Annotated in this window: 246 protein-coding genes, 3 tRNA genes, 1 other RNA gene and 6 pseudogenes (2 of these 256 only partly in view); 192 read left to right on the top strand and 64 right to left on the bottom strand. The window is 31.6% G+C overall.

Features of this window, described 5'->3' with window-relative positions:
• On the top strand, window positions 1–673 hold the 3' portion of the coding sequence (pseI, locus tag DZ68_RS0103695; RefSeq protein ID WP_024787303.1) for a pseudaminic acid synthase. It extends 344 nt beyond the left edge of the window; 673 of the gene's 1,017 nt are visible here — the last part of the coding sequence; its start codon lies off the left edge, out of view; it ends in the stop codon at window positions 671–673.
• Here the strand turns inward: pseI and DZ68_RS0103690 are convergent.
• From DZ68_RS0103690 to DZ68_RS09985, 4 genes are read right to left on the bottom strand one after another with little or no spacing between them, the layout of a single operon-like run.
• Complete coding sequence (locus DZ68_RS0103690) at window positions 663–1,724, bottom strand: DUF354 domain-containing protein (protein ID WP_035003100.1); 1,062 nt, start codon at window positions 1,722–1,724, stop codon at window positions 663–665. The genes pseI and DZ68_RS0103690 overlap by 11 nt on opposite strands.
• On the bottom strand, window positions 1,721–2,638 hold the full coding sequence (locus tag DZ68_RS0103685; protein ID WP_024787301.1) for a UDP-glucuronic acid decarboxylase family protein: 918 nt from the start codon (window positions 2,636–2,638) through the stop codon (window positions 1,721–1,723). Before DZ68_RS0103685 ends, DZ68_RS0103690 begins: the two co-directional genes overlap by 4 nt.
• A gap of 11 nt (window positions 2,639–2,649) precedes the next feature.
• A complete protein-coding gene (locus DZ68_RS09990; RefSeq protein WP_024790732.1) occupies window positions 2,650–3,579 on the bottom strand; it encodes a glycosyltransferase family 2 protein in 930 nt (309 codons plus the stop codon).
• The gene (locus DZ68_RS09985) at window positions 3,569–5,389 is read right to left on the bottom strand and encodes a hypothetical protein (RefSeq protein ID WP_024790731.1); all 1,821 of its coding nucleotides are present in this window, start codon (window positions 5,387–5,389) and stop codon (window positions 3,569–3,571) included. Before DZ68_RS09985 ends, DZ68_RS09990 begins: the two co-directional genes overlap by 11 nt.
• Window positions 5,390–5,493: 104 nt before the next feature.
• On the opposite strand from DZ68_RS09985, the gene DZ68_RS0103670 reads away from it, so the two are divergent.
• Together DZ68_RS0103670 and DZ68_RS0103655 are read left to right on the top strand one after the other, a co-directional pair.
• Window positions 5,494–7,011, top strand: coding sequence for a flagellin B (locus DZ68_RS0103670; RefSeq protein ID WP_024790730.1), 1,518 nt, complete (start codon window positions 5,494–5,496; stop codon window positions 7,009–7,011).
• Between the two features lie 187 nt (window positions 7,012–7,198).
• Window positions 7,199–8,716 carry a flagellin A gene (locus tag DZ68_RS0103655; RefSeq protein WP_024787297.1) on the top strand — a complete coding sequence of 506 codons (1,518 nt, stop codon included), beginning with the start codon at window positions 7,199–7,201 and terminating at the stop codon, window positions 8,714–8,716.
• 9 nt (window positions 8,717–8,725) lie between these two features.
• Here DZ68_RS0103655 and DZ68_RS0103650 read toward each other — a convergent pair whose 3' ends face one another.
• Window positions 8,726–10,636: a motility associated factor glycosyltransferase family protein gene (locus DZ68_RS0103650; RefSeq protein WP_024787296.1), complete on the bottom strand. Its 1,911-nt coding sequence runs from the start codon at window positions 10,634–10,636 to the stop codon at window positions 8,726–8,728.
• A gap of 69 nt (window positions 10,637–10,705) precedes the next feature.
• Here DZ68_RS0103650 and DZ68_RS0103645 point away from each other — a divergent pair, with 69 nt between their 5' ends.
• Genes DZ68_RS0103645 through DZ68_RS0103630 form a run of 4 tightly spaced genes read left to right on the top strand, consistent with a single transcriptional unit; the run spans window position 10,706 to window position 12,491 of the window.
• Complete coding sequence (locus DZ68_RS0103645) at window positions 10,706–11,059, top strand: rhodanese-like domain-containing protein (RefSeq protein ID WP_024787295.1); 354 nt, start codon at window positions 10,706–10,708, stop codon at window positions 11,057–11,059.
• A complete protein-coding gene (locus DZ68_RS0103640; RefSeq protein WP_024787294.1) occupies window positions 11,056–11,397 on the top strand; it encodes an arsenate reductase family protein in 342 nt (113 codons plus the stop codon). Before DZ68_RS0103645 ends, DZ68_RS0103640 begins: the two co-directional genes overlap by 4 nt.
• A complete protein-coding gene (locus DZ68_RS0103635) occupies window positions 11,394–12,110 on the top strand; it encodes a DUF445 domain-containing protein (protein ID WP_024787293.1) in 717 nt (238 codons plus the stop codon). Before DZ68_RS0103640 ends, DZ68_RS0103635 begins: the two co-directional genes overlap by 4 nt.
• A 36-nt stretch (window positions 12,111–12,146) precedes the next feature.
• Entirely contained in the window at window positions 12,147–12,491 is a 345-nt protein-coding gene (locus tag DZ68_RS0103630) for a phosphate-starvation-inducible PsiE family protein (RefSeq protein ID WP_024787292.1), read from the top strand.
• Here the strand turns inward: DZ68_RS0103630 and acnB are convergent.
• The gene (gene acnB, locus DZ68_RS0103625) at window positions 12,477–15,074 is read right to left on the bottom strand and encodes a bifunctional aconitate hydratase 2/2-methylisocitrate dehydratase (protein ID WP_024787291.1); all 2,598 of its coding nucleotides are present in this window, start codon (window positions 15,072–15,074) and stop codon (window positions 12,477–12,479) included. The genes DZ68_RS0103630 and acnB overlap by 15 nt on opposite strands.
• A 128-nt stretch (window positions 15,075–15,202) precedes the next feature.
• Between acnB and DZ68_RS0103620 the strand changes: the two genes are divergently transcribed.
• The 8 genes from DZ68_RS0103620 to argJ all read left to right on the top strand — a co-directional run bounded on the left by DZ68_RS0103620 (window position 15,203) and on the right by argJ (window position 22,878).
• The gene (locus tag DZ68_RS0103620; protein ID WP_024787290.1) at window positions 15,203–16,147 is read left to right on the top strand and encodes an SIS domain-containing protein; all 945 of its coding nucleotides are present in this window, start codon (window positions 15,203–15,205) and stop codon (window positions 16,145–16,147) included.
• Window positions 16,148–16,254: 107 nt separating this feature from the next.
• A complete protein-coding gene (locus DZ68_RS0103615; RefSeq protein ID WP_024789485.1) occupies window positions 16,255–17,001 on the top strand; it encodes a pseudouridine synthase in 747 nt (248 codons plus the stop codon).
• Entirely contained in the window at window positions 17,002–17,388 is a 387-nt protein-coding gene (locus DZ68_RS0103610; protein WP_024787288.1) for a secondary thiamine-phosphate synthase enzyme YjbQ, read from the top strand.
• Window positions 17,381–18,988 (top strand): cation:proton antiporter, encoded by a 1,608-nt coding sequence (locus DZ68_RS0103605; RefSeq protein WP_024790729.1) that lies wholly within the window; start codon window positions 17,381–17,383, stop codon window positions 18,986–18,988. The genes DZ68_RS0103610 and DZ68_RS0103605 overlap by 8 nt, the downstream gene beginning before the upstream one ends.
• Window positions 18,989–19,023: 35 nt before the next feature.
• Window positions 19,024–20,187, top strand: coding sequence for a 2,3,4,5-tetrahydropyridine-2,6-carboxylate N-succinyltransferase (locus DZ68_RS0103600; RefSeq protein WP_024787286.1), 1,164 nt, complete (start codon window positions 19,024–19,026; stop codon window positions 20,185–20,187).
• Between the two features lie 124 nt (window positions 20,188–20,311).
• Complete coding sequence (rpmB, locus tag DZ68_RS0103595; protein ID WP_024787285.1) at window positions 20,312–20,497, top strand: 50S ribosomal protein L28; 186 nt, start codon at window positions 20,312–20,314, stop codon at window positions 20,495–20,497.
• 25 nt (window positions 20,498–20,522) lie between these two features.
• Window positions 20,523–21,650 (top strand): potassium channel protein, encoded by a 1,128-nt coding sequence (locus DZ68_RS0103590; RefSeq protein ID WP_024787284.1) that lies wholly within the window; start codon window positions 20,523–20,525, stop codon window positions 21,648–21,650.
• 52 nt (window positions 21,651–21,702) lie between these two features.
• Window positions 21,703–22,878 carry a bifunctional glutamate N-acetyltransferase/amino-acid acetyltransferase ArgJ gene (gene argJ / locus DZ68_RS0103585; RefSeq protein WP_024790728.1) on the top strand — a complete coding sequence of 392 codons (1,176 nt, stop codon included), beginning with the start codon at window positions 21,703–21,705 and terminating at the stop codon, window positions 22,876–22,878.
• Here argJ and DZ68_RS0103580 read toward each other — a convergent pair.
• Window positions 22,875–23,540: a molybdenum ABC transporter permease gene (locus DZ68_RS0103580; RefSeq protein WP_024789480.1), complete on the bottom strand. Its 666-nt coding sequence runs from the start codon at window positions 23,538–23,540 to the stop codon at window positions 22,875–22,877. The two genes, argJ and DZ68_RS0103580, sit on opposite strands and share 4 nt — an antisense overlap.
• Complete coding sequence (locus DZ68_RS0103575; RefSeq protein WP_024787282.1) at window positions 23,531–24,187, bottom strand: substrate-binding domain-containing protein; 657 nt, start codon at window positions 24,185–24,187, stop codon at window positions 23,531–23,533. The genes DZ68_RS0103580 and DZ68_RS0103575 overlap by 10 nt, the downstream gene beginning before the upstream one ends.
• A 126-nt stretch (window positions 24,188–24,313) precedes the next feature.
• Between DZ68_RS0103575 and DZ68_RS0103570 the strand changes: the two genes are divergently transcribed.
• From DZ68_RS0103570 to DZ68_RS0103550, 5 genes are all read left to right on the top strand, one after another.
• Window positions 24,314–24,389 (top strand) — tRNA-Asn (locus DZ68_RS0103570).
• A 55-nt stretch (window positions 24,390–24,444) separates the two neighbouring features.
• Window positions 24,445–24,521: transfer RNA gene (locus tag DZ68_RS0103565), tRNA-Thr, on the top strand.
• 32 nt (window positions 24,522–24,553) lie between these two features.
• On the top strand, window positions 24,554–25,699 hold the full coding sequence (locus DZ68_RS0103560; RefSeq protein WP_024787281.1) for a murein transglycosylase domain-containing protein: 1,146 nt from the start codon (window positions 24,554–24,556) through the stop codon (window positions 25,697–25,699).
• Between the two features lie 289 nt (window positions 25,700–25,988).
• Window positions 25,989–26,243 carry a hypothetical protein gene (locus tag DZ68_RS0103555; protein WP_024787280.1) on the top strand — a complete coding sequence of 85 codons (255 nt, stop codon included), beginning with the start codon at window positions 25,989–25,991 and terminating at the stop codon, window positions 26,241–26,243.
• Complete coding sequence (locus DZ68_RS0103550) at window positions 26,240–26,548, top strand: phage holin family protein (protein WP_024787279.1); 309 nt, start codon at window positions 26,240–26,242, stop codon at window positions 26,546–26,548. The genes DZ68_RS0103555 and DZ68_RS0103550 overlap by 4 nt, the downstream gene beginning before the upstream one ends.
• Here DZ68_RS0103550 and DZ68_RS0103545 read toward each other — a convergent pair.
• Genes DZ68_RS0103545 through DZ68_RS0103535 form a run of 3 tightly spaced genes read right to left on the bottom strand, consistent with a single transcriptional unit; the run spans window position 26,538 to window position 29,136 of the window.
• Entirely contained in the window at window positions 26,538–27,356 is an 819-nt protein-coding gene (locus tag DZ68_RS0103545; protein WP_024787278.1) for a PLP-dependent cysteine synthase family protein, read from the bottom strand. The genes DZ68_RS0103550 and DZ68_RS0103545 overlap by 11 nt on opposite strands.
• Window positions 27,349–28,194 carry a lysylphosphatidylglycerol synthase transmembrane domain-containing protein gene (locus DZ68_RS0103540; protein WP_024790727.1) on the bottom strand — a complete coding sequence of 282 codons (846 nt, stop codon included), beginning with the start codon at window positions 28,192–28,194 and terminating at the stop codon, window positions 27,349–27,351. The genes DZ68_RS0103545 and DZ68_RS0103540 overlap by 8 nt, the downstream gene beginning before the upstream one ends.
• A gap of 6 nt (window positions 28,195–28,200) precedes the next feature.
• Window positions 28,201–29,136 (bottom strand): glycosyltransferase family 2 protein, encoded by a 936-nt coding sequence (locus tag DZ68_RS0103535; protein WP_024787275.1) that lies wholly within the window; start codon window positions 29,134–29,136, stop codon window positions 28,201–28,203.
• A gap of 33 nt (window positions 29,137–29,169) precedes the next feature.
• Here DZ68_RS0103535 and DZ68_RS09980 point away from each other — a divergent pair, with 33 nt between their 5' ends.
• The gene (locus tag DZ68_RS09980; RefSeq protein ID WP_024790726.1) at window positions 29,170–29,769 is read left to right on the top strand and encodes a tyrosine-protein phosphatase; all 600 of its coding nucleotides are present in this window, start codon (window positions 29,170–29,172) and stop codon (window positions 29,767–29,769) included.
• A gap of 33 nt (window positions 29,770–29,802) precedes the next feature.
• Here DZ68_RS09980 and DZ68_RS0103525 read toward each other — a convergent pair whose 3' ends face one another.
• The 5 genes from DZ68_RS0103525 to gltB are packed head-to-tail and all read right to left on the bottom strand — an operon-like array spanning window position 29,803 to window position 37,396.
• Window positions 29,803–30,777, bottom strand: coding sequence for an FAD-dependent monooxygenase (locus DZ68_RS0103525; protein WP_024787273.1), 975 nt, complete (start codon window positions 30,775–30,777; stop codon window positions 29,803–29,805).
• Window positions 30,774–32,249: a glycosyltransferase family 39 protein gene (locus DZ68_RS0103520; protein ID WP_024790725.1), complete on the bottom strand. Its 1,476-nt coding sequence runs from the start codon at window positions 32,247–32,249 to the stop codon at window positions 30,774–30,776. Before DZ68_RS0103520 ends, DZ68_RS0103525 begins: the two co-directional genes overlap by 4 nt.
• A complete protein-coding gene (locus tag DZ68_RS0103515) occupies window positions 32,246–32,701 on the bottom strand; it encodes a hypothetical protein (RefSeq protein ID WP_024787272.1) in 456 nt (151 codons plus the stop codon). The genes DZ68_RS0103520 and DZ68_RS0103515 overlap by 4 nt, the downstream gene beginning before the upstream one ends.
• 18 nt (window positions 32,702–32,719) lie before the next feature.
• Entirely contained in the window at window positions 32,720–32,989 is a 270-nt protein-coding gene (locus tag DZ68_RS0103510; RefSeq protein WP_024787271.1) for a NifU family protein, read from the bottom strand.
• A 33-nt stretch (window positions 32,990–33,022) separates the two neighbouring features.
• Window positions 33,023–37,396 (bottom strand): glutamate synthase large subunit, encoded by a 4,374-nt coding sequence (gene gltB / locus DZ68_RS0103505; protein WP_024787270.1) that lies wholly within the window; start codon window positions 37,394–37,396, stop codon window positions 33,023–33,025.
• A gap of 87 nt (window positions 37,397–37,483) precedes the next feature.
• Here gltB and recO point away from each other — a divergent pair, with 87 nt between their 5' ends.
• Window positions 37,484–38,101, top strand: a complete 618-nt coding sequence (gene recO, locus DZ68_RS0103500) for a recombination protein RecO (RefSeq protein ID WP_024787269.1) — start codon at window positions 37,484–37,486, stop codon at window positions 38,099–38,101.
• Between the two features lie 91 nt (window positions 38,102–38,192).
• Here recO and DZ68_RS0103495 read toward each other — a convergent pair whose 3' ends face one another.
• Window positions 38,193–39,656 carry an aldehyde dehydrogenase family protein gene (locus DZ68_RS0103495; RefSeq protein WP_024787268.1) on the bottom strand — a complete coding sequence of 488 codons (1,464 nt, stop codon included), beginning with the start codon at window positions 39,654–39,656 and terminating at the stop codon, window positions 38,193–38,195.
• 64 nt (window positions 39,657–39,720) lie between these two features.
• Here DZ68_RS0103495 and DZ68_RS0103490 point away from each other — a divergent pair, with 64 nt between their 5' ends.
• Genes DZ68_RS0103490 through DZ68_RS0103470 form a run of 5 tightly spaced genes read left to right on the top strand, consistent with a single transcriptional unit; the run spans window position 39,721 to window position 44,326 of the window.
• Window positions 39,721–40,641: a branched-chain amino acid transaminase gene (locus tag DZ68_RS0103490; protein ID WP_024787267.1), complete on the top strand. Its 921-nt coding sequence runs from the start codon at window positions 39,721–39,723 to the stop codon at window positions 40,639–40,641.
• 2 nt (window positions 40,642–40,643) lie between these two features.
• Entirely contained in the window at window positions 40,644–41,705 is a 1,062-nt protein-coding gene (locus DZ68_RS0103485) for a prohibitin family protein (protein ID WP_024790724.1), read from the top strand.
• Window positions 41,695–42,363, top strand: a complete 669-nt coding sequence (hisIE, locus tag DZ68_RS0103480; RefSeq protein ID WP_024787265.1) for a bifunctional phosphoribosyl-AMP cyclohydrolase/phosphoribosyl-ATP diphosphatase HisIE — start codon at window positions 41,695–41,697, stop codon at window positions 42,361–42,363. The genes DZ68_RS0103485 and hisIE overlap by 11 nt, the downstream gene beginning before the upstream one ends.
• Window positions 42,360–42,908 carry a DUF2393 family protein gene (locus DZ68_RS0103475; RefSeq protein ID WP_024790723.1) on the top strand — a complete coding sequence of 183 codons (549 nt, stop codon included), beginning with the start codon at window positions 42,360–42,362 and terminating at the stop codon, window positions 42,906–42,908. The genes hisIE and DZ68_RS0103475 overlap by 4 nt, the downstream gene beginning before the upstream one ends.
• 17 nt (window positions 42,909–42,925) lie before the next feature.
• Window positions 42,926–44,326, top strand: coding sequence for a DEAD/DEAH box helicase (locus tag DZ68_RS0103470; RefSeq protein ID WP_024787264.1), 1,401 nt, complete (start codon window positions 42,926–42,928; stop codon window positions 44,324–44,326).
• On the opposite strand, the gene DZ68_RS0103465 is transcribed toward DZ68_RS0103470, so the two are convergent.
• Together DZ68_RS0103465 and bioD are read right to left on the bottom strand one after the other, a co-directional pair.
• Window positions 44,327–44,731 (bottom strand): hotdog domain-containing protein, encoded by a 405-nt coding sequence (locus DZ68_RS0103465; protein WP_084021777.1) that lies wholly within the window; start codon window positions 44,729–44,731, stop codon window positions 44,327–44,329.
• Window positions 44,732–45,349, bottom strand: a complete 618-nt coding sequence (bioD, locus tag DZ68_RS0103460) for a dethiobiotin synthase (RefSeq protein WP_024787262.1) — start codon at window positions 45,347–45,349, stop codon at window positions 44,732–44,734.
• Between the two features lie 40 nt (window positions 45,350–45,389).
• Between bioD and flhB the strand changes: the two genes are divergently transcribed.
• Entirely contained in the window at window positions 45,390–46,439 is a 1,050-nt protein-coding gene (flhB, locus tag DZ68_RS0103455) for a flagellar biosynthesis protein FlhB (protein ID WP_024787261.1), read from the top strand.
• On the opposite strand, the gene bamA is transcribed toward flhB, so the two are convergent.
• Entirely contained in the window at window positions 46,431–48,614 is a 2,184-nt protein-coding gene (gene bamA / locus DZ68_RS0103450; RefSeq protein ID WP_024790722.1) for an outer membrane protein assembly factor BamA, read from the bottom strand. The two genes, flhB and bamA, sit on opposite strands and share 9 nt — an antisense overlap.
• Before the next feature lie 70 nt (window positions 48,615–48,684).
• Here bamA and DZ68_RS0103445 point away from each other — a divergent pair, with 70 nt between their 5' ends.
• Window positions 48,685–49,512, top strand: coding sequence for a prephenate dehydrogenase (locus tag DZ68_RS0103445; protein ID WP_024787259.1), 828 nt, complete (start codon window positions 48,685–48,687; stop codon window positions 49,510–49,512).
• Window positions 49,513–49,573: 61 nt separating this feature from the next.
• Here DZ68_RS0103445 and DZ68_RS0103440 read toward each other — a convergent pair whose 3' ends face one another.
• The 3 genes from DZ68_RS0103440 to DZ68_RS0103430 all read right to left on the bottom strand — a co-directional run bounded on the left by DZ68_RS0103440 (window position 49,574) and on the right by DZ68_RS0103430 (window position 51,601).
• Window positions 49,574–50,092 (bottom strand): thiamine phosphate synthase, encoded by a 519-nt coding sequence (locus tag DZ68_RS0103440; protein WP_024787258.1) that lies wholly within the window; start codon window positions 50,090–50,092, stop codon window positions 49,574–49,576.
• A gap of 25 nt (window positions 50,093–50,117) precedes the next feature.
• Window positions 50,118–50,804: a F0F1 ATP synthase subunit A gene (locus DZ68_RS0103435; protein ID WP_024789458.1), complete on the bottom strand. Its 687-nt coding sequence runs from the start codon at window positions 50,802–50,804 to the stop codon at window positions 50,118–50,120.
• A gap of 65 nt (window positions 50,805–50,869) precedes the next feature.
• Window positions 50,870–51,601, bottom strand: a complete 732-nt coding sequence (locus tag DZ68_RS0103430) for a TIGR02757 family protein (protein WP_024787256.1) — start codon at window positions 51,599–51,601, stop codon at window positions 50,870–50,872.
• A gap of 48 nt (window positions 51,602–51,649) precedes the next feature.
• On the opposite strand from DZ68_RS0103430, the gene DZ68_RS0103425 reads away from it, so the two are divergent.
• A complete protein-coding gene (locus DZ68_RS0103425; RefSeq protein WP_024787255.1) occupies window positions 51,650–52,294 on the top strand; it encodes a hypothetical protein in 645 nt (214 codons plus the stop codon).
• Here DZ68_RS0103425 and flgK read toward each other — a convergent pair.
• The 7 genes from flgK to DZ68_RS0103390 form a co-directional block, all read right to left on the bottom strand.
• Window positions 52,287–54,449 carry a flagellar hook-associated protein FlgK gene (flgK, locus tag DZ68_RS0103420; protein ID WP_024789456.1) on the bottom strand — a complete coding sequence of 721 codons (2,163 nt, stop codon included), beginning with the start codon at window positions 54,447–54,449 and terminating at the stop codon, window positions 52,287–52,289. The two genes, DZ68_RS0103425 and flgK, sit on opposite strands and share 8 nt — an antisense overlap.
• Window position 54,450: 1 nt before the next feature.
• On the bottom strand, window positions 54,451–54,861 hold the full coding sequence (locus tag DZ68_RS0103415) for a hypothetical protein (protein ID WP_024787254.1): 411 nt from the start codon (window positions 54,859–54,861) through the stop codon (window positions 54,451–54,453).
• Window positions 54,862–54,892: 31 nt separating this feature from the next.
• Entirely contained in the window at window positions 54,893–55,072 is a 180-nt protein-coding gene (locus tag DZ68_RS0103410) for a flagellar biosynthesis anti-sigma factor FlgM (protein ID WP_024787253.1), read from the bottom strand.
• Window positions 55,073–55,130: 58 nt separating this feature from the next.
• Window positions 55,131–55,403: a rod-binding protein gene (locus DZ68_RS0103405; RefSeq protein WP_024787252.1), complete on the bottom strand. Its 273-nt coding sequence runs from the start codon at window positions 55,401–55,403 to the stop codon at window positions 55,131–55,133.
• A gap of 48 nt (window positions 55,404–55,451) precedes the next feature.
• Entirely contained in the window at window positions 55,452–56,450 is a 999-nt protein-coding gene (locus DZ68_RS0103400; protein ID WP_084021776.1) for a flagellar basal body P-ring protein FlgI, read from the bottom strand.
• A 258-nt stretch (window positions 56,451–56,708) separates the two neighbouring features.
• Window positions 56,709–57,950: an MFS transporter gene (locus DZ68_RS0103395; RefSeq protein WP_024787250.1), complete on the bottom strand. Its 1,242-nt coding sequence runs from the start codon at window positions 57,948–57,950 to the stop codon at window positions 56,709–56,711.
• 41 nt (window positions 57,951–57,991) lie between these two features.
• Entirely contained in the window at window positions 57,992–58,771 is a 780-nt protein-coding gene (locus DZ68_RS0103390; protein WP_024787249.1) for a histidinol-phosphatase, read from the bottom strand.
• 55 nt (window positions 58,772–58,826) lie between these two features.
• On the opposite strand from DZ68_RS0103390, the gene DZ68_RS0103385 reads away from it, so the two are divergent.
• The 14 genes from DZ68_RS0103385 to DZ68_RS09970 all read left to right on the top strand — a co-directional run bounded on the left by DZ68_RS0103385 (window position 58,827) and on the right by DZ68_RS09970 (window position 70,186).
• Window positions 58,827–59,510 (top strand): hypothetical protein, encoded by a 684-nt coding sequence (locus tag DZ68_RS0103385; RefSeq protein WP_024787248.1) that lies wholly within the window; start codon window positions 58,827–58,829, stop codon window positions 59,508–59,510.
• Window positions 59,510–60,766 (top strand): peptidase U32 family protein, encoded by a 1,257-nt coding sequence (locus DZ68_RS0103380; protein WP_201767409.1) that lies wholly within the window; start codon window positions 59,510–59,512, stop codon window positions 60,764–60,766. Before DZ68_RS0103385 ends, DZ68_RS0103380 begins: the two co-directional genes overlap by 1 nt.
• Window positions 60,763–61,260, top strand: coding sequence for a 5-(carboxyamino)imidazole ribonucleotide mutase (gene purE, locus DZ68_RS0103375; protein ID WP_024787246.1), 498 nt, complete (start codon window positions 60,763–60,765; stop codon window positions 61,258–61,260). The genes DZ68_RS0103380 and purE overlap by 4 nt, the downstream gene beginning before the upstream one ends.
• Window positions 61,260–61,709 (top strand): DUF3972 domain-containing protein, encoded by a 450-nt coding sequence (locus DZ68_RS0103370; RefSeq protein ID WP_024787245.1) that lies wholly within the window; start codon window positions 61,260–61,262, stop codon window positions 61,707–61,709. Before purE ends, DZ68_RS0103370 begins: the two co-directional genes overlap by 1 nt.
• 63 nt (window positions 61,710–61,772) lie before the next feature.
• Entirely contained in the window at window positions 61,773–62,009 is a 237-nt protein-coding gene (locus DZ68_RS0103365; protein ID WP_024787244.1) for a glutaredoxin family protein, read from the top strand.
• Window positions 62,006–62,869, top strand: coding sequence for a DUF89 domain-containing protein (locus DZ68_RS0103360; RefSeq protein ID WP_024787243.1), 864 nt, complete (start codon window positions 62,006–62,008; stop codon window positions 62,867–62,869). The genes DZ68_RS0103365 and DZ68_RS0103360 overlap by 4 nt, the downstream gene beginning before the upstream one ends.
• A complete protein-coding gene (locus tag DZ68_RS0103355) occupies window positions 62,866–64,146 on the top strand; it encodes an AAA family ATPase (RefSeq protein WP_024790721.1) in 1,281 nt (426 codons plus the stop codon). The genes DZ68_RS0103360 and DZ68_RS0103355 overlap by 4 nt, the downstream gene beginning before the upstream one ends.
• Before the next feature lie 73 nt (window positions 64,147–64,219).
• Window positions 64,220–64,672, top strand: coding sequence for a hypothetical protein (locus DZ68_RS10430; RefSeq protein ID WP_156921097.1), 453 nt, complete (start codon window positions 64,220–64,222; stop codon window positions 64,670–64,672).
• Window positions 64,673–64,681: 9 nt separating this feature from the next.
• Window positions 64,682–65,548, top strand: a complete 867-nt coding sequence (gene glyQ / locus DZ68_RS0103345; protein ID WP_024787240.1) for a glycine--tRNA ligase subunit alpha — start codon at window positions 64,682–64,684, stop codon at window positions 65,546–65,548.
• Window positions 65,549–65,561: 13 nt separating this feature from the next.
• On the top strand, window positions 65,562–66,278 hold the full coding sequence (locus DZ68_RS0103340; RefSeq protein WP_024787239.1) for a Nif3-like dinuclear metal center hexameric protein: 717 nt from the start codon (window positions 65,562–65,564) through the stop codon (window positions 66,276–66,278).
• A 26-nt stretch (window positions 66,279–66,304) separates the two neighbouring features.
• Window positions 66,305–67,036 carry a zinc ribbon domain-containing protein gene (locus tag DZ68_RS0103335; protein ID WP_024787238.1) on the top strand — a complete coding sequence of 244 codons (732 nt, stop codon included), beginning with the start codon at window positions 66,305–66,307 and terminating at the stop codon, window positions 67,034–67,036.
• Window positions 67,037–67,046: 10 nt separating this feature from the next.
• Window positions 67,047–68,216 (top strand): lipid IV(A) 3-deoxy-D-manno-octulosonic acid transferase, encoded by a 1,170-nt coding sequence (waaA, locus tag DZ68_RS0103330; protein WP_035907053.1) that lies wholly within the window; start codon window positions 67,047–67,049, stop codon window positions 68,214–68,216.
• A gap of 61 nt (window positions 68,217–68,277) precedes the next feature.
• Complete coding sequence (locus tag DZ68_RS0103325; protein WP_024787236.1) at window positions 68,278–68,577, top strand: DUF167 domain-containing protein; 300 nt, start codon at window positions 68,278–68,280, stop codon at window positions 68,575–68,577.
• Window positions 68,567–70,186 carry a helix-hairpin-helix domain-containing protein gene (locus DZ68_RS09970; RefSeq protein WP_035907051.1) on the top strand — a complete coding sequence of 540 codons (1,620 nt, stop codon included), beginning with the start codon at window positions 68,567–68,569 and terminating at the stop codon, window positions 70,184–70,186. Before DZ68_RS0103325 ends, DZ68_RS09970 begins: the two co-directional genes overlap by 11 nt.
• Here DZ68_RS09970 and DZ68_RS0103315 read toward each other — a convergent pair.
• The 5 genes from DZ68_RS0103315 to DZ68_RS0103295 form a co-directional block, all read right to left on the bottom strand.
• Window positions 70,169–71,947 carry a 6-hydroxymethylpterin diphosphokinase MptE-like protein gene (locus DZ68_RS0103315; protein ID WP_024790720.1) on the bottom strand — a complete coding sequence of 593 codons (1,779 nt, stop codon included), beginning with the start codon at window positions 71,945–71,947 and terminating at the stop codon, window positions 70,169–70,171. The genes DZ68_RS09970 and DZ68_RS0103315 overlap by 18 nt on opposite strands.
• 37 nt (window positions 71,948–71,984) lie before the next feature.
• Window positions 71,985–74,573: a flagellar hook-basal body complex protein gene (locus DZ68_RS11290; RefSeq protein ID WP_024787234.1), complete on the bottom strand. Its 2,589-nt coding sequence runs from the start codon at window positions 74,571–74,573 to the stop codon at window positions 71,985–71,987.
• Between the two features lie 125 nt (window positions 74,574–74,698).
• Window positions 74,699–76,612 carry a flagellar hook-basal body complex protein gene (locus DZ68_RS0103305; protein WP_024787233.1) on the bottom strand — a complete coding sequence of 638 codons (1,914 nt, stop codon included), beginning with the start codon at window positions 76,610–76,612 and terminating at the stop codon, window positions 74,699–74,701.
• 76 nt (window positions 76,613–76,688) lie between these two features.
• Window positions 76,689–77,363: a flagellar hook capping FlgD N-terminal domain-containing protein gene (locus tag DZ68_RS0103300; RefSeq protein WP_024787232.1), complete on the bottom strand. Its 675-nt coding sequence runs from the start codon at window positions 77,361–77,363 to the stop codon at window positions 76,689–76,691.
• Window positions 77,351–77,530 carry a hypothetical protein gene (locus DZ68_RS0103295; RefSeq protein WP_024787231.1) on the bottom strand — a complete coding sequence of 60 codons (180 nt, stop codon included), beginning with the start codon at window positions 77,528–77,530 and terminating at the stop codon, window positions 77,351–77,353. Before DZ68_RS0103295 ends, DZ68_RS0103300 begins: the two co-directional genes overlap by 13 nt.
• 118 nt (window positions 77,531–77,648) lie before the next feature.
• Between DZ68_RS0103295 and typA the strand changes: the two genes are divergently transcribed.
• The 6 genes from typA (at window position 77,649) to rdgB (ending at window position 88,256) form a co-directional block, all read left to right on the top strand.
• On the top strand, window positions 77,649–79,454 hold the full coding sequence (gene typA / locus DZ68_RS0103290) for a translational GTPase TypA (protein ID WP_024787230.1): 1,806 nt from the start codon (window positions 77,649–77,651) through the stop codon (window positions 79,452–79,454).
• Window positions 79,455–79,555: 101 nt separating this feature from the next.
• Window positions 79,556–80,968: a TolC family protein gene (locus tag DZ68_RS0103285; RefSeq protein WP_024790719.1), complete on the top strand. Its 1,413-nt coding sequence runs from the start codon at window positions 79,556–79,558 to the stop codon at window positions 80,966–80,968.
• 55 nt (window positions 80,969–81,023) lie between these two features.
• Entirely contained in the window at window positions 81,024–82,064 is a 1,041-nt protein-coding gene (locus tag DZ68_RS0103280; RefSeq protein WP_024787229.1) for an efflux RND transporter periplasmic adaptor subunit, read from the top strand.
• An 8-nt stretch (window positions 82,065–82,072) separates the two neighbouring features.
• Window positions 82,073–85,561 carry an efflux RND transporter permease subunit gene (locus DZ68_RS0103275; protein WP_024790718.1) on the top strand — a complete coding sequence of 1,163 codons (3,489 nt, stop codon included), beginning with the start codon at window positions 82,073–82,075 and terminating at the stop codon, window positions 85,559–85,561.
• A 58-nt stretch (window positions 85,562–85,619) separates the two neighbouring features.
• Window positions 85,620–87,581, top strand: a complete 1,962-nt coding sequence (locus tag DZ68_RS10425) for an EAL domain-containing protein (RefSeq protein ID WP_024790717.1) — start codon at window positions 85,620–85,622, stop codon at window positions 87,579–87,581.
• 90 nt (window positions 87,582–87,671) lie between these two features.
• On the top strand, window positions 87,672–88,256 hold the full coding sequence (gene rdgB / locus DZ68_RS0103265) for an RdgB/HAM1 family non-canonical purine NTP pyrophosphatase (RefSeq protein ID WP_024787226.1): 585 nt from the start codon (window positions 87,672–87,674) through the stop codon (window positions 88,254–88,256).
• 9 nt (window positions 88,257–88,265) lie between these two features.
• Here the strand turns inward: rdgB and DZ68_RS0103260 are convergent, their stop codons facing one another.
• Window positions 88,266–88,925, bottom strand: coding sequence for a 16S rRNA (uracil(1498)-N(3))-methyltransferase (locus tag DZ68_RS0103260; protein ID WP_024787225.1), 660 nt, complete (start codon window positions 88,923–88,925; stop codon window positions 88,266–88,268).
• Window positions 88,926–88,969: 44 nt separating this feature from the next.
• Between DZ68_RS0103260 and DZ68_RS0103255 the strand changes: the two genes are divergently transcribed.
• The 12 genes from DZ68_RS0103255 to DZ68_RS0103200 all read left to right on the top strand — a co-directional run bounded on the left by DZ68_RS0103255 (window position 88,970) and on the right by DZ68_RS0103200 (window position 102,461).
• On the top strand, window positions 88,970–90,679 hold the full coding sequence (locus DZ68_RS0103255) for an ATP-binding protein (RefSeq protein WP_024787224.1): 1,710 nt from the start codon (window positions 88,970–88,972) through the stop codon (window positions 90,677–90,679).
• A 144-nt stretch (window positions 90,680–90,823) separates the two neighbouring features.
• A complete protein-coding gene (locus tag DZ68_RS0103250) occupies window positions 90,824–91,162 on the top strand; it encodes an NADH-quinone oxidoreductase subunit A (protein ID WP_024787223.1) in 339 nt (112 codons plus the stop codon).
• The gene (locus DZ68_RS0103245; protein ID WP_024787222.1) at window positions 91,146–91,619 is read left to right on the top strand and encodes an NADH-quinone oxidoreductase subunit B; all 474 of its coding nucleotides are present in this window, start codon (window positions 91,146–91,148) and stop codon (window positions 91,617–91,619) included. The genes DZ68_RS0103250 and DZ68_RS0103245 overlap by 17 nt, the downstream gene beginning before the upstream one ends.
• A gap of 9 nt (window positions 91,620–91,628) precedes the next feature.
• On the top strand, window positions 91,629–93,278 hold the full coding sequence (locus DZ68_RS0103240) for an NADH-quinone oxidoreductase subunit C (RefSeq protein ID WP_024790716.1): 1,650 nt from the start codon (window positions 91,629–91,631) through the stop codon (window positions 93,276–93,278).
• A 9-nt stretch (window positions 93,279–93,287) separates the two neighbouring features.
• Complete coding sequence (locus DZ68_RS0103235) at window positions 93,288–94,259, top strand: complex I subunit 1 family protein (protein ID WP_024787220.1); 972 nt, start codon at window positions 93,288–93,290, stop codon at window positions 94,257–94,259.
• Window position 94,260: 1 nt separating this feature from the next.
• On the top strand, window positions 94,261–94,812 hold the full coding sequence (locus DZ68_RS11215) for a 4Fe-4S binding protein (RefSeq protein WP_024790715.1): 552 nt from the start codon (window positions 94,261–94,263) through the stop codon (window positions 94,810–94,812).
• Window positions 94,809–95,276 (top strand): NADH-quinone oxidoreductase subunit J, encoded by a 468-nt coding sequence (locus DZ68_RS0103225; RefSeq protein ID WP_024787219.1) that lies wholly within the window; start codon window positions 94,809–94,811, stop codon window positions 95,274–95,276. Before DZ68_RS11215 ends, DZ68_RS0103225 begins: the two co-directional genes overlap by 4 nt.
• Window positions 95,277–95,278: 2 nt before the next feature.
• The gene (locus DZ68_RS0103220; RefSeq protein WP_024787218.1) at window positions 95,279–95,587 is read left to right on the top strand and encodes an NADH-quinone oxidoreductase subunit K; all 309 of its coding nucleotides are present in this window, start codon (window positions 95,279–95,281) and stop codon (window positions 95,585–95,587) included.
• Window positions 95,580–97,430, top strand: coding sequence for an NADH-quinone oxidoreductase subunit L (locus tag DZ68_RS0103215; RefSeq protein ID WP_024787217.1), 1,851 nt, complete (start codon window positions 95,580–95,582; stop codon window positions 97,428–97,430). Before DZ68_RS0103220 ends, DZ68_RS0103215 begins: the two co-directional genes overlap by 8 nt.
• Window positions 97,430–98,857 (top strand): NuoM family protein, encoded by a 1,428-nt coding sequence (locus tag DZ68_RS0103210; RefSeq protein WP_024787216.1) that lies wholly within the window; start codon window positions 97,430–97,432, stop codon window positions 98,855–98,857. Before DZ68_RS0103215 ends, DZ68_RS0103210 begins: the two co-directional genes overlap by 1 nt.
• Window positions 98,857–100,188 (top strand): NADH-quinone oxidoreductase subunit N, encoded by a 1,332-nt coding sequence (locus tag DZ68_RS0103205; RefSeq protein ID WP_024787215.1) that lies wholly within the window; start codon window positions 98,857–98,859, stop codon window positions 100,186–100,188. Before DZ68_RS0103210 ends, DZ68_RS0103205 begins: the two co-directional genes overlap by 1 nt.
• Window positions 100,189–100,208: 20 nt before the next feature.
• Window positions 100,209–102,461, top strand: coding sequence for a hypothetical protein (locus tag DZ68_RS0103200; RefSeq protein WP_024787214.1), 2,253 nt, complete (start codon window positions 100,209–100,211; stop codon window positions 102,459–102,461).
• A 14-nt stretch (window positions 102,462–102,475) separates the two neighbouring features.
• Here DZ68_RS0103200 and miaA read toward each other — a convergent pair whose 3' ends face one another.
• Complete coding sequence (gene miaA / locus DZ68_RS0103195; protein ID WP_024790714.1) at window positions 102,476–103,333, bottom strand: tRNA (adenosine(37)-N6)-dimethylallyltransferase MiaA; 858 nt, start codon at window positions 103,331–103,333, stop codon at window positions 102,476–102,478.
• Window positions 103,334–103,465: 132 nt separating this feature from the next.
• On the opposite strand from miaA, the gene mqnP reads away from it, so the two are divergent.
• From mqnP to DZ68_RS0103130, 13 genes are all read left to right on the top strand, one after another.
• Window positions 103,466–104,302: a menaquinone biosynthesis prenyltransferase MqnP gene (gene mqnP, locus DZ68_RS0103190; protein ID WP_035907049.1), complete on the top strand. Its 837-nt coding sequence runs from the start codon at window positions 103,466–103,468 to the stop codon at window positions 104,300–104,302.
• A 68-nt stretch (window positions 104,303–104,370) separates the two neighbouring features.
• Entirely contained in the window at window positions 104,371–104,889 is a 519-nt protein-coding gene (locus tag DZ68_RS0103185; RefSeq protein WP_035907047.1) for a hypothetical protein, read from the top strand.
• Window positions 104,882–105,349: a hypothetical protein gene (locus DZ68_RS0103180; protein ID WP_024787210.1), complete on the top strand. Its 468-nt coding sequence runs from the start codon at window positions 104,882–104,884 to the stop codon at window positions 105,347–105,349. The genes DZ68_RS0103185 and DZ68_RS0103180 overlap by 8 nt, the downstream gene beginning before the upstream one ends.
• A gap of 88 nt (window positions 105,350–105,437) precedes the next feature.
• Window positions 105,438–105,860: a 50S ribosomal protein L13 gene (rplM, locus tag DZ68_RS0103175; protein ID WP_024787209.1), complete on the top strand. Its 423-nt coding sequence runs from the start codon at window positions 105,438–105,440 to the stop codon at window positions 105,858–105,860.
• Window positions 105,861–105,865: 5 nt separating this feature from the next.
• The gene (rpsI, locus tag DZ68_RS0103170) at window positions 105,866–106,258 is read left to right on the top strand and encodes a 30S ribosomal protein S9 (RefSeq protein WP_024787208.1); all 393 of its coding nucleotides are present in this window, start codon (window positions 105,866–105,868) and stop codon (window positions 106,256–106,258) included.
• 184 nt (window positions 106,259–106,442) lie between these two features.
• Window positions 106,443–107,318 (top strand): patatin-like phospholipase family protein, encoded by an 876-nt coding sequence (locus DZ68_RS0103165; protein ID WP_024787207.1) that lies wholly within the window; start codon window positions 106,443–106,445, stop codon window positions 107,316–107,318.
• A gap of 7 nt (window positions 107,319–107,325) precedes the next feature.
• Window positions 107,326–107,736 carry a RidA family protein gene (locus DZ68_RS0103160; RefSeq protein WP_201768038.1) on the top strand — a complete coding sequence of 137 codons (411 nt, stop codon included), beginning with the start codon at window positions 107,326–107,328 and terminating at the stop codon, window positions 107,734–107,736.
• A 171-nt stretch (window positions 107,737–107,907) separates the two neighbouring features.
• Entirely contained in the window at window positions 107,908–108,216 is a 309-nt protein-coding gene (gene rplU, locus DZ68_RS0103155) for a 50S ribosomal protein L21 (RefSeq protein ID WP_024787206.1), read from the top strand.
• Between the two features lie 14 nt (window positions 108,217–108,230).
• Window positions 108,231–108,488 carry a 50S ribosomal protein L27 gene (gene rpmA, locus DZ68_RS0103150; RefSeq protein WP_024787205.1) on the top strand — a complete coding sequence of 86 codons (258 nt, stop codon included), beginning with the start codon at window positions 108,231–108,233 and terminating at the stop codon, window positions 108,486–108,488.
• Between the two features lie 176 nt (window positions 108,489–108,664).
• Window positions 108,665–109,729: a GTPase ObgE gene (gene obgE / locus DZ68_RS0103145; protein ID WP_024787204.1), complete on the top strand. Its 1,065-nt coding sequence runs from the start codon at window positions 108,665–108,667 to the stop codon at window positions 109,727–109,729.
• Window positions 109,710–110,465 (top strand): glutamate 5-kinase, encoded by a 756-nt coding sequence (proB, locus tag DZ68_RS0103140; RefSeq protein ID WP_024787203.1) that lies wholly within the window; start codon window positions 109,710–109,712, stop codon window positions 110,463–110,465. Before obgE ends, proB begins: the two co-directional genes overlap by 20 nt.
• A gap of 226 nt (window positions 110,466–110,691) precedes the next feature.
• Complete coding sequence (gene smpB / locus DZ68_RS0103135) at window positions 110,692–111,147, top strand: SsrA-binding protein SmpB (RefSeq protein WP_024787202.1); 456 nt, start codon at window positions 110,692–110,694, stop codon at window positions 111,145–111,147.
• Window positions 111,148–111,167: 20 nt separating this feature from the next.
• Window positions 111,168–112,301 carry a CHAP domain-containing protein gene (locus tag DZ68_RS0103130; protein WP_024787201.1) on the top strand — a complete coding sequence of 378 codons (1,134 nt, stop codon included), beginning with the start codon at window positions 111,168–111,170 and terminating at the stop codon, window positions 112,299–112,301.
• Here DZ68_RS0103130 and bcp read toward each other — a convergent pair.
• Complete coding sequence (bcp, locus tag DZ68_RS0103125) at window positions 112,298–112,747, bottom strand: thioredoxin-dependent thiol peroxidase (protein WP_024787200.1); 450 nt, start codon at window positions 112,745–112,747, stop codon at window positions 112,298–112,300. The genes DZ68_RS0103130 and bcp overlap by 4 nt on opposite strands.
• Before the next feature lie 52 nt (window positions 112,748–112,799).
• Here bcp and DZ68_RS0103120 point away from each other — a divergent pair, with 52 nt between their 5' ends.
• Window positions 112,800–114,776, top strand: coding sequence for a methyl-accepting chemotaxis protein (locus DZ68_RS0103120; RefSeq protein WP_024787199.1), 1,977 nt, complete (start codon window positions 112,800–112,802; stop codon window positions 114,774–114,776).
• A 6-nt stretch (window positions 114,777–114,782) separates the two neighbouring features.
• On the opposite strand, the gene DZ68_RS0103115 is transcribed toward DZ68_RS0103120, so the two are convergent.
• From DZ68_RS0103115 to DZ68_RS0103105, 3 genes are all read right to left on the bottom strand, one after another.
• Window positions 114,783–115,952 carry an ammonium transporter gene (locus tag DZ68_RS0103115; protein ID WP_024787198.1) on the bottom strand — a complete coding sequence of 390 codons (1,170 nt, stop codon included), beginning with the start codon at window positions 115,950–115,952 and terminating at the stop codon, window positions 114,783–114,785.
• 109 nt (window positions 115,953–116,061) lie between these two features.
• Complete coding sequence (purT, locus tag DZ68_RS0103110; RefSeq protein WP_024787197.1) at window positions 116,062–117,231, bottom strand: formate-dependent phosphoribosylglycinamide formyltransferase; 1,170 nt, start codon at window positions 117,229–117,231, stop codon at window positions 116,062–116,064.
• Window position 117,232: 1 nt separating this feature from the next.
• Entirely contained in the window at window positions 117,233–117,769 is a 537-nt protein-coding gene (locus DZ68_RS0103105) for a Uma2 family endonuclease (RefSeq protein WP_035003079.1), read from the bottom strand.
• 97 nt (window positions 117,770–117,866) lie between these two features.
• On the opposite strand from DZ68_RS0103105, the gene DZ68_RS0103100 reads away from it, so the two are divergent.
• The 5 genes from DZ68_RS0103100 to DZ68_RS0103080 all read left to right on the top strand — a co-directional run bounded on the left by DZ68_RS0103100 (window position 117,867) and on the right by DZ68_RS0103080 (window position 124,209).
• On the top strand, window positions 117,867–118,103 hold the full coding sequence (locus tag DZ68_RS0103100) for a FeoA family protein (RefSeq protein ID WP_024787195.1): 237 nt from the start codon (window positions 117,867–117,869) through the stop codon (window positions 118,101–118,103).
• Window positions 118,090–120,162 carry a ferrous iron transport protein B gene (gene feoB, locus DZ68_RS0103095; protein ID WP_024787194.1) on the top strand — a complete coding sequence of 691 codons (2,073 nt, stop codon included), beginning with the start codon at window positions 118,090–118,092 and terminating at the stop codon, window positions 120,160–120,162. Before DZ68_RS0103100 ends, feoB begins: the two co-directional genes overlap by 14 nt.
• A gap of 99 nt (window positions 120,163–120,261) precedes the next feature.
• Entirely contained in the window at window positions 120,262–122,691 is a 2,430-nt protein-coding gene (locus DZ68_RS0103090) for a ribonucleoside-diphosphate reductase subunit alpha (protein WP_024787193.1), read from the top strand.
• A gap of 71 nt (window positions 122,692–122,762) precedes the next feature.
• Window positions 122,763–123,803: a ribonucleotide-diphosphate reductase subunit beta gene (locus DZ68_RS0103085; protein WP_024787192.1), complete on the top strand. Its 1,041-nt coding sequence runs from the start codon at window positions 122,763–122,765 to the stop codon at window positions 123,801–123,803.
• On the top strand, window positions 123,793–124,209 hold the full coding sequence (locus DZ68_RS0103080) for a secondary thiamine-phosphate synthase enzyme YjbQ (RefSeq protein ID WP_024787191.1): 417 nt from the start codon (window positions 123,793–123,795) through the stop codon (window positions 124,207–124,209). The genes DZ68_RS0103085 and DZ68_RS0103080 overlap by 11 nt, the downstream gene beginning before the upstream one ends.
• On the opposite strand, the gene DZ68_RS0103075 is transcribed toward DZ68_RS0103080, so the two are convergent.
• A complete protein-coding gene (locus DZ68_RS0103075; protein WP_024790712.1) occupies window positions 124,206–124,835 on the bottom strand; it encodes an SIMPL domain-containing protein in 630 nt (209 codons plus the stop codon). The genes DZ68_RS0103080 and DZ68_RS0103075 overlap by 4 nt on opposite strands.
• Before the next feature lie 50 nt (window positions 124,836–124,885).
• Between DZ68_RS0103075 and DZ68_RS09960 the strand changes: the two genes are divergently transcribed.
• The 9 genes and pseudogenes from DZ68_RS09960 to DZ68_RS09955 all read left to right on the top strand — a co-directional run bounded on the left by DZ68_RS09960 (window position 124,886) and on the right by DZ68_RS09955 (window position 131,043).
• Entirely contained in the window at window positions 124,886–125,446 is a 561-nt protein-coding gene (locus DZ68_RS09960) for a flavin reductase family protein (RefSeq protein ID WP_024787189.1), read from the top strand.
• Window positions 125,443–126,051, top strand: a complete 609-nt coding sequence (locus tag DZ68_RS0103065) for a fumarylacetoacetate hydrolase family protein (RefSeq protein ID WP_024787188.1) — start codon at window positions 125,443–125,445, stop codon at window positions 126,049–126,051. Before DZ68_RS09960 ends, DZ68_RS0103065 begins: the two co-directional genes overlap by 4 nt.
• A complete protein-coding gene (locus DZ68_RS0103060) occupies window positions 126,026–126,733 on the top strand; it encodes a 7-carboxy-7-deazaguanine synthase QueE (protein WP_024789397.1) in 708 nt (235 codons plus the stop codon). Before DZ68_RS0103065 ends, DZ68_RS0103060 begins: the two co-directional genes overlap by 26 nt.
• On the top strand, window positions 126,733–127,323 hold the full coding sequence (locus DZ68_RS0103055; protein WP_024787186.1) for a 6-carboxytetrahydropterin synthase: 591 nt from the start codon (window positions 126,733–126,735) through the stop codon (window positions 127,321–127,323). The genes DZ68_RS0103060 and DZ68_RS0103055 overlap by 1 nt, the downstream gene beginning before the upstream one ends.
• Window positions 127,324–127,367: 44 nt before the next feature.
• Window positions 127,368–127,745 (top strand): NifB/NifX family molybdenum-iron cluster-binding protein, encoded by a 378-nt coding sequence (locus DZ68_RS0103050; protein ID WP_024790711.1) that lies wholly within the window; start codon window positions 127,368–127,370, stop codon window positions 127,743–127,745.
• Window positions 127,742–128,113 carry a NifB/NifX family molybdenum-iron cluster-binding protein gene (locus tag DZ68_RS0103045; RefSeq protein WP_024787184.1) on the top strand — a complete coding sequence of 124 codons (372 nt, stop codon included), beginning with the start codon at window positions 127,742–127,744 and terminating at the stop codon, window positions 128,111–128,113. Before DZ68_RS0103050 ends, DZ68_RS0103045 begins: the two co-directional genes overlap by 4 nt.
• A gap of 82 nt (window positions 128,114–128,195) precedes the next feature.
• Window positions 128,196–128,286 (top strand) — tRNA-Ser (locus tag DZ68_RS0103040).
• 134 nt (window positions 128,287–128,420) lie between these two features.
• Complete coding sequence (locus DZ68_RS0103035; RefSeq protein ID WP_024790710.1) at window positions 128,421–129,602, top strand: CHASE4 domain-containing protein; 1,182 nt, start codon at window positions 128,421–128,423, stop codon at window positions 129,600–129,602.
• A gap of 256 nt (window positions 129,603–129,858) precedes the next feature.
• Window positions 129,859–131,043: pseudogene (locus tag DZ68_RS09955) on the top strand (IS256 family transposase).
• A 120-nt stretch (window positions 131,044–131,163) separates the two neighbouring features.
• On the opposite strand, the gene DZ68_RS09950 reads toward DZ68_RS09955, so the two are convergent.
• Together DZ68_RS09950 and DZ68_RS0103015 are read right to left on the bottom strand one after the other, a co-directional pair.
• Window positions 131,164–131,616 (bottom strand): hypothetical protein, encoded by a 453-nt coding sequence (locus DZ68_RS09950; protein ID WP_024787182.1) that lies wholly within the window; start codon window positions 131,614–131,616, stop codon window positions 131,164–131,166.
• Window positions 131,617–131,672: 56 nt separating this feature from the next.
• Entirely contained in the window at window positions 131,673–131,966 is a 294-nt protein-coding gene (locus tag DZ68_RS0103015; RefSeq protein WP_024787181.1) for a hypothetical protein, read from the bottom strand.
• Window positions 131,967–132,057: 91 nt separating this feature from the next.
• Here DZ68_RS0103015 and DZ68_RS0103010 point away from each other — a divergent pair, with 91 nt between their 5' ends.
• The 6 genes from DZ68_RS0103010 to DZ68_RS0102985 all read left to right on the top strand — a co-directional run bounded on the left by DZ68_RS0103010 (window position 132,058) and on the right by DZ68_RS0102985 (window position 134,057).
• Window positions 132,058–132,438 (top strand): hypothetical protein, encoded by a 381-nt coding sequence (locus tag DZ68_RS0103010; RefSeq protein ID WP_024787180.1) that lies wholly within the window; start codon window positions 132,058–132,060, stop codon window positions 132,436–132,438.
• Window positions 132,435–132,563: a hypothetical protein gene (locus DZ68_RS10990; protein WP_369792198.1), complete on the top strand. Its 129-nt coding sequence runs from the start codon at window positions 132,435–132,437 to the stop codon at window positions 132,561–132,563. The genes DZ68_RS0103010 and DZ68_RS10990 overlap by 4 nt, the downstream gene beginning before the upstream one ends.
• Before the next feature lie 173 nt (window positions 132,564–132,736).
• Window positions 132,737–132,901, top strand: coding sequence for a hypothetical protein (locus DZ68_RS10735; protein ID WP_156921095.1), 165 nt, complete (start codon window positions 132,737–132,739; stop codon window positions 132,899–132,901).
• Window positions 132,902–133,051: 150 nt separating this feature from the next.
• The gene (locus tag DZ68_RS0102995; protein ID WP_051428172.1) at window positions 133,052–133,306 is read left to right on the top strand and encodes a type II toxin-antitoxin system RelB/DinJ family antitoxin; all 255 of its coding nucleotides are present in this window, start codon (window positions 133,052–133,054) and stop codon (window positions 133,304–133,306) included.
• The gene (locus DZ68_RS10730) at window positions 133,307–133,450 is read left to right on the top strand and encodes a hypothetical protein (protein WP_156919567.1); all 144 of its coding nucleotides are present in this window, start codon (window positions 133,307–133,309) and stop codon (window positions 133,448–133,450) included. It begins immediately after the preceding gene.
• A 286-nt stretch (window positions 133,451–133,736) separates the two neighbouring features.
• On the top strand, window positions 133,737–134,057 hold the full coding sequence (locus tag DZ68_RS0102985; RefSeq protein WP_024790709.1) for a hypothetical protein: 321 nt from the start codon (window positions 133,737–133,739) through the stop codon (window positions 134,055–134,057).
• A gap of 1 nt (window position 134,058) precedes the next feature.
• Here DZ68_RS0102985 and DZ68_RS0102980 read toward each other — a convergent pair whose 3' ends face one another.
• Window positions 134,059–135,354, bottom strand: a complete 1,296-nt coding sequence (locus DZ68_RS0102980; protein ID WP_024787177.1) for a hypothetical protein — start codon at window positions 135,352–135,354, stop codon at window positions 134,059–134,061.
• 47 nt (window positions 135,355–135,401) lie between these two features.
• On the opposite strand from DZ68_RS0102980, the gene DZ68_RS0102975 reads away from it, so the two are divergent.
• From DZ68_RS0102975 to DZ68_RS0102955, 5 genes are all read left to right on the top strand, one after another.
• Complete coding sequence (locus DZ68_RS0102975; protein ID WP_024787176.1) at window positions 135,402–135,689, top strand: hypothetical protein; 288 nt, start codon at window positions 135,402–135,404, stop codon at window positions 135,687–135,689.
• A 56-nt stretch (window positions 135,690–135,745) separates the two neighbouring features.
• Window positions 135,746–136,429, top strand: coding sequence for a hypothetical protein (locus DZ68_RS0102970; protein ID WP_024790708.1), 684 nt, complete (start codon window positions 135,746–135,748; stop codon window positions 136,427–136,429).
• Between the two features lie 48 nt (window positions 136,430–136,477).
• The gene (locus DZ68_RS11325) at window positions 136,478–136,681 is read left to right on the top strand and encodes a DUF488 family protein (RefSeq protein WP_024787174.1); all 204 of its coding nucleotides are present in this window, start codon (window positions 136,478–136,480) and stop codon (window positions 136,679–136,681) included.
• 152 nt (window positions 136,682–136,833) lie between these two features.
• The gene (locus DZ68_RS0102960; protein WP_156919566.1) at window positions 136,834–137,175 is read left to right on the top strand and encodes a hypothetical protein; all 342 of its coding nucleotides are present in this window, start codon (window positions 136,834–136,836) and stop codon (window positions 137,173–137,175) included.
• A gap of 97 nt (window positions 137,176–137,272) precedes the next feature.
• Window positions 137,273–137,611 (top strand): hypothetical protein, encoded by a 339-nt coding sequence (locus DZ68_RS0102955; RefSeq protein ID WP_156919565.1) that lies wholly within the window; start codon window positions 137,273–137,275, stop codon window positions 137,609–137,611.
• 485 nt (window positions 137,612–138,096) lie between these two features.
• Here DZ68_RS0102955 and DZ68_RS10785 read toward each other — a convergent pair whose 3' ends face one another.
• The 3 genes and pseudogenes from DZ68_RS10785 to DZ68_RS0102920 form a co-directional block, all read right to left on the bottom strand.
• Window positions 138,097–138,852: an RNA-guided endonuclease TnpB family protein gene (locus DZ68_RS10785; protein WP_084021908.1), complete on the bottom strand. Its 756-nt coding sequence runs from the start codon at window positions 138,850–138,852 to the stop codon at window positions 138,097–138,099.
• A 3-nt stretch (window positions 138,853–138,855) separates the two neighbouring features.
• Window positions 138,856–139,095: pseudogene (tnpA, locus tag DZ68_RS10985) on the bottom strand (IS200/IS605 family transposase); the annotation flags it as partial.
• Window positions 139,096–139,670: 575 nt separating this feature from the next.
• Window positions 139,671–139,937, bottom strand: a complete 267-nt coding sequence (locus DZ68_RS0102920) for a hypothetical protein (RefSeq protein WP_024787171.1) — start codon at window positions 139,935–139,937, stop codon at window positions 139,671–139,673.
• Here DZ68_RS0102920 and DZ68_RS09935 point away from each other — a divergent pair.
• The 8 genes from DZ68_RS09935 to DZ68_RS0102880 all read left to right on the top strand — a co-directional run bounded on the left by DZ68_RS09935 (window position 139,930) and on the right by DZ68_RS0102880 (window position 146,517).
• Entirely contained in the window at window positions 139,930–140,568 is a 639-nt protein-coding gene (locus DZ68_RS09935; protein ID WP_024787170.1) for a type II toxin-antitoxin system HipA family toxin, read from the top strand. The two genes, DZ68_RS0102920 and DZ68_RS09935, sit on opposite strands and share 8 nt — an antisense overlap.
• Window positions 140,565–140,735 (top strand): hypothetical protein, encoded by a 171-nt coding sequence (locus DZ68_RS10720; protein WP_156921093.1) that lies wholly within the window; start codon window positions 140,565–140,567, stop codon window positions 140,733–140,735. Before DZ68_RS09935 ends, DZ68_RS10720 begins: the two co-directional genes overlap by 4 nt.
• 2 nt (window positions 140,736–140,737) lie before the next feature.
• Window positions 140,738–140,968, top strand: a complete 231-nt coding sequence (locus DZ68_RS0102905) for a hypothetical protein (RefSeq protein ID WP_024787169.1) — start codon at window positions 140,738–140,740, stop codon at window positions 140,966–140,968.
• Window positions 140,969–140,984: 16 nt separating this feature from the next.
• On the top strand, window positions 140,985–141,281 hold the full coding sequence (locus DZ68_RS0102900) for a hypothetical protein (protein ID WP_024787168.1): 297 nt from the start codon (window positions 140,985–140,987) through the stop codon (window positions 141,279–141,281).
• Window positions 141,282–141,587: 306 nt separating this feature from the next.
• The gene (locus DZ68_RS0102895; protein ID WP_084023934.1) at window positions 141,588–143,165 is read left to right on the top strand and encodes a GGDEF domain-containing phosphodiesterase; all 1,578 of its coding nucleotides are present in this window, start codon (window positions 141,588–141,590) and stop codon (window positions 143,163–143,165) included.
• A gap of 121 nt (window positions 143,166–143,286) precedes the next feature.
• Entirely contained in the window at window positions 143,287–143,904 is a 618-nt protein-coding gene (locus DZ68_RS0102890; protein WP_024790704.1) for a MarC family protein, read from the top strand.
• Window positions 143,905–143,927: 23 nt separating this feature from the next.
• A complete protein-coding gene (locus DZ68_RS10420) occupies window positions 143,928–145,622 on the top strand; it encodes a mechanosensitive ion channel family protein (protein WP_024790703.1) in 1,695 nt (564 codons plus the stop codon).
• Window position 145,623: 1 nt separating this feature from the next.
• Entirely contained in the window at window positions 145,624–146,517 is an 894-nt protein-coding gene (locus DZ68_RS0102880) for a hypothetical protein (RefSeq protein WP_024790702.1), read from the top strand.
• Here DZ68_RS0102880 and DZ68_RS0102875 read toward each other — a convergent pair.
• The gene (locus DZ68_RS0102875) at window positions 146,504–147,913 is read right to left on the bottom strand and encodes a SagB/ThcOx family dehydrogenase (protein WP_024790701.1); all 1,410 of its coding nucleotides are present in this window, start codon (window positions 147,911–147,913) and stop codon (window positions 146,504–146,506) included. The genes DZ68_RS0102880 and DZ68_RS0102875 overlap by 14 nt on opposite strands.
• A gap of 294 nt (window positions 147,914–148,207) precedes the next feature.
• Here DZ68_RS0102875 and DZ68_RS0102870 point away from each other — a divergent pair, with 294 nt between their 5' ends.
• Entirely contained in the window at window positions 148,208–150,121 is a 1,914-nt protein-coding gene (locus tag DZ68_RS0102870; RefSeq protein ID WP_051428169.1) for a thioredoxin domain-containing protein, read from the top strand.
• Window positions 150,122–150,134: 13 nt separating this feature from the next.
• Window positions 150,135–150,232: signal recognition particle sRNA small type (ffs, locus tag DZ68_RS10600), an RNA gene on the top strand.
• Window positions 150,233–150,367: 135 nt separating this feature from the next.
• Here the strand turns inward: ffs and luxS are convergent.
• Window positions 150,368–150,901, bottom strand: a complete 534-nt coding sequence (gene luxS / locus DZ68_RS0102865; RefSeq protein WP_024790699.1) for an S-ribosylhomocysteine lyase — start codon at window positions 150,899–150,901, stop codon at window positions 150,368–150,370.
• 154 nt (window positions 150,902–151,055) lie between these two features.
• On the opposite strand from luxS, the gene rpsB reads away from it, so the two are divergent.
• From rpsB to fliR, 4 genes are read left to right on the top strand one after another with little or no spacing between them, the layout of a single operon-like run.
• Window positions 151,056–151,886: a 30S ribosomal protein S2 gene (gene rpsB / locus DZ68_RS0102860; RefSeq protein WP_024790698.1), complete on the top strand. Its 831-nt coding sequence runs from the start codon at window positions 151,056–151,058 to the stop codon at window positions 151,884–151,886.
• Between the two features lies 1 nt (window position 151,887).
• Window positions 151,888–152,811: a translation elongation factor Ts gene (tsf, locus tag DZ68_RS0102855; RefSeq protein ID WP_024790697.1), complete on the top strand. Its 924-nt coding sequence runs from the start codon at window positions 151,888–151,890 to the stop codon at window positions 152,809–152,811.
• Between the two features lie 57 nt (window positions 152,812–152,868).
• Entirely contained in the window at window positions 152,869–153,525 is a 657-nt protein-coding gene (locus DZ68_RS0102850) for an ABC transporter ATP-binding protein (RefSeq protein ID WP_035908293.1), read from the top strand.
• A gap of 32 nt (window positions 153,526–153,557) precedes the next feature.
• On the top strand, window positions 153,558–154,325 hold the full coding sequence (gene fliR / locus DZ68_RS0102845; protein ID WP_024790695.1) for a flagellar biosynthetic protein FliR: 768 nt from the start codon (window positions 153,558–153,560) through the stop codon (window positions 154,323–154,325).
• Here fliR and DZ68_RS0102840 read toward each other — a convergent pair.
• Window positions 154,315–154,776, bottom strand: coding sequence for a phospholipase D-like domain-containing protein (locus DZ68_RS0102840; RefSeq protein WP_236617337.1), 462 nt, complete (start codon window positions 154,774–154,776; stop codon window positions 154,315–154,317). The two genes, fliR and DZ68_RS0102840, sit on opposite strands and share 11 nt — an antisense overlap.
• A 111-nt stretch (window positions 154,777–154,887) precedes the next feature.
• Here DZ68_RS0102840 and DZ68_RS0102835 point away from each other — a divergent pair, with 111 nt between their 5' ends.
• The 27 genes and pseudogenes from DZ68_RS0102835 (at window position 154,888) to DZ68_RS11190 (ending at window position 174,233) form a co-directional block, all read left to right on the top strand.
• Window positions 154,888–156,018, top strand: coding sequence for a response regulator transcription factor (locus tag DZ68_RS0102835; protein WP_024790693.1), 1,131 nt, complete (start codon window positions 154,888–154,890; stop codon window positions 156,016–156,018).
• Between the two features lies 1 nt (window position 156,019).
• Window positions 156,020–156,637, top strand: a complete 618-nt coding sequence (gene gmk / locus DZ68_RS0102830) for a guanylate kinase (protein ID WP_024790692.1) — start codon at window positions 156,020–156,022, stop codon at window positions 156,635–156,637.
• The gene (gene argS, locus DZ68_RS0102825; protein ID WP_024790691.1) at window positions 156,634–158,226 is read left to right on the top strand and encodes an arginine--tRNA ligase; all 1,593 of its coding nucleotides are present in this window, start codon (window positions 156,634–156,636) and stop codon (window positions 158,224–158,226) included. Before gmk ends, argS begins: the two co-directional genes overlap by 4 nt.
• Window positions 158,227–158,273: 47 nt before the next feature.
• A complete protein-coding gene (locus DZ68_RS0102820; RefSeq protein WP_024790690.1) occupies window positions 158,274–158,696 on the top strand; it encodes a DUF523 domain-containing protein in 423 nt (140 codons plus the stop codon).
• Window positions 158,684–159,226 carry a nicotinate (nicotinamide) nucleotide adenylyltransferase gene (gene nadD / locus DZ68_RS0102815; protein WP_024789370.1) on the top strand — a complete coding sequence of 181 codons (543 nt, stop codon included), beginning with the start codon at window positions 158,684–158,686 and terminating at the stop codon, window positions 159,224–159,226. Before DZ68_RS0102820 ends, nadD begins: the two co-directional genes overlap by 13 nt.
• Window positions 159,204–159,530 (top strand): ribosome silencing factor, encoded by a 327-nt coding sequence (gene rsfS / locus DZ68_RS0102810; RefSeq protein ID WP_024789369.1) that lies wholly within the window; start codon window positions 159,204–159,206, stop codon window positions 159,528–159,530. Before nadD ends, rsfS begins: the two co-directional genes overlap by 23 nt.
• Window positions 159,531–160,514 (top strand): type I glyceraldehyde-3-phosphate dehydrogenase, encoded by a 984-nt coding sequence (gene gap, locus DZ68_RS0102805; RefSeq protein ID WP_024790689.1) that lies wholly within the window; start codon window positions 159,531–159,533, stop codon window positions 160,512–160,514.
• Between the two features lie 63 nt (window positions 160,515–160,577).
• On the top strand, window positions 160,578–161,774 hold the full coding sequence (gene pgk / locus DZ68_RS0102800; protein ID WP_024790688.1) for a phosphoglycerate kinase: 1,197 nt from the start codon (window positions 160,578–160,580) through the stop codon (window positions 161,772–161,774).
• Complete coding sequence (locus tag DZ68_RS0102795) at window positions 161,771–162,457, top strand: triose-phosphate isomerase (RefSeq protein ID WP_024787147.1); 687 nt, start codon at window positions 161,771–161,773, stop codon at window positions 162,455–162,457. The genes pgk and DZ68_RS0102795 overlap by 4 nt, the downstream gene beginning before the upstream one ends.
• Window positions 162,454–163,236 carry an enoyl-ACP reductase FabI gene (gene fabI, locus DZ68_RS0102790; RefSeq protein WP_024787146.1) on the top strand — a complete coding sequence of 261 codons (783 nt, stop codon included), beginning with the start codon at window positions 162,454–162,456 and terminating at the stop codon, window positions 163,234–163,236. The genes DZ68_RS0102795 and fabI overlap by 4 nt, the downstream gene beginning before the upstream one ends.
• Window positions 163,237–163,405: 169 nt before the next feature.
• A complete protein-coding gene (locus DZ68_RS0102785) occupies window positions 163,406–164,626 on the top strand; it encodes a major outer membrane protein (protein WP_024787145.1) in 1,221 nt (406 codons plus the stop codon).
• Window positions 164,627–164,698: 72 nt separating this feature from the next.
• On the top strand, window positions 164,699–164,926 hold the full coding sequence (locus DZ68_RS0102780; RefSeq protein WP_024787144.1) for a hypothetical protein: 228 nt from the start codon (window positions 164,699–164,701) through the stop codon (window positions 164,924–164,926).
• A gap of 203 nt (window positions 164,927–165,129) precedes the next feature.
• Window positions 165,130–165,414, top strand: coding sequence for a nucleotidyltransferase domain-containing protein (locus tag DZ68_RS0102770; RefSeq protein ID WP_024789362.1), 285 nt, complete (start codon window positions 165,130–165,132; stop codon window positions 165,412–165,414).
• Window positions 165,411–165,845 carry a hypothetical protein gene (locus DZ68_RS0102765; protein ID WP_024787142.1) on the top strand — a complete coding sequence of 145 codons (435 nt, stop codon included), beginning with the start codon at window positions 165,411–165,413 and terminating at the stop codon, window positions 165,843–165,845. The genes DZ68_RS0102770 and DZ68_RS0102765 overlap by 4 nt, the downstream gene beginning before the upstream one ends.
• Before the next feature lie 228 nt (window positions 165,846–166,073).
• Window positions 166,074–166,265, top strand: coding sequence for a TrmH family RNA methyltransferase (locus tag DZ68_RS11210; RefSeq protein WP_024790687.1), 192 nt, complete (start codon window positions 166,074–166,076; stop codon window positions 166,263–166,265).
• A gap of 10 nt (window positions 166,266–166,275) precedes the next feature.
• A pseudogene (locus DZ68_RS11205) lies at window positions 166,276–166,494 on the top strand (TrmH family RNA methyltransferase); the annotation flags it as partial.
• A 530-nt stretch (window positions 166,495–167,024) separates the two neighbouring features.
• On the top strand, window positions 167,025–167,210 hold the full coding sequence (locus tag DZ68_RS0102740) for a hypothetical protein (RefSeq protein WP_024787139.1): 186 nt from the start codon (window positions 167,025–167,027) through the stop codon (window positions 167,208–167,210).
• Window positions 167,207–167,650 carry a hypothetical protein gene (locus tag DZ68_RS0102735; protein ID WP_024787138.1) on the top strand — a complete coding sequence of 148 codons (444 nt, stop codon included), beginning with the start codon at window positions 167,207–167,209 and terminating at the stop codon, window positions 167,648–167,650. Before DZ68_RS0102740 ends, DZ68_RS0102735 begins: the two co-directional genes overlap by 4 nt.
• Before the next feature lie 274 nt (window positions 167,651–167,924).
• The gene (locus DZ68_RS09920; protein ID WP_035907035.1) at window positions 167,925–169,094 is read left to right on the top strand and encodes an LL-diaminopimelate aminotransferase; all 1,170 of its coding nucleotides are present in this window, start codon (window positions 167,925–167,927) and stop codon (window positions 169,092–169,094) included.
• A gap of 79 nt (window positions 169,095–169,173) precedes the next feature.
• Window positions 169,174–170,289 carry a homoserine dehydrogenase gene (locus DZ68_RS09915; protein WP_328286461.1) on the top strand — a complete coding sequence of 372 codons (1,116 nt, stop codon included), beginning with the start codon at window positions 169,174–169,176 and terminating at the stop codon, window positions 170,287–170,289.
• 162 nt (window positions 170,290–170,451) lie between these two features.
• On the top strand, window positions 170,452–170,904 hold the full coding sequence (locus DZ68_RS09910) for a Crp/Fnr family transcriptional regulator (RefSeq protein ID WP_236619700.1): 453 nt from the start codon (window positions 170,452–170,454) through the stop codon (window positions 170,902–170,904).
• Window positions 170,879–171,742 carry a PHP domain-containing protein gene (locus tag DZ68_RS10840; RefSeq protein WP_024790685.1) on the top strand — a complete coding sequence of 288 codons (864 nt, stop codon included), beginning with the start codon at window positions 170,879–170,881 and terminating at the stop codon, window positions 171,740–171,742. The genes DZ68_RS09910 and DZ68_RS10840 overlap by 26 nt, the downstream gene beginning before the upstream one ends.
• Window positions 171,743–171,887: 145 nt before the next feature.
• A pseudogene (locus DZ68_RS10835) lies at window positions 171,888–172,585 on the top strand (hypothetical protein).
• A 2-nt stretch (window positions 172,586–172,587) separates the two neighbouring features.
• Window positions 172,588–172,833 (top strand): hypothetical protein, encoded by a 246-nt coding sequence (locus tag DZ68_RS11200; protein WP_024790682.1) that lies wholly within the window; start codon window positions 172,588–172,590, stop codon window positions 172,831–172,833.
• Between the two features lie 28 nt (window positions 172,834–172,861).
• Window positions 172,862–173,074, top strand: coding sequence for a hypothetical protein (locus DZ68_RS11195; RefSeq protein WP_201768531.1), 213 nt, complete (start codon window positions 172,862–172,864; stop codon window positions 173,072–173,074).
• A complete protein-coding gene (locus tag DZ68_RS10815; protein ID WP_024790681.1) occupies window positions 172,990–174,078 on the top strand; it encodes a hypothetical protein in 1,089 nt (362 codons plus the stop codon). Before DZ68_RS11195 ends, DZ68_RS10815 begins: the two co-directional genes overlap by 85 nt.
• 32 nt (window positions 174,079–174,110) lie before the next feature.
• Window positions 174,111–174,233, top strand: a complete 123-nt coding sequence (locus tag DZ68_RS11190; protein WP_255327376.1) for a hypothetical protein — start codon at window positions 174,111–174,113, stop codon at window positions 174,231–174,233.
• On the opposite strand, the gene DZ68_RS0102680 is transcribed toward DZ68_RS11190, so the two are convergent.
• Entirely contained in the window at window positions 174,230–174,658 is a 429-nt protein-coding gene (locus tag DZ68_RS0102680; protein ID WP_024787135.1) for a hypothetical protein, read from the bottom strand. The two genes, DZ68_RS11190 and DZ68_RS0102680, sit on opposite strands and share 4 nt — an antisense overlap.
• A gap of 92 nt (window positions 174,659–174,750) precedes the next feature.
• Between DZ68_RS0102680 and DZ68_RS0102675 the strand changes: the two genes are divergently transcribed.
• The 5 genes and pseudogenes from DZ68_RS0102675 to DZ68_RS10415 all read left to right on the top strand — a co-directional run bounded on the left by DZ68_RS0102675 (window position 174,751) and on the right by DZ68_RS10415 (window position 178,284).
• A complete protein-coding gene (locus DZ68_RS0102675) occupies window positions 174,751–175,005 on the top strand; it encodes an RNA-binding protein (protein ID WP_024787134.1) in 255 nt (84 codons plus the stop codon).
• Window positions 175,006–175,361: 356 nt separating this feature from the next.
• Entirely contained in the window at window positions 175,362–175,598 is a 237-nt protein-coding gene (acpP, locus tag DZ68_RS0102670) for an acyl carrier protein (protein WP_024787133.1), read from the top strand.
• Between the two features lie 97 nt (window positions 175,599–175,695).
• Window positions 175,696–176,891, top strand: a pseudogene (locus tag DZ68_RS09900) (beta-ketoacyl-ACP synthase II).
• Between the two features lie 17 nt (window positions 176,892–176,908).
• Window positions 176,909–177,811 carry an acetyl-CoA carboxylase carboxyl transferase subunit alpha gene (accA, locus tag DZ68_RS0102660; RefSeq protein WP_024790680.1) on the top strand — a complete coding sequence of 301 codons (903 nt, stop codon included), beginning with the start codon at window positions 176,909–176,911 and terminating at the stop codon, window positions 177,809–177,811.
• A 227-nt stretch (window positions 177,812–178,038) separates the two neighbouring features.
• On the top strand, window positions 178,039–178,284 hold the full coding sequence (locus DZ68_RS10415; RefSeq protein ID WP_051428167.1) for a hypothetical protein: 246 nt from the start codon (window positions 178,039–178,041) through the stop codon (window positions 178,282–178,284).
• A 93-nt stretch (window positions 178,285–178,377) separates the two neighbouring features.
• Here the strand turns inward: DZ68_RS10415 and DZ68_RS0102650 are convergent, their stop codons facing one another.
• From DZ68_RS0102650 to DZ68_RS0102630, 5 genes and pseudogenes are all read right to left on the bottom strand, one after another.
• Window positions 178,378–178,944, bottom strand: coding sequence for a NifB/NifX family molybdenum-iron cluster-binding protein (locus DZ68_RS0102650; RefSeq protein WP_024790679.1), 567 nt, complete (start codon window positions 178,942–178,944; stop codon window positions 178,378–178,380).
• Between the two features lie 10 nt (window positions 178,945–178,954).
• Window positions 178,955–179,218: a DUF134 domain-containing protein gene (locus tag DZ68_RS0102645; RefSeq protein ID WP_051428163.1), complete on the bottom strand. Its 264-nt coding sequence runs from the start codon at window positions 179,216–179,218 to the stop codon at window positions 178,955–178,957.
• A 76-nt stretch (window positions 179,219–179,294) separates the two neighbouring features.
• Window positions 179,295–182,068, bottom strand: a pseudogene (uvrA, locus tag DZ68_RS11320) (excinuclease ABC subunit UvrA).
• A 162-nt stretch (window positions 182,069–182,230) separates the two neighbouring features.
• Window positions 182,231–182,686, bottom strand: a complete 456-nt coding sequence (locus tag DZ68_RS0102635; protein WP_024787128.1) for a hypothetical protein — start codon at window positions 182,684–182,686, stop codon at window positions 182,231–182,233.
• Between the two features lie 8 nt (window positions 182,687–182,694).
• Window positions 182,695–183,426, bottom strand: a complete 732-nt coding sequence (locus DZ68_RS0102630; protein WP_024787127.1) for a sulfite exporter TauE/SafE family protein — start codon at window positions 183,424–183,426, stop codon at window positions 182,695–182,697.
• Between the two features lie 43 nt (window positions 183,427–183,469).
• Here DZ68_RS0102630 and DZ68_RS0102625 point away from each other — a divergent pair, with 43 nt between their 5' ends.
• The 6 genes from DZ68_RS0102625 to DZ68_RS0102600 are packed head-to-tail and all read left to right on the top strand — an operon-like array spanning window position 183,470 to window position 187,161.
• Window positions 183,470–183,868: a hypothetical protein gene (locus DZ68_RS0102625; RefSeq protein WP_024787126.1), complete on the top strand. Its 399-nt coding sequence runs from the start codon at window positions 183,470–183,472 to the stop codon at window positions 183,866–183,868.
• Entirely contained in the window at window positions 183,868–184,173 is a 306-nt protein-coding gene (fliN, locus tag DZ68_RS0102620) for a flagellar motor switch protein FliN (protein WP_024787125.1), read from the top strand. The genes DZ68_RS0102625 and fliN overlap by 1 nt, the downstream gene beginning before the upstream one ends.
• On the top strand, window positions 184,173–184,919 hold the full coding sequence (locus DZ68_RS0102615; RefSeq protein ID WP_024787124.1) for a flagellar biosynthetic protein FliO: 747 nt from the start codon (window positions 184,173–184,175) through the stop codon (window positions 184,917–184,919). Before fliN ends, DZ68_RS0102615 begins: the two co-directional genes overlap by 1 nt.
• A complete protein-coding gene (mnmG, locus tag DZ68_RS0102610) occupies window positions 184,906–186,774 on the top strand; it encodes a tRNA uridine-5-carboxymethylaminomethyl(34) synthesis enzyme MnmG (RefSeq protein WP_024787123.1) in 1,869 nt (622 codons plus the stop codon). Before DZ68_RS0102615 ends, mnmG begins: the two co-directional genes overlap by 14 nt.
• A complete protein-coding gene (locus tag DZ68_RS0102605; protein WP_024787122.1) occupies window positions 186,771–187,055 on the top strand; it encodes a hypothetical protein in 285 nt (94 codons plus the stop codon). Before mnmG ends, DZ68_RS0102605 begins: the two co-directional genes overlap by 4 nt.
• Window positions 187,048–187,161 (top strand): hypothetical protein, encoded by a 114-nt coding sequence (locus tag DZ68_RS0102600; RefSeq protein ID WP_024787121.1) that lies wholly within the window; start codon window positions 187,048–187,050, stop codon window positions 187,159–187,161. Before DZ68_RS0102605 ends, DZ68_RS0102600 begins: the two co-directional genes overlap by 8 nt.
• On the opposite strand, the gene DZ68_RS0102595 is transcribed toward DZ68_RS0102600, so the two are convergent.
• From DZ68_RS0102595 to DZ68_RS0102585, 3 genes are read right to left on the bottom strand one after another with little or no spacing between them, the layout of a single operon-like run.
• On the bottom strand, window positions 187,124–187,894 hold the full coding sequence (locus DZ68_RS0102595) for a sensor histidine kinase KdpD (protein WP_024790677.1): 771 nt from the start codon (window positions 187,892–187,894) through the stop codon (window positions 187,124–187,126). The genes DZ68_RS0102600 and DZ68_RS0102595 overlap by 38 nt on opposite strands.
• Window positions 187,895–187,914: 20 nt before the next feature.
• Entirely contained in the window at window positions 187,915–188,547 is a 633-nt protein-coding gene (locus tag DZ68_RS0102590) for a response regulator transcription factor (RefSeq protein ID WP_024787119.1), read from the bottom strand.
• Entirely contained in the window at window positions 188,544–189,104 is a 561-nt protein-coding gene (locus DZ68_RS0102585) for a PhoU domain-containing protein (protein ID WP_024787118.1), read from the bottom strand. Before DZ68_RS0102585 ends, DZ68_RS0102590 begins: the two co-directional genes overlap by 4 nt.
• Window positions 189,105–189,221: 117 nt before the next feature.
• Between DZ68_RS0102585 and pstS the strand changes: the two genes are divergently transcribed.
• From pstS to DZ68_RS0102425, 31 genes are all read left to right on the top strand, one after another.
• Entirely contained in the window at window positions 189,222–190,223 is a 1,002-nt protein-coding gene (pstS, locus tag DZ68_RS0102580) for a phosphate ABC transporter substrate-binding protein PstS (protein ID WP_024787117.1), read from the top strand.
• Between the two features lie 58 nt (window positions 190,224–190,281).
• Entirely contained in the window at window positions 190,282–191,316 is a 1,035-nt protein-coding gene (pstC, locus tag DZ68_RS0102575; RefSeq protein WP_024787116.1) for a phosphate ABC transporter permease subunit PstC, read from the top strand.
• A complete protein-coding gene (gene pstA, locus DZ68_RS0102570) occupies window positions 191,313–192,122 on the top strand; it encodes a phosphate ABC transporter permease PstA (RefSeq protein WP_024787115.1) in 810 nt (269 codons plus the stop codon). The genes pstC and pstA overlap by 4 nt, the downstream gene beginning before the upstream one ends.
• Entirely contained in the window at window positions 192,122–192,901 is a 780-nt protein-coding gene (gene pstB / locus DZ68_RS0102565; RefSeq protein WP_024787114.1) for a phosphate ABC transporter ATP-binding protein PstB, read from the top strand. The genes pstA and pstB overlap by 1 nt, the downstream gene beginning before the upstream one ends.
• A 51-nt stretch (window positions 192,902–192,952) precedes the next feature.
• A complete protein-coding gene (gene fmt, locus DZ68_RS0102560; RefSeq protein ID WP_024787113.1) occupies window positions 192,953–193,846 on the top strand; it encodes a methionyl-tRNA formyltransferase in 894 nt (297 codons plus the stop codon).
• A gap of 95 nt (window positions 193,847–193,941) precedes the next feature.
• Entirely contained in the window at window positions 193,942–194,592 is a 651-nt protein-coding gene (locus DZ68_RS0102555) for a biotin--[acetyl-CoA-carboxylase] ligase (RefSeq protein ID WP_024787112.1), read from the top strand.
• A complete protein-coding gene (locus DZ68_RS0102550) occupies window positions 194,589–195,368 on the top strand; it encodes a ParA family protein (RefSeq protein WP_024787111.1) in 780 nt (259 codons plus the stop codon). Before DZ68_RS0102555 ends, DZ68_RS0102550 begins: the two co-directional genes overlap by 4 nt.
• A complete protein-coding gene (locus DZ68_RS0102545) occupies window positions 195,365–196,180 on the top strand; it encodes a ParB/RepB/Spo0J family partition protein (protein ID WP_024787110.1) in 816 nt (271 codons plus the stop codon). The genes DZ68_RS0102550 and DZ68_RS0102545 overlap by 4 nt, the downstream gene beginning before the upstream one ends.
• A 32-nt stretch (window positions 196,181–196,212) precedes the next feature.
• Window positions 196,213–196,638, top strand: coding sequence for an ATPase (locus tag DZ68_RS0102540; RefSeq protein ID WP_024790676.1), 426 nt, complete (start codon window positions 196,213–196,215; stop codon window positions 196,636–196,638).
• Window positions 196,635–197,138 carry an ATP synthase F0F1 subunit B gene (locus tag DZ68_RS0102535; protein ID WP_024787108.1) on the top strand — a complete coding sequence of 168 codons (504 nt, stop codon included), beginning with the start codon at window positions 196,635–196,637 and terminating at the stop codon, window positions 197,136–197,138. The genes DZ68_RS0102540 and DZ68_RS0102535 overlap by 4 nt, the downstream gene beginning before the upstream one ends.
• Window positions 197,138–197,653 (top strand): F0F1 ATP synthase subunit delta, encoded by a 516-nt coding sequence (locus tag DZ68_RS0102530; protein WP_024787107.1) that lies wholly within the window; start codon window positions 197,138–197,140, stop codon window positions 197,651–197,653. Before DZ68_RS0102535 ends, DZ68_RS0102530 begins: the two co-directional genes overlap by 1 nt.
• A 15-nt stretch (window positions 197,654–197,668) precedes the next feature.
• The gene (gene atpA, locus DZ68_RS0102525) at window positions 197,669–199,168 is read left to right on the top strand and encodes a F0F1 ATP synthase subunit alpha (RefSeq protein WP_024790675.1); all 1,500 of its coding nucleotides are present in this window, start codon (window positions 197,669–197,671) and stop codon (window positions 199,166–199,168) included.
• Window positions 199,169–199,171: 3 nt separating this feature from the next.
• Window positions 199,172–200,047 (top strand): ATP synthase F1 subunit gamma, encoded by an 876-nt coding sequence (gene atpG / locus DZ68_RS0102520; protein ID WP_024787105.1) that lies wholly within the window; start codon window positions 199,172–199,174, stop codon window positions 200,045–200,047.
• Between the two features lie 9 nt (window positions 200,048–200,056).
• Window positions 200,057–201,460, top strand: coding sequence for a F0F1 ATP synthase subunit beta (gene atpD, locus DZ68_RS0102515; protein ID WP_024787104.1), 1,404 nt, complete (start codon window positions 200,057–200,059; stop codon window positions 201,458–201,460).
• A 9-nt stretch (window positions 201,461–201,469) separates the two neighbouring features.
• Window positions 201,470–201,844, top strand: coding sequence for an ATP synthase F1 subunit epsilon (atpC, locus tag DZ68_RS0102510; protein WP_024787103.1), 375 nt, complete (start codon window positions 201,470–201,472; stop codon window positions 201,842–201,844).
• On the top strand, window positions 201,831–202,382 hold the full coding sequence (locus DZ68_RS0102505; RefSeq protein ID WP_024790674.1) for a MotA/TolQ/ExbB proton channel family protein: 552 nt from the start codon (window positions 201,831–201,833) through the stop codon (window positions 202,380–202,382). Before atpC ends, DZ68_RS0102505 begins: the two co-directional genes overlap by 14 nt.
• Entirely contained in the window at window positions 202,369–202,746 is a 378-nt protein-coding gene (locus DZ68_RS0102500; RefSeq protein WP_024787101.1) for a biopolymer transporter ExbD, read from the top strand. The genes DZ68_RS0102505 and DZ68_RS0102500 overlap by 14 nt, the downstream gene beginning before the upstream one ends.
• Complete coding sequence (locus DZ68_RS0102495) at window positions 202,743–203,426, top strand: hypothetical protein (RefSeq protein WP_024790673.1); 684 nt, start codon at window positions 202,743–202,745, stop codon at window positions 203,424–203,426. The genes DZ68_RS0102500 and DZ68_RS0102495 overlap by 4 nt, the downstream gene beginning before the upstream one ends.
• The gene (locus DZ68_RS0102490) at window positions 203,423–204,586 is read left to right on the top strand and encodes a translocation protein TolB (protein WP_035908067.1); all 1,164 of its coding nucleotides are present in this window, start codon (window positions 203,423–203,425) and stop codon (window positions 204,584–204,586) included. The genes DZ68_RS0102495 and DZ68_RS0102490 overlap by 4 nt, the downstream gene beginning before the upstream one ends.
• Window positions 204,587–204,596: 10 nt before the next feature.
• Window positions 204,597–205,190: an OmpA family protein gene (locus tag DZ68_RS0102485; protein ID WP_024790671.1), complete on the top strand. Its 594-nt coding sequence runs from the start codon at window positions 204,597–204,599 to the stop codon at window positions 205,188–205,190.
• A gap of 31 nt (window positions 205,191–205,221) precedes the next feature.
• Window positions 205,222–206,088 carry a tetratricopeptide repeat protein gene (locus tag DZ68_RS0102480; protein ID WP_024787097.1) on the top strand — a complete coding sequence of 289 codons (867 nt, stop codon included), beginning with the start codon at window positions 205,222–205,224 and terminating at the stop codon, window positions 206,086–206,088.
• Window positions 206,089–206,123: 35 nt separating this feature from the next.
• A complete protein-coding gene (locus tag DZ68_RS0102475) occupies window positions 206,124–206,612 on the top strand; it encodes a peptidylprolyl isomerase (RefSeq protein WP_024790670.1) in 489 nt (162 codons plus the stop codon).
• A gap of 213 nt (window positions 206,613–206,825) precedes the next feature.
• Window positions 206,826–207,731 (top strand): ACP S-malonyltransferase, encoded by a 906-nt coding sequence (fabD, locus tag DZ68_RS0102470; protein ID WP_024787095.1) that lies wholly within the window; start codon window positions 206,826–206,828, stop codon window positions 207,729–207,731.
• Window positions 207,728–208,468 carry a nitrilase-related carbon-nitrogen hydrolase gene (locus DZ68_RS0102465; RefSeq protein WP_024787094.1) on the top strand — a complete coding sequence of 247 codons (741 nt, stop codon included), beginning with the start codon at window positions 207,728–207,730 and terminating at the stop codon, window positions 208,466–208,468. Before fabD ends, DZ68_RS0102465 begins: the two co-directional genes overlap by 4 nt.
• Window positions 208,468–209,157, top strand: coding sequence for a 5'-methylthioadenosine/adenosylhomocysteine nucleosidase (locus tag DZ68_RS0102460; protein ID WP_035908065.1), 690 nt, complete (start codon window positions 208,468–208,470; stop codon window positions 209,155–209,157). Before DZ68_RS0102465 ends, DZ68_RS0102460 begins: the two co-directional genes overlap by 1 nt.
• Window positions 209,158–209,291: 134 nt before the next feature.
• Window positions 209,292–210,482: a hypothetical protein gene (locus tag DZ68_RS0102450; protein WP_024787092.1), complete on the top strand. Its 1,191-nt coding sequence runs from the start codon at window positions 209,292–209,294 to the stop codon at window positions 210,480–210,482.
• Window positions 210,479–211,252, top strand: a complete 774-nt coding sequence (locus DZ68_RS0102445; protein ID WP_084021772.1) for an ATP-binding protein — start codon at window positions 210,479–210,481, stop codon at window positions 211,250–211,252. The genes DZ68_RS0102450 and DZ68_RS0102445 overlap by 4 nt, the downstream gene beginning before the upstream one ends.
• A complete protein-coding gene (gene mnmA / locus DZ68_RS0102440; protein ID WP_024790668.1) occupies window positions 211,249–212,268 on the top strand; it encodes a tRNA 2-thiouridine(34) synthase MnmA in 1,020 nt (339 codons plus the stop codon). The genes DZ68_RS0102445 and mnmA overlap by 4 nt, the downstream gene beginning before the upstream one ends.
• Before the next feature lie 83 nt (window positions 212,269–212,351).
• Entirely contained in the window at window positions 212,352–213,278 is a 927-nt protein-coding gene (locus DZ68_RS0102435; protein WP_024789317.1) for a ribose-phosphate pyrophosphokinase, read from the top strand.
• Window positions 213,278–213,832, top strand: a complete 555-nt coding sequence (locus DZ68_RS0102430) for a YigZ family protein (RefSeq protein ID WP_024790667.1) — start codon at window positions 213,278–213,280, stop codon at window positions 213,830–213,832. The genes DZ68_RS0102435 and DZ68_RS0102430 overlap by 1 nt, the downstream gene beginning before the upstream one ends.
• Window positions 213,829–214,455, top strand: a complete 627-nt coding sequence (locus DZ68_RS0102425; protein WP_024790666.1) for a ribonuclease T — start codon at window positions 213,829–213,831, stop codon at window positions 214,453–214,455. Before DZ68_RS0102430 ends, DZ68_RS0102425 begins: the two co-directional genes overlap by 4 nt.
• A gap of 8 nt (window positions 214,456–214,463) precedes the next feature.
• On the opposite strand, the gene DZ68_RS0102420 is transcribed toward DZ68_RS0102425, so the two are convergent.
• Genes DZ68_RS0102420 through DZ68_RS0102405 form a run of 4 tightly spaced genes read right to left on the bottom strand, consistent with a single transcriptional unit; the run spans window position 214,464 to window position 218,124 of the window.
• On the bottom strand, window positions 214,464–214,952 hold the full coding sequence (locus tag DZ68_RS0102420) for a phosphatidylglycerophosphatase A (RefSeq protein WP_024790665.1): 489 nt from the start codon (window positions 214,950–214,952) through the stop codon (window positions 214,464–214,466).
• 56 nt (window positions 214,953–215,008) lie between these two features.
• A complete protein-coding gene (locus DZ68_RS0102415) occupies window positions 215,009–216,184 on the bottom strand; it encodes a sulfate adenylyltransferase (protein WP_024790664.1) in 1,176 nt (391 codons plus the stop codon).
• A complete protein-coding gene (locus DZ68_RS0102410) occupies window positions 216,162–217,028 on the bottom strand; it encodes a response regulator (RefSeq protein WP_024790663.1) in 867 nt (288 codons plus the stop codon). Before DZ68_RS0102410 ends, DZ68_RS0102415 begins: the two co-directional genes overlap by 23 nt.
• Window positions 217,003–218,124, bottom strand: a complete 1,122-nt coding sequence (locus DZ68_RS0102405; protein ID WP_024790662.1) for a bifunctional 2-C-methyl-D-erythritol 4-phosphate cytidylyltransferase/2-C-methyl-D-erythritol 2,4-cyclodiphosphate synthase — start codon at window positions 218,122–218,124, stop codon at window positions 217,003–217,005. The genes DZ68_RS0102410 and DZ68_RS0102405 overlap by 26 nt, the downstream gene beginning before the upstream one ends.
• A 183-nt stretch (window positions 218,125–218,307) precedes the next feature.
• Between DZ68_RS0102405 and thiC the strand changes: the two genes are divergently transcribed.
• From thiC to greA, 8 genes are all read left to right on the top strand, one after another.
• Window positions 218,308–219,693, top strand: coding sequence for a phosphomethylpyrimidine synthase ThiC (thiC, locus tag DZ68_RS0102400; protein WP_024787082.1), 1,386 nt, complete (start codon window positions 218,308–218,310; stop codon window positions 219,691–219,693).
• Window positions 219,694–219,789: 96 nt separating this feature from the next.
• Window positions 219,790–220,905 (top strand): P-loop NTPase, encoded by a 1,116-nt coding sequence (locus DZ68_RS0102395; protein WP_024787081.1) that lies wholly within the window; start codon window positions 219,790–219,792, stop codon window positions 220,903–220,905.
• A gap of 49 nt (window positions 220,906–220,954) precedes the next feature.
• Entirely contained in the window at window positions 220,955–221,719 is a 765-nt protein-coding gene (locus DZ68_RS0102390) for a GTP cyclohydrolase I (protein ID WP_024787080.1), read from the top strand.
• Between the two features lie 14 nt (window positions 221,720–221,733).
• Window positions 221,734–223,995: a PD-(D/E)XK nuclease family protein gene (locus DZ68_RS0102385; RefSeq protein WP_024790661.1), complete on the top strand. Its 2,262-nt coding sequence runs from the start codon at window positions 221,734–221,736 to the stop codon at window positions 223,993–223,995.
• Between the two features lie 54 nt (window positions 223,996–224,049).
• Window positions 224,050–226,722, top strand: a complete 2,673-nt coding sequence (locus DZ68_RS0102380) for a RecB-like helicase (RefSeq protein WP_024790660.1) — start codon at window positions 224,050–224,052, stop codon at window positions 226,720–226,722.
• A 148-nt stretch (window positions 226,723–226,870) separates the two neighbouring features.
• Window positions 226,871–227,029 carry a hypothetical protein gene (locus DZ68_RS10715; RefSeq protein WP_156920209.1) on the top strand — a complete coding sequence of 53 codons (159 nt, stop codon included), beginning with the start codon at window positions 226,871–226,873 and terminating at the stop codon, window positions 227,027–227,029.
• A complete protein-coding gene (gene lpxB / locus DZ68_RS0102365) occupies window positions 227,004–228,035 on the top strand; it encodes a lipid-A-disaccharide synthase (RefSeq protein ID WP_024790659.1) in 1,032 nt (343 codons plus the stop codon). Before DZ68_RS10715 ends, lpxB begins: the two co-directional genes overlap by 26 nt.
• A 32-nt stretch (window positions 228,036–228,067) precedes the next feature.
• A protein-coding gene (greA, locus tag DZ68_RS0102360) for a transcription elongation factor GreA (RefSeq protein WP_024787076.1) crosses the window boundary here: on the top strand, window positions 228,068–228,437 show its 5' portion. The gene runs 116 nt beyond the window's last position; the window shows 370 of its 486 coding nt (coding positions 1–370); it begins with the start codon at window positions 228,068–228,070; its stop codon lies off the right edge, out of view.

Genomic DNA, 228,437 nt, shown 5'->3' with positions numbered 1-228,437 from the left:
TTTAAAGCAATTTAATCCTCCTGCGTATAAAATTGCTTCTTTTGAAATAACTGATTATGAGTTTGTTGAATATGTTATTTCTCAAAAAAAACCTGTAATAATTTCTACTGGAATAGCAGAATTTGAAGATATATTAAATGCCGTAAATTTAGCTAAAAAATATAATACCGAAATTGCTCTTCTTAAATGCACATCAGCCTACCCTGCACCTAGAAGTGAAGTAAATTTAAAAACAATTCCTGCACTAAAAGAAATTTTTAATGTAGAAGTCGGATTTTCAGACCATACCCTTGGAATTTCAGCTCCAATTGCAGCAGTAACACTTGGTGCCAGAATAGTTGAAAAACACTTTATTTTAGATAAATCTATTGATTCTCCAGACAGGGCATTTAGTCTAACTCCAAAAGAATTTAAAGAGATGGTTAAAACTGTAAGAGAAGTTGAAGAAATGATTGGAGAGGTAGATTTTAAACCAAAAAAAGGAAGAGAATTTGCAAGAAGTTTATATGTTGTAAAAGATATTAAAAAAGGTGAAAAATTTACCCGTGAAAATATAAGAGCAATTCGTCCAGGATATGGGCTTTATCCAAAATATTTGCCTGAAATTTTAGGGAAAAAAGCTTGCAGGGATTTGGAAAGAGGGGAAAGACTTAGTTGGGAAGTTATTGGATGATGTTATTTATTAGTAAATCTGAATTTACTTCCATTTGATCTAAAATTTCAGTATTTGGTTTTAATTTAAATTCTGTTGCTTTTTTTACCAAATTTAATAGCTCTTCTTTATTGTTTGTCCAATACATTAAATTATTATCAATCTGCCATTTATCGTAATGGCTTATAAAACTTCTTGTTGAAATTGTCTGAGTGCCAAGAAAACAGCTTTCAGTATTTATTGTTCCGCCACCTCCAATGAATAAATCAGCGTCTTTTAATAAATGCTGAAGAAAAATTTTTTCTTCTATCACATAAGCAAAAGGAAACTCTTTTTTTAGATAGTTACTTTCATATCTTGGAATTATTATAATATTTGCATTAAATTTTTTATAAATTTCTGGAATTGCTTCATATAAAAAAGGATATTTTTTATTTACATAACTTGATTTATACTCTTCTTCTCTTATAACTATTGTAAATTTATTTCTATTTATGTTGTATTTATTATAAAAACTTTCAATATATTTTTTATCAAATTTAAATTTTTTAAGCCAAATTAAAGGATCAATAAAATTATATTCAATAATTTGTTCTTTTTCTAATCCCAATCTTAAATAAATTTCATCTGGTATAATAAATGGTTTAAATATTTTAGTGGATAATGGAATAGAGAGTTTTATTTGGGGAAGGGCTGATTTTAAATTTGTTGTATGACCTTTAATTGGCATATCATAAAAGTTAATAACTTCAATACCTAATCCAAATCCAACTCTGCTACTGTCAACTACGCTTCCACTTACGATTTTTTCGATAGAGTATTTTTTTATTACATCGATTAATTGTAATTGTCTTTGTATACTGGCTTTTAATTTGTTTTCTAAATCTGCGCCTCCAAATTCTCCAATAGAAATATAATTTATTTTATATAAATCTAAAATTTTATTAAGCTCTGAATATCCTTTTCCTCCTCGGGAAGTTACAATTACAGTATGGTTTTTTTTTAATTTTTTTATTATAGGTATAAAAAAAAGTGCCCATTTTGACATATCCAAATCAAAAAGTATATTCATAATTGCTCTTTAAAATATTTAATGGTTTTTTTTAATCCTTCATTAAAAGATATTTTTGGTTGCCAATTTAAAAGTTTTTTAGCTTTTTTAATATCAGGTTTTCTAACTTTTGGATCATCTTCCATTTTATTTAAAAATTTAATTTTACTTTTCGGGTTTGTTAAGTTTATTATTTTTTCAGCAACTTCTATTATTGAATATTCTTCAGGATTTCCAATATTTATAGGGCCGTTTTCATTTGAATTCATCATTTTAATAAGTCCATTTACTAAATCATCCACATAACAAAAACTTCTTGTTTGTTTACCGTCTCCATAAATAGTGATATCTTGATTTGTCAATGCCTGAATAATAAAATTGCTAATAACTCTTCCGTCATCAGCTCTCATATTTGGACCGTAAGTATTAAAAATTCTAACTATTTTTACATTAATGTTTTTTTCTCTTTTAAAATTACTGCATAATGTTTCTGCACATCTTTTCCCTTCATCATAACAAGCTCTTGGACCTATGGTATTTACATTTCCAAAATATTCTTCGGTTTGAGGATGTATTAAAGGATCTCCATATACTTCACTGGTGGAAGCTTGAAGAAATTTTGCATTATATTTATCTGCTAATTCTAATAAATTCAAAGTTCCTATAACAGAAATTTTTGTTGTATATATAGGATATTTAAAATATTGTTTTGGTGATGCGGGACAAGCTAAATTGTATATTTCATCAACTTTTATATCAATTGGATTTACTATATCATGATTAATAAATGTATAATTTTTGTGATTATAGATATTATTTTTCTGGCCTGTGAGTAAATTGTCAATACAAATTACTTCATTATTCTCTTCAAGTAGTTTTTTGCATAAATGGCTTCCTATAAAACCGGCTCCGCCTGCTATTAAAATTTTTTTCAATCTATTTCCTTTTATGGTAAATGAGTTTTTTTCTTAAGTTTTGTCTTTTTCTGTCTTTTATAAAAATTTAACATTTTTTTTGCTATTTGAATTTTTTTGATAAATGGAGCGTTTATTTCTAAAAACAATAATTTTAAATATAATTTAAAAATATTAAAATCATAAATTTGCTTTGTAGTAAATTCTAAATATAAATCATATGGATTTTCAAAAAATCTTTTTTCTATATTAATTTTATCTAAATAGTATTTCTTTATTTTATGTAATATATAATCTCTGTAAAATTTATCTTTTAAAGTATCAGAATTATTACATGCAAATAAATTGTCCCCATGTATTCTGTATTCACTTAATTCTTTATCAATGAAAAACATTTCTGTCATTAAATTAGATATAAAAACAATAACATCATCAGCTCTGATTTTAAAAAATTTTTCATAAGGAATTGGAAAAATTTGGTTTGCCAGTTTTTTTGATATTGAAATATTAGATGTAGTGCTTCCTGCAAAAAAAGTTAAATAATAAACTAAAAACATATTATATCCTCCATATGGATAATATGGACCTTTATAAGCAGTATTTCCAATTAATTTATAATCATTAACTATATATTCATAACCTTTTTCATATATTTCTTTAATTTTTTTAAGTTTATTTGGTAGAAATTTATCATCACTATCTAAAAAACAAATTATTTCCCCATTGCAATGTTTAAAACCTTCATTAAATGCGCTTGCCTGCCCTCCATTTTTTTTAAATATAGGTTTAATTCTTTTATCTTTATTAGCATATTTTTCAATTATTTCTTTTGAATTGTCACTGCTTCCGTCATCAACAATAATAATTTCAAAATTCTGATATGTTTGATCTAAAACACTTTCAATACATTCTGATAAAAATTTTCCATAATTATAATTATCAATTAATATACTAATTAACATTAATAACCTTTTCAATAAAATTTGATTCTATATTTTTTAAAATATCTATTTGAAAAGCTTTTGCAATTTTTAATCTTTTATCTTTAATTTTTATAAGAAAATTAGCAATTTTAACATATTTATTTTTATCATTTGCAATAGGATAAAATAATTTTATATTTAATTGTTTAAAACCATAATTATATCCAATTTTTAACTTTTCTAAATCTTCTTTTGTATAATTAGGTCCATAATGGATTAAAGAAACCCCTTTTGCCTGAGCTTCTATGATACTATGTCCTTGTCTTAAAGGAAAAGTATCCGGCCAAATATCAATAACCCACCCATATATATGGGGGTTAATTTGACCTGTAAAAATAAATCTATTTTCATTTATATTATATTTTTTAAGTTTTTTCTTAATGCTTTCTTGATTTCCTTCTCCACAGGCTAAATAAATTGTGTTTGGATTTTGTTTCATAATTTCGGCTAAAACTTTAATATATTCTTCACTGTCTATTTTAATTAGTCTTCCGATAGTGCCTAAAATTACAGTGTTTTTCCCATATTTTTGTAAAAGGTTTTCTTTTATTTTTTTGCCTTCTATTTTACAATATTCAGGCCCTATTAAAAATTCTTCAGCCATAGGAACGTTAAATATTTTCCATTCGTAATTTTTACATTCTTGTTCAAAATGGCTAATTCTAAGGTCTATATTTTCAATCTCACTTGTGCAGTTTCCGTGAGACCAGAAAATTTGTTTTGGTGCAGTTTTTGTAGAAAAAAGAAAATTTGGAATATCATAACCAAAACCAGAAACTAAAATATCAATTTTGTCTTTTAAAATTTGTTCTCTTAAATCAAGAGCTTTTGGCAAATGTTTATAATAATACCCATCTTTGTAAAATTTAAACTGGGGGGTATAAACTTCAATACCTATTTTTTTAAGTTTAATAACCCATTCTTCTTCATCAGGGTTTTTATCTACATAATTCATTGAATAAACAAATATTTTGTAATTATTTTTAAATTCATTATTATCCATTAATTCTTTCCATAATGAATATTCTACCATTAAAGGAGAAGTAGTAACTAATCTATCTATTAAAAAACCTATTCTTTTCTTTTTGTTATTATAATTTTGCGGTGGTTTTGGTAAGTTGTTTTTTTTGCCCCAATTTCTATAATATTTACTTAAAGGTTTTTCTACGATTTCATTAAATTTTTCCCAATCTTTTATAGTTTGAGAGGAATTTCCATAAAAATGGTAATAATAAAAATGTATATACATTATATCTTCTATTAAATCTTTTGTAATGGCAGAATCAATTAATTTTTTAAAAAGAGGTAGTTGTTCAAGCCAAAAAGGTTTTACAAAAATATTTTTATTGTGCCAAACAGCTAAAATATTTATAAAAATATTTCTTCTTGTCTGTTCATTAAGCGAAAAAAAATAGTCTGGATTTAAAATTTTATTTAATGTGTTTAAAAATATTTCTTTTGTAAGTGAAGGAGTTTTTTGAAAAAAATCAAGAGAGTAAAAAACGTCTTTTATATCATGTTTAAAATGAAGTGATCTGAATAGGTAATTTTTTAGAGCATTTTCTTTTGAAGTAAATGTTTCTAAAATAAACAATACATTATTTATTATACCTTTTTCAGCATTTAATGCATTTGGATAATAATTTTTTAAAGCTTCAATATTTTTTTCTAAAAACTTATTATATTTAAATTTTATGTTTTTTACTTTATCATAATAATTTATATAAGCATTTGAAGGCAAATCGCCTTTTTTTAATAAATTTATAATATTTTCTCTTATTTTTTTCATTATTTTTATACTTTTTTTGAAAAATTATATCAAAAAAATATTTTATCGGCCGATATATATCCAAGATGGCAAGGAAGCCATCATAAAATTAAAAGGAGTTAAAAATGAGTTTTAGAATCAGAACAAATGTAGCGGCTCTTAATGCGCATGCTGCAGAAATGGTAACAAACAGAAATTTAAATGATTCTCTTGAAAAATTAAGCACAGGGCTTAGAATAAACAAAGCAGCAGACGACGCATCAGGTCTTCAGATTGCGGATTCTTTAAGAGATCAGGCTGACAGTTTAGGTCAGGCTATTAGAAATGCCAATGATGCCGTCGGCGTTATGCAAATTGCCGACAAAGCAATGGATGAACAGGTAAAAATTCTTAATACAATTAAAGTAAAAGCCACTCAGGCCGCACAGGACGGACAGACAACAGATACAAGAAAAGCGCTTCAAGAAGATATTACAAGATTAATGGAAGAGCTTGACAATATTGCTCAAACAACATCTTATAACGGTAAAAAACTCTTAAGCGGTAGTTTTACCAATCAAAAATTCCAAATCGGTGCTTATTCAAATGAAACAATAACAGCAAGTATAGGTGCCACATCTTCAGACAAAATAGGAAACACAAGATTTGAAACAACTGCGTATGTTGCTGTTTCAGCAGGGGCAAATTCATTAAAAGATGTAGCTTTAAAATTTAAATCAGCAGACGGAAGAAGAGATATACAATTAGAAACAGTAAAAGTATCAACAAGTGCAGGAACAGGAATAGGAGTACTTGCGGAAGTTATAAATAAAAACTCTAATTTAACTGGTGTCAGGGCTTCATGGAAGGTACAGGGAACAGGCTCAAGTGAGATTAGTTCCGGTACTGTTCACGGATTAAAAATAAACGGTGTGGAAATAGGTGACCTTACTGTTCAAAAAGCAGACAGTGACGGAACATTGGTTAATGCAATTAATGCGGTAAAAGACCAAACCGGTGTGGAAGCATATGTAGACGAGCAGGGAAGGCTTAATTTAAGAAGTTTGGACGGTAGGGCAATTCAGGTTTCTACTACATCAGCATCAACAGTATTAGGAAACGGAAGTTTTAACAAAGCTTCAGTAACAGATACAATTGTCGGAAGGCTTACTTTTGTAAGACTTGATGCAAGGGATATTAAAATCAGTGGAACAAGTGCTTCTTTGGTTGGTGTAACAAGTAAAATGGCCGAGGCCACTATTAATTTAAGAGCAATCAAAAACAGATTTAATACAACTCAGGCAAGTGCAATAGGTGCGAATGCAAATTCACTAATTGCCACTGATAACGCCAGCGGAATAGGTGCAGGGGTTACAACTCTAAAAGGTGCTATGGCTGTTATGAATATTTCAGACAGTGCAGCTAAACTTCTTGATGAAATCAGAGCAGGAATAGGTTCTGTTCAAAATCAATTAACAAGTACAATTAATAACATTTCAGTGACTCAAGTAAATGTAAAAGCGGCTGAATCTCAAATCAGAGATGTAGATTTTGCAGCTGAAACAGCTAATTTCCAAAAATGGAATTTATTGGCACAATCAGGAAGTTATGCACTTTCTCAGGCTAATGCTGTCCAACAGAATGTTATGAGATTATTACAATAATATTTCTTCGATTTTAAAAAGGCTTTTTGCCTTTTTCTTTATTTTTTAATTTTCCATTATCCATCTGGCCGCTTTTCAAGCAGCTAGGTGAACTGCTCATTTGCGCTCATTTTCCGTTCTCCATTTTACATTTTTCACTTTTCGGAATAGCTTTTGCTTCTTTTTTTAAAATATTAAGGAGAAGCATATGGGCTTTAGAATAAATACAAACATTGCTGCATTAAATGCACATGCGGCAGCTGTGGCCAACAACAGGGAACTTAGCGATTCTTTGGAAAAACTTTCAACTGGACTTAGAATAAACAAAGCTGCGGATGACGCATCAGGTCTTCAGATTGCAGATTCTTTGAGAGATCAGGCTGACAGTTTAGGTCAGGCTATTAGAAATGCCAATGATGCCGTCGGCGTTATGCAAATTGCCGACAAAGCAATGGACGAACAGGTAAAAATTCTTGATACAATTAAAGTAAAAGCCACTCAGGCCGCACAGGACGGACAGACAACAGATACAAGAAAAGCGCTTCAAGAAGATATTACAAGATTAATGGAAGAGCTTGACAATATTGCTCAAACAACATCTTATAACGGTAAAAAACTCTTAAGCGGTAGTTTTACCAATCAAAAATTCCAAATAGGTGCTTATTCAAATGAAACAGTTCAGGCGAGTATAGGTGCCACATCTTCAGACAAAATAGGAAACACAAGATTTGAAACAACTGCGGATGTTGCTGTTTCTACTGCTTCCAATTCACTTAATAGCTATAAATTAACATTTAAATCAGCAGACGGAAGAAGAGATATACAATTAGAAACAGTAAAAGTATCAACAAGTGCAGGAACAGGAATAGGAGTACTTGCGGAAGTTATAAATAAAAACTCTGATTTAACAGGTGTCAGGGCATCATGGCAGGTACATGGAACAGGTTCAAGTGAAATACAAGCAGGCACCGTTCACGGATTAAAAATAAACGGGGTTGAAATAGGTGATCTTACTGTTCAAAAAGCAGACAGTGACGGAACATTGGTTAATGCAATTAATGCGGTAAAAGATGAAACCGGTGTGGAAGCTTATATAGATCATGAAGGCAGACTTAATCTAAGAAGTTTGGACGGTAGGGCAATTCAGGTTTCTACTACATCAGGCTCTTCAATACTTGGAGGGGGAAGTTTTGCAAATGCATCGGCATCAGATACAATTGTCGGAAGGCTTACATTAACAAGATTAGATGCAAGAGATATTAAAATTACCGGAACAGGTATTTCAAAAATAGGTATTACCAGTAACATGGCCGAGGCCACTATTAATTTAAGAACTATTAAAGGCTCTTTCAGTGCAGATCAGGCAAGTGCCATTGGAGCAAATGCAAATTCTGTGGTAGGAGCGGATAATGCAAGCGGAATAGGCGCAGGAGTTACAACACTAAAAGGTGCTATGGCTGTTATGGATATTGCCGAGAGTGCACAAAAACTTCTTGATAAAGTAAGAGCAGATATAGGTTCTGTACAAAATCAGTTGGTTAGTACAATAAACAATATTTCCGTAACACAGGTAAATGTAAAAGCGGCTGAATCTCAAATCAGAGATGTAGATTTTGCAGCTGAAACAGCTAATTTCCAAAAACATAATCTTTTAGCACAATCAGGAAGTTTTGCCTTGTCTCAGGCTAACGCAGTACAGCAGAATGTATTGAAATTGTTACAATAATTAGAAAAATCAATAAGATTTTTCTTTTTTTAATTCTTTTTCTACAAAAGGAAGGGCTCTTTTTACAACAACTATTTGTGCGTTTATGCTTCCTGCTAAATTAAAAAGCCATTCTCTGTGATTCATTATCCAGTCTATTAATTTTGCTTTTTTTTCAATGTCGGTTTTTGGATTTTGAATTTGAATTTTAGCAAGGTCTGTTTCCTTGTTTATCAGATATGGAACCATAGTTTCCCCATAGCACTGCATAAAAGTTTTTGATTCGATTTTTTCTTTTATTTTATCAATTTTATCAGAGAGTCTGTTTAATTTTTTAAAATCTATCTTTTCAAGATGATTGTTTTTGTTTAATTCCACCAGTTCGTCAAAACATTTAGCTACTTCAATAAACACTTTTTCAATGTCTGATTTTGTTTTTTCTCCTATTTTAATCATCTTCAATGTTTTATTGTATGCTTTTTGTAGATTTTTAATATAACCGTCAATTCTCGGTTTTCTAAGTTTTATTTTTGATTTTGGAATTTTTTTGACATATTTTTTAATAACTTCGCTAAAAGGCATTTCTATACTGCCTTCTATTCTTGCCCCTCCTTCAGTTGCATTAATAGTTAAAATTCCTTCAAGGTTTGTTTCATATATATCTTTTTCAAAAAAGTTTTTAAACATAAGCCATGTTTTTGACGTTCTGATTACCCCGTTTCCCCCGTATTTCGTGACATATTCATCGGTTTCTTTGTATTCTATCTCTTTTTCCCCGTATACATGTCCTTTTGCATGACTTGTTCCATCTTCACTGTAAGCCAAATCCTGTCCAATTAAAACAATTTTTTTAAATCCAAGCATATAAGCAAGTTCATAAGCCATATTAGCAGCACTCATTCCAACACCTAAATATCCGTATTTTTTAAGATTTAGGAATCTGTTATATTGAAAACCTCTCATAGAAAGAATTTTTGGCCCGTATGAATTTTTTAAAACATTTTCATGTTGAAGCGATGCATGGATTGTGATAAATTTTTCCTGAAATTCTTTTGATGTATTGTCAAAAAATTTAGCTGTTTCCTTTACCCTTTCCAGACTTGTTACAAAATCCGGAATAATGCCCCATTTTTCAAGTATGGGCATAGAAGCGTCCACGCTGATAATACTCACATAATTTTGTATTTCTTTAAGCAGGGGCAGCTGTTTTGTAAGAGAAGGTCCGGTTGAGACAATAATTGCGATATCCGAATTTTTTTTTCCTTTAATCGACTGAATCGGCGGGTTTTTGAGCATTTCAGGCATATTTTTTATAGAATGCTCTATTCCTATCAATGTATCTATTGTGTCATTACCAAAATTAATAACGGCTTGTTTTATTGCCCTTGTAAATAACTGATTTATATCAATAATGTCTTTTTTATATAATTTTTCATAATATTTTGTGTTAATTTGTAATTCATATGTTTTGACAAAAAGAATAATATCCGGATGGGTCATTATTTTTATTGCTTCCGGATAATTGAACTGGGCTGATTTATAAAGGATTAATCTGTTTTCTTCAATCTCTTTTGAAAAATCTATTAAATTTAAAACAATAAATAAAATTTGAGTGTCCGGTTCAATAACTACTATTTTTTTTCTTATGGGGTTGTCAAGCAGTAATTTTATTAAAATACCGTTTCCTGTCCCATAAAAAAATAAAACAGGATATCTTAAATATTTTTGATCAAATATTTTTTTTTGTGATTCAATTTCATCTAATGGTTTGGTTTCATAAAGCGGAAGTTTTTTTTCTTTATCTATTAAGTTTATGTTTGCCGGGTCATCCCCTTGTTGGAATATTTCAAATTTGGTATTTTGAAAACCAAAAAGTTCTGTTGCTAAATTTGGATTTTGATTAAATAAAGCTTTTATGTTTTTTTCAAAGATTGGAGACATTTTTTTCCTTTTTTGATATATTTAAGCTTATATCGGTATTTTTGATAAAATTATAACAAAGGAGAGCATATGTTTTTTAAGAAGAAAAAAAGCAATATCAAACTTGCAAAAGACCCTTTTCCGGATTATAACGACGTAAATACAAGAATAATTATCGATATAAGAGGTCCGGAAGATGTCGAATTTTATGGGAAACTGCCCAATTCAAAAAATATACCTTTTGATGAATATTTTGCAAGTAAACTTATGATGCTTGATAAAAGTAAAAAATATGCGATTATGGACGACAGAGGAATATTAACTGATTTAAAAAAGGCGGTTGAAATTGCAAAAAACACGGGTCTTGATGCTGTAGGGCTCAGAGGGGGTTTTTTTTATATAACAGAAGTACTTAATATTAAACCAATTAAAGGGGAAGAATGAAAGTATATGGAATAAAAACATGTGGAAGTGTTAAAAAGGCTTTAAAATTTTTTAATGACAGGAATATTGGATATGAGTTTCATGATTTTAAAAAAGAACCTGTTGGATGTGATAAAGTAAAGGAATGGCTTAAAAAAGTTGATATTAATACTCTTTTTAATAAAAGGGGTACAAAATACAGACAGCTTAAATTAAAAGAATTAAACCTTGACGATGAAGCGATGTTAGAGTGGTTATGTAAAGAAAATCTGCTTATTAAAAGGCCGGTAATTGAATTGGGTAACGGTGAAGTTGTTGTAGGATTTGATGAAGAAAAATATAAGGAAATTTTTGAATGAATATTGAAATTTTAACCATAAGTGTGGGAGTCGGTGCAGCCATCGGATATGTGACTAATTATGTTGCAATAAAACTTCTTTTTAGACCTTATAAACCAGTTAAACTAAAAAATATCCTTATTTTCCCCCAGGGGGTTATTCCAAGAGAAAAAAACACACTGGCAAAAAAGGTTGGCGCTGTTGTAAAAAATTACATATTAAGCGAAGAGGAAATAAAAAAAATTGTAACAAATAAAGGGGTAAAAAAAGAGATTGAAATTTTTTTGGAAGGAGAAATAGAAAAATTTCTCTCACAGGATATAACGGAGCTTACCCCAAAAGACGAACTTGCCAAAAATCTTGGAACATGGATAGATAATTTGATAAAATCAAAATTTCCGATGCTCGGCTCTTTTATAGATGCATCTACCATTGAAAGATTATTGAGTGAGGTCAATCTCGGAATAAAACTTAATAAATTTGTAAATAAAGAAAAGGTAAAAAACAAGCTTTTAAACGAAATATATGTTTTTATGGAATGTGAACTGCCCAAAATTTTAATAAAAGCTAATATTGAAAAAATTGTGGAAGATAAAATAAATTCATTTGATGAAAAAAAATTAGAAGATATGCTGTTTGTTTTAATGAAAAAGCATTTTGGGTTTATTAATGTTGCAGGAGCCGTTCTCGGCGGTATTATAGGTTTTGTTCAATATTTTGTTATTCAAATGTAATTTTGTTTTAGCATAATTCCACAAAAAAGGGGAATTGTGCTAAATGTTGAAATTATAATCGCTTCATTACTGTTTTTGTTTCTTTTGATTTTTCATTATGATTTTTATCATTTGGTAAGTCTTATTTTGGAATATATTGTAATTATAGAAGTGGTGCAGATGCTTTTTGTCTTTTTCAAAAGACAAAGGATAAAACTGAGATATATGATTGATGCAGGAATTATATTTTTTATAAGAGAGGTTTTTATTTTTGTTGTCGGACATAAAAATGAAAAGACTATTTTTTCACTTGTGGCTTTAATAGGGATATTTTTCTTTTTTAGATATTTGTCAATAAAAATAACTTATAAAGCAGAAAAAGAGGAATTAAAGAATAGTTAAGTTAAGCATATGTTTAACATCCTCTTGAGGCATTTTGTGGAAGTAGAGGTAGTTGTAAACTTTGTCTTCAATTCCAGCTAATTTTCTTTCATAGATTTCTTTATATTCTTCTGGTGTCGGGATTCTGCCAAGAAGTGCTGTTACAGCTGCAAGTTCCGCACTTCCTAAGTAAACTTTAGCACCTTTACCCATTCTGTTGTCAAAATTTCTTGTAGAAGTTGAAAATACATTTGCAAAGTCTCTAACCCTTGCCTGATTACCCATACATAGGCTGCATCCAGGAATTTCTATTCTAGCCCCCGCCTGGCCGAACACGGCATAATATCCTTCTTCTGTAAGTTTTTCTTTGTCCATTTTAGTAGGAGGTGCAATCCATAATCTTGTAGGAACCTGCCCTTCACCTTTTAGTATCTCGGCAGCTGCTCTATAGTGTCCTATATTTGTCATACAGCTTCCGATAAACACTTCGTCAATTTTGTGAGGTCTGTTTTCATCTGCCAATACTTCAGAAATTGTTGCCACATCATCCGGATCGTTCGGACAAGCTACAATAGGTTCGGTGATTTTATCTAAATCAATTTCAATAACTGCCGCATATTCTGCGTTTTCATCTCTTCTTAGAAGTTTTGGATTTTTCAGCCATTCTTTCATTTTATCAATTCTTCTTTGAAGCGTTCTTTTATCTTCATATCCGGCTTCAATCATGGCTTCAAGCATTTTGATATTTGATTTTAGATATTCTTCAACCTGATTTTCGCTTACATCAACAGTGCACGCAGCCGCACTTCTCTCGGCAGATGCGTCAGCCAATTCAAAAGCCTGTTCTATTGTGAGGTTTCTTATTATATCGCCTTCAATTTCCAAAATTCTTCCGTTAAACACATTTTTTTTGTTTTTCTTTTCGACGGTTAAAAGTCCTTGTTTTATTGCAAAATATGGAATAGCATTAACCAAATCCCTTAAAGTGATTCCAGGTTGTAATTCCCCTTTGAATTTAACCAATACGCTTTCCGGTACATTTAGAGGCATTGAGCCTGTAACGGCTGCAAACGCTACAAGCCCGCTTCCTGCTGGGAAGCTGATACCCATAGGGAATCTTGTATGGCTGTCTCCTCCTGTTCCAAGAGTGTCCGGTAAAATCATTCTGTTTAACCAGGAGTGGATTACCCCATCTCCCGGTCTAAGCGCCACACCCCCCCTGCTTGTAATAAATGCCGGAAGTGTGTGATGAAGCTTGACATCAGCCGGTTTTGGATAAGCCGCTGTATGACAGAAAGTCTGTAATACCAAATCCGCATTAAATCCTAAAGCGGCCAGTTCTTTAATTTCATCTCTTGTCATTGCACCTGTTGTATCCTGGCTGCCGACAGTTGTAGCTGTCGGTTCAACATACATACCAGGTCTAACGCCTTCCATTCCGCAGGCTTTACCGATTATTTTTTGGGCAAGTGTATATCCTACTCCTTCTTTTCCTTTTGGTTGGGCAGGTCTTATGAAGATATCAGCTTCAGGTTCCATTCCAATAGAAACTCTAGCTTTTTTAGTCAGGTTTTTACCTATAATTAACGGAACCCTTCCTCCTGCCCTTACTTCATCCGGAAGTGTATTTGGTTTTAGTTTAAATTCACTAATAACTTCTCCGTTTTTTAGAATTTTACCCTCATAAGGTCTGATTTCTATTTCGTCTCCTGTTTCGAGTTTGCTGACATCCGCACCTTCGATAGGAAGAGCGCCAGAATCTTCAAGTGTGTTAAAGAAAATAGGGGCAATTACGCTGCCTATAACAATTCCACCTCTTTTTTTATTTGGAACGAAAGGAATTTCTTCACCTATATGCCAAATAAGTGAGTTTGCGGCTGATTTTCTAGAGCTTCCAGTCCCAACTACATCACCAACAAAAGCAACAGGAAGCCCTTTTTCTTTAAGTTCTGCTATTTTATTTAGGGCATCAGGTATTTTTGCTTTTAGCATACTTGTTGCATGAAGCGGAATATCGCTTCTTGTAAATGCTTCGCTGGCAGGAGATAAATCATCAGTATTAGTCTCACCTGGTACTTTAAATACTATTGCTTTAATTGATTCAGGAAGAGGGTTTTTAGAAGTAAACCACTGGGCATTTGCCCAGGATTCAAGCACATCTTTAGCATATTTGTTTCCGGCTTTTGCTAATTCTTCAACATCGTGAAATGCGTCATATACAAGTAAAATATTTTTTAGCTGATTTGCAGCTTCTTGTGCGATTTCTTCATCTTTATGAGACAAAGCATCAATTAGAGGTTTTACATTGTATCCTCCAAGCATAGTCCCTAAGATTTCAACAGCTCTTTTTGGGGAGATTGCAGGAGATGAAGTTTTGCCTTGAATAATATCGTTTAAAAACGCCGCTTTTACATATGCAGCTTCATCAACACCAGGATTAATATGATTTAAAAACAGATCCATTAAATATTCTTCTTCCGGGATTGGAACCATTTTAAGAAGTTCAACCAACTCAGCTGTTTGTTTAGCTGTAAGCGGAAGCGGCGGAATGCCAAGTTTAGCTCTTTCTTCAGTATGTTTTTTATATTCTTCAATAAAGCTCATATCTGTCCTTTTTTATTGCAATTATAAAATTATTTTTACAAATTGTTACATCAATTAACACTTTTAATTATTTGATGTGTAATATAGTAACAAAATATTTTGTTATAATTTTAACAAAAAGGAAAATAGTGGACTTTAAAAAAATTGCAAAAGAAGTTTTGCAAATAGAGGCAAACGAGCTTTTACATGCGGATATCAGCGGCATAGAAAAAGCGGTTGAAATAGCATATAATACACCGGGTAAATTAATAGTTACGGGTGTTGGAAAATCCGGTCTTATAGGGGGTAAAATAGCGGCAACACTTGCAAGTACCGGAACTCCGAGTTTTTTTATCCATCCGACTGAGGCCCTTCACGGGGATCTTGGGATGATAGGGAAAAATGACAGCGTGCTTGCAATAAGTTATTCTGGGGAGAGCGAAGAGCTTATAAAAATCCTTCCCCATATTAAAAGATTTGATGTGCCTTTGATTGCAATGACGGGTAAGTCTGATTCAACACTGGCAAGATATGCAGACGTGGTTTTGAATATACATGTTCAAAAGGAGGCGTGTCCTTTGAATGTGGCGCCTACAAGTTCGACCACCCTTACACTTGCTGTGGGGGATGCCCTGGCGGTTTGTCTGATGAAAAAAAGAAACTTTACAAAAGAGGATTTTGCATCTTTTCATCCAGGAGGAAGTTTAGGAAAAAAACTTTTTATAAAAGTCAAAGATTTAATGAAAAAAGATTTTCCTGTAGCCGATGAGAATGATTCTTTAAAAGAGGCTATTATTAAAATGACAGAGGGGAGAATAGGGCATATTTTATTTTTGGACAATTCAAAAATAAAAGCCATTTTAAGCGACGGTGACCTCAGACGGGCTATGATGAGCGAAAAATTTGATTTAAATAAAAAAGCAATTGATTTTGCAAGCATTAATCCTAAAACGATAAATGAAAATATTTTGGCAAGTAATGCGCTTAAATATATGGAAAACAATAAAATTCAGCTGCTGCCTGTAATAGACGACAAAGAAAACGTAGTCGGTGTGATTCATATACATCAATTGGTTGAAGCGGGAATAAGATAGTGAGTAGTGAGTTGTGAGTAGTGAGTAGTCAAATTGACAAGAGGCCAAGTTGCCAAGTTCCAAGTAGCTATGGTGAAAAATGAAAAGTGAAAAATTAAAGGAAATAAATGAGACTTAATAAATTTATAAGCCATCATACGACCTATTCAAGAAGAGAAGCGGACAGGCTTATATTTGAGAGAAGGGTAAAAGTAAATAAACAGACTGTTACAAATCCTGCATATGAAGTGGAAGACGGCGACAAAGTGTCTGTAAATTCAAAACCAGTAAAAATAAGTTCAAAATATACTTGTATTGTATATAATAAGCCAAAAGGAGAACTTGTAACAAAAAAAGACCCACAGGGCAGAAAAACAATATATGATTCCCTTCCAAGAAAATTTAAACATTTTATCCCAGTCGGAAGACTTGATTTTGCAAGCGAAGGGCTTTTGATTTTAACCGATTCGCCAAAAATTGCCGAAGCTTTGATGAAATCCAATTTACCGAGAGTTTATAGGCTCAGAATCAAAGGCTCTATAACAGAAGAAATGTTAAAAGCCATGGGGGAAGGTATTGAAGTGGGAATTGAAGGTGCCCATAAAAATACCGACATAAACAATATTACTTTAAAACCTTTTTTAAATGTTCAAATTATAAAAAATTCACCTAAATTTTCAACACTTAAAGTTGCTATAGAAGAGGGGAAAAACAGAGAACTTAGACGCTTTTTCGCTCATTTCGGAAGGGATGTGATGGATTTAAAAAGGCTTAGTTACGGGTGGGTGAGCCTTAATGCTTTGCCTCAGGGAAAGACAAGATATTTTGATAAAAAAGAATATAAAATACTAAAAGATTTTTTAAAAGGGAGTTAAATGAAAACGATTAGATTTAAAACGGAGCATAAATCTCAAATAATAGACATAACAGACGATATCAAAGAAATAATAATTAAAAGCGGGGTTAAAAACGGTGTGGTCAGTGTTTTTTGCCCTCATTCAACGGCAAGTGTCATTATTTTTGAAAAAAGTGATCCGACTCTCAGAAGGGATTTATTGATGACATTAAAAAACATTGTTCCATATAAAGATTACGCTCATAAAAATGCAAGGGCTCATTTAAAGGCTTCTTTATTAACCAGTAATCTTACTTTAATAGTGGAAAATGCCAAAATAATGCTTGGAAAATGGCAAAGTGTCTTTTTGGTTGAATTTGACGGACCAAGAGAAAGGAGCGTGTATGTTAAGGTAATTAATGATTAACCCCATTTTAATTATAATCATTTTACTTTTTATTGCCTTAATTTTTAACATACCCTTGGCTAAATTTAAAATTCCTCCTATTATAGGATATATTTTTACAGGTATTGTTATTGCGAATATTTTTCATATTGAACATCATACGATAGAAATTGTCGCAGAAATAGGAATTGTTTTTTTAATGTTTTTAATCGGACTTGAGTTTTCTCCGGAAAAATTAAAAACAATGAAAAAAGAGGTTTTTTTATACGGTTTTTTGGAAATGAGTATTGCAGGTGTTTTTTTCGGACTTGTTTTTTGGTTTGTTTTAAATGTGGATATAAGGGTTTCTTTTATTGTAGGAAGTGCTTTGGCACTCAGTTCCACCGCTATTGTTTTAAAACTTTTAAATGAATCCCGTGAAATTTCAAAACCTTACGGAAGAGTGGCTCTTGGCATATTGCTTTTTCAAGATATCGCTGTTATCCCTATTTTAATTGCAATTTCACTTATAGTAAACAAAGACGCCCCGTTTTTACCCCTGATTGTTAAAACAATAGAAGCAATGGCGTCTCTGGGTGTTTTTATTTATATTTTCGGTAAATATATTGCCCCGTTTATTATTACAAAAGCCACCAAAACAAAATCTGATGAAATTTTTCTTTCAACTGTTTTGTTGGTTGTATTGACTGCGGCTGAGACAGCCCATTTTTTTGGACTCAGTTATTCTCTCGGAGCATTTTTGGCGGGTATGATTTTGAGCGAAACAAAATATAAATATCAGATAGAAGCGGATTTGGTTCCTTTTAGAGATTTGCTTTTAGGCATATTTTTTATTTCCGTAGGTCTTATGGTAAATATTCATTTTGTATTTAACCATGTATTTTCAATTGTTTTAATTACTTTAACTGTTATGACACTCAAGGCCTTTTTAATTTATTTAATTTTGAAAAAATTTGTAAAACATAAAAGAGTGGCTTTAAAAAGCGGTTTTATACTTTCTCAGATAGGCGAATTTGCTTTTGTAATTTTTGCACTTTTGGGTAAATTTTCTTTATTAGAAAAATTTTTACTGCAAGAACTGGTGGTTGCCGCTGTAATTTCTATGCTTTTAACGCCTTTTATCATTAAGTATATTTATAAAATAGCAGACATTTTTGACGAAGATATACAGAATTTTGAAGAATATAATATTTTTTCGGCAGGAGCCAGAGGGCATATTGTACTAATTGGCAATGATAAGATAGGTCAAAGGATAGCAAGAAAACTTAACAATTTTAAAATTCCTTATGTAGCGATAGACAAGCAGATAGAATTGGTAAAAGATGGTTTAAATAAAGGCGATAATGTTATTTTTGGCAATGCTGCAAATAAAAGAGTGCTTGAAAGTCTGGATATAGAAAATGCGTGTGCGGTAATTATTACCACACAGAATGAAGAACACACCCATATGATTGTAGAAAATATTTTAGATATTAATCCAAATCTGAATATTATTGTTTTAAGTGAAAATGAGGATGAGGTTAATTATTATAAAGAAAAAAATGTTTATGTAGTGGATAAAAGTAAAGAACTTGCCGAAATACTGATAAATTTAGCGCTTAAATGTGAATTGGAAAATTAAAAACATTTGGTATAATTTTGTAAAAAAGGATATAAATGTTTGAAAAGTTAGTAAAAAATATATCTAATTACAGACAACCGATGGCTTTTGGAATTGCAAGAGTCGATTTGGGACAGTTAAACCATGATAAAGTACTTCAGGCCACTTATCCCGTAATAAACTGGAATGAAAATTTTGGCTCAGCAGCAGTATTTATCAGAAGTTTGATTGAATGCGGCGTTGATGTTGATTTTGAAAAAAGCGAATTTGTAGCGCCTATTTCCAAAGATTTTGTAGATACGGCATTAAATTATTTCGGAGAAGATTTAATAAGTGAGGCCGTAGGCGAAAAACATAAAAATATACAGGTTTTAAAGGTTTTAAAAGAAATTTTTGAAGAAGAGTTATACGATAATTACAGAATTTGTTTCTTATTTGAAGATAAGGCTCCAAAGTCGGTTGAGGCTGTTTATTTGAAATTATACGCCCTTTCCACAAGAAAAGCACCTTTAAGGGGAGTAAATTTGAGCGGGGCTTTTGGTGTTTTGCATAATTCGGCGTGGATTGGAAATGTACCGATTGAGCTTGAATATTTAAAAGCCCATGAAATTGAAATGAAGCTTAAAGATTCATTTCCTGAAATTGAATATGTGGATAAATTTCCGAGATTCCTTGCACATATAATTCCGGATGAAAATATAAGAATTCTTGATACAAGCAAAGTAAGATTCGGTGCTCAGTTGGCTCCCGGAACCACTGTAATGCCGGGGGCAAGTTATATAAACTTTAACGCCGGAACAGAGGGTGCGGTAATGGTTGAAGGTAGAATAAGTTCATCCGCCGTTGTAAAAGAAGGTGCGGATGTAGGCGGAGGCGCGAGTATTTTAGGAGTGCTTAGCGGTACAAACGGAAATCCTATTACCATTGGTAAAAATACGCTTCTTGGCGCAAATTCTGTAACAGGAATCCCTTTGGGAGACGGATGTATAGTAGATGCCGGAATTGCGGTTTTAGAGGGCACAAAAATATTTATTGGTGAAGATGAATTTTATAAAATAAAAGAGGTAAACCCTGAATGGAAGGCGGAATATAAAGAATATTTTAAAGGGTTGGAATTAGCAGGACTTAACGGAATTCATTACAGATTTGACACAACAAAAGGGAAAATGACAGCATTTAGAAGCAGACGTGAGGTTAAGCTTAATGAAGAGCTTCATTAAAGAAGTGAGTGGTAAGGATAAGTTATTTTAATAGAAAATTTCCGTTATAAAAGGAAAAAATAAAAAGTAAAAATAAAAAATTTTTGATATAATTTCAAACTCAAATAAAGTAAAAGGATATTAAATGGCAAGAAAATGCGAAATTTGTGGAAAAGGTCCTCAATTTGGAAACAGAGTGAGCCATTCAAATAAAAAAATCAGACATAAATTTGATCCGAACATTCAAAACGTTAAAATTGAAATTAACGGAGTCAGAAGAAAAGTTAAAATTTGTACAAGTTGTCTTAGAAACCTAAAGAAATCTGTATAATCTTCCCCCTCTTTATGGGGTTTTTATGACTTTTAAAGAAAAACTTGCTAAACTCTTTAACTGGGAAAGAACAAAAAAGCCCGAAGTAGACCTTTCTTATGAAATCTGGGGAGAGCTAAAACCTTTCAGAGCCCCGATAATACTTACTGTTTTAATCGAATTATTCGGTACTTTGGGATATATTGCAATTGATCATTTTTCTTTGATGGATGCAATTTATCAGACTGGAATTACTTTTACCACGGTGGGTTTTGGTGAAATAGCCCCCATTTCACCGCTTGGCAGACTTTTTACAATATTTTTGATTATTGCAGGATTTGCCGTATTTTCTTATGCGGTGGGTATTTTAGTGGATGTGATTAATAAAGGCCGCCTTTTTGCACTACTTAAGGAGAACAGAATGCTTTATAAAATAGCAAGACTTAAAAATCATTATGTCGTGTGTTTTCATAACGAATATACCATAGATGTGACAAAAGAACTAAGACATGCCCATATTCCTTTTGTTGTTATAGACAATAATGATAATTTGGAAGAAATTGCCAAAAAGAACAGATATCCTTTTTTTGTAAAAGGGGATCCTCATACCACGGTTTCTATTAAAAAGGCATCTCTTAGCAGTGCAAAAGGTGTAATATCTCTATCCAAAAATGTAGCCGACAATATAGCACTGATCAGCAGTGTAAAATTATACGAAAAAGAATTAAAAAGGCATCCTTATTATATTCTTTCAATAGCAAATTCAGAAGAAGATATAGAAAAACTTCAAAAACTGGGGGCCCATGAAGTAATTTCACCTAATAAGCTGATTGCTAAAAGAATGACGGCAATAGCCGCAAATCCAGATGTTAAAAATATTTTGGAGGAATTTGTATATTCTACAGATAGCCCTCTTAATCTGGAAAAAATAACTGTAAGTAAAAAATCGTGGCTTGCATATAAAAAACTCAAAGACGCACATTTAAGAGAATTGTTTAATGTAAGTGTTGTCGGAGTAAAAGAAGCAAGCGGAAAATTCGTGCCTGTTCCAAAAGGCGAATATACTCTTAAACCTGGGGATAAAGTGTTGGTAATCGGTACTTCAAAAGACATGGTTAAAGCCAGGTTTGTAATAAGAAGTACAAAAAGACCCAAAAATATTGATTTTATATAAGTGAATAGTGAGTAGCGAGTTGTGAGTTGTGAGAAAAATTAAAAGGATTAAAATGTTTAGAATAACACCAATAAAAAACGGACTTTGTGCAATAGACGGGATTTATGCAGACGGTGTAAATGCAGGATTCAAAAAAGATGGTTTTGATGTGGGATTTATAAGAAGTGAAAAAATCATGAATATAGCTTATTTATTTACTACAAACAAATTTCAAGCGGCGCCAGTTAAATATGTTTTAAACAAAAATATTGAAAAAACAAATTTTATTCTGGCAAATTCAAAAAATGCAAACGCCTTAACCGGGGAAGAGGGAATTAATGACATTAAAGAGATTTTAAGTTTTTTAAATGAAAAAATAGATGCAATAAATCCTATAATGAGCTCAACCGGAGTAATTGGGGTAAAACTAAATAAAGAAAAAATAAAGAGTGCTATAGAAAAATTTGATTTTAATGCTAAAAATTCCAAGAATTTTGCAAAAGCAATAATGACCACAGACAGCTTTTATAAAGAAATAGCTTTTGAAGTAGAAGGAAATTTTGGAAAATTTAAAATTGCAGGTGTTGCCAAGGGAGCCGGAATGATAAACCCTGCAATGGCTACAATGCTTTGTTTTATAGTGACTGATGCAAATGTTCCCCGAGAAAAAATGAAAAAAATATTGAGTGAAATTAATGATAATACGTTTAACGCAATAAGTGTTGACGGGGATACATCCACTAACGACAGCGTTTTTTTAATGAGTACAAACGAGGGTGATTATGAAGAAGGGGCTTTTAGGGAAGCATTGAATCAGGTAATGCTAAAACTGGCAACTGATATTGTAAAAGATGGGGAGGGTGCTACAAAACTGGTGGCTTTTAATGTAAAAGGCGCTAAAAATAAATTGGAAGCCAAGATTGCCGCCAAAGCTCTTGCAAATTCGCTTCTTGTAAAAACGGCAATTTTCGGAGAAGACCCTAACTGGGGAAGAATTGCGTCAACAATTGGGGCAAGCGGGATCGAATGCGATGAAAACACTTTATCCATTGAAATAGGAGATGTTTTAATATATGATAAGGGGAAAAACTGTTTTGACAAAGTTACAGAAGAAAAAGCCCGTAAAGTTATGAAAAAAGATTCTTTTAAAATAGAAGTTGATATCGGAATAGGTGATGGCAAATTCAGGGCATTTGGCTGTGATTTGAGTTATGATTATGTAAAGATAAATGCGGAATACAGAACTTAATGTTCTTTTTCCAAAATTTTTAATGTTATAAAAAATAAAAGAGAAATTATAAACATAATAATACTTAAATGAAAAGCGGTATCTAAATCTCCGTTGAATACGCTTGTAAAAATTTCAAGTGAAACGGTATTTGTTTTAAACGGGATATTTCCTCCTAGCATTAAAGAAATACCGATTTCTGAAAATATTCTTGTTACGGATAAAATAACCGATACTAAAAATGTTTTTTTTATTCCGGGCAGAATTATAAATATAAATGTGTTTAACCTGCTTTTACCGCTTATATATGCAGCTTCTTTTATATTCATAGGATAATGTTTTATTGCTGAAATCACAGGTTTGGAATAAAGAGGAAGAGATGCAATAAAACCGGCCAAAATTAACGAATAAAAATTAAAAACAAGATTTATATTTAATTTTAACAGTGTTTGGCCTAAAACAGTGTTTTGTGAAAGAAAATATAAAAGTAAAAAACCTGTTACAATAGGCGGAAGGGCCAGGGGTAAATCAAGTATAAAAGAAAAAATTTTAGCGAAAAAGGAATGTGATTCCGCCAGATAAAAAGATATTAAACTTCCTATTGTAAGCAGCAGTATTAAATCTACCCCCAGCACTTTAAGCGTAAGAACAATTGAAAATATGGCTTCTTCGTTTAAATGCATATCCCCCTGCTTTTTAAATATTTTTTTATTTTTTCAGATTTTAAAAATTTAATAAAATCAACACACGTTTTACTTTTTTTTATTGATGAAAAACCTAAAATTATAGGTGTATAATTCTTTTTTATTTCAATATATGAATATTTGTTTTTTAAAAATAGTGCCATTACCTCATTTGCGACTGCACACTCTACTATATTCATCTGTAAATAATTAATTCCCTGAGGCATCATTGATACTGTTAATTCATTTATAGGATGAATATGAATATTTTTAAAAAATTCTTCTGCCCTGTTGCCATAAATAGTTCCTTTTGGATTAGGAACTGCAATTTTTGTTTGATTTAAATCGTCTAAATTTGTTTTTTTTCTGCAAATAATTGTTAAGTTGTCTTTACCAATAGGAATAAAAGAATTAAAACCGTTTTGTTTTAATGTTTCTTTTTCTCCGAATATCATAGAAATGTTTTTAAGTTTGGCATTTGCAATAAGCGTTCCCAGAGGGCCGTAAATTACAGTTATTTTTTCTTTGTGTATTAAATTGTATTGTTTTATTAAAGGTTTAAAGATTTCTTTATATCCACCGGTGATTCCTATAATACAGTTTGCAAAAATTTTTAATGAAATAATTAGTAAAATAAATTTTTTCATCTTTATCCTTTCGTTATATATTTATTTATATAACGTATTTTAAAATAATTTTTTTATTTTGTCAAGCAAATTTCAAATTTAATTGTATTTTTTTTATTTTTTGATATAATTTCAATCCATAATTATTCCGGCGTAGCTCAGTCGGTAGAGCAGACGGCTGTTAACCGTCGGGTCAGAGGTTCGAGTCCTCTCGCCGGAGCCATCATATAAATGAAAAAATTTTAAACAATTTTTATATTTAAGTGTCTGTCACTAATGCCGGCGTAGCTCAGTTGGCCAGAGCAGCTGATTCGTAATCAGCAGGTCGGGGGTTCGAATCCCGTCGCCGGCTCCATATATTGTTAAATTTTTAATATAATTATGTCTATGAAAAAAATATTTTTGGCTATTTTATTTTTAACCGGCTGCAGTGTTAGTGATTATCAAAATATTGCGTCCGTAGCAATTTCTAAAAATCCGAAGTCTGCGTTAAAGCATTATTTAATCAGGAAAAAAGATTATTATTTAACACATCCCCAGGCTCTTGCAAAAGATGTAAAAAGTTTTTTGTATCATTTTAATTTAGAAGTTAAAGAGTTTACAAAAGCAATTTCTATTTGGCAAAATCCAGAGAAGCCGACTATCAAAAAACTGGTTAAGTATTCAAATCATTACAGGGCAAGAGCTATTATTGATTTTGACAAAGGATTAGTAAGGGTTGAAACAATTGATAAAAATTATAAAAAAATTTTGCAAAAAGCTTTGGTTAACACAATGCTTATGCCAGATGACCCAAGAAGCGTAGATTTATTCAGTGATAAAATAGTTTTAAAAGGAAAACCTTTTCTGGCGGGTGAAATATATGATTTTGAAGGGAAACTGGTTTTATATAAATGGAGGGCAAACAGGTATTCCAGTTATTTAATAAGACATAATCTAAAAAGTTATGTATATAAAAATCAAAAAATTTATTATGTGTCATTCCCGTTAGTCAAAAACAGCGAAACTCTCAGGGCTAAAAAATATTTGCCTTTTATTAGAACCTATTCAAAAAAATATTCAATTTCTAAGAGTCTGATACTTGGAATTATTAAAACAGAAAGCGATTTTAACCCTTATGCTGTAAGTTATGTTCCAGCATTTGGACTTATGCAGATAGTTCCTACTACCGCGGGGGTTGAAGGTTATGAAAGAGCTTACGGATATAAACATATTCCAAGTAAAGAATTTTTATTTGTTCCTAAGAATAATATTAATATTGGAAGTGCATATTTAAATCTTTTATATTATAAATACCTTTCAAAAATAAAAAATCCCCTAAGCCGTGAATATATGATGATAGCTTCTTATAACAGCGGAATAGGTAATGTTTTAAGAGTATTCAATATAAGAAAAGACAGAGCGGTTGCTATTGCCAATTTACTTTCTCCAAATGAAGTTTATTATAGATTAATTCATAGATTACCTACAAGTGAGGGAAGAAATTATCTTCCTAAAGTATTAAAAAACAGAAATAAATTTATTGCATTATAATTTTAATTGAGAAAAGTAATTTAAAAAAATGGGCATTGACTAAATGGTAGAAATATACAAAAATAACTACAAAGATAAAAATATGACAGCTGAGAGCTTCATTTTACTAAAGCACCGCTCAAATTTTACTAAAAATTGCAAACAGCTACGCAGCCCTTACGGGTTAAGTGCAATTTTTTAAACGCAAAATTTTCGCTAAATTCCGCTACGCTGTCATATTTTTACTTTTCCGTTATTTAGTCAGTGTCAAAAAATGATATAATATTTAAAATAAAAAAAAGGGAAAAAAATGGAAAAAATAAACAATACCTTGGTAAAACTTGAGGATGCAATTAAAAATGCAGATGAAAAAAAAGTTACAAACATTTTAGATGAGCTTAAAAACAGTGTAAATTCAAAACTTGACAATGAAAAAATAAAAGAAATAAAAGCCAAACTCGAAGAAATATTAGAACAAACAAAGTCTCAAGCAAAAGAACATCCTGTTTTTTCAATAGCGGTAGCCGGTATTATAGGATTTTTGCTTGGCAGACTTAGTAAATGAATGATAAAAGAAGCAATATAATTGTTTCTATTTTAGAAGTTGTTTTATTATTAATTAGAAGTAATTTGTTATTTTCTTTTAAAGAAGAAATAAAAAAAGATACAGCACAATACTTAAATGCTGTGTTTATTGGAATTATCGGATTAATATTTTTTATTCTGTCTTTAATTTTTATAAGTTTCGGTGTATATGAATTTTTAAAACTTTTTATGAAAAGTTATTATGCTTTTTTAATTATAGGGGGATTTTATTTTTTTGTTTTTTTATGTCTTATTTTTACAATAAAAAAACGCCTTAAAGGCTGAGGTATTTTTCTATTCCGTCAGGTGATATTGTAACAATATTTCCGTTTAACTTTTTTGCTGCTAATATATTTGCGGCCGTTGAAATTCCCCCTGTAATTCCTAAATTCGGCAGTTTTTTCATATATTCAACCGCCTCATCACTTTTAATCAAAATCACATCATCAAGTAAGTTTAAATCAATTATTTTTGGTATAAACCCCGCTGCTATGCCCTGAATGTTATGTTTATTTATTGGTAAATTTTCATTTTTAAGTTTATTGTAAATCACAGGTGCTTCTTTTGGTTCAACAGCTATTATTTTAACTCCTAATGGTTTTAAAACTTTGGCAATACCTGTAATAGTTCCTCCGCTTCCGACACCTGCGACAAAATAATCTATTTTTTCAACCTGATTTAAAATCTCAAGTGCAGTTGAGTATTCATGTGAAAGAGCATTTAAGGGGTTATTAAACTGGTCTGTATAATAAGCATTATGTTTTTTTATGTATTCTTTTGCCTCTTTTATAGCATCAGCTATTGTGCCGTCCGTTAAAATTAAATTTGCCCCGTACATTTTTAATAGTTTTTGCCTTTCTATTGAAAAACTTTTCGGCATAAAAATAGTAGGCTTAATACCAAATTTTTTGGCATAAAAACTAAGGGCAATTCCGGTATTTCCGCTTGTAACTTCCACAATTTCCCTGAATCCTTTTGAAAAAGCGTCTTTTAACATAAAAAGAGCGGGTCTGTCTTTTATGCTGCCTGCCGGGTTTTTGTATTCAAGTTTGATTGAAATATTGTTTAGCTGAAAAATAGGTGTGTTAAACATGTTTGCTCCTTAAAAATAGAATTCCTATACTTGAAGAAATCAAAGTTATTACAAAAAATAAAAAGGCTGCTAAAATTCCCACTTCTGCATTTATTGGAAAATAATCTGAAGAATAAAGAAAAGTAAGTTCCCTTAAACCAACTCCACCGATTGAAATAGGAATTACGCTTACAACTGAAGAAATTAAAAACAAAATCCCGTAATCAATTAAATGAAGTTTTATGTTAAAACTTAGCATTATAAAAATAAAGCTTATTAACTGAAGGGATTGAATAATAAGTGAAAAAACAAATGTTTTTAAAAAACTTTTTTTAAATTCAATAAAAAGCAGTTTATGAATAAAATATAAAATAAAAGGGCTAATGACAAGAAGTATAATGGCATAAATAATAAACATATCAAATCTGCTGAAAAAAATTAAAACGGAAATAATAAAAAAAATTGCAAAAAGACCTGATATTCTGTCAATTAAAAGGGCTTTTATTATTTTTTTATATCCTACCTCAAAATTTTTTTGAAATTTATAAGCCTTATATGCGTCCCCTCCTATACCGCCCGGCAAAAGTATATTATAAAACATTCCGAGATAATATAAAATAAGCTGCGTTTTAAATGTTGGTGTTACGTTTATGTTTTTTAAATATGTGTGAACCCTCATAGCAGAAATAATTTGGGAGAGGTTAAAAGTAACAAATGCCAAAATCAGTAAAGTTGGGTGAATTAGCTTTATCTCTTTTAATTTATTAATATCAATTTTATTTACAATAATTATAAAAGCTGAAATAATAAAAATTATTTTTATTAGTAATTTAATTTTTTTCTTTAATTCTTTACTCACTACTCACTACTCACTGTTTTTACTATTTATTATTTCTTTTATAACATAAGGTTTTTTGTTTTGTGATTCATAATAAGTTCTTATCATAATTTCTGCTAAAAATCCTGTGGTAATTAATTGAATACCGGCAATAATAGATACGGTTCCTACCGTTAAAAGAGGCCTGTTGCCTATGCTTTCTCCAAATAGTTTCAAAATAAACAGATACAGGTCAATCAAGGCCCCCACACTAAACATTATAAAACCGATTGTCCCAAAAAAATGCATAGGCTTTTGTCCAAATCTCTGCATAAACACTAAATACATCAAATCGCTTATTACTTTAAAAATTCTGTTAAATCCGTATTTGCTTTTTCCAAATTTTCTTTCATGATGTCTAACAGGTACTTCTGTAATTTTTGCCCCATACATTTTAGCTAAAATGGGAATAAATCTGTGAAGTTCCCCATATAACTGGAGATTTTTTGCAACATCTTTTTTAAAGACTTTTAAAGTACATCCATAATCTGTAATATAAACGCCTGTTATTTTTCTAATAATTTTATTTGCGATTTTGCTTAAAAATTTTCTGACAGGTTCATCCTGTCTTTTTGCCCTTATACCGGCAATTACATCATAACCTTCGTTTAGTTTTTCAATCATCATAGGAATATCGTTTGGGTCATTTTGTAAATCTCCGTCAATTGTAACGATTACATCTCCGCTTGCCACTTCTATACCTGCGGCCATTGCAGATGTTTGGCCGTAGTTTCTGTTTAGAATAACAAGTTTTGTTTTATCGTTCATTCTTTTTTTAATTTCTTCTACAGTATTGTCTGTGCTTCCGTCATCCACTAAAATTAATTCGTAATCAAAGTCTTTTAGGGCTTTATCTACTTCTTCAATTAAATATTTTATATTTTCTTCTTCATTCATTAAAGGCACTACCACGGAAATTTTCATTAAAATCCCTTTTTTTATGATATTATATCAATTATGAAAAATTTAGTTAAATTTCTGTTTTTAATTTTTTGGAGTATACTTGTTTTAGTTGTTATGTGGCTTGGAGTTATCAGACAGGTTGGCAATTTTCATAAGGTAGCTGACGGAATTTACAGGAGTGCCCAGCTGTATGAATATGATTTTCCCAAATATTATAAAAAATACCGTTTTAAAACAATAATTAATTTAAGAGGAGCCCATCCTGATAAAAAGTGGTATAAATATGAAATAAAGTTTTGTAAAGAGCATAATATAACCCATATTGATTTTCAAATGAGCGATAAAGAGTTTCAATCACCTAAAAAAATAAATGAAGTTTTAAAAATTATAAAAAATGCTAAAAAACCTGTGCTGATTCACTGCAGGGCGGGGGCTGATAGAACGGGGCTTGTAAGTGCAGCCTATTTATATTTAATAGGTGAAAAAAATAATTCAATGTTAAGCCTTAAATACGGCCATTTTCCATACTTAGGCTCTCCTACAAAAGCTATGGATGAAAGCTATAAACAATGGAAAATGAGCGCAAATGAGCAAAGTAAATTAAGCTCACCTGGCTGTTTGAAAAACAGCCAGGTGGAAAATGATAAATGTTAAATTCTGGATTTTAAATTCATAATTCAACATTTATCATTTATTATTGTGTAGCCATAAATTAACGCTAAAATTTCTCATCCATTCAAATTTATGTAAATTGACCATTAAACCTCTAAATCTTGTTTGATGAATTTTCTCAATAAATTTCATAAATTTAAATTCTTTTAAAAATCTTTTATTCCACTGCTGTTTATAATTTTTTTGATTTATAATTGAATCTGCTAAGATTTTGGCTGAATGAATGGCATAATAAATTCCCTCAAAACTCATAGGCATTACCTGAGAAGCGGCATCTCCTACAAAATAGATATTATCTTTTTGAATAACAATATTTTCTTGCCAGGTTGGAATAAAATAGCCTTTTGGCTTAACTTCTATATTTAAAAATTTACAAAAATTATTAAAACTTGTTTTATCTACACTTCCTATATGCGTTTTGTTAATATGGGGAAATTCCCATGCATAATATTTGCCGCCTAAGGCTTCATCAAAATAAAATTCACAAGTTTCAATTTCTTTATCAATTTTTGCATAATGTGTTATTGTTTTTGGAATAGGAGGTAAGTTTATTGCACGTCTAACTGATGAATTAACTCCATCAGCTGCTATTAAAATATTGTAATCAAATAAAATTTTTTCTTTATTTATTTCAATTATAGCTTTTTTTTCTTTAAATCCTTTAAATTTTCCATAATATAATTTTGCACCTTCTTTTAGGGCAAGTTCTCTTAATGTTTTGTCAAATTCTGCTCTTTTTACAATTGCTAAATTTTCACCTTTTAAATCAATTTTTATTTTGGTGTTTTTATAATTCATATAAATATAATTTAATTTATGTTTTATTAAATTTTTTGGAATGTCCATTTCATCGAAAAGTTTTATTTTAGTCCCTCCTCCGCATGGTTTATCCCAATCCCTGTCTTGAATTAATGTAACATCATACTTTTTTGCTAAAAGTTTTGCGGCTGTCGCCCCGGCAGGCCCTCCTCCTATTATTAATGTTTTCACTTTTTAACTCCCAGTGCAATAAGTCCGTTTTTATAAATTATTTTATAACCTTTTGTTTTAGTTATTTTAAGAAGGGCAATTTCTCCTTTTTTGGGCTCTTTTGGTGTTATTTTATTAAAATAGACACTGAATGACGGTAAATCTGTTTTTAAATAAACTTTTTTAATATTATGTTTTTTAGCCCAAACAGCAGCTTCTTTTACAGGAATTGCTCTTGCGTGAGCATAAATCCATCCTACATAATTTAATATAAATATGCTTGCAAAGCCTAAAAAAATAATTTTAAACTCTTTCATTTTAATAAATGATAAAATAAGTAAAATTATAAAACTTAAAAAATAAAACCAGTCAAAATAAGGCTTGATTGCAGTATAAGCTAAATGCACTTCAGTGTTTTTAATGTTTTCCAGTACAAAAGGGAGAGCCAATAAAAGCAGAATAAATAAAATTAAAGGAAACGACAAATATATTTCTCTAATTTTATTTGTCATTAAAGCCATAAAAATAAAAAGCGGGGTATATCCGTAAATTACATAATGGGGTAATTTAGTCCCGGAAATTGAAAAAAACAAAAATACAAAGAAAAACCAGATACTGCCAAAAAGAGTAAAATCATTTTTTATTAAATTTTTTAATTTTATTAAATAAGTAATAAAAAGACTGCTCCAGGGAAGCAGTCCGATTAAAACAACAGGAATATAATAAAAATAGTTTCCCCTGTGATGCTCCATAGGCGATGTGAATCTGTGAATATTGTGTTTTAAAATAAATCCTTCAATAAATTTGTCTCCCGTTTGCATATATTCTGCCACGTACCACGGAAGTGCAATAATTAAAAAAATAATTATGCCTTTTATATTAAAAACCATTTTAAAAAATTCTTTAATTTCTTTTTTTATTAACATATAAATAAAAGTGGCAACTAAAGGAATCATAATTGCAACCGGACCTTTAGTTAAAGTGCCAAATCCTATAAAGGCAAAAGCAAACAACAGATATTTTTCTTTTTTTTCTTTTAAATAAAGATAAATACTAAACATGGAAAAAGCTATAAACATATTAAGTAAACTGTCTGCAATAGCCGCTTTTGCAATTAGGCCAATCTGTAAGGTTGTAACCATTAAAAAACTGCTGATCAGCGCTGTTTTTTCATTATATATTTTTTTAGTAAAAAAATAAATTCCAAGAGCCCAAAAAGTGGCGGCAACAGCACTCGGTAGCCTAAAAGCAAATTCATTTATGCCAAAAATTTTAATGCTAATTAACTGCAGCCAGTAAATTAAAATAGGCTTGTCAAAACGGTATTCCCCGTTTAAAAATGTTGTAATGTAATTGTGGTTATGAAGCATCTCCCTTGTAGCTTCGCTAAAAGCACCTTCATCAAGGTTAAAAAGGGGAGTAAGGGAAAGTGTTAAGAAAAAATTAATCAGTATTGCTAAAAATAGCCAGAATTTAAACTGTTTTGTGTTCATTGATTTCTTTGTTTTTTGTAATTAAACGGATTTGTATGGTTATATTTTGTTTTTTTTATTACAACAAAAACTGAATTTTTATATAAAAGTTTGTAATCTTTTATTTTTCCTAAATTATCGGCAGTTGTAAAAATAGCATTTTCTTTTTTTGCTATTTCTTTTGCTTTGAAATAAGGCAGGGCATAATAAAAAATACATAAATAAAAATAAAAAAATATAACATACAAAATTCCTGTAATAACGGCAAAATGTGAATATTTTTTACTAAAACTTAAGAATAAAAACAAAATTAAAAATCCGTAATAAATTAAATTCATTTTGGGATAAATTACTAAGAATAAAACTTTCCAAAACGGAGAAAAATGGGAGAAAAAAATAGTAATAAATATCGGTATTAAAAATGCAATTGTAAAAAGAAGAAAAAATAATTTTTTACTACTGACTATTTTCACTATTCACCACTTTCACTATTAAATAGGAAATACCCTGATTTTATCTGTATTTAATCTTTTTCTAAGTGTTTCTTCAATGGCAAAAAGTGTCGCACCTCCGGCGCTGCTGCAGGCGGCACAGGCACCTCCGTATCTAATATATACATGTGTTTCCCCGTTGCTTTCCCTGACATCAAGAATTTCCGCCATTCCACCGTCAAAAGCAAGCATCGGCAAAATATCTTTTTTTATTACCTCTTCAATTGCTTCTATTTTTTCTTTTAAGTTCATTTCATCAAAATTTTTCATTAGAATCCTTTTTTTATTTATTAAAGAAAAAAATTAATCCATATCGTTTGGATCAAGCGGCGGGCGGTTGTCTTTTGGTGTTACAAGCCAAAAATGTCTTACTTCGCTTCTGAAGTTATCTAAAATAAATTTAGCTTTTTCACTTCCTGTGGCATTATAATATTCTATAAGTCTTTTTTTAAGATAAATTTTCGGTTTTTCGTTTTCATCTATATCTATTCTCCTGATTTCTATAAGTTCAGGGTTTATTTTATCTACAAAATCGTGATGTTTGTCATATACAAATGCCACTCCGCCGGTCATACCGGCACCGAAATTGATACCTGTTTTTCCTAAAATTATAACTTCCCCGCCTGTCATATATTCACAAGGATGATCTCCCGTTCCTTCCACTATTGCAACGGCTCCGGAATTTCTGACTGCAAATCTTTCACCTACAATACCCGCAATAAAGAGTTTTCCGGCAGTTGCCCCATAAAGGCATGTATTACCTGCCGCCGCCCCTTCTTTTTTAGGGGTAATTATAATTTTCCCCCCGGCCATGCCTTTACCTACATAATCGTTTGCAACTCCGTTTAGTTTCAATGTTACGCCCTTACTTAAAAATACCCCAAAACTTTGCCCTGCTACACCTTTTAATTCAAAAATAATAGAATCGTCATTTAAACCGTTGTCACCGTAATATTTTGCTATTACACCGCTTATTCTTGCCCCGAAACTTCTGTTTAAATTAATGATTTTTGCTTTTACCACAGATTTATGGTTTGGATTTTTAATTGTTTCTATTACTTTATTTAGTAATTCTTTTTCAAACTCGTTTTTATCAAACGGAACGTTTTCTTTTTGTTTTGTGTTTAAACCTTCTACTTTTCTAAAGAGTGCTGAAAAATCAAATTTTTTAGCTTCTGGAATGTCTTTTATTTTTATTAAGTCGTTTCTGCCTATTATTTCATCCAAACTTTTGTATCCCATTTTTGCCAGATGTTCTCTAACATCTTCGGCAAGATTAAGTAAATATTTTTTTACTTTATCAACATTGCCTTTAAATTTAGCCCTGTAATCGGGATTTTGAGTAGTAATACCTACCGGACATTTATTTGTCTGACAGCTTCTGCAAAATATGCAATCAACCGCCATTAACAAACTTGTACCAAACGCATAATATTCCGCTCCCAAAAGGGCAGCGAATATTACATCTTTTCCAATTTTTAATCCTCCGTCTGTCTCCAGAGAAACAAATTCCCTTAATTGGTTTTCTTTTAATGAATTGTGGGCTTCTATCAAGCCGATTTCCCATGGGTTGCCGGCATGTCTTATAGATGTTAGAGGGGCGGCACCTGTTCCGCCTTCGCTTCCGCTTATTACTATTTTATCGGCATATGCTTTGGCTACCCCGGCGGCAATAGTCCCTACCCCGGCGGTTGAAACTAATTTTACGCTGATTGTGGCTGTTGGGTTAATCTGTTTTAAATCAAATATAAGCTGAGCCAAATCTTCAATTGAGTAAATATCATGATGCGGAGGAGGTGAAATTAATGTTTTACCAGGTGTGGTGTGTCTTAGTTTGGCAATATATGTAGAAACTTTAAAGCCCGGCAGCTGTCCTCCTTCACCTGGTTTTGCACCCTGGGCCACTTTTATCTGAATTTCTTCGGCATTGACCAGATATTCAGGCGTTACACCGAATCTTCCTGATGCAACCTGGCGAATTTTACTTTGTTTTATTGTTTTATTTCTTTTTTTATCTTCCCCTCCTTCACCGGAATTGCTTTTAGCTCCGAGTTCATTCATAGCCTGGGCAATTATTTCATGGGCTTCGGGACTTAATGCTCCTATACTCATAGCTGCGCCTATAAACCTTTTAACAATATTCTGGGCACTTTCCACTTCATTAATTGAAACCGGCTTTTTATCTGAATTTATGTCAAGGAAATCTCTTATATATGTCGGCCGTCTGTTTTCAACTAATTTTTTAAATTCTTCATAATCCTTTTTTTCTCCGCTTAACATTCTTTTGAATGTTTTGGTCAGCTCCGGAGTTATTTCATGGTATTCTCCGTTTCGTCTGTATTTTATAACTCCTCCGGCATCGAGTTTGTCTTCTTCAAATGCTTTTTTGTGACGGATATTAATTTTCTCTTCTATATCTTTATATGTTAATCCAGAAAGCAGGGTTTTGCTTCCTATAAAGCACTCTTTTGTAATTTCTTCGCTTAAGCCGATTATATCCATTAGGGCAGAATTTCTGTAACTTGCAATTGTGGAAATTCCCATTTTTGACATTATTTTTAAAATACCTTTATTAAGTGCCGAATGAACGTTAAATAAAGCGTCTTCCCTGTCTATGTTTTCTTCTTTTGCTATTTGGGTAACTGTTTTAAACAGTAAATACGGATAAATGGCGCTTGCCCCATACGCTATCAGTACAGCCGCATCATGAGGGTTTGTAATTTCATTTGTAATAGCCACTATGCTTGTAAGATGTCTTAATTTGTTATCCAGAAGTTTTTTATGGAGTCTGCCGATTACCATGGCCATCGGTATGGCTTTGTGGTCTTTATCTATATTTCTGTCGTCAAGAAAAATGATTCTAACACCGTTTTTTACGTCTTTTACTATTTTATCTGTTAATTTTTCAAGAGTCTCTTTTAAATTTTTTTTAAACAGTGTTGAATAAAAGGCGTTTTTATAGTCACTTTCAAATTTAGGTGAATTTTCGTCACCGAAGCTTTTTAATACTTCAAGCTTTGTCTGGGTGAGAATAGGAGAGGTTGTTTTTACCCTTTTTGCATGCTCCGGTGCTTCATCCAAAATATTGTGAACTTCTCCAAAACCTGTGTTTAAACTCATTACGATTTTTTCTCTTAATGAATCAATAGGAGGGTTGGTTACCTGGGCAAATTTTTGTCTGAAGAAGTCGTTAAAACTTCTAAAAGGATAATCGCTAAAACATGCAAGAGGCGAGTCGTCTCCCATACTTCCGGTAGGCTCTTTTGCATCACTCATCATAGGTTTTATTACCAAATTTATAATTTCTTTGGTTATTCCGGCGTATCTTTGTTTATAAACCAAATCGTTTAAATTGATATTTTCGTCTATACTGTATGGATTTTCAATATATTCCTGAAGATAAATCATATTTTCATTAAGCCATTTTGTATAAGGATTGCTTGATTTAAGATATTCGTCTATATCTTTATTTTTAAGCACTACTCCAAATTTTGTATCAACTCCAATCATCTGGCCGGATTGAAGTCTTCCTCTTTCTACTATTTCTGTATCGTTCAAATCAAGTACCCCGTATTCACTTGCTATTAAAATTCTGCCGTCTTTTGTGATTGTATATTTTGCTGGTCTGAGCCCGTTTCTATCAAGTACTACGGCAATATATCTCCCGTCGCTCACACTGATAGCGGCAGGTCCGTCCCATGCTTCAAAACGTGTTGAAAAATATTCATAAAACGCTTTTAATTCGCTGTCAAGATAAGGGGCGTTTTGCCAAGGCATTGGAATTAGCGCCCTTACAGCCTTGAAAAAATCCATTCCGTTCATTATTAAAAATTCCATCATCCTGTCAAGTGAGCTTGAATCACTTTCATCGAATCTTATTACCGGAAGGAGCTTTTGTAATTCTTCTTTGCTGAATACATCCGATTTTACTGATTCGCTTTTAATCAGCGTGTTTATTCTGTTGGCCTGTATTGAATTTATTTCACCGTTATGGGCTATAAATCTGAAAGGCTGTGCCAGTCTCCATTCCGGCAGGGTGTTTGTAGAAAATCTTTGATGAAACAAAGCAAAATAAATTTCAAAATCCTTATCTGCCAAATCAGGATAAAATTCTTTTAAATAATTTGGCATTAAAAGACCTTTATAAACCACTTTTTTGCTTGAAAAAGAAGGAATGTAAAATTCTTTGTCTTCTATAAAATTTTCTATCTCTTTTCTTGTCAGATATAAAAGTTCTTCGAATCTTTTTATTGCTATAATGGAATTTGGAATTATAAATGCATGATAAATCTTAGGAAGGGTTTTTAAGGCAAATTCCCCCAAAACTTCAATATTTATAGGTACTTCTCTCCAAAGAGCCACCTTTAAATCATTTTTTTCGCATATTTCTTCCACTGTTGTTTTTTGATTTTCATTTTTTAAAAAAATTACGCCTATACCAAAATTTTCAGGTAAGTCTATACCGTTTTCTTTTGCTATCTTTTTAAAAAATTTTTCAGGCATTGAAAAAAGAAGTCCACTGCCGTCACCGCTTTTTCCATCAGCTGCAATAGCACCCCTGTGCATCATTCTTTCAAGTGAAATTAGTGCGTCATTTACTAATTTATGAGAAGTTTTTCCTTTAATATTGGCTATTACTCCGAAGCCACAGTTGTCTTTAAATTCTAATCCTGACATATATTTCCTTTTAAGAGGTTATTTATCCTAATTTTATAATTTCTAATTATAGCATATTTTTAACGCTCTTTTTGATATAATTTTTTTATGAGAGGCTTAATATTAAACACAGTGAGGGTAAGAGACGAAGATTTAATTGTAAAAATTATAACAAATACTGAAGTGCTGAGTTTGTACAGATTTTACGGTGCGAGACATTCTTATATAAATAGTGGTTTTTTTATAGATTTTGTTGTAGAAGAAAATTATAAAAGCACTATAAAAAGATTAAGAAATGTGGCTCAGATTCCTTTTAAATTTTTATTCGAAAGGGAAAAACTGTTTTATTTTAAAGAATATGTAAGACTTTTAAATATTCATTTTACAGATGTAAGCAGGGTTGATAATTTTTATTATGATTCATTGTTTCGATTGGCCGAATCTCTGCATCAAAGAGATGCAAAAAGGGCAATAATCGAACATTATGCGGGATTGCTTGAAAAAGAGGGGAGACTCTATAAAGACAAAAACTGTTTTTTGTGCGAAAAAAAAGTTGATAAAAAAATTGCGCTTGCAAGAAGTTTTTTAGTGGCCCACGAAAAATGTATTATGTCCGACGGTTTTGACGCGGAAAAAATAGATATATTGTTTAACGAAAAAAAAACTATCCTTTTTTCTGACGAAGAAATAGAAAAACTCTGGAAAATATTATCTCTTGGAATATAAAAAAGTGAGTGGTGAGTAGTGAGTGGTGAGTAGTGAGTGGTGAAAAATGATGCCTAATGTTTAATTAAAATAATAATTTAGCATTTAACATTTATCTAATTATTACTGTTTTAATTTCTGTCATATCCTCAATTGCAAACTTAGGACCTTCCCTTCCAATACCTGAGAGTTTAACCCCTCCATAAGGCTGGATGTCAAATCTTAATGTCGGAATGTCGTTGATTATTACGCCTCCGGCTTCAAAATCGTTGATTGCTTTTTGCATCAAATCTATTCTGTTGGTAAAAATTGAATATTGCAGACCGTAAGGTGAGTTGTTTATTTTATTTAAAGCTTCTTCATAACTTTTGACTTTTACTAAACTGACAATTGGGGCAAACACTTCTTCGCAGATTATATTCATATCATCCGTTACATCTGCTAAAATGGTAGGAGTTAAAATGTTCCCCTCCCTTTTTCCTCCGGAAATTATTCTCGCACCTTCTTTAACTGCGGAATTTATCCATCTCTCAGCCCTGATTGCCGCATCTTCATTAATTAAAGGCCCCATAAATGTATCTTCTTCAAAAGGATTGCCGACTTTTAATTTAGCCGCCTCAACTGCCAGTTTTTGGGCAAATTCTTCGTAAATTTCGCTATCTACATAAATTCTCTGAAGTGAAATACATACCTGACCTGAGTTTGCAAAAGCCCCTATTGCACATCTTTTTGCCGCCCAGTCAAGGTCAGCCGAATTTTCTACAAATGTTGCTGCGTTTCCGCCGAGTTCAAGTGTTATTTTTTTGATTCCGGCATTTTGTGTAATTATTTTTCCTACAGGAACGCTTCCTGTAAAGCTTATTTTTCTCGGAACTCCACTTTTAATAAGAGTACTTCCAACTTCGGCATCTCCGTAAACTACACTTAAGGCATCTTTAATTGCATATTTACTTTCAATAAAAAGTTTTGCAAATGCATAGGCTGTATATGGAGCTTCCGGAGTCGGTTTTAATACCACACTGTTTCCGGAGATGAGGGCAGGGGCAATTTTGTGGGCTACAAGATTAAGAGGAAAATTAAATGGTGTTATCGCAACTACCACCCCAAGCGGGACTCTTTTATAAAATGATGTAGTTTTAACACCGCTAAAAGTTGCATCTGTGGGAATTGTTTCTCCGACAATATCGTAAGCCGCAGCAGCTGTTATTTTTAAATTTTCAATGCACCTGGTTACTTCCACCTTTGCCTGCGAAATCGGTTTTGCAACTTCAAGGGTGATGTATTGTGCAAATTCTTCTTTTTGCTCTTCAAGTTTTTTTGCAACATCTTCAATCCAGGCGATTCTTTGTGCCAAAGAGGAGTTTTTTGTTTTATCAAATGCATTTTTTGCTGTTTCAAGGGCTCTTTTTGCATCTTCAGGGGCGCATTTAATATATTTTGTAGTTACCTGTTTGAGATACGGGTTGATAATTTCTCCGATTTCTCCGTCTTCTTCATTTGAGCCTATAAGTTTTTTTGCAATAAAATCTTGTTTTTTTGTGTTAAATATTTCCGAAAATCTTTCCAAGAAACCCATTGTTTTTCCTTTTTGTATTAATTATAGCAAATTTATGATAAAATATCGCTAAAAAAGGCTAAAAATGAACGAAGCAAAATACATATGGATGGATGGAAATTTTGTTCCATGGAATGAGGCAAAAGTACATGTTTTAACTCATACACTTCATTATGGAAACGGAGTTTTTGAAGGAACCAGGGCTTATCAAACCGAAGACGGACTTGCTATTTTCAGACTTCAGGACCACACAAAAAGGCTGTTAAATTCTGCTAAAATAGTAAAAATTGATGTGCCTTTTACCCAGGAAGAATTGGAAGATGCCCAGATAGAACTACTTAGAAAAAACGATTTTAAAGAAAATGTTTATATAAGACCTTTGATTTTTCTTGGTTACGGAAAAATGGGACTTTATCATATAGGAGCTCCTGTAAGGGTTGCAATTGCCGCATGGGAATGGGGTGCATATCTCGGTGAAGAAGGGTTGGAAAACGGAATCAGGGTTAAGATTTCTTCTTTAGTAAGAAACTCTGTAAAATCAATGTTTGGAAAAGCTAAAGCTGCCGCTAATTATCTAAATTCTCAAATGGCAAAATATGAAGCGGTTGAATGCGGATATGAAGAGGCTTTAATGCTTGATGAGGAAGGATTTGTCGCTGAAGGAAGCGGGGAATGCTTTTTTATTGTAAGAGACGGTGTTTTAATAACCCCTCCAAATGACAATTCTCTTGAAAGTATTACCCAGGCGACTGTTTTGGAACTTGCCCGTGAAAGAGATATTCCAATTCAGAGAAGAAGAATAACAAGAGATGAGGTTTATATCGCTGACGAGGCGTTTTTTACCGGAACCGCCGCAGAAGTTACTCCCGTAAAAGAAGTTGACGGAAGAATTATAGGCAGCGGTAAAAGAGGGGAAATTACAAAAGAATTACAAGAAGCGTATTTTGATGTAGTTTATGGAAAAGATAAAGGCTACAAACATTATTTGACGCTTATTGAAGGATAATTATGCCTGCTGATTTAAATGATTGGATGAATAAAAACAATAACAAAAAACCGGGTTTCGAACCTCCGAAGTTTGAACCTCCGAAATTTATAAAAGGAGGCAGCGGTCTCGCTTTAATAATAATAGGGATAATCATTGTTTTTGGAATTTTATTCAGACCTTGGATTATTGTAAACGAAGGAGAAATCGGTATTTTGTCCACGACAGGAAAATTTTCCAAAGAGCCGCTATATCCCGGAATGCATTTTTATGTCCCTGTTATTCAAAAGGTGATTATTGTAGATACCAAGGTTCATATGATAAGTTATAAAAGAATACAAGAAGCCGGAACTATGCCCGACAGATACGGAACAATAAAAGTTTATCCCGCTATTAACGTGCTTGATGCAAGAGGTTTGCCTATTACGGTTGAACTTTCTGTCAGTTACAGGATAAACCCCGATGAAGCGGCTTACACCATAAAAACATACGGTCTGAACTGGGAAGATAAAATAATTAATCCTATAGTAAGAGATGTGGTAAGAAATGTAATAGGAAAATACCCGGCCGAAGATTTACCTGTAAAAAGAAATGAAATTGCCATGCAGATAGAAACACAAATAAGAGACACGTTAAATAAAATAGACCATAAACCTGTTATTTTTGAAAGTTTTCAATTAAGGGATATTGTTTTGCCTGAAAATATAAGAAAACAGATAGAAAGGGTTCAAATTGCAAAACAAGAATCCGAAAGGGCAAAATATGAAGTGTTAAGAGCCGAGCAGGAAGCCCAGAAACAAGCGGCAATAGCCCAGGGTAAAGCCAATGCGGCAAAAATAGAAGCCCAGGGGAAAGCTGATGCAAAACTTATTGAAGCCAGCGCTGAAGCAAAAGCAAATATAATTATTTCTAAATCACTTACAAATAATTTGTTAAAACTTAAAGAAATAGAAGTTCAGGGCAAATTTAACGATGCGCTTAAAGTCAATCCTAATGTAAAGATATTCTTAACCCCTGGTGGGGCAGTTCCTAATATATGGATGAATATCGATGATAAAAAAAAGGCTTTGAGTAATGGTAAATAAAGTTGATTTTGAAAAAAACGGGGGGCTTGTGCCTGTAATAGTTCAGGAAGCGGATACAAATGAGGTTTTAATGCTTGCGTATATGAATAAAGAAGCGCTTGAACTTACCCAAAAAACAGGGTTTGCCCACTATTTTTCCCGATCAAGAAATAAACTCTGGAAAAAAGGGGAAAGCAGCGGCAATACCCAGGAAGTTAAAGAAATTTTGCTTGACTGTGACAATGATACACTTTTACTTAAAGTGAAACAAAACGGAGTTGCCTGTCATACAGGCAGGAAATCATGTTTTTTTACCAAATTGGACAGCGGTGAAATAATACTCGACAAAGAGGAAGAAATAGAGTATAATTTCACAGATAAGCTTTATCATACTTTACTTGATAGAAAAAACGCTTCGCCCAAAACTTCTTATGTAGCCTCTTTATACAAAAAAGGTGAAAACACAATACTTAAAAAAGTTGTTGAAGAAGCAGGTGAATTTTGTTTTGCTATTAAAGATGATAAAAAAGATGAAATAATTTATGAAGCTGCTGATTTGGCTTTTCATGCTTTAGTGGCTCTGGCGTATAAAAATATACATCCGGAGGCTATTTTGGAAGAGCTGAAAAGAAGAGAAGGCGTAAGCGGTATAGAAGAAAAAAGGAACCGAAAAAAATGATTCCCTATTTTACATTTCTTCACTGGCTGAGCCTGGCTTTTTTTTTAATTTTATTTATATTTTTGACTTTTTTATCCATTAAAGCTGCCGGTAATAAAACCGGGCTTGTTATAAGTATGATATTTGCTTCTTTTTTGGTTACGTCTTTTGGTGCGGTACTTAGTATTATTATTTTGGAAAAATATACCAAAAAAGCCGAACTGATTGATGTTAGAAACAGAAGAGTGCTTATCAATGAAACGTTAGTAGTTAAAGGTAAAGTTAAAAATATAGGTAAATTTAAAATAAATTATTGCAAGCTTGAAATAAAACTTGTAAATAACGGATGGGGCGGAAAGGTTCCAAAAGGAACTTTTTTTAAACCTGGAGGCCTTAGTATATTTGGAGCAAAAGAAAAACAGCAGCAAAAGCCAAATACTATTAAAGCGACAAGAATAATTGTAAAAAATTTGATTCCCGGAGAGATTAAAAATTTTTCTGCCATTGTGCCTTATCCTCCCTATTTTACAAACACCTATATTAATTATAAGTTGTATTGTCATTAAAAATAAAAAGGAAACAGATGAATTTTAGCGATTTTAATTTAAAAAAAGAATTATTGCATAGATTAAGTGAGATTGGATTTGAAAAACCTTCTCCTATTCAGGAAAAAGCGATCCCCCTGATTTTAGAAGGAAAAGATATAGTGGCACAGGCCCAGACAGGAACCGGTAAAACGGCTGCATTCGGACTTCCTATTTTGAATATGCTTAAGAAAGGGGAGAAAGCATTAATTGTAACCCCTACAAGAGAACTTGCCATTCAGGTAAGTGAAGAAATATTTAGATACGGCAGAGATTTGGGAATTCATACAGCCAGTGTATACGGAGGAAGCAGTTACAATAGACAGATTTCACAGATAAAAACTTCTCAGGTAATAGTTGCGACTCCGGGAAGGCTTATTGATTTACTTAACAGCGGAAGAATAGATATAGCTCCTAAATTTGTAGTGCTTGATGAAGCGGATGAAATGCTTGATATGGGCTTTTTGGACGATATAAAAGAAATTTTCAAATTTGTGCCAAATGATGCCCAAAAACTGCTTTTCAGCGCAACAATGCCAAAAGAGATTTTAAACCTTGCAAAAACATTTTTAAAAGAGCCTGAATTTGTAAAAATTACAAAACAAAACGTAACAAATGAAAATATTAAAGAATATTGTTATGTTATTGATGAGCATGAAAGAAAAGACGCGTTAATCAGACTTATTGATTATAAAGCCCCAAGCAAGGCTATAGTATTTTGTAGAACAAAAAGGGATGTGGATGATGTTGCAGAATATTTAAAGGGCATTGGATTAAATGCAAGCGGACTTCACGGAGATATGGAACAAAGAAAAAGAGAAACTATTATAAGAAATTTTAAAACCAATAAACTTGATATATTGGTAGCTACAGATGTGGCTGCAAGAGGGCTTGATGTTAACGACGTAAGCCACGTGTTTAATTATCATTTGCCTCTTGATCCTGAAAGTTATGTTCATAGAATTGGAAGAACAGGAAGGGCAGGGAAAGAGGGGATGGCTATTTCGCTTGTTACTCCGTATGAATTTAAAGCTCTTAGCAAGATAGAAAAAATTTCGAAAATAACTCTTAAAGAAATACCTACACTTGAAGATGTTAAAAATACAGAAATTAAAAAAATAATAGAAAAAATTAATAATATTGACGCAAGTCCGAAATCTATAGAAATCATAGAAGAACTTCAAAATGAATTTGATTTATTCACCATTGCAACTAAATTTGCGGCCATGCTTTTTGAAAAAGAAGCAAAAGGAAAAGAAAGAATAGGCAAAAGTTTAAAAGAGGCAAAAAGATTGATTGAAAGAGAAAAATTTAATAGCTCCAATTCTAATTCAGGCAGAAGAAATTACAAAAACAGGAATCAAAGAGGCAATAGATATAATAGAGGAAGAAGAAGATAATTATACATTCTTCTTTAATACGTGTTTATCTAAAACAACACATCCGAAAATCCCTTCAAAAACTTTAATCTCATCTATTTTTCCTGTTACTTTCACTTCCCATTTTCTTTTTTCTTTCATCATTACTTCACTTTCAAATACAACACTCTCACCTACTTTAACAGGGGCCAAAAATTCATTTTGGCTTCTGACCAGTACAACATAAGGTTCGTTTACAGTGGCCATGGCACAAAAATCAGCTGCCGAGAATGTAAATCCTCCGTGAACTAAGCCGTACTCATCGACAGCCATTTCTTCCGAGGTATCCAATATTACTTTTGCGTAATCTTTTTTAAGCTCAATCAGTCTTCCGAATTTAGGCAGATATTTTGTATGTGTTTTTAATTCCACTTCAAATTCGTTCATTTATTCTCCTAATAATTTTTTTATTATTTTATCTAAATCTTTTTGAATAAACATAGGATTGAATTTTTTCATAAAAGGATGGGATATATCAAAATAATTTTTATCAGACAGATTAATAGCCCAGATATAATCAATACTGTTGTTTTCCAAATAGAATTTATTTAATAAAAAATCATTAATCATTCCAAGACGGCTTGAAATAACTAAAAAAAGTTTTGCATTAAAAAAATTTAAGAAATTTAGCATTTTAAAATTTTCTGTTACTGGAACTAATAAACCTCCGGCACCTTCAATAAGTAAAATATCACATAATGGTTTAATTTTATAATAAGCTTTTTTTATTTTTTCAAAATCAATCTCTCCCGCAACAATTGGAGCTGCCGGAAGGTGCAGCTGGATAGGTACAATATCCTTTAGTGTCAGGTTATTTAAATTTTTATTGTATTTTAATGCTGCTTCAAATAATTTTTTTCCATCTTCCGGATATTTTTCCACTCCAGTTTCAATGGGCTTCATAACGCCTACTTTATACCCTTTTTTTGAAAGAGCTTCAATAAGTTTTATAGCGGTGTATGTTTTTCCGGAATTTGTATTATCTGCCGAAATAAATATATTCATTCAAAACCTTTTTGTATAATTATAATAAAAAAGGCAGTTAATGGCTGACGAAGAAAAAACCGAACAGCCCACCTCGCGTAAAATTCAAAAAGCAAGAGAAGAGGGAAATGTAGCAAAATCAATAGAAACAGCAGGCTTTATTGTGCTTTTTTTGGCATTATTGGTTCTATTTTTTTATGTTAAATATATTGCTTTTTATTTTGAAGATTTTTTTAAATATTTTTATTCTTTTATAGGTGTCGAATTTAATAAAAATCTGATTTTTAATATTTTGGTAAAAGGCGCTTTTTATTTTTTTGTTGTAATGTTTCCTATTTTTTTAGTTGTAGTAATTGCTGGAATTTTGGCAAATGTAAGCCAGTTTGGTTTTTTATTTACCACAAAACCAATTACTCCTAAATTTGATAAATTAAACCCTTTTAAAGGTCTTAAAAATCTTTTTTCTTTAAAAAAAATGGTAGAAGGGGTTAAAACCACTTTAAAGGTTTTTATTTCTTTTTTGGTGGGCTTTTGGCTTTTTATGACATTTTTTACCCAAATTCCAAATCTTGAACTTATGGATTTTTTTAATCAGATTAAATGGCTTGAAAATAAAGCTGCTTTAATTATAATGGCTATGCTCGGAGTTTTTTTTGTGTTTGCCCTGATAGATTTTATTTATCAAAGATACTCTTATAAAAAGTCTCTCAGAATGAGTAAACAGGAAATTAAAGATGAATTCAAACAGACCGAAGGAAATCCTGAAATAAAAGCCAAAATAAGGCAACTCCAAAGAGAGATGGCAAGAAAAAGAATGATAGCCGAAGTTCCAAAAGCCGATGTTGTGATTACAAACCCTACCCATTATGCGGTGGCACTGAGGTATGATAAAACTAAAGACGAAGCTCCTAGGGTTATAGCAAAAGGAACCAATCATCTGGCGCTAAAAATAAAAGAAATAGCAAGGGAAAACGGAATAATGATTGTGGAAAATCCGCCGCTTGCAAGAGAATTATATAAATTAGTGGATTTGGATGAAATTATTCCGCCAAAATTATACAAAGCTGTGGCGGAAATTCTGGCTTATGTGTTCAGGGCTAACTCAAAATGATGCCCCGATAGAAAAGTCAAATGTTTTGGTGTTATCCCCTTCTTCTTTTTTAATAGGTTTTGCAAACACTAAAGTAAGAGGTCCTACAGGAGTTATCCAGTTAATTGCAACACCGGCTGACGCTCTTGAAATATTTAAGCTGTTCTCTCCCACAGCACCGTAATCAACAAAAGCGCTGGCCCAGAGTTTTATTTTTCTGTTAATCGGTGTGGAAATTTCGGGCCCTGTTATAAATTCATATTTACCACCTATATAATTTCCGTTGCTGTCTTTAGGAGAAATAGAATAAGAAGCAAAACCTCTTACGCTTCCTATACCACCTAAATAAAATTTTTCATCGATAGGCAAATAACCATTGTTTTTTATTGCCCCGGCTTTTATTCTGTATTTTAATACGGCATATGTTTCATATGTTGAATTTTTTAGAGGATAAAAATATTTAAAACTGCCTATTGTTTTTATAAATTTCTCATCTCCCCCGATCCCGGCATATTCAACACTTGTACCGGCATTCATTCCGAGTGTTGGAAAATAATAATTATCTGTTGAATTGTATCTTATCGAACCGATAACATAGCTTTTTGTACTGGTCGGTTTTAAATATGTTAAATTTTGATCGTAATTGGTTAATTCTGTTTTTGTAAATCCGTATGTAATATTTGAATTTAAATTTCTGCTTAGCATTTTACCGATGCCTAATGTAAACCCTTTTTTCTTGGAAGTGTATGAAATACCTTGAAATTCACTGTTAAAAATAGATGTGTTCATTGAAAATTTTGAATCAAACACCCTTGGATTATATAATGAAAAAGCGTAAGTTTTACTGGTTGCTGATAAATCGGCGCTGGCTGAGAGTTTTTGTCCGCTTCCGAAAATATCTTTTTCCGTAATAGAAAAAGAAACACCGAATTTGGAATAACTTCCGTAGCTGATACCGGCTTTTAGTGTTCCGCTGAGGCCTTCTTTTACTTTTACGTTTAAATCTATTTGATTGTCTGATACTTTTTTTTCTTCTATTTTTACATCTTCTAAATAACCCGTTCTTTGAAGGGCGTATTTTGAATCTGTAATATTTTGGTAAGAATATTTATCTCCTGGTGCTATAAAAATATTTCTTCTTATAACCCTGTCAAGTGTTTTTGTGTTTCCGGAAATTGTCACATTTCTTATATATACAATTTTACCAGGTATTACTTTATAAGTAATAAAAGCAAATTCCCCTTTCTTTTTAATTTCAGGGAATACTTTTACATAAGCGTAACCTATATTTTGAAAAGCATGTGTTATATTCTTTAAATCTTCCCTAAGAGCCGATACATTAAAATATTTGTCGGGCTTTAATTCAAGCTCAGGTGTTTTTACTTTAATATTTTTAGGATAGTCTATATTTATTTTTTTTACCTTATATCTTTTCCCCTCGTGTATTTTATAATCAATTACGGCTTTGTAATCATCAATATTTGCCTTGGCCAGAGGCATGGACACTTTTGAGTCCATATAGCCTAAATTGAAATAATAATTTTGTATATTGTTCTTGTCTTCAGGCAGTTTGAATACATTAAGCTCGCCTGAATTAAAGATTGGTAAAAATGACCAGAAGGTCTTTGGCTGATTTTCTGTTAAATCAATTAAATCGCTTTTATCTATCTGTTTTGCACCGTAGAAATTAACCTCTTTTATATCTATTTTTTTACCTTTTACAATTATTACTTTTATATAAAGTTTTGTGGGGCTGATATAGGTTTTTTCTATATTGATATATGTGTTAAAATATTTTTTTGCCAGATAATATTGTTCGATAAAATCTTTTAATTTTTCAAAAGTTTCTTTTTTGTAAATTTCTCCTTTTTTGGGAAGAATGTTTTGTTCTTTTAAAAGTTTTTTAAGTTCTTCTGAGAGGTTTTCAAATTCCAGTCTTGAAATAATTGGTTTTTCCTGACATATAAATGTAAGTTTATCGTTGGTGTAATCAACTTTTATTTTTTTAAAATAACCTGTCTCATACAGTTTTTTAATACTTTCATCTATTTTTTTTATATTGTATTCATCTCCAGGATGCACAGAAATTATTGTATTTGCCGTAACGGGGGATATATGTATCAAACCCTGATAAGTTATTGTTTTAATATTTGCAAATAAAATAAAAGGTAAAGATGCAAAAATAATTTTCTTCATTATAATCCTTTTTTCAAATTAAGAGAAATTATACCAAATATGTGATATAATTTTTTCAAAAAGAGGTTATATGGTTTGCGCTGTAGTAGGTTTGGGACTAATGGGAGGGAGCTTCGCACTTTCTTCAAAAAATTATTTCAAAAAAATTATAGGAGTTGATCATAATCCCCTTCATCAAAAAGAGGCTTTAACATTGGGCCTTGTGGATGAAATAGTTGAATTTTCTGATTTAATAAAAGCTGACGTTATTATTTTGTCTGTACCGATAAGAGGGATTATTTCGGCATTAAAAGAACTTTCGAAAATGCCGCTTAAAAATGATGTGAGTATTATAGATTTTGGTTCTACCAAAGAGACAATCATAAAAGAGTGTCCAAAAAATATAAGAAAAAATCTGGTTGCTTCCCATCCTATGGCCGGAACGGAGTATTCCGGCCCGAACGCTGCAATAGAAGATTTGTATGAAAATAAAATAATGGTTGTTTGTGATATAGAAGATAGCGGTAAAAAACAAAAAGAAGTGGCAATTGATTTGTTCCAATACTTAAAAATGAAAATAAAGTTTATGAAAGCCTCTTCCCATGACAGACATGCGGCTTTTATTTCCCATATGCCGCATATCATAAGTTTTTCTTTGGCAAATGCGGTTTTAAACCAGGAAGAGGGAGAAAATATTGTTACTCTTGCCGCAGGTGGATTTAAAGATATGAGCAGGCTTGCAAAAAGCAATGCCAAAATGTGGGAAGACATTTTCAGAGAAAATAAAAGCAATCTTTTAAAGGCTATAGAAGCATTTAAAAAAGAGCTGAAACTGGCAAAAAATTTAATAGAAAACAGTGAATGGGACGAGCTCAGAATTTGGATGGAAAATGGAAACAAACTGCATAAGATAATGTAGTTGATGTAAAAGTGAATTGTGAATGGTGAGTAGTGAGTAGGAAAAAATTGAATTTTATTTTTTAATGAAAAAAATATCTGATGCCACCAAATCCAATGGCTTTTGATTTTTCAATTTCTTTTACTTCTTTTTCGCTGATAATTCCGCCGAGTGCTATGGTGTTTGGAAAAATTTCACAAATTTCATTTAATTTTTCAATTCCTACACCTTTGCGTCCTTTTGAATAAAATACAGGAGAGAAAGTAATATAATCAAATCCTAGATTTTTGGCTTTTTTTACTTCTTCTATTGAATGGGCTGAAGCTATTTTTAATTTATCTGGATAATTTAGGGCTAAATTTATCTTAGAAGTCGGAAAGTGAATACCGTCAAAATATTGAAGTAATTTATCATTTTTTAAATCATCATAATTTATAAAAACAGTTGAATATTTTTTGGCAAAACTGACAAATTCAATTATTTCATTTTCATCAAAATATTTTTTATTTCTGTAACACACAAAATTTGGTTTATATTTTTTTATTGAGTTAAATATATTTGTAAGGGGATATTTGGGATCAGTTATAAAATAAGTTAGCATAAAATTGAAGAAGAATAGGTTTTACCTATTCGAGTGTTTCTTCCTGACCTGTTACTGCTCCGTAAATATATACGTAAGTCAATACCATAAAAATAAATGCCTGTAAGAATGCAGAAAAGCTCATTAAGGCAAATCCTGCGAGAGGAAATACCCAGGGTGCCAACATCAATAAAACAAGTAAAAACAAATCGTCACCTTTAATGTTACCAAAAAGCCTGAATGCAAGGGAAATAATTCTTGAAAAATGAGAAACTACCTCAACGGGGAACATAAGGGGAGAGAGCCATTTTACAGGTCCTGCAAAATGGGCAATATAATGTCCCACTCCCTGAGATTTTATTCCTTCAAAATGATAATAAAAAAATACGATTAATGCCAAGGTAAGCGTTAAATTAACATTTCCGGTAGGAGGTTCGAATCCGGGGATTATTTCCATTAAGTTACCCATAAAAATAAAAATAGCAAGGCTTCCTGCAAGAGGAAGATATTTTCTTGCAACTTTTTTGTTTGTAATATCTTCTCCTACATATAGCATTCCGTTAATTACAGCTTCCATAACATTTTGGCATCCGTTTGGAACAATTTGAAGATTTCTTGTGGCAAGTTTTGCAACAAAAACGGATAAAAAAGCCGCCAATAAAACATGAACTGTTAGCTGAACTTCCTGAGAATGGCCTAAAAATCCAAAAATCAGCCAAATTCTATCTTCCATATAAAGTCCTTTTTTATGTAATTGTATCAAATTTAATGCTTAATTAAAATAAATTTTAAATTTTTTTACAAATTTATTTTAAATTGTCCTATTCGGTAAAGTGCAAAATCGTATTTAAGAGGGTCGGTTGGATCAAATTTTTTTAAATTTTCACTTAATTCTATAGCAGCTGCCAGATCATATGTTTTTCTTTTTAATAAACCGTATTTTAAAGAAACTTTATGGGTATGCGTATCGAGCGGAATAATTAAATCGCTTTTTTTAACATTTTTCCATAATCCTAAATCAGGCTCAGTGTCTCTTACCATCCATCTTAAAAACATATTCCATCTTTTATACGGGCTGACACCTTTGGTTTTGTTACCTGGGATTTTGCCTATTAAAAATTCGTATCCTTTTGATTTGTAAGGATTAATTTCATAAATTTTTTTTATTATTTCTTTTAGTCCATCAATTACATTATTTTCTTTTTTATAACCTTTTAAAAACAAATCGTTTAGAGAATATTCTTTTTTCATACTGATTAATGCTTTAAAAAACTGATATATGTCTTCTTTGGTCTGAAAACGGTAATAAAGATTTGTCGGTATTTTTTTTGTTTCAAGAAAATTAAAATCAATTGAATTTAAAAATTTCAAAATGGCTTTTACATTTCCGTAGGAGAAGAGGGCTGCAGTTAACGCTATATATTCATCATTATGTTTTTGGGCTATCATAATTGGATCGAGTTTTTTTTCATTTATTTCATAAATATTGTTATCTATCAAACTGTCTAATTTCTTTTTTAATTTTTCCATTTTTTCTCTTTGATAATTTGTTATAATTATATAAAAAGAGGAGACAAAATGATAATCAGAGGCGATACGAATATTATTAAAATTTATGATTATTCATATCTTATAAATTTAGATGATTACGATTTGGATGATTCAAAAGAAATTGAGAGACTAAAAGAGAATGTTGCGGCTTATCTTGACAGCGGGGAAGCGGAAGCGTTGAGTTTAAATGAAGATTTGACAGGAATCAATCCTGAGGGCATTGAAATAGAAATTGAAAATAAAATTTTTACGGCGGAGGATATTGATTATATTAATAAAGATATTGACAAAATAATAAATGAAAATTTTAAAACGGGGGATATTATTCTGCTTTTAAAAACAAACGGCGACGGATATTTTGAATATGAAAAAAATCCCGATATAAATGAAATAAAAATAGGCTACAGCGCTTGTGACATTAAAAAACCGGATAATGAAATTTATAACAAATTTTGTGATTTGCTTTTACCAAACAATGTGGAAATGAACGGGGAAAAACAAGATGTCGTTGCGAGCAATTTTTATCCAAAGTCCGAAATGACGGCAGAATTATATACCATTATGAATGATAACGGAAAATATCTGGATAAAATAACAGAAATTGATGTTATGCATTTTGGATGGGATTTATTGGAAGATATTATTCAGATAGATTATGATAAATCTATCTGATATTAAAGAGGCTATCAAGCATCTGGTTTATAGTGGTAATGACTTTTGCATTTGCCTGATATCCTCTTTGAAATTTTTCCAGATTAATCAGTTCTTCGTCTATATTAACCCCGCTGACACTGTAATATTCGTTTGAAATATTTGTCATAAGTGTCTGGGCAACTTCTTTTTTTGAAGATATGTTTTTCGTTTTATCGGCAAGTTCTCCTGTTATATTTCTGTAATATTCAAAAACAGTTTCATTGGAAATATTGTTTTTCTCATAAAAATTGAGTTTTTCAAACTGAAGCTGTAAAATGGAATTCGCTATTTTATTGTCTCCTGAGCTCGGTGTTTTATTTGCCTGAATTTTACTCGGGGTTTCGTAAAGCTCTTTTTTTATATCTATATTTTCAGCGTTGTTTCCCGTGAAAAATTTGTTTATTCCAATAGCCCCTCCAAATTTTGCGCTGTCTTCATCTATTCCCACATATGTATTTTCATCTGTTTTTTTGGAAAGAATAAATTTTCCGTTTAAATAACCGGCGTTATAGTAATCGTCAACGTCGTTATCTGGATTATTGTCGTTGTTATCGTCGATATTTGGTGTATTAATTTGAGAAACTATTCCCTCAATAGTGGAATATTTAGGATCATTTGAATTCATGTTGATAATAATTTTTCTTTTGGCTAACTCTTTCCCTTTGTCATTATATACTACTAAATCAAAAGAGCCGTTTTCCATCGGAAGCGGAAGTTGGGTTTGATTTATTTTATTTATAGGCAGATATTCTATTTCATTCATTGCACTAAAAAGCGTACTTCCGTCATCTTTTACCAATACATTTGAAGCTTCAGCGTTTTGACTGTTAACAAATTTTAATTGCCCGTTTAAGAGTTTTGCCTGGGTGTCGGTTATCCCGTTTGAGTTAAAAGCATTGTTTATATTATTGATTACATCGTTTAATGAATCGTTTTTGTTAACGGATACTGAAATATTTTTAATAAAATTCCCTTTATCATCATAAATATTTAATGTGATTTTTCCGTTTCTTATAGGGTGTAATAAAATATTATTCAAAGAGCTTAAAGGTTTGTTGGCCAAATCATGGGAAATACTTATTGGAACATTTATCTGATCAGACACTGCATTCGACTGTGCCGCCTGGGAATAAAGAGAATTTACATTTTTTATTAAGCTGCTTGCAAAAGTATCGAGTTTATTTAGAATTTCCCCTATTATTCCGTCAGTCGGTTCACCTTTTTCATTTATCTCTTTGCCTCTTATATTTAACAGCCCTCCTATTTCACCCCCGTTTATATTATTTGTAATATCAGTGAGCGTATGGTCTTCTTTTTGAATATTTATATCCACATCTCCGTGATTGTCCGTCAGTTTGATAGGATAATATGTGGAATTGTCAAGAAGAGGATATCCGCTAAGAGAAATGGAATAGTTTTTTTCGTAATCAATATTTGAACTTCCCCCGCTTTTAAATGATTTTAATCCGTTTTTATAAATTTTGACATCTAAAAGTTCTTTTAGTCTTTTTTCAAGTTTATCCCTTTCATCCCTTAAATCGTTTGCATGGTCAATATTGTTTGCTTCATTTGCGTATATGTTTTTGTTAAGTTCGGAAATTTTTTTGATAATATCATTCGCTTCATCTGTTTTCGTTTTTATTTCGCTGTTTATATTCTGCTTTATATCTGTAATTGAATTTCTGACCTGTTTTATGGAATCAGCCAAAATTTTTGTTTTTGATGCCAAATCTACTTTTACACTTGAATCATTGGGGTTTGATGCTAAATTTTGCCATGCATCAAAAAAATCTTTTAAATTTTTATATATACCATTGTCTGTGGTATCCGGGAAATATGTTGAAATTTCCTGAAGGTATTTTTCCTGAGCCGATAAATTCTGTAAATTAGCCGAAGCTTGAGTAAACCTGTTAAATAAAAAAATATCTTTTATCCGGACAATGCTTTTTATCTGAACCCCAATTCCTATATCGCCGGGGATGGTGTTTACATCTCCAAGCGTGGAAAATTCAGCCCTTTGTCTTGTATATGCCTTATTTGATGCGTTTGCAATATTGTTTGAGGTTACGTCAATTGCCTTTTGATGTGCGTTTAGACCGGTCTGTGCTATGTTAAAAGCTGATGAAATTCCCATTTTATGCCTTTAAGCTGAGTTTTGAATTTAAGATGTTTTCATTTTTATAATTTAGAGGTTTTTCATTTTTTATTTCATTCATAAGTGCATTATAAAAATTTGCGACACCAAGGGCCAATACAGAAAATTTTTTGTGAAGGGAATTAAATTTGCTTAAATTTTCCCTGAATTCATCAAATAGAATTTCTTCCTGAGGTGAAAAAATTTCTTCTATGGGTTTGTTTCTGCTTAGCAGTATTGAATCTATTTCACTTTTTAAAAAAGAAAAATTTTTGGCTAAATTTTCTTTTGTTTTTGTGTGTGAAAATATAGTTTCGTGGTCTGCATTTTTTATAGCAGTTATATCTTCTTTTGTTAAAAAGATTAAATTGTTTAAAACATCATTTATTTCATTTATTTTTTTTGTAAGCATAACCCTTCCTTTTGTGGGAAGGGTGAAGAGATTAAAGAAGCGCTTTGGCTAAAGCTTTTGCTGTTTTGTCCAAGTCTATTTTGTATGTTCCGGCTTCGATTTGTTTTTTAATCTCTTCTACCCTTCCAGAATTTTGTGTTTTTTTAACTTCTTTTTTTTCTGGCTGGGTAGATATTAAATTTGTTTGATTTATTCCAACTCTTGATATCATTTATAAACCTTTTTTTATTGTTATTCTACCCAACCATATCGGCAAATTTCAAATTTTTTTAAATATCTTTTTTTAAATAATTAAATAAAAGCTGTGAATATCCGAAATTTCCGCCCAGCTCTTTTGAAATTTGTTCTATTTGCATAGATTTGTAAATTTTTTCCCCGGGTGTTTCGGGAAAAAGCTTTGATTCATCTTTTAAGGCTTTTTTTAAAAAAAAATTTAATATTTCACTTTCAAATGCGTTACAGTTTTGTTTTAATTTTTTCAGATTTTTTTCTTTTAAATTTATTTTATGATGAATACCTATGTTTATATTGTAATTGCTCATTTTCTTCTCCTTTTTAAATTTTACACATCCATCATCTAAGATTTATTATCAGTTTATTATCAGTTTTGCGTTTATTGCGCTGCTGGTTTTTAAGTTTTCCAAAATAGCGATAATGTCCTGCGGCGTTGCTTTAAATTTTTGAAACATCTGCGTTAAATTTAAAATAGTTGTTTCTTTTTTAATTTTTATTACAAAATCACCGTAAGTAATAACTGTCGGTTTTACCGTTACATTACTTCCAGCAACTATTGTTCCCGTTCTTTCATCTATTACAATAACATCAGGCATTTGGGCAGTGATATCGGTATTCTCAACCTCTGCCAAAAATTCCGGCATGGAAAGCTTTTGCGGTTTTTTAAGTTTTATTGTTCTTGGATCAACTGCAACGGCGACATGAGAGCGGAATTTATTATTTAATGTATTCTGAATGTTAACAGCCAAATCAAAATCACTTCTTTTAAGTGAAAGAGTGGCAAAATTCTGATGATATATATCCCATACAACCGCTCTTTCAACCGTAGCCCCGTTTGGAATTTTTACTGTTGTTGTAAAATGTTTTTGCTTTAAGCCTCCTTTTAGATTAAATCCTCCCATGCTTACAGGCCCCTGTGCCAGGGCATAAATTTTTCCGTTTACACCTTTTAGCGGTGTAATAAGCAATACTCCCCCTTCAAGAGAAGTGGCGTCACCTATTGAAGATATTGTCACATCGATTTTATCTCCTTCCCTAGCAAACGGCGGGAGGGTTGCAGTTACCATTACGGCAGCTACATTTTTTGATTTTATGTCTTTTGGGTCAAGTTTTACATTTACATTTTTAAGCAGATTTGAAAGGGTCTGATTTGTAAATTTTGAAGATGTCGAATCTCCGGTGCCGTCTAATCCTACAACGAGTCCGTACCCGATTAGCTGGTTGTCCCTTACACCTATTATTGATGAAATATTTTTAATTTTATCGGCAAAAAGATTGGTAGAAATGAACATATAAAAAATTGTAAAAAACATAATTGCCAAAAATTTTTCAAAACCGTCGACTTTTGCTGACATTTAAAGCCTTTTTTATTTAAAAGCAGCAAATTTCGTTCCAATTATATAGTGAGTGGTGAGAGCGGTGAGTGGTGAGTTTTGAGTTGTGAGTGGTGAGTTGTGAATTGTGAGTTGTGAATTGTGAGTAGAGATTTAAATAATAAATAGTGAAAAGTTAAAAATGTAAAATTTCACTTTTTACTTTACATTCTTAACTTGATACTTAGCCACTTGACAGCCTAAAACTCACTACTCACCACTCACTATTCACCTAAGCAATTAAATGTATCTTACTATCAAAACACCGTTTTTTTCATAAAAATCATATACATTTTGTTCGGTTTTAATCTCTTCTATAAAATCTTTATCAAATTCTTTATATTCCACGATTTTAAATTTTTTAACAGGTTTCATTTTAATAAGTGCGCTTACCCATAAAATTCCGATAATTGCGCTTAAAATTAAAAACAAATTTAATAAATTATATTTCATAAAAATACCTGCCCCCGCGCCGCCTAAAAAAATTCCTAAATATTGAATAGTGTTTGATGTTGAAAGTGCGGTTGCTTTCTGATTTGCCCTTGCCACTTTGCTTACAAAACTTTGAAGAACAGGCTCGAGCATATTGAATCCGAAAAAGAATATTATTACCGCCAAAAAATCACTGATAATATTTTCAATTGAATATAAAAACAAAGATATCGTTATTAAACCGGCGCTTAAAATAAAAACCAGTTTCCCTTTTTCTTTTTTTTCAGCCAAAATTGCACCGAGAGGCAGTGCGAAAATACCTATAATCAATGCCGGAATATAAACTTTCCATAAATCCATTTTATCCCAGCCGAGATTTTTTGTAAAAACAATAGGAGTAATCATAAAAAAGACAGTCATAAGACCTTTTTGCATAAAACCAGAGAAAAAAAGTTTTAAAAGCTCCCTATGCGTTAAGACTTCTTTTAAAGTGGCTTTTGCCTGATGATGGACAATTTTTGGTGGATTCGGAATTTTTTTGGTAACCAGCCAGATTGAAAACAGTGCTAAAAGTGCGGTCAGTAAAAACAGTTTGTCAACCCCCCATTTTGCACCTACGGTAGGTCCCAAAACCATAGAAAGCGCAAAACTCAGGGCAATAAACTGTCCCATTTTTGCAAATGATTTTGCCCTTGTGTTTTCATCGGTCAAATCCGCTATATAAGCCAGAATTACACCTCCTATTGCGCCAGCACCCTGTAAAAGCCTACCAAAAATCAGCATATATATGTCTGTTGAAAACGCACAGACTATGCTTCCCAAAAATAGCAATGAAAGGCCTGTTATTAAAATCTTTTTTTTATCATAATTATCGGCCCATCTGCCGAAAGGAATCTGTAAAAAAACCTGTGAAAGGGCATATGCCCCCATCGCCACACCCACATTAAACGCATTTGCCCCGTTTAAACTTAATGCATATAACGATAAAAGCGGCATAACAATAAAAAGCCCCAAAAACCTTATAGCCATTAAAAGACTTAAATAGACCATTTATATCCTTTTTTTGTTAGTTTAATACTAATAGTTTAAATTTATGTTAATTTAATTTTCTGTTTTTTTCTCTTTTCAAAATAAACAGCTTCACTGAATCCTATTTTTTTTGCAAGTTCTACTGCTTGAGTGATTTTGTATCCTACATCCTGAGGTTTATGCGCATCGCTTGAGAATGTGATATCTATTCCTTCTTCTTTAATTATTCTCAATAATTCAACAGACGGATAAATTTCATTTACTTTTTTTCTAAGACCTGAAGTGTTTATTTCCACTGCCATATCGGATTTTTTAATGGCTTTTATCGCTTCTTTTGCCAGATCTTTTATATTTTTTTTAGGTTTAAAGCCGAAAACTTTCACTAAGTCAAGATGTCCCACTATGTCAAACAGTTTAGATTCAGCCATTTCTTTTATTTTGGAGAAATATTCTTTATAAACGTCATCAATATCCCTTTTTCCCCATTCTTTAATAAATTCGGGATTATCAAAACCCCAGTTGTTTAGAAAATGAACGCTTCCTATTAAAAAATCCACTTTTCTCTCAAGCACTCTTTTATCAATAAAAGGCGTAAAATCCACTTCATACCCTAAAAGAATTTTTATTTTGTCTTTATATTTTTCTTTTAAAGCGTTTATTTCATTTTCGTATTTCGGCATATCTTCAAAGCCCATTCTGTATTTTTTATCAAAATCCATCGGCGCATGGTCTGCAAAACCGTATATATCTATTCCTTTATCTATCGCTTTTTTTATAAATTCTTCGGGGATGCCTGTGGCGTGATTACAAAGGGGTGTGTGGTTGTGAATATCAATAAGCATGTTTTGCCTTTTTTAGTGAAATTATATATAATTAATTAAAAAAATGAGGTGAGTTATGACCCAGGAAGAATTAGACGCTTTAATGGCGGGGGGTTTAGACGATATAGATAATATAGATGAAACAGAAGATTCAAAAACAGAAGAAAAAGAGGAAGTAAAAGAAGAAACTAAAGATAATGAAAATGTTGATGAAGGTGAGCCTATAACTCCTCCTCCTGCGGATTCAAAAAACAAAGTTGTGGCGCAGCTTGACGAAGTTACAAAAGAGAGTGAGGAAAAGGCGGTGCAGATTTTGGAAAAAATGGATGAAATTTCCGCCGCAATACGCGATACAAACGAAAAAATTAAAAAAATTATAGAATTTTTAACTGAAGAAAAAGCTCTTTTTACAAAACTTCACACTACGTTTCCCCATATTAAAAAATTTGAAGAAGAACTCCAAAAATTAGAAGAAATAATAAAAATCGCAGAGCAGATTTCAAAAGAAAACGAATCGGCTGAAAATGAAATATTTACCGTAATGGATATTATGCAGTATCAAGATATTCATAGGCAAAAAATAGAAAGGGTTATAAATATAATGAGGGCTCTTATAAAATATATGAACAGGCTTTTTGAAGGAAAAATTGAAGATGAGGCAAGAGTCAAAAGCGCAAGACATCTTCAGGGGGATGAAACAGAAGAAGTGGTGAGTGACGAAGATATTGAAAAACTGCTTGAAAAATTCGGAGCCAAATAGTGGAACTGCTTGCACCTGCCGGAGATTTTGAAAAATTAAAAATTGCCATTGCCTACGGGGCGGACGCCGTTTATGCCGGGGTTAGCCATTTTTCCCTGAGGTGTCACAGCGGAAAAGAGTTCGATTATGAAACATTTAATGAAGCTATTGAATATGCCCACAAAAAAGGTGTAAAAGTTTATGCCACCGTGAATGCTTTTCCATTTGAAAATCAGCTTCCGCTTATAGAATCCCATATAAAAAAACTAAAAGAAACGGGGGTTGACGCTTTTATAATTTCAACGCTTGGCGTTTTAATGAAAGCAAAAGAAATAGCGCCAGAAATTGACATTCATCTCTCAACCCAGGCAAATGCCTTGAATTCATGGGATTATAAAGCATACAGGGATTTAGGTGTTAAAAGAATAATTGCCGCAAGAGAAGCCACATTAAAAGATTTGATAAAAATAAAAGAGAAAGTGCCTGATATTGAAATAGAAATATTTGTTCACGGGGCTATGTGTTTTGCATATTCGGGGAGATGCCTTTTAAGCGCCGTTCAGTTTGGAAGAAACCCCAATAAAGGAAGCTGTGCGAATGACTGTAGGTATCCTTATGTGCTTTATGCCGAAAACCCAGAAACTGGAAAAATGTTTAAATTAGAAGAATATCAAGACGGCACTTATATAATGAATGCAAAAGATTTATGTCTGATTGAACATATCCCTGAAATTTTAAAAGCCGGTGTAATAGATTCGGTGAAAATTGAAGGGAGAACAAAAGCTCCTTATTATGTGGGAGTTGTGACAAAAGCTTACAGAGATGCAATTGATGAATATATAAAAAGCGGCAAATGCGACTGCAAAAAATATCTCAATGAAATTTTAACTACCAAAAACAGAGGTTTAAGCGATGCATATATTGTAAAAAGGCCATATATTAGAAACGATACCCAAAATTTAAAAACTTCATTAACCACCGGAAACTGGCAGGTAAGTGGGGTTGTGACAGAAGATGGCGGCCATTTTATGTGTAAATATAAAACATATCCCGGCGATGTGCTTGAAATAGTACTGCCAAAAAATGTTAAAATTTCACCATGTGAAAATGAAATAGGTAAAGTTTATAATGAAAACGGCAGGTGGCTGCTTAAATTAAATAAAATTATTACACAAGGCAACAAAGAATTAAGCAGTGTTCACAGCGGTAATCTAAATCCGATAAAATTGCCGTGTAAACTCCCTTATTTGACGTTTTTAAGAAAGGAAGAGATATGAAATTTATAAGTGTATTAATGGGAAGTAAAAGCGATTATGAAATAATGAGAGAGGCAATAAAAGTTATAGAAAAATTTCAAATTCCCTATGAAGTGTTGATTACATCCGCCCACAGAACCCCCGCAAGGACTCATGCGTATGTAAAAGATGCCGAAGAGCGTGGTGCTAAAGTCTTTATCTGCGGGGCGGGAATGGCCGCACATTTAGCAGGTGTTGTTGCATCAATTACAACCAGACCTGTAATTGGTGTTCCAATGCCGAGCGGAATGATGGACGGGCTTGATGCGCTTCTTTCTACCGTGCAGATGCCGGGCGGTATGCCCGTTGCAACTCTTGCAGTCGGTAAAGCGGGAGCTAAAAATGCAGCATATTTAGCTCTTCAGATTTTGGCTTTGAGCGACGAAGAGCTGAATACAAAACTTGAAGAAGACAGAATTTCACAGGCTAAAAAAGTTGAAATGGATTCATTAGAAGTTGAGGTGAAATTAGATTAATGAAAACTCTTTTGACAATCGAAGAATTTGAAAAAATAAGCGGTAAAAGTAAAAAAGAGATTTTTTCCTTATGCAAAGAAAAAAAACTTAAATGTAAAAAAAGTGAGGGTATTATTTATATAGAAGCGGAGAACACAAATCAAATAGTGCCTTTAAATGAAATAGAAATTGTAAACAGTAATGACATAGCCAAAAAAACATTGGCAACATTTCTGAATATGCATGAAAAAGTGCTTATGAGCAAAGATGAAACCATTGAATCGCTAAAAGATGAAAACAGATTTTTGAAAGAATCCATCTATTCTTTACAGGAAATTTACGAAGAAGCTAAAATTACAATTGAAAGGCTTCAAAAACAGCTTGAAATTACTCAGGATGAGCTTGAATTTTGCAGGAAAAAATATAAACTTATGTGGGGAAGAGTGCTTAAGAAAGAAAGTGAAAAATAAATGTTGAATTATGAATTTAACATCTAACATTTAACATTTAAAATTATATAAAAAGGAGTGTAAATGGCAAAAAGAGTGGTTTTATTTACGGCTCCTGGATGTGTCTGGTGCAGCAGGGCCGAACAGTTTTTTAGAAAAAATAAAATCAGGTTTAATAAAGTTGATATAAGTAAAGACCCTAAAGCAGCCAAAGACTGTGAAAGGCACGGATGCAGGGGGGTGCCCGTAATTTTGGTGGGAAGCAGATGGATTTGCGGCTTTAATGAAGCGGCTATTAAAAAGGAGCTTGGAATTAAATGAAAATAAAAAGAGATTGTTACGTATGTATCTATAATCAGGCTTTGAATGTCACCAAAAGACTTAATTTGGATGAAAACAAAGCAAGTGATATATTAAGGGGTGTCGCTTTGATTTTATCCAAATACGATTTATCTTTTACCCCTCCCGATATCGCTAAAGAAGTTTATGAATATATCAGAAAAAAATTAAATATAAACGACCCTTTTAAAAAAGAAAAAGAGATTTCAATAAAAGAGGCCTTAAATTTTAAACCGCTTTTGGAAGAAAAATTAAAAAATTCCAAAAACCCTCTTTTCGATGCCTGTAAGATTGCCATTGCGGGAAATATAATAGATTTGGGAGTAAACCAGGAGTATGATTTAAACAAAGAAATTGAAAATATTTTTAATATGAATTTTATCCATAATGATTTTAATAAATTAGAAAATAAATTAAAAAAGGCTAAAACATTGTGTTATCTGGCAGACAATGCGGGAGAAAATGTTTTTGATGAAATTTTAATCAAGGTGATTAAAAAAATATATCCAAAAATAAAAGTTTATTATTTAGTAAGAGGAAAACCTATAATTAATGATATAACCGTTAATGATTTAAAAGGCTCTGAAATCAGTAATTTTGCCGAAATTATTGATACGGGAGTGGATACTCCGGGATTTAGTTTAAAATATGCAAATTCCAAAAGCAAGGAAATATTTTATAATGCTGATTTAGTAATTAGTAAGGGAATGGGTAATTTTGAAGTTTTGTTTGGTGAATGCGGAAGGGAAGTCTTTTATCTGTTTAAAGTAAAATGCGGTGTAGTAGCAAATGCATGCGGATGTGAAAAAGGCGATAATGTAATATTGAAGGGCAATAAATGAACTTAAAGCTTAAAAATATTGGAATGATAAAAGAAGCTGATGTAAAATTAAATGGACTAACTGTGATAGCAGGGGAAAATGATACAGGAAAAAGTACTGTTGGGAAAAGTTTGTTTTCTTTAATAAAAACTACTGAAATGTGCAGAGGTGCTTTTTTTTATTCTGTTAGAAATAGACAAATTTTATATAATCTTGAAAATTTTAAAAATCTTTTAAATTTTATATCAAAAAATAAACAAGAATATGATGAAAATGCTAATAAAGTTAATATGTTAAAAGAAAAAATAACAAAACTTTTAGAAAATAAAAATATAAATATAGATAAAAAAAAAGAAATTGAAAATATTTTTAAAAAAATTGATTTTAAAAACAATGAAATAAAAAAACATTTTTTAAAATTAAAAGAAGATATTTTAAAATTTTTTGATTTTAAATATAAAGATGATTTTAGGATTGGTACTTTAAAAAAAATTATAAATTATTTATTTGACGGAGAAATAACAAATAAAAATTCTACAGAGTCCAAAATTGAACTTGCAACACTTTCTAAAAATACAACAGTTATTTTTAGAAATAATGAAATAGTAAAATTTTATGATGGAGGAAAAATTTTTACAGATGCCACATATATTGATTCTCCTGTAATATTTCAATTAATCGATTTATTAAATGAAGAAGAAATTGCGTCTAAAGAATATATTCCCACTATTAAAGATTTAAAAAGAAAATTATCAGGACTTTCTTTTGATCCAAGAGACTTTGAATTGGAAAAAAGTTTTGATTTACTCATTGAGAAAATATCTCAAATTATAAATGGAGAAGTGATAGTAAAAAGTGGCAAGTTTGAATTTAAAAGAAACAATATGACATATTCTATAAAAAACACAGCTACAGGCATTAAAAGTTTTGGAATTTTAATGATGCTTTTGAAAAAAAGGTGGTTATTAAGAAATTCAATACTTATTTTGGATGAACCGGAAGTACATTTACATCCGAAATGGCAATTATTATATGCAAAGATAATCGTAAAAATGGTAAAACAAAATTATTTTTCAATTCTTGTTAATTCCCATTCTCCATATATTATAGAAGCTTTAAAAAAATATGCAGAATTGTATAAATTAGAAAATATTGATTTTTATTTAGCGGAAAATGAAAAAATTTTTAAAATAGAAGATTCTAATGCATTAACATTAGAAAGAATTTTTCAAAAATTGAGTGCTCCATTTAATGAATTTGATAAAATAGATGAACAGTTAATGGAAAAAAATGGCTGAATTGTTTTTTTGTTTAAAAAAATTATGTGAAACTAATTCGATAAATTGTTTCAATGTTTTGAAACAAATTTCAATGGATAGCGCTAAAAAGGTACATTTATGTGATTGTGGAGATAAAAGGTTTGATTTTGATTATTTCGTGGAGAATTTTTTTTCACATCCTTTACCAAGTAGTGTAGATACAATATTTTTTGATGAAAATGAAAAAAAATTATTTTTAATAGAATTTAAAAATCAAAAATGCAGTCAAATAGATAATGATGAAATAAAAAAAAAGATTTTAGATTCAATTGAAGTATTAAAATCAATTTCTAAGAAAAATTGTAATTTAAAATTTAATAATTATGAGTTATATGTAGGGATTGTTTATAATGATGAACCACAATGGAAAAGGGGTATTTGCAAAAATACTATTCAATTCGGTTTAGAATATTTAAAAGAACAACATATTGTAAAAGATGTTAAAACTAATGATATAAAATGGTTTCAAAAAGAATATTTTAAGATTAAAAATTTTGTAAAATAAGGAGAATGAATGTATTTTAGTGATTTATTATTAAAACTTCAGGAGTTTTGGAAAAATAAGGGATGTAATATTGTAATGCCTTATGATTTTCCAAGTGGGGCCGGGACGTTTCATCCGGCAACTCTTTTAAGAAGTCTTGGAAAAGGTGCTTGGAATGTGGCATATGTGGCGCCGAGCAGAAGACCGACAGACGGAAGATACGGTGAAAATCCAAACAGGCTGGGGGCTTATTATCAGTTTCAGGTTATTATGAAACCGAGTCCTGAGAATATCCAGGATATGTATTTAGAATCTCTCGAATATTTAGGATTAAATGTTGCTGAACACGACGTAAGGTTTGTGGAGGATAACTGGGAATCACCCACACTCGGAGCATGGGGTCTCGGATGGGAAGTTTGGCTTGACGGTATGGAAGTTACCCAGTTTACATATTTTCAGCAAGTCGGGGGTATTAAAACATTTCCTGTGCCGGTTGAAATCACATATGGTACGGAAAGACTTGCAATGTATCTTCAGGGAGTTGATAATGTATTTGATATAAAATGGAATGAATCTACAACTTACGGAGATATGCACAAAAGAAGCGAATATGAATTTTCAAAATACAATTTCGAAGTGGCCAGTGTTGATATGCTTTTTAGATGGTTTGAAGACTGCAGAAATGAAGTAAAAAAATGTATAGAAAATAATTTAGCGCTTCCTGCATATGATTATACAATAATGGCCAGCCATGTGTTTAATGTGTTGGATGCGAGAAAAGCTATTTCCCAAACAGAAAGGCAAAATTACATTTTAAAAATAAGAGAGCTTGCCAAAATGGTGGCCGAGAAATATGTGGAGAGTGAAAATGGTGAAAGTAGTGAAAGTAGTGAATAGTGAAAGGTAATATATGAAATTAAAGGATATCTATAAATTTTTGGATGAAATAAGCCCTTTTTCACTTCAGGAAGAGTGGGACAACAGCGGAATAAATGTTGGTATAAATGAAAAGATTGAAAGGATATATTTATCTCTTGATATTGATGATAGTGTAATTGAAAAAATAAAGCCGAATTCATTGATTATTACGCATCATCCTTTGATTTTTAAAGGTATAAAAAAAGTAAATTTCAATTCTTTTTCTACAAAATATTTAATTAAACTTATCCAAAAAAACTGTTCATTAATTGCAATGCATACCAATTTTGACAAAACACATTTAAATAATTATTTTGCTAAAAAAATTTTAGAAATAGAAGGATTTCAGGAAGATTTTGTTTTTTACAGTGAGGTTTATATGAAATTTGACAAACTGGTTAACTTAATAAAAGAAAAAATGAAATTAAAATATATACGGGTAGTAAAAGCCAATGATTTTGTAAAAAAAGTTGGAATTACAACAGGCAGCGGAATGAGCTTATTAGACCAGATAAAAGCTGATTGTTTTTTAACAGGGGATATCAAGTATCATGAAGCTATGGATGCAAAAGCGAGAGGAATCAGTCTGATTGATGTAGGACATTTTGAAAGTGAAAAATATTTTGCGGAAGCATTATACGATAATATAAAAGATATGGAGATTGAAATTATAAAAATCAATTCAACTAATCCGTTTGACTTAATTTGATATAATTCCAATAAAAAAGGTCAGCAATGAATAAATTTTTAAAAGAGTTAATAGAACTCAACGGATATGAAAGGAAATTAAAAGAACTCGAACCTGTTGAGATTAATATTAAAGCTCCTGTAACCAAACTTGAAAACCAGAAAAAAGCTCTTGAAGAGAGACTTGAAAAACTTGAAGAAGAGATTAGAAATATTAAACTAAAAAAAAGTAAAAACGAATTATCAATAAAAGAACTTAAAGATAAACTTATTTCTATAGAAGAAAAACAGAGTAAAGCAAAAACAGAAAAAGAATTTAAAGCGCTTCAAATAGAAGAGGAACTGGCGCGTGAACAAATTGAAGCGGCAAACGAAGAAATTGCAAAATTTGAAAAACAGCTTGAACTTAAAAATGAAGAAAAAGAAAACATAAAAAAAGAGATTGAAAAAATAGATTCTGAAATCACTGTTTTGAGTGTTGATGTTGAAAAAAAACTGGAAACAGTTAAAAAACAAAAAGAAGCGATTTATAAGAAAAAAGAAAAACTTATAAATGAAATGAATCCTCAAATTTTCAGATTTTATGAAAAAATTAAGAGATGGGCGGGTATAACGGCTGTAACTCCTGTCAGAAAACAGGCATGCAGCGGTTGTAATATGAAAATCAGCGATAAAGTTTATACAGAAGTGATTAAAGGTGAAGAAATAGTAACTTGTCCTCATTGCGGAAGAGTGTTGTTTGTTGAAGAAAGCGAAGATAGTGAAAAAAGTGAGCAGTGAGTTATGAGTAGTGAAAAATGTAATATTTAATTTTTTTTATCTTTTTTTTCTTTTTATTTTATATTTAATTTCAATTCCTTTTTTAATTTATCTCAGCTTTAAAAAAAAATACAAAAAATCTATCCCCTCCAGATTTTTTCTGATAAACAACTCGCCTTTTACAAAAAAACTACATTATTTCCATGCATGTTCCCTTGGTGAAACAAAAGCATTAAAACCGCTTATTGAGCAGTTTGACGAAGTTAATTTAAGTGTAATAACCAACACGGGTTATGCCGAAGCAAAAAGATATAAAAATGTTCATCTCAGATTTTTGCCGTTTGAGATTTTTTTACCTTTTTGGCTAAAACCTTGTAAAACTTTAGTGGTAATGGAAGCCGAATTATGGTATATGTTTTTTTATCTTGCAAAAAGAAGATGTAATAAGACGGTTTTACTAAATGCCAGAATCAGTGAAAAAAGTTATCCCAAGTATCTTAAATTTAAATGGTTTTATAAAAAAATTTTTGAAAATATTGATATTGTTTTGGCACAAAGCGCGGAGGATAAAAAAAGGCTTTTGAATTTAGGGGCAAAAAATATAAAAGTTACAGGAAATATAAAGACATATTTTAATCCAAAAATCACAACCGAGTTTATTAAAAAAAAGCCTTTACTAATTTTGGCTTCAACACATAAAAATGAAGAAGAGCTGATTTTGCCAAAGCTTGATTTAAATAAATTTCAGGTTGCTGTGGTACCAAGACATCCGGAAAGATTTGACGAAGTATATAATATTATGAAAAAGTATGGGAAAGTGGAAAAAATAAGTGAAAAGTTTAATAATGGAAAATGGAAAATGGAAAATGGAAAATGGAAAATTAATATAGATGAAGATTTAGTATTAATTGATAAGATGGGAGAGTTGATTAATTTATATCAAGTTGCCGATATTGTAATTTTAGGGGGGAGTTTTGTTGATAATGTTGGAGGGCATAATCCGGTTGAGGCTGCTTATTTTAACAAACCCATAATCAGCGGTAAATATTATTTTAACCAAACAGCGTTATATAACGAAGTTGAAAATATTGAAATTTGTGAAATTGATGAAATTAAAGAAAAAATTAAAGCGGCAAAGATTACTAAAATAAAAAATATTCTAAATTTAGAAGAAATTATTAATATAATTGAAAATGGATAATTTATTTAGTGAATAGTGATTTGTGAGTTGTGAGCAGAAAAAGATAAAATAAAGGACAAAGATGGAAAAAAATTTTTATGAAATAAAAGATGATAAGGTTATAATTTATGTAAAAGCGCAGCCAAATTCTTCAAAAAATAAAATAGCAGGTCTTTATGGGGACGACAGTTTAAAAATAAACATAAAAGCTCCTGCTGTAGAGGGTGCGGCAAATAAAGAATTGGTTAAATTTTTATCCAAAACATTTAAGATTCCCAAAAGCGATATAATAATAAAAGGAGAAACAAGTAAAAGGAAGCAAATTATATTGCCGCTAAATGTTAAAATAAAAGAATTTTTAAAGGAATACAATGAGCAATAGTGAAATTGCCAAGATACTTTCTCTTACAGCGGATTTGCTTGATATAAAAGGGGAAAATCCGTTTAAAGTAAGAGCATACAGGAATGCCGCAAGGCTTGTTGAAGGAACGAGTAAAGATTTTGAAAAGCTAGTAAAAGAGGAGTTTGATTTAACAAAATTGCCTGGAATAGGGCATGATTTGAGCGAATATATAAAAGAAATAGTAATTACAGGAAAATTTTCCAAACTGGAAGAGCTTAAAAAACAGATTCCTCTGGGACTTATCGATATGCTTAGCATTGAAGGCCTCGGTCCAAAAAGAATAAAAGAAATTTATGACGCTTTTCATATTACAAGTCTTGAAGAACTTAGAAAATATGCCCAAAACGGTGAGCTTGATAAACTTCCCGGATTTGGCCCTAAACTGATTGAAAAAATATTAAAAGGCGTTAAGCAGCTTAAAAAAGCCGGTATCAGATTTTTATGGGCCGATGTTGAAGAAGTGGCAGAAGAAATCAGAAAATATTTACTTGATTTCCCAGGTGTTGAAATTGTAGATATTGCCGGAAGTTACAGAAGGAGAAAAGAAACAGTCGGAGATTTGGATATTTTGGTTATTGCGGATGATTATATGAAGGTAAGTGAATATTTTACAAAATATAAAAGGGTAAAAGAAGTATATTCAAAAGGTTTAACAAGAAGTACGGTTTTTTTGGACAATTCTCTTCAGATTGACCTCAGGGCGGTTACAAAAGAGAGTTACGGAAGTGCTCTTCATTATTTTACAGGAAGCAAAGCCCACAATATAGCAATAAGAAAAATGGCAATAGATATGGGGCTAAAAGTAAATGAATACGGAATATACAAAGGTACAAAAAGAATTGCCGGAAAAAGCGAAGAAGAAGTGTATGAAACAATGGGGCTGAGATATATAGAACCTGAACTCAGAGAAAACAGGGGGGAAATTGAAGCTGCTAAAAATAATAATTTACCAAAACTTGTGAGGGAGGATGATATAAAAGGCGATTTAAAAGTTTATTTTAATAAAAACATTAAAGAAATTATCGATGAGGCTGAAAAAAAAGGTTATGAATTTTTGGGAATTTGTACAAAAAATATTGAAGATTTGGAAAAAATAAAAAAATTAAAATCAAAACTGAAAATTTACAGTGCTATTGAATGCAAAATAGATAAAAACGGTGAATTAAATTATTTAAAAGATAAAATTAAAGATTTTGATATAGTTTACGGAAGTGTGGAGGATAATTTTAATTTAGATAAACCTACCCAGACAAAAAGAATAATCAACGCTTTAAATCATATTGATATTTTATCACATCCAATTTGCAGAAAAATTCAGGAATTTGACGGAATCGATATTGAGTTTGAGCAAATATTAAAAGCAGCTAAAGAAAAAAATAAAATATTCGAAATTGACGCAAGAAGAGACAGGCTTGATTTGGATGATTCTAAAATAAAACTTGCAAAAGAAACGGGTGTAAGAATGTGCATTAATTCTTATGCTACAAATAAAAAAGAGCTTTATAATATGAAATACGGATTGAATCAGTCAAGAAGAGGCTGGGCTGAAAAGAAAGATTTAATTAATACGTTAAAAAATTTTATTTAAAATTTCATTAAATTTAAAAATTTCTTTTTTTATTATTTTTGTGAGTTTATTATAATTTTTAAAATCTATTTTATACGAGAGGATATATAAATTATTTAAAATATGGAATAAAGAGCCTCTAAGAAGCAAAAACCCTGATTTGTCGATTTGCTCATATGTTTTAATCAAATCTTCAAGCCCTTCAATAAGCGATGTAAGCTTTTCTTTTGAATCAATTTTTATATCCATAGCTTTGCTTATTGCCAAAAGCAGATTTTTAATATCCGGTTTTTCATCTTTATAATCAGTTTTATTAAAACAGTTTATTATTTCTCGTATATATTTTTCTTTATCAATAAGGGGTAATTTTTTGTCTTTTATTGGAACTGAACCCTCAATATAAGCGCCGTCACTTAAATTATAAACATTTGTCTGTTTTTCTTTTATTAATTTTTCTATATTGCTTTTGCTGCTTAAAAACAATGAATCGCTATATATATCATCACTTAAATTTCCTTTTACTTTAATCCCTTTTTGTTCTGTGTCTTCTTTATTGTCATAAAAACTTCCATATGAATGTTTTCTCTCCCCCAGTCTGAAACCTAAATCCATTCCGCATAGATATATTTCATTACTAAATTCACTTGCAAATGCCATACCTGTGTTTCCGACTATTGGGGAGGAATATTTTAAAGTAAAATAATTGTTTTCCTGTGTAAAAGCTTCCCTGATATACATTAAAGGTTTTTTTGCCATTTGGAAAATTTTTTGATTTACAACACTTGCTCCTAAGAAATAACCCCTGTAATTTGGTAATATATCTTTTAAAGCTTCAATTAATGTATCTATTCTTTCCTGTTCTATATGAAAATCACTTTGCAGTCCTGCTTTTATTAAAGGTTTAAGCGCAGTTCCTACTGAAATTATTATCATGGAATCTTTGTTTTTTTTAATAAATTCAATATTTTTTTCCAAACTTTTTCCATTGGCTGCTATACAAACAGGAATATTTAATTTTTTTGATTTATTTAACAGAGGATATCTCCCAATATTTTGCAAATGATTTTTTATTCCTTTTATTTCATCTTCGAAAGTTCCCCATCCTCTGTTTTTTAAAACGGAAATTTTATTAAATTTATTTTTGGCATCTATTATAAATTTGTTTTCATAGGTGGTGAGGGTGAATCTGGCAAAATTTGAAGTTATGATTCTTTCAAAATAAAATTTTTCAATTGCAAAATAATTAATTTTGTTTTTTATGAAAACAAACAGTTTTCCCCTTAATTTTTTATAAAGTTTTTCATAATCTATAAAATACAGACTTATTGCAAAAAATTCCGGTTCCGGTTCATATATAAAAAGAGACTGAAAATTATATTTTTGTGCTAATATTTCTATATGTTTGCCTGATAATAATCCTAAAATAACAGTTGCAGGTAAAAAATTATTTTCAAAATAAAATCCATCGGTATAATTTAAATTTTTAGCTTTGTCAGTTAAAGAATTTACTATTTTGCCTGTTAAATAAAATTCTTTTTCATCTAATTTTTCTGGATTAATATAAAAAAAATTTTTTTCCCATAAAGAATTTTGTACAGGATTATATGAAAATATGATTGAATCTTCATCAATAGAATTCGGATAAAGATAAGTATTTGTTTGTGTATCAAGTATATTATTGTTTACAAGCTGGTATCTTCTTGTTTTTATTGAAGTTATTAATTTATAAAACGAAGGAATATTTTGATAAAAAAACTTTATATTTTTTTGAAAAAGATTCATAATTTCTCCGCTAAAACAGAAGTTTTAGCGAATTATACTATCTTTTAAGCTGTAAAAGCGTATTTAACATCTCATCACTTGTTGTAATAGTTTTTGAATTTGCCTGGAAACCTCTTTGAATTACAATTAACTGAGTTAAACTTCTGCTTAAGTCAACATTGCTCATTTCAAGGCTGCTTGGTTGAATTGTCCCTCTTCCCCCCGTTCCGGCAGTCCCTACTATCGGTTCACCTGAATTTGGCGAAGAGCTGAACAGAGTTCCGCCCTCACTCATTAAGCCTTCATTATTAACAAATTTTGCTAATGCAACCTGAGCAAGGGAATAACTTCTGCCGTTGGTGAATACCCCTATTACCGTTCCTGTCTGATCAACTACCAAACTTTGCAAATCTCCTCCCGGATAACCGTTTTGAGTCTGTCCGCTAGTGGAACTAGGTGCTTCAAAAGATGTGATTCCGTCAAATTTGCCAATGTTTCCTAAATCAAGCTGTATGGCCTGTCCTGAATTGGCTCCATTGTTAGGATTAAATATTAAACTAGGAGGATTATAGGAATTTAAACTTCCGTCAGGATTGAATTTTACATATCCGTTTGCCGGCTGATCAAGAGACGAAGGTGCCGGGACATCGGCATACCATTTCCAAACTGTCGGATCGTTCGGATTTTCAGATGTATGTGCTTTTCTGAAATGAAGTGTTAAAGTGTGCTTGCTGCCAAGCGAATCAAACACATCAATGCTTGTTGTGTGAGTTGCGGCATTAATAGCCTGTGAAAAGGTTGATCCTCCTGCTGCCAAACTTCCGTTTATCGGTGAAAAAGCTTCCGTAAATAAATTATTGTCTTTTTTATCATCCGGATAACCAGATAAATTTATATTAAATGAATTTGCTGAGGTGTTTTTTATATTTAATTTTCCGTTTTCATCTATTGAAACAATACCGCTGTTTCCGGATGTTGAATTTGAAGTATCTCCGCTGTCATCTATCGCCAATTGCCATACATATGCCAAATCCTGAATATCGTGAAAATAATATGTGTCATTTTTATAAAATGTATCTGTTGATGTGCCGCTGCCCAAAGATTTGAAAATTTGAGACAATTTCCCAAGAGGGGTGTTTGAATTTGAATCGTTGATTGTTCCATTGGAATCTTTTAATTGTACATTTTTAATAATATCCTGGGTTTCTTTCATTTTACCGTTTTCAAAACTTACATTGTCATTTATATTATTGCTTGTAAAATCTGAATTCAAAAGGCAGCATAAATCACTGAATGTCTGGAAATCTTTTCCATAAACATATGTTAAGGTGTCATCTATTGTTCCGTCTGCGTTTTTATCAATTTGAAATGATATTTTTTGATTGACATTCATAAATGCACGGTTATTATCATCTTTTGTTGTGGAATTATATAACCAGTGAAGCCCTTCATTCGAATCAGAAACGGTATTTTCCTTTGGCTGATAAGACCCGCTTGCACTTCCGCAGCCTTCGGTTTCATTTATAGGTGTTTTTGAATATATGAAATTTCTTGTTTCCCCAAGTCCGTTTATATTAACTTTAATTCCCTGTCCTTCTTCTATATTAAACGCATCACCGCTTGCATTAAAAAGCTCGCCTACATCGTCGGCACCGATAAAACTGTTTTTTAAGGATTTCATAGGCTCTGTAGTGGTTGAGGGTCCGTTTAAACCTTTGAAAATATTTTCTAATTCCGTATTGGTAGATGAAAGTGTGGTTTCTGTTTTTATTTTGTTTTCTGGATCCACAATTTGTCCGTTTCCGTTTAAATAAACTTTGTATTCTGATGATGGTTTTGTACCGGTCGGATCTTTTATTATTTCATTGATTTCGTCTAATAAATCTTTTATGGTGGTAAATTTTCTGTCTGTATTTGATGTGCTTTTTCCGTAAGTAAATGTATAATTGTTTATATTTCCATTTGCGTCTTCTATTGCCAAAGTCAAAGTGTCTTTATCAGGGGTTAAAGATAATTTTTCACCATTTGCATTATATAATCCGCTAATATCTGCAGTCTGATCAACAGTAGGTCTTGTTCCGCTCATTTCTTTAATATGAACCCCACTGTTTAGATTTGCTTTTATTTGAATTTTACTTGTAGCGTTTGCCGGTGTGGTAAGACCTGGTGGAATAGATATCGGCTGAACCCCTTTTGCGGTATCTATTGTATGTGTGTCCGGGTCTGCAAGCCATCCTTGTACTATCATTCCGTTTGGGTCAACAAAATTACCGTTTGCATCAAATGTAAAATCTCCGGCTCTTGTATATTTATATGTTTTTCCTCCGTCTCCACTCACAACAAAAAAACCGTCTCCGTTAATTGCCATATCTGTATTTTTATCGGTATTTTGAATACTTCCTTGTTTAAACAATGTTTCAACTGCGCTGACACTTGTTCCAAGGCCTATCTGAAGTGAATTTTTTCCACCGAGTTTTCCCTGTGGTGCTGTAGCGCTTTTTACTGTTTGGCTTAAAAGATTTTGAAAATTGGTTCTAGAGTATTTAAATCCCACAGTATTTACATTTGCAATGTTGTTGGCTTCCACATCCATTGCAACCTGATGAGCGTTTAGGCCGCTAACCCCGCTCCAAAGACTTCTCATCATGATTCATTCCTTTAAATAAAGTTTTTTTTATCAAGCAAAAACCGTTCCTTTTTCAATTACTCACCCCGCCGCTTGAAAAGCGGCCGGGCAAGCTCACCACTCACCACTCACTATTCACTACTATATTATCCTTTTTTTAAATTAATTGCTTTTTGAATCATTTCATCGCTGGTTGTTACAGTTTTTGCCGCCGCTGAGAATGCTTTTTGGTTTATTATAAGCTCTGTCATCGCTTTGGCAAAATTTACATTTGAAGCTTCAAGTTTATGAGAAATTACTTTTGCATAAGGAATGTATTCTCCATTGCTTTCATATAAAAATGCTTTATTTGAATTATTTGTCTTTCTAAAAAGATTGCCCCCGATACTTTCAAGTCCCTGAGGGTTTTGAAAATGGAAAATCGGAATCTGTCCGAGCCCCACACTTTTGGAATTTGAAAAATTTGCAAAAATAACTCCGTCGTCATTAATATCATATCCTTGAAGGTAACCTTTTTCAAGTCCATTTTGGGAAAAAGAATAACTTGTATTGGAATCTGTTTTGGCGTATGACGTTAAATCAAAATTTATATTTATATTTTGAGGTGAATTAAGTGTCACTGTTTTAGGGGATAGTAATTTTCCGTTTTCGTCAAACGTGAAAATCTGATTTGAAGTGTTTATAATGTTTCCGTTTGCATCTTTTATTGTAATTACTCCGTTCCATTGAATCTGATTATTTAAAATTTTCTGTTTTGTAAAAGAAAAAGAAATTATATTTTTGTTACCGTTTGCGTCATAAATATTCCCTCCAAAATCATGTTTGTTTACTTTAAAAGCATTGCTTTTTGCACTTGTCTGGGGATAAATTTCATTTCCAATTCTTCCGAGATTGTTAATAAACAAGTCATTGGAATTTTCTGTTTTGAGAAGATATGAATTAATAGTTTTAGCGGTAGGATTTGTTGTAACAATTCTTCCTTTATCGTCAAGAGAAACCGAGATATCCGGATTGATATTATTTGCCAGGGACTGGAATTTATCGATTAAATTTTGCACAGTGTCAAATTCATTTTCTTTGGCGGGGGTTGATTTATAAATTAATTTTTCAGCTGCAATATTTGGTAAATTGTCATTATTTGAGTGTAAAATTATTTTTGTTGGGTCAGAAATCACTATTCCGTTGTCTGATATTGTCGCATCTATTCCATTTTGTGTTAATTTATTGACAAGGGCATTTTGAATTTCGCTTTTTGTACTTCCATCAGGCACACTCAGATTTATCTGTTTATCATTAATACTAAAATCATAAACCAAATCTTTTCCGTCTTTTATATCGTCTGTTATGCATATTTCACTTGAAATTAAATTATTGGAATATGTTGCCGGATTTCCGAAACCGAAAACGAATGAATCACCGTCTCTTATTTTTAAATCTTTTCCGTCATTTGAGTATAATGCACTGAAATCATTATTAAGTGTCGCCGGAGCGGTTGAGTTTATCTGGTCGGCATCATTCAAATTGGTAAAAAGATTCACTTTGCTTGTGGCAATTGCGGGTAAAATCATTGAATTTGGCAGTGAAATGGGGGAGAGAGGATTATTTATTAAATTATCTGTCGGAATGTTTTGGTTTATTTCATAGCTTCCGTTATTGTTTTTTATATTATTTGCGTTGGCAACTAATAGATAATTCCCGTTGTTATCAACCAAATAACCCTCTTTGTCTCTTTTAAAGCTTCCGTTTCGTGTATAGTAAATATTGTCCCCGTTTTTAACCCCAATCCAGCCTTTACCACCAAGAGCAATATCGAAAGGATTGTCTGAGTCGATAAAACTTCCTTGCGATAAATTAATGGCATTGGCATCGAGTCTGCTTCCAAGTCCAACATCCGAAAATATCGGTGAATTTTTCAGAGTCTGTGAAAAAATTGAAGAAAATTCAGGGTTTGTTTCTTTGTATCCCGCGGTATTGATATTTGATATGTTGTTCCCCCAAATATCAATCCCCGTTTGAAAACTTTTCATTCCGCTTACACCGTTAAAAAATGACCTTGTCATTTTAATCCTTTTATTAACCAAAATTATTCAACATCTAATATTCAATATTCATAATTTAACATTCAACATTTAAATATTATCCCTGCCACTGATAAATTTCTTTTATTTTGTCAAACGGTACATATTGGTTTCCGAGTTTGGCGAAGGCATTTCCGTTTTCAAATCTTATTGATTCAATAGGATACGCACCAATTGCTGTTGTATGTTTATTTCCATTAGGGTCTGTATATGTTGCGCTTACTTCATAACTATCACTTTTTACTCTGTTTCCGTTATTATCTTTTAAATCCCATTCAAAACTTAAAATTCCTTTTGTGTGGGGGTTTAAATCAAATTCTTTAACTATATTTCCAGCTTTATCTTTAATTTGAACTTTTCCACTTTGTATATTATCTCCAAAATATAATTCAAAATCTTTTTTCGTATCATTATCTGTAACATTAATATATCTGTTTCCAGTATCAGCCATTTTCCCTATTGCAGAAACGGTTGAAAGTTCATTGGTAGAAGTTAGCGTTTTTGCCAATGTATCAATTGTTTTTTGCATATTTGCATTCATCTCCATAGTTGAAAGATAAGCAGTTTGTTCAAGCATTTTATTTGTATCCATCGGATTTGTTGGGTCTTGCATTTCAAGCTGTTTTAAAAACAGCTTCATAAAAGCGTTTTTATCGAGCTGTGAATTTGGATTGTAAACTTTGTCATTGCCGGCCTGTGTTGCATTGTTGGTTATATTTGCTACTGATGACATTTTTTAACCTTTTTTAATATTAAAGCAAATATTGTTCCAATCAGGCAGTGAGTTGTGAGTAGGGGCTCCATATCTTTTAGAATCTGCAATAAAAAATTTTGTGCGGGCTTGATTTTCGGTTTTGTTTTATTATCTGTATGTGTTAATAATTCTATCAAATGAGGCATTAAAAACCTTTTTATTTTTAGCAAGCAAAAAATATTCCAAGCAGTTTTTAGCGAAAATGGTGAAATTGTGAAAACAGTGAAATTGATGTATAATTTCAAAAATTTTTAAAGGTAATTAATGAAGAATATTAGAAACATTGCAGTTATAGCCCATGTTGACCATGGAAAAACTACACTTGTGGATGAACTACTCAAACAGTCCCACACCCTTGACGCAAGGAAAGATTTGGGTGAGAGGGTAATGGACAGTAATGATTTGGAAAAAGAAAGAGGAATTACAATTTTAAGTAAAAATACGGCTATCAGATGGAATGAATTCAGAATTAATATTATTGACACTCCGGGGCACAGTGATTTTGGAGGGGAAGTTGAGAGGGTTTTGAAAATGGTGGACGGTGTATTGCTTCTTGTAGATGCCCAGGAAGGCGTAATGCCCCAGACTAAATTTGTTGTAAAAAAAGCGCTCTCACTGGGGCTTAAACCTATTTTGGTGGTAAATAAAATAGACAAACCCGCAGCTGAACCGGACAGGGTTGTTGATGAGGTGTTTGATCTGTTTGTAAGTATGGGTGCTACTGAGGACCAGCTTGATTTCCCTATAATTTATGCCGCTGCCAAAGAGGGATATGCAAAATGGGAACTTGAGGATAATAATAATGATATGACGCCCGTTTTTGAGGCAATTACAAAATATATTCCTGCCCCTGCGGGTGACGAAAGCGCCCCGTTGCAAATGCAGGTATTTACTCTTGATTATGATAATTATGTGGGAAGAATAGGAATTGCGAGAATTTTTAACGGTACAGTTAAAAAGGGTGAAGAAGTAACACTGGTTAAAGCCGACGGTGAAAAAATAAACGGAAGAGTTACCAAACTGATGGGATTTTTAGGACTTGACAGGATGGAAATTGACGAGGCGAAAGCGGGGGATATTGTGGCTGTTGCCGGATTTGAAGCCCTTAATGTGGGGGATACGATAGCCGATAGGAATAATCCTGTGGCTTTAGGCGCACTTCATATAGAAGAACCTACCATAAGTGTTATTTTAAGCGTAAACGATTCACCTCTTGCGGGGACTGAGGGTAAAAATGTAACAGCTCCAAAGCTTAGGGACAGACTGTTTAAAGAGATGCAGACAAATATTGCAATGAAAATAGAAGAACTGGGTGAGGGTAAATTTAAAGTAAGCGGAAGGGGAGAGCTTCAAATAGCAATTCTTGCTGAAAATCTTAGACGTGAAGATTTTGAATTTTCCCTGTCTCGTCCTGAGGTTATTATTAAAGTGGAAAACGGGGTTAAACTTGAACCTTATGAATATGTTGTTGTAGATGTACCGGATATTTACAGCGGAGTTGTAATAGAAAAACTTGGAACCAGAGGCGCCGTTATGAAAAATATGATGCCTTTAAGCGACGGAAGTACAAGAATTGAATTTGAAATGCCGGCACGCGGACTTATAGGATATAGAGGTGAATTTATGACCGATACAAAAGGTGAGGGAGTGCTTAACAGCTCGTTTCTTGAATTTAGACCCGCCACTACCAAACCTTATACAAGAAAAAACGGAGCTTTGATTTCTATGGAAAACGGTGTGGCTGTCGGATATGCAATATTCAATTTGCAAGAGAGAGGCAGAATGTTTATAAAACCCGGGGATAAAGTTTATAACGGGATGATAGTCGGTGAACACAGCAGAAGTAACGATTTGGAAGTAAATCCTATTAAAGGTAAAAATTTAACCAATGTCCGTGCCAGTGGTAGCGATGAAGCGATAAAACTGGTTCCCCCTGTTCAGCTTACCCTTGAAAAAGCCCTTGAATGGATAGAAGATGATGAACTTGTGGAAATTACCCCTAAATCTATAAGGGTAAGGAAAAAATATCTCGATCCTACCGAGAGAAAAAGAATGAGCAGGAAAAAATAAAAAAAGATAATTTTTCTCCCTTTTTCTTATAACTTTTTCTTATATCTTCTTAAAATCTTTATAATCTTTGTTACAATTCGAAAAATATTTAAAGGAGCGGTATGAAAAAATATTTGATTCTAACCGCTTTGTCAGGTCTGCTTTTAGCCAAAAATGTGACATTTAACGAAGTTTTAAAAGAAACTCTTTCTAATAATTTAGAGCTAAAGGCAAAAAAGCTTAATATTGACAAAGCCAAAAGCGATTTGGATAAAGTTAGAGGAATGGAATGGGGCAAATTTATTTTTAACGAGCAAATAAGCAGAACAAATAATGCTATGTATGTATTCGGTATGAAATTAGGCAGCAGGGAAGCCACTTTCAGCGATTTTGGCTTCAGCGATTTTCTGGCCCCTTTGGGCGGCGCTTTGATGAAGGCGAATTCAAATTCTTTAACACCTCAGGATTTGGCCGCAATGCAGGGAATTTTAGCTATTAAACCGCATGATTTAAATTATCCTGCCCCGAGAAGCAATTTTGCTACAAATTTTGTTTATGAGATTCCGATTTTTACAGGGTTTAAATTAACTTATGCAAAAGAAATGGCAAAACTTCAGATATTGGCAAACAAATATAAATTTCAAAGAGATAAAACTCTTTTGGCTTTGGAAGTATTAAAAGCATATAACGGGGCTGTCGCCGCTAAATATTTTATAAATGCTTTAAATAAGGCAAAGGAAACAACAAGCTCTTTTGTAAAAATGGTTAAAGAATTTAAAAAAGAGGGCATGGCAACCGATATTGATTTACTGCAGGCCCAAAAAAGGGATTCCCAGGTTGATGCATATTTACAAGAGGCCAAAAACAAATACGCCCTGGCTTTGTCTTATTTAAGATTTTTAAGTGATGATTACGATATTACGTCTGTTGGTGATTTTGAAGTAATTATTTCTCCTGATAGTAATTTAAAAACATTAATTAAAGAGGCTTTAAAAAACAGAAACGACTTAAAATGGATGAAAAAAAATTATGAGACTATGAAAAAAAAGGTTAAATTTGATTCTGCTGAAAATTATCCTATGATAGGGGCACATTTGGAATATGGATGGAATGATAACACTGTGGCCAATATAAGAAGTGATAAAGATTATTGGCTCGCGGCAATAGGTTTAAAATATAATATTTTTGATAAAAGCAAAGATGCCGACATTGAAAAAAGTAAAATTGAAGCACTTCAGACAGGCTATTATTATCAATATATGAAAAAAGCTATTGCACTTGATGTAAGACAGAAATATCTGAATTTAAAAACAAAAACTAAAATAATAAAAAATAAATTAACAAACAAAGAACTGGCGGAAGAAATTTTAAAAAAATATACCTATATGTATAAACAGGGAATGATAAATATGACTATTCTTTTAATGAAAGAGGCGGATGCAAGAAAAGCAAGGGCGGAACTTATTAAGGCAAAATATGATGAAGCTGTTGCGGCGGCTAAACTTAAAGCAAGCATTGGAGACTTTGTTAAATAGTGAGTCGTGATTGGTGAGTAGTGAGTAGTGAAAAATGGAAAATAAAGGAGTATAAATGATTAAAAAGATAGCGTTAATTTCAGCATTTGCATTGAGTTTGTTTGCCTATGAATTTGCAACTGCAAAAAAAGGTGTTATTCATATAAAAAAAGATTATGTTGCCGATATATATGCAAAAAGACAGGTTATGCTGGCCCCGAGAGTTATGGGATATATTAAAGAAATAAAAGCTGAAGAAGGTGAAAAGGTTAAAAAAGGCGAACTTTTGTTTGTTGTTGACCCTACCGATGTGTATTCAATGCTAAATCAGGCAAGGGGTGCTCTTTTACAGGCCCAAAGCGGTGTGCTGATGGCCGAAATGGCTTATGCAGATGCAAAAAGGGATTATGAAAGATTTAAAAATTTATATGCCGCAGGTGCCGTAAGCAAAAGAGATTTTGAAAAAATGACATTAAATATGAATATTAGGAAAAAACAGGTGGATATGGCAAAAGGTTTGTTAAAAAGAGCAAAAGCGGCTCTTGTTATGGCAAGAAATCAAATAAAATATGCTAAAGTAAAATCCCCTATTAATGCGGTGGTTACAAGAAAAATGAAAAATGTGGGTGAAATGGCGCTTCCTGGATATCCTGTTTTAATTTTAAGCAATTTAAGCTCTCTTAAAGCAAAAAGTTTTGTAAAAGAAGGCGATATTGATAAATTTAAGCTTGGAATGAAAGTTGAAATTTTTGTTCCGGCCATTAATAAAAAATATAAGGCAAAGGTGGAGAATATCATTCCGAGTGCCGATCCCGCAACACATTCTTATATAGTTAAATTCAAATTTAATAAATATGATGATAAACTGCTTCCAGGAATGTATGCAAAAGCGAAGATAATTTTAGGAAAAAAAGAAGCCGTTCTTGTTCCGTTTGCCGCTTTGACGAGCAGGGAAGGGATTATGGGGGTTTTTGTCAATAGAGACGGAATTGCCAAATTTATAGCCGTTAAGCAAATTGCCCAAGAAGGGGATTATATTGCGCTCAAAGGATTGAATGCAGGAGAAAAGGTAATTCTTTATCCGCCTGCGAATATGATTGACGGACAAAAATTATAGGAGCGGGAATGGAAAAATTAAAAGCAATAAAAGCTAAATTAAAAGAAAAACGAAAAGAATTAAATGAATTAAAGTCACAATCATGTGACATAAGTGAAATACAAAAGCTTGAGAATGAAATAAAAGCTCTTGAAAATAAAGTAATTCAAAGAGAAAAAGAAGTTTCTCAAAAAGAAGAGGAATTAACTCATCTCGAAGAAGAATTAAAACTAAATATAGCGGGAAAACTTGCCAGAACTTTTTTAAAAAACCCTTTAACCCCTGTAATTGCATTAGCTCTTATTTTAATGGGATTGATTGCCATTCTTCTAACTCCAAGAGAAGAAAATCCACAAATTGACGTGCCAGCTGCCAATGTTATAGTGGTTTATCCTGGAGCCAGCTCTAAAGAAGTTCAAAATGTAATAGTTGAGCCGCTTGAAAGAATTTTAAAAGCCATGACAGGCGTCAAGCATGTTTACGGTATGGCTATGAACAGTGCCGGAGTTGTGACTGTAAGGTTTAAAATAGGACAGGATAAGGTAAGAAGTCTAAGCAAGCTCTATGACAGGGTTATGCAAAATATGGATAAACTTCCAAAAGGCGTATGGACACCTTTGATTAAACCTGTTGATATTGACGAAGTGCCGATTGTAACTTTGGCCATTTCAAGTAAAAAATATAATGACGCCCAGCTTTACAGAATCGCCCAAAGATTGCTTAGTCCTCTTGCAGAAGTGAAAAATGTAAGTGTCATCGGAATAAAAGGGGGACATAAAAGGCAGTTTAATATTTTAATAGACCCAGAGAAACTTGCCGCTTATCATTTATCTCTCGCTCAGATTGTCATGGCTCTTAAAGCTGCAAATGTTGATTATCCTTTAGGCGGAATGGATAATAAAAAATATTCTATTCCTTTGGAATTTGACGGATTTATCAATTCAGTTAAAGATGTTAAAAATCTGGTTGTTGCGGATTATATGGGAAGGCCTATTTATATAAAAGATATTGCAAAAGTTAAAGACGGTGTTGATTTTCAACACAAACATAAAACTTTTTATGAAGCCGGAAAGTCTTTTTATGAAGATCCCCTTATAGGAAAAAGCGAAAATAAATTTCCAGTTGGTATAAAACAGAACCAGGTAACTGTTTTTGTTGGTAAAAAAAGAGGTACCAACGCCGTTTTTGTTGCAAGGGATGTAATAGCCAAGGCAAAGGAACTTCAAAAAACACTGCCAAAAGATGTCCATGTTTATATAACAAGAAATGACGGGCATAAGGCAAATCATGCGGTTAACGAACTGCTTAACCATTTGATAGTTTCCCTTGTTGTAATTTTCTTTTTATTAATTTTGGTATTGGGATTTAGGGAAGCGTTAATCGTTGTGTTTACCGTCCCTCTTATTCTATCAATTACACTGTTTATAGGAATGCTTGCAGGCCAGAGTATAAACAGAATCACCCTGTTTGCCCTTATTCTGGCTTTGGGACTTTTGGTTGACAGCGCCATAGTGGTTATAGAAAATATACACAGGCATTTTTCAATAGGTGATAAGCCGAGAGATTACGCCGCTGTTTATGCCACAAATGAAATCGGTAATCCTACAAATGTGGCTACACTTGCCATTATTTTGGCATTTTTGCCTATGTTTTTTGTTACAGGAATGATGGGCCCTTATATGGGACCGATTCCGTTTAATGTGCCAATTGCTATGATAGCGTCGCTTGTAATTGCGTATATGTTTACCCCCTGGGCTGCTGTTAAATTTTTACCTGAGCATAAGGAAAAACACGAGCCTTTTGATATTAGAAAAACAAAAACATTCAGGGTTTTTCATTCTATATTGAATCCTCTTTTAAATTCAACCCCTAAAAGGATAGTGTTTTTTAGTGTTGTTTTATTACTGTTTGCAGGTTCACTTATTTTGCCTGTGTATAAAATAGTTCTTTTTAAAATGCTTCCGGGAGCAAATAAAAATACGTTTAATATCACAATTGACCTTCCAAAAGGAAGCAGTATTGATACAACCACAAAAGTCAGCAACTGTGTGGCAAATATTTTAAGTAAACAAAAAGAAATAAAAGATTTTGAACAGTTTATAGGAATCAGCGGAGTGGTTGATTTTAACGGTCTTCTTAGGGGAAGTTCTATGAAACAGGGTGAAAATTACGGAGAAATAAGGGTTAATCTGTTTCCTAAAGAAGATGGAAGAAAAGAGAGTTCTATCGATATGGTGAGCAGATTAAGACCTGTTATTCAGAACCAGTGCGGTTTTGACAATGCAAATATAAAACTTGTTCAGGAACCTCCTGGACCTCCTGTAATGGCCACGCTTCTTATGCAGGTATTCGGGGGAGATGAAGAGGGCAGACTGAAATTGGCAAATTATATAGAAAGTTTATATAAACATACCGACAGGGTTGTGGATATTGATATTATGAGAGACAGACAGATTGTAAAATATAAAATTGTTCCTGATAAGCAAAAAGCGGCGCTTTTTGGAATCAGTGTAGAGCAGATTGCAAAAATACTCGGTATGGGATTAAAGGGAGCTGTAATCAGTGTTGCCCATATTCCAAGTGAAAAAGAACAGGTTGGTATTTTTGTGAGGTTTGAGAAAAAATACAGAAAAAATCTGGAAAGCCTTGATAAAATTAAATTAATGTCTATGACTACACACAGATTGGTACCTTTAAAAGAAGTCGTAAAAATTGAACCTGTTAAATATGACGGAATGATTACGAGTAAAGATTTGCGCCCTATGGTAATGGTTACCGGCGAAATGGATAAAAGAGGAAGTATTTATGCACTACTCGATATTTTCTTTAATCTTAAAGACAAAGGTGTTCCCGGATATAAAATTACTTATGACGGTAATCCGAGACTTAATTTAAAAGCCACTGATTTAAAAACAGGTAAAAGTTATGATTTAATCTGGGGCGGGGAATGGGAGCTTACATTTGATGTGTTCAGAGACCTCGGAAGCGCGTTTGGAGTTGCGGTAATTCTTATTTATCTTTTGATGGTTGCTTATTATAAAAACTTTAGAGTCCCAAGAATCGTACTTGCGGCAGTGCCTCTTACATTTATAGGAGTACTTCCGGGACATGCAATAATGAACTGGATAACTCTGGCGTTTTTCCATTCAAAAACATATTTTACGGCAACAAGTATGATCGGCTTTATCGCACTGGCCGGTATTGTTGTCAGAAATTCGCTATTACTTATAGATTTTACAAACGATTTAATTAAACAGGGCAGAAGTATAAACGAGGCCGTTATTGAAGCGGCGGCCACAAGATTCAGACCTATTGTTTTAACTGCCCTTGCTATTATTTTGGCTTCATTTGTCATTGTGCTCGATCCGGTATGGCAGGGTCTTGCCGTAGCCCTTATTTTCGGTGTTTTCGCCTCAACTGCGCTTTCGGTTATTGTTGTGCCTATTCTTTACTGGAGATATTTAATTTCAAAACATAAAAAAGAAAAACATATAGTATACGGATTAAAAGAGATTTAACTCTTTTTTTCTTTACATAACGAAAAATTATGATATAATTTTTCAAAAAAGAGTGAATATGGGCTCAATTTTATCTAAGATGCTTAAAATTATCGCACTTTCTTTGTTTACTGCAACAATGATACTTGTAATACTCTATTTTATATTATTAAATTTTTTTATATATGAAGAAGTAAACAAAGTAAGGTTGTGCACCAAAGCCATATTCAGTGTTAAATATTCGGAAATGAAAGATACTTACACTCCTTTTTCATCCATTATAAAAATATATAAAAAAAATACAAATATAGATTTTAAACTGTTTTCTTTATTTAAGAATCCTGAGCTAAAAAATAACGGTTTTTTTAAAAAAATTAAAAATAAAAAAGAGATATATAAGATTAATTCAAATTATATTACTTATTATAAACCTATTGTTATGAAAAATGAATGCCTGAAATGCCACGGTTATGAAAAACATAAAATTTTCAGCTGTGGAGGGATTAAAAGCTCAAATAAAATAAGAGGATTCAAAAAAGGCGACGTTGTTGGATATATAGAGGCAAAAGCGCCTTTTAAAAGATCTTTTATGAAATTTAATTTAACATTTTTAATTTCTTTCTTTTTGCTGTTTCTGGCTTTAATTGCCACGCTGTGCGGATTTTATAAATTTACAAATAATTTAAAAAGGGATATAACCCTGTTTTTGAAATTCTTTGATGAAAAAGTTTCAAAAGGTATTTATGAAAAATTAAATATCACAATGTCTTTTATTGAATTTCAAAAATTAAAAGTATCTATAAATAAAGCCGTAAATTCTATTAAATATTATAAAAACGAAATGATTAAGAGATATTATTTCAGCCCTGTTACCAATTTGCCAAACAGAATAAAATTAATGGAAGATATGAAAAAAACAGATAAAAATGCATTGGCTATACTTAATATTAATAAATTCAGGAAAGTAAACGATTATTTTTCCCAGGAAATGGGCAATTTAATTATTCAGGAAGTCGCAAAAAGATTAAAAAAACTTATTAATAATAAAATTTATCATATAAATATAGACGAGTTTGCCGTATTACTGGATGAATACGAATGTTTTGAAAACTGTTTATATATTAAAAAAATTATTAAAGAGTTGGAAAAACCGTATATTGTAAATAAAAACGAAATTAATCTTTTTTTCAGGGCGGGAATCGGTTCAAAAAAAGAAAAAGATGTTTTTACTGTAGCTGATATTGCAGTGGAATATGCAAAAAGAAAAAAAGTAAAATGTCTCTGTTACTGCGAAATAAAAGATTTGGCCCAGAGTTTTGAAAAAAATCAGAAAACTTTAAATATTTTGGAAAAAGCTATGAGAGAAGACAGAATAATTCCTTATTTTCAGCCCATAGTAGATAATAAGACACAAAAAATTGTAAAATATGAATCACTGATAAGAATGATTGATGAAAACGGAAAAGTATATTCACCGGGGGAATTTTTGGATGTGGCGAAAAGTGTTAATATTTATAAAAATTTAACACTGATTGTTTTTGAAAAAACTCTTAATTTATTTAAAGAAAGAAAAGAAGAAGTTTCACTGAATCTCTCTTTGGAGGATTTTGAAGATGATAATATAAAAGAAAAAATATATAAATTGATAAAAAATTTTCCCGAACCCGAAAGGATAACGATTGAGCTTCTGGAAAATGAAGACATTGCATCGGATTCTTATATATTAAGTTATTTGCAAAAACTGAAAAATTACGGGGTTAAAATTTTTATAGACGATTTTGGAAGCGGATATTCCAATTTCAGTTATCTGTTTAAATTTCAGATTGACGGATTGAAAATAGACGGCAGTCTGATAAAAAATATTCTTAAAGATAAGAAATCACAAATGATAGTCCAGACAATGGTGGAATTTGCCAAAAAAGGGAATATGGTGACTGTGGCGGAATATGTTGAAAACAGAGAAATTTTTGAATTTATTAAAAAACTGGGTGTCGATTATTCCCAGGGGTATTATTTTTCCGCTCCTAAACCTTTGATATAATTTTATTCAGGCGCTGTTTTTGTAGAAAAACTTGAAAATAAAAAAAAGAAAATGATTTGATAGAAAAAAAGTTAAAAATAAGGAAATTTTATGAAAATAGTTTTGGCTTCTTCAAATAAAGGTAAAGTCAGGGAAATAAAAGAAATTTTAAAAGATTTTGAAATAATCCCCTATACGGATTTAATTCAGGCATTTGAAATAGAGGAAAACGGAAAAAGTTTTAAAGAAAATGCGATTATAAAAGTAAAAGCCGTTGCTGAAAAACTTCCGGAATTTTTAGTAATGGCAGATGACAGCGGAATAAGCGTTCCCGCCCTCGGTGGAATTCCCGGAATTTATTCCGCAAGGTTTGCCGGAAGTGAAGCAAGTGACAAAGACAATTTAAAAAAGCTGATAAGCGAACTTAAAAAAAGAAATATAAAAAAAACCCCGGCTTTTTATACAGCAGCAATTGCAATAGCTTCACCTTATGGAATTTTTACTACGCATGGTTTTATGCATGGTGATGTTATAGATGAAGCAAAGGGTGATAAAGGTTTTGGATACGACCCTATGTTTATTCCAAAAGGGTTTGATAATACATTGGGTGAACTGGATGAAAAAATAAAACAAAAAATATCCCACAGAACAAAAGCCCTGAAATTAGCTGAGAATATATTAAAAGTTATTAAATAATTTTTTCATTTAAAGTAATATTTTAGCACATATGCCGCACGCTGCGCTTTCGCTTCTTAATATAAAACTTTGAAGTTTGTAAATTTCTCTGAATTTTTCTTTTTCTTTTTCGCTGAATCCGCCTTCGGGCCCTATTAAAATCGGCATGGTTATGTTTTTGTTAAATTCTATTTCTTTTCCGTTAAAATCAAGTGCGCTGAAATTAGGGTATTTTTCAAAAAAATCTTTACTTGAATTTAAAATTTCTATTTGCATTTTGTCACTTCTTCCGCACTGCTGGCAGGAATTTATAAGAATTTTTTCAATTCGCTCAAGTTTTAATTTAAAATTTCTCTGGGAAAAATCGCAGTATATAAAGCTTATTTTGCTCACTCCTATTTCATTTAACGAAGGAATTATTTTTTCCATGTTTTTAGGCTCAATTACACACCATGCGATATGAAAAAATGTTTTTGGTCTGTTTGGAAAATATTTTTTTTCAATAAGAGACAAAAAAGCCTCTTTTTTGTTTATTTCGTCTATTTTATAAATATATAAACAATCGTCTTTTAAATTCCTGATTTTTACAGGTTCGTTTCTGTTTTTTCTTCTTACCTTAAAAAGGTATTTATGGCTTTCACCTGTTAAAATAATCCTGTTTTGAGGGTCGGGATAATATAAAAACTGCATTTAGCGCCTTTTTGATATAATTATAATAAAATTAAGGAGAGGGTTTGGTAAATAATATAATATCTTTTTTAAAAAATCCCCAAAACAGCACTGTTTACAAAGTTTTAAATTTAAAAAAAGAAGAAACCGAAATATTAAAAATAATGCTTGAATTTTATCTGGATTCAAAAGAGGATGTCAGCGTAAAGGAAATTTTATTTTCGATATTCGGAAAAGACAAATTCAAAGCCCTTGAAAATATATACGTAATAAAAAATCTGATAGAGGAGGGATGGATTGTAATAAGCTCAGTGGGACAGTTTAAAATAAACGATATGACCAATCTGGAGCTTTTTAATTCTAGTATTTCTCTTTCCATCGCTTTTTTAAGGTTAATAGAGCAGGGCTCACTCGAACTTGTGGTGCCTGAAAATAAACCTTACAGTGACCATCTGGAATTTTTGCACGACGAATTTTTAAGAATAGAAATATACGAACAGCTTGCAAATATAAAAAATTCTTTTTCCAAAACAAGCTCAAGTATAAAAAGGCTTCAAAGCAAATTAAAACTTATTGAAAATACAATTAAAGAAAAAGTTAAAAAAACAAAAATTGACCTGCCGGTAATTAATTTTATAAAAGAGTATGAATTAAATGAAAAAGAGGAAATAATATTTTTGGCTCTTTTAAAAGAAGAGTACACCAATTCGAATGAAAATGCAAGGGAAATGAATTATTTATTAAATCTTGTCAGCAGTGATGAGATAGAAAGAATAAAAAACAGAAGTTTGCTGGATGAGAATTCAAAGCTTGTAAGCGAGGAAATTGTGGATTATGACGAACTGATAGGTGCTTTCGGCGGTTTTACAAAAATATTTTTTATAAATGATGAAATACTCAAAGATTTGATACATCCAAGAACAAAACATAAAATTGAACATATTGTAAAAGAAACGCTTTTTGATTTTATTGAGCCCGAATATTCATTAAAAGATATTGTTTTGGATGAGAATACAAAAGAGAGTCTGAATACTTTGTTAAAACAGATAGATAAAAAAGTAATAAATAAATTAAAAAAATGGGGAATAAAAAGCTCAAACGGCATAGAGGCTAAAATAATTTTTTACGGACATCCGGGAACCGGCAAAACAGTTACGGCTTTGGCTTTGGCAAAAGAGCTTAATAAGCCTCTTCTAAGCCTTGACTGCTCTAAAATACTTTCCATGTATGTGGGTGAGAGTGAAAAAAATGTAAGGAAACTTTTTGACGAATATAATATGGTTGCGGAAAAGCTCAAAACAAAACCTGTGCTTTTATTAAACGAGGCTGATCAGTTTTTGAGTACAAGAACAACCGCAACCTTCAGCAGTGCCGATAAAATGCACAATCAGATGCAAAATATATTTTTAGAAAGAATCGAAAAATTTGACGGGATTCTAATTGCCACAACCAATCTGCTTGAATCATTCGATAAAGCATTTTCAAGAAGATTTGATATAAAAATAGAATTTAAAAAACCGTCTTTCAAAGAAAGATTGAAATTATGGGAGCTTAAGCTTCCTAAAAATGCTAAATACGAAGAAAATTTTGATATTAAAAAACTCTCATCATTTGAACTAACCGGCGCTCAAATTGAGGTTATAATAAAAAATACCGCCCTAAAAGTTGCTATGAGAAAAAATTCTGTGTTTAAAACTCAAGATTTTATAGAAGAGATTGGAAAAGAAAAAATAAATGCGTTTGACAGTGAAAAAGAGATAGGTTTTTTAAATTAGTGAATATATATTTATTACTTAATGTAACAGAAAACCTGTAAAATTTTTGTAAAGATTTGTTTTTTCATAAATTTTTCTTATAATTATTAAACTGAGAGAAAATATTTTATAATTTTGTTATACTGAAATTAAAAAGGAGATAAAATGGGTTTGATTTTGGCAATAGCCGCAGGTCTGATTACAGGAGTGGTTTTATTGTATCTGTTGGGTATAATCGTAGCACCTTATAATCCGGGTGAAATTAAAAACGATCATTTTGAATGCGGGCTTCCGCCAAGCAGCGAAGTTCCAAACAAAGCCAATTTCAATTATTTTATTTTTGCTATTGCATTTATTGTTTTTGACATGGCTGGGCTTTTCTTTTCTTTGTTTGTTTTTGCAGATAATAAAAATGCCTTAAACTGGGCGATGATATTTGGTGTATTGCTGTTCGCGGCTATTACTATCAGTATGAAGGAGTATAGAAATGCTAAAAGTGCTTGATTTTTTTAATTATGCTAGAAGCCGTTCACCCTGGATAGTTCATTTTTGCAGCGGCTGCTGCTCTCTTGAAATGTTGGCATCCATGGGGCCGAGATATGACTGGGAAAGATACGGATATATAATGACGCCAACTCCGAGACAGGCCGATATTATTTTTATTACAGGGCTTGTAAGTAAAAAAATTCTTCCTGCTCTTCTTAGAACATATGAGCAGATGCCGGAACCCAGATATGTTGTGGCAATCGGTGCATGTGCGTTTGACGGGGGTCCTTATAATGATTCTCCATCGGTAATTAAAAATATGACCGAAATTCTGCCTGCAGATGTGTTTGTGGCGGGTTGTCCTCCAAAACCGGAAGCCATTATCGCCGGGCTTGAAGAGCTTAAAGAAAAAATAAAAAGAGGCGAGCCGAGTGCGTCAAGTCAGGGCGGTCTCTGGAAACAAATGAAATTTTAAGGGATGGCAATGGAGAAACTTAAAGATATTTTAAAAAATTATGAAAACGAATATATTGAAGATTATAAAAAAACATGGGTGAAAGCAAAACTTAAAAATAAAGATGATTTATTAAATGTAGTAAAAGCCCTTAAAGAAGAGGGGGTTAAAACCTGCTCAACCGTTTCACCTACCGATTTTATTGATGAAGATAAAATTGAAATGAATTATTTTCTGGAAGATTTAAAAAATAAAAGAAATGTATGGCTTAAAGTTGATTTACCAAGAGAGCTTGAAAAATGTGAGATTGATTCAATAACTCCTCTTTTTCCAAGTGCTGATTGGCACGAACTTGAAGCATATTCGACTTTTGGAGTAAAATTTAAAAATCATCCGAATCTCAGATATTTTTTAATTTCCCAGGATTTTTACGGAAAATTTCCTTTCAGAAAAGATTTTGACTGGGTTTCCCATGAAAAAAATTTAATAGAAAATATTAATACCATTACAAAAGATTTTTTTGACGATTTCGATGAAAATGAGCAAAAAATAGGGCATGAGAGCGCTCATACAATATTAAACTGGGGGCCTACGCATCCTGCAAGCGGGCCAATCAGATTAAAAGTTACCACAAACGGGGAAATTATTGAAAAAATAGACCCAGACATAGGATATGTATGGAGGGCACTTGAAAATTTAGCTGAGAGAAAAGATTTTATAGGGGCTATTACGGCGGTTGAGAGAATCTGCTTTATGGACAATCCCAATCCTATGATTTGTTATTCCCAGGCGGTAGAAGAGATTGCCGGAAAAGAAATAACCCCTTTTGCAAAATATATGAGGGTAATTTTAGGTGAAACCGGAAGAATTGCAAGCCATTTGATTTCAATGGGCGGATTTTTCGGAACTATGGGCCTTCAGACATTTTTAATGTGGACACTGGATATCAGGGAATTTTTCCTGGATGTATTGGAAGATTACAGCGGTGCAAGAATCGCAACCGCAAGTGTTGAACCGGGGGGAGTGAGGTTTCCTTTAAGTGATTATAAAACATGGTTTGGGGAAATAGAAAAAGCAATTAAAAAATGGGAAAGTGTTAAACCTGATATCGAAGATATTTTTATGAAAAATCCGCTTATGACCACACGGGCAAAAAATCTTGGAGTATTTACTCTTAACGATGTGGAAGAGTTTTATTTAGCAGGTCCTATAGCCAGAGCGAGCGGATATAAAACAGATGTAAGAATAGATGAACCTTATGCGGGTTACGGGGAGCTTGAAATAGATTATGTAACCTGTGAAAACGGAGATGCAAGAGACAGGCTTTTTATAATCTATAAAGAAATAAACCAGGCTATTGATTTAATAAAACAGGCAATGAAAAAAATTGAAGCCGGTATTGAAGCGGGAGAAATGGACCCAATGAAAGATCATTTGGTAAGAATCCCAAAAAGACTTCCAAAAGGTGAGGCTGTAGCAAGGGTTGAATGGGCGAGGGGCGAAATGCTTATGCATTTAGTAACAGGTGAAAAAGCAACCAGCCCTTACAGGCTTAAACTTAAAGCTCCGAGTGTAAACCATACAATGGTACTTGATAAGCTCTTAAGAGGAAAAACATTATCTGACATTCCGCTGCTTTACGGAAGTATGCATATATGTCAGGGCGATTTAGACAGATAAGGAGATAAAATGGGAATAGGTGAAATACTTTTTTATATTTTTGTGTTTCCTGGACTTATATTTTTATTAGGCTGGACTTTTTTTATTTTTTATTTTTCAAGAAAAGCTCTGGCTTATGTTCATAAAAGAGTGGGCCCTCATTTTAACGGGCCTGCCGGCAGCTTACAAACGGTATATGATGTGTTTAAACTTTTGGTAAAAGAAAATGTGACTCCTAAAAGTGCTGATCCGTATCTTTTTAATATTATTCCCATAATTGCCCCTTTGGTGGCTGCACTTCCCGTGTTTTTAATTCCATGGAGTCCTTTGGTTAATAACGGGCATGGGATTATAGATACAAATTACGGAGTTTTGGGACTTGTTGTATTAATAGGGGTTGAACCGTTTTTACTGTTCCTTACAGGTTTTGGAAGTAATAACAAATATTCTCTTCTTGGAGGGATGCGAATACTTTCACAAATGTTGTCAATGGAATCGCCGTTTTTTCTTGCTTCACTCTCACCGGCAGTTCTTTTTGGAACTATGAATTTATATGAAATTATGGAAAGTAATACATGGCTTACTACATTGATTTTACTGCCGGGTGCAATTATTTATATAATAGCTATGCTTGGAATTCTTGAACAGCCTCCTTTTAATATTCCGGATGCCGAACAAGAAATTGTTTACGGGTTTTATACTGAATATTCCGGAACAAATTATGTTTTGCTTAAATTTGCGGAATTTACCGAAATACTTGTTGTAAGTGCCAGTGCGGTGGTGCTTTTTTTCGGCGGATACAGAGGATTGGGGTTTGAGAGTTTTTGGTGGCTGTTTATTAAAATAGTTTTAATTGCCATTATGGTTGTTGCAATAAGAGCGTCAAATCCAAGGCTCAGGCTTGATCAGATGTTGAAATTTACCTGGAGCTGGCTCACGCCTATGGCTATACTCAATTTGGTTTGGGTTACATTTGCAAGAATTTATATATTAGGAGCTTAAAATGTTATTCCAGATTAGTGAAAGAGTATTAAGGGTTTTAAAAGCAATAACCGAGCCGAGAGAGGCCATTAAAGATGTGGTAAAAGAGCCGGCACATAAATCTTCCGTTTTCAGGGGAAAACATAATGTAAGATATGATATATGTACCGGATGCGATGCATGTAATAAAATATGTCCTGTGGACGCTATTAAAATGAAGCCGCTTCCTATTAAAAGACCGAATAAAGTACCGGAAGTAAATTTAGCTATTTGTATTTTTTGCGGTTTATGTGAAGATGTGTGCCCTACTAAACCTGAAAAAGCCATTAAACTTTCAGGCGGGGATATAGAAATGATTACGCATGATGGAACACACGACACTCTTGAAAATTTCTGGGTAAGGGTTGACGTGCCGGAAGAGTGGATTGAAAAGAAGAAAAAAGAAGAAGAGGAAAAAGCAAGAAAAAAAGCTGAGATGCTGGCTAAAAAGAAAGCAGAAGCTGAAGCAAAGAAAAAAGCAGAAGCTGAAGCTAAAAAACAAGAGTCTGAAGCTCCAAAAGGAGAAGAAAAATGAGTATACTGATTTTATTTTTGGCATTAGTTCTTGCTGTTATGAGCCTAACACAAAAAAATACCGTGGGTGCTGTGATGTCATTTGTTACGATGATGTTTTTACTCGGTATATATTATATAGGAATGGGTGAAAAACTTTTAGGACTTTTCCAAATATTTGTATATACCGGGGGGATTGTTGTTTTAACACTATTCGGTGTGACGGTTATAGGTGCTAAATTTCCTGAATTTAAAATTAGGCCGTGGGCTGTTGCGGTTGTTACGTTTGTTTTGATAGGGTTGGTGATAATTCCGTTTTTAATGCCTGAAATTCCAAATGCCGGCAAGCCTATACCTCTTGAAGAACAGGTAAAGGTGTTTACCGATTTTTATGCTGAAATAGCGATTTTTACAGGTGTAGTGGGAGCAAGTATATTATATGGAAGTATTAGAATGCTGCACACTCTAAAACATGAAAAGGAATAAAAATGGTTAGTTTTTATATTGACGCTTTTTTTGCGCTTATGCTTTTTGGCGTTGGATTATACGGTGTTACAAGTAAAAGTGATTTTTTAAAAATATTTTTTTCTCTTGAAATGCTTTTAAATGCGGTAATTCTGCTTTTGGCAAGTGCGGCGTATCATTTTGGATTTACAAGAGGTTTGGCCGTAGCTTATGTAATTATAGTTATTGCCACACTTGAAGCGGCAGCAGGTATTTTGATATTTATATTAAGTTCAAGGATGACAGGCGAAATAATACCTGATAACCTGGATAAGGCGGTGAGAGATGAATAATGCAGTAAACATTTTATTATACGCTCCGTTTATTGGTGCAGTATTGGCGTATGTTTTAGGTAAACTAAAACAGCCTCTGGCTTTTTGGGTAGCAGAAGTTACAGGTGCAATATTGTTTTTGGCAAGTATTGTTATATTTTTAACACATTCAGGCTCTCCTATAAATATTGATTATACATGGATTCATTATGGTGAAATTAATTTGCCTTTTGGAATTTATATAGACCATCTTTCCATTGTAATGCTTTTGATAGCGACCGGTCTTGGGTTTGCTGATATTCATTTTGCACATGATTATATGGGAAGTGATCCGGACCAACCGAGATATTACGCAAAAGTATTGTTTTTTATAGGCGGGATGATATTGCTTGTAATTACAAAAGATTTGATAGGCGCGTTTGTCGGCTGGGAATTTATGGGTCTTGCAAGTTATGCTTTAATCAGTTTCTGGTATTATAAAAAATCTGCTGCTAATGCAGGTATGCAAGCATTTTTATATACAAGATTAGGAGATGTGTTTATTTTAGCAGCAATTGGACTACTTTATTATTATGTAGGAACAGTTAATTTAGTAGAGCTAAATCATTTAGCAGATGCAGGAGAGATTAATAAAACAGTTGCGCTGGTTGCAGCTCTTTTTATTTTTATGGGTGCAATTGGTAAATCTGGTCAGTTTCCATTATATCCTTGGCTAATGAATGCAATGGAAGGTCCAACTACAGTTTCAGCTCTTATCCATGGTGCAACTATGGTTAACAGTGGTATTTATATTGTAGCAAGACTCTTTGATTTTTATGCTTATACAGATGCGTTATATGTTGTGGCAAATGTTGCCGCTCTTTCGGCATTTATAGGCTCAACTTCTGCTCTTGTACAAAAAGAGATTAAAAAAATACTCGCTTATTCAACAATGTCACATCTTTCAATTGCTTTTGTAGGCCTTGGAGTTGGAAGTTTGGCTGCTGGAATGATGCATTTGGTAAATCATGCTATTTTTAAAGCGTTATTGTTCTTAAGTGCAGGTGCTATTATATATATTTCCCATCACACAAAAGATGCATGGAAACTGGGGGGATTAGTAAAAAAAGCTCCTTATATAGCCCTGTTTATGGCCATGGGCTCACTTTCTTTGGCGGGGGTTCCTCCGTTTAGCGGATTTTTTTCAAAAGAAATGGTTGTAACGGCAGCCTGGCTTCACGGAAATGAATTTACTAAAATTTTTGTAACAATAGCGGCGCTTCTTTCAATCGCTTATATTACAAGACTTTGGATTTTGGTTTTCTTAGGAGAACCTAGAAATGAAGATATAGCGGGAAGCGTACATAAACCAAGTAATTTGTGGATTAGACTACCTCTTGGAATATTGGCTTTTATAACACTTATTATTGCTATTTGGCAAAGTAATATAGTACATTATATTACAGGAGAAGTAGGTGTAGAAGAGCATATAGCCTGGCTTGGTATATTTATGCTTACAACTATGTTTGTTATTTTCTTAATTGTTGTGGGGCTTTATGTAAAAGGACTGAACTTACTTTATAAAATAGGGTCCCACCATTTTGTGCAGACAATTCATCAAATTCTATTCAACGGTTATTATGTGGAGGCCATGATTACCTGGGTTAGCAAAAATATAATAGTAAATGCCCTTGCAGCATCTGCGAGGTGGTTTGACACTTATGTTGTCGATTATATTGTTGACGGGAGCGTCCCTACAAGTTATAGAATTTATAAAATCTTCAGAAGAGGGCATACTGGTAAAATAGGAACATATATGGGACAAATGGTTATCGGTGTTGCAATTATTGTATTGGCAATCTTAATAATTGTAAAGGGTCTGTGATGGTAGCGGTAGATATTATTTTTGCGCCGATATTTTTATCGGTATTAGTCTATTATTTGACAAAATCAACTCCACAATATACAAAATATATAGCACTCGGCTGGTTTATTGTGGAATTTTTTATTGCGTTTAGCTGGTATAAAGATTTGCCTCAGGTTGGATTTTTGGAGCTCGGAAATTATTTAAACGTTCCTCAGTTTGGGTTTGATTTGACACTTAGGGTTGATGCTTTAAGTATTGCAATGCTGCTTTTAACATCAGCTTTATTGATTCTTGTTGTATTTACGTCCTGGGAAGAAAAAAACCAAGCGGCATATTTTAGTCTGCTCATTATGTTCAGTGGTCCTATTTTCGGTGTTTTTATGACCACTAATGTATTATGGTTTTTTATTTTCTGGGAATTGACTTTGGTTCCGATGTATTTTCTTGTAGGAATTTGGGGAGGAGAAAAAAGAATATATGCTGCAATAAAATTTTTCCTCTTTACACACGTTTTTGCAATGTTTATGTTTGTGGGATTTTTTCTTTTATTTAAACAGACAGGATACTGGGATTTAACATTAATCAAAGAAGCGGCACTTACCACTCCTGCACTTATATGGTGGCTGATGTTTTTGGGATTTGCAGCAAAACTGCCCGTTTTTCCGCTTCATACTTGGCTTCCTGTCGCACATGTAGAGGCACCTAGTTCAATTTCTGTATTATTGGCAGGTGTTTTACTTAAAATGGGAGCTTACGGACTTATCAGGTTTACAGTTGAACTTATGCCTGAAACTACAAAAGAGTTTGCTATTTGGATGGTAATTATAGGGCTTACAACAACACTTTTTGCAGGAAGTTTAGCCATATTTGAAAGACATATTAAAAGAATGGTTGCTTATTCTTCAATATCACATATGGGTCTTGTTGTGGTTGCTGTTTCTACTATGACATATGACGGGCTTAGTGCGGCTTTATATGAAATGATAGGGCATGCATTGGTTATTTCACCTCTGTTTTTGATTGCGGGATGGTTGCATCATAAAACACATACTTGGTATATGGATGAAATGGGAGGTATTATGAAATATGCGCCATATGCTTCCGCAATATTTATTTTAGCCGGTATGGCAGCTTTGGGACTGCCTGGTACTATGGGATTTGTAGGCGAACTTACAATTATAGTTTCCGTTATTAAAGCCTATGGCTGGTGGATAGCAATAATTGCTTTGGGAAGTTTGATAAGTGCCGGTTACATAATTTGGGCTGTAAGACGTTCGATTCACGGCGAAGCATCAGAAACGGTAATAAAATCTGATTTTTCAATGAGCATAGCAGAAAAATTTGCTTTGGGAGTTTTTGCTGTTTTAATTGTTTATTTTGGAATAAATCCACAGCCTATTTTTGATTTGGCAAATCAAGCATTCGGCTTTCTTGGAGGTATGTAATGAGTTTTATAATATTAATTGCAGCGGGATTATTGGTACCAGTGTTTTATAAAAGCAATATATTTATTGCTAAACTTATTGCAGTTTTGGCATTTATAGCATCTGCTTATTTTGTTTATACAAATCAAAGTTTAAGCAGTGTTTTTCCATTGTTCGTTAGCGACGGTGCCACAAAATTGATTGAATATGTTTTACTTGCGACACTTGCGGCCGTGTCTCTTTCACTTACAGGATTTGAAAGGCCGCTAATAGCCCAAATGCTTTTTATAGCAGGTCTTTCACTCGCAATACTCGAAACAGATAATTTTTTTGTATTTATTGTTTTGTTTGAGTCTATTGCGATAGTTTCTTATATTTTAGTTGCAAATATAAGAAATTTTTACAATGCGGAAGGTGCGGTTAAAGCATTTATAGCAGGTGCAGTAGCAAGTGGTATTATTTTGCTGGGATTTGCGTTTTTCTCTTTTACAACAGAGAGTTTTACATATTCCGAAATGAGTGTAAACGGTAAATTTACATTAATTGCCGTAGCTATAATGCTTGCAGGTGTGTTTTACAAACTTACAATTGTACCGATGCATGCGTGGGCTGCCGATACATATTCCCAGGTTAATCATGCAGCCGCTGCTATACTAAGCGGTGTTATTAAAAGTGTAATGTTAATAGCTATTTTTAAGGCATTTTATAAATTTATGATTGCTTATCCGTTGGCGACAGTATTGATTTTTAGTTTTTTTGCGATTATTACTATGACGCTTGCCAATTTTATGGCTTTGTGGCAAAAAAGAATTTCAAAAATATTGGCTTATTCTTCCATCGCGCACAGCGGTTATGCCCTTATTCCTTTTGCCGCAGCGGCAAGCGTTTATTCATACGCAGGAGTGCTTTATTATGCAATTGCATATATTTTTATGCAGACAAGCGTATTTTTGATTTTAAATGATTTAAGAAGAGAAGGCGGGGTTAAATTCCTTGAGGATATAAAAGGTTTGGGTATAAAAGCCCCTGTTCATGCATTTTTATTTACTGTCCAGCTGTTTTCGCTTGCGGGAATTCCTCTTTTGGCAGGCTTTATGAGTAAAGCTGTCGCATTTTATTCCGGAGTTGACGCCGGTCTTTGGCCTATAGTGTTGATAGCTGTTCTTAATTCCGCTTTGGCGGTTGCTTATTATGCATGGATTGTTAAACATATCTATTTTGACAAACCTGTAAATAATGTTAAATTGTCGATAACACCTGGCAGCTTGATAGGTCAGTTAATACTGTTGGCCGGTACAATTTATTTTGGGATTTTTGCTTCAGGCGTATTTAATGCTACAATTTCAATGTAATTCCATTTTAAGGAAATATATTGAAATTTTTTCTTTTTTTATTTTCTTTTATTTATTTGTTTTCTTTGGAAATTAACATTGATTATTTTAAAAATAAACAAAAATATGAAATACTGACTTTATATAACGATAAACCGTTTGTCTGCAAAAAAAATGTTAAAAAAATAATTTGTGAATTTAACGATATCCCTTCAACTCCAGTATTTAAAACAAATTCTGTTTTTTTTAATATTACTCCAAAATTTCAAAATAAAAAATTTCTTTTAATAATTAAAATAAAAGGATTTTATCAGTTAAAAAATTTTAATGAACATTTGTATAAGAATGCTTTAATAAATCCTTTTAAAATGCAAAAAACAAAAAAATGGGTTGTAATAGCAAGTGATAAAAAATTATATGAGCCAAAAATTAACGGGTTGAAATTTTATTTTACAGATTCTCCTAAACCCTTTATAGGGGCGATAGATGAAAACGGCAATCCAATTAATGAAGAGAGCGGGGATGTTTTAAAATATTTTGAAATTTTAAGCGCTTATAAACATCACAGAGATGTAATGGTGGAAATTGACAGTTTTGTTAAAACTTATCCAAACTCGGTTTTTTTACCGGATATTTTATTTTTAAAACTTAAAATTTTAGATGCTCAAAATGATGCGAGTGACGTTATCAGCTTTGGTAAGGAATGGATTAAAAGATTTGCATTTGACGACAATCTTCCGAAAGTTTTACTGTTAATGGCAAAAAATTATTCTAAAATCGGTTTTATGAGCGATGCAGGTTATCTTTTTCAAAGAATAATAAATGAATATCCGAACACGAAAGAAGCGTATAAGGCTATGATTTATTTAGCCGACCAGTTATATATGATGGGTGATGATAAAAAAGCCTTTAAATTTTATGAAAAAGCACTATATTCAACCAATGATATTGAAACAGCTTCTCTTGCCGCCTCAAGGCTTGCCCAAAGATATATGGACAAGGGGGATATAAAAAAGGCAATTAAATATTATGAAAAAATATACAAAGCAAATAAAAATTATCTTTTAAAAGACACTCAAAAAGCCTATGAACTTGCAAAACTGCTTGCAGGCCACAATGCGTATAAACTTGCCGTCAACATAGGAGAAGATTTAATAAAAAAACTTAAAAAATTGGATGATTTGTATGAACCTCTTGAATACAATTTGGCAAACTGGTATTATGAACTTGGTAATTATAAAAAAGCGCTTTACTGGATAGAAAGATATTTAAATGAATTTCCGTACGGGGATTATTCTGATGCAATGAGTGCGTTGAGGGATAAAGTTATTTTTCAGGTTCCGGAAAAAAATCTGACAAAACAGCTGCAAATAATTGATGAAATTCTTAAAAAATATAAAGGAGACATAGCATATAAAGCATTATATAAAAAAGTAATGATTCTTTATAAGCTCAAAAAATATGATGAAATTTTAAAACTTGAAAATAAAATTAAAGAAATTCCGGATAAAATTTTTAAAAACAAAAAAGAGTTTTTAAATAAATTTTATAAGAAATATATCATTTATCTGCTTAAAAATAAAAAATGTTTTAAAGCTATTAATTTAATTAAAGCTGAAAAGATTGTTTTAGATAAAAAATATGACGAAAATGTTTATAAATGCGCAATTGAAACCAAAACTTACGATATAGCGTCTGTGGTTTGCAATAAATATTTAGACTCACCAGATGATAAAATTTTTATTAAATGGATGAAAAGAAAAATAACGGCACTTGAAGGTCTCAGGGATTATAAAAATTTAGTTTTAGCTGTTGATGATTTATGCAGTGTAATGAAAAAAGGATGTTATGAATATAAACTTAAAAAATTCTTTGCATTATGGAAGCTTAAAAGATATAATGAAGCATTAAAACTTGCAAAAGAGCTGGATAAAACAAAAGACATAAGAAATACAGACGCATTTATAAAAATAGTAAACCGGGCACTAAAAAACAGTGATAATCTTTTAGCGGCTACATATTCAAAAAAAATTATTGATTTGCAGGATAAATTTAGGGCGTACCCATATTCCCCTTTTGTGGAATTTACATACGCCCAGTATTCACAAAATAAAAAAGAGGCTGTTAAAGTTTTAAAAAGTCTTTTAAACAGAATAAGCGGAGAAGACAGGGCAAGGGCATATTTTATGCTGGCAAATCTTACAAAAGATAAAAAATATATTGATAAATGCTTAAAAGTTAAAAATTCAAAACTCTGGAAAGGGATTTGTAGGGACGCAAAAAATTTATTTTAATGTAAAATGAAAAATTAAAAATTAAATTCTTTTAATATAATATTTTCGAGTTTTTCAAGAGGTGCCGAAATTTTATTTGGAAACTGTGTTTTATTGAAAATCTGCTGTCTTTTTGCAAGTCTTGAAGTGTTTGTGACGATTTTTTCAAAAAGACTGTTTTTATCATATTTTCCATTAAAATAGTCTAACACTTCTTTTATTCCAATGGCTTTTAATGCCGGAAGTCTTCTGTCGCGGTATTTATACTCAAGATATGCCACTTCATCAATAAGACCCATTTCAAACATCTTTTTGGTTCTGAAATTTATTCTTTCTCTTAAGATGTTTCTGTCCATTTCTATTTCAAAAATGGGCAGATTTTTAATTACAGGTTTTGGAGGGTTTTGTTTAAAATATTCTGTGGGCGCTAAATTTGCAGCAAGATAAATTTTTATTCCTTTTTGGGTTCTATAAGAATCGTTTTTTGAAATTTTATCTGCGTAAACAGGGTCTATTTTTTTTAGAAATTCATAATTCAGTTTTTTTGCCTCTTTTTTTATTTCTTCACTGATTTGTGGCATTTTTGAAATTCCGCTAATCATGGCCTTTAAATAAAAACTGGTCCCCCCCACAATTATTATATTTGTGTGTGGGATTTTTTTATATATTTCTATAAATTTTGTTACGTCGAATTTTTCGTTTGGATATATTTCGTTTATTCCGTAATGTGTTACTTCGCTTAATTCTTTTTTATCCGGTTTTGCCGAGGCTATGTCAATTTCTTTATATATGCTTAAACTATCAAGCGAAAGAATTTCATAATTTAGTTTTTTTGCCAATCTTATTGCCAAATCACTTTTTCCCGACGCTGTAGGCCCTATAATGGCAAACAATATTATCCTTTTTTGCTACAATTATACAATAATTAAAGGTGAGTAGTGAGTAGTGAGTTGTGAGTTGTGAATTGTGAGCTTGGCCGGCCGCTTGCAAAGCGGCGGGGTTGTGAGTTGAGAAATGGAGGAGAGATGATAAAAAAATATATGGAATTGGTTAAATTTCAGCATACAATTTTTAGTATACCTTTTATATTGATTGCCATGATTGTGGCGGCCAATGGGTGGTTTGGATGGAAACTGCTGATTTTGGCGATTATAGCCGCTGCAAGTGCAAGAAATTTCGCCATGGCTTATAACAGATATGTAGACAGGGATATTGATGCAAAAAATCCAAGAACTGCAAGCAGACCTTCTGTTACGGGTGAAGTAAAAGAAAAAGAGATGCTTTTATTTATCGGAATAAATGCTTTTGTTTTTGTAATTGCCGCATATTTGATAAATTCCCTTGCTTTTAAATTATCAGTTCCTGTTTTATTTATTTTGGCGGGATATTCACATTTTAAAAGATTTAGTGAATTTGCTCATCTTATTTTGGGAATTTCTTTAGGCTTAGCTCCGATTGCCGGGGCTATAGCAGTTACCGGTTCAATTCCCTGCTGGAGTGTTTTTTTGGCGATTGGTGTAATGTTCTGGGTGGCGGGATTTGATGTTTTATATTCCCTGCAGGATATTGAATTTGACAAAAAAGAGCATCTGCATTCAATTCCCGCATTGGTAGGTGAAAGAGGGGCTCTTTTTATATCCAGAATGTTTCATATTTTTACGGTAGTTTTTTGGGTATTGTTTGCCGCTTATACACATCTTGGTTTTTTTGGATGGCTTGGAGTTATTGTTTCTGCTGCAATGCTTTATTATGAGCATATATTGGTAAACAGGGATTTTAAAAATATACCAAAAGCTTTTTTTGATGTAAACGGTTTTTTGGGTATTATATTTTTAATTTTTATTATTTTGGACAAAGCATAATTAGTGAGTAGTGAGTAGTGAGTGGTGAGTGGTGAGTGGTGAGTGGTGAATAATAATGGAGAATGATAATGGCAGATAAGATTAGACTGATACCGGTAATTGTTGAATTTGAATTTGATGAATATAATAATGAACTTCAAAAAGAGTTTGATATGCTCGGAAGTGAAAGCGACGACCCGATAGGACAGTATGTAAAGCTTGCAAAAGCCAGGGGGGAGACAAAAGAAACCGACCCTGTTTTGCTTGAATTATTGATAGCGCTCCACAGAAAAGTGGACGAGTTAAGCGCTATTGTTAAAAATGAAGAAAAAAATTTTATAAAGTTAAAAAATAAAACCGAAATTACTGAAATAGGTTTTGGTTATTTTAAAATAAAAAACAATTTATTCGAAAAAAATAAAAAATATTACGGCAGAATGAAACTTCCTGTTTTTCCTCCGAGGATTGTGCCTGTTATTTTTAAAGGTGTTGATAAAAATATTGCAAAAATCGAATTTATGCATGAAAGGGATGAAAAAGATTATAATGCCTATATAATGGCGAGGGAAAGGGCGATGATAAGACAGATGAAGGCTGAAAATGGATAAAATAACGTTGATAATGTTTATAGGGCTTAGCGGATTTATGCTTTTTTTATTTTTTTACATAATAAACAGAGACAAAGTAAATGAAAGTAAATTCGGGGCAATGGAATTAATGCTGGAGGATTTGAATCAGGAGGTTTTCAAATTAAAAAAAGAGATAAAAAATATCAAAGGTGACAATGATTTAGAGAATTTGGAAAATATAATAGATGAAATGCTTACAAATCTTAAGTCAATGGAAAAAAAATATTTAACAAAACTTCAGAAACTGGAAGAAAAAATTTCTGTTGTCGAATGTAAAAATAAAAAGAAAGTTTTTGATTTTAGTAATGTTAACACGCAGGATGAAGAAAGAATACGCTCACTATATAAAAACGGCTATTCCATAGAAGAAATAAGCAGAGAACTCAGAATTCCCGCCGGCGAAGTGGAACTTGTATTAAAATTTTCAAATTTGGGCTGATTTAACCTTAAAGAAAACTTAATTTAAGGTTTTTTTAAGGTTTGTAGTTTAAAATTCTACACCTAAAAAATTCACAAAAGGTGTGATAATGAAATTTACAAAATCAATTAGAGAAGAAGATGTTAAAAGAGATTGGATATTAATAGATGCTAAAGATAAAATTTTTGGTAGGGTACTTACAGAGATAGCCACATACTTAAGGGGAAAACATAAACCTTTTTATACACCTCATGTAGATTGCGGCGATTTTGTTGTGGTTATTAATGCAGATAAGGTAAAATTTTCTTCAAATAAAAAACTTGGAGACAAATATTATAAACATACGGGATATTTCGGAAGCGTAAAAGAGGAAACAGTTGAAAAACTTCTAAAAAACAATCCTGAAAAATTATTTAAACTGGCTACAAGAGGAATGCTTCCAAAAACAAAACTTGGAAGAAAAATGCTTAAAAAACTTAAAGTTTATGCAGGTGAAAATCATCCTCATACAGCTCAAATAAAGGGTAACTAATGAAAATGCACGGAAAAATTTATTCAACAGGAAAAAGAAAAGAATCAGTGGCTAAAATTTGGATAAAAGCCGGTAGCGGTAATATTACAATAAACGGTAAAACATTAGATGAATTTTTAGGCGGAAGAGAGGCTCTTAAACTCAGGGTTAAATGGCCTTTAATGCTTACAAAACAGGAAACTTCTGTAGATGTGGAAGCTAAAGTTTTTGGAGGAGGTTTTGCTGCTCAGGCTGATGCACTTAAGCATGGTATTTCAAAAGCTTTAGTTGAGTATGCGCCTGAATTCAGAGCTGTTTTAAAACCTGAAGGTTTACTTACAAGAGATGCGAGAAAAGTTGAAAGAAAAAAATACGGGAAAAAGAAAGCAAGAAAATCTCCACAATTTTCAAAAAGATAAGTTTCTTCTTTTTTCTTCTTATTGTTTAATAATAGTGACAGACACAAAATTAATTAAAAATTGATAATGGAAAATGTAAAATTTAATATATAATATCATTTATAAGAGAATGTAAAATATATTTGATAAATTAAAAATTTTCCATTCTCAATTTTTCATTTTACATTATTTATAGGGGTTTTATATGAAAGTTTCATTGGTTTTAAGCGGAGGTGGTGCGAGAGGATATACCCATATTGGTGTTATTAAAGAATTAAAAAAGTACGGTTTTGAAATAATATCTATTTCCGGTACTTCAATGGGAGCGTTAATAGGGGCTCTTGAGGCATGTAACAAACTTGAAGTATATGAAAATTGGGTAAAAAATCTTGATGTTTTGGATATGGTAAAATTTTTAAACAATCCTTTGGCAAAAAACGGCTGGCTAAACGGGGATAAAATATTTAATAAAATAAAAGAACTGGTAGGTGATTATAAAATAGAAGATTTGCCAGTTAAATTTACGGCTGTTGCAACAGATTTGAATAAAAAAAAAGAAGTCTGGTTTCAAAAAGGACCTTTGTGGGAAGCAGTTAAAGCTTCAGCTTCTATTCCCGGAATTTTTCAGCCGGTTAAATTAAACAAAATGCTTTTGGTTGACGGAGGAGTTCTCAATATAATGCCAATAGCCCCTGTTATGAGTGATATGAGTGATTTAATAATTGCTGTTAATTTATATGGAAATGATAAAGAAATAAAAATAAGATTATCTAAAGAAGTTAGAAAAAAACAGAATTTAATGGAAGAAATCTGGTACAAAATTTTTAAAGAAAAACAAGACCCCGTGAATCAGTCAATTGATTTAATGATGGATACTATATTTAGATACAGAAGAGCCGAATACAGCGCGGATATTGAAATAGAAATACCGGAAAATATAGCGAAATGGTATGAATTTCACCGGGCAATAGAACTCATTAAAATAGGTGAAGAATTTACAAAAGATGCCATAAACAGTGCAAAAAAGAAGGGAATAATAAAAGGTGAAAATAGTGAAAGTGTGAAACAGTTAAAATGGTGAATAAGAAATGAAAATTAATGATATAATTTCAAAAAAAGGAGAAAAAGTGGAAAAAATTCATACTTCAAACGCTCCTGAAGCAATAGGCCCATATTCTCAGGCTATTAGGCTCGGAAATATGATTTTTACTTCAGGACAGATTGCTCTAACTCCGAGTGGAGAATTTTTAAATTCTGATATAAAAACACAAACAAAACAGGTTTGCGAAAATTTAAAAGCTGTGCTAAATGCAGCGGGGGCAAAAATAGAAAATGTGGTAAAAACTACGATATTTTTGAGTGATATAAATGATTTTGCCCAAATGAATGAAGTTTACGGAAAATATTTTTCACATAAACCCGCACGCAGCACTGTTGCTGTAAAAGAATTGCCAAAAGGTGCAAAAGTGGAAATAGAGTGTGTGGCGGTAATAAGTTAGTGGTGAAAGTGTGAAAATAGTGAAAATGGTGAGTAGTAAATTATAAATTGTGAATGTTGAATGTTAAATTACCATTTAACATTTAAAACTAACCTTAAGTTTTACTTAATTTAAGGTTAGTTTAAGGAAAAATGTGTAATATTTCACACTAAAAAAGAAAAAAGGAAGCATATGTATGCGGTTATTAAACATGGCGGTAAACAATATAAAGTAAAAGTAGGTGATGTACTTGAACTTGACAGAATTGAAGCAGAGCCAAAAAGTGATATTGAAATTAATGAAGTTTTATTAGTAAAAAGCGATGATACAAAAATCGGCACTCCTGTGGTGGAAGGTGCAAAAGTAGTTGCTGAAGTTATTAATCACGCAAGAGGAAAAAAAGTTATAATCTTCAAAAAAAGAAGAAGAAAAGACTCTAAGAAAAAAAGAGGATTTAGAAGAAATTTTACAAGAGTTAAAATTAAAGAAATTAAAGCATAATTTAAGGAGATATAATGGCACATAAGAAAGGGCAAGGTTCTACACAGAATAACAGAGATTCTGCCGGTAGAAGGTTAGGCGTTAAAAAATTTGGTGGAGAATTTGTAAGAGCCGGGAATATTATTATCAGACAAAGAGGAACAAAAGTTCATCCCGGAAACAATGTCGGACTTGGAAAAGATCATACTATTTTTGCATTAATAGACGGATTTGTAAAATTTGAAATTAAAGATAAAAACAGAAAAAAAGTTTCAGTTTATCCTGCAAAATAAACTTCTAAAAGGCTTTGCCTTTTTTAATTTTGAATGTTGAGTGTTGAATTATAAATGAAATTAATTTTAAATTCAGCATTTAACATCTACTTTATAAATATCTAACATTTAATTTTTAAAATCGGAAATCAAATATTATGTTTTTTTATGTTAAAATTCTCAAAAAAAGGATTAATTTGTTTGTAGATAATGTCAAATTAACAGTCAAATCAGGCAAAGGCGGAGCCGGGTGTGTCAGTTTCAGAAGAGAAAAATTTATTCCAAAAGGCGGGCCTGACGGAGGAGACGGAGGAAAAGGCGGAGATGTTATAATTATCTGTGACAAGAATACCCATACTTTATCCCATTTAAAAGGAAAAAAGCTTCTTAAAGCAAAAAACGGCAGACCGGGGGAAGGACGGAAAAAACATGGAAGCAGGGGTGAGGATTTAATAATTAAAGTACCGCCCGGGACAATAATAAAAGATGCAAATACAGGTGAAATTTTACTTGATATGAAAAAAGACGGGGAAAGAAAAATATTGCTTGAAGGCGGAAGAGGAGGGCTTGGAAACTGGCATTTCAGAGGCCCGAGACAGCAGCTTCCAAGATACGCCCAGCCGGGAGAGGAGGGAAAAGAGCTTGAAATAATAATGGAGCTTAAATTAATAGCGGATGTTGGGCTTGTCGGTTTTCCTAATGCGGGGAAATCAACACTCATTTCCACTTTATCCAATGCAAAACCCGAAATAGCAAACTATGAATTTACCACACTTACTCCAAAACTCGGAGTTGTAAAGGTAGATGATTTTAGAAGTTTTGTAATGGCTGATATTCCGGGAATTATTGAAGGGGCTCACGAAGGCAAGGGACTTGGCCTTCAGTTTTTAAGACATATAGAAAGAACAAAAATAATTCTTTATATGATAGATATGGCTTCTTTTAGAGAGCCTTTTTATCAGTTTGAAACATTGAAAGAAGAGCTTAAAAATTATTCCGAGATTTTAGCTAATAGAAAATACGCCATAGCTTTAACAAAATCAGATATTGCCGATAAGAAAAAAATAGAAGAATTTTTTGAAAAATTTGGAGTTGTAAAAACAGAATGCAAATATAGGGCAAATCCTGATTATCCTTGCTATTTCCAAGAAGACACATTTGTTTTGCCTATAAGTTCTGTAAGTAATATTAATATAGATTCTTTAAAATATGCATTAATGAATTTAGTAGAAAGTGTAAACAATGAAGAGACTGATATTTAAAGTAGGGACTGCGACGTTATATGAAAACGGAAAACTTTCAGAGAGAATGGATAAAATTGTTGATTTATTAGCAAAACTTAATAAAACATATGAAATAATTTTGGTCACTTCAGGTGCCGTGGGGGCAGGTTATACGAAATGTCCTATGGATAAAAATAAACTGGAAAACAAACAGGCTCTTGCGGCGATAGGGCAGCCTTTATTAATGAGGGAATATAAAGAAAGATTTCATAAATACAATATTACAGTAGCTCAGGTTTTGGTAACGGCGGCAGATTTTGACAGTAGAAAAAGAAGCAGCAATGCAAAAAAAATGATAAATGTTTTGCTAAAAAATAAAGTTATTCCAATTATAAACGAAAATGATTCAGTTTCTGTAGAAGAGATAATTTTTGGAGACAATGATCAGTTGAGTGCTTATGTAACATATTATTTTGGGGGTGATTTGCTTATAATGCTTAGCGATATTGATGCTTTTTATACGGACAATCCTAAGAAAAATCCTAACGCCCTGCCTATTAAGACTGTAAAAGAAATAAAAGACACCTGGTTAAATGCCGAATGTAATCCCAATGATAAATTTGCAACGGGGGGCATTGTAACAAAACTTAAAGCGGCCAAATTTTTAATGGATAGAAAAATACCTATGTTCTTAACCAACGGCAATGATTTAAAGAGTGTAAAAGAATTTTTAAAAGGAAATCATATTAAAGGAACGCTGTTTATAAGTGAATAGTGAGTGGTGAATTGTGAGCTTGCCCGGCTGCTTGAAAAGCGGCGGGGTTGTGAGCTTGCCAAGTAGCCAAATTCTAAGTATGCAAGTTCCAAGTAGCCAAGTTGCCAAGAAGCTAAGAGGTCAAGTTTAGAGTGAAAAATGAAAAGTTAAAAGTGAGCTTGCTCACCTGACCGTTTGAAAAACGGCTATGGTGAAAAATTAAAAGTGTAAAGTGAAAAGGTGAAAAATGAAAGCGGTTGCAACGAACAGAAAAGCATATCATGATTATGATATTTTTGACAAATACGAAGCCGGAATCGAGCTTAAAGGAAGTGAGGTAAAGGCCCTGAGACAGGGAAGAGCGAATTTAAAAGATTCATTTGTAAAAATAAAAGACGGCGAGGCCTGGTGGATGCAGGGGCACATAAGCAATCTCGACACTACTTATAAGGCCTTTAGGCATGATGAAAAAAGACCCAGAAAACTATTGCTTCATAAAAATGAAATAGCAAAACTTGCCGGATATACAAGTGAAAAGGGTTATACATTAGTTCCTCTTAGGATTTATTTTAACAAAAGAAACAGGGCAAAACTCGAAATAGCGGTTGCTAAAGGAAGGCAGCTTCATGACAAAAGAAGGGTAATGAAAGAAAAAGAGCTTCAAAGAGAAGCAAGAGCTGCTATGAAAAGATACGGGTTTTAATTTAAAATATGGATAAAAAGATGTTAAAATTTATATTGTTTATACTGTTTTTTACAATAAATTTTCTTTTTGCCGGGAACGATTTTTGGATAAATTTTCATTCCAAATTGGATAATTCTTTAACAAAAGAAGAATTTTTATTTAAAATGGAAAAATTTGAACCTAATTATTCAGATTTTATAAATAAATTAAGCAATAAATATTTTGACAAGCCTTATAAAAAATTAACACCTGTGCAAATTCTCGATTTTCAGCAAAAAACCAAAAAAGAATTCGTAAAATATAATCATTACGGAGAATGTGTTTCAAGCTATATGAATGTTAAAGAAAAAGCCAATAATTATAATATGAATGATAAATATCAATGTTCAGAATTGGTTAACAGATTTTACAGGAAAGTTTTTCATATAAAAGTTATTCAAAGAAACGGGATTGCCACGGCTAAAGAATATAATAACCTGACAGGAAGTTTTAATTCTAAAAAAATAAAAGTAATTTATTATCAGGTATCGAATATTAATATTAAAGTAAAACCAAGAGCCAGTTTTGCATTTAAAAATATCAATGATATAAAAAGAAAAGGGGATAATTACATTTATTCTAAAAAATTTAATAGAATTTTTGAAGAACATCCGCCTGTAAACGGAAGTATTTTATCTTTTGCCAATAATTTTCATTCCAAATCTAATATATATTTTGGGCACACCTGTATTGTAAAAAAAGTTGTAAAAATAAAAAATGGATATACAATATACTGTTTTGAACAGAATGTAATCAGGAAAAAAACTCATACAATTTCTGTAAACAGGCATATAAATTTTTTGAAAAAAAACGGTCACTGGATAGAAATAGGAAGCGGGATATTAGGTCCTTATATAGGAAGGATAGGGCCTGTGATAGGGTGGAGTATCCCTTGTTATGTTGATAAAACCTATATAATTACTAAAAGAAATTTTTTAAAATTAATTACGCAGCTGATTAATTTCAGATATTTAAATTTATACAAGTGGCAAAATAAAATATTAAAACCTTTTCAAAATTATCACTCTTTTTATGTAACAAAAAGATTTTTTAATAAAATAATAAATAATATTATAGCTTCAGAAAAAATAAAAAATGAAAGTTTTTTTGAAAAATTAATTTCATGGTTTTAATTTTTGACTAAATTTTTTAAATCTTCCAAAACTTTTACTGCGTGACCTTTTGCTTTTACCTTTTTATATTCTTTTACAACTTCACCTTCAGGATTGATGATAAAAGTTGAGCGGATTACTCCCTCATATTCTTTTCCATACATTTTCTTTTTGCCCCATGCCCCGAATTCTTTTAATACTTTTTTTTCTTCGTCGCTTAAAAGCGTTATTTTTAATCCGTGTTTTTCAATAAAATTACAGTGTTTTTTAGCAGAATCAGGACTTATTCCTAAAATTACGGCGTTTAGTTTTTCAAATTCATCCAATAATTGGCTGAATTCTTTTGCTTCAGTGGTACATCCGGGTGTGTTGTCTTTTGGATAAAAATAAAGTATTATCCATTTCCCTTTTAAATCTTTTAAACATATTTCTATATTGTCCTGATTTGGGAGGCAGAAATTTTTCATGAATTTCCTTTTTTTATATATAATAATAAAAAAATATTAACAAGGGATTAAAATGGGTATTAAAAATTTAACATTACGCACCATAATGATTATTATTGTATTGTTAGCCTCAATTTTTTTAACATTTTATAATGTAAGGGATTTTTTAAACTGGCAACATACTTTAACCATAAAAAAAGAGCTTTCAAGCATAATGCAATTAAGCAGAAGCCTGAGCCTTTTAATTCACGAAACACAAGAAGAAAGGGGTATGAGTGCCGGGTTTATAGGAAGTAAGGGAAAAAAATTTGTTAATTTACTTGCTAAACAGAGAAAATTGACAGATGAAAAAATAGCGATGTATAAAAAAGTACTGAAAAGTATTGACGTCTCTTTTTTGGATAACGAAACAAAAAAATATATTAACATACTGAATAATTATCTTTCAAATATCAACAATATAAGAGCCAAAGTAGAAAATTTAAAAATTTCTTTAAAAAATGAAGTTAAATGGTATACAACAATGAATTCATATATGCTGAAAATTATAGGAAATACTGCCAAACTTGCCCCTAATGCGAAAATTGCAATGGAGCTGGCCGCTTATTCAAGTTTTTTAAAAGCAAAAGAAAGAGCGGGGATTGAAAGGGCAGTTCTTAGTGCAACATTCGGTGCAGATAAATTTTTGCCAGGGATGTATACCAAATTTGTTACATTGGTTGCCGAACAAAAGGCTTTCAATGATGATTTTTTAACATTTGCAAATAAAAATATCAAAGAAATGTATTTTAAAATAATAAAAGCCCCTTCATTTAAAGAAGTCGAAAAATTAAGAGAGATTGCCATTTCTAAACATAAAACAGGAAATTTTGAAGTTGATCCGGTTTATTGGTTTAAAACTATTACTGAAAAAATAAACAGGTTAGAAAAAATTGACGATAAAATAGCTAATATTATTCAAAATGATATTAATAATATTCATGCTTATCCATTAGTGTTTATATTGGGAGTTTTGGCAAACATATTTATGATAATTCTTGGAATAACAAGTGTAAAAAATCTTGAAATGAAAATTAATTCTTTAAAATCGTTAATATTAACGATTGCCAAAAGTAAAGATCTCTCCATTGATATAAGAATATATGAAAATGATGAATTCGGAGTCATAAGAAAAAGTTTGAGAGAATTTGTCGAAAGTTTAAGAGAGGTGCTCTCTTCTGCGTATAACAGCTCAAATCAAAATAAATCTGTATCTGTAAAGCTTAAAAAAGATTTTGAAATTATAGAAAACAATATCAACAGAGAAAATGAAATCATAATCTCCACCGCCGAAGAATCCAGACATATTGAAGAAAATTTAACCAATGAGGCAAATTCTTCTGAGGAGATTAAAAATCTTATTTTAAAAGCAAATGATGCATTGGGATATACCATTTCTGAAATAGAACGGGTCATAAAACAGATTCAGGAAAATTCCCAGAATGAAAACGATTTGGCCATGAAAATGAATGAACTTACGAATAATGCCGAAGGTGTAAAAAGTATTTTATCAGTAATAAAAGAAATAGCCGAACAGACTAATCTTTTGGCGCTTAACGCCGCAATTGAAGCGGCAAGGGCGGGTGAACACGGAAGAGGATTTGCCGTTGTTGCGGATGAGGTTAGAAAATTAGCTGAGAGAACCCAGAAAAGTTTGAGCGAAATAGATGCGACTATTAATGTAATTGTTCAGGGAATCAGCGATGCAAATGAGGAAATGAACCAAAATGTTCAAAAAGTTAATGAAATTGCCGGAGTTGCAAACGATGTTCAGGGAAAAATAGAAAATGTTTCGACTAAAATGAGCAATGTTGTTAATAGTGTGGAAGAAAATGTAAACGCCGTTAATGATATTGTTAAAAAAATGCAGGAATTCAGTGTTCATATGAATAAAATTTTAGAACTTTCAGCCAATAATGAAAAATATATAGAAGATAATGCAAAAACTATTGACAATATTTACCGTTTAGCAGATGCTTTAATGAAAGAACTCTCACAGTTTAGAATTTAAAAGAGCTTAAATTGCCCTTTTAAATTCCGGATAAGCTTCTATTCCGCATTCTTTTACGTCAAGTCCTTCCACCTCCTCATCTTCGCCTGCTCTGAAATGTATAAATTTGTTTATAATATAAAGAATAATATAAGAAGCAATAAATGCAAAAATTCCAACTACTATAACACCTTTGATTTGAGCAGCTAAACTTACACCTTTTCCCCAGATTCCGGTCGCAATTGTTCCCCAAATTCCGTTTACCAAATGAACTGAAAGTGCCCCCACCGGGTCGTCAATTTTTAATTTATCAAAAAAAGGCACGGCATAAAATACCAAAATTCCCGCTATTAACCCAACTATAATTGAAGCAACAGGGCTTAACACATCCGCACCCGCCGTAATTGCCACAAGACCTCCTAAAGCTCCGTTTAAAATCATTGTGATATCAAATTTTTTATATGTTAGATAACTCAAAATCATAACAACAAGTCCGCCGATAAGACCGGCATTGTTTGTATTCATAACAACCATCGCCACTGTGTCAGCGGCATTTTTGCTTGAAATGCTTCCCACGCTTCCGCCGTTAAATCCGAACCAGCCTATCCATAAAAGCAGAGCGCCCAATACTACCAAAGGAATATTACTGGCAGGAACCACTTTTACTTTGCCATCTTTATATCTTCCTTTTCTAGGGCCAATAATTAATATTGCAGCTAAAAGTGCCCATGCACCGGTTGAATGGATTACTGTTGAACCTGCCAGGTCATGCATATTTGAAATATCAAGAAATGTTCCTTTAAGCAAATCGGCTCCCCATGTGAAATTAACAATTAGAGGATATATGAGCCCTGCCATAAAAACTGTAAAAATAGCAAGTGGAATTATCCTTGTCCTTTCACTAACTCCTCCGCTCATAATATTAACGGTTTTACCTACAAATGCCATTTGAAACAAAAATGCGGCATACATACTCATAGAGCTTTCATTCCAGCCTCCAAAAGCCAATGTATATCCCCAAAAGAAAAACACCAAACTTGCAACAATATAAATCATGGTATTAACCGTTAAAACGGTTGATACATTTTTTGTCCTGACAAGCCCGGCTTCAAGCATTGCAAAACCGGGTACCATTAAAATAATTAATGTAAATGCAAACAGTGCAAAAAAGGTGTCGACTACCCATGCCATATCCATTTTGCCCTCCTTTTATTCGGCTATTTGGCCACTTGTAACTTGGCTACTCACAACTCACAACTCACAACTCACAAGATGAAGATAAAGAAAAGAAAAAAGTGATTAAATTTTAATCAATTGAAATTTTGGATATTAGAAGTTCGGCTTTTTCTAAAGCGTTTTTTGAATTTTTGTCGCTTACTAATAATACTCCCATTCTTCTTCCAGGATGAGAATAAGGTTTTCCAAAAACTATAAATCTTGAATTAGTGCTGAAAATTTCTTTATCAAAATTAAAAACAGGAGTATAAGAAGTTTTATCTGCTTTATAAGCGGCACTTGCCCCAGGTGTAAGGAATTCAAAACCAAGAGGCAGATTTAAAACGGCTCTTATATGAAGGGCGAATTCGCTTTGCGTTTGGGTAATCATTGTTACAAGTCCGGTATCGTGAGGGCGGGGAGAAACTTCGCTAAAATATACCTCATCGCCTTTTACAAACATTTCTACTCCGAAAATTCCTCTTCCTCCAAGACCTTCAACTATTGTTTTAGCTATGTATTGGGCTTTATTTAAGGCTGTTTCATTCATTCTCATTTCCTGCCAGGAAAAAATATAGTCTCCCCCTTTTTGAATATGTCCAATTGGAGGGCAAAAAACAATTTCTTCGTCATTTTTAGCTGTAAGAAGGGTTATTTCATAATCGAAATCAATAAACTCTTCAACTATCAGTTCATCTGCACTTCCCCTGGCATCTGATTTTGCAAATTCCCAGGCGGTTATTATTTCTTCAGAAGATTTTACTATACTTTGTCCATGCCCCGAAGAGCTCATAACAGGTTTTACCACAGCCGGATAGCCGAGTTCTTCGCAGGCTTTTTTTAAATCTTCATAGTTTGTTACAAATTTGTATTTACTTGTTTTAAGTCCTAAAGTTTCAGCCGCGAATTTTCTTATGTTTTTTCTGTTCATTGTTTTATTAACAGCTTCGGCGTTTGGAATGATATGAATACCTTCATTTTCGGCTTCAAAAAGAGCTTCTATGTTAATAGCCTCAATTTCGGGCAATACGAAATTGGGTTTTTCCCTTCTTATTACATCAAGAACTTCATCTTTATTTTTCATATTAATTACATAATTCCTCCCAGCTACAAGCATTGCCGGTGCGTTTGGATATCTGTCCACCGCAATTACCTCACATCCCAGTCTGTTGGCTTCTATCGCCACTTCTTTTCCAAGCTCACCTGAGCCAAGAAGCATTATTTTTATTGAATTGGATTTTAGTGGAGTAGTCAATTTCATTTTATCCCCTTAATTTTTTAAATATATCATTAAAATTTATTTCAATTTTACATTTTGCATTAATGGTTATTTTTTCATTTGAAAAATCACCTATTTTTTTAAATCCATCTTTGTTTTCATAAACTTTTGCCATTTTAAAATCCGGATATGCAAGTATATAAAATTTCACTCCCTCTTTTTCGTAAATTTTAAATTTTTCATTTTCATCAATTCTTGCGGTTGAAGTAGAAATTACTTCTACAATTATTTCCGGTGCTTTTGTAATAAAATTATTTTCTTCATTGCAAATCATTGCAACATCTGGTCTTAAAACAGTAGTTTCATTTACAATATAATCTTCTTCAACTATTACAATACACTCTTCACATTTATTGTCATTTATGGAATTTCCAATTTGAATTGCAAACATTGTAGAAAGATATTGATGATTGATAATGGGGCTAGGTGCCATAGCAATTGGAAAACCTTCAATTAATTCCCAATCGCCTTTCCATAGTTTATAATCTTCATAGGTATATTTTAAAATAGGTGCTGCCATAATTTACCTTTTTTTAAATAATTATACCATTTATTGATGTATATCAAAAAAGTTTTTTTAAAGTAGTGGTAATATTGTTTTAAAAAAAGGAGATGACTTGAGGCTTAATGAACTAAAAATTGGCGAAAGCGGAATTATTAAAAAAATTTTGGCAAAAGAACCTTTAAAAAGCAGGCTGTTTTCGATGGGGTTTGCAAGAGGAGAAGAGGTAAAGGTTTTAAAACACACACTTGCAAAAAACACTTATGAAGTAGAAGTTAACAATATCCCGGTAGCATTAAGAGAAGAAGAAGCTAAAGAGATTGAAGTAAGGAGAGAAAATGAAAGAGATTAAAGTAGCCCTTGTCGGTCAGCCCAATGTCGGGAAAAGCCATTTAATCAATTCCATTTCGGGCGCAACGCTTCATGTCGGAAACTTTTCAGGCGTTACGGTTGAAAAAAAAGAAGTGGAGTTTGTTAGAGACGGTTACAAAATAAAGCTTATCGATTTACCGGGCACTTATTCTCTTCATACATATACACCGGAAGAAGATGTAACCAAAAAATTTTTACTAAATGAGGAATATGATTTAATTTTAAATGTAGTTGATTCAAATCAGATTGAAAAAAATCTGGTTTTTTCTTTTCAGATAGCGGATTTAGGGAGGCCTATGGCAATCGCTTTTAATATGTATGACGAATATTCAAGGCAGGGCGGGGAAATTGATACAGACAAGTTTTTTAAACTTACAAACATAAAGGCCGAAAACGTTTCGGCAAAAGAGAAATTTGGATTGGAAGAACTTTTTCAAAAAGTAATTAAAGCATATGAAGAAAAGAACATTCCAAAAATTTATTATTCTGAAACAGTGGAAGAGACAATCGAAAACTTAAAACCTTTTATTAAAGACTGTGATAAATTTTCAAAAAGATTTGTGGCGATAAGACTTCTTGAAGATGATGAGGATATTTACAAAATAATTCATGAAAAACCATGGTTTGCGGACTTAATGCCCGAACTTAAAAAATCAAAAGATATTTTAAGGGGTGAATATTCTGAAGAAGATACAAAAACCATTCTTTTTGAAGAAAGACTTGCTTTAGCAAAAGGAATAGTCACCCAGATAGCAAAAAAAGCAAAAAAAGAGACTTTAACAGAAAAAATAGATAAAATTTTAATTCATCCTATTTTAGGGCTTCCTATATTTTTATTTGTAATGTGGGCTATTTTTCAGTTAACGTTTTCTTTGGGTGCAGTTCCAATGGACTGGATTGATGCCGGATTTAATATTTTTGGAAGTTGGGTTGGAAATGCAATGCCCGAGAGTATGATAAAACAAGCACTTGTTGAAGGTGTAATTCCGGCAGTCGGGGCGGTTGTTATGTTTTTGCCAAATATCCTGATTTTGTTTTTGGGGCTAAATCTGCTTGAGCAGACCGGTTATATGGCAAGGGCCGCTTATGTGATGGACGGTGTTTTAAAAAGATTTGGACTGCAGGGGAGGGCATTTATTCCTCTTGTATCAGGTTTTGGTTGTTCAGTTCCTGCATATATGGCGGCAAGAACGCTCAAAAATCCAAAAGACAGACTTATAACAATGCTTGTTATAGGATTTATGAGCTGCGGGGCCAGACTTCCTATTTATGTATTATTGGTAAGTGCTTTTTTTGCACCTTCACTCCAGGGCGATGTTATGTTTGCCATTTATCTGGGCGGTGCCTTGACGGGGCTTATTGTTGCAAAAATATTAAGAATAGTTTTATTCAAAGGGGAGCCGGAGCCGTTTGTTATGGAACTTCCAAAATACAGATTTCCAAAAATAAAAGCTGTTATTTTTGATTTATGGGTAAAAACAAAACTGTTTTTAAGAAAAGCGGGTGTTTTTATCGGTATTACAGCATTTGGTATCTGGTTTTTAAGCGCTTATCCGAGAGCCGATATTGTTAAAAAATATGAGCCTTTGATTCAAAGTGCAAACGCAAATCAAAAAGAAGTTTTAGCAAATAAAATGCAGCAGGAAATTTTAGAAAATTCATATATAGCCAGAGTGGGAAAATTAATGGTACCTTTTACAAAGCCTCTTGATTTGGGATGGAAGGAAGATGTCAGTCTTCTTGTGGGACTTGCCGCAAAAGAGGCGGTTGTCGGAACTATGTCCGAATTATACGGAATTGGTGAAGCGGATGAAACAAGTAAAGCATTAATAGAAAAAATAAAAAATTCTATGCCGTTTACTGCTGCGGTTGCAATGATTATAATTGTTATGTTTTATTCCCCGTGTGTTGCAGCCATGAGTACATTTTATGCAGAAGTGCCACAGTGGGCCTGGAGAATTTTTTATACGGTTTATCCAAACGTATTTGCCTATATTGCGGCGTTTATAGGGGTTAGTTTGATAAAACTCTTCTCTTAATCTCTTTTTCATTATTTTTTTTTAAGTTTTTTTTGATATTATTTCTTTTAGACTTCATAAAATTTTTTCTACATTCAAAGGAGAATAATGTATTCAGGAATTACTGTTATTAAAAGAAACGGCAGAAGAGAACTTTTAGATATTTCTAAAATTAGAAAATATACCATGGCTGCCTGTGAAGGTCTTGAAGGTGTGGATTACAGCGAATTAGAGCTTGATGCAAAGCTCCAATTTCGTGACGGAATTACAACAGAAGAGATTCAGCAGACGTTAATTAAAACAGCTGTTGATAAAATCGATATAGACAGGCCAAACTGGAATTTTGTTGCCGCAAGGCTTTTTTTATACGATTTGTATCATAAAGTCTCAGGCTTTACAGGTTATAACTCTTTAGAGGAATATTTTAAAAAAGGCGAAACTGCAGGCAGGATTTTACCGGGGCTTAAAGAAAAATATGATTTAAATGAACTGAATGATTATATAAAACCCGAAAGGGATTTGCTCTTTACTTATCTTGGAATAAAAACGCTTTATGACAGATATATCATTAAAGACAGGGAAAATAACCCTATAGAACTGCCTCAGCAGCTTTTTATGGGCGTTGCCATGTTTCTTGCTCAAAATGAAACAAATCTTTCTTCTATTCCAGAAGAAGATAAGGAAAAAATAAATTTAAATGATGTAAAATCAATTAGAGGATATTGGGCTAAGAAATTTTATGATGTAATTTCTAAATTTGAAGTAATGGTAGCAACTCCAACTTTATCTAATGCAAGAACTACAAGGCATCAGCTCAGCTCTTGTTATGTAGGAAGTATGAACGATAATATAGAAGGTATTTTTGATGATTATAAAGAGATGGCACTTTTATCTAAATTTGGAGGCGGAATTGGATGGGATGTAAGTAAAATAAGGGCGCTCGGAAGTTTTATCGACAACCATAAAAATGCTGCAGGCGGAGTAATTCCATGGCTAAAAATTACAAATGATGTGGCAATTGCGGTGGATCAGCTCGGAACCAGAAAAGGGGCAATAGCCGTTTACCTTGAACCATGGCACATGGATATTATGGACTTTTTGGATTTAAAGAAAAATTCAGGGGAAGAGAGAAGAAGGGCGCATGATTTATTTCCCGCTTTATGGATTCCTGATTTATTTATGAAAAGGGTTTTAAACGATGAACTATGGAGCCTGTTTGACCCGTATGAAACTAAAGATTTGACTGATTTATACGGGGAGGAATTTGAAAAAAAATATATAGAATATGAAAACGACCCGAATATTACAAAAGAAAAAATAAAAGCAAAGGAATTATGGAAAAAAATTTTGCTTGAATATTATGAAACAGGCAATCCGTTTCTTTGTTTTAAAGACAATGCCAACAGACGTAATCAAAATAACCATTCAGGAATTATCAGAAGTTCAAACCTTTGTACAGAAATATTTCAAAATACCGAGCCGAATCATTATAAGGTAAAAGTGACTTTTGAGGATGAGAGTTTTTCTGTTTTTGAAGAAAATGACGAAATTGAGGTGGAAAGCGGAGGTGTAAAAGTAACTAAAAAAGCCAAAAAAATAACTTCGCTTGATTCAATTGAAGGTAAAAAAGTTTATATTGTTGAAAAAGTGCCGTTTGACGGGAAAACAGCTGTTTGTAACCTTGCGAGTATAAACTTAAGCAAAGTAAATACACCTGAAAAAATTGGCGAGGTTGTACCGATTGCTATTAGAATGCTTGATAATGTAATTGATTTAAATTTCTATCCTGTCAGAAAAACAAAAGATACGAATCTTAAAAACAGGGCAATTGGACTTGGGGCTATGGGTGAAGCTCAAATGCTGGCCGAAAGACAGATTTTTTGGGGAAGTGATGAGCATTTTAGAATAATAGATGAAATATTTGAAGGAATAAGCTATCATGCAATCAGTGCAAGCTGTGATTTGGCGAGGGAAAAAGGAAAATATCCCGAATTTGAGGGCAGCAGATGGTCTAAAGGCATACTTCCTATGGATACAGCCAATGAAGAAGCTAAAAAACTTGTTGAAAAAGATTTGTTTACGGCAATGAAGTATGACTGGGAAGGTCTAAGGGAAAAGGTAAAAGGCGGAATTAGAAACGGATATTTAATGGCCGTTGCGCCTACGAGTTCCATTTCTATTTTGACAGGAACAACCCAGACAATAGAACCTGTTTATAAAAGAAAATGGTATGAGGAGAATTTAAGCGGACTTATTCCTGTAGTTGTGCCAAATCTCAGTGCTGAAACCTATATGTTTTATACTCCGGCGTATGAGCTTGACCAGAGAGTTTTGGTAAAAGCCGCCGCAATAAGACAAAAATGGATAGACCAGGGGCAGAGTCTGAATATATTTATTACTACAGACAAAGCAAGCGGGAAGTATCTCCATGAAATTTATACGCTTGGATGGAAATTGGGATTAAAATCGTTTTATTATTTAAGAAGCCAGTCTCCTGAAGTAAAAGAAGAAGTAATGGACAGAAGTGTTGAATGCTTCGGATGCCAATAATTAATGTAAAATTTAAAATGGAAAATGTAAAATGAAAAAATATAAAAAACTATTGAAATAAGGGGTAGAAAATGAATATAAAAAAGCTGTTTAATTACAACTGTCCGATGCACAGAGGCTCAACCACCTCTATAATTAACGGTTGTACGGAAGGAATGATTAATCTTAATAAACTCTCATATCCCTGGGCATATAATTTGTGGGAGATGATGCTTGCAAACACATGGTTTCCAAGGGAAGTTGATTTAACAGATGATGCAAGACAGTATAAAAATTTACTGCCGGCGGAAAAAAATATGTACGATAAGGCATTGGCCCAACTGATTTTTATGGATTCAATTCAGACAAACAATACGCCCGACCATGTAAACCCTTGGATTACAGCACCTGAGGTTAATATGTGTCTGGTCAGGCAGGCATATGAAGAGGCTCTTCATTCCCAGAGTTATGCCGTAATGGTCGACAGTATTTCCCTTAATACGGATGAAATATATGAGATGTGGCGAACAGATGAAAATCTTAGAAAGAAAAACGAATTTATAGGCAATGTATATGAAGAGTGGGGAGCTAAAGCTCTCGCGGGCGATGACGAGGCAAAGATTTATATGATTGTGGCCAATCAGTGTTTAGAGGGTATTTATTTTTATAACGGATTTGCCGCTTTTTATGTGTTGGCAAGAGCAGGTAAAATGATTGGAAGTGCCCAGATGATAAGATTTATCCAAAGGGATGAGGTGACGCATACAGCCCTTTTTGCAAATATTTTTAAAGAGATAAAAAAAGAATTTCCAAAGCTTTTTACTCCTGAAGTTATAAAAAATATAAAAGATATGCTTTATGCGGCTTATGAGCTTGAAAGAGACTGGGGATGGTATATTACACAAGACCAGATTTTGGGAACAAGCGGGGAATTAACAGACAGGTTTACCAAATATCTTGCAAATAAAAGGGCAAATGCCATGGGAATCGAGCTTTTATTTCCAGAAGCGGGACTTAAAAATCCTATCAGCTGGTTTGACAGCTTTTCTAGTTTTAATGAGCAAAAAACCAACTTTTTCGAAGGCAATGTTGTAAACTATTCCAAAGGCAGTTTAAGCTTCGATGATTTTTAGACAAAAAGAAATTTCTATAAAAGTCCCAAGTCGGGGTTTTTTTATTGTTACGGATAAAATTTTAAATTCAGTAAACATAAGCGATGTAAATGTCGGAATAATAAATCTGTTTTTAAAGCATACCTCCTCATCCCTTACTATCAATGAAAACGTCTCCCCTGAGGTCAGAATTGATATGGAAGAAATTTCTTCTTCTTTAGTGCCTGACGGATATAATTATAACCATTCATTGGAAGGGGCGGATGATATGCCCGCCCATTTTAAATCTTCTATGTTCGGGGTAAGTTTGAATATTCCGATAACCAATGGAAAATTAAATCTTGGGACTTGGCAGGGGATTTATTTAAATGAACACAGAAACCGCCCGGGTGTTAGAAAAATTGTAATTACCGTGTGGGGTATTTAAAAACAGTTTATTTTATAAAAAATACTTATACTTTCTTCTGTTTGTTCTTTTGGGGAAGGTAATGTATTTATGCTCTTATACATAGGTTTGAACATCGGTTTGACATTTACAGGATTGGAATTTATTTTAATATCTGTGGGATAACATTTTAATTTTAATTTTTTTGATAAATTTTTTGCATCTTTTAAAGCAAAAGAGTATGCTTTTGATCTCAGGTTGTTAATCAGTTTGGTTTTATCATTTTTATTTAAATCCAAACTAATGGCGGATAATGTTTTTTCCCCGATTAAATTTGTGAAAATTTCCGAAAAATTTTTAACATTATCTGTTTTAAACTGACAATCAAGGCTCATATTCCCTATATATCCTACAAATTTTTTGTTATTTTTATTATAAATATAATCTGGATAAATTGTATAATTGATTTTTTGGCAAATATTGTTTGCTTTTTTAATATTAAAATCTATTTGTTTTATTAATTTTTCAAGATTTTTTTCTTTTATTTTTATATTTAATTTTGTTTTATAAATATTCGGTTTATATTTCGTTTTAAAAATTTTTATATTGGTGATTTCATAAGAAAATAAAAAATTTAACATTAAAAATAAAAAAAATATTTTTTTCATTTCAATCCTTTAAGATATAATATCGTTATTATTATATCATAAGGAATAAAATGGAGATAATAGATTTTTCTAAAATTGAAAATACTAAAAGATATAAATTAATGTCGGATAATATAATTCCCCGTCCGATTGCTTGGATAGTAACAGAAAACAACGGATTAGTTAATTTGGCTCCGTTTAGTTATTTTATGGGTGTATGCGGTGAGCCTTCCATTGTTATGGTAAGTGTGGCAAAGAAAAAAAGACATGATATAAATGAGCCAAAAGATACTCTGGTAAATATTAAACAGACAAAAAAAGCGACAGTATGTTTAGTGCCTATAGAATTAACAGAAAAAATGGATAAAACAAGTGAAGTATTGCCTTATGGAGAAAGCGAAGCTGAAAAGTTTGGAATAAAACTTGAAAGGATTGATGAGAATTTTCCACCGATTGTAAAAGGATGTAAAAGGGCATTTTTAACCACATTATACGGAACTTTTGAAAAAGAAGAAATGGTAAATGTCGCTTTTTTTCTTGAAATAAAAAAAATGTATTTTGAAGGAGAATTTGAACCGGTTGCAAGGGTTGGAAAAGGATATGCGAAACTTTGTGAAATGGATAATAGATGAAAACAATTAAATTTGAAAATCAAAAAATAACTCCCTGCAAAATAGTATGTGTTGGTAGAAATTATGTAGAGCATATAAAAGAACTTAACAATGAAATACCAAGTGAACCAGTATATTTTATAAAGCCTAATTCTTCAATAAGTAATGAATTAAAAATAGTTGATTATTCTCCAACACATTATGAAGGAGAGATTTGTTTTTTAATTGAAAATAAGAAAATTGTGGGTGTTGGATTTGGTTTTGATTTGACTTTAAGGGAAATTCAAAGTAAGTTAAAACAAAAAGGACTTCCATGGGAGAGGGCAAAAGCGTTTAAAAATGCCGCAGTTTTTAGTGATTTCGTTGAAATTGATGAAACTGAAAATTTGGAAATAGAGGTTTATAAAAATGGAAAATTAGTCCAAAAAGGCGATGTTTCTTTAATGATTTATAAGCCGGATTTTTTAGTTAAAGATATTGATAAAATTTTTGGGCTTGCAGATGGAGACATTATAATGAGCGGAACGCCAAAAGGCGTCGGAGGGGTAGAAAAAGGAGATAAATTTACAGTAAGAATTTTAAAAAACAAAAAGGTTTTGATTGAAAAAGAATTTACCTGTATCTGAAATATTCCGCTCCATTCAGGGCGAGGGAAAATATGCCGGAAGAGTAAGTATCTTTTTAAGGCTTGGGGGATGCAACCTTAAGTGTCCGGGATTTGGTGAAAAGGGGTGTGACAGTTATTATGCCGTTAATAAAAAATACGAAAAAGAATGGAAAAAGATTGATATTGACGAAATAATAAACAGAATAAATTCTTTAAAACAAAAAAATGAAGATTTGGTGATTACAGGCGGCGAGCCTATTCTTTATTATAAACAGATTTACCCTTTGGTAGAAAATTACGGAGGAAATATTACCGTTGAAACAAATGCCACTATTAATATAGATTTTGAAAAATATCCAAGATATAAAGATGTTGTTTTTGCTATGAGTGTTAAATTATCTAACAGCGGGGAAATGTATGATAAAAGAGTAAAAAAAGAGGCTATAAAAAATATTGCAAAAAACGCAAAAAAAAGTTTTTTTAAATTTGTTGTGGATAAAAACAATTTAGAAAAATTAAAGAAAGAAATTTTTGATATAACCGAAGGAATAAATTTGGATATTTACTGTATGCCTATGGGAGAAAGTAAAGAAAAGCTTGAAAATAATGCAAAAAGCGTATTTGAATTTTGTCTGAAAAACAATTTTTGCTATTCCGACAGGCTTCATATCAGAATTTTTGGTAAAAAAAAGGGAGTTTGATGATTATTAGAAAACTTTTTAAATTTGAAAATGCACATATTGTAAGAAACTGTACAAGCAGACGTTGCAGCCGCTCAATTCACGGGCACAGCTATAAAGTGGAAATTTTGCTTGAATCAAATTTTTTGGATAACGGAGGGATGGTATATGATTTCGGTCTTATGAAAACTACTATTAAAGAATTAATAGACAGTTTTGACCATGCCATAACATTATGGAAATATGATAACTCCGAATATATTGAATTTGCTAAAAAATTTAGCGAAAGATGGATAATATTGCCCGTAAATCCATCTGCCGAACAGTTTAGCAGGGTATTCTTTTTAATGGTTGATAGAGTTTTAGGTTTAACTGTGTTTCGAAACAATGAAAAAAACATAAAAGTTAATTCTGTAATAGTCCACGAAACGGATACGGGATATGCCCGGTGTTTTAGGGAAGATGCGTATAATATTGAAAATATGGGAGAAATTAATTTAAAAGAGATTATTTTCAGCGATCAGATAAAAAAGGAATGGAGTGATTATTATATGTGGGATAAAATTATTAAAGGTGAGAACTTTATTAATCCAAAGCCTCTTAAAAATTGACTTATAAATAAAATTGTGTTATTTTAAATAAAAAAAGGATGATAATGAAAATAGCAGTTCCGGTAGAGGGTGAAAATTTAGAAATTGTAACAAGAACGGGCAGGGCACCGTATTTTGCAATATTTGAATATGAAGGAAATAATTTTAAATTACTTTCTTTAAATGAAAACACTCACGCAAAAGAAGAGCACGAACATGAAGAAGGGCATCAGGAGGAACACAGCGAAGATGAAGTTGCCCATCATCACAAACATGTAAAAGCATCAAAAGTTGACGGGTGTGATTATATTGTTGTAAGAGCGGTCGGACCGAATATGAAAGATGCGTTGGAACTTGAAGGTATAAAAATAATAAAAGTTAGAAAAAACGCAGGTGAGAGGGCACCTGAAATTTTAGAAAATATAAAAGGAGAATTAAAATGAGAATAGTAATTCCTACAAATACCCCTGACGGATTAATGGCGAAAAGAGGGGCTCATTTCGGAAGAGCGCCTTTTTATGTAATGGTTGATATTGAAAACGGTGAAATAAAAGATGTTGATTTTGCTCAAAATTCAGGCCATGGCGATGGGGCATGCGGTAATGCCGTTAGCAATATTAAAAATCTCGGAGCTGATGCCTTGATTGTTGCGGGAATCGGCCCAAGACCCCTTGAAGGATTTATAAATGAGGGAATAGATGTATATTATGATGATTCTACAAATACAGTAGAAGAGGCAGTAAACAGATTTTTAAAAGGTAAAACAGAAAAAATGAGTTTGGACAAATCCTGTTCCCATCACAGATTTTAATAAAAGGATTTAAAATTTATTAAATCCTTTTTTATATTTCTTGCAATAAGTAAAATTTTTGGTATAATTTTACTCCACAAAAGGAGAGGTGGGTGAGTGGCTGAAACCGGCGCCCTGCTAAGGCGTTGTACCCGTTTAGGGTACCGCGGGTTCGAATCCCGCCCTCTCCGCCATTTTTTCTTATACTAAAAGTGTCTGTCACTAATATTTCTCATTTTATTGTTAATAATCTTATTAAGATGGATAAATGAATATTTGTTTTGGTATTATTATAAAAAGGATTTATTTAATTATTAAAAGGGATATAATGAATATTTACCAAAAGCTGCTAAAGTATTATATTTTTTATGTATTTATTTCCATTTTATTGATTGTCGGGTTTTTTTCATATTCTTACCATAATTTGTTTAATAATTTTACTGAAGATTATGTTCAGGAAAAATTATCTCAGGTTGATTTTATTATAAAAAAAGAAAAACAGTTTCTGGAAAAAATAACAAATGACTGGGCTGAGTGGGATGATGCATATAATTTTATACAAAATAGAAACAAAGAGTTTATCAAATCAAATTTCGGGGGAGGAGATACATTATTAAATCTTGGAATTGATGGCATGATATTTTTAGATAAAAATTTAAATTTAGTTTATGGCAGAGCTGTAAAAAACAATAAAGAGATAATTTTAAAAAAACTGCCCCCTTTTAACTACAAAAAAAATGGATTTAGTGTTTATTTAATAAATAATAATATATATTTTGTTTATATAACAGATATTACAAATACCAATGAGACTAAAAAATACGGTAAATTAGTAGTTTATGAAATATTAAGTAAAAAAATTTTTGAAAAAAACGGGTTTAATGTTGTTAATATTGTAATAAAAAATAAAAATAGACTATATAACATTAAAAATGAAAATTTAATAATTTATTATCCTCTAAATAATAAAATTATTTTGGCTCTTTCTATTGATTACAGTAAAAAACTGTTGATTTTTGAAAAACATTTTTTAAAAATGTTTTTAGCTGAGACAATAGTTTTAATTTTATTATTTATTTTTGGATTGATTTTTCTTAAAAAGATAATTAACGATATTGATTTTGTCTTTAATACTTTAGTTAAAGGATTAGATGATATCAGAGAATTGGAAAAAGTTACAAAGTATAAATATTTTTTAAAAGAATTTGAAAAAATTGCCTCTGTTTTTGAAAAAATGTATGAAAAACTTTATAACTATGAAGAAATATATAAAATTTTGGATGAATATGCACCTTTTGGTGTGGCTATTTATAGAAAAAATCTGCTTTATGCCAATAAAATTTTATTAAATATTTTAAATATAGATAGAAAAGATTTTAATAAAATAAATCCGTTGGATTATATAGAAAATGAAAGCATAAGAGAAAAAATCAGAAAAATAAATCAAAAAAGATTAAACGGAGAAAAAATAACTTTAAAACAAAAAAATGTACTAATAAAGAAATTATAAATGTTTCTAAAAATATAGAAAAATACTTTTTATCAAAAAAACAGATGCGAAGATATATTTGGCTTTTGGAAAGATTATACCATCGAAGAAATTTCAAAAAGACTAAATATTGCTTTAGGAGATATAAATAAATTTTTAATTAAAGCAAAAAGTGAAAAAGCAATAATCGAATATATATGTAACAAATATTGATACCGCTTCAAAATTTGTGTAAGATAAATTAGAATAAGAAAAAAATAAAATGAAAGGATATATTATGAGAAAAGAAGCGGTATTAAATAATATAGATTTTAAAGAATTAAGCAAACAATGTAAAACTCAAGAAGATATATCAAAATTAACAAAAGAATTTATGAAGAATATGATAGAGAATATGCTAAAAGCAGAGATTGAAGAGTTCGTAGAGAATAATGATATTTCAAAGAATGGTTATTACTCAAAAACAGTTCGTAGTGACAGTGGAGAGATTAGGTTAAATATTCCAAGAGACAGAAAGAGTGAATTTGAGCCTCAAATAGTAAAAAAAGGCCAAAGGACTATCAGTGGGATAGATGATAAGATAATAGCAATGTATGCGAGAGGGATGAGTTTAAGAGATATAGAAAAACAGGTAAAAGAGATGTATGATGTAGAAATGAGTGATAGCTTAATTTCAAGAATAATAGATAAAATAACTCCTGAAATAAGAGAGTGGCAAAATAGCACATTAGACCCCATATATCCAATAGTATATATGGATGCTATGGTGTTTAAAATAAAAGATGATAACGGTTTTCATAAAAACAAAGCATTACATTTTGTAATAGGAATAAATTTAGAAGGCAAAAAAGATTTACTTGGTATGTGGATAACAGAGAATGAAGGTGCAAAATTTTGGTTAAACATTGTAACAGAGCTTAAAAACAGAGGAGTAAAAGATATTTTAATAGCTTCGGTTGATGGATTAAAAGGGTTTAGTGAAGCAATAAACTCTGTTTTTCCTCAAACTATAGTACAAAGGTGTATTATTCATCAAATTAGATATTCAATGAAATATGTTGGTTCTAAGTACCCAAAAGAGTTTATGGCTGATTTAAAAAAAGTATATAAAGCTCCAACCAAAGATGCAGCTGAAATTGCATTACTTGAACTTGAAGCAAAATGGGGAGTAAAATACCCATTAGCTGTTAATTCTTGGAAAAACAACTGGGAAGAATTATCAACTTACTTTGAGTATTCAGAACCTATTAGAAGGATTATTTACACTACCAATACTGTTGAAGGATTTAACAGACAAGTTAGCGAAAGGAGGATTTAATGATGATGATTCGTTAAAAAGACTGGTATATTTAATATATAAGGATATTTCAAAAAATGGCTAAAATCCATATCAAATTGGGCTGAAATTATCTCTCAATTTGGTATAATTTTTGAAAACAGACTAAAACCTTATTTAAAATGATTTTTATGCTTTACACAAAAAATGAAGCGGTCTCTCAATTAATTTTTTTATTTCTTCTAATGGTCTTTCATTTTCAATAGCTTCAATCAATTTTTTATCAATTTCTCTCATTTTATCCCTTTAAAATAAACTTTTTTGTTCAGGTTTTTTCTTGTAGTCATATACTATTTTTAAAAATTTTTCTTTTGATGAAATTGCTTCTTCTAATTTTCCTAAATAATATAATGAAACTAAAATAGCACAACTTTTAGCTTGGCAGTTTATAGATTTTTTGGGATTAAAGGCTATATCTGTAAAGACTTTATACTTAATTACTTCTTTTAATAAAGTTGGATAATTTTTATAAATCGTTGAAATATACAAATAATCATAAAAAGAAGTTTTCGGTTCTGTATCCCATTCAATTTCATTGAATCTAAATTTAATTATTTTTTTATCTTTTAATCTTTCATCTTTTTTTGCTTTTATTGCATCTTTAAAATATATATCTTCATATTGGATATTTCCTTCGAATACTTTGCTTCCCTGAAATGCGCTCTCAAGAGGAATTTTTTTTCCATTAAAATCAACCATTAAATTAAATGCACTTAATTTCCATCCAAGTTCATTATCTGAATTTGTAGAAACTTCTAAAATATTTTTATATCCTTCTTTTTTTGCAACTTCATGTAATGAATCCCTTGATTTTGATTTTTGAATAGGAGCAAATCCTTTTTATAATAATCTAAAGTATGAGACAATGCATTTCCTCCAAAACGATTTACTTTAATATTATTTCTTTTTATTTCCCATAATGATTTAAGACCGTATTCTTTTATTGATTCCAAATTTGAAGCATCGGTAAAATGCCAAAAACTGTTTATTCCTTTTGAAGATAGATATTCTATAACTTCTTTTGTGCTTAAGTATTCGGTATAAATCATTACGGCTCCTTAAAAGTTTTAAGGAATTTTAAACCTTTCACTTGACATAAAATGTCTAATAAGACTATACTTCTAAAAAAAGGGAATATTAATGCACAAAAAAGTAAAAGAAGCTTTTGATGTTTTAAAAGAACTTATTAACTCAAAAAAATGTTTAACTGTAGAGGAAATAAAAGAAGCATTAAATTTAGACTTAAGCGAAAGAAGAACAAAAGATATTTTAGACGGTTTAGTTGAATATTTTGGAGAAGAAGTAATACAAAAGAATTTTAGAAATAAAAAAACATGTTATAAACTAAACGATACTTCAGATTTGATAACTGAAATTTTTTTAAAAAGCGATGATATAAGCTTTATACTACAGGAACTTTCAAATTCAAACCCAACTTATCTGAAAAAACTAGAAGATGAGACTAAAAGAGAAGTTAAAAAACTAATAAAATCAGAAAACCTGTTTTTAGAAACAATATGAAAAAAGATAAAGAATATTTTATTAAAAGAAAAATAAGAAAAGGTATTGAAACAGCCTTTTCTATTATAACAGCTAAATTTGGTAAAGTTATTAAAGCTAAAATTTACTTTAAAAATAACTTTTAGGATAATAATAATTAATTGACAATAAGTGATATAATTTAATAAATAAAGGAACAAGCGATGAATAGCATATTAATGACTTATTTAGGAGTTGGAGCATTTTTATTAGCAGGTCTTATATTTGCTTTATTAGTAAAACCGGATACTAAACACAACCCAAAACACGAGAAATAAAAATGATAGAAAAACTTAAATATATCTATATTTTCTTTTGTTTCATTGTTCCAGCTGTTTATTTTGGAATAGTTGGGAATTTTAAAGTAAGCTCACTGCTCTTAATAGGGGTTGCAGGATTAAATTATCTTGAAAAGAAAAAAGATTTAGTTGATAAGTATTTTTAAATTGTAATTCTTATAGCCAACTTAATAAATTATTATTAATTGCAAATTTTTTCATAAAAAAATCTCTATTAAAACTTAACATAATTCAAATCTATATAAACTTGATTTTATACTCCAATTGGTGTATAATGAATAAAAAAAAGGATTGCTATGAGAATGCAAACCAGTATAAGAGTTGAAAAAGAATTTTATGATGAAGCAAAAGAAGTATTTAAAAAATTAGGATTATCTTTTGGAGATGCTGTAAATATTTTTTTAGCAAAAGTTGCTATGGAAAAAGGTATTCCTTTTGATTTAAAAATTCCAAGTAAAGAATTAGAAAAAAGAATTGATAATATAGAAAACAATAAAAATGTAAAAACTTATGAAACAACTAAAGAACTATTTGATGATTTAGGCATTTAAATGTTAAAAATTAAAATAGAAAAATCTTTTAAAAAAGATATTGAAAAAGTAAAGAAAAGTGGTAAATATTCAAAAGAAGATTTTGAAACTTTAAAACAAATTATTGAAAAACTACAAGCAAGTTATATTATAGTTTATATATAGTTATTCTATAATACATAGTTATATATATTCTTTATTATATTTTAATAGTATTATTCTATAATATATATTGACTATATATAAACTATAACAATATAAATAAGCATTTAAGCTAACTTATTCGATTTTTGATTATTTTTTGTCATTTTTTGCCGTTTTTTCGTTATTTTTTTAACGATTTTTTGTTATTTTTTAAGTGTATGCAGTCTTTATACTTGATTTTTAATTATAGTTATTGTATAATATAAAATAAATAGTTATTGTATAATATAAAATGAAAGGATTTGAGATGAGATTAAAGCTTAAGAACATTGAATTCACGTTACCAAATAGACTGATTGACGCAGTAATAACGGACAAAATAAGCGACCCCGAAATTATTAACGCAATTAATACACTGCTAACAAAGTCAAAAGTTATTAACAGGTTAAAAAATCCGGAAAGAGCCAGAGCCGCTAAAATTACAAAAACAAAAGAGAAGATTCAAAACGCTGTTAATCTTTTAAGATTACAAGGCAAACCGGTAAACGCTTACCAGGTTGCAAAATTAAGCGGAGTTTCTTATAACACTGCAAAAAAGCGAACTAATTTAATAGTATTTGCGAACTAATTTAATAGTATTTCATCCCATATTTAACTAAAATTTGCAAAAGTAAATTATTTATTTCATAATTTTTGGAAGTAATTAAATGTTCATATATTATATTTTGAGTAATAAATCCATACTTAAATAATTTTCTTTTCATGTCTTCATAATAATCTAAATTTTTTTCTGTTCCGATTGTAATCACCAAAGGCGGAATCAAATCATTATCATTTTTATATTGTAAAACCTTATTTACAATATTTTGAGAATTAAATTCTTCAATGGAATAATCTTTTTTATTTATTAATTTGAATTCTACATTTGTTTTTTCATAAATTGATTTCAATCCTTTAAAAAGATTTTTTATGTATGTGGTTTTAGAAGTATTAATTGTTCCATCAATTAGAATAATAGTTTTTATTATATTTTTTTCTTTTTTCAAAATAGTAGGTATCCTTTTAGGATAAATAGTTATAATGTCTTCATTCGTTTTAACTAATAAATTTTTTATATAATCTACCTTTTTAAAACCTATAAATTTCACAGGATAAAATCTATAAAATTGTTTTTGATAAGGCTGAATATTTAAATAAGCAATATTACTCTTTTTTATGGCATTTTCAATAAAACTCTTTCTTTCAACATTTGGAATAGTCATATTTCTATTTATATCTTTAGGCGAATAGTAAAATTTTAAATGACTTGCAAGGTAAGAATATATTATATTGTTATTATTCTTTTTAAATATTATTCCTATAATAGGTTCTTGCTGGATTTGTATTTTTTTACCTTTTTGTTTAAAATAATTTACAATCATTTCTAATTCTTTTTGATAATTTGGATCATTAGGATACAAAATTTTTTTTATAATACCTATATTTTGATTACCTATTGGCCTTACTTCTTTATTTATTAAATTTGATTTTTTATGATATTTTAATTCTTCTAATAAAGTATATTTAGGAATAATAGATTGTTTTATATCTAGAGAAAGATAAAATTTATCAAATTTAAAAACATTGCCAATAATTTCTTTTACAATCTCAAATTTAGAAAAAGACTTATTGGGAATAAAACTGCTTAATGTTTCAAATAATTTTTTTTCTTTTTTTAAGAATAGTTGTATTAATTGGGTCTGAAAATATTCCCCTAGGGATGAAAAATCTATAACATCACAATGTTCATCTATTTTTTTATAGGAAAGTACTTCTTGATTGTTTATTAAAATTCCATCATATTGATAAGCTTTTTGTTTTAATTTTGCAATAGTATCATTTTCTTCTACAAAAAGATTCTTTTTATATACTTTATTAAAATTCAAATTTAATTCATATAAATTTAAATTGGGAAGAGATAAGACGCAAACGAATGATTGAACTGATGCCAAAATTCAAAGAACTAAAAACCGAAAACGAGGAGCTTAAAAAAGAAAATAAAGAGCTTAAAAAAACGGCGTCGGGAACTGAAGAATACAAAAAAATAATAGAAGAATACGAGCAGAGGATTAAAGAGCTTGAAGATGAGCTTTTTAATTTAAAAATCAAAGCAGGTCGTATAATTAAAAAATTATTTGCTAAACTAACACAAAAGAGAATTAAATTTAATAAATTAATAAAAGAAAGGAAAGCTAATGAGAAGAGTTATAAATTAAGTTAATAAAAGCAATTTTTTAGTCAATAAAAAATTATATAATTAAAAAAAAAGGAGACGCTATGATACAATGCAGCGAAGAAAAATTAGCCCAAATAGTCGAAGAGGTGATAGACAAAAAAGTCGGGAGCATAGTGGAGGAAAAAGTAAACGAACAGTTAAGCAAACATCTTTACGAAAACAGGGAAAAAATGTATAACGCCCTATCAGAAGAAAAAGAAAGATTAAGAATGGAAATGCAGTCTTTCATATCCCAGGATATAAACACTATGATTAAAAGCGTTTTAACTGAAACGATAGGCAAAGCGGTAGATGTCGTTAAAAACAAAATGGAGATTCTTAAAGAAAAAGCTGAAATGGATATGGAAGAAAACAAAGAACAAAGAGAAAAACAGATGAAAATATTGCAGGCCCTTGACAATGCCTTTAATCTCATCATGAAAAAAATAGATGAAAGAGAATTTAGCAAAGACGATATTGACGAAGAAAAACTTGACAAAATAGACAAAGCTGTTGAGGAATTGAAAAAATATATAAATAAAGACAACCATGAGCTTTATGAAGCGTTAGGCAATAATATTGTTTATATAGCAGAACTTTTAGGCGATAGTACAGGAACAATAAGAGGAGATATACTAAAACTCCAAAAAAGCATCTCAGCCGATTTGGCAAGCGTCAATTCAAATATCAGTTCTGTGAGCAGACAGGTCGGCTCAATAGACAGGAATATGATAAGCAGATGGTAAGAGGGGTAGGCTGCCCCTGTTTTGAATTAAACACAAAAGTAAAAAAAAATGAAAACAATTTTTACAATAGGACATTCTATTCACACATTAGATAATTTTACTAATTTACTAAAAAAATATAATATTGATGTAGTTATTGATGTTAGGAGTATGCCTTATTCAAAATATGTTGATTGGTTTGATAAGGAAAATTTATTTTTTTTCTTAAAGAAAAACAATTTCAAGATTTTTAAGAAACAAATTAAGTATTAATCATATTTATCCGGATAAATTAATATCTCAAGAAGAACTTGAAGAAAAGCTTATAAAAAAATATAAAAAATTTTTGCCTGAAAAAAACTTATTTGAGAATATATCCGAAAAAGAGAAATTAAATGAAGCCTATATATTAAGAAACAGGGATATTGCATATAATATTTTTACAAAAGAAGGTAACTAAAATAAGGGATTTTTATGATATTGCTTATATGTTAAAAGAAAAAATCCTAACTCCAAAAGAGTTCCTTTATAATGTCAGAAAATATTATATTACCTATACAGACGATTATATAACAACCATTTTGAAATATAAACAACAGGAAAAAGAAGATGAAAAATTAGAAGGGTTAATAAAAGGAGAAGCTCCTACGTTTAATAAATTAAAAGATTTTATTTTAAAAGAAATTTTAACCTTTATTGACAGAGAAAATAAAAAAAAGATGGAAAATAAAAAAGTAAAAATAAAATCTTTTAAGAATAAATTATGAGTAATAAAAAAATTTGTGATATAATTGTGTAGGAGATACAGGGCAAGAGTCACTATCAATAGGACTATAACTATCCTATCCATCGGCTACCTTTCAGTTGGGCTATCCCAACTCCCTACCCGCCACCCTTGCCGGATTAGCCGATGGTAACCTACCACGATTAAAATACAAAATATTTAAAACAAGCAAAAGAAGAGAGGATAATATGAGCCAATTAGATAAACAAAAAGAAAAAGTATCAAATTACCGATTAGCTTGGGGAATTGTTTTAACTGCATTATTTGGTATGATAGCTTTTATTTTTAATGCATTTGATAAATTGCCTTTTTTTAAACAATTATTAGTAACTTTTGGATTTATTGCTATAATAGTTATAGTTTTATATTTAACTTGGAAATTAAAAATAGAAACTGACAAATTGGAGGATTTACAATGAATGGAATATTATTGGGAATAATTGGAGGATTAATAACACTAATCGGAATAATAATAATTTTTAATAGCGATGTTAAACATAAACCAAAACACGAGAAATAATTAAAAAGCAATATTAAGGAAGAAAAAAATTTGTGATATAATTGTGTAGGAGATGGCAAGGGAAAATCCCTCACTTTTTAGTAGAGCGGTGTCGCCACCACCGCTACTACTATGAGGATTAATAATATCCTCACAGCACACCTCCTGCGGTATTCTAACCGCATATCCCCACCCTACCGCCACTTGCGGTAGTGGAACAACCACTCTATAACCTACCACGATTAAAATACAAAATATTAAAAACAAGCAAGAGAAGAGGTCATAATATGAAAATAATCAAAAAAATGTGGTATGATATAGAAACACGAGGAGAAATTTTTAAAAATATTGGACTTGGATTTTTTTTGACATACTCCCCACGCCTAAAGGCGGGGGATTCTGGCTTTAAGCGATGGTAGCCTGTTTAATAATAGGTCTTACACCATCTATGCCAAAGGTTGATGCCCCAACCTTGCAAATATTTATACTTGCGTTTATGTCTCTATCGTGTTTTGTCTTACATACAGGACATATCCAAACTCTCTCTTTTAAGTTTAAATCCTCTTTTACATATCCGCAGTTAGAACAGGTTTTACTCGAAGGATAATATCTGTCTATTTTTATAACATTTACTTTATAAGAGAGAATATTTACAAATTCGCTAAAAGCATAATCAATAATTTTTTTACCCCATAACTTTTGCATTGCTTTTAAATTTAAATCTTCTATTGCTATATATTCATATTCTTTTGCTAATTTGTTTGCTAATTTATGAAAAAAATCTCTTCTTGAATTTGCGACTTTTTTATGTAGTTTTGCAAGTTTTTTTCTTGCAAACTCTCTATTGTTAGATGATTTTTTCTTTTTAGAATGCTGTTTTTGAAGTTTTTGAAGTTCTTTTAAGGTTTGGAGATAATATCTTGGAGCTTGGATTTGTGTTCCATCTGATAAAGTTAGAAAAGTTTTCAATCCAAAATCAATGCCCACGATTTTACCCGATGTGGCACTGATTTTTTTATATTCCTTTTCTATTGCAATACAAATCCAATAATCCCCGATATTATCTCGCTTAACGGTTACAGTTTTTATTTTTCCGTCTATTTCTCTGCTTAACCAGAATTTAAACTTATAGCCGTTAAGCCAGATAATATTGTTATCTATTTTATATTTATTAATTCCAAATTGAGGGTCAACTTCACAAAGAATATGAATGTGGTCTTTATCAGTTTCCATTTCTATTATTTCTACATCACACTCTTTAGCTACTTCTTGTATTATTTCTTTTAATCTTTTTTCTACTTCTCCAACTAATATTTTTCTCCTGTATTTAGGGCACCAAACAATGTGATATTTGCAGGAATAAACAATATTTCTATTTGATTTATATTTATCTACGCATTTCATATTTGTATTATATCAAATTATTTAATATAATACAAATTAATAAAAGAGTTTCAAGGAAATTAAATTTCCTATCAACTCTTTTATCGCCTTATATCCCTATGCCTAAAGGCAAGGGCTTTACGGCGTTTTTTTTGTAAATGCAGGTTATGGAATAAGTCTATCAAATATCCAAATAATCAACTGGGTAGATGCAATATTAGGATTAATTTTAATACTATCAGGTATATACTTGGAAAGGAAAAGCAAATGGGACATATAATCTGGACTACTTTTGGAGTGATATTAGCAATATTAGCAATATATTCAGTAATTCAAACAAGTAAACACAAACCACGCCACGAAAAATAATATGAGTATTTATATATTTTGGGCTTTATTTGCAACAGGAGCTTTGATATTTGCTTATTGGGTAACTCATACAACCAAACACAAACCAAAACACGAGAAATAATTAAAAAGCAATATTAAGGAAGAAAATAATTTATGCTATAATTGTGGTAGCAAGATACCAAGAGGGAGTTCCCCTCTCCCTCTCAGTATGCCATCACTACAATGATTTTAACTTATTTAAATAATCATAAAAATATATTCTTCTTTAACCAAAACTCAAAAAACGGGTCTTGAAAATAATATATATTATTTTGTTTATCTATAATATCTTTTTTAATTAAATTTTTAATAGCTGTTTGCAAAGAAGGGGCTTTTATCATTTCAGGAACATATTCATCAGAATAAATATTTTCTCCACCGCTTAAAAGAATTATTTTTAAAGCTATTTTTTGATTTTTAGTTAAATTGTCCCATAAAGCAATAAAATATTCTTTCTCTTTTGAAGTGGGCATAGACGTTCCTGAAATAGATTTGATTTATGATAAAAACGGGTTAATCCATTACGCTGTTAAAAGATTTGACAGAAAAGAAAATAATGAAAAATTACATCTTCATACCATTGCTACAATGGAACATCTGGATTTCAGGATACCGGCTCATTACAGTTATTTAAGCGTATTGAATTTAACCGATTATTTGACACAGGATTATTCTCAAATAAAAGAATTGTTTAAAAGAATGGTTTTTAATATTATAGGAAGAAATCAAGACGACCACGCAAAAAATTTTTCCTTTATGATGGATAAAAATGGAAATTGGCGTCTATCCCCTGCGTATGATATTACATACACATTTGGAACGGGTTATACAAAACATCATCAAATGACAATAAACGGTAAAACAGATGATATTGAACTGAAAGATTTATATGAAGTAGGTGCTAAAATAGGTATTTCTGAAAAGGAAGTTAATTCAATTGTTGAGGAAATAGGAAATAAATTTTTAGAGTTTAAAAAAAGAGCAGTAAAATTAGGAATTAATAAAGAATTTGTAAATCTAATCTCTTATATAGTAAATGATAAAAGATGTATAAATGCCTGTTTGGAAGTAAATGATTTTGTGCCGATGGAGGTAAAACAATGAAAAAATTATTTTTATTAATTCCGTTTTTGTTATTTGCATTTACAAGCAAGTATCTGCCAAATTATGATATTCAGGCAGAGTGTTCTCAGATTTTGCATAAGAAGGCGTTTGATATATGCTATTCGTGCAGTAGAAAAGAGCCTAATTTTGTTGTTTATAAAGGTTAAAAATGAATAATAATATAGAAATGGCAATCAGTGCAATACTCGGAGCATTTTTATTTATGGCGTTATTGTTTATCACTCTTTTTTCAGCCTATAAGCTTATTGTCTTTTTTTGGAATAAAAAAAGAAAAAAAAGAGCGTATCTCCTAATAGTCGATGGATTTACGGCAATAACTGTTGACAATAACGGAATTCCTGTTATACTTGAAAAAAACGGGAATTTTGAATTAAATTAAAGCAAAGGAGTAAAAAATGGAAAAGTTTGAAGCAAAAGATAATAATACCAAAAAGTTTAATAATAATTATAAAAATATTAAAAAACTTGACGAAGATGAGAAAAACCGTTTAGAAACAAAGTGGGACATTGATAATACGCTTGATTATTATTCAATTGAAAGAGGGATAATCACAATTCCGGAAAATATGGAATTTATTTTTTATCATACCTTTTATGTAGGTGTTGATAAAAACGGCTGCATAAAAGACGCTCTGATTCCACCCCCTAAAATAATTAACGAACACGGTATAGAATTTTATTCATCAAATTAGATATTCAATGAAATATGTTGGTTCTAATTGCATTACTTGAACTTGAAGAAAAATGGGAGAAAAATACCCATTAGCTCTTGGAAAAACAACTGGGAAGAATAACCTATTAGAAGGATTATTTACACGAAAGGAGGATTTAATGATGATGATTCGTTAAAAAGACTGGTATATTTAATATATAAGGATATTTCAAAAAAATGGCTAAAATCCATATCAAATTGGGCTGAAATTATCTCTCAATTTGGTATAATTTTTGAAAACAGACTAAAACCTTATTTAAAATGATTTTTATGCTTTACACAAAAAATGAAGCGGTCTCAATATTTAATCATTGAGATAAATAACGGTGTATTGTCAAAAGGTCCTACCGGAGAAGCATTATATAACGGAAATATTTTAGGAATAAATCCTAATACTTATACAAATGAAAAGGTTGCCCCATGGAAAGACAACCAAATAAAAAATGGATTTTATTCTTCAATTTCTGTTAGACTGATTGATGATTTGACTGTTAATTTATATTCTGAATTTACTGATTTTTATACAGAAGAGATGGTTAATATTATTTTATCAATCAGAACGTCAATAATGATGGCTTATGAAAAAAATAAATATATTGGAAAACTTAAATTTTTAACTTTTTATGATGAAATAACAAATTTAGGAAACTTAAACAAATTTAAAAAAGATTTTAATGAATATGAGGGCGAATATACTTTGTGTATGATTAATATAAAAGATTTTACTTCAATTAATGCAAATTTCGGTTTTGAGTTTGGTAATAAATTATTAAAAGAAATCGGTAATGAGCTTAAAAAACATATTAAAAAGATTGATGAAGTTTACAGAATGTATGATGACAGGTTTTTACTGTTTTTAAAAGCAAATATATGGAATATAGAAACTATTAAAAATATAATAAATAAAATTTATAATATTTTTTCAAATGAAGGTATTGAAATTAACGCTCAGACAATTTATTTGGAAATAAACGGCAGTTTGGTTGATTCAAAAAATATTAAAAAGGAAAAAGCACTTGAAGGTTTGGTTTATGCATATGTTTTTGCAAAAAATGTTATCAATAAATTTGTAATTTATGAACCTTGGATGCATGAAGAGGTTTCTCAAAGAATTCATTTAAAAGAATTATTGTTTAAAGCCATCAGGGAAAAACTGTTTGAAGTATATTTTCAGCCGATTGTTGATATAAAATCATATGAAGTAGTTCAGTTTGAAGCACTTTCAAGGCTAAAAGACAACGGAAAATTTGTTAATATGGAAAAACTGATGAATATAGCAACCGAGCTTCAAATTGTTCCTGAAATTACAAAAATTGTAGTAGAAAATGCAGTTAAACATTTAAAAATTTTTAAAACTGTAAATCCTGATATAGGAGTTTCTATTAATGTTTCAAAACTTGATATGGAAGGAGACTTTTTAGAATTTTTTAAAAACAAAGTAATATCAAACGAATTAAATTTTAAAAATTTCTCTTTGGAAATAACGGAAAGGGAATCTATTGAAGATACCAAGTTAACTCAGGATTTTGTTAAAAAATTAAAAGAGGTTGGGGTTAAATTTGAAATAGATGATTTTGGGGTTGCATATTCAAATATTAAACAAAGTATAAGTATTGATTTTGATATATTAAAAATTGATAAAAGTTTTATTGATAAAATATTTGAAGAAAGAATTAAAATAGCTGTTTCTACCATTATCTTATTTGCAAAAATGTTAAATGCAAAAACAATTGCGGAAGGCGTTGAAACAAAAGAACAGCTGGATATTTTAAAAGAATTGGGTGTAGATTATATCCAGGGTTATTATTTTGCAAAACCTATGCCTTTTAATGAGGCGGTTGAATATTTAAAAAATAATATGTAATTTGTCCTTTTTTTAAGGAAAAATGCCACACCTCAGGGAAGAGCTAAAAACAGAAGAGTGGTAGCTAAAATTATCTACTAATTCTTCTTTTTTTTTTGTATAATTATCAAAAAGGCCGTTAATGCTAAAAGCTATCCTTTTTGATACTATTTCTTTAATTACGATTTTAAATCCAATTGCAGCTGCTGCAATAATGATAAGTTTAGTAAAATATTCTGACATTGCTTATGTTTCAAAAAAGGCTTCTATTACTGTTTTTATAGCTTCTGTTATTACAATGATTGCAGGCGGATGGGTTCTTAAAATATTCGGTATTAATCTTCCTTCTATTAAAGCTATAGGTGGGGTGGTGCTTTTGATTATTGCTTTGAATATGATTCAGGGTAAAGAAATTTCTCCTACGAATACCACAAAAGATGAACATGAAGCGGCTCAGGAAAAAGATAATATTGCTATTATTCCTCTTGCAATTCCCGTTTTGTTTGGTCCGGGGGTAATTACCACAATTATTGTTTTGAGTGAAAAAAGTAAAAAGCTGATTGACAAAGGTGTTTTGTTTACAGCCATTGTTTTATCTGCATTGATTGTTTATATTACTTTAAAAAATGCTTCTTTTATTTCGAAATTTTTAGGTGTTAACGGAATTAAAATAGTTACAAGGCTTATGGGGCTTATAATAGGCGCTATTTCATTTTTGTTTTTAATAGGAGGCGTTAAGGCGTTATGGTTAATATCTTAAATTTAATTTGAAAGAAAAAAATAATGAGATTTGTTTTTATTTTATTTTTATTTTTTATTAATCTGTTTGGCGGTGATTTAAACGGGCTTGTAAAACAGATAAATAAAAATTCCCCTGATTATACCTTAGATTTAACTTTAGTTAAAAAAATAAAAGAATTGAATTATAATAATCCTGTTCTTGATTTAAATATTTCAAATCAAAATGAATATTTATCACTATTTTTTAAATTGGTTGATTTAAAAAAAGAATATAATAATCTGCCTTCCATTATAAAAGAAACTAATAAAAAAATAGATATTCTTTCATCAGATAACGATATAACTTCTAAACTCCAGACATTGTATTATCAAAAGCTTTTAGATATATACAATAAAAAATATGACTATTTAGACAAAAATTTTCAAAATATTGAAAAAAAGGTTTATCAAAAACTTTTTGATATTAAATTTGATACAAATTTGGCAAAAAGTAATATTGATTATTGGAATAAACTGTTAAGTGACAAACAAAAAGAGCTTGAAAAATTGAAAATCAATCTTCAGAAATGGCAGATTTTAAATAACGAAAAAAATATTGAAAACATGCAAAATCTTATAAACATAAATATTCAAAAACAAAAAAACATATATAAAAATCTTTTAAAAAATTATTTAATATTGTTTTTTGATGAATTAAAAAATAAAGATAAAACCGCCTTTAAAACAGCCCAAAGTATAGATTATTATGCCAATAAACTTGATTTAAACGAATCAGGGGAAATAATAAATGATTTTGAAACATTCAGATTCGGGGCAAAAGCTATCATTTATAATTCAAAAAAAGAATTGAAACATACGTTAGAAAAATTGATTTCTTTAATTAAATATCCCCTTTTCAAAATAGGAAACAATTTTATAACACCTCTTGATTTAATTTTGTTTATTTTTATTTTGTTTATAGGCTGGTTTATCGGTAAATATTATAAAAAACTGATTTATTCACTTAGAAAGAAATATGAAATTTCTTATTCAAGCGCAACGCTGCTTGCAAATATAGGATATTACACTATTATTTTTCTTTCTTTTATTTTTTCCCTGAAAATAGTCGGGCTTGATTTAAGCTCCCTTGCGATAATAGCGGGTGCTTTATCTGTTGGTATCGGTTTTGGGCTTCAAAACATAGTAAGTAATTTTGTAAGCGGAATTATATTAATGTTTGAAAAAACTATAAAAGTGGATGATTATATTGAGATTGATGAAAATACAAGAGGAAAAGTTATGGATATTTCAATGCGTTCAACCATTATAAGAACAAATGACAACATTGATTTAATTATTCCCAATCAGGATTTTATACAAAACAAGGTTATAAACTGGACACTCGGAGATGAAATTGTTAGATTTAGAATTCCTTTTGGAGTGGCTTACGGGAACAATATAGAAAAAGTTGAAAAAATAATACTTGATGCAATTGAAAAATCAAATCTGCCGTTTTTAAGAAAAGAGCAATATAAACCATTGGTTGTTTTTATAGAAATGGCAGATAGCAGCTTAAATTTTGAACTGTTTGTCTGGGTAAAAGGTGAATATGCTATGATGCCAAGAAGGACAAGAAGTAAATTTTTAAAAGTAATTTATAATGCATTAAACGAAGCCGGAATTACTATTCCTTTTCCTCAGCAGGATTTGCATATTAAAGATACGGTACCGTTTGAAATTAAAATAAAAAAGGATTGATATGGAATTTATTTATTCAATAAGTGAAGCATTTAAGGATTTAAAAAATTCGAAAATGCAAAAATTATCTATTGTTTTAGGCGGTGTTTTAGCGGCTTTTTGGATTATTATGGCTTTATGGTTTTGGAACAGGGGGTTAATATTAACAAATTTCTTAATTTCTATTATGCCTTTTAAATTTTTACAAAACGCAGGAAGCCAGTTTATTATAATGATTGTGTGGATACAATTGATTTTGGCAAGCTTGGGAATCATTTATTCTTTGTTTGGCAGATTTTTTAAAAATATATTTTCTTCAATTGCACTTGTAAGTATCATAACTTTTTTTTGGACATTTGTTTTTTTTGTTTATCATCCTGAAATTTCAGGCTATATAAAAAATCTTCTCAGAATTTTTCCATATCAGAGCATTGAAGAGGTAGTCTCAAATATACTTTTGGCATTTATGTTTTATTCTTTTTATATTGCGACTTTTTATTTTATTTTTTTAATTTTCAGCGTGAAAATTTTAGAAGAGATAAAAGAAGGGCAGTATCCTCAGGTTGATACAAAAAAAGAATTTAATTTATTAAAAATTATTTTTATAAACATAAGGGATTTTCTAATATTTTTAATAGGAATGATAATTTTTTATCCATTAATGTTTGTGCCTTTTGTAAATATTTTAATAATTGTTTTTCTTTGGGCTGTTTTGATTAAAGAATCACTGCTTCAAACAGTTTTTATGCTTTTTGGAAAAGAAGAAATTGATAAAAAGAAAATCTGGGCCTTTTGTTTTTTAAGTGTAATTTTTAATTTTATTCCGGTTTTAAATTTTTATGCGCCTGCTTTTGGAGTTTTGAGTATTTTTCATTATGTAATGGAAAAAAAAGAGGACAGGCTCAATTTAGCTTAATTATCCTCTCATCAGCTTTTGGGCTTCCTACACTGAATCCGTAAAGTGCCAAATAATTAACATTATTTAAAATCTCTTCAGTTATTAAATTGTCAAAAAAACATCCGATACCACATCCTCTAAGGTTTTTAGCCTCCGCTTCAAGATATAAAACCTCTCCTATTATTCCCGCTTCAAAATTTAACAGTTTATATTCATACTCTTTTTTTGGTTTTGGCGATACCATATTAATAGTAAATGTTGAATCTTTTCCCAAATCCTGAATGCAGTTCGCAAATTTACTGGCCTCGCTGAAATCTCCTTTATGAAGGTTGGTAAGTTTGTTTTCTTTTCTTGAAAAATAATAAATTCCTTCTTCAATTCCATCGACCCTGTTTACAAATATTACAAAATCAACCGTATTTAAAGTAACTTTTACATCAAACGGAGGTATATTTCTTGGCAGGGTTTTATCTAAAATATCCAGAAAATCTTTTTTTTCAATGTAGCTTGGAATAAATCCCAGTGCACTTCTTCTGTTATCAATTATTTCATATGCGTTAAAAGGAGATGATATAAATTTAGGAATTTCATCTTTTAGAAAAGTTTTAAAAGGCTCTTTTCTTTTTAATTCTTTTGCAGTTTCAAAAATAATATCCCATTTTACTGAATCATTTGCAAGTTTTTTATATTCTAAATGAAATTCTAAGTTTTTAAAATTTTCAAAATTAATTTTTGGTTTTTTATCACGATAAACATAAAAACCCGCTTCAAAAATTTCATCCTCATTTTCATAAAATTTTGCTTTGTTTAGATTAATTAGATTGCTTAGTTTTTCTTCATCAATATCGTTTATATATTCCATTTTCCATCCAAGCATGTTTGAAGAAAATCTACTTGAAGCTATTAAATGTCCTGTATCAAGCAGGCAGTATCTCAGGGCTCTTTCTCCGTATTTCCAGCTTTCTCTAAGCGGAATTGAAGTAAAAATCAAAACAAAGCCGTTTTCAACCAGATTTTCACCTTTTGCAATTTTTTCTAAACAAAACTCTTTTACATTAAAATGGTAAACTCCGTTTTTTAAAATAATATAAGTCTCTTCCGGGTGTAAATTTCCGCTTGACGGATTAACCCTTACATACCACTCATTCATTCCTAAAACTTTTTTAGCATTGATAGCAGCTGAATATCTTAAAAAAGCAGCTAAATTTTGAATATTTATTTCCTTAGAAGAGTTTTTTAAATACAGTTTTTCATAAGTTAATTTTTCTATTTCAGGATTAGGTAATGGAATTTTTTTGGCATTTATATATTCTTTATAAGGGCTTGGCTGGTTTGCCCAGTCTAAGTATCCAAGGCTTTTTGCAAATTTATTTGGATAGTGGCGAGTTGTTTGATGATATTCAATTGATTTCATAAAAATCCTTTTTATTAATATAATATCGGCAATGACTAAATAGTAAAAATTCATAAAAATAACTACAAAGATAAAAATATGACAGCTTCGAGCTTCATTTTGCTAATGCAACGCTCAAATTTTGCTAAAAATTGCAAACAGCTTCGCAGGCCCTAAGGACTCGGTGCAATTTTTTTAACGCAAAATTTTCGCTAAATTCCGCTACGCTGTCATATTTTTACTTTTTCGTTATTTAGTCAGTATCATCATATCAAAAATTGGACAAATTTTATCTTTTTTGTTATAAGGAATGTAATGAAAAAAATTTTTTTATTTATAGGAGCAATTATGGCAAATCATTTAAAAAATGCTGACAGTCCTTATCTAAAGCAGCATGCAGACAATCCTGTTGACTGGTATGAATGGGGTGAAGAAGTTTTTGAAAAGGCAAAAAAAGAAAATAAACTTATTTTTTTAAGTATAGGTTATTCAACATGTCACTGGTGCCATGTAATGGAGAGGGAGAGTTTTGAAAACAAAGAAATTGCCGGTATTTTAAATAAATATTATGTGTCAATAAAAGTGGACAGGGAAGAGATGAGCGATATTGACAAATACTATCAAAAAGCTTATCAGTTAATGCACAGACGCTCGGGAGGTTGGCCTCTTACTATTATTATGACACCTGAAAAGAAAGTGTTTTATTCTGCAACTTATGTGCCGCCTCATTATTCACAATACGGTCCGGGACTTAAAGAAATACTTTTATCTATTGCAAACGACTGGATGGAAAATCCCAAAAAAATTTTGGAAATTGCAGATAATTTCGAAAAATATTACAAAGAAAATGAAAATAAAAAATTGCCAAAAGAGAATGTGGATAAAAGTATAATTGAGAATATTATAAAAAAAGCAAAAAATGAGTTTGATTTGGAATATGGAGGAGTAAAGGGAGCACCTAAATTTCCGATGGAGAGCAGCTTAGATTTACTTATTGATGTATATGTTATTACAAAAAACAAAGATATTTTAGATATTTTAAATTTAACTCTTACAAAAATGGCAAAAGGCGGTATTTTTGACCAGGTTGAAGGCGGATTTTATAGATATTCGGTAGATAACAAATGGGAAATTCCTCATTTTGAAAAGATGCTTTATAATAATGCGAATTTACCTTATATATATCTCAGGATGTATAAAATTACAAAAAATCTTTTTTATAAAGAAGTAGCATTTAAAAGTATTGATGAAATGTTAAATAAATATTATGAAAACGGGCTTTTTTTCTCAGCTAGCGATGCGGACAGTAATGGGGGTGAGGGTAAATATTTTGTATATGATTTTGATGAGGTTAATGAAGCATTTAGTGAGTTTGAAAATAAAGAAGAATTGTTAAATTATTTTGGAATTAAAAAATATGGTAATTTTAACGGATTAAATAATCCTACGATTCAAGGAGAAAGACCTAAAAATTATGAAAAAGCTTTGCAAAAATTAAAAGATATAAGAAAAACAAAAGAGTTTCCGTTTATTGATTCTAAAAAAATAACATCATGGAATGCAATGATGATAAAAACTCTTTTTGCAGTAGGTGAATTTGATGAAAAATATTTAGATACTGCAAAAAAGAGTTTAGAAAAATTAATCGAAGTTATGTATAAAGATAAACTGTATCATTCTTTTAATAAGGATGAAAAAAATAAAAAACCTGCATTTTTAGAAGATTATGCATATTTAATTAATGCTTTAATTACAGCTTATGAGTATTCTTACGAAGAAAAATATTTAAAATTTGCAAATAAACTTAGTAAAGAGGTATTTTTGTTTAAAAAAGATAACTGGTATATGAATCAAGATAAAAGCATAAAAGCTGATTTCAGTGATTCATCATATGCAAGTTCTTTGGGTGTTTTGGCAAATGATTTTTTGGATTTATCGCTTTTAAATTATAATATTGAATTAAAAAAAGAAGCTGATGAAATCATTGAAGAGGGAAGCTATTATGTAAAAAATTATCCTCTTTTTTATGCAAGTATTACAAAAGCCGCTATAAAAAATATTTTGGGTGAATATATAATAACTTCTGAAACTCCTTTATATAAAGAAGATTTTTCATATCCTTATGTTTTATGGAAAAAAGGTGAAAGTTTTGAAATATGTACAATTTATAAATGTATTAAAAAAAGTAAGAATTTAGAAGAAATAAAAGAAATTTTTAATATTTTATGATATAATTTCACCTGTCCCAGCCCTGTGCAAGGGGTGTAAGAGGCAACGCTTCAGGCCCGGAAGGGAGCAGAGCACCTCTTATGTCCTTGTGCCGCAGGTTCCTGGGGCGCCTGAAAAATAATTATAAGTTATGAATGTTGAGTGTTGAATTGTGAATTATAAATGCTAAATATTGAATTATAAATTAATATTTTTAGCTAAGTTTAGTGTCAAACACTAATTATTATAAATGAATAAAAGAAGAAGTTAAATCCCTAAAATTTTAACTTCATTAGGATTTACATCGCATATATTTGGAATATTATTAGGATTTAGTGCCAGCTCTTTATTGTCCATTATAACGATTTCGCTTTCTATTATATGTTTAGCAACTTTTTTAGCACCTGGGAGGGAGTGCATATAACAGCTGCCGCATTGATAGATATTTGCTTCCGGGATAATATCAGTATCTAAAATATTTTGCATAGATTTTCTCCACGCTTCAATTACTTCTTTATCATTTGGTTCTCCGATTATGCTCATATAAAATCCTGTTCTGCATCCCATAGGTGAAATATCGATTATTTCAAAATCAGGTAGATTATCTCTCATAAATCCGGCAAACAGATGTTCAAGCGTATGCATTGCTTTTTCATCAATAATTTCTTTGTTCGGTTTCGCAAATCTTACGTCATAAACTGTAATTACATCTCCTTTTGGTGTTTTCATTTTTTTTGCAATTCTTAGGCCCGGGGCCGGCATTTTTACATGATCAACTAAAAAACTATCAAGCATTGGCATAATTTATCCTTTTTTGTTGAAATTATATCGTAACTTTGATACAATTTCATCTCTAGTTCTCACCTCTTTATTCCTTGGTCGGGTTGCAGCTATGCTGTTAACGGAGAGGGAGGCTAAACCCAGCCAAAATAAAAAAATAATTCAAGGAGAAACAATGGCGTGTAATGTAACAATGAAAGATTTATTGGAGTGCGGTGTTCATTTCGGACATCAAAGAAGAAGATGGAATCCAAAAATGAAGAAATATATCTTCGGTGTCAGAAAAAATATTTATATTATTGACTTACAAAAAACATTAAGATTTTTTAAATATGCATGCGGCATAGTTAGAGATGCGGCGGCTGAAGGAAAAACAATTCTTTTTGTCGGAACTAAAAAACAAGCAATTGATGCTGTAAAAACTCATGCCGAAAGAGCCGGTATGCCGTATGTTAACCACAGATGGCTCGGCGGTATGCTTACAAACTTTCCGACAATTCAAAAATCAATTAGAAAACTTGAAATAATTGAAAAAATGGAAGAGAGCGGTCAAATTAACCTTTTAACAAAAAAAGAAAGATTAATCTTAGCCAGAAGAAAAGCAAAACTTGAAAGAGTTCTCGGCGGTATAAGACATATGAAAACATTGCCGGATATGTTGTTTATTATTGATACGGTTAAAGAAAGAATTGCAGTTGCAGAAGCAAATAAACTGGGACTTCCTGTGGTTGCTCCGCTTGATACAAACTGCGATCCTGACGTGGTTGATTATCCAATCCCGGGAAACGATGATGCAATCAGAAGTGTAAATCTTTTCTGTGAAAAAATTGCAGATGCTATAATTGAAGGTAAAGAAATGGCAAGAAGCGCAGGAGAAGAAATGGAAGAGATTACACCTGAAGAAATTAATGAAGAAATTAAAGAAGTAAAAGAAGAAGCAGCGGCAGAAACTAAAAGCGAAGAAGAAATCGAAAAAGAAACAGAAGATATTAAAGAGGAGGCATAATATGGCAAACATTACAGCAGCTCAGGTAAAGGCGCTAAGGGAAAAAACCGGTGCCGGAATGATGGATTGTAAAAAAGCATTGGTTGAAGCAAACGGCGATGAAGAAAAAGCGGTTGAAATATTAAGAAAAAAAGGTCTTGCAAAAGCCGCTAAAAAAGCGGACAGAAATGCGGCTGAGGGAAGAGTGGAAATTCATATTACTCCTGATATGAAAAAAGGAAGCATTGTAGAAGTAAACTGTGAAACAGATTTTGTTGCCAAAACAGATGAATTTGTTGAATTTGTAAGTGAAACGGTTAAAACTGTTAATACTGAAAATATCACCGATGTTGAAAGCTTGAATAACACAAAATTTGGTGAGGGTATATTCGAAGAAGAATTAAAAGTAAAAATAGCAAAAATAGGTGAAAATATTGTTGTCAGAAGAATGGCTACAATTACTGCTAGTGAAAATGGAATTGTTAACGGATATATCCATGCAGGGGGAAAAGTTGGAGTACTTGTGGCGGCTGAATGTGACAGAGCTGAAACATGTGAAGCAATTAAAGATACTCTAAAAGATATTGCCATGCATATTGCCGCTATGAAACCTTCTTTTCTAAATCCTGAGAGTGTACCGGCTGATGTAATTGAAAAAGAAAAAGACATTGCAAAAGCCCAGCTTCTAAAAGAGGGTAAACCTGAAAATGTAATTGAAAAAATTATTCCCGGAAAAATTAAAAAATTCTATGAAGAAAACTGTCTTACAGAGCAAGAATTCGTAAAAGCCGAGAAAAAAGAAAATGTTGCCAAAGCACTTGAAAATGCGGCAAAAAAAGCCGGAGGAAGTGCAAAACTTGTTGACTTTATCAGATTTGAAGTCGGAGAAGGTTTGGTTAAAAACGGATGTACTTTAGCTGATGAAGTAGCGGCAGCTTTACAATAATTACTTAGCGCCTTTTGGCGCTTAAGTGAAAATAGTGAATAGTGAGTAGTGAAAAAAATGATAAAAGCAATAAATTTAAAACACTCATTTGATTATCTTCTTTTTTCAGATGTAAATCTTGAAGTAAAACCCAAAGAAAAAATTGCCATAATAGGTTCCAGCGGGAGCGGAAAATCCACACTTCTACATATTTTATCTTCATTTTTAAAACCAAATGAGGGACAAGTTTTTATTGATAAACAAGAAATTTATAAACTAAAAGAAAAAGAGTTAATTGAATTTAGAAGAAATAAAATAGGTGTAATTTTTCAGTTTCATTATCTTTTTAACACATTCACAGCACTTGAGAATATTCAGGCTGCTGCAATTTTATGCAACAGGGAAGTTGATTTTGATTTGCTTGATAGACTTAAGATAAAAGATGTGATAAATCAGAATATTCAAACCTTAAGCGGCGGCCAGCAGCAAAGAGTTAGTATTGCAAGGGTTTTAGTTAAAAAGCCGAAAATAATTTTTGCTGACGAGCCTACCGGAAATTTAGATAATGTTAATGCAAACGAAGTAATAGAAATTTTAAAAGAATATGCTGATGAGAACAGTGCATCTATTGTAACTGTAACCCACGATATGGAAATAGCTAAAAAATTTGATAAAATTTATGAACTGAAAAACAAACAATTAGTGAAAATGGTGAGTAGTGAAAATTATGAGTAGTGAGTAGTGAAAATGGTGAGTAGTGGGTAGAAATGGAGTTAATTAATTATTTAACGCCTGTAAATACAGTGACTTTTTTACTTTTATTTATAAGATTAAGCTCATTTTTGGCGTTTTTGCCTTTTTTTTCATATCCAACCATTCCCATGAAAGCAAAGGCGGCTTTTGCCCTGTGGCTTACAATACTGTTTTTCCCCATTAGCCCGAAAATAACATTTGAAATTAATATTATAAATGTGATATCGGCTGTTTTGTTTGAGAGTGCTTTTGCTTTTTTTGTAGGAGTTGCCCTTACGCTTATTTTTGATATTTTAAAATATGCAGCCGAACAGATAAGTTTTGTGATGGGATTTACTTTGGCAAATGTAATAGATCCAAACTCCGGGCTGAATACAAATATTATAGGTGAATTTTTTACATGGGTTGCACTGTTGATATTTTTTGCTTTCGGAGGGGATCATTTAGAAATATTTTTAATAAGTAAAACATTAGGAAGCCTGCCGTTTGGGGCTGTTTTTGATATTCATTCAATATATCAGTTTTTTGTTGTTTATATGTTTAAATATTTTGTTTTTGGAATTGCAATGGCTTTTCCTGTTTTGGCCGTTTCTATTTTAAGCGACATAATTTTTGGAATGATTATGAAAACAATGCCTCAGTTTAACCTGCTGGTAGTAGGGTTTCCTATAAAAATTGGACTTTCTTTTTTAATTTTGATTGCGATTATGGCTTCTTTTGCAAATGTATTTCAAAAAGAATTTATTCATGCTTTTAATGTAATTTTAAAAATTATCGGCTGAGCCTGTATGGTTTGGCATTTTGTTTCAACATATAAAAATATTTATTGAATTTATTTATTAAATTTTTATCTTGAGTGATTAAGATATATTCATAATTTTTAAAAAAAGCGCTGTAAGAATAATTTGCACTTCCGATAATTAGATATTTATTGTCTATAATAGACATTTTTACATGCATTTTTGCTTTGTTGCCGTTTTTGTAATTTTTACCGCTTAAAAGATAAATATTAAATTTTTTTATTGCCGCAAGGTTTGGAATAACGGAATATTTATATTTTGATTCTTCCAAATCGCCTATAATATAAATCTTTGCTCCGTGTTTTGCAGCTATTTTCAGGGCTTTTGCAATTTTTTTATTGGTAAATGTATACATTGCTATTTTTATATTTTTTTTGGCATGGGTGAAAATATTGCATAATTCTTTTTGAGCATTTTTTCCCTCAAAGGGCATAAAATAAACATTGTTAGCATTTAAAAACAGGATAAATAACAAATAAAACAGGATTTTTTTCAATTTTGCCACCTTTTTTAATATAATTATAATAAAAAAACGAGGTCAGCCATGAAAATACTTTTAATTTCTGCCAATCCGACTATAGAAAAACTTTTTACGCTGAGTGCTGAAAAGAAAGGTGATGATGTAATTATCGGAAACAGGGAGTTTGTTCCGGAAGATAATTTCGAAGCTGTTTTTTTGGAAAAAGATTTGTATGATGAAGAATTTTTGAATTCTTTGAAAGAAAAGTTCAAAAATGCAAAATTTGTTTTGATTCTTTCTAAAAAAGATGAAAAATTACCAGGTTTTGATACATATCTTACAAAACCGTTTTTACCTACCGATTTAATGGATATTTTGGAAAAACTGCCGAATATGCAAAATGAAACAAAAGAAAATTTCGATATTGAAAATTTTAATGAAGATTTGGATTTGGAAGAAGAAAATTTTGATTTGGAGAATACCCAAAAAGAAGATATAGACGATTTTGCCCTGGATGATATAGATGAATTGGTGGAAGAAGGCGATGAAAAACCGGATTTTGAAGAACTCGAAGAGTTAGAAAATTTACCTGAAGACGAAGTGCTGATTACAGAAGATGAACTGTTGGAAGAAGCACCCGATTCAGATATAGAAGACACTATTTCCATCAGTGAGGAAGAATTGCAAAATCTGGAAGATGAAAATGAAGAAGGTGAGGAAGTTCCAAGCAGCCAAGAAGAAAGTGAAAAGTTAAAAGTTAAAAGTGAAAATGAGGAAGTGCCGGGCGGCCAAGAAGAAAGTGAAGAAGTTCCAAGCAGCCAAGTTCCAAGTGAGGAGGAGGAAGAAATGCCGGAAATTGAAACAAAAGAAGATATTAACACTCAAAAAGATGAAAATAATGAAGATTTGGAATTAGAAAGTATAAATGAAAAGGATTTGGCAAAAGCTTTGGGAGAAGAGATTGAAGGGGGTGAAGAAGTTCCAAGTGGCCAAGAACCAAGCACTCAGGAAAAAAGTGAAAAGTTAAAAGTTAAAAATGAAGAGCTGCCTGAAATAGAAGAAAATAAAAAAGCTCCAAATGAAGAAGTTACAAGTACTCAAGAAGATAATGGAAATATCCATGAAAAAACACTCGGAAGTATCTTAAATATAAATTGGGACGAACTGAAAAAAGCAAAAGCAAAAGTTACCATTACTATAGATTTTGGAGATTAAAATGGATGGAAGTATTTTAGTAGTATCTGGTCCCAGCGGAAGCGGAAAAACAAGTCTGGCGAGAAGCGCATGTGAAGAGCTTCAAAAAAAGGCGTATTTTAGTATTTCATCTACAACACGTTCTATGAGAAAAGGGGAAATTGACGGTGTTGATTATTTTTTTGTAAGTAAAGAAGAATTTTTAAAAGACATTGAAGAGGGTTATTTTCTGGAATGGGCGGAAGTTCACGGAAATTTTTACGGAACGAGCAAAAGACAGATTGACAAAGCTTTAAGTGAAGGTAAAATAGTGTTTTTGGATATTGATGTTCAGGGATATGAAAATGTAAAAAAATTATATCCAAATATTACAACCGGCGTATTTATAACTACAAAAGATATGAATACATTGATAAAAAGACTTGAAAAAAGAGGAACTGAAACAAAAGAATCCCTTGAAATAAGACTTATTAATGCATTAAATGAAATGAAAAAAATAGATGAATATGATTATCTTTTAATAAACAATGAATTCGATGAATCCAAAGAATTTTTAAAAGCTGTTGCAATTGCGTCTCTTATAAAAAGAAGCAAATATAATGTAAATGAATTTATAAACGAGTGGAAAGGAAATGAATGAAGAAAAAAGTTGCAGATATTTTTAAAAAACATTTAGGTGAAAATCCTTCTATTAACAAACCGAAACAAAAAGATTTTGGTCATTTTGCCGTACCTGTTTTTAAATATGCAAAAGAAAATAAAATAAACCCGAACGAATTTGCAAAAAGCCTTTGTGAAAAATTGAGAGGATGTGCTGAATTTGAAAAAGTTGAAGCACTGAGCGGATTTGTAAATCTTAAACTCAGCGATAAATTTTTGGATGAATTTGCAAATAAGGTTTTAGAAGAAAAAGAAAATTTTGGCAGAGGTCAAAAACAAGAGAGGATTTTGCTTGAATATATTTCCGCAAATCCGACAGGCCCATTACACATAGGTCATGCAAGAGGCGCCATTTACGGGGATTCTATCGCCAGAATAGGAAGACATATAGGTTATAAAATAGATACCGAATATTATGTAAATGACGCTGGCCGACAGATTACACTTCTTGGGCTTTCTGTTTATTTGACGGCAAGGGAAATTTTAGGTTTTGATGTGACCTGGCCCGAAGAGTATTATAAAGGTGATTATATAAAAGATTTGGCATCTGAGGCTATAAAAGAATTTGGCAAAGATTATTTCACAAACAAAGAAAACAGTTTTAATGATGAAAAGCTCAATATGTGGGCAAAGGATAAAATGTTGAATGAAATAAAAAAAGATATCGCTTCTTTAAATGTTACCCCTTTTGATAAGTGGGTAAGTGAAAAAGAATTATATAAATATTGGGATGAAGTTAAAAATATTTTAGAAAAAAACTCTGCTTTGTATGAAAAAGAAGGTAAAATTTGGATAAAATCAAGTGAATTTAAAGATGAAAAAGACAGAGTCGTTGTAAGGGAAGACGGAAGACCTACCTATTTAGCCGGGGATATAATTTATCACTGGGATAAATTTAAAAGAAATTATGACAGATACATAAATATCTGGGGAGCGGACCATCACGGATATATAGCAAGGGTAAAAGCGGCAATTAAATTTTTGGGGTTTGATTCGGATAAACTTGAAATACTACTTTCCCAGATGGTAAAACTTTTAAAAGGCGGCAAACCTTATAAAATGAGTAAAAGGGCCGGGAATTTTATTTTGGTAAGAGATGTTGTGGAAGATGTGGGGGCGGATGCCCTGCGTTTTATCTTTCTGACTAAAAAAGCGGATACACATCTTGAGTTTGATGTTGAGGATTTGAAAAAAGAAGACAGTTCGAATCCAAATTATTATGTAAATTATGCCCATGCAAGAATCCGTTCTATTTTTAGAAATAAAAATATGGATTATAACGATGTAAAAAATATAGAACTTAAAAATTTGGAAGAAGATGAAAAAGAACTTCTGTTTTTTGCCTTGACTTTGCCTTATGTTTTAGAAGATGCGTTTATCAACAGGGAACCTCACAGACTGACAAATTATCTAATAGATTTGGCAAGTGAATTTCATAAATTTTATAATAAAAATAAAGTTATTGGAAGTGAGAGGGAAGAAATCAGGCTAAAAATTTTGGCGGTTGTAGGAATTATTATAAAACTGGGGCTTTCACTTCTCGGGATAAATGCAAAAGAGAAAATGTAAATAGTGAAAATGGTGAGTAGTGAGTAGTGAAAAAAAGGTAATTGAATATGAAAGCTATGATTAGCAAATGTATGTTGGGTGAGCCCTGCAGATATGACGGGAAATCAAAACCTTTAAATGATGAAAAATTAGAAAAATTAAATGAAAATTATGAGCTGATTCCTTTTTGTCCGGAGGCTTTTTCTCTTCCGACCCCCCGTCCCGCAGCCAGATTTATAGGGGATAAAATTGTGGATATAAACGGAGTTGATAAAACAGAAGCTTTTTTAAAAGGGGCAAATGAGGCTCTTAGAATTTGCAGGGAAGAGGGAATTAAAATTTTTATAGGAAAAGAAAAGTCTCCAAGCTGCGGTATTAAAAAAACAAGTGCCTATATAAACGGGTGTGAATGCATGTGCAATGCACCGGGATTAACTTCTAAAATTTTAAAAGAAAACGGAATTGAATTAATCAGCGAATGGGAAATATAGCGATTTTCGGGGGCAGCTTTGACCCTGTTCATTTGGGGCATGTTGAAGTTGCCAAAAAAGTATTAAAAGAGCTTGATATAGATAAACTTATAATAATGCCAAATTATTTAAATCCACTTAAAAAAAATTTTCATGCGCCGGCTGAGCTTAGGGTTAAATGGCTGAAAAAGCTTTTTGGAAACAATCCAAAAGTAGAGATAAGCGATTTTGAAATAAAACAAAATCGTCCTGTTTATTCAATAGAAACAATTAAAAAATTTAAGCCGAAATATTTTATTATAGGAAGCGATAATTTAAAAACACTCGGCAAATGGAAAAATATTGATGAAATTTTAAAAAAAACCCATCTGGTGGTTGCTAAAAGAGGAAAAGTTGATTTAGATTTGCTTAAGAAGTATAATATTAAAAAAGTTTTAGATGTTAACGTTCCAATCAGTTCCACGGAAATTAGAAACTGTAATTTCAAATATTTACCAAAAATAATAGAAAATGAAATAAAGGAGTTTTATGGACAGAATTGCAAAAATTAAAGATTTATTGGAAGAGAAAAAAGCACTTGATGTTATGGAATATGACTTAAGAGATAAGGATTATTTTGTGGATTATGTAATTGTGGCCACTGCTATGGCCGATAAACACGCTCAGGCACTGCTTGATTATCTTAAAAAAACTTTAAAACCGATGGGCGAAACATTTCTGGGGGTTGATGAAAGTAATGACTGGATTGCCATCGATTTAGGGGATATTTTAATTCATTTAATGAGTGAAGAATACAGGGCAAGATATCAGATGGATAAATTTCTTAAAGATTTAAAATTAAAAATGAGGCAATAAATGAAAATTGCAATTAACGGAATAGGAAGAATCGGAAGAAGTGTTTTAAGGGTTGCGTTAAATAAAAATATAGAAATAGTTGCTATTAATGATTTAATGGATATTAATCTAGCCGCATATTTAATTAAATATGATACAACAAGGGGAATGTTAGAAAGAGACGTTGAAGTTATTGATAAAAATACTTTAAAAATAGGTGAAAATATTATAAATTACTCTCAAGAAAAAAATCCTCTTAATATACCTTTTGATGAAGCGGATGTTGTTCTTGAATGCACAGGTAAATTTTTAAGTTCAAATCTTGCAAAAGGACATTTAAAAGGAAATGTAAAAAAAGTAATTATTTCAGCCCCGGCAAATGATAACACCCCGACTTATGTATTGGGGGTGAATTACAGAGAATATAAAGGTGAAAATATTATTTCAAACGCTTCCTGTACTACAAACTGTCTTGGGCCTGTTGCAAAAATTATTGATGAGAAATTTGGAATAAAAAAAGGTTTTATGAGCACCATTCATTCTTATACGATGGACCAAAAACTGCTTGATGCTCCAAATATACGTGATATAAGACGCTCACGCGCTGCGGCGGAAAATATTATCCCAACATTTACTGGCGCTGCAAAAGCAATTTATAAAGTTTTACCAAATTTAAAAGGTAAACTTGACGGGGTTAGTGTAAGGGTTCCTGTTGCCAATGTTTCACTTATGGATTTGACGCTTGAATTAAATAGAGAAACCACAAAAGAAGAAATAAACGAAGTTATAAAATTTCATTCACTTACCGATTTAAAAGGTATTTTAGAAGTGGATGAAGAGTATAAAGTAAGCTCTGATATAAATTCAAACCCGGCAAGCTCTATTGTCGCCCTTGATTTGACAAAAGTAAATTTAAATTTAGTAAAAATTTTTAGCTGGTATGATAATGAATGGGGATATTCAAACAGAATGATTGAAATGGCGGAATACATATATAAATGGTAAATGTAAAATGAAAAATGTTAAATTAAATTAAATGTATGTTAAAATTTTATAAAAAGGAGTGAGATGAAATTAAATTCACCGAAAGATTTAAATCTAAAAGAAGGAAACAGTGTTTTTTTAAGATGTGATTTTAATGTACCGTTGGATGAATTCGGCAATATAACGGATGACAGAAGAATAAGAATGGCGCTTCCGACTATCAGATATTTAATTGACCACGGGTGTAAAATAGTAATAGGCTCCCATCTTGGAAGGCCAAAAGGCGAATTTAATGAAAAATATTCCCTGAAACCTGTTGCAAAAAGACTTTCTAAGCTTCTGGATAAAGAAGTTATTATGGCTAATGATGTTGTTGGACCTGATGCAAAAAGTAAGGCCTCTAATTTAAATATCGGAGAAGTTTTACTGCTTGAGAATTTGAGATTTGATCCGAGAGAAACCAAAAACGATGAGGGATTTGCAAAAGAACTTTTCAAATACGGCGAATTTTACATAAACGATGCATTCGGAGTCAGCCACAGGGCGCATGCAAGTGTCGAGGCAATTACAAGGTTTTATGACAATTTACACAGAGCGGCGGGATTTTTACTTTTAAAAGAAATCAATTTCTTTTATAAACTGCTTAAAAAGCCTGTAAGGCCGTTTGTAGCGGTTGTAGGGGGAAGTAAAGTAAGCGGAAAACTTCAGGCACTTATTAATCTGCTTGAAAAAGTGGATAAAATGATAATAGGCGGGGGAATGGCCTTTACATTTTTAAAGGCGCTCGGATATGATATAGGAAAAAGTTTGGTGGAAGAGGATTTGATAGATGAAGCTTTAAAAATTATGTCTGAAGCCAAAAAACTCGGGGTTAAATTTTATCTGCCGGTTGATATAGTGGTAGCCGATAAATTTGCTGAAGATGCAATGGTTAAATATGTCCCATCCCAGGAAATTCCGGACGGTTGGATGGGGCTTGATATAGGACCTGCAAGTGTTAGGCTTTTTGGAGAGGTACTTTGGGATGCCCAGACAATTTTGTGGAACGGACCTATGGGTGTATATGAGATGGATAAATTTGCAAGGGGAACGTTTAAAATTTCCCATGAAATTGCAAGAAGTCACGGAATTAAAGTGGTGGGCGGCGGAGATACCGCAGATGCGGTTGCCAGAGCCGGAGATGATGAAGAAATGACATTTATTTCTACCGGTGGAGGAGCGAGTCTGGAACTTCTTGAAGGCAAAAAACTTCCTGCAATTGCAGCATTGGAGATAAAATGATAGTAGCAGCAAATTTTAAAACAAATAAAACAAGAAAAGAGACAAAAAGATATTTAAAAGAACTTGGAAAAATAAAATTTAACGGGGTAAAAGTTGCCGTTTTTCCTCCTCAGAGTGCTTTATTTGAAGACAAAGTCGTTGGTGCCCAAAATGCATATCCTACAGTAAGCGGTGCATATACCGGGGAAATCGGTTTAGAGCAGCTTAATGAATTTAATATAAAAAGAATCCTTATAGGCCACAGCGAGAGAAGGCATATTTTAGGTGAAAGCCAGGAATTTATAGCAAAAAAATTTGATTTTTTTAAAAATCATAATTTTGAAATATTTTACTGTATTGGCGAACCGCTTGAAATTAGAAAAAAAGGAATAGAAGCAGTTGTAGAATACTTAAAAGAGCAGCTTATAGGAATAGATTTAGAATATGAAAAATTAATAGTTGCATATGAGCCTGTTTGGGCGATAGGCACAGGGGTCAGTGCAAAACTAGAACAAATCCAAGAAACTCATAAAGAAATCAGAAAATTTACCAAAAGGCCGATTCTATACGGCGGAAGTGTGAAATTAAGTAACATTGAAGATATTTTAAAAATCGAAAATGTGGACGGGGTTTTGGTCGGAAGTGCAAGTCTGGATGTTGAAGTGTTTAAACAGATGATACAAAAAACAAAGGAGAGTAAATGAGTCTAATGCAGGGAAAAAAAGGTTTAGTTGTAGGTGTGGCAAACAACCGCTCGATTGCATACGGGATTGCAAAAGCTTGTAAATCGCAAGGGGCTGAAATAATTCTTACTTACCAAAATGATAAATTAAAATCAAGGGTTGAAAAAGTTGCAAACGAACTTGATGTTAAAAATATTTATCCTCTTGATGTTACAAAAGAAGAAGAGTTAATTAGTTTAAAAGAAAATATTGAAAAAGATTACGGAAAAATTGATTTTTTGGTCCATTCTGTAGCTTTTGCCCCAAGGGAGGCTCTTGACGGAAAATTTATCGATACAAAAAAAGATGCTTTTAACATAGCAATGGAAATCAGTGTCTATTCATTAATAGAGCTTGTTCAAAAAATGGAGCCAATATTAAATGACGGGGCAAGTATTTTGACATTAACTTACCTTGGAAGCACAAGATATATTCCACATTATAATGTAATGGGTGTGGCAAAAGCTGCACTTGAGGCAAGCGTAAGATATTTAGCAGTGGATTTAGGGGAGAGAAAAATTAGAATAAACGCCTTAAGCGCAGGGCCTATTAAAACACTTGCGGCAAGCGGAATAGGAGATTTTAGCGAAATACTTAAATATAATGAAAAAAATTCTCCATTAATGAAAAATGTTACAATTGATGAAGTCGGAAATTCCGGAATGTATTTACTAAGTGAGCTTTCAAGCGGAGTAACGGGAGAAGTGCATTTTGTTGACAGCGGATATAATATAATGGGTATGCCAAGATATGGTGAGTAGTGAGTGGTGAGTGGTGAAAATGTTGGAAAAAGTTATGAGTGTTAGAAAATTTGTTAATAAAATGTTAACATATTTGAAAATTTTTCAAAAAAATACCAAAATTATTTGATTTTTTTTAAATTTGACGTTATAATTGTGAGACAAAAAAATTAATTAAAGGAGAGAGAAGATGCTAAAAAAATTATCTTTAGCGGCTTTAGTGGCAATGGGTTCAATGAGTGTTGCAAGTGCAACTCCTCTAACAGATGCAATCAAAGGTGTGAGTCTTAACGGATTTATGAGAATCAGATATTATTATCATCAAGATAAAACAAATACAGCTACAACTGATTACAACAGATGGAGAACAAATGCTAAATTAGTATTTGGTATTCCTGTTGCAGAAAATATGAAAATCGTTTGGAGGGTTCATGCACAAACAAATGTATTAGATAAAGCTTCTTCAAATGTTTCTACAGCTGGAACAACTGGATTGGGAGATAGCTTATTCTACTTAAACTATGCAAACAACGGATTAATTGCTAATGTGGGTGTTGTTCCTCTTGGTTCATTACCGTTTGCTTCAAGCGATCCATATACAACTGCTCACGGTGCAGGTGTAGTTGCAATGTATAATGCAGGAAATGGATTAACAGTAGCTGGTGGATGGGTTGATCATATCTTTAATGCTAATGGAACAGTTGATCAAGGTAATTTAAATCTTCCAATCAGTGCAGCAACAAATAATGGGGCAAAAGATGTTTATACAGCCGGTGCTATTTATGCAAACGATGCATTCGGAAGTGCTCAGGTTTGGGATTATCATATAACAGATGCTGTTAAAAACGCATTTATTGTGATGACAAACTTAAACTTCTTAAAAGATTATGGTGTTGGAATTAAAGCTGATTTTGCTACTTCAAAATTAGATGATAAATCATTAGGTTTAACAAATGTAAGTAATCATAATTATTTCAATATAGCATTAAATGCAAATGTTTCAGGAATTAATGGTGAGGTTGGATACGCTTCAACTAACGATAAAGCCGGAGTAATTGCTACAAGTGACTATGCTGTAATTGGACAAGTTCCAGCAGAATTAAGATATAATGTAGCAAACTTAACTGATGTAGATGTATGGTATGCAAAAGCTGGATATAATATAAATGAAAAAACAAATGTTTGGGCTTCATATGTAAGTATTAATCAAAGTAACGGTAAAAATGCCGGAACTATAAATGCAACCAAAAATGTTGACAGTAATGAATTTGATGTTGGCGGAGGATATAAATTCAATAAAAAATTCGGTGTTTCAGCATATTATGCTAATTTAAATTATAACGGTGATGGAAATAATTTAGGAAATCCTGACCAACAAGAAGTTAGAGCGCAATTTATTTACAGTTTCTAATTTCTTGCCCTTTTGGGCTTTTGTTTAATAAAAAAGTGACAGACATAATTTGTTAAAATTTAAAGGCTGATTTTGGCAAAAATTGATGAAATAAAAGAAGAAATAAATTTTTTAAAAGTATGGCTTAGTATATTAATTGTTACAGTATTAGGAATGGTTGGATGGGGTATTTCAAATATAGGAAAGGTAAGTAATATATTATTAATTTTAGATGTTGTTGGTATAATTATTTTGTCATTTATAATTGTGTTAATAAATTATGCTATAATTAAAAAAATTAAGAGTTTAAAGGATTTATAATATGGAATTGCTTTTTATTTTAGCATTGATAGTTTTTATAATTTCAATAGCATTTAGTGCTTTTAAAGCCACTAAAATATAATGAAATAATCAGCTAGATTTAAAATCTGTATAATTTCATAATATTTAGAAATAGTGACAGACACAAAAATAAATTGAAAATATGTTTCATTTATGATAAAATTCATTAAAAAAGAAGGTTAATGAGATTAAAAAAAGAAGAAATTAAAATTATTAAAAATATTATTAGATTATATGATAAAAAAGCTAAAATTTATATTTTTGGAAGCAGAATTGATGATAGAAAAAAAGGAGGAGATATTGATATTTTTGTACTTTCCGATAAAATAAATTTTAAAATAAAACAAAAAATAAAAATAAAATTTTTTTTATTATTTGGGGATAGAAAAATTGATTTAATTATAACTAACAATATAAATAAAAGTGCTTTTTACAGATTTATAACAAATAACGGAGTTGAAATTTGAAAGATGTTTTATGTGAAAATGTAAAGATGCTTCTAAAGTCAAAATATTGGCTTGAAAAGTCATTTGAAAAAGTTTCTAAAATTGATTTAAACGAAGAAGAATATGAACTTTTTGAAGCATTGGCAAACAGATTTGGAAGATGTGTTGATATTTTAATAAATAGAGTTTTAAGAAGTTTGGATTTAGTTGAATTGGAAGATATTAATAAAAAACTTGATATTGTAATTAGAGCGGAAAAAAGGGGTTTTGTTGATAATTATGAATTATTAATAGAGATGAAAAATTTAAGAAATGAACTTGTAAATGAGTATATTGAAGAAGAATTAGAAGAAATTTTTATTGAAATTTTAGAATATACTCCAAAATTATTTGATATTATTAATAAAACTTTAGACTATATAAAAAAAGAAGGTTATTGTGATAGTATATAGCAAAAGAGTAGTTGAATATATTATAAAAAAACATCCAGAAATAGTAAAAGAAATTTTAATAAGTAAAAAAAATCTAAAAATGAACTAAAATTTAAAAATTTTAGAATTAAATTTATAGACAATAAATTAGCACAAAAACTCTCCCATAATCAAAATCATCAAGGATACTTTGCAAAAATAGATTTTACTCCACAAGAATATGAAATAACAGGTGAAAAAATAGTTGTTTTGGATAATATTACAGATATGGGAAATATTGGAAATATAGTTAGAACTTCTTATGCTCTAGGTATAGATTTAGTTATAATAACTGGAATTAAAGAGCTTAAATGGCCAAATATTATTCGCGCAAGTGCTGGTGCAGCAATTGATATGAGGATAATTTCTTTTTTAATATACTGGAACTGCTTAATATTTTAAAACAAAAGATTATAAAATTATTGGTGCCGATATGAATGGAAAATGCAGGGTTGATACACCTGATAAAACAGCTTTGGTTTTGGGAAGCGAAGGAGAGGGCTTAAGCAAAAGGGTAAAAGAAAACTTAGATGATATAATTACAATTGAAATGAAAAGGGATTTTGATTCGCTCAACGTTGCAAGTGCCGCTGCAATATTAATAGATAGGATTAGCAATGAATGCAGATGAGTTTTTTGAAAATCATTCAATAGATGAAATAAATCAAAAATTTCACCTATTTCGCTCAGATTTATTAAAAACAGAGAATTTGATAAACTGCCAAGGGTAAAATTTATAGGATTTGTTAGACTTATCGAGTTGATTTGGGTGAACTGATTGAGGAGTATGAAAATTATTATAATGAAAATAAAAAAGATGATGTTGATACCAAAAAAGTTATTTATGGGTTTTAATAATAATTTTATTTGTATTAAGCGCTTTTTTATATTTCAGCTTTATAAAATCAAAAACAAATATTAAAACCGCCGAAATTAACAACAGTGAAAAAAACGAGGTTTTGGAAAATAACATTACAGAGAATAATGAAACATTCAAAACAGTGTGAGCGAAAAAACAATACAGAAAAATATTGAAAATAATGAATCAAATGTTTCTTTAAATACCGCCGAGATAAAAAAATTGCCAAAGAATACAATATTACAATTATTCCAAATGAAAAAGTATGGTTCAGGGCAATAAACATTGACAACAATAAAAGTGTGGAATTTCTTACAACCAATCCTAAAATATTAAAGGGAAATTATTATATTAAATTTGGGCATGGAAATTTAACTATTATTTATAATGATAAAAACATTACGCCGAATACAAAAAAAATTCTCAGGATTCTTTTAAAAAACGGAAAATTTGAATATTTGAAAAAACCAAACAGGTTTGAAAAATGAAAAAACTGATTTTTTTAATAGGAATTGTTTTATTTGCCAAAAATATGTATATAGTCAATTTAATAGGTGAGAGAGAATACAAAAATTATGAAAAACTTTTAAACAGTATTGACACTAATTTATCCCTGAAAGACACGGTAAAAAAACTTGAAAATCTGGGGCTTGTAAATCTTTTTTTTGATAAACCGAAAATTATAAACACTGAGTTTGATTTTCAAAACAGCAATCCTGTTCTGGAAGCTAAAATTTTATATAAAACACTGAATTTAATGGGTTATTATTATTTTTACCCTTCACATATTTCCTTAATAAACGGAAATTATACTCTAAATATAGAAATGAAAACAAATCATTATATCAATCCTCTGATTTTTATAAACACTCTAAAAAATTACGGATGCAAAGTGAAAAATATAATAAAAAACAAAAATATTATATAGACTGTGAAAATGCTTATCTGCCGGCTTTTCCTTTAACAGGCGAAGAAAAAAACTTATTAATGCAAAAGGAGAATACTGGGTAAACCCAAACGGATTTAAAAAATAGTTACTTCAAAATTTGACAATTGGTATCCTTATATTGTTTTTATATAATTTCATATAAAAAACATTTAAAAGTATGGCGGTAGATATACCGGAATATACAGCGTATATAAATAAAAGACAACTTTTCGAAAATTAATTTTAAAAGAGGTATCTTAATTAAAGGAATAAAATGAATCATTTTGAAAGAATAGAAAGACTTCCAAATTATATTTTTGCCGTAATAAACGAGCTTAAACTCCAAGCACGCAGGGCGGGGGAAGATATTATCGATTTTTCAATGGGAAATCCCGACGGTCCTACTCCAAAACCGATTGTTGATAAACTTGTTGAAGCGGCAAGAAAGCCTAAAAATCACAGATATTCAGTCAGTAAAGGTATTTATAAATTAAGAGAAGCCGTCTGTAATTGGTATGCAAGAAGATATAATGTGACCCTTAATCCCGAAACAGAAGCTGTTGTGACAATGGGCAGCAAAGAAGGTTATGTCCATTTGACCCAGGCCGTTACAAACGTGGGGGATGTGGCCATTGTGCCCGATCCAACTTACCCAATTCATTCATATGCCTTTATGCTTGCTGGGGCAAGTGTCAGAAAAGTAAAACTTACATACAATAAAGAGTATGAATTAAATGAAGACGATTTTTTTGCCCAGTTGAAACAGGCCATGATAGAATCAGTGCCTAAACCTAAATTTTTGGTTTTAAATTTTCCACATAATCCCACAACGGTAACTGTAAATAAAGATTTTTGGCAAAAGGCGGTTGATTTTGCAAAAAGTGAAGGACTTTATATTATAAGCGACATTGCATATGCGGATATTACGTTTGACGGATATAAAACGCCGTCTGTTTTCGAGGCCAATGGAGCCAAAGAAGTTGCGGTTGAGAGTTTTACCCTCTCAAAAAGTTACAATATGGCTGGATGGAGAGTGGGCTTTATGGTAGGAAATCCTGTGCTTATAGGCGCTCTTCAAAAATATAAATCATGGATTGATTATGGAATGTTTACACCTATTCAGGTGGCTGCAACAGTGGCACTCAGGGATTATACACATTTGGTCAAAGATGTGGTTGAAACATATGAAAAAAGAAGAGAAGTCCTGATTGAAAGTTTTGCAAATGCGGGATGGGAGATAGAAAAACCGAGAGCCACAATGTTTGTTTGGGCTAAAATTCCAGAAGTTGCAAGGCATTTAGGAAGTTTAGAGTTTTCCAAAAGGCTTTTAACGGAAGCCCATATTGCGCTTAGCCCTGGAATAGGATTTGGGGCTTACGGGGACGAGTATGTAAGAATTGCTTTAATTGAAAATGAAAAAAGAATTCGACAGGCCGCTATTTAAAGGAAAGCAATGGTTAAAATCGGGATAGTGGGTCTTGGAACTGTCGGAAGCAGTGTTGTTAAGGTTTTGACATAATAACATCAAGGGCGGGGAAAGAAATAATTCCCGTAAGGGGGGAGATGTTGATATTGAACTTACCGATGATTATAAAAAAGTTACAAGAGATAAAAATATTGATATAGTTGTGGAATTAATGGGGGGAGTAGAAGAAGCTTATGAAGTGGTTAGTGATGCCTTAAAACATAATAAGGCGGTTGTCAGCGCAAACAAGGCACTTCTCGCTTATCACAGATTCGAGCTTCAGAAATTGGCTAAAACACCGTTTGAATATGAAGCGAGTGTGGCGGGCGGAATTCCTATAATTAAAGCATTAAGAGACGGACTCAGTGCAAATCATATTGATGAAATTCAGGGTATTATAAACGGTACGTGCAATTATATTTTAACCGAAATGAAAAAAGGCAGGGATTATCATGAAGTTTTAAAAGAAGCCCAGAAGCTTGGCTATGCAGAAGCCGACCCCACTTTTGACGTCGGCGGTTTTGACACTGCCCATAAACTTTTAATCCTGGCAAGTATCGCCTATAATATTGATGCAAAACCGGAAGATATTTTAATTGAGGGAATAGAAAATATAAATTTAACAGATATTGAATTTGCCAGGGAATTTGATTATGAAATAAAACTTCTCGGAATTGCCAAAAAAATAGATAACGAAGTGGAACTCAGGGTTCATCCGACACTTATTCCAAAAAATAAAATGATTGCAAAGGTTGGGGGTGTTATGAACGCCGTCAGTGTAATAGGCGATGTTGTCGGAGAAAGCGTATATTACGGTCCCGGAGCCGGAGGAAATGCAACAGCGAGTGCCGTAATCAGTGATATAATAGAAATTGTCAGAGGCCAAAACAAACCTATGCTCGGATACAAAAGACCTCTTGAAATTGAAAAATTAACTTTAAAAACTCCTGATGAAATTGAAACAAAGTATTATTTAAGAATTGCAGTAAACGATGAAATTGGAGTACTTGAGAAAATTGCGCATATTCTGGCAAAAAACGATATTTCGGTTGAAAGTTTTCTCCTTTTTGCAACCCATAAGTCTCTTGAAAAAAATATAAAAAAAGCAGTGGTCGAAATAGAAAAAGAAGAATTTGTATTAAAACCGATTAATTATATCAGAATAGAAGAATGATAAATAAACTGAGAAAAATCTTTCTTTTTTTAACGTAAAAGACGAACTTTTAAAAGAAATTGCCTCTTTTTGCTTAATAAAAAAGTATACTAAAAATGAAATAATATTTTTTGAAGGGGAAAAATGAAATAAGTTTTTTGGAAAATAAAAGGTCATATTTTAATGTATGATTCAAATGAAAAAGGGGATGTTATACCTAAAAGCCAGTTTGGCTGCGGAGATGTTTTCGGGCTTATTTCTCAGATACAAAACAGGCCTTATTGTCTTAGCGCAGTAGCTCAAAGCGAAAGTGATTTGATAGAAATAGATTTTTCAAATTTTTCCAACTATATTTCAAAACCCCCCTTCAGCGACAGAATCATAAAAATGCTCAGTAATCAGATTTTACAGGAAGTGGAATTTAATAAACTTCAAAAATATGATGCAACAAAAAGGGTTATTTTGAAAAAATATATGCTGGCAAAAGAACTCGGCATGAGCCCGGAGACTCTCAGCAGAATTTTAAGCAGGCTCAAAAATGACGGAATTATATGTTATTGTGAAAAATCAATAAAAGTAACGGATAAAGAAAACTTAAGGGATATTATAAATGGTAGCGTTTCATATACACAGTGATTATTCGCTTTTACATTCAACCATTAAAATAAAAGAGCTTGTTAAAAAAGCAAAAGAGTATGGATACAAAACGCTTGGAATAACAGAACTTGACAATATGTTCAGCGCAATTGAATTTTATGAAGAATGCAAAAAATTTGAAATAAAACCGATTATAGGAAGCGAAGTAATTATAAAAAGAGATGATGTTTTTTCAAGAATGATTCTGCTTAAAACCGGCTATGATAATTTAATGTATTTAAGCTCAATTGCCTATTTGTATTATTATAAAAAAGTTCCTTTTATCCCTTTTGAAGAACTAATTAAAAATCAGCAGGGTCTTATTACAGTTTTTCCGATGATGGAGAGTGAAATAGGTTTTCATCTGAATCTGTTTGATGAAGATAATGTTTTAAAAGGTGCCGGCGGATTGGAAAAGGCAAAGGAAATTATAAAAATTTATAAAAACAGTTTAAATGAAATCTTTTTGGAAATAAGGCGTGATTCTTTTAAAGAAAGACTTGTTGAAAATGATTTTTTAACCATTTCAAATGAATTTGATATACCTATTCTTGCAAGCAGTAATATTTTTTATCTTCAAAAAGGGGATTATATCTATAAAGACGCACTTGAATGCATAGAAAACAATAAACTCTTTGACGATTTGCACAGAAAATTCGAAGTAAGAGAAAATTATTTTCCTTCCCCTGAAGAATTTGAAAAAAATTTGCCGATTTACCGGAGGCTATTGAAAATACGGACAGACTGTCCGAGGGTATTAATCTGGAAATTCCTCTTGGGAATCCTACACCCCCTACATTTAAATTTACAAAAGAATATGCTTCCAAAGAAGGGTTAAATTTTGAAAAAGATGTGGAATATTTTGAATATAAATGCCGTGAAGGTTTAAAAGAAAGATTGAAACAGATTCCAAAAGAGCTGCATAAAAATATGAAGATAGGCTCGAATATGAAATTGACAAAAAAGTGAAATTTCCCGGTTATATGCTGATTGTCTGGGATTTTGTAAGAGAGGCTAAAAGAAGAAAAATTCCTGTGGGCCCCGGAAGGGGAAGTGCAGCCGGAAGCCTGGTCGCATATTCGCTAAAAATAACAAATTTAGACCCCATCAGGTATCAGCTTTTGTTTGAGAGGTTTTTAAATCCCCAGAGGGTTTCAATGCCGGATATCGATATGGATTTTTGTCAGGAAAGAAGAGGGGAGATTATCGAATATGTAAGGGAAAAATACGGCAAGGTAAATGTGGCCCAGGTGGTAACTTTCGGTTCACTTCTTGCAAAAGGAGTGCTCCGTGATGTTGCAAGAATTTTCGGAATAAAATATGACGAAGCGGATAAATTTGTAAAACTGATTCCGGACCAGCTCGGTATCACGCTTGACAAATCCCTTGATATTGAACCTAAAATAAAAGATATTATTACAGAAGAGCCGTTATATAACAGATTATATTCTTTCGGAAGAAAGCTTGAAGGTTTAAAAGAAATACGGGTATGCATGCCGCCGGAGTGGTAATCAGCGATGAAGAGCTTTGGAAAAAATCCCCTTTATACAGGCCCTCAGAAAATGATGATACGATTGTAACGCAGTATTCACTGAATTATCTTGAGCCTGTGGATTTGATTAAATTCGACTTTTTAGGATTAAAAACGTTAACGGTAATAGACAGGGCTATTAAAATATAAAAATGAACAAAAACACAGATGTGGATATAGATAATTTAAATCTGGAAGATGAAAATATATTTAAATTAATCCAATCGGGTAAAACTCTGGGTCTGTTTCAGATAGAATCGGACGGTATGAGGGATTTGGCAAAAAGATTAAAACCTACTACATTCGAAGATATTATAGCTATGCTTGCCCTTTACCGCCCCGGACCAATGGAGAGCGGAATGCTTGATGATTATATAGAAAGAAAACACGGAAAATGATGAATTCGAAACAGCCCTAAAGCCTATTTTGGAACCTACATACGGTGTTATTGTTTATCAGGAACAGGTTATGCAGATAGTTCAGGCAATAGGCGGATTCAGTTTGGGGGAAGCGGATATCATAAGAAGGGCGATGGGAAAGAAAAAGCGGATGTTATGGCCAAATATTCGGAAGAATTTGCAACCCGTGCAGCCCAGAGGGGTTTTTCTTATGAAAATGCCAAAAATCTGTTTAATTTAATAGAAAAATTTGCAGGTTACGGATTTAACAAATCACATTCGGCCGCTTACGCATATATTACATATCAGACTTCTTTTTTAAAAGCATATTATCCCGCAGAATTTTTTGCGGCACTTTTAACCTATGAAGCGGATAATACCGATAAAATTGCTAAATATATAGAAGAAGCCAAATCACTCAATATAGAGATTCTACCTCCTAATGTAAATAAATCAAATGCCGAGTTTACCCCTACAGGTGAAAAAGTTTTATTTGGGCTCAGTGCGATAAAAGGGGTCGGCAGCAAAGCTATTGAAAGTATTACTCAAAACAGGCCGTTTAGCGATTTAAATGACTTTATTTTAAAAATCGATACAGGCAAAGTAAATAAAAAAGTGCTTGAACAGCTTGTGAAATCAGGGGCAATGGATGATTTCGGTTATTCAAGAAAAGCCCTTTTAAATGCAATTGAAGATATGTTGGAATATAAAAAAAGGGTGCAGGAGAGAAAAAATGCCATGCATCATGCAAATTCATTATTTGCTGATATGGAAGATGAGGAAATTGAAGAAAAATTGGAAATCCCAAAATTAGCCGAATTTGATATTAAAACACTTCTTGAAGGCGAATATGAAACACTTGGGTTTTATGTATCGGCACATCCTCTTGACCCTTTTAAAAAAGAAATAGAAAAGCTTGATTATAACCTTTCAAGCGATATAGAGGAAATTATAGGAAAAGAAGCGCTTTTTGTAGGTAAAATTGATACTATGAAAGTTAGAATTTCAAAAAGAGGCAATAAATTTGCAATTGCAACTTTAATGGATTTTCACGGTAAAATAGATATTATGATATTTGAAAGGGATTTAGAACATCTTGAAAAATTAAATCTTGATGAACCTTTGGCAATCAAGGCACATGTGGATAAGGTTGCCGATTATTTAAGAATTACCTGTAAAAAAATTCTTCCATTAAAAGAAGCGGAAAATGAAAAAGGTGCAAAAAAGAACAGATATGTGTTATAGAAAAGGAAATTGGTAAAAATTATGAGGAAGATTTGATAAAAATTTATAATGAAATTATAAAAAATCCAGGAGAAAAAAGAGCTGTTTTACTTTTAAAAACTCCTTTTGGATTCAGTTTAAAAGTAAATACAAATCTAAGAACCTCAATTAATTAAATCAATTCTTTTATCTTTTCTTTAAAATTACACAAAAACATTGGAAATTCACTATCAACTTTACTTAAATCCACATATTCCCTAAAAAAAGTATCTATATCTATTCCTTTTTGCATTCCAAGAGAAAAACCTTTAAACATCTCTTTAAGTTTTGGAGAATCAATAAGTTCGATTAAATTTTCGCAGTAGCTTATCCCTTCCTCATACATTTTTTCTTTATAATATCCTACAATATTATCAAACAGTGTAACTAAAACAAATAATTCTTCTTCGTTGGAAACATCGAACTTTTCATTGTTTGCCATTTTTTGCTGATAATATAAAAAGCTTTCGTTAAAAGCTTTTTCAAATTCTTCCCGGGCTTTTTGGATATCGTTTTTGCTTAAGGCGTTTCTGAATTCAATATAATGTGTTTTTACTGACATATTTGTCCTTTTTTGAAATTTTAACATTTTATTTGCTTTTTTTTCAAACAGTGTTATAATGTCACTGCAAATTTAATTTTAGGAAAAGAAACATGAAAACACTTTACGTAGGAAACATTAACTATCAAGCAACTGAAGAAGATTTAAAACCTTTATTCGCAGAATATGGGGAAGTAGTTTCAGTTAAGATTATTAATGACAGAGAAACAGGTAGAAGCAAAGGATTTGGATTCGTTGAAATGGAAAGCGGAGCCGACACAGCTGTAGAAGAACTTGACGGCAAAGAATTCCAAGGCAGAAGACTTAGAGTAAACGAAGCTAGACCAAGAGCTCCAAGAGGAGAATAATTTCTTCTCTTTAATACCTTAAAGAAAAAGTGTCTGTCACTATATTGGTAGCATGTAAAATCTTTTTTGATTAAATTTTATTTGCTTAATATCTGTTTTTGATTTTCTGAAAAATTAACAATCATAATAATATTAAAATTGATAATTATTCTGACAATTTCGCAATGGGTGAATAGTGAGTCGTGAAAAGTTATTAGTAATTTATAATTAGTAACTGTTCAATAATTGTAAAATTATTTATGGGGATTGGCATAATTATTTCTCTATGTTATATTATTTTTATATTTATATTTTTCAAAAATTTGTAAAAGAATGTTAATTTTTGGTAAAATGTTAAAAAATTAAAAGGAGAAATAATGGCATTATTTGATGAAGTAAAAGAAGTAATAGTTGAGCAGTTAAATGTAAGCCCAGAAGAAGTTAAACCGGAAGCGAGATTCGTAGAAGATTTGGGTGCTGACAGCTTAGACGTAGTTGAAATGATTATGGCTTTGGAAGAAAAATTCGAAATTGAAATTCCGGACAGCGAAGCTGAAAAAATCCAGACTGTCCAAGACGTAGTTGATTATATAGAAAAAGCTAAAAACTCTTAATTTCCCCTCTCTTTTTGAGAGTGGTAAGTAATAAATAAATTTTTTATTTATTACCTACTACTTTAAAAGGATGTCTATGAGAATAGTTGTAACTGGTATAGGAATGATAAATTCGGTTGGTTTAAACAAAAATGAGAGTTTTGATAATATAATTTCCGGAAAAACAGGTGTTGGGAGAATTACGCATTTTGACCCTGACGGTTATGCTTCTCAGGTTGCAGGGGAAGTTAAAGGATTCGATCCTAAAACCATAATGAATCCGAAAGATGTAAAAAAAGCTGACAGGTTTATTCATTTTGGACTTGCCGCTGCCAAAGAGGCCATGGCCGACAGCGGGCTTGAAAGTTATAATGAGAATAGATTCGGTGTGAGTGCGGCAAGCGGAATAGGTGGACTTCCGGTGATTGAAAAAGCGAGTGTTATTGTAGAAACGAGGGGTCCAAGAAGGATTTCCCCGTTTTTATTCCAAGTGCACTTGTTAATATGCTTGGTGGATTTGTTTCCATTGAATATAAATTAAAAGGTCCAAATCTCGCAAATGTAACCGCTTGTGCGGCGGGAACCCATGCCATTACTCAGGCTGTTAAAACAATGAAAGCCGGAATGGCAGATAAAATGATGGTTGTTGCAGGCGAAGCCTGTATATGTCCTGTCGGGGTAGGCGGATTTTCAGCAATGAAAGCGCTTTCAACAAGAAATGATGAACCGGAAAAATCATCACGTCCGTTTGATGCACAAAGAGACGGTTTTGTAATGGGTGAAGGCGGAGCTTGTTTAATATTGGAAAAATATGAAGATGCAATTGAAAGAGGCGCTAAAATATATGCAGAAATTATGGGAATAGGGGAAAGTGCAGATGCAAATCATATCACCACTCCTGCCCCTGGGGGAGAAGGTGCATACAGAGCCATGAAAATGGCTTATGAAATGGCGGGAGAGCCAAAAGTAGATTATATCAATGCCCACGGAACTTCTACTAAATATAATGATTTATACGAAACAATGGCTATTAAAGCATTGTTTGGAGGAAAAGAAAAATGTCCTCCGGTTAGTTCAACAAAAGGCGCCACAGGCCATTGTTTAGGAGCTGCGGGAACAATAGAAGCTGTTATTACGCTTATGGCAATGGAAAAAAACATTTTACCTCCTACTGTTAATTATGAAGAACCGGATCCGGAATGTGATTTGGATTACGTACCTAACGTGGCAAGAGAAGGCGAAATTAATGTAGCTATGAGCAATTCTTTTGGATTTGGCGGAACAAACGGCGTTGTAATTTTTAAAAAGGTATAATTTGGCAAGTTTGGATTTTGGAAGAGATTAAATCTCAGATAGATATTTCAAAAATAAAAGGCGATATACATGCAGCCGAAACACTCGAGAAAGAACTTAAAAAAGAGATAGAAAACCTAACTCCATATCAAAAGCTTCAACTTGCCCGTCATCCTGACAGGCCGCATGCTGAGGATATAATAAATCTTATTATGAATGAAAAATACGAACTTCACGGAGACAGGGAATTTAGAGACGACCCGGCAATTGTATGTTATATAGGTAAAATCAGTGATGTTGAATGTGTGGTAATAGGAGAAGAAAAAGGTAGAAATACAAAAGAAAAAGTAACAAGAAATTTTGGTATGCCCCATCCCGAAGGATACAGAAAGGCTCTCAGGGTCGCAAAATTAGCTGAAAAATTTAATTTACCTATACTTTTTTTAATAGATACCCCAGGGGCATTTCCGGGTATAGGGGCAGAAGAAAGAGGACAAAGCGAAGCAATTGCAAAAAATTTATTTGAACTCAGCAGAATTAAAACACCTACCGTTTCTATTGTTATAGGGGAAGGCGGAAGCGGAGGCGCACTTGCTATAGGTGTGGCAGACAAATTTGCAATGCTTAAATATTCAGTTTTCAGTGTAATATCTCCTGAAGGATGTGCAGCAATTTTGTGGGGTGACGGAAGCAAAGCAGAAACAGCTACAAAAGCACTTAAAATTTCTGCTCAGGAACTTAAAAAATTAGGTCTTGTAGATGATATTATTGATGAACCTCTTGAGGGTGCCCACAGAGATTATAAAACTACCGCTGATAACATAAAGGAATATTTTCTCAAAAACATAAAAAATTTGAAAGAACTCTCAACTGACGAATTATTACAACAAAGATTTGAAAAATATTTAAACTACGGTTCTTTTGAAACATCTGCCAAATAACAACAAAAAACAAGGATTAAAAATGAGAAAATTAATTTTAAGTGTTTTAACTTTCGGTTGCCAATAATATTAATTTACAGATAAGCAATTCTACTGCTGCAATAGGCACAGAAAGCGGAATAATAGACAATAATATAAAAGCCAGGGCGCAGTTTATATATAACAATAATTCTAATAAACACAATTTTTTTTCGGCAGGTGTTAAAGCCGAAGGAAATTTAATAGGTATGGAATATCAAAATATCAAATTTTCTGTAATAATAGATGCAGTCCATACTAAAAGCAATACCGCAATACCTGTGGGAATAGGAATTTTTACGTATTTACCCAATGTTTCTTTGCCTGTATATGTAAAAGCAGAAGGTGAATACGCTCCAAAAATATTAAGTTTTGACGAAGCCGACAGATTTAGCAGAATAGATGCGCAAATCGGATATTTTCCAATAGATAATGCCCAAATTTTTTGGTTATAGAGATATAAGTTTTAATCAGAATTATAACAACTCTATTTATGGAGGAATAGGTTACAATTTTTAAGAAGATGGAATTAATCCTCCCATCTTCTTCTAAAACCGAATTCCGTAGCCACGGCCCAATTCTCTGCCTCTGCATCCGTAACCACGTCCAAATCCGGCCCCTCTTCCGTATCCGTATCCTCTTTGCTCATCTCTTTCATCAAATGCTCTGTTTCCAAAACCTCTTCCGTAACCGTATCCTCTGCCGTATCCGAAACCTCTTCCATATCCGAAACCTCTTCCATATCCTCTTTCAAATTCTCTCATATCTTCCTCCTTAATTTGATTTAATGCGTTTTCGATATTTTTTTCATCAGTTTCATAAGGAATAATTCCCTCTCGTTCAAGATTTACTCCCATACCTTCACCAAATTCATGTGATACCAGAACATTGACTCCGGCTTCTGCCAATAGTGGAGGTATGAGCCTGCCTGTACCAAGGCCTCTTTGATGTTCTTTTGTTCCTTTTAAATCAATATGTTCTTCTTGAATTGTTTTCATAACAGGGTTTTCAATATAAGTTCTTTCTCCTATTTTATCTACAATCAAGAAACCTTTACAAAGTCCAATATGACTTGCTATAGTTTCTTTATTGTTTGTTGGAAATGCTATTTTCATTTTTCACTCCTTAAAAGTTTTCTATTTCTATTGCTTTGCCTTCAAGTAAGGCAGAAGCTATTTTTTTTCTTGCATTGTTTAAAATTCTGCTGAATGTCGGTCTGGAAATTTCCATCTCTTTTGCCGCATCTTCTTGATACATTTCATTATAATCGGCAAGTCTGATGGCTTCAATTTCATCTCTGGATAAATTAATATATTCCAAATTATGTCCCGGCATTCCGCAGGGTTTAAAACAGTTATGATGAAATTTACCTCTTATTCTTCTTCTGATTTTTAGGCAATTTAAATCCTTTAGAACATATGTTCAATACAATTATAATACTTTTTTGAACATATGTCAAGAAAAATTATTTAGATTTGTTAATTCTTTTTAATTCTTTAGCTAAATATTTAGCCGTATAACTGACATCCTGATATTTTTCTATTATTTCTTTTATTGTTCCGGCTGCTATTACTTTTCCTCCTTTGCTTCCCCCCTCAGGTCCCATATCTATTATATAATCGGCGTTTTTTATAAAATCAAGATTATGCTCGATTACAATGACACTGTTTCCTAAATCTACCAAGTGTGATAAAACTTTCATTAAATTATCTATATCCGCAAAATGTAAACCGGTTGTGGGTTCATCCAGAATATAAAGGGTGTTTCCGGTATCTCTTCTGCTTAATTCTTTTGCCAGTTTTATTCTCTGGGCTTCTCCGCCGCTTAGTGTTGTGGCGTTTTGTCCAAGGGTTATATATCCAAGCCCCACATCTTTGAGAGTCTTTAGTTTTTGTTTGATTTTAGGAATTTTTTCAAAAAATTCATAAGCCTCATCCACACTCATTTCAAGTATATCCGCAATGGATTTCTCCCTGTATTTAATTTCAAGTGTCTGATCGTTGTATCTTTTGCCTTTGCATGCTTCACAGGTTACCATTATATCGGGTAAAAAATGCATTTCTATTTTTATCTGTCCCTCACCTTTACAAACTTCACATCTCCCTCCTTTTACATTGAAACTGAATCTGCCCGGAGTGTAACCGCGTAGCTTGGCTTCGGGAGTTAAGGAAAAAAGTGCCCTTATATCATCAAAAACACCCGTATAAGTTGCTGGATTGCTTCTTGGTGTTCTGCCTATCGGGCTTTGGTCAAGATATATGACTTTATCAAGCTGTTCGAGGCCTTTTATTTCCACTCCTTTTACTTTTTGTATCTTTTTTGCATGATTTAATATTTCTTTTGCCACAGGAAGAAGTGTCTGAAGTATAAGAGAACTTTTCCCGCTGCCGCTTACACCTGTAACACATACAAGGTTCCTTAAAGGAATTTTAGTGTTTAAATTTTTAATATTGTGTATATTGACATTTTTAATTTTTAGCCATTCATTTTGGGGGCGGTTTTTTTGATAATTTATATCTTTTTCATATCTTAAATACTGTGCTGTTAATGTATTGGTTTTTATAAGTTTGTCCGCATTTCCCGCAAAAATAACTTCTCCTCCGTTTTTGCCTGCATTTGGACCTATATCTACGATGAAATCCGCATTTAAAATTGTTTCCCTGTCATGCTCTACCACAATAACGGTGTTTCCCCTGTCTCTTAAATTTTTCAGTGTATTGATAAGTTTTAAAGTATCTCTTTCGTGAAGGCCGATGCTCGGTTCATCCAATACATACAGCACCCCGGTCAGTCCGCTTCCTATCTGGCTGGCGATTCTGATTCTCTGGCTTTCGCCACCGCTTATTGTTCTTGCATCCCTGCTCAGTGTTAAATATCCAAGCCCCACATCCACTAAAAAAAAGAGTCTTTCTTTTATCTCTTTTAAAATAGGTTCGGATATTTTTTATCTTTGTCGGATAAATATTCAAAATTTTTTTATTGCTGAAAAATTTATATGCTTCCTCTATCGGCATAGAAATAATCTCAGCAATTGTTTTTCCGGCTACTTTTACCGCCAGGCTTTCCGGTTTAAGTCTATATCCAAGGCATACCGGACAGGTGCTTTCGCTCATTATTTCGCTTATATCGTCTTTGTAGGTATCGAGCGCTATTTGTCTGAGTCCGGGCCATGGTTTGGAAATGGTGTGTTTTGCGTAAATAAATGTAATGTCATAAGCGGTGCCGTTTAAAATCAGTTTTTTTTGAAGCTCGTCAAGTTCGTAAAAACTTTTATTCATATCTATTCCCACTTCTTTGCAAAATGCTTTAAAAAACTCCTGGTAATATTTTTTATTAAAACCCCATATTAGAGGAATTGCACCTTTATTTAAAGGTCTATCTTTTATTACTTTTTCAATATCGAGTGAATAAACAAGCCCAAGTCCGTCGCATTTCGGGCATGCACCTTTGGGGGAATTGAAAGAAAAAGAAGTAGGCTCAAGCTCTTCAAAACTGACTTTACATTTAAAACATGCCTTATGTTCGCTGTAATGAATAAAATCTTTTTCCATTCCTAATTCTTTGGCGTTAAGTATTTCTATTTCGACTTCCCCGAAACTTTTATTCAGCGCTTTTTCAACAGCTTCGGCTATTCTTGCTTTGATTTCTTCTTTTATGATAACCCTGTCAATTACCGCTTTGATTGTATGTTTTAAGTTCAACTTCCTCATCAAGCCTGATGAGAACTCCGTCTATATAAGCCCTGATTATTCCATCATGCCTTAACTTTTCTTTAATTATTGGGGCATAAATTATAAGTTTTGCCCCTTTTGGCAGTTTTAAAATTTCGTTAATGATGTCCTGGGGAGTCATTTTAGTTATTTTTTTACCGCATATATGACAGTGCTGAATCCCTATTCTTGCATATAAAAGTCTCAGATAATCATAAATTTCCGTAACAGTTCCCACGGTTGAGCGCGGGTTTTTTGAGGTTGTCTTCTGGTCTATTGCAATAGCCGGGGTGAGCCCTTCTATTTTATCCACATCCGGTTTTCCGGCCTGTTCCAAAAACTGTCTTGCATAAGAGCTTAAACTCTCAATATATCTTCTTTGGCCCTCGGCATAGAGAGTGTCAAATGCAAGAGTTGATTTTCCGCTTCCGGAAAGACCTGTAAAAACAATGAGCTTGTTTTTAGGTATTTCTAAATTTATATTTTTTAAATTGTTTTCCCTGGCACCTATAACTTTTATTTTATCCATTAATCTCCTTTAAAATATGGTGAGTAGTGAATTGTGAGCCCGCCCGGCCGCTTGAAAAGCGGCAGGGTAGTGAGTAGTGAATTATGAATTATTAAAATTTATAAATTACTCATCTCATAACTCAAAACTCATAACTCATAATTCATAACTCATAATTTAAAATTATCCTATTTCAATGCTCCATACGGCAAATAAAAATACAAACATTTCAGTGGCATACAGTTTCCATTTCGGCTGTGTTTTATAAAGCTGGTCTTTTATTTCAATATATTCAGAATATGTAAGTGTAGAAAACATTCTTTTTATCACCGTGTCGAGATAATCATCCTTATCGTCTGTTTTGAGCGAAATAAATATATGCCTGTATATCATAAAAGTTTCCAATGTTGCAAGTATGATTAACGCAATGTCTATTTTGTGCAACAATGCCATTTCTATAATTATAATTTCAAATATATAAAAAATAATTATATATCCCAAAACAGGATTATGGTTTTTTAGATAATAAAGTGCAAAAAGTTTGTCGGATGCACTTTTTATTTTAAAGCTTTCCAAAATATAAATTCTAAAAACAATAAGTAAAAAAACTATAATTTCCGCTACTAATTTAATATCCATTAAAATCCTTAAAAATAAAGTTTGTATATCATAGAAACAAATACCCCTATATACCAGATTAAGAGTAATTTTTTATGATGTTTGGGATGAAGTTTGTGATATGATTTTATACCAAAAAAAGTACCGATTAAGCTTGCAATACCTATTGAAAATCCGACTTTATAATCAATATGGCCGGCAAGGGACTGTGAAATAAATCCCGAAACGGAAGAAAATACCACAAAAAAGAGACTAAGACTTACTGTTGTTTTTAATTTGTATTTTAAAAAACCTACAAGTATCGGGGTTATTAAAATAGCCCCTCCCACCCCTACGCTTATTGCTATCGTTCCAACAAATATTCCGATAAAAAAAAGTTTTTTATTGTCTATCGGAGGCTCGTGCTGAGGCTCTTCGACGGTTATAAAAAACCTGATTATCGCAATAAAAACAAGCGTCAAAAAAATTATACCCAAAATTTCTTTGGGCGTATATTTTACTATAATACCGCTGAGCATTGCCCCGAGTGCACCTCCTAATCCAAGGGAGATACCGTTTTTTATTTTAAGAAGGCCTTTTTTGTAATTAAGATAGCTTCCAAAAATAGAGCTCATCATCATCTGTATAACACTGATTCCTATTGCTTCTTTTAATTCAAATCCCAAAAATAAAAGAGCGGGCACCAAAATAGTCCCTCCACCAATTCCAAAAAATCCGCTTGCAAAGCCTGTAAATATTCCTATTAGGATAGCACTTATCAAAATCAGCCTTTTTTTGATAAAATTATATCCAAAAGGGAAAGATATGATTGAAATTATAAAAGAAGCCGTAAAAAACTATTTAAATTCGCTAAACACTGAATTTGATGAATGTGGCGGAGAGAAAATAAACGGATTTGTCAGTAAAATAGAAATTGACGGGTATAAAAAAGCCGATATTTATATAGTTGTGCCTGCCGAAAAGCTTGATATGGTTTCTTTATACTGGTTCGGAGATAAAAACTACGATCCGAAAGATTTAACTAATGAAATTGCAAATCTGATAGTGGGAAATGCCAAAATTATTGCCCAAAAGAAAAAAATAAATTTTAATATATCCACCCCTGAGTTTTTAGGAAAATTTAATAAAAATATTGAATATGACGATGTGTTGGCGTTTAAATACAAAACGGTATGTTTTTATATTCTGTTTAAGGAAAAATAATGCAAAATCCAAATGAAGAGAGAATTTATGAATTAATTCCGGATTACGGCCATTTATTAGATACCGAGGTTTTGTTTGAAAGTGATTTGGGAAGGGTGGAAATGAGTTTAAGGGAAATATTAAACCTCCAAAAAGGCAGTGTAATAGATTTAAACAAACCTGCAGGGGAAAGCGCCGAAGTTTATATAAACGGCAGGATAATAGGAAAAGGCGAAGTGATGGTTTATGAAAAAAATCTTGCCATAAGAATAAATGAGGTTTTGGATGCGAATTCTTTGGTATATTATCTGACAAAGGAAAAATAGTGAAGAAAATAATTATTTTATTTTTGGCGTGTTTAATTTACGGGGCAAATCTGATTGACGTTAATTTTTTTGAAAACAAAAACATGCTGGATATTCTTTTTTCTCTCGATTCCAAATTCGACGGCAAAATTATAAAACTTGCACAAAACAGATTTTTAATAAAAAATATAAAAACCGATAATGCAGTAGAAAAAAATTTTAATAATTTTTTTGTAAAATCCGTTATTATAACTCCGGTAAAAAATTCTGTTGAAGTGGAAATAGCTTCAAAAAATAAGTATAATGTAAATGTGGCGCTTACGCCGGACGGTTACGGAATAAGGTTTAGAATCCAGTCTTTAAAACCTCTCCAGACAAATCTGCCCACGATGCCAAAAGAAAATTTTTCTTTTACGAGGTATATTGTTGTAGTTACAATTTTAATAATTTTGGCTATAATCCTGCTTTATTTAAAAAAAAGAGGGTTTTCGTCAAAATTACCGGCTTTAAAAAATGATATGAAAGTTCTTTCACAAAAATTTATTGATGCCAAAAACAAAGTTGTTTTGTTTGAATATCAAAATAAAAAATATTTGATGCTTATCGGAAACACCAATATACTTTTGGATGTTTTTGAGAAAAATTTCAAAGCCCCGAAAAATGAAGCTGAATTTGATGAAATGTTAAAACTAAATAATAAAATTAATGATATAGAAAAATATATAAAAAATGCAGACAATATAAAGGAGTTAGATGAAACAATTTGATTGTATAGTTGTCGGCGGAGGGCATGCGGGAATAGAAGCTGCCGCAGCTGCAGCGAAAATGGGTAAAAGGACCCTTCTTTTAAGTATGCTTGTAGAGCAGATTGGAGCTCCAAGCTGTAATCCGGCAATAGGAGGACTTGCAAAAGGGCATCTTGTTAAAGAAATAGACGCACTTGGAGGGCTTATGCCTCTTGCCACCGACAATGCAGGAATTCAGTTTAGAATTTTAAATGAAAACAGAGGCCCCGCTGTCAGGGGAAGCAGAGCCCAGATTGATATGGACAGATACAGAATATGGATGAGAACCGCCCTACTTAATACACCCAATCTTGAAATAGCCCAGGAAATTGTGGATGAAATAATAGTAAAAAACGGGAAAGTCGCAGGTGTTAAAACAAATTTATTAAATGTTTATAAGACAAAAACACTGATTCTAACCACGGGAACTTTTATGAGGGGGATAATGCATTTCGGCCCTGTAAAACTCGAAGGGGGCAGATTTCACGAACTTCCTGCAAAAAAAATATCAAAATCACTTGAAAATCTGGGTTTTAAACTGGAAAGGTTAAAAACAGGGACTACTGCAAGAATTGATGCAAGAAGTATCGATTTTTCTAAAATGGAACTGCAAGAAGGCGATAAAAATCCAAAACCGTTTTCATTCAGAACAGACAAAAAAACATTTAATCCCGAGCAGCTCCCATGTTACATAACATATACAAATGAAACAACACACGATATTATTAAAAGCAACTTCTATAGAGCCCCTCTTTTTACCGGCCAGATTGAAGGAATAGGGCCAAGGTATTGCCCCAGTATTGAGGATAAACTGAATAAATTTCCGGATAAAGAACGACACCATGTATTTATAGAGCCTCAGACAAGAGAGGCAACCGAATATTATTTAAACGGTCTTTCAACTTCTCTTCCTATGGATGTGCAGGATGCGTTTATCCATTCAATTTTGGGACTTGAAAATGCAAAAATAGTAAGATACGGCTATGCCATAGAGTATGACTTTATTCAACCTACAAACCTTAAACATTCTTTGGAAACAAAAGAGATTGAAGGACTGTTTTTTGCCGGGCAGATTAACGGAACCACCGGTTATGAAGAGGCGGCGGCGCAGGGAATAATGGCCGGAATTAACGCTGTGCTTAAAGTTGAAGGGAAAGAACCGATAATTTTCAGAAGAGATGAGGCATATATAGGCGTATTGATAGACGATTTGGTTACAAAAGGAACAAATGAACCTTACAGAATGTTTACAAGCAGGAGTGAATACAGACTCTTATTAAGAGAAGACAATGCAATGTTAAGACTTGCAGATTATGGATATAAGCTTGGTCTACTTAATGAAAAAACATATGAGAAAGTATTAAAACTAAGAGAAGAAATAAAAAAAGGCCTAAAAATATTAAATGAAACATTCGTAACTCCAAACAAAGGAATAAATACAAAACTTGAAGAACTTGGAGAAGAGAAAATACAAAACAAAATGGAAATAAGAAAAATAGTCGCAAGACATACGTTTACAAAAGAGAAACTTCTTAAAATGTTTCCTGAGTTCTCATCTTTAAGTGATGACGCACTCGAGCAGATTTTGATTCAGGCAAGATATCATCATTATATCCAAAGGCAAAAAGCACAGATTGATAAAATGAAAGAAATGCTAAAAGTTAAAATTCCGGAAGATTTTGAATACAGAGGGATTCCGGGACTCAGTCGCGAAATAGTTGAAAAACTTGAAAAACACAGACCCGTTACTCTTTTTCAGGCAAGTGAAATAAGCGGAGTTACTCCCGCCGCTATCGATATAATACATATGTATATTAATATGAGGAAAAGAAAATGAATTATATTTATGTTTATACGGCAGATGGAAAAAAATTTGAAAGAATTGATAAAGCCGCTTTAATAGCTAATAATTTGGATGAATTTGTATTCGGGGTAAATGATATTGAAGCAATAGCATATTTAAAAGAAAAATATAATTTTAAAGCTATGAATATAGATGCTGTTATTGATATTTTAAATGTCTGCGGCGCAGATGATAATATATATTTGTGCACGCCTGAGGATAAAACTGTAATTAAGGCAAATTTTAAAAATGTTAAGGAGTTTTGCAATGAATAATAAAGAAAAACCGTTTAATTTCTGGCTTTTTATGATAGGTATTTTTATAGCGCTTTTGGTTTTAACATCTATTGTAATCGGTGTTCCCTATCTTCTTTCAAAATAATAGAAAATTTACTTCCTTTTTTCTTTTCGCTTTGGATTTTTAATTTAAAATTATGCATATCAAGAATTTTTTTTGTTATATAAAGCCCCAGCCCCAGGGAATTATCCCAGTCGTTTTTTGCAATTCTGTAAAATTTCTGTGTTATTAAATCTATTTTGTCTTTTTCTATGCCTACTCCTTTGTCTGTTATTTCTAAAAAATTTTCATTTAAATCTATAATAACTTTCTCTTTTGAATATTTCAGGGCGTTTGAAATAAGGTTTGAAACGGCGATATCTATCAGATTTTTATCTGCTTTTATTATTACAGGCTTTAAATTTAAAACCAGCCTTTCTTCATCAAACGATTTTATCAGCTCTTTTATTGAATTGTCTAATTTTACTTCTTTAAAATTTGGTTTTAATTTCTGATTTTCTATTTTTGTAACTAAATATAACCTGTCTATTAAATTTGTAAGTCTTAGTGAGTTTTTATGTATTTTTTCGAGAAATTTTTGATTTGTGTTTACATCAAGTCTGTTATTTAAGATAGTTTCGATATAACCGTTGATTATTGATATGGGATTTTTAAATTCATGGGAAATTGCTGAAATGATATCGTCTTTAAATTCATTTTGAATTTTTAGTTTTTTATTTTCGAGTTTTATTTTTTTAAGCTGTTTTTTTAATTTTTCTATCTCTTTTTTTTCGTTTTTACAAACAAATTTTTTAATTTTTACTTTTAAATTTCTCATTATACATTATCCATTTTATATTATTTTAATGTGTATCCGATTCCTCTTTTTGACTCTATTAAATCAATTTTATGGTTTAATCTGTTAATGGAGACATTTACGCTTTTTTCATTTATTTCTAAAAGTTCAGCTATTTCATCTTTGGAAATTACTCTTTTTGGATTTTCAAAAAATATTTTTAACAGTTTAAATTCTGATTTTGTTAAATCGACTGTTTCATTATCTATCAGTAAATTTTTATTTATTAAATCAAGTTTGTAATTTTTATATGATAAGAAATTGCTCTTTTTATTGTGTCTTTTTAAAACGGCTTTAATTCTTGCAATCAGTTCTTTTATGGAAAACGGTTTTTTAATATAGTCATCCGCACCCTTTTCAAAGCCCTCCAATACATCTTCTTCAGCTGTTTTTGCGGTTAAAAAAATAACGGGAATATTGAAACCCTCGTCTTTTAAATTTTTAACAAATTCGCTTCCTTCAATATCCGGCAAATTTCTGTCCACTATTAAAAGGTCAGGATTTTCCTCTATAATAAAATCTCTTACTTTTTTTGTATTTAAAAATCCTACTGCATCAAATCCAGCTTTTATTAAATTAAATTCCAGTAAATCAAGTAAATCCTCTTCATCTTCTATTAGGGCAATTTTTATCAAAAATCCATTCCTTCTTTTGCAAAAAGCAGATATTTTGTAATTGTTTTTACGCTGTCTGTAATTCTTTCAAGTCTTTTTGCAACATTCATAATTTTTAAAATTTCATCTATATTTTCTTTTGATTTTATCTCTTTAAACAGTTCTTTGTATATTTCATCGGCAATTTTTTCCTGGGAAATAATTGTTGAATATGCATCTTCAATAGTATCCCCCTTTATGGCAAGTTTAAGCGTTTCAAGCGATGTTATGGCACTTTGGTGAAGTGCGTCAATTTTTTCGTTTTTAAAATCGTATTTTTTAATAAAATATTTGATTGAGCGTTTTATTTTGTTTAAAAAAGGGGTGATTTTAAGTATTGCTATCGCTTCTCGTAAAAATTCACCCTGCGGATGGAGAAGGGCAATGAATTTTATAACTTCGTCATCAAGGTCTTTCAGGTCAATAAGGAAAAAATCATCTTTTATCTCTTTTTCTTTAAGTGTGGTGCTTAAAATTTCAACTGTTTTTTCAAATAATTTTTCTATTTTATTTAGTTCTTTTTCAAATTTTGAAAGCATTTTAAATCCTTTGTTATATATTTATGTATAATTATATAATAATGTAAAAAAAATTTTGTTATCAAAATGTTATTTTATTTTTTTATAATTTCAAGACAAAAAAATTAAGGAGAGAGAATGTTAAAAAAATTGGCTTTTGGAGCATTACTTGGTGCAAGCGCATTTGCATGGACAATTAACGGTACTGGATCTTCATTTCAATATCCGGTAAACAAAGCGTGGATAAAAGGTTTTTATTCTGAAACTTCAAACAGGGTAAACTATACAGCAACAGGAAGCGGGACCGGTATTAAAGAAATAGAGGCAAGACATGTCGATTTCGGCGGAACAGACAAACCTTTGACTCCCAGGACATTGAGAAAATATCATTTGGCACAGTTTCCTACTGTAATAGGGGGAATTACACTTGCATACAATATTCCTGGTGTTCACAGTTTAAAACTAAGCGAAATTGCAATAGAGGGTATAGCCCTTGGAAGCATTCAATACTGGGACAACCCTTGGATAGTAAAATACAATCCGAATGAAAAACTGCCTCATAAAAAAATTATTTTTGTTCACAGAAGCGACAAATCAGGAACAACTTTTAACTTTACATATTATCTAAGTAAATTAAGCACAACCTGGTTTCATCATTTCGGTGTTCATAAAGCAGTTAACTGGCCTACCGACGCACAGGGCAGAGGTGTCGCAGGAAAAGGAAACTTCGGTGTAAGTACTGCTATTAAAACAAATCCATATTCAATAGGTTATGTTGATTATGCGGATGCTGTTAAAAACGGGTTAAATTTGGCAGAAGTTCAGGGAAAAGACGGGGCATTTTATGCGGCAACTCCGGCAAATTTTGCAAAAGGTGCGGCTTACGGAGGATTTTCACCTAAAAATGATTTTTTTAAATTGATTGCTTATCCTAAAAAAGGTTATCCGATTTTAGCCCCTACATTTGATTTAGTTCATTATGATAATCCAAAAACAGCTAAAAGGGTTACATCATTTTTCTCTTATGCATACGACCATGACGAAGTTGCTTCTAAACTTGGATATATTCCGCTTCCAAGCAGTGTAAAAGCGTTGGTTAAAAAATACTGGGCTGAAAAAGGAATTTCTCCGGAAAAATAAAAAAAGGACTTTAAATCCTTTTTATTTTTTTCTATAATTTTAGTTAAAAAGGCCATATATGGAATTTCTTTTCAGAAAATTAACTTCAATAAGCGCCACGGTTATTTTATTAATCCTTTCAGCTATTTTTATTGTTTTGTTTATTTATGCAAAACCCGCCATTAAAGAATACGGACTGCATTTTCTGGTTGATCCGAGATGGGGTGTAACTATTCAAATACCTGTAAAAAACAGTGCAACTGTTCAAAACAGTACTAATTCCAATGCTTCTGTATCTGTGGGAAATAATCAAGACAATTCAGACAATATGTCCGATTCCGATAATGTTGATGCGTCTCTCGGTCTTGGCGGGGATGATGTTGACAGTGCAATATCAGGCGGAGGAGAAAATAGCCAAAATTATAAAACAAAAGAAATTTACGGCGGATTGATACCTATTGTAGGAACTATTCTATCAACTATTATAGCTATGCTTTTTGCGGTTCCTGTTGCAATGGGTATTGCTATATTTTTAAGCGAGATTGCTATGCCGATGCTTGCCAAACCGGTTGGAATAGCAATAGAACTTCTTGCTGCAATACCGAGTATTATTTACGGTATGTGGGGTCTTTTTTATTTTGGTCCTTTTATTTCACATATTTTCGGAGGTCCGAGCGTCAATTTACTGGTGGCCGGACTGGTGCTTGGCGTTATGATAATTCCATTTATGGCTTCTTTAACGCGTGACAGTATGAATACAACTCCCGATGTATTGAAAGAATCCGCTTATGCTCTGGGGGCTACAAAATTTGAAGTAATTAAAGATGTGATTTTTCCTTATGCAAAAAGCGGAATAATAGGAAGTATTATTTTAGCCCTAGGAAGGGCTCTTGGTGAGACAATGGCTGTTGCGTTTGTAATAGGGGGAGTATTTAACTATCCTAAAAAACTTACCGACCCGACGGTTTCCATCCCTGTGGTTTTGGCAAACTCTTTTTCAGAAAGCAGCGGTATGAGTCTGGCGGCTCTTTTTTATTTATCACTTGTTTTATTTGTTGTATCTTTTATAGTGATAGTAACAGCAAAATTTTATTTTTTAAGGAAAAATAAATGAGACTTATAATTAATAAATTAATTCTTTTGCTTTCAACTCTTGCTGCAATTTTAGGGCTTGTTTTTTTATTTTGGATATTAATTACATTGACAATTAAAGGTGTCAAATCGCTTGATTTGTATATTTTTACTCACGATTTGGTTGATAACGGTCTTAGAAATCTTTTTATCGGGCAGTTTATTTTAGCTTTTATTGCTGTAATAATCGGAGTTCCTATCGGAATGTTAGCTGGAATTTATCTGCAGGAGTATTCTTTTGGGAATAAATATGCCCAGTTTATAAGAAATTTAAGTGATGTTATGATGAGTGCGCCTTCCATTGTTATAGGCGTATTTGTTTATGCAATCGTTGTAAATCCCATGGGTCATATGAACGGATGGGCTGGTGCAATTGCCCTTGCCATTATGATGCTTCCTATTGTTGTAAGAACAACCGATGATATGCTGGGGCTCGTTCCAAAAGAGCTAAGGGAAGCCGGAGTGGCAATAGGTGCACCGAAATATAAGGTGATTTTTGATATAGTAATAAAAGCTGCAAAAATTGGTATAATGACAGGACTTTTACTTGCATTTGCAAGGATTGCCGGGGAAACTGCGCCACTACTTTTTACAAGCGGAAACAGTGCTTATTTTACACTTAATTTAAATGAGGAGTTTCCAAGTCTGACTGTTGCTATTTACAATCTTGCAACAATGCCGGATAAACATTTGGTGGATATTGCTTGGGCGGGCGCTTTTTTACTTACCATTTTTGTTTTAATTGTTAATCTGCTTGGAAGATATGTTATCAGAGAAAGGAAAAAATAATGATAAAAGTAATGGATGTCAAAAATTTTTATTTTACTTACGCCGGGGCGGAAAAACAGACCCTTAAAAATATAAATATGCCAATTTATGAAAAAAAAATAACGGCTATGATTGGGCCTAGCGGATGCGGAAAATCCACCCTTTTAAGAAGTTTTAACAGAATTCACGATTTATATCCGGGTAATAAATATGAAGGTGAAATTTTACTTAAAAACAAAGAAACTAATAAAATGGAAAATATTTTAGAATTTAAAAAAGAAAATGAACTTATAGCTCTTCGTCAAAGAGTAGGTATGATTTTTCAAAAACCCACTCCTTTTCCGATGAGTGTTTATGATAATATTGCTTACGGTCTTAAACTTATGGGTAAAAAACAAAACCTTGATGAAAAAGTGGAAGAGGCCTTAAAAGGCGCCGCTTTATGGGAGGAAGTAAAAGACAGATTAAAAGATGATGCAAGGGGCCTCAGCGGAGGTCAGCAGCAAAGACTCTGCATTGCAAGGGCTATTGCAGTTGAACCAGAGGTTTTATTGATGGATGAGCCTACAAGTGCGCTCGATCCGATTTCTACTGTAGCTATTGAAGAACTTGTAACAAAACTTAAAGATACTGTAACTATTGTAATAGTGACTCATAATATGCAGCAAGCAAGCAGGGTCAGTGATTATACCGCTTATATGTATTTGGGCGAACTTATTGAATTTGGAACTACCGAGCAGATATTCCTTTCACCTAAACAAAAACATACAGCCGATTATATTGCAGGAAAATTCGGATAAGATTTATAGATTAACCGGCAATAATTAGTATAATGTTAAAAAAGGTTTTAAATGAATATTGTTTTTATGGGAAGCCCCGATTATGCGGTAAAAATACTTGATAATTTAAACAAATATTTTGATGTCTTGGCGGTTTATACCCAGCCTGACAAACCTGTCGGCAGAAAAAAAATATTAACTCCGACGCCTGTTAAAAAATATGCCCTAAAACATAGTATACCGGTTTTTACACCAACAAAACTTAATGCTCATGATTTAAAAAATTTTAAGCCCGATTTTATTGTGGTGGCTGCTTACGGTATAATATTAAAAAAAGATGTTTTGGAAATTGCCCCATGTATTAATCTGCATGCATCTTTACTTCCAAAATACAGGGGTGCGAGTCCTATTCAAAGTGCTGTATTAAACGGGGATAAATATACGGGTGTTACTTCAATGCTTATGGATGAAGGGCTTGACACCGGCAATATACTGGCATGGGATTATACAGAAGTTAAAAATAAATCAAGTATAGATTTGTTTGATGAACTGGCGGATATTGCAGCAAATCAAATTATTTACACTATTAAAAATTTTAATAATATAAAACCGCTCCCTCAAATAGATGCATTGAGCTCTTATTCTCCTAAAATAAAAAAAGAAGACGGTTTTGTTGATTTCAGCTCAGCCCTTATTATAGACAGAAAATACAGGGCATTCCAGCCCTGGCCCGGGATATTTTGTGAAAAGTTTAAAATAAATGAAATGAAACTTATTGATATTGATTCAGAAAATGAAAAAGGCAAAATAATTAAGATTGATAATAAAGGCGTTGTTGTCGGATGTAAAAGGGGTAAAATTAAACTTATTAAAATTCAGGTTCCCGGTAAAAAAGAAGTAAAAGCGGTTGATTATATCAATGGAAAAAGACTTAAAATAGGAGACAATATGTTAAGTGAGTTGTGAGTTGTGAGCTTGCCCGGCCGCTTGTAAAGCGGCGGGGTGGTGAGTAAACAATTTGCCAAGAAACCAAGAGAGAAGTGGAAAGTGAAAAGTGTAAAATGAAAATGGGCGAAAATGAGCAATGCGAAAAATGGAGAATTGTAAATGTTGTATGGGAGATAATATATTTTAATAAGATTGATTCAACCCAGAAATATTTGATTGAAAATATAGATAAATACAAACTGCCTGTTTGTGTTTGGAGCGAATATCAGACAGAAGGGATTGGAAGCAGGGGAAACAGATGGCTGGGGGAGAGGGGAAATTTGTTTTTTTCATTTGCCCTAAAGAATAATCTTAATATTCCGATTCAGAGTCTTTCGATTTTTTTTGCTTTTGTAATGAAAAAAACATTGGAAAATTTTGGTTTAAATTTGTTTATGAAGTGGCCAAATGATTTATATACAAAAGATTTAAAAAAAGTTTGCGGGGTTTTAAGCCAATTTAAAAAAGATATTTTAACAGTAGGTATAGGAGTTAATACAAAAAAATCACCCTCAAATAATTTTGCCGGTTTGGATTTGAAAATAAAAAATGATAAAATTCTAAAAGGCTTTTTGAAAAACATATATAATTACAGCTGGGAAGAAATTATTAATGAGTATCAAAAAGAATTTGAAAAAACTAAAAATTTATTTGATATAGATGGAATCTTAGAGGATGATGGAAGTTTGAAAATAAAAAATAAAAGGGTTTATTCAAGAAGATGATAGAAATAATTTCTGTAGCGAATCAAAAAGGGGGCGTTGGTAAAACCACCACCGCTGTAAATTTGGCGGCATCTATTGCAATAAATGAAAAAAAAGTTCTTTTGATAGATGCTGATCCTCAGGCAAATACAACATCATCTCTCGGTTTTTATAAAAGCGATTATGAATTTAACCTTTATCATGTGTTAATAGGCTCCAAATCTATAAATGAAGTAATATTAAATACCAAAATTTCAACTCTTGATTTAATTCCTTCCAACATAGGACTTGTAGGGATTGAAAGAGAATTTGACGATTTAGAAGATAAAGAATTAGTTTTAAAGAAAAAATTAAAAGAAATTAAAAATAATTACGATTATATAATTATAGATACACCTCCCACGCTCGGAATTATTACAATAAACGCGCTTTCCGCCAGCGACAGTGTGATTATTCCTGTCCAGACGGAATATTTTGCGCTTGAAGGACTGGGGCAGCTTTTACAAACCATAAAACTTTTAAGAAGAACCAAAAATCCAAAGCTTGAAATTAAAGGGATTCTTCCTACTATGTACACAAAATCCAATAATCTTTCAAAACAGGTTTTGCACGATATAATTAAACATTTCAGAGACAATATGTTTAAAAGTGATAATAAATTTATAGTAATACCGAGAAATGTCCGTCTTGCAGAAGCTCCGAGTTTTGGTATGCCTGTAATTACATATGATATTAAAAGCTCAGGCGCCCTTGCTTATGAACTGTTGGCAAAATCTATCCTGGAGAAAAACAGATGAAAAGACTGGGTAAAGGGCTTGGAGCTATCTTGGAAGACGTGGAGGCCGGGTATTTAAAAGATCTGCCGGATGAGGGTTTAAAAGAAATTAAAGTAGAAAAAATAAAACCCAATCCATTTCAGCCAAGAAAAGAATTTGATGAAAAATCTATTGAAGAACTTGCACTTTCTATTGACAGATACGGACTTTTACAGCCTATAGTAGTTATAAAAAACGAAGATAATTACATTTTAATAGCCGGAGAGAGGAGACTGAGGGCTTTTAAAAAACTTGGTAAAACAGAAATAAAAGCTTTGATATTGGATTTGGACATTAATGAACTGAGAGAATATGCTTTAATTGAAAATATACAAAGAGAAGATTTAAATCCTGTTGAAATAGCCAAATCATTGCAAAATTTAATGAGCGAACACGGTTACACCCATGAAGAGCTTGCAAAAATTGTTTCAAAAAGCAGAAGCTATGTGACAAATTTATTAAGACTTTTGAGCTTACCCGAATTTGTTCAGGAAAAAATAAAAAATAACGAAATCAGTGTCGGACATGCAAAAATTATGTCTAATTTAAATAAAGAAGAATTGGAAGAAGTTATAAATGAAATTAATAATAAAAAATTAAATGTAAGAGAGACGGAAAAACTCGTTAATAAAATAAAAAACAAAGAAACAATACTACCAGAAGTTACAAAGTTGGCCGATAATTTAAAAAAATTAGGCATAAAAGTGGAAATAGGGAATAAATATATTAAAATTATGTGGAAAAATGAAAAAGATATTGAAAAATTAAAAAAATTAATTGAAATAATAAGTTAAAATTATGTTAAAATTTCAAAAAAGGAGAATTAATGCTTGAACTGAATATCTGGTTGATGGTCGGTGTAGCTGTAATTTTTTTAATTACGCTTTATTTGTTAAACGAATGGCTTTTTAAACCATTGATTAATTTTATGGAAGAAAGAGAAATTAAACTTGCCGAACAGATGAAAATGATTAATGTCAATTCCGAAGAAACAGAAAAACTGGAAAATGAGATTAAAGAAATTTTGAAGAAAGCAAAAACTGAGGCCGGCAAAATAAGAGAAGAAGCAAGAGCAAAAGCTTTAGCCCTCTCAGAAGAGCAAAAAGCTCAAAAACAGGCTCAAATAGAAGAAGCAAAAGCAAAACTTGCTGAAGAAATTGAAATTGAAAAAGAGAAAATTTTGAATGAACTCTTAAAAGGAAAAGATGAAATTAAAACAATACTTGAAAATAAAATAAGGAATGTGGCATGAAAAAAATATCCTTTTTAACATTGATTTTAAGTGTGTTTTCATTTGCAGCGGAAGGCGGGATAAGTTCAACCGATTTTATTCCAAGAACGATTAACTTTTTAATTTTTGTTGCAATTTTATGGTATTTGGTCGGAAACAGGGCTGTTGATTTTTTTAAAAAAAGAAAAGAAAATATAGCTTCAAGATTTCAGGAAGTTGAAAATAAATTAAGAGAAGCCAAAGTTAAAAAAGAAGAATTGGAAGCAAAACTTGAAGAAGCTAAAATAACAGCCAAAGAGATAATTGAAAATTCAAAAAACGAAGCTGTTGTTATCTCCAATAAAATTATGGAAGATACAAAAGGTGAACTTGCGGCAATGGATAAACTGTTTGAAGTTTATAAAGAGAGTGAACTCAGAAAAGCCAAAAAAGATGTTGTTAAATCATTTATGAATGAAATCTTTAAAGATATACATATAAGCAGTGAAGACGCTGCAAAACTTATTTTAAAGGCTGCATAATGATAGTTGAAAAATATACAAAAGCTCTTATGGCTTCTTTAAACAAAGAAGAACAAAAAGAAATATTTGAAGCTTTAAAAAAACTGGCTTTTTTAAGCAAAAACCCAAAATTTATGCTTATATTGAAATCTCCCCTTTTAAGTACAGAAGAAAAATTGAAATTTATACAAACTGTTACAGAATGTGAAAATAAAAAATTTATTAATTTTGTTAGAATTTTAAATGAAAATAAAAGAATAGACATAATTAAAGATATTTTTAAAAATTACCATGCCAAGCTTTCAATTTCCAATAATACTTTCGACGGAACCGCGGAAGGTCATATAAGTGGAGAAACTCTAAAAGCGCTTGAAGATAAACTTTCTTCAAAATTTAATGCTGCAATAAAACTTAGTTTAAAGGAAAAAGATATTAACGGAATTAAAGTTTTTGTTGATGTGTTGAATGTTGAAGTTTCCATAGACGAAAACAGAATTAAACAAGATATAATTACAGATATATTAAAAGCAATCTAAAAGAAAGGAGTATATGTGGTACAAGAAATCACTTCAATAATAAAAGAGAGAATCGAAAATTTCGATTTGAAAGTAGATGTTGAAGAAGTAGGTAAAGTTATTTATTCAGCTGACGGTATTGCTAAAGTTTACGGTCTTACAAATGTTATGGCTGGTGAAATGGTTGAATTTGAAACCGGTGAAAAAGGTATGGTGTTCAACCTTGAAGCAGACAATGTAGGTGTCGTTGTTCTCGGAAGTGGAACAGATATTACCGAAGGAAGCTCTGTAAAAAGACTTGGAAGATTAATTTCCGTGCCGGTTGGGGATGCGCTTATCGGTAGAGTTGTAAATGCTTTGGGTGAGCCGATTGACGGAAAAGGGCCTGTTGAAGCTGCCGAATACAGATATGTAGAAGAAAAAGCGCCTGGAATTATGGCAAGAAAATCTGTTCACGAACCGCTTCAAACAGGTTTAAAAGCAATTGATGCCTTGGTACCGATTGGAAGGGGACAAAGAGAACTTATAATCGGGGACAGACAAACGGGTAAAACCACTGTTGCGATTGATACTATAATCAACCAAAAGGGTCAGGATGTTGTTTGTATTTATGTTGCGGTAGGTCAGAAACAATCAACTGTTGCAAATATAGTAAGAACACTTGAAGAACACGGTGCTATGGAATACACAATTGTTGTAAACGCAAGTGCAAGTGAAGCTGCGTCTCTTAAATTTTTGGCACCTTATGCAGGTGTTACAATGGGAGAATATTTCAGAGACAACGGAAAACACGGATTGATTGTATATGACGATTTAAGCAAACATGCGGATGCATACAGAGAAATGTCACTTTTACTTAGAAGACCACCGGGAAGGGAAGCATATCCTGGGGATGTATTTTATTTGCATTCAAGACTTCTTGAAAGAGCTGCGAAATTAAGCGATAAATTAGGAGCGGGAAGTTTAACAGCTTTGCCTATTATTGAAACAAAAGGCGGGGATGTTGCGGCATACATTCCGACAAATGTAATTTCAATTACAGACGGACAAATTTTCCTTGAAACAGATTTATTCAATAAAGGTATAAGACCTGCAATTAATGTCGGTTTATCAGTCTCAAGGGTTGGAGGAGCCGCTCAGATTAAGGCGATGAAACAGGTTGCCGGTACATTAAGACTGGATTTGGCTCAATACAGAGAACTTGAGGCATTTGCACAATTCGCAAGTGATTTGGATGAAGCGAGCAGAAAACAGTTAGAGCGTGGACAAAGATTGGTTGAAATTCTAAAACAGCCTGCTAACCAGCCTTTACCGGTAGAAAAACAGGTCGTAATTATTTATGCGGGAACAAAAGGGTATCTTGATGATATTTCTGTAAGAAGTATAAGAAAATTTGAAGATGAGCTTTATCCGTTTGTAGAAGCAAAATATCCTCAGATTTTTGAAAATATCAGAAGTAAAAAACTTCTTGATGCCGAAACAGAAGAGATATTGAAAAAAGCCCTAGAAGAATTTAAAACTCAGTTTGAGGGATAATAAATGGCAACCTTAAAAGAATTAAAACAAAAAATAAGCAGTGTTAAAAATACTCAAAAAACAACCAGGGCGATGAAGCTGGTTTCCACCGCTAAATTAAAAAGAGCGGAAGAAGCGTTGATTCGCTCAAGGGAATATGCCAAAAAGATAGATGAAGTAATGCATGAAATATCATCTAAACTCAGCGCAGTTAAGGATGTTATCGATTTAAGGGCATTTGCAAAAGTAAACACTCAAAAAATCGATTTAATTGTCATTACCGCCGATAAAGGTCTTTGTGGAGGATTTAATATCCATACAATCAAGGAAACCTTAAATCTTATAAAAGAATTAAAAGAAAAAAAAGTTAAAATCAGACTAAAGGTAATAGGGAAAAAGGCGATTGAATATTTTAAATTTATGGGAATAGAAATGAGTGAGGAAATTATAGGCCTCAGTTCCGCCCCTGATTACGAAAAGGCTAAAGAAATTATAGAAACGAGTTATCATGACTTTATTCAAAACAATATAGATAACATTATACTTGTTCATAACGGATATGTGAACAAACTGACTCAAAAAGTAGAAGTAAAAGAACTTTTACCAATTGAAGTGGAAGAAGAAGAAAGCAATGTTTATCTTGAGGTTGAACCAGATCAGGATTACGAAATTATTTTAGAGACATTAGTCAAACAGTATTTGGAATATTCACTTTATTTTGCTTTGCTTGATTCTCTTGCTGCGGAACACAGTGCCAGAATGCAGGCAATGGATGCGGCAACAAACAATGCAAAAGATATGGTTCATCAATTGACACTTCAGTTTAATAAAGTCAGACAGGAAAATGTTACAAGAGAATTGATTGAAATAGTGACTGCTATTGAAGCAATGAAAAAATAAAGGAGTAATATGGAAGGTAAAGTTTTACAAGTCTTAGGTCCTGTAGTTGATGTAGAATTTGAAGAAAATCTACCGGCTATTAACGAGGCTTTATATGTAGAGTTTGAAGCAGAAGGTAAAAAGAAAAAAGTGGTATTGGAAGTCGCCGCTCAAATAGGAGACAATATCGTAAGAACAGTTGCAATGGATTTGACTGACGGGCTTGTCAGAGGTACAAAAGTGGTTTCAACAGGTGCACCTATATCTGTTCCTGTAGGTGAAGTAGTGCTTGGAAGAATCTTTAATGTTACCGGTGATGTGATTGATGAAGGTGAACCGGTCCCTGCGGATGCGCCAAGATGGTCTATTCACAGAAGCGCTCCTGCGTTTGAAGACCAGTCAACAAAAATGGAAATTTTTGAAACAGGTATTAAAGTTGTGGATTTGTTATGCCCTTATATGAAAGGTGGTAAAACAGGTCTGTTCGGTGGTGCAGGTGTCGGTAAAACAGTTATTATTATGGAACTTATCCATAATGTTGCATATAAACACAGCGGTTATTCAGTATTTGCCGGAGTAGGCGAAAGAACAAGGGAAGGAAACGACCTCTATAACGAAATGAAAGAAAGCGGCGTTTTGGATAAAGTTGCTTTGTGCTACGGTCAGATGAACGAACCTCCAGGATGTAGAAACAGGGTTGCTATGAGCGGTCTTACTATGGCTGAATATTTCAGAGACGAAGAGCACAGGGATGTATTGATGTTTATCGACAATATTTTCAGATTTGCCCAAGCGGGTGCGGAAATGTCAGCGCTTCTTGGAAGAATTCCAAGTGCGGTTGGTTATCAGCCTACACTTGCAACAGAAATGGGAAGACTGCAAGAAAGAATTACATCAACTAAAAACGGTTCAATTACATCTATCCAGGCAGTATATGTACCTGCTGACGACTTGACAGACCCGGCGCCTGCAAATGTATTTGCACACTTGGATGCGACAACCGTTCTTAACAGAAAAATTGCTGAAAAAGGTATTTATCCGGCAGTTGATCCGCTTGATTCAACAAGTAGAATTCTTGACCCTCAAATTGTCGGAGAAGAACATTATAAAGTAGCAAGAGAAGTTCAGGAAGTATTGCAAAAATATAAAGATCTTCAAGATATTATTGCAATTTTGGGTATGGATGAACTTAGTGAAGAAGATAAATTAATTGTTGCAAGAGCCAGAAAAATTGAAAAATTCCTATCTCAGCCGTTCTTTGTAGCTAAAGTATTTACAGGTGCAGACGGTAGATATGTAGAACATGATAAAACTATTGCAGGATTTAAAGAAATTCTTGAAGGAAAAGTTGACGATTTACCTGAAAATGCGTTCTATATGGTGGGAGATTTAGACGAAGCTAAGGAAAAAGCCGAAAAAATGAAGGCTAAATAAAGGTAAAATATGAAAGTAGAAATTGTAACACCTCTTGGCAAAGTTTATGAAGGTGAAGTTAAAGAAGCATATTTCCCCGGAATAGAAGGGGAATTCGGTGTATTGGACAATCATGCACCGCTTGTTACTTCTCTTCATCCCGGAATTATCACTTTAATTAAACCTGACGGTAAAAAAGAGATTATCGCTATTGATAAAGGATATGTTGAAGTAGCCCCCGATCATACCAATGTTTTAATTTCATCTGCCGTTCCTGTTACGGGACCCGATGAAAGTGAAATTGCCAAAAAAATGGAAGAGGCTAAAAAACTTCTAAAAGAAGCTATTTCAAGTGACGCTCTTTACGCAGATGTTGAAGCAAAGATAGAGAATGCTATTAGATAAGGTTCTTAGCAATCCTGTAAACATCGTTGTTTTGGGATGGCTGGGAATTTATCTTTTTTTTGTTTTTTTTGTTTTTTTTTATAAATATTTAACTTTGTCTTCCTGGATAAAAAATGAAGAGGAATCTTTAAATTCTTTGCTTATGAGTAATAATTTTTCTATTAAATCTTCTTTAAAAAGCTGTATTGAAAATTCAAAAGAGATAAATAAATATTCTTTTGACGCATGTATTGAAGCAGCCAAAAAAAAGGCAAGCAGTTTTATAGTTTTTTTAAGTATTGTTGCATCTACAGCCCCTTTTATCGGACTTTTCGGAACTGTAATAGGTATACTTGACGCTTTTAATTCTATGGAAAAGGTTACCACTATCAATATGATTGCACCTTCTATTGCAGATGCCTTAATTGCAACGGCCGTTGGTATAATTACCGCTGTTCCCGCTTACAGTTTTCATCAGATTCTCTCTAAAAAAATAGAAGATTTGGAAAGTATTTTAAAAATACAAAAGGATGTTTTCTTAGCAGATGAAAAAACCTGAACTTAATATTACTCCTTTTGTGGACATTATGCTTGTGTTGTTGGCAATTTTAATGGTTTCAGTCACCATGAACACATATCAGGAAAAAAGCGTTAATCTGCCAAAAGGAAGCAGAACATCACCGGCTGTGAAAAAAGCGGCCATTAATATAGTTATTAATAAAAATTTAAAAGTTTATGTCAATAAGGAAGAATTACCGTTTAAAGATTTTTTGGAAAATTTCAATTTAAAATACGGAAATTTTAATAAAAACGCTTTAGTTTATATTGCGGCAGATAAAGATATAAAATATAAAGATTTTATGAAAATATATGCGGCTGTTGTTAAAACAGGCTTTACACAAATAGGGCTTCTTACCCAATGAGAATCTTTGTATCTTTTTTTCTCACATTAATTGTATATTCTATAATTATCTTTTTTTTTGTGCTTATTTTTAATCAACCCAAGAAAAAAAAAGAAGTTTTAATACATACCGCAATTGTAGTTCCTGCAAATAAAAAATCTATTATAAACACTCCTAAAAGTACTGTCAAAAAGCAGATTAATAAACAAAAAAATAAACCGGTAAAAAAAATTGTAAAAAAAATAAAAAAAGGTTCAATTTCAGCTTTTACAAAAGGCGGAAAAAATATAAAAATTAACGATATTTTCAAAACAGTTAATTATAATGTCGATACAGAAAAAATAAAACGTAAATCACAGCTTGATATGAGCAGGTATAAAGGGATTGAAGAAGAATTAAAAAAAGTGAAAACCATTAATTTTAATGTTTCTTTAATCGGGGGAGGGGGAAATTTAAGTGATAAAGAAATTGAAAATTTAATAGTTAAAAAGCTCTCTCCTCTTTGGAATAACATTTCCAATATAATCGGAGAATATGCTAAAATAAACATTGTATTTGACGGCAGTAAAACCAATGCTTATATATTAGAAAGTAATCTGGATGAAAACAGACAGCGGGAATTGATTGGGGAGATAGAAAAATTAACATTTGATAAAAAATTTGATATTACGGTAAAATTTATAACAAAGGCCAATAAATGATTAAAAAATTACTATTATGTTTTATATTTGCAATATCACTTTTTGCAAATGAAATTGTAATTACAAAATATCTGCAAAATAAGCCTCATATATCGATAGAATTCAGAGGAGATAAAAATGTTTTTAAAATTCTTAAAATGGATTTAAATGTGCTTGATCATTTTAATTACTCTTTTAATGACAATAACACTTCTTTTAAATTTGATTTTGAATATAAAAATAAAACATTAAAAGTAAAATATATAAACAACAATAATATTGTTTTAACCAAAATTTATAAATCAAATACATATGCGTTTTTCCCTTTTTTGGTACATAAAGCCGTATATGATTTAAACAGATATTTTAATCTGCCCGATGCAAAATTTTTAATCAGAAAAGTTGTTTATTCCATGCTTGTTGCGCCAAAAGAAGCAAATATTTATATATCCGATTATACGCTTTCTTATAAAAAAAGATTGATTAGTGGAGGGCTCAATATTTTCCCTAAATGGGCGGATAAAAAACAAAGCACAATTTATTATACAAAACTCGGAAGATATGCCGTAATATATAAATATAATATTTATACCGGGAAAAAAGAAAAAATTTTAACTTCACCGGGCCTTGCAATTGTATCTGATGTAAAAGGAAATAAAATTTTATTGACATTGGCCCCTGAAGGGCTCCCGGATGTTTATGAATATGATATAAACACTAAAAAATTAATAAGGCTTACAACATATTCTGGTATAGATGTAAGCGGCAAATTTTGGGGAGATAATTATGATAAAATAGTATTTGTAAGTGACAGATACGGTATACCCCTTGTTTTTTCAAAAGATTTAAAAAGCGGGAATGTATCGAGAGTTTTGTATCAGGGTAAAAATCAAATAGGTGTTGATACATATAAAAATTATCTGGTTGTGAGTGTAAGAGAAACAAACAACGCTTTTAAAAGCAATACATTTAATCTTTTTTTGATTAATAAAGATGATGACAGCTTAAAAAGACTTACATTCGGCGGTCAGAATATGTATGCCAATTTTTCAGTGGATGGAAATTCAATAATGTTTATAAAAAGAGAGAATTTTTTCAGTAAAATTGGTATAATACGTTTAAATGAAAACAAGGTTTTTTATTATAAGTTGCCAAAAATATTACAATCATTTGACTGGTAAAGGAGAAAAAATGAAAAAAAAATTATTGGTAGGTGTAGCAGCGGCAGTTTTGTTTTTAGCAGGATGTTCTAAACAGCCGAGTTTGGAAAATGCCCAAAATGTAAATACCGGGGCACAGTCACAGCAAACAGAACAAAATGTAAATGCAAATGCAAATGCTTCAGAGCAAAATGCGAGTGTAAATACCGAAAATGCAAACGTTGAAGAAGAAACATTGGGAGGAGCAAAAGTTAGTGCACAAAACGCAAATGAAGAATTTGCAAAAAAACTCTCAGGTATAGTAATTTATTTTGATTTTGACAAATACAATATAAGAGCTGACCAGTGGCCGAAAGTGGAAAAATTAGCTGAACTTATTAAAAGCAATCCATCTAATTACACTATAAGAATTGAAGGTAACTGTGACGAATGGGGAACAGAAGAATATAATTACGCTTTAGGGTTAAAAAGGGCAAACAGTGTAAAAAATGCGCTTATAAAACTTGGTGTTGATCCTAAAAAATTAACTGTAATAAGTTATGGTGAATTAAATCCGGTATGTACAGCTCATGCCAAATGGTGCTGGAGATTAAACAGAAGGGATAATTTTACTTATCTTCCATAATTTAGATACAATTCCTTTAAAAAGGAATTGTATGAAAAAACTTCTTTTTTTACTTCCGTTATTATTATTTGCAGATGTTAACCCTTTTAATGCTGGTAATTTAAATTCTCCCAATCCTTACGGTTTAACACCTGATGAAAAAGCTATATTAAATAATAAAAAATCAATAAACAACGTACTGAAAAATATAAATTCATTAAAAAATGAGTTAAAAAAAATAAAAAACGAATTTACACAAAAATTTGTCCAATATGACGAAACTATTAACGATTTGAAAGACAAATCCCAGGCAATCAAGACAATGCTTGATGAAATAGATTTATTAAATAACAATATGGTTAATATAAAAAAGCGTATATCAAATCTTGAGGCCAATATCAGCGGTATGGAAAACAATATTACTGTATTAAACAACAATTATTCCAAATTAAAAGAGAGTATAAATGAAATAGTGAAAATACAAAATCAGAATTTTAAATACTTAACATCTTCTATTCAGGATATTTTAAATCAGATAAAAAAACAAAATATTTCACCTAAAGCTGCATATAAAAAAGCAAAAAAATTATATTTTTCAGGTAAATTAAAGAAGGCTAAAAATTTGTTTTTAATATCACTGAATTCAAATTATATGCCGGCGACCAGCAGCTTTTATCTGGGTGAAATATCTTTTAAAAACAAAAATTATAAAGATGCTTTGGCATTTTATAAAAAAAGTATAACCCTTTATCCTAAAAAAACCTCTTTTACCGATAAGCTTTTATATCATACAGGTATAAGTTTTGAAAAACTCGGAATGAAAAAAGAGGCTTTGCTTACATTTGAAAAACTGATTAATGATTTTAAAAATTCAAAATATTTAAAGTTGGCAAAAAAAGAGTTGGAAAAATTGAAATAATATGTTATACTGCTTAAAAATAATAAAGGAACATTATGGCAGAAGTTTATTCAATAGAATATACAGTGAAAAATAAAGAAGGTGAAGTTGTTGATACCAATAAAGGACAGGCTCCGCTCGAATTTGTAGCAGGAAAAGGACAAATTATTCCTGGTCTTGAAAAAGAAATAGTAAATATGCAAGCCGGAGAAGAAAAAAGCGTAACTGTACCTGCGGGTGAAGCTTACGGGGAAAGAAACGAAGAAGCTGTTCAAACTCTTCCAAGAGAACAATTCGAAGGAATTGAACTTCAAAAAGGAATGACACTTTACGGTCAATCTCCTGACGGGCAAACTATTGCGGTAACAGTAAAAGATTTCGACGATCAAAATGTTACAATAGATTATAATCATCCGTTAGCGGGAGAAGATTTATATTTTGACGTAAAAGTTGTAGGTAAAAGAGATGCAACAGCAGACGAAGCTTTAACAGGTCAGGTCGGCGGAAATGCGTGTGAATGTGGGGAAGGATGCGGATGCCATTAGGCTGCCGCTCTTTTTATATTAATTAGTGTCTGACGCTATTATGTAAGAGAAATAATATTTATTAATTTAATTAATTCTTCTTTTATTTTTTATATCGTGCACTGAGCTGTTAATTTTTATCTTTGAAGTAATTTTTATATATTACTTCCATTTAATCAGTTCCTTCATTTTTCACTTTTCACTTTGTTATAATTATATAAAAAAAGGAATGAAATGAAACTCGCTCTTTTATTCCCGGGACAGGGCAGCCAGTTTATTGGAATGGGAAAAGATTTTTATGAAAATTCAGAAAAAGCCCGTGAAATGTTTGAAATTGCAAGCGATGCAATAAAAATTGATTTTAAAAAACTGATGTTTGAGGAAAATGATGAAATTAATAAAACCGAATTCACCCAGCCGGCAATTTTATTGTATTCAGCAATAGCTTTTAAACTTTTTGAGCAAAACAGGGATTTTACTTATAATTTTTCTCTTGGACATTCATTGGGCGAATTTAGTGCACTTTTCAGTGCCGGCGCCTTTAATTTGGCTGATGCCATTAAATTAGTGCACAGTAGAGGCAAATTAATGAATGCGGCCTTTAAAGATAAAATCGGGAGTATGATGGTGGTTTTGGGGCTTGATGACAATGCAGTGGAAGAAGTATGTAAAAAATCAGGCTTACAGGTGTGGCCTGCAAATTATAACAGTGACGGTCAAATTGTAATAGCCGGAATCAGAGATGATTTAATTCAATTGGAAGGAGTTTTAAAAGAAAAAGGTGCTAAAAGGGTAATGCTTCTTAATATGAGCGTGGCAAGTCACTGTCCATTGCTTGAAAGTGCAACCGAACCTTTAAGGGAATTATTGGGAGAATCATTGAAAAATGAATTTAAAGATGTTGTAAGCAATGTAACTGCAAAAAAATATAATACTAAACAAAAAGCGTTGGAAGTTTTACCGATTCAGCTTACAAAGCCTGTTTTATATAAACAGTCAATCAAAAATTATGAAGATGAAACAGACTTTTTTGTAGAATTCGGAGGAAAAGTTTTAATGGGTATAAACAGAAAAATTACAAAGAAAAAAACATATCCTATTACAGATATGGTGAGTCTTGAGAAGGTGTTGGCGTTATGAAAATAGCACTTGCACAGATAAAACCGAAACTAAGCCCCGATAATTTAAATAAACACATTGAATATGTAAATAAAACGGATGCCGATTTAATTATTTTCCCGGAACTCAGTATGAACGGATATAAAATAAAAGACGCCCTGCTTGAAGATGCTTTTAATGTAGATTTTTTTAAAAGGCTTCAATTTAATAAAGATGTGGTATTGGGGGCTGCTTTAAAAATAGACAGCAGAATATATAATAGTGCCGTTTATTTGGAAAAAGAATTAATAATTCATAATAAAAAATATCTGCCAACTTACGGGGTGTTTGAAGAAGGCAGATTTTTCTTCAGAGGAGATGATTTTAAATATTTTAATACTAAATTTGGGAAAACTGTTATGTTTATATGCGAAGATGTATTTAGCGGCGATGCAATTGATTTTGTGGCAAAAGAGAAACCGGATTTAATTATTGTAATTTCAGCTTCCCCCGCAAGGGAATTTAAAGAAAAAAAACTGTTAATTGAAGAACAGTGGGAAAGTATTTTAAAAACAATGGCTATTTTAAGCGGTGGATATGTTGCTTTTTGCAATCGTGTAGGATTTGAAGACGGTCTTGGATTTTGGGGGGGAAGCAGGGTTGTTAATCCAAAGGGCGAAATTGAGATAAAAGCGGAATATTTTGAAGAAGAATTGATTGAATGCGAATTAAACAATAAACTTACTTTTACCCAAAAATATTTTTTAAGGAAAAACTGATGGTAGCTATTATGTGTGCTATGAGGGAGGAACTTGAGCCTATTTTAAAATATTTAAAATTAAAAGAAGTTGTAGAATACGCAAATAATAAGTTTTATATTGCCAAATTTAGAAATATTAATTTGGTTTTGGCTTATTCTAAAATAGGCAAAGTAAATGCCGCTTTAACCGCCGCTGTTTTAATAGAAAAATTCAATGCCGAAATTTTACTTTTCAGCGGTGTTGCAGGTGTAATTGAACGGGATTTGAAAATAGGGGATTTAATTATTGCCACAAAAACATGCCAGCATGATATTGATTTAACTGTGTTTGGTTATGAACCGGGTTTTATTCCTGAGAGTCAGGTTTTTTTTGACTGTGATGAAGAATTAAATAATATTGCTAAAAAAGTTGCAAGAAATTTAAATATAAAATTAAAAGAAGGAATTATTGCAAGCGGAGATCAGTTTATCCATTCACGTGAGCGTAAAGAGTGGATTGCCAAAACATTTAAAGCAAGTGCCATTGAAATGGAAGGCGGGGCGGTAGGATGTGTATGTTTTAATGAAAATGTTCCTTTTTTTATGTTAAGGGCCATAAGTGACAGCGCAGAAGAAGGTGCCGGGGTTGATTTTGATAAATTTTTAGAAGATAGCAGCAAAGTTAGCGCCAAATTTTTGATAGAAATGCTGAAAGTTATGGAAGATTGAAAATGAGCGAAAATGAACAAAGCGAATAAAGCTCACCTGGCCGTTTGAAAAACGGCCATGGTGGAAAATGGAAAATGGGATTTGCTCCTTGAAAGCGGTCATAGTGAAAAAAGTAAAATTAAAAAAGGAATTTTATGAAAAATAAATTAGTTGTAATGTTTTTGACTCTTTTGATAATGATGGCAATAACGCCTTTTATTTTTTCAAAACTTATGAATTCAAAATTTGACACCATGCTTTTGAGCTTGCAACAGCAACAGGGGATAAAAATAAAAGAAATTAAAAATAAAAGCGGATATTTAAAAACAGACAGGATTTTTTTGGTGGATATTCCTGGTAAAAAACTGAATAATAATTTTATTAAAGATTTATATTTTAAAGTGGAAACAACATTTAACAATCTGCCTGTTACAAAAGTTAATTTTAAAGGTGTTTTGGAAAAAATTGATTTAAATGATAAAGCAGACGAAGCCAAAATAAACACTTTATTTGACAAAAAAATCAAATTTTTTGCAACTACTCCTAATTTTAAGGTTTATACTTATAAATTTGAAGATATAAATTTGCCGTTTAACCACATAAATGCTGGGGTTAAAGATATTAAAGGAATTCTTGAATACAGTGAAATTGTCAATAATAAATTAAATATTGGTGATGTGTATTTAAAAATGAAAAATGTGTTGTTGGAAATTAAAAATATCAAAAACAGCTCATTTTATAAAAAAGACAATTTTAAAAGTGAAAATAATTTTAATGTGTTTTTAAATTTTGGAAAAAACAGGTTTCAAATAGAAAACATTCATACCCTTACTAATACAGATTTTAAAGAAAAAACAAATATAATAAGCAAATTTTCTTTTGATAAATTTATAAGCGATTATTTAAATATAAACCAATTTATGTTAAATGTAAATATTTCAAAATTAGATACGAAATCATTAATTTCAATTGCAAATACAAATGATGTCAATATAACTAAAGAATTGACACTTGAACTTTTAAAAAAAGGATTTGAAATTAATTTAAATTCCAAGATTAAAAATATTGAGGTTACAAAAAAAGATTTGGGATATTTTTTGATTGATGCCGATTTAAAAATAAAACCTGATAATAATCTGCAAAAAGATTTAGAGGAAAATAATTTAAGTTTTTTAAATTCCCATATTTATTACGAGAGTTCGCCAGAAATAGCCACAGTTCTTATGAATTTATTTCCTAAAAGCGCATTTGTTTTTGCTCTTGCCAATAAAAAGGGCGGAAAAGTTATACTTAATATAAATTTGAAAAATTCAAAACTGTTTGTCAATGGGGAAGAAATTAAGTGAATCCCATAAAAGATATATTTTTTTCTAAAAAAGTTACAAAATTTGTAGGGCGTGTTCAGGGGGAGTTTGAGCTTATTAAATCGGGCGATAAGGTTTTAGTGGCATTTAGCGGAGGAAAAGATTCTTTTGTATTACTTCATGTGTTAAAAAGAATGCAGCTTATTGCACCTTTTAATTTTGATTTGGCTGCTGTTACTATAGATGCAGGGAGTGGAATAGATTATACCCCTTTGAAAGAGCATTGTGAAAAATTCGGAATTGAATATATCTGGTATAAAACACCTATTTTTGAAATTTTGGAAGAAAAAAAGCGTCCCGGGTCGTCTCCCTGTAGTTTTTGTGCAAGAATGAGAAGAGGTGCACTTTATACAAAAGCAAAAGAGCTTGGATATAATAAATTGGCTTTAGGGCATCATTTTGACGATGCGGTGGAAACTTTTTTTATGGGACTTTTTTATAACGGTATAATGCGTTCAATGCCTCCAAAATATAGAGCTTATACAGGGCTTGATGTAATCAGGCCTATGATAAAAGTTCGGGAAAAATGGATAGAATATATGGCAAATAAAAATAATTTTCCAATAATCAGTGGAGAAGAGAGCTGTCTTGCATTTAAAGCAAGTGACGGCAAAGAACCGTATGCAAGGGAAAAAATAAAAAACTGGCTTAAAGTTATGGAAAAAGAAAATCCAAAACTCTTTCAAAGACTTGAGAGCGCATTTTCAAATATAGACTGTGATACTTTTTTTATGAAGGAATATTTAAAATGAGGGTATTGCTTGGAATTAGTGGAGGGGTGGACAGTGCTGTAAGTGCTTATCTTTTAAAACAAAAAGGTTATGAAGTAATCGGCATATATATGAAAATGCATAAACTCAATCATTCTCAAAATTTAAAAAAAATAGAAAAATTATCTAAAAAAATCGGATTTGAATATTTTGTTGAGGACGTGGAGGAAGAATTTAAAAAAGAAGTGTATGAATATTTTGTAAAAAGTTATGAAGAAGGTTCTACCCCCAATCCCTGTGCTATGTGTAATATAAAAATAAAATTTGGAATTTTTATGAAATTTTTGGAAAAATATAAATGCGAGAAAGCGGCGACAGGGCATTATGTAAGAAACGACGGGAAATTTCTATATGAAGCAAAAGATAAAAACAAAGACCAAAGTTATTTTTTATTCGGTATAAAAAAAGAAGTGCTTCCCAAACTTATTTTTCCTTTGGGAAATTACAGCAAAGATGAAATAAAAGCAATTGCAAAAGAAATAGGACTTGATGAATTTGCGTCCCAGAAAGAATCTCAGGATATCTGTTTTATAGACACGAATTATATAGATGTTCTTAAAAATCATTTCAAACCCGAAAAAAAAGGAACGGTGATAGACAAAAAAGGCAAAAAAATAGGGTACCACAGGGGTTATGCTTTTTATACCATAGGTCAGAGAAAAGGCTTTAATTTATTTAAATCACACAAGCCCCAGTATGTTATCGGCATTGATTCAAAAATGAACAAACTGATTGTAGGCGATAAAGCGGATTTGGAAAAAAGAGTGGTTTTTTTAAAAGGTGTAAATTTATTTGTAGAAAAAAATGAATTTGCAGCTCTTTCAAAAGTCAGATACCGAGCCCCAAAATTACCTTCTGTTGTAAAGATGGAAACAAAAAGCAAAGCAGTGGTTAAATTTCTTGAACCTGCAATTGGAGTTGCAAAAGGTCAGGCGTGTGTATTTTATGATGGAGAAAAACTTCTCGGCGGTGGATGGATAAGAGGGGCGAAGAGATAGTGAGTGGTGAGTTGTGAATGGTGAATAGTGAATGTAGGAAAAAATTTTGGTAACATTTCAATAACAAAATGAAGGAGAGAAAAATGAAATTTAAACTTTTCAGCGGAACAGCCAATCCGAAAGTCGCTCAGGATATAGCCGATTATTTAGACAGGCCGCTCAGTAAAATTACTGTTAACAGATTCAGCGACGGGGAAATCAATGTCCAAATAGGTGAAAGTGTAAGGGGAATTGACTGTTTTATTGTTCAGCCGACATGTGCTCCGGCAAATGATAATTTAATGGAACTTCTTATTATTACAGATGCCATGAGAAGGGCCAGTGCAAACAGTATTACCGCAATTATCCCTTATTTCGGTTATGCGAGACAGGACAGAAAAGCCGCTCCTAGGGTTCCAATCAGTGCAAAGCTTGTTGCAAATATGATGGAAAAAGCAGGAATTGACAGAGTTGTTACAATTGACCTGCATGCTGGTCAAATTCAGGGCTTTTTTGATATACCTGTGGATAATTTATACGGAAGTATTCTCTTTTTTGAATATTTTAAAGAAAAACATTTAAAAAATCCTATAATTGCCTCTCCTGATATAGGCGGTGTTGCAAGAGCCAGATATTTTGCAAGTAAATTGGGTCTTGATATGGTAATAGTTGATAAAAGAAGGGAAAAAGCCAATGTAAGCGAAGTTATGAATATTATAGGCGATGTTAAAGGCAAAGACGTAATTTTAATAGACGATATGATTGACACTGCCGGAACCATCTGCCATGCCGCAAAAGCACTTAAGGAAAAAGGTGCAGTTTCCGTAATGGCTTTTGCAACCCACGGTGTACTTAGCGGTCCCGCAATTGACAGAATAAAAAATTCTGTTTTGGATGAAGTTATAATAAGTGACACAATACCTTTCAAAAAAACCTGTAAAAAAATAAAAATTCTTTCAACAGCAAAACTTTTCGCAGAGGTGATAAGAAGAATCGTATACAATGAAAGTGTAAACAAACTTTTTAGTTAATGTATACTGTTAAAAATCTAAGTGCGGCAAGCATTGAAATAAAAAATTCAAAATTTCACTCTTTTCTTGTCTCTTACAATGAATTTGAAAAAAAACTTGCAGAGCTTAAAAATATCCATAAAAAAGCAAATCATTTTGTAACAGCTTTTAGATATTTAAATAAAAGCAATCAGATTATAGAACATTCAAATGATGACAAAGAGCCAAGAGGAAGCGCGGGCAGGCCCACTCTCAAAGTACTTCAGGGATATGATTTGATAAATGTAGGGGTTATTACGATAAGATATTTCGGAGGGATATTGCTCGGTGTGGGAAACCTTGCGAGGGCATACAGCGACGTAGCAAAAAATGCTGTTTTAAATGCTAAAATTATTGAATACAAAGATATTTTTGAATATACTTTCGAAGTTGATTATGATAAAATAAAAAAAATAGAATATTTAATTAAAAAATTCAATATTTTTGTAATTGAGAGGGGTTTTGGAACAGAGGGGATTGAATATATAATAAGAGACGATATTGAAAAAATTAATCTTATAAAGGAAAACCTGTGAAAAAATTATTTTTACTGTTAATATTTTTAAGTTCCCTTTTTGCAATTTCTGAAAATAATATTTTGGCACTCAGTTGGCAAAACGGATTTTGCAGGGTTCATCCAAAAAATCCTGTGTGTTTGACAAGGAAAAGAGGGGATTATTCGCTGACGCATTTTAGTGTGCACGGGCTTTGGCCGAAAAAAGAATATTGTTCTTACAAACCTATGAATCTGGATAAAAATTTTATGAAAATTTTGATTAAATATATGCCCGGGGCAGAATTTTCTCTTGCAAAGCATGAATGGAAAAAACATGGAACCTGTTTTGGAAGCGATGCTAAAACATATTTTACTACGGCCATTAAATTAGATCAGCAGTTTAATGAAACATTTATTCAGCAGTTTTTTGTAATGCATATGGGAAGCAGCGTATCTTTGGCAAGAATAAGATGGATATTCGGGCAGGTTTTCGGAAAAAGCAATTCAAGAAAATTTCAGCTTGTTTGCAAAAACGGATTTATTACGGAAATCAGGATTAATTTAAGAGGCAATCCCGTTAAGGAAGATTTATATGAACTTATAGACAATGCTAAAGATATGCATAAAAAGCAGTGTCAAAGAGGTGTTATAGCTTTTCCGTAAAAACAGTGTTAAAACAATTTAATATATCCGATATATAAAATTCCAGCCATAATTCCCCCAAAAATTCCGGCGACAATATCATCTCCCATTACTCCGAGTCCGCCGGGGGCTTTTTTATCTATCTTCCCTATAATGGAAGGCTTGCTTATATCCAATAACCTAAAAGAAACAAATGCTAAAAATAATTTAATTAACGTGTCTTTTTCTAAATCCCCAAACATCCCGATTGAAATCAAAACTCCTGCAAATTCGTCAATCACAATTCTTTTGTCATCGTGTATCCCGCCCGCTTTTTCATAATCGTTTGTAAATCTAACTCCTGTAATGCTAAAAAATATTATTAAAAGCCAAATTGTTATGTAAGGATTTGGAAAAAATTTTATTATTATATACGCTAAAATTGTAGCTGCAAAACTTCCCCAGGTTCCCGGCGCTTTTGGCAAAAGTCCACTAAAAAAACCTGTTAACATAAACCATTTAAATGTATTAAATTTCATTAAACTCCTTTTAATTTATTTTTTACAACTCACTACTCACAATTCACTATTTACTATTATGTAAGTGAACTTGTCTGATAAAGTTTCATTAAAGAAATATAAAAATCTTCATCGCTGCTCTCTTCAATAAGCCCTTTATTAGGTGAAATGTCGTAAAACAGTTTTTCAAGGTTTTTAAATCTGTTTGGAAACATATTCGCCAAAAATTTGGCGCTGATTTCTTTTCTCATAAGAATAGTGGGAGGCATAAGACCGGTTTTCAAGAGTTCAAAAATAGAATCACTGTGATAGCTGATATGGTGATGACTTCCGTGCGGGCATGAATTTACGCTTACAATTGTTTTGCAAACATTACAATAAACATATTCGTTAATAGTTTTTGCTTCTATTTCCAAATTCATAGAATCAAAAATACTTTTTAAATGGTCTGCCTGATAATATATTCCAAGTCCTTTGTGTGTCTGGCCCATTATGAATTTATTGCAACCGAAGTTTTTTGCAATTATGGCATCCAGTATCGCTTCGTTTACCCCGGAAAATATATACGTGTTCACCAAAGGAATAATTATTATTTTGTCTTTTGGAAAGTATGTTTTCACCAAATATTTTAACGTATCAAACCTTAATTTATAAGGCACCTCTTCTTCTTGTATGTTTTTTACTAAAAAGACTATTAATAAATCATTTCTTTCAATCGCCTGGCGCATTATTTTTTCGTGCACCCTGTGAACAGGTTTTGCATGCATGGTCATACCTACTACATTTGTTTTATTTTTTATAAATTCTTTTACATAATCTATTTTTTTCTTTATTCCGTAATCTTCGACCCAAAACTTTCCTGCAATTGCATATTTACCGAGCCTTTTTAATGTTTTTGCTATTTGCGGGTAATTTTTATAATCTTTACTTCCGTAAATAATTTCTACTCTTTTTAGCGGGTCAATTTCATAAATTTCTTCAACGTTAATTTCTCCTATTTTTCTGTTGTTGTAAAAAAGTTCTATTTTTTTCGGATTATTTTTTAAAACCTCTTCGTTTCTTTTTCCCGCAGGTGCGAGTATAAAAGAAAAAGGAACGGATTTCCCTTTATATTTTTTTTCATTATTTGTAGTTTCGGCTTCTTTTTTATTCATCAATTTATCTATAGGCGATAGCAATCGGGCCTGAACCATTGCAAGTGTATAATATGCCTCTTTGTCTATAAAAATTTTATTTTTGTTTGAAAATGCCATATTTTTTCCTTTTTTCCCATAAACTTTTTCTGCTTATTCCAAGTTTTTTGCTGAGCTCCGTATCGGGGAATTTATGCTGGTGATTGTTAATTACAAATTTGATATATTCTTCTATGGAAAGAATTTCATCATTTAAAAAGATTTTTTTAGGATAATCGATATCCAATTCATTAAATTCGTCCAAAATATTATCAAAATCTTTACTGACGGATATAATGACTTTTCTTTTAAAAAAAAGATTAGGTAAATTCTGCCAGTTTTTTTCTATATTAAAACAGTAATAAATAGTATTAGTATTTAAGAAATCTTTTTCATCGCTTTTATTCAAATCAATTATTTTAATGGGAAGATTCTCTTTTTTTGCTATTTCAAACACTATTTTATCCACGGCTCTGATAAAATTTGTTTTTATAAGAAGCGGGTAAGATATGTTTTTGGGAAGTGTTATTTCAATATCTTTTAGTAAATATTCAATAAAATTACTATAACATGTTGTTTTACTTTTTAGGTAATAAAATTCTTTTAAATGGTTTATTTTTCTTATAAGCTCTTCTATTGAAAAAGGCTTTTGAATATAATCGTCCGCACCGAGTTCAATTGGCTGGGTAACATTTGAATGAGTTACATAAGGGGCTAAAAGAATAATTATTTTTTCTTTCTGGTTTGAAATAAAATTTTTTAAATTTCCCTGAAGATTGGTGTTTACCAAAAATATATCGGCATTTGAATTTGCCGCTTCGTCGTAAGAAGCAAAAATTTCACATTTTGCATTTAATTTTTCGCTTAAATTATTCTGAATACTTTGAGCCAGGTATAATTCATTTTCCACAATTGTAATCTTCATACCAGTCCTTATATGTTAATGTGGCTGTAGAAATAACGGCTATTCCTTCGCCTCTGCCGGTAAATCCCATTTTTTCGTTTGTAGTTGCTTTTACGTTTACAGGCGCTCTTAAAAGTTTTGAGAGATTTTTGGCTATTTTTGTTTTATAATTTTGCAGTTTCGGCTTTTCGGCTATGATGGAAATATCGGCATTTATAATTTCAAAACCTGTTTTATTTAAAATTTCAATTATTTCTTTTAACAAATTAACCGAAGAGGCGTTTTTGTATTTTTCATCATTGTCCGGGAAAAATTCCCCGATATCTCCGTATCCGGCAGCTCCAAGGAGTGCATCAATAAGCGAATGTATTACCACATCACCGTCACTGTGGGCTTTTAATCCGTAATCTACGTCTATTGGAATTCCTCCAAGCAGCATTTTTTTATTTTTTATAAATTTATGGGTATCATACCCGTTTCCTGTTAAAAAAACTTTTTTTGGAGGTTTTAGACATGGAAGATTTAAATCTTTAAAATATGTGATTTTTCTGCTTTCTTCACTTCCGTCAATATATAAAATTTTTCCGCCTATATGTTCTATCAAAGCTCTTTCGTCTGTGAATATTTTATCACACTGAATCGCCTTTTTTAAAATTTCGCTAACACTTAGCTGAGGTGTTTGAATAAGTTTTATGCTGTTTCTGTCAATTGTTTTATTTTCAAATACAACAGTGTCCACCGGTTTTAAAAAAGGCACTATACAATCGGCTTTTTCTTTGTTTTTTATTAAATTTAAAATAATTTCTTTTGGAATACACGCTCTTGCCACATCCGTAACCATTACATAAGGTGTTTTTACTTCTTTTAAAGCGTTTTGAAGGCTTAACTGTCTTTCTTTATCTCCTTTTACTATTTTATAATCGCTCAGTTTTTTATAAAGCCTTATTTCATCAGGATTTGCCGTAATAATCGTGTCTTTAAAATTATAAAAACTGTTTAACCGTTCAGCTACAAACAGCCAGAGGGGTTTTGAATTAATTCTTATCCACTGTTTTTTTACGGTATAATTAAATCTTGTGGAATTGCCTGCGCTTAAAATTATTAAAGTAACACTCAAATGTTTCCTTTTGTAAATATGTTACGAAATTATACAAAAAAATGTTACAAATGGTAAATGGTGAGTAGTGAGTGGTGAGTTCCAAGAAGCCAAGAAGCCAAGTTTCAAGTGAAAAATTGAAAAATTAAGCTTATTTTAAGGTTTTTTTTGTAAAAAGTATTTAAAATAAAATAAAGGAAATTTATGAGAAGAAAATGGTTGGAAAAACGAAAAAAAGATAAAATAAAAACTCAAATGTATTACGCAAAAAAAGGCATTATAACTGAAGAGATGGAATATGTGGCCGAAATTGAAAATCTTCCCGCCGAATTAATAAGAAGCGAGGTGGCAAGAGGAAGGCTGATAATCCCTTCAAATATAAATCATAAGCATTTAAAACCTATGGCAATAGGAAGAGTCAGCAAAACAAAGGTAAATTCAAATATCGGGGCGAGCGCCTTGGCAAGCGATGTAAATGAAGAGGTGAGAAAACTTCAAACTTCCGTGAAATACGGGGCTGATACCGTTATGGATTTGACGGCGGGGGCTAAAAATATGGATGAAATTAGAGTTGCCATTATTAACGCCTCACCGGTTCCTATCGGAACTGTCCCTATGTATCAGATTATTGATGAAATCGGTGATGTTGAAAAACTGACTTACGATGATATTTTAAGAGTGCTTGAAAAACAGGCTAAGCAGGGGGTCAGTTATTTTACCATTCATGCGGGGCTGCTTCTCAGGCATATGCCTCTTATTGCAAAAAGAAAAATGGGAATAGTCAGCAGGGGCGGCAGTTTAACCGCATCATGGATGTTAAAACACCATAAGGAAAACCCTTTTTATACCGTTTTTGATGAAATACTCGATATTTGCCGTGAATACGACGTTTCACTTTCTTTGGGAGACGGTTTAAGACCCGGATGTCTGTATGACGCAAGCGACGAAGCTCAGCTTGAAGAGCTTAAAACATTGGGAGAGCTTACACTTAAAGCCTGGGATAAAGATGTTCAGGTTATGATAGAAGGTCCCGGGCATGTGCCTATTAATGAAATAGAAAGAAATGTGAGATTGGAGCAGATTTACTGCCACGAAGCACCTTTTTATGTATTGGGGCCGCTTGTGCTTGATATCGGTGCGGGGTATGACCATATCGGAAGTGCAATAGGTGCCGCAATGGCTGCATGGTATGGGGTGAGTATGCTCTGTTATGTAACCCCAAAAGAACATTTGGGACTTCCGAATGAAAAAGATGTGCGTGAGGGAATGATGGCATATAAAATTGCAGCACATTCGGCTGATATAGCAAGAAAAATACCTTATGCACGGAAAAAAGACGATGCAATAAGCGATGCAAGATATCATTTTGATTGGAATAAACAATTTGAATTAGCACTTGATCCAGAAAGGGCGAGGGAATATCACGATGAAACACTTCCGCAGGAGGTATTTAAAGAAGCAGAATTCTGTTCTATGTGCGGGCCTAAATTTTGCTCTTACAAAGTAACCCAGGAAGCAATGAGAGAATTTAACTGGGACGAGTTTAAAAAAGAAGCGATGGAAAAAATAAAGAGTGAGAATAGTAATTAGTGAGTAGTGAGTAGTGAGTAGTGATAGTAAAATATGGTTGACAAAATTAAAAAAAAGTAATATAAACAATCAAAAATCATAATTTAAGGAGTTGAAGTGAAAGAAAAAATTAAAGAAGCTTTAAAAAAAGTTGTATATCCAGGTTTTAAAAAATCGGTTGTTGATTTTGGATTTGTAAAAGATATAGAAGTCAGTGATGATAATAAAAAAGCAATTATTACATATCAGATACCATCAACCGATGATGAAATAGCAAAAAAACTTAATGATGCAACAGTTGAGGTTTTAAAAGAAGCAGGAATTGAAGCCACAACTCAGATAATAAGGCCTAAAAAACCAAGGGAAACATCAAGCAGGGGCGTTAATAAAATGCCAAGCGTCAAAAGTTTTGTAATGGTTTCATCCGGAAAAGGAGGTGTGGGAAAAACAACCACATCTGTAAATTTAGCTTTGGCTTTGGCTAAAGAAGGGAAAAAAGTAGGAATACTCGATGGTGATATTTACGGCCCAAATGTTGCAAGAATGCTTGGAATGCAGGACAGAAAACCGGAAGTTGTTGGAAATAAAGTTAAACCTTTTGATGTATACGGAATAGAATTTATGTCTATGGCAAATCTGCTTCCGGAAGGAAAGGCTTTAATGTGGAGAGGTGCAATGCTTGTTAAGGCGCTTCAGCAGTTTATGGAAGATGTGGCATGGGGAGAGCTTGACATAGTGGTAATTGATATGCCTCCGGGAACAGGTGATGCTCAAATGACTATGGCTCAGCAGGTTCCTGTAACTGCAGGTGTAGCGGTAACTACTCCTCAGACAGTGGCGGTTGATGATGCAAAAAGAAGTTTTGATATGTTTAAACAGCTTCATATTCCAATTGCAGGTGTTATTGAAAATATGAGCGGATTTATATGTCCGAACTGCGGAATGGAATATGATATTTTTGGAAAAGGTGCGGCCGCTACTTTAGCAAAAGATTATGATACCAAAGTTTTAGGCCAGATTCCGATTGAGCCGGAAATAAGAGAAGGCGGGGATATGGGGAAACCTATACTTATTAACAGGCCTGAGAGTGAAAGTGCAAAAAGATTTCAAAAAGCAGCAAAAGAACTTATTGAATTTATTGATTATGTATTAGAGGAAGATATGGCCGGAAATGAAATGATTCAGCCTATTTACGGAGTAAACGGGGCTCCAAGTGCTTGCAGTATGCATTAAACTCTTTAGCCTTTTTAAGGCTTTTTAAATTTATAAAAAAGGTTTAAAATTGTTTAGTAAAATAAAAAAAATTTATGAATCGAAAAATTTATCCACGCCTTTTGAAAAAGCTCTCGAAATATACAATAAAACCCCTAAATTTAAAATAAATGAAAATGTGTATGATTTTAACGATGACTGGAATGACGATGTTCATTATTTGATGAGACTTATAGCAACCGAAAAATTAAAAGAGGTTTTTGACGCACTTAAAATCGATGTGAACGACCCGAATGTCGCTGAAAATTTAAAAGAGGGAAATATTGGGACGGCAGGAAGAATCATTAAAATGTGGAGCGGGACTGATACAAAAGACGACAGGGAATTAATGGGCGGAAGATTCAATAAACCCGTCAGACTTGCCAAATTTCCAAATGAAATAAGTTCTGATTTTGAAAATCCAATAATAAAAGAAGTTGATTTAACGGCGGTCTGCAGTCATCATTTTGCCCCGTTTTCTACAAAATTTAATAATGCAAAGGTAATAATTTCTTACATTCCAAAAGAATATGTTTTAGGAATTTCAAAACTTCAAAGAGTGGTCAGGTTTATTGCCCAGCGCGGCTGGCTTCAGGAAGATTTGACAAAAGCAATCTATAAAGAAATTTCAGATACGGCTAAAACAGAGGATGTTTATGTAAAACTGAAAAACATAAAACATTCCTGCGAATTCCTTAGAGGTGCCCTAAGCGATGCGGACGGATTTACAACGGAATATTTCGGGGGAAAATTCAGAAAAAATAGGGAACTTTTGGATTTTGTAAGAAATTATTAATATAAAGGCAATTGATGAACCTCAAGATTTTCACAACCTCGCGTCAAATAAGAAAATGGCTTGAAGATAAGGATAATCAGTTTCTGGATAAATTTTATACGTTAGGGGAATTTTTAGGTAAAATAGTTGTGGTTGAGGGTAGAAAATTCATTGATGAGGATTTAAGAAAAAAATATCTTTTTGAAGCAATTAAAAATGTAGATATTGAAAAACTCGGAATAAGCAGGGAATTTATAAATTTTTTTGATGACAGCAGTTTTATTTTTTCTTTTTTTAACGAGCTGTTTTTAGAAGATGTGGATATTGATAATGTAATTTTAAGCGATGTTTATTTAGATTATGCCGAACATTTGGAAATTTTAAAGGAAATTAGAAAAAATTATAAAAATTTAATTGAAAAAGACGGATATACAGATAAGTTTTTAATTGAGGATTTTAGAATAAACAAAGGCCTGCTTGAAGGTATTGATAAAATTGAGATGGTGTTAGACGGCTATCTTAGCAAGTTTGATTTAAAAGTTTTGGAAAAAATTAAAATTCCTGTTGAAATTACTTTCAGTGTAGACAGATTCAATAAAATACTGATTGAAAAATCATTAAAAATCGCAGCCCCTGAAGGTTATATTTATAAACTTGATTTTCATAACAGTAAACTTCAAAAACTGGATAAAAAAATCAATTCACCTGAGATTGAAATTGCTTATTTTTCTGAAAGATTAAATCAGGTGAATTTTGTATTTGCAAAAATTTCTCAAATGGTTAATGAGGGAATTGAACCTGAAAAAATAGCAGTAATTTTGCCTGATGAAGAATTCAGCGAATATTTGAAACTGTTTGATGAATATAAAAATCTCAATTTTGCAATGGGGGAGAGTTTTACAAAAAGCAATTTATATATATTATTAAAATCAATTTATGAATTTATAACTTCAAATAGTGATATTGCTTTTAAAAAATGCAAAGATTACCTTGAGGCTTTTGAAAAAAAAGAGCTGAGTGATTTTATAAAAAAAACCGCTGCCAATAAAGAATTAAAGATTATAGACGAAGAACTTTTCAAACTTGAAAAGTTTAAAAATATGTTTGAAAATAAAAAAGACTTTTTGTTTTTTGTACTGGAGAGATTTAAAAATTTAAAGATTGATGATGTTTACAGCGGAAAAGTTACCTCTATGGGTGTGTTAGAGAGCAGAGGAATGGAATTTGACGGGGTGATAATAGTTGATTTTAATGAAGATATTGTACCCAGGGTAAATGAAAGTGATCTGTTCTTGAATACTTTTATAAGACGCCAGGCAAAACTTCCCACAAGAAACGACAGGGAAAATCTGCAAAAACATTATTATTATCAATTAATAAACAGTGCAAAAAAAGTGGCAATAAGTTATGTAAAAAACGAAGAAAAATCGCCAAGCCGGTTTTTATATGAGCTTGGATTTTCTTTGGGAAAAAACGGAGATGAAAAATACAGGGAAATTGCTTTTAAATATTCCAAACCAAAAGAAATTACAAAATATTCAGATGAATTTGAAATATTATATCCTTTATATCCGACTCAGTTGAAAAATCTTGTGGAATGTCCGAAAAAATATTATTTTTCCAAAATACTGGGAATATTTAACGAAAAAGATGAAGAGGAGTTTTTTGGAAATATTTTTCATGAAGCGGTTGCCGACATTGTTAGAAATAAAAAGTTAAAAATGGAAAATGATAAAGATTATTTTGATATTTTAATGAAAGAAATTACAAAAAGAATAAACGATAAAAAACTGCTTTTTGACGTATTGGTAAAATGGGAAGATAATATTAAAACTTTTTGCAAAATAGATTTTGATCAGATGAAATATTCAAAAAACGAAACAGAGGCTACAAAAAAATTTATTTTTGAAGGCAAAGAGCTGGCTTGCAGGGTGGACAGAATTGATTATAAAGAAAATGAAATAATTTTAATAGACTATAAAACTTCTTCCAAGGCAGGGGAAAATGAAGAATATATTTATGATTTTCAAACAACGTTTTATTTTCTTTGGGCCAAACAAAACTATCCAGATAAAAATATAAAAACTGTAATTTGGGATTTGGGAAGCGAAAAACCGGGTAAAATTGAAGGTGTCGTGAAAATGGAAGAACTGAAGGAGGTTTTAAATAATCTTCCTAAAAAAATAAAAGCCGCCGAGGACATTATTTATACAGATAAAAACGGAAAAGAAAAAACAAAAAAAGCACTCAGTATCTGTAAATACTGCGATTATAAAATAGCCTGCGGAAGAGATTAAAATAAAAGTGAGTGGTGAATAGTGAATGGTGAACGGTGAAAGAAAGGAAAAGAAATGAAAAAATTATTAAGTGTTGAGGCGAGTGCGGGAAGCGGTAAGACATTCAGGCTTGCAAACAGATATATTGCACTTCTTAATTTAGATAATCCTGTAAATATTATTGCCATCACTTTTACAAACAAAGCCGCCAATGAAATGAAAGAGAGGATTGTTAAGTTTTTAAACCTGCTTAAAAAAAGTGATGATAAATTAGATGAAAAAAAAAGAAAAGAGAAAAAAAATATTATTGAAATGATATGTAACGAGTTGGGAATAAATGAAAACGATTTGTTAAGTAAGACAGATATTTTAATTAAAAAATTTCTTACAAACGATGTAAATATTCAGACAATTGATTCGTTTATAAATAAAATCTTAAGAAAATTCAGCTTTTTTGCCGGATTTAGAAGTAATTTCGATGTGGGAGATATTGACAGGGAGATAATTTTTAAAGAATTTTTAAAAGATTTAAAAACAGATGAATTTAAGTTATTAATCGATATAGCCAAAAAAGAGGAAAAATTTTCTTCATTATTAAATCTTTTTGAAGATTTGTATGAAAAAGACAAAGAATTAAAAAAATTAAAAATTGAAAATGGAGAATGGAAAATTGATGAGGTTTTAAAAGAAATTGAAGAGATAAAAAATAAATTTATTTTAGCAACACAAGAGTGTAAACAAGTAAATAATTTTTTTAGAAAAAATATTTACGAAATGTTAAAAGTAAAAACAATTCCTTCTTTTTTGGATATTGGAAGTTTAGAAAAAGTAAGAGGATTTAAGAAATGTTATGAACCTTGGATGGATGATGAATTTAATAAATTATTAGAAAATATAAAACATTATTTTAATTTAAAAGAAAAAATTTTTTTTAAAAACCTGTTTTATTTTTATGAGAAATACAAAAATTTAAAATTCAAAATCAAAAAAGAGGAAAACATTGTTTCATTTAAAGATATTGAACATTTGGTATATTTTCTTTTAAGGGAAAATCCCGTTGATAAAGATTTTTTGTATTTCAGGCTCGATTCAAAAATAAACCATATATTAATGGATGAATTTCAGGATACATCAACATCGCAGTGGGAAATATTTGAGCCGCTTGTGGATGAGATTGCAAGCGGGGTTGGAAGGAAAGAAAACAGAAGTTTTTTTTATGTGGGGGATATAAAACAGGCCATTTACAGGTTCAGGGGCGGAAGAAAAGAGCTTTTTAGCGAGGTTGCCAAAAGATACAGAGCCAACGGGCTTGAGGTTGAAAAATTAAAAGTAAACTACAGAAGTGCAAAAAATATAGTCGATTTTGTAAACAGCAAATTTAATTTGGGAGAAGAAGCAAACAGAGATGAAAAGGGATATGTGGAGGTGGATGAAATTAAAGAAGATGCGTTTGAGGGCGTATATGAAAAAATAAAGTTTTTAAATGAAAACGGGGTAAAGGACAAAGATATAGCGGTACTCGTATATACAAATGACGATATTTTAGCTTTATCTGAATTTTTAGAAGATAAAGGTAAAAGAGTAGTTACCGCAAAAAAAGCAAAAGTAATTTCACAACCCAGTGCAAAAGCAATAATTTCCCTTATGAAATACCTAAATGACAATACCCAAAAAATAGAAAAATTAAATTTTCTCTCATTAATAGGAAAAAAATACAGCGATGAAGTGATAAAAATAGATAAAGACAGGCCGATTAAAATGATAAAAAAAATTATTGATAAATATGATTTAACAGATGAAGCAAGTTTAAAACTTTTATATCACTCCTCGAAATATGACACTTTAGAAGACTTTGTGAGCGAGATTGATAATTATAAAGACGAACTTCCGTATAAAGAATTTGACGGGATTACCGTTATAACTATTCACAAAAGCAAAGGGCTTGAATTTGACAATGTAATAGTGCTTGACAGACTATCAAAAGAAAACAGTGACAGAAGCAATATTCTGTTTTATTACGAAAATGCGAAATTAAAAGATATTAAACTTAAAATTGCAAACAGGGAATATATTGATGATGAATATAAAAGAATAAAAAACGTAGAAAGCCGATTGACTCTTGAAGATAAAAAAAATGTGGAATATGTGGCATTTACAAGGGCTAAAAATTCATTAATAATTCTCAAAAAAAATGAAAAATCGGCATTTGTAACTGAACTAAATAAAGAGGTGAGAGGAGAAGTTATTCCTTCAAATGATGAAAAAGACCAAAATGAGATAAAACCTCTGAGGATTAATTTAAAAAATTACGGAAAACAGGAACTAAAAGTAGATGAAGAAGAGTACAAACCAAACGATTATGAAGCTATATTTTTTGGTAATGCTTTGCATTATTCTTTTGAATGCAGTGATATTGAAGCGGTAAATAATATTTACGGTGATTTTTGCGATATAGATGAAGTTGAAAAACTATATAAAAAATCAAAAGAAAAACTAAAAAACGGCAAAAAAGAGTTGCCTTTTATTTATGAAAAACAGGTTGGAAGAATAGATTTATTAGTTGAAACAGATGAAGGGTTTGAGATAATTGATTATAAATCCACAAAACCAAAAGATGAAAACGGTTATTTAAATCAGGTAAGACATTATATGGAAGTTGTAGAAAAATTTACAGGCAAAAATGCAAAAGGGTATCTTTTTTATGTAGATGAGCAGGAATTTAGGGAGGTGGATAAAAATGGAAAATGAAAAAGGAAAAATGGAAAATTAAGAAAATAAGTAAAGATGATATAATAAAAGCTATTGAAAAATATAAAAACGGTGCAAGTTAGTAAAAAAGAATTAAAGTTGTAAAATTTAAATAATAAAAAACATCCATATTGATTAAGGAGTTTTGATGTGTATGCCCAGATATTTTGGAAAAAAAACGGTTGACGGAAAAGTCATAGAAAAGAAAAAAGAAAATGCAAAAAATGAAAAAAAGAATGTAAAAAGTAAAAATATAAATCAGGCAAGCGTGGAATTTGAAGATGAAGATACTGACAAGCGCGATTGAGCCGAGTGCAAACCTTCATTTAAAAGAAGTTTTAAAAAAACTGGATGAAAAAAATATAAATTGTGAAATAGAAGGTGTATTTGATAAAAGTTTGGGAGAGCCAGTAATTGACAGCAATGAATTTAATGTAATGGGGTTTTTTGATGTATTGCCAAAAATAAAGTTAGCTAAAAAAACAATTGAAAAATTAACTGATATGAGTGAAAGCGCTGATAAGATTTTGCTAATTGATGCCCCTTCTTTTAATTTAAGACTTGCAAAGGCAATTAAAGAGAAATATCCTAAAAAAGAGATAATTTATTATATTCTGCCAAAGGTGTGGGCCTGGAAAAAAGGAAGGATTAAAGAGGTAAATAGATTTGTGGATAAAAAGGCTTATATTTTCCCTTTTGAAAAAGAATACTGGTCTGATGGAATATATGTGGGAAACCCATTACTTGATGAAATAACTGAATTCAGAGACGAACAAGAATACGGGAATGTTGCGTTTTTGCCGGGAAGCAGGAAAAGTGAAATAAAATCATTAATGCCGGTTTTTAGAAATTTAGCCAAAAAAATTGATAAAAACAAAATTTTGGTGGTTCATCCTGTATATAAAAACAAAATTAATGAAATTTACGGCGATGTAAGTGAATTTAAAATAGAATTTGATACTCACGAAGCCCTTTTAAAAAGTGATTTTGCTTATATCTGCTCAGGTACCGCAACGCTTGAAGCGGCAATAATTGGAACTCCTTTTGTTTTAATGTATAAAGCAAGGGAGATTGAATATTTAATTGCAAAAATGTTTGTTAAACTAAATTATGTAGGTTTAGCAAATATTATTTTTGAAAAAGAGAATTTAGGGGAGTTTCATAAAGAATATCTTCAAAAATTTGATATTAATGAGCTTTTGAAAGATTATAAAACGAGCAATTTAGAAGAATTTCAAAAAAAATCGAAAAAATTAAGGGAACTTTTGAAATATGGCAGTTCTAAGAGAGTTGTTGAATTATTAACTGAATAAATTTGATATAATTTTTATTAAAAAGGGTGTAGATGAAAGAACCTATGACCAAATACGGTTTTGAAAAATTAGCAAAAGAACTTGATTATTTAAAAACAATTGCAAGACCGGAAGTCGCAAAAGAAATTGATGCGGCAAGAGAGCTTGGGGATTTGAAAGAAAATGCGGAATATCATGCGGCAAAAGAAAAACAGTCCCATATAGAAAGAAGAATAGCAGAACTGAGTGATATTTTAAGCAGGGCTGTGGTAGTGGATCCTAAAGAGCATGCTCACAACAGGGTGGCATTTGGAAGCACTGTTTATTTAATAGATCTGGACAGTGACGAAGAGGTAAAATATACAATAGTGGGAGGCCCTGAATCCAATCCTGAAAAAGGATTAATTTCTTATAATTCCCCGC

The organism is Lebetimonas sp. JS085, from assembly GCF_000523295.1.
Lineage (GTDB): Bacteria > Campylobacterota > Campylobacteria > Campylobacterales > Nautiliaceae > Lebetimonas.
Note: the sequence above shows the minus strand (reverse complement) of the source record. Positions and strands in the feature narration are given on the sequence as shown.

What these genes read in the sequence shown, in the direction of transcription:
- DZ68_RS0103690 (WP_035003100.1), bottom strand. Translation starts at nt 1,724, where the DNA reads ATGAATATACTTTTTGATTTGGATATGTCAAAATGGGCACTTTTTTTT.
- DZ68_RS09990 (WP_024790732.1), bottom strand. Translation starts at nt 3,579, where the DNA reads ATGTTAATTAGTATATTAATTGATAATTATAATTATGGAAAATTTTTA.
- DZ68_RS09985 (WP_024790731.1), bottom strand. Translation starts at nt 5,389, where the DNA reads ATGAAAAAAATAAGAGAAAATATTATAAATTTATTAAAAAAAGGCGAT.
- DZ68_RS0103670 (WP_024790730.1), top strand. Translation starts at nt 5,494, where the DNA reads ATGAGTTTTAGAATCAGAACAAATGTAGCGGCTCTTAATGCGCATGCT.
- DZ68_RS0103655 (WP_024787297.1), top strand. Translation starts at nt 7,199, where the DNA reads ATGGGCTTTAGAATAAATACAAACATTGCTGCATTAAATGCACATGCG.
- DZ68_RS0103650 (WP_024787296.1), bottom strand. Translation starts at nt 10,636, where the DNA reads ATGTCTCCAATCTTTGAAAAAAACATAAAAGCTTTATTTAATCAAAAT.
- DZ68_RS0103645 (WP_024787295.1), top strand. Translation starts at nt 10,706, where the DNA reads ATGTTTTTTAAGAAGAAAAAAAGCAATATCAAACTTGCAAAAGACCCT.
- DZ68_RS0103640 (WP_024787294.1), top strand. Translation starts at nt 11,056, where the DNA reads ATGAAAGTATATGGAATAAAAACATGTGGAAGTGTTAAAAAGGCTTTA.
- DZ68_RS0103635 (WP_024787293.1), top strand. Translation starts at nt 11,394, where the DNA reads ATGAATATTGAAATTTTAACCATAAGTGTGGGAGTCGGTGCAGCCATC.
- acnB (WP_024787291.1), bottom strand. Translation starts at nt 15,074, where the DNA reads ATGAGCTTTATTGAAGAATATAAAAAACATACTGAAGAAAGAGCTAAA.
- DZ68_RS0103615 (WP_024789485.1), top strand. Translation starts at nt 16,255, where the DNA reads ATGAGACTTAATAAATTTATAAGCCATCATACGACCTATTCAAGAAGA.
- DZ68_RS0103610 (WP_024787288.1), top strand. Translation starts at nt 17,002, where the DNA reads ATGAAAACGATTAGATTTAAAACGGAGCATAAATCTCAAATAATAGAC.
- DZ68_RS0103605 (WP_024790729.1), top strand. Translation starts at nt 17,381, where the DNA reads ATGATTAACCCCATTTTAATTATAATCATTTTACTTTTTATTGCCTTA.
- DZ68_RS0103600 (WP_024787286.1), top strand. Translation starts at nt 19,024, where the DNA reads ATGTTTGAAAAGTTAGTAAAAAATATATCTAATTACAGACAACCGATG.
- rpmB (WP_024787285.1), top strand. Translation starts at nt 20,312, where the DNA reads ATGGCAAGAAAATGCGAAATTTGTGGAAAAGGTCCTCAATTTGGAAAC.
- DZ68_RS0103590 (WP_024787284.1), top strand. Translation starts at nt 20,523, where the DNA reads ATGACTTTTAAAGAAAAACTTGCTAAACTCTTTAACTGGGAAAGAACA.
- argJ (WP_024790728.1), top strand. Translation starts at nt 21,703, where the DNA reads ATGTTTAGAATAACACCAATAAAAAACGGACTTTGTGCAATAGACGGG.
- DZ68_RS0103580 (WP_024789480.1), bottom strand. Translation starts at nt 23,540, where the DNA reads ATGCATTTAAACGAAGAAGCCATATTTTCAATTGTTCTTACGCTTAAA.
- DZ68_RS0103575 (WP_024787282.1), bottom strand. Translation starts at nt 24,187, where the DNA reads ATGAAAAAATTTATTTTACTAATTATTTCATTAAAAATTTTTGCAAAC.
- DZ68_RS0103560 (WP_024787281.1), top strand. Translation starts at nt 24,554, where the DNA reads ATGAAAAAAATATTTTTGGCTATTTTATTTTTAACCGGCTGCAGTGTT.
- DZ68_RS0103555 (WP_024787280.1), top strand. Translation starts at nt 25,989, where the DNA reads ATGGAAAAAATAAACAATACCTTGGTAAAACTTGAGGATGCAATTAAA.
- DZ68_RS0103550 (WP_024787279.1), top strand. Translation starts at nt 26,240, where the DNA reads ATGAATGATAAAAGAAGCAATATAATTGTTTCTATTTTAGAAGTTGTT.
- DZ68_RS0103545 (WP_024787278.1), bottom strand. Translation starts at nt 27,356, where the DNA reads ATGTTTAACACACCTATTTTTCAGCTAAACAATATTTCAATCAAACTT.
- DZ68_RS0103535 (WP_024787275.1), bottom strand. Translation starts at nt 29,136, where the DNA reads ATGAAAATTTCCGTGGTAGTGCCTTTAATGAATGAAGAAGAAAATATA.
- DZ68_RS09980 (WP_024790726.1), top strand. Translation starts at nt 29,170, where the DNA reads ATGAAAAATTTAGTTAAATTTCTGTTTTTAATTTTTTGGAGTATACTT.
- DZ68_RS0103520 (WP_024790725.1), bottom strand. Translation starts at nt 32,249, where the DNA reads ATGAACACAAAACAGTTTAAATTCTGGCTATTTTTAGCAATACTGATT.
- DZ68_RS0103510 (WP_024787271.1), bottom strand. Translation starts at nt 32,989, where the DNA reads ATGAAAAATTTTGATGAAATGAACTTAAAAGAAAAAATAGAAGCAATT.
- gltB (WP_024787270.1), bottom strand. Translation starts at nt 37,396, where the DNA reads ATGTCAGGATTAGAATTTAAAGACAACTGTGGCTTCGGAGTAATAGCC.
- recO (WP_024787269.1), top strand. Translation starts at nt 37,484, where the DNA reads ATGAGAGGCTTAATATTAAACACAGTGAGGGTAAGAGACGAAGATTTA.
- DZ68_RS0103495 (WP_024787268.1), bottom strand. Translation starts at nt 39,656, where the DNA reads ATGGGTTTCTTGGAAAGATTTTCGGAAATATTTAACACAAAAAAACAA.
- DZ68_RS0103490 (WP_024787267.1), top strand. Translation starts at nt 39,721, where the DNA reads ATGAACGAAGCAAAATACATATGGATGGATGGAAATTTTGTTCCATGG.
- DZ68_RS0103485 (WP_024790724.1), top strand. Translation starts at nt 40,644, where the DNA reads ATGCCTGCTGATTTAAATGATTGGATGAATAAAAACAATAACAAAAAA.
- hisIE (WP_024787265.1), top strand. Translation starts at nt 41,695, where the DNA reads ATGGTAAATAAAGTTGATTTTGAAAAAAACGGGGGGCTTGTGCCTGTA.
- DZ68_RS0103475 (WP_024790723.1), top strand. Translation starts at nt 42,360, where the DNA reads ATGATTCCCTATTTTACATTTCTTCACTGGCTGAGCCTGGCTTTTTTT.
- DZ68_RS0103470 (WP_024787264.1), top strand. Translation starts at nt 42,926, where the DNA reads ATGAATTTTAGCGATTTTAATTTAAAAAAAGAATTATTGCATAGATTA.
- DZ68_RS0103465 (WP_084021777.1), bottom strand. Translation starts at nt 44,731, where the DNA reads ATGAACGAATTTGAAGTGGAATTAAAAACACATACAAAATATCTGCCT.
- bioD (WP_024787262.1), bottom strand. Translation starts at nt 45,349, where the DNA reads ATGAATATATTTATTTCGGCAGATAATACAAATTCCGGAAAAACATAC.
- flhB (WP_024787261.1), top strand. Translation starts at nt 45,390, where the DNA reads ATGGCTGACGAAGAAAAAACCGAACAGCCCACCTCGCGTAAAATTCAA.
- bamA (WP_024790722.1), bottom strand. Translation starts at nt 48,614, where the DNA reads ATGAAGAAAATTATTTTTGCATCTTTACCTTTTATTTTATTTGCAAAT.
- DZ68_RS0103445 (WP_024787259.1), top strand. Translation starts at nt 48,685, where the DNA reads ATGGTTTGCGCTGTAGTAGGTTTGGGACTAATGGGAGGGAGCTTCGCA.
- DZ68_RS0103440 (WP_024787258.1), bottom strand. Translation starts at nt 50,092, where the DNA reads ATGCTAACTTATTTTATAACTGATCCCAAATATCCCCTTACAAATATA.
- DZ68_RS0103435 (WP_024789458.1), bottom strand. Translation starts at nt 50,804, where the DNA reads ATGGAAGATAGAATTTGGCTGATTTTTGGATTTTTAGGCCATTCTCAG.
- DZ68_RS0103430 (WP_024787256.1), bottom strand. Translation starts at nt 51,601, where the DNA reads ATGGAAAAATTAAAAAAGAAATTAGACAGTTTGATAGATAACAATATT.
- DZ68_RS0103425 (WP_024787255.1), top strand. Translation starts at nt 51,650, where the DNA reads ATGATAATCAGAGGCGATACGAATATTATTAAAATTTATGATTATTCA.
- flgK (WP_024789456.1), bottom strand. Translation starts at nt 54,449, where the DNA reads ATGGGAATTTCATCAGCTTTTAACATAGCACAGACCGGTCTAAACGCA.
- DZ68_RS0103415 (WP_024787254.1), bottom strand. Translation starts at nt 54,861, where the DNA reads ATGCTTACAAAAAAAATAAATGAAATAAATGATGTTTTAAACAATTTA.
- DZ68_RS0103410 (WP_024787253.1), bottom strand. Translation starts at nt 55,072, where the DNA reads ATGATATCAAGAGTTGGAATAAATCAAACAAATTTAATATCTACCCAG.
- DZ68_RS0103405 (WP_024787252.1), bottom strand. Translation starts at nt 55,403, where the DNA reads ATGAGCAATTACAATATAAACATAGGTATTCATCATAAAATAAATTTA.
- DZ68_RS0103400 (WP_084021776.1), bottom strand. Translation starts at nt 56,450, where the DNA reads ATGTCAGCAAAAGTCGACGGTTTTGAAAAATTTTTGGCAATTATGTTT.
- DZ68_RS0103395 (WP_024787250.1), bottom strand. Translation starts at nt 57,950, where the DNA reads ATGGTCTATTTAAGTCTTTTAATGGCTATAAGGTTTTTGGGGCTTTTT.
- DZ68_RS0103390 (WP_024787249.1), bottom strand. Translation starts at nt 58,771, where the DNA reads ATGCTTATTGATATTCACAACCACACACCCCTTTGTAATCACGCCACA.
- DZ68_RS0103385 (WP_024787248.1), top strand. Translation starts at nt 58,827, where the DNA reads ATGACCCAGGAAGAATTAGACGCTTTAATGGCGGGGGGTTTAGACGAT.
- purE (WP_024787246.1), top strand. Translation starts at nt 60,763, where the DNA reads ATGAAATTTATAAGTGTATTAATGGGAAGTAAAAGCGATTATGAAATA.
- DZ68_RS0103370 (WP_024787245.1), top strand. Translation starts at nt 61,260, where the DNA reads ATGAAAACTCTTTTGACAATCGAAGAATTTGAAAAAATAAGCGGTAAA.
- DZ68_RS0103365 (WP_024787244.1), top strand. Translation starts at nt 61,773, where the DNA reads ATGGCAAAAAGAGTGGTTTTATTTACGGCTCCTGGATGTGTCTGGTGC.
- DZ68_RS0103360 (WP_024787243.1), top strand. Translation starts at nt 62,006, where the DNA reads ATGAAAATAAAAAGAGATTGTTACGTATGTATCTATAATCAGGCTTTG.
- DZ68_RS0103355 (WP_024790721.1), top strand. Translation starts at nt 62,866, where the DNA reads ATGAACTTAAAGCTTAAAAATATTGGAATGATAAAAGAAGCTGATGTA.
- DZ68_RS10430 (WP_156921097.1), top strand. Translation starts at nt 64,220, where the DNA reads ATGGATAGCGCTAAAAAGGTACATTTATGTGATTGTGGAGATAAAAGG.
- glyQ (WP_024787240.1), top strand. Translation starts at nt 64,682, where the DNA reads ATGTATTTTAGTGATTTATTATTAAAACTTCAGGAGTTTTGGAAAAAT.
- DZ68_RS0103340 (WP_024787239.1), top strand. Translation starts at nt 65,562, where the DNA reads ATGAAATTAAAGGATATCTATAAATTTTTGGATGAAATAAGCCCTTTT.
- DZ68_RS0103335 (WP_024787238.1), top strand. Translation starts at nt 66,305, where the DNA reads ATGAATAAATTTTTAAAAGAGTTAATAGAACTCAACGGATATGAAAGG.
- DZ68_RS0103325 (WP_024787236.1), top strand. Translation starts at nt 68,278, where the DNA reads ATGGAAAAAAATTTTTATGAAATAAAAGATGATAAGGTTATAATTTAT.
- DZ68_RS09970 (WP_035907051.1), top strand. Translation starts at nt 68,567, where the DNA reads ATGAGCAATAGTGAAATTGCCAAGATACTTTCTCTTACAGCGGATTTG.
- DZ68_RS0103315 (WP_024790720.1), bottom strand. Translation starts at nt 71,947, where the DNA reads ATGAATCTTTTTCAAAAAAATATAAAGTTTTTTTATCAAAATATTCCT.
- DZ68_RS11290 (WP_024787234.1), bottom strand. Translation starts at nt 74,573, where the DNA reads ATGATGAGAAGTCTTTGGAGCGGGGTTAGCGGCCTAAACGCTCATCAG.
- DZ68_RS0103305 (WP_024787233.1), bottom strand. Translation starts at nt 76,612, where the DNA reads ATGACAAGGTCATTTTTTAACGGTGTAAGCGGAATGAAAAGTTTTCAA.
- DZ68_RS0103300 (WP_024787232.1), bottom strand. Translation starts at nt 77,363, where the DNA reads ATGTCATCAGTAGCAAATATAACCAACAATGCAACACAGGCCGGCAAT.
- DZ68_RS0103295 (WP_024787231.1), bottom strand. Translation starts at nt 77,530, where the DNA reads ATGCCTCATTTGATAGAATTATTAACACATACAGATAATAAAACAAAA.
- typA (WP_024787230.1), top strand. Translation starts at nt 77,649, where the DNA reads ATGAAGAATATTAGAAACATTGCAGTTATAGCCCATGTTGACCATGGA.
- DZ68_RS0103285 (WP_024790719.1), top strand. Translation starts at nt 79,556, where the DNA reads ATGAAAAAATATTTGATTCTAACCGCTTTGTCAGGTCTGCTTTTAGCC.
- DZ68_RS0103280 (WP_024787229.1), top strand. Translation starts at nt 81,024, where the DNA reads ATGATTAAAAAGATAGCGTTAATTTCAGCATTTGCATTGAGTTTGTTT.
- DZ68_RS0103275 (WP_024790718.1), top strand. Translation starts at nt 82,073, where the DNA reads ATGGAAAAATTAAAAGCAATAAAAGCTAAATTAAAAGAAAAACGAAAA.
- DZ68_RS10425 (WP_024790717.1), top strand. Translation starts at nt 85,620, where the DNA reads ATGGGCTCAATTTTATCTAAGATGCTTAAAATTATCGCACTTTCTTTG.
- rdgB (WP_024787226.1), top strand. Translation starts at nt 87,672, where the DNA reads ATGAAAATAGTTTTGGCTTCTTCAAATAAAGGTAAAGTCAGGGAAATA.
- DZ68_RS0103260 (WP_024787225.1), bottom strand. Translation starts at nt 88,925, where the DNA reads ATGCAGTTTTTATATTATCCCGACCCTCAAAACAGGATTATTTTAACA.
- DZ68_RS0103250 (WP_024787223.1), top strand. Translation starts at nt 90,824, where the DNA reads ATGGGTTTGATTTTGGCAATAGCCGCAGGTCTGATTACAGGAGTGGTT.
- DZ68_RS0103245 (WP_024787222.1), top strand. Translation starts at nt 91,146, where the DNA reads ATGCTAAAAGTGCTTGATTTTTTTAATTATGCTAGAAGCCGTTCACCC.
- DZ68_RS0103240 (WP_024790716.1), top strand. Translation starts at nt 91,629, where the DNA reads ATGGAGAAACTTAAAGATATTTTAAAAAATTATGAAAACGAATATATT.
- DZ68_RS0103235 (WP_024787220.1), top strand. Translation starts at nt 93,288, where the DNA reads ATGGGAATAGGTGAAATACTTTTTTATATTTTTGTGTTTCCTGGACTT.
- DZ68_RS11215 (WP_024790715.1), top strand. Translation starts at nt 94,261, where the DNA reads ATGTTATTCCAGATTAGTGAAAGAGTATTAAGGGTTTTAAAAGCAATA.
- DZ68_RS0103225 (WP_024787219.1), top strand. Translation starts at nt 94,809, where the DNA reads ATGAGTATACTGATTTTATTTTTGGCATTAGTTCTTGCTGTTATGAGC.
- DZ68_RS0103220 (WP_024787218.1), top strand. Translation starts at nt 95,279, where the DNA reads ATGGTTAGTTTTTATATTGACGCTTTTTTTGCGCTTATGCTTTTTGGC.
- DZ68_RS0103215 (WP_024787217.1), top strand. Translation starts at nt 95,580, where the DNA reads ATGAATAATGCAGTAAACATTTTATTATACGCTCCGTTTATTGGTGCA.
- DZ68_RS0103210 (WP_024787216.1), top strand. Translation starts at nt 97,430, where the DNA reads ATGGTAGCGGTAGATATTATTTTTGCGCCGATATTTTTATCGGTATTA.
- DZ68_RS0103205 (WP_024787215.1), top strand. Translation starts at nt 98,857, where the DNA reads ATGAGTTTTATAATATTAATTGCAGCGGGATTATTGGTACCAGTGTTT.
- mqnP (WP_035907049.1), top strand. Translation starts at nt 103,466, where the DNA reads ATGATAAAAAAATATATGGAATTGGTTAAATTTCAGCATACAATTTTT.
- DZ68_RS0103185 (WP_035907047.1), top strand. Translation starts at nt 104,371, where the DNA reads ATGGCAGATAAGATTAGACTGATACCGGTAATTGTTGAATTTGAATTT.
- DZ68_RS0103180 (WP_024787210.1), top strand. Translation starts at nt 104,882, where the DNA reads ATGGATAAAATAACGTTGATAATGTTTATAGGGCTTAGCGGATTTATG.
- rplM (WP_024787209.1), top strand. Translation starts at nt 105,438, where the DNA reads ATGAAATTTACAAAATCAATTAGAGAAGAAGATGTTAAAAGAGATTGG.
- rpsI (WP_024787208.1), top strand. Translation starts at nt 105,866, where the DNA reads ATGCACGGAAAAATTTATTCAACAGGAAAAAGAAAAGAATCAGTGGCT.
- DZ68_RS0103165 (WP_024787207.1), top strand. Translation starts at nt 106,443, where the DNA reads ATGAAAGTTTCATTGGTTTTAAGCGGAGGTGGTGCGAGAGGATATACC.
- DZ68_RS0103160 (WP_201768038.1), top strand. Translation starts at nt 107,326, where the DNA reads ATGAAAATTAATGATATAATTTCAAAAAAAGGAGAAAAAGTGGAAAAA.
- rplU (WP_024787206.1), top strand. Translation starts at nt 107,908, where the DNA reads ATGTATGCGGTTATTAAACATGGCGGTAAACAATATAAAGTAAAAGTA.
- rpmA (WP_024787205.1), top strand. Translation starts at nt 108,231, where the DNA reads ATGGCACATAAGAAAGGGCAAGGTTCTACACAGAATAACAGAGATTCT.
- proB (WP_024787203.1), top strand. Translation starts at nt 109,710, where the DNA reads ATGAAGAGACTGATATTTAAAGTAGGGACTGCGACGTTATATGAAAAC.
- smpB (WP_024787202.1), top strand. Translation starts at nt 110,692, where the DNA reads ATGAAAGCGGTTGCAACGAACAGAAAAGCATATCATGATTATGATATT.
- DZ68_RS0103130 (WP_024787201.1), top strand. Translation starts at nt 111,168, where the DNA reads ATGTTAAAATTTATATTGTTTATACTGTTTTTTACAATAAATTTTCTT.
- bcp (WP_024787200.1), bottom strand. Translation starts at nt 112,747, where the DNA reads ATGAAAAATTTCTGCCTCCCAAATCAGGACAATATAGAAATATGTTTA.
- DZ68_RS0103120 (WP_024787199.1), top strand. Translation starts at nt 112,800, where the DNA reads ATGGGTATTAAAAATTTAACATTACGCACCATAATGATTATTATTGTA.
- DZ68_RS0103115 (WP_024787198.1), bottom strand. Translation starts at nt 115,952, where the DNA reads ATGGATATGGCATGGGTAGTCGACACCTTTTTTGCACTGTTTGCATTT.
- purT (WP_024787197.1), bottom strand. Translation starts at nt 117,231, where the DNA reads ATGAAATTGACTACTCCACTAAAATCCAATTCAATAAAAATAATGCTT.
- DZ68_RS0103105 (WP_035003079.1), bottom strand. Translation starts at nt 117,769, where the DNA reads ATGGCAGCACCTATTTTAAAATATACCTATGAAGATTATAAACTATGG.
- feoB (WP_024787194.1), top strand. Translation starts at nt 118,090, where the DNA reads ATGAAAGAGATTAAAGTAGCCCTTGTCGGTCAGCCCAATGTCGGGAAA.
- DZ68_RS0103085 (WP_024787192.1), top strand. Translation starts at nt 122,763, where the DNA reads ATGAATATAAAAAAGCTGTTTAATTACAACTGTCCGATGCACAGAGGC.
- DZ68_RS0103080 (WP_024787191.1), top strand. Translation starts at nt 123,793, where the DNA reads ATGATTTTTAGACAAAAAGAAATTTCTATAAAAGTCCCAAGTCGGGGT.
- DZ68_RS0103075 (WP_024790712.1), bottom strand. Translation starts at nt 124,835, where the DNA reads ATGAAAAAAATATTTTTTTTATTTTTAATGTTAAATTTTTTATTTTCT.
- DZ68_RS09960 (WP_024787189.1), top strand. Translation starts at nt 124,886, where the DNA reads ATGGAGATAATAGATTTTTCTAAAATTGAAAATACTAAAAGATATAAA.
- DZ68_RS0103065 (WP_024787188.1), top strand. Translation starts at nt 125,443, where the DNA reads ATGAAAACAATTAAATTTGAAAATCAAAAAATAACTCCCTGCAAAATA.
- DZ68_RS0103055 (WP_024787186.1), top strand. Translation starts at nt 126,733, where the DNA reads ATGATTATTAGAAAACTTTTTAAATTTGAAAATGCACATATTGTAAGA.
- DZ68_RS0103050 (WP_024790711.1), top strand. Translation starts at nt 127,368, where the DNA reads ATGAAAATAGCAGTTCCGGTAGAGGGTGAAAATTTAGAAATTGTAACA.
- DZ68_RS0103045 (WP_024787184.1), top strand. Translation starts at nt 127,742, where the DNA reads ATGAGAATAGTAATTCCTACAAATACCCCTGACGGATTAATGGCGAAA.
- DZ68_RS0103035 (WP_024790710.1), top strand. Translation starts at nt 128,421, where the DNA reads ATGAATATTTACCAAAAGCTGCTAAAGTATTATATTTTTTATGTATTT.
- DZ68_RS09950 (WP_024787182.1), bottom strand. Translation starts at nt 131,616, where the DNA reads ATGGTTGATTTTAATGGAAAAAAAATTCCTCTTGAGAGCGCATTTCAG.
- DZ68_RS0103015 (WP_024787181.1), bottom strand. Translation starts at nt 131,966, where the DNA reads ATGATTTATACCGAATACTTAAGCACAAAAGAAGTTATAGAATATCTA.
- DZ68_RS0103010 (WP_024787180.1), top strand. Translation starts at nt 132,058, where the DNA reads ATGCACAAAAAAGTAAAAGAAGCTTTTGATGTTTTAAAAGAACTTATT.
- DZ68_RS10990 (WP_369792198.1), top strand. Translation starts at nt 132,435, where the DNA reads ATGAAAAAAGATAAAGAATATTTTATTAAAAGAAAAATAAGAAAAGGT.
- DZ68_RS10735 (WP_156921095.1), top strand. Translation starts at nt 132,737, where the DNA reads ATGATAGAAAAACTTAAATATATCTATATTTTCTTTTGTTTCATTGTT.
- DZ68_RS0102995 (WP_051428172.1), top strand. Translation starts at nt 133,052, where the DNA reads ATGAGAATGCAAACCAGTATAAGAGTTGAAAAAGAATTTTATGATGAA.
- DZ68_RS10730 (WP_156919567.1), top strand. Translation starts at nt 133,307, where the DNA reads ATGTTAAAAATTAAAATAGAAAAATCTTTTAAAAAAGATATTGAAAAA.
- DZ68_RS0102985 (WP_024790709.1), top strand. Translation starts at nt 133,737, where the DNA reads ATGAGATTAAAGCTTAAGAACATTGAATTCACGTTACCAAATAGACTG.
- DZ68_RS0102975 (WP_024787176.1), top strand. Translation starts at nt 135,402, where the DNA reads ATGATTGAACTGATGCCAAAATTCAAAGAACTAAAAACCGAAAACGAG.
- DZ68_RS0102970 (WP_024790708.1), top strand. Translation starts at nt 135,746, where the DNA reads ATGATACAATGCAGCGAAGAAAAATTAGCCCAAATAGTCGAAGAGGTG.
- DZ68_RS11325 (WP_024787174.1), top strand. Translation starts at nt 136,478, where the DNA reads ATGAAAACAATTTTTACAATAGGACATTCTATTCACACATTAGATAAT.
- DZ68_RS0102920 (WP_024787171.1), bottom strand. Translation starts at nt 139,937, where the DNA reads ATGCCCACTTCAAAAGAGAAAGAATATTTTATTGCTTTATGGGACAAT.
- DZ68_RS10720 (WP_156921093.1), top strand. Translation starts at nt 140,565, where the DNA reads ATGAAAAAATTATTTTTATTAATTCCGTTTTTGTTATTTGCATTTACA.
- DZ68_RS0102905 (WP_024787169.1), top strand. Translation starts at nt 140,738, where the DNA reads ATGAATAATAATATAGAAATGGCAATCAGTGCAATACTCGGAGCATTT.
- DZ68_RS0102900 (WP_024787168.1), top strand. Translation starts at nt 140,985, where the DNA reads ATGGAAAAGTTTGAAGCAAAAGATAATAATACCAAAAAGTTTAATAAT.
- DZ68_RS0102895 (WP_084023934.1), top strand. Translation starts at nt 141,588, where the DNA reads ATGAAGCGGTCTCAATATTTAATCATTGAGATAAATAACGGTGTATTG.
- DZ68_RS0102890 (WP_024790704.1), top strand. Translation starts at nt 143,287, where the DNA reads ATGCTAAAAGCTATCCTTTTTGATACTATTTCTTTAATTACGATTTTA.
- DZ68_RS10420 (WP_024790703.1), top strand. Translation starts at nt 143,928, where the DNA reads ATGAGATTTGTTTTTATTTTATTTTTATTTTTTATTAATCTGTTTGGC.
- DZ68_RS0102880 (WP_024790702.1), top strand. Translation starts at nt 145,624, where the DNA reads ATGGAATTTATTTATTCAATAAGTGAAGCATTTAAGGATTTAAAAAAT.
- DZ68_RS0102875 (WP_024790701.1), bottom strand. Translation starts at nt 147,913, where the DNA reads ATGAAATCAATTGAATATCATCAAACAACTCGCCACTATCCAAATAAA.
- DZ68_RS0102870 (WP_051428169.1), top strand. Translation starts at nt 148,208, where the DNA reads ATGAAAAAAATTTTTTTATTTATAGGAGCAATTATGGCAAATCATTTA.
- luxS (WP_024790699.1), bottom strand. Translation starts at nt 150,901, where the DNA reads ATGCCAATGCTTGATAGTTTTTTAGTTGATCATGTAAAAATGCCGGCC.
- rpsB (WP_024790698.1), top strand. Translation starts at nt 151,056, where the DNA reads ATGGCGTGTAATGTAACAATGAAAGATTTATTGGAGTGCGGTGTTCAT.
- tsf (WP_024790697.1), top strand. Translation starts at nt 151,888, where the DNA reads ATGGCAAACATTACAGCAGCTCAGGTAAAGGCGCTAAGGGAAAAAACC.
- DZ68_RS0102850 (WP_035908293.1), top strand. Translation starts at nt 152,869, where the DNA reads ATGATAAAAGCAATAAATTTAAAACACTCATTTGATTATCTTCTTTTT.
- fliR (WP_024790695.1), top strand. Translation starts at nt 153,558, where the DNA reads ATGGAGTTAATTAATTATTTAACGCCTGTAAATACAGTGACTTTTTTA.
- DZ68_RS0102840 (WP_236617337.1), bottom strand. Translation starts at nt 154,776, where the DNA reads ATGCCCTTTGAGGGAAAAAATGCTCAAAAAGAATTATGCAATATTTTC.
- DZ68_RS0102835 (WP_024790693.1), top strand. Translation starts at nt 154,888, where the DNA reads ATGAAAATACTTTTAATTTCTGCCAATCCGACTATAGAAAAACTTTTT.
- gmk (WP_024790692.1), top strand. Translation starts at nt 156,020, where the DNA reads ATGGATGGAAGTATTTTAGTAGTATCTGGTCCCAGCGGAAGCGGAAAA.
- argS (WP_024790691.1), top strand. Translation starts at nt 156,634, where the DNA reads ATGAAGAAAAAAGTTGCAGATATTTTTAAAAAACATTTAGGTGAAAAT.
- DZ68_RS0102820 (WP_024790690.1), top strand. Translation starts at nt 158,274, where the DNA reads ATGAAAGCTATGATTAGCAAATGTATGTTGGGTGAGCCCTGCAGATAT.
- nadD (WP_024789370.1), top strand. Translation starts at nt 158,684, where the DNA reads ATGGGAAATATAGCGATTTTCGGGGGCAGCTTTGACCCTGTTCATTTG.
- rsfS (WP_024789369.1), top strand. Translation starts at nt 159,204, where the DNA reads ATGGACAGAATTGCAAAAATTAAAGATTTATTGGAAGAGAAAAAAGCA.
- gap (WP_024790689.1), top strand. Translation starts at nt 159,531, where the DNA reads ATGAAAATTGCAATTAACGGAATAGGAAGAATCGGAAGAAGTGTTTTA.
- pgk (WP_024790688.1), top strand. Translation starts at nt 160,578, where the DNA reads ATGAAATTAAATTCACCGAAAGATTTAAATCTAAAAGAAGGAAACAGT.
- DZ68_RS0102795 (WP_024787147.1), top strand. Translation starts at nt 161,771, where the DNA reads ATGATAGTAGCAGCAAATTTTAAAACAAATAAAACAAGAAAAGAGACA.
- fabI (WP_024787146.1), top strand. Translation starts at nt 162,454, where the DNA reads ATGAGTCTAATGCAGGGAAAAAAAGGTTTAGTTGTAGGTGTGGCAAAC.
- DZ68_RS0102785 (WP_024787145.1), top strand. Translation starts at nt 163,406, where the DNA reads ATGCTAAAAAAATTATCTTTAGCGGCTTTAGTGGCAATGGGTTCAATG.
- DZ68_RS0102770 (WP_024789362.1), top strand. Translation starts at nt 165,130, where the DNA reads ATGAGATTAAAAAAAGAAGAAATTAAAATTATTAAAAATATTATTAGA.
- DZ68_RS0102735 (WP_024787138.1), top strand. Translation starts at nt 167,207, where the DNA reads ATGAAAAAACTGATTTTTTTAATAGGAATTGTTTTATTTGCCAAAAAT.
- DZ68_RS09920 (WP_035907035.1), top strand. Translation starts at nt 167,925, where the DNA reads ATGAATCATTTTGAAAGAATAGAAAGACTTCCAAATTATATTTTTGCC.
- DZ68_RS09910 (WP_236619700.1), top strand. Translation starts at nt 170,452, where the DNA reads ATGTATGATTCAAATGAAAAAGGGGATGTTATACCTAAAAGCCAGTTT.
- DZ68_RS10840 (WP_024790685.1), top strand. Translation starts at nt 170,879, where the DNA reads ATGGTAGCGTTTCATATACACAGTGATTATTCGCTTTTACATTCAACC.
- DZ68_RS11200 (WP_024790682.1), top strand. Translation starts at nt 172,588, where the DNA reads ATGAACAAAAACACAGATGTGGATATAGATAATTTAAATCTGGAAGAT.
- DZ68_RS10815 (WP_024790681.1), top strand. Translation starts at nt 172,990, where the DNA reads ATGGCCAAATATTCGGAAGAATTTGCAACCCGTGCAGCCCAGAGGGGT.
- DZ68_RS0102680 (WP_024787135.1), bottom strand. Translation starts at nt 174,658, where the DNA reads ATGTCAGTAAAAACACATTATATTGAATTCAGAAACGCCTTAAGCAAA.
- DZ68_RS0102675 (WP_024787134.1), top strand. Translation starts at nt 174,751, where the DNA reads ATGAAAACACTTTACGTAGGAAACATTAACTATCAAGCAACTGAAGAA.
- acpP (WP_024787133.1), top strand. Translation starts at nt 175,362, where the DNA reads ATGGCATTATTTGATGAAGTAAAAGAAGTAATAGTTGAGCAGTTAAAT.
- DZ68_RS10415 (WP_051428167.1), top strand. Translation starts at nt 178,039, where the DNA reads ATGGAATATCAAAATATCAAATTTTCTGTAATAATAGATGCAGTCCAT.
- DZ68_RS0102650 (WP_024790679.1), bottom strand. Translation starts at nt 178,944, where the DNA reads ATGAAAATAGCATTTCCAACAAACAATAAAGAAACTATAGCAAGTCAT.
- DZ68_RS0102635 (WP_024787128.1), bottom strand. Translation starts at nt 182,686, where the DNA reads ATGGATATTAAATTAGTAGCGGAAATTATAGTTTTTTTACTTATTGTT.
- DZ68_RS0102625 (WP_024787126.1), top strand. Translation starts at nt 183,470, where the DNA reads ATGATTGAAATTATAAAAGAAGCCGTAAAAAACTATTTAAATTCGCTA.
- fliN (WP_024787125.1), top strand. Translation starts at nt 183,868, where the DNA reads ATGCAAAATCCAAATGAAGAGAGAATTTATGAATTAATTCCGGATTAC.
- mnmG (WP_024787123.1), top strand. Translation starts at nt 184,906, where the DNA reads ATGAAACAATTTGATTGTATAGTTGTCGGCGGAGGGCATGCGGGAATA.
- DZ68_RS0102605 (WP_024787122.1), top strand. Translation starts at nt 186,771, where the DNA reads ATGAATTATATTTATGTTTATACGGCAGATGGAAAAAAATTTGAAAGA.
- DZ68_RS0102600 (WP_024787121.1), top strand. Translation starts at nt 187,048, where the DNA reads ATGAATAATAAAGAAAAACCGTTTAATTTCTGGCTTTTTATGATAGGT.
- DZ68_RS0102595 (WP_024790677.1), bottom strand. Translation starts at nt 187,894, where the DNA reads ATGAGAAATTTAAAAGTAAAAATTAAAAAATTTGTTTGTAAAAACGAA.
- DZ68_RS0102585 (WP_024787118.1), bottom strand. Translation starts at nt 189,104, where the DNA reads ATGCTTTCAAAATTTGAAAAAGAACTAAATAAAATAGAAAAATTATTT.
- pstS (WP_024787117.1), top strand. Translation starts at nt 189,222, where the DNA reads ATGTTAAAAAAATTGGCTTTTGGAGCATTACTTGGTGCAAGCGCATTT.
- pstC (WP_024787116.1), top strand. Translation starts at nt 190,282, where the DNA reads ATGGAATTTCTTTTCAGAAAATTAACTTCAATAAGCGCCACGGTTATT.
- pstA (WP_024787115.1), top strand. Translation starts at nt 191,313, where the DNA reads ATGAGACTTATAATTAATAAATTAATTCTTTTGCTTTCAACTCTTGCT.
- pstB (WP_024787114.1), top strand. Translation starts at nt 192,122, where the DNA reads ATGATAAAAGTAATGGATGTCAAAAATTTTTATTTTACTTACGCCGGG.
- fmt (WP_024787113.1), top strand. Translation starts at nt 192,953, where the DNA reads ATGAATATTGTTTTTATGGGAAGCCCCGATTATGCGGTAAAAATACTT.
- DZ68_RS0102555 (WP_024787112.1), top strand. Translation starts at nt 193,942, where the DNA reads ATGAAAATGGGCGAAAATGAGCAATGCGAAAAATGGAGAATTGTAAAT.
- DZ68_RS0102550 (WP_024787111.1), top strand. Translation starts at nt 194,589, where the DNA reads ATGATAGAAATAATTTCTGTAGCGAATCAAAAAGGGGGCGTTGGTAAA.
- DZ68_RS0102545 (WP_024787110.1), top strand. Translation starts at nt 195,365, where the DNA reads ATGAAAAGACTGGGTAAAGGGCTTGGAGCTATCTTGGAAGACGTGGAG.
- DZ68_RS0102540 (WP_024790676.1), top strand. Translation starts at nt 196,213, where the DNA reads ATGCTTGAACTGAATATCTGGTTGATGGTCGGTGTAGCTGTAATTTTT.
- DZ68_RS0102535 (WP_024787108.1), top strand. Translation starts at nt 196,635, where the DNA reads ATGAAAAAAATATCCTTTTTAACATTGATTTTAAGTGTGTTTTCATTT.
- DZ68_RS0102530 (WP_024787107.1), top strand. Translation starts at nt 197,138, where the DNA reads ATGATAGTTGAAAAATATACAAAAGCTCTTATGGCTTCTTTAAACAAA.
- atpG (WP_024787105.1), top strand. Translation starts at nt 199,172, where the DNA reads ATGGCAACCTTAAAAGAATTAAAACAAAAAATAAGCAGTGTTAAAAAT.
- atpD (WP_024787104.1), top strand. Translation starts at nt 200,057, where the DNA reads ATGGAAGGTAAAGTTTTACAAGTCTTAGGTCCTGTAGTTGATGTAGAA.
- atpC (WP_024787103.1), top strand. Translation starts at nt 201,470, where the DNA reads ATGAAAGTAGAAATTGTAACACCTCTTGGCAAAGTTTATGAAGGTGAA.
- DZ68_RS0102505 (WP_024790674.1), top strand. Translation starts at nt 201,831, where the DNA reads ATGCTATTAGATAAGGTTCTTAGCAATCCTGTAAACATCGTTGTTTTG.
- DZ68_RS0102500 (WP_024787101.1), top strand. Translation starts at nt 202,369, where the DNA reads ATGAAAAAACCTGAACTTAATATTACTCCTTTTGTGGACATTATGCTT.
- DZ68_RS0102495 (WP_024790673.1), top strand. Translation starts at nt 202,743, where the DNA reads ATGAGAATCTTTGTATCTTTTTTTCTCACATTAATTGTATATTCTATA.
- DZ68_RS0102490 (WP_035908067.1), top strand. Translation starts at nt 203,423, where the DNA reads ATGATTAAAAAATTACTATTATGTTTTATATTTGCAATATCACTTTTT.
- DZ68_RS0102485 (WP_024790671.1), top strand. Translation starts at nt 204,597, where the DNA reads ATGAAAAAAAAATTATTGGTAGGTGTAGCAGCGGCAGTTTTGTTTTTA.
- DZ68_RS0102480 (WP_024787097.1), top strand. Translation starts at nt 205,222, where the DNA reads ATGAAAAAACTTCTTTTTTTACTTCCGTTATTATTATTTGCAGATGTT.
- DZ68_RS0102475 (WP_024790670.1), top strand. Translation starts at nt 206,124, where the DNA reads ATGGCAGAAGTTTATTCAATAGAATATACAGTGAAAAATAAAGAAGGT.
- fabD (WP_024787095.1), top strand. Translation starts at nt 206,826, where the DNA reads ATGAAACTCGCTCTTTTATTCCCGGGACAGGGCAGCCAGTTTATTGGA.
- DZ68_RS0102465 (WP_024787094.1), top strand. Translation starts at nt 207,728, where the DNA reads ATGAAAATAGCACTTGCACAGATAAAACCGAAACTAAGCCCCGATAAT.
- DZ68_RS0102460 (WP_035908065.1), top strand. Translation starts at nt 208,468, where the DNA reads ATGGTAGCTATTATGTGTGCTATGAGGGAGGAACTTGAGCCTATTTTA.
- DZ68_RS0102450 (WP_024787092.1), top strand. Translation starts at nt 209,292, where the DNA reads ATGAAAAATAAATTAGTTGTAATGTTTTTGACTCTTTTGATAATGATG.
- mnmA (WP_024790668.1), top strand. Translation starts at nt 211,249, where the DNA reads ATGAGGGTATTGCTTGGAATTAGTGGAGGGGTGGACAGTGCTGTAAGT.
- DZ68_RS0102435 (WP_024789317.1), top strand. Translation starts at nt 212,352, where the DNA reads ATGAAATTTAAACTTTTCAGCGGAACAGCCAATCCGAAAGTCGCTCAG.
- DZ68_RS0102430 (WP_024790667.1), top strand. Translation starts at nt 213,278, where the DNA reads ATGTATACTGTTAAAAATCTAAGTGCGGCAAGCATTGAAATAAAAAAT.
- DZ68_RS0102420 (WP_024790665.1), bottom strand. Translation starts at nt 214,952, where the DNA reads ATGAAATTTAATACATTTAAATGGTTTATGTTAACAGGTTTTTTTAGT.
- DZ68_RS0102415 (WP_024790664.1), bottom strand. Translation starts at nt 216,184, where the DNA reads ATGGCATTTTCAAACAAAAATAAAATTTTTATAGACAAAGAGGCATAT.
- DZ68_RS0102410 (WP_024790663.1), bottom strand. Translation starts at nt 217,028, where the DNA reads ATGAAGATTACAATTGTGGAAAATGAATTATACCTGGCTCAAAGTATT.
- thiC (WP_024787082.1), top strand. Translation starts at nt 218,308, where the DNA reads ATGAGAAGAAAATGGTTGGAAAAACGAAAAAAAGATAAAATAAAAACT.
- DZ68_RS0102385 (WP_024790661.1), top strand. Translation starts at nt 221,734, where the DNA reads ATGAACCTCAAGATTTTCACAACCTCGCGTCAAATAAGAAAATGGCTT.
- DZ68_RS0102380 (WP_024790660.1), top strand. Translation starts at nt 224,050, where the DNA reads ATGAAAAAATTATTAAGTGTTGAGGCGAGTGCGGGAAGCGGTAAGACA.
- DZ68_RS10715 (WP_156920209.1), top strand. Translation starts at nt 226,871, where the DNA reads ATGTGTATGCCCAGATATTTTGGAAAAAAAACGGTTGACGGAAAAGTC.
- lpxB (WP_024790659.1), top strand. Translation starts at nt 227,004, where the DNA reads ATGAAGATACTGACAAGCGCGATTGAGCCGAGTGCAAACCTTCATTTA.